This is a genomic window from Marisediminitalea lipolytica (assembly GCF_001758465.1).
In the GTDB taxonomy this organism is placed as follows: Bacteria; Pseudomonadota; Gammaproteobacteria; order Enterobacterales; family Alteromonadaceae; genus Alteromonas; species Alteromonas lipolytica.
In genome coordinates, this window is the sequence record NZ_MJIC01000010.1 from 346,030 (window position 1) to 576,715 (window position 230,686).

The following is a 230,686-nucleotide window of genomic DNA, read 5'->3' on the forward strand; positions in this document are numbered from 1 at the left end:
TTAACGAAACCGGATATGCCTCAGCCTTGTTATTCCTCGGCGGCTTCGGCATGTGGGCGTTAAGTTATCTGCAAATGCGTAATCGCGAGCTGCTCCCGGCCGCGCAGTAATCTTGTCGAACCGGAGGTCAGTTGACCTTCGGTTTATCCTGTCAAATCCGTCATTTATCCAATTTTAATTTATCGCTGGTTGCATGCCTGTGACGGACACGGCATGCTGGGTTATTGTCAGGACGCCTTACCCCGGCTCTTTGTTTTGCCTTAACAACAGAGCCAGACCCGAACCGGGCTTAATTTGGATAATTTCATGAAAGTATTTGCAGTCAGCCTGCGTTGGCCGCAGTGGCGTTATGTCCTGCTGTGCCTTTTTGTGTTCGCGCTTAGCGCGTGTGGTAAAGCTCCGCTGTCGGAGACCTCAGCCAGCGAGGAAATGGACACGGAAATTCGCTGGGACACCTTTGGCGTTCCGCATATTTATGGCGATAGCGCCGAAAAGGTCTTTTATGGTTTTGGCTGGGCTCAGGCGAAGAGCCAGGGCGATATTATCCTGCGCTTGTATGGTCAGGCCCGGGGAAAGGGGTCTGAATACTGGGGCGAGGAATACGAAGAAACCGACACCTGGTTACTGGGAAATGATGTGCCAGAGCGCGGTAAGCAATGGTATTTGCAGCAAACCACTCAGTTTCAGCAAAACCTTGATGCTTTTGCCGCAGGAATCAATGATTACGCCAGCAAACATCCCGACACGCTCGCCCCTGACGTCTTAAAAGTGCTACCGGTCAGCGGTATTGATGTGGTTACTCACGCGCACCGTTTAATGAACTTTATTTATGTGGCTTCGCCAGCCAGAGTGGTTGGCGATCAGGCTCCGCCTTTTAAAGCAGGCTCTAATACCTATGCGGTCATGCCGTCTAAGTCTGCCAGTGGTAATACTTTGTTATTGCAAAACCCCCATTTGCCCTGGGCAACTGGTTTTTTTACTTACTATGAAGCGCATTTAGTGGGGCCTGATTTTGAAATGTACGGCGCTACTCAGGTAGGGCTGCCGGTAATTCGCTTTGCCTTTAACCAGCGCATGGGTATTTCCAACACCGTAAACCGTATCCCCGGTGCCACCACTTACCATCTTACCCTTAAAGAAGATGGCTACCTCTTCGATGGCGAGGTGTTGCCATTTGAGACTACCGAAAAGACGTACCGGGTATTACAGCAAAACGGCACGCTTAAAGAAAAAACACTGGCTGTGCGAAAGTCAGTTCATGGGGCGGTGTTTGAAAGGCAAGATGGTGAAACAGTCGCATTGCGCGTTGCTGGGCTGGACCGGCCGGGTATGCTGCAACAGTATTTTGATATGTTGCAGGCAACAAGCTTCGCTGAATTTACTACGGTAATGGAAAGGCTACAGGTGCCAACGTTTAACATTACCTACGCTGATAAAGAAGGCAATATTCAGTATCTTTACAATGGCATTCTGCCCAAACACGAACAAGGCGACCTGGCTTTCTGGACCGGTTTGGTGCCTGGTGATAGTTCTGAGTATGTGTGGAATGAAGTCCATGATTACGCGGATCTGCCTAAAGTCATTAACCCCGAAAGTGGATTTGTCCAAAATGCTAACGATCCACCCTGGCTGGCAACTTATCCGCCGGCCTACAGCTATAACGATTATCCCCCTTATGTCGCCGTCGAAGGGCCCATGTCATTTCGCGCCCAGAATGCGGTTAAGATGATGGCCGAAAGTGGCAAACTGAGCATGGCTGATTTTACGCAGATCAAAACGTCCACCTATGCCCTGATGACCGAGCGTGTGTTGGACGACCTACTGGAAGCAGCTGAGTTTAGTGAGGATGAACTGGTACAGCAGGCGGCAGCCGTGCTCGCTGAATGGAACCGGCATTTCGATGAAGATAATCGTGCGGGCGTATTATTTGAAAACTGGGCAGAGCTGTTTGCTGGTAAGCGCTCGGGTTTTGCTAATCAGTCTAATTATGCCGTGCCCTGGCTGGCAGACTCTCCACTCTCAACGCCCTATGGGTTAAAGGATCCTGCGTTAGCGGTAGCCATGCTGAAAGAAGCTGCTGAGAATACTTTAGCCACTTATGGCCGTATCGATCCGCGTTTTGGTGATGTGTCGCGTTTTATTATCCGGGATAAGGATGTGCCTGGCCACGGTGGTTATGGCAATCTGGGCGCGTTTAACGTGATCACCTGGTGGGACCCGGATGGCGATGGTATTCGCGAACCGCGCCATGGTGAAACCTGGGTTTCCATGGTGGAGTTTTCGACGCCGGTTAAAGCAAAGGGCATCATGGCGTATGGTAATTCCCGCCAGGTCAGCTCAGCGCATTATGCAGATCAGCTGGAACTGCTGGCTCGCGATGAGTATCGAACACTATGGCTACAGCGAGAAGAAGTGGAAGCACACACAGAAGAAACTGAGTGGCTGGAACGTTAATTACGTTGAAAAACGCAAAAGGGCACGCAGCGTGCCCTTTTCTATGCAGCGTTCAGGCTGCTTAAAACGCGCTGGGGTTTAACCCACCATCAAGCAGGATATTCTGTCCGGTAATGTAGCCGCCAAACTGGCTGGCCAGGAAAGCACAGGTATTACCAAACTCTTTGGGGTCGCCAAAGCGATTGGCCGGAATCTTAACCGCTAACTCGTTGGCTACGGTTTCTTTGTCGTTGCCGGTGCGGGCCATACCGGCACTTAAAACACCGTCTAATCGATCGGTGGCAAAGTAACCCGGCAGAATATTGTTGATAGTGACATTTTTATCCGCCACGGTACGGGCAATACCGGCCAAAAAAGCCGTTAACCCGGCACGGGCGCCGCTGGATAAATCGAGGCCAGCCACCGGCATTTTCACCGTCATGGAAGTGATGTTGATAATGCGACCAAAGCCACGTTCCACCATGCCATCGAGCACTTTTTGCACCAGATTAATCGGTGTGAGCATGTTCATGTTAAGGCCATCAACCATTGCGTCGTTATCGAGTTCGCGGAAATCTTTTAGCGGCGGACCACCATTGTTATTAACCAGAATATCGGGCGCGGGGCAGGCTGCGAGTAGTTTTGCCTGACCGTCTGCGGTGCTCACGTCACAGGCAACGGGCGTAACTGTTACCCCGGTGGCACTCGCAATTTCTTCGGCTACCTGAGCCAGTCGCTCAGCGTTTAATCCGTTGATCACCAGGTTCACTCCGGCCTCTGCCAGTGCCTGAGCACAAGCCCGGCCCAAACCTCGGCTTGAGGCGCAGACGATAGCCTGCTTACCTTTAAGTCCTAAATCCATACAACCAATCCTTATCTGTAGTGACCTGTGGCATGTTGCCAGCAGGCTGATAAACCATAGTTCCTCATCTTACCGGCTTGCAGCGCTATGAAAAGGAGCTCTGTCGTTAATTTAGGCGAAGTCAGCGAGCGGGTTAGCTATGCGCTTGCGGACTAGGAAGTGGTGGCAATGAGATATAAACGCTGAAGTCATTGTCGCTATCGCCGGGAGAAGTGGTCACGGTTAGCTCACCCTGATGAAATTCAACAATACGCCGCGCCAGAAACAGGCCCTGACCAATCCCCAGAGGAGCTGCCGCGCTATTTGGTTCGGCTAGCGGAGGAGTCACTGAGGTATTACTGATTTGATTACTGAATCTGAGTGATTGATGCTCAAGTGAAATCGTCAGCGTGTTATCACTGCCATGATAGTGGGCATTTTCAATCAGATTGCGAAACAGCAGGTAAAGCAGGGTCTCATTAGCGACGACCTGGTAATTATCGGGCACCTCAATGTTCAGCTGAAAGTCGGGCCGCAATCCGCTTAGAGATAGTGTCATGGTGACATCTTCTAACACACTCAGCACATTAAGCGGGCGCATTTGCCGGCTCTCTTCCCGGGCCAGGGCGGTCAGTACATCCAGCGTTTGGGTGAGTTTACTTAACTGGTCTCGAGCCTGTTTTTCATCGTCGTGTGATAACGGGCCCGTTTGATTAAGCGTGTTTTGCAAAATACTGATCGGCGTTCTTAATTCGTGGCTGATATCCCGGGTAAACTGGGTTTCGCGATCAAGCAGGTCGGTGAGATTGTGCCACTGTTTTTCGATAGCGCGGGCTAAAAAGCCCACTTCGTTATCTGGCAGACTGGCGGTAAATCCGGCCGGAAATAACAGCCGAGGGGTATCGCTTTCCACCCGTTGGCGTAAGCGGTTAAGAGGTGCGACGATTTTTTCAATACGGCGCATCAGAAGCCAGGAACACAGAGCAAAAATCAGCGTGCCCAGAAAGGCCACCCCCGCTATATTCAGCGGCCAGACCTTGTTGGTTACCGTAAAAGCATCCACTTCGGCATACAGCAGGGCTTCCAGCCCGTTAATTTGCAGCGGCACAATGTGAATGTTGCCAGCCTCGGTAATAAATTCGATCCGTTCCGGCTCCTTGTTATGCATCTGCTGAACAGATGCTGGCAGGCGTTGCCAGCTGCTAACAATTTTCATCCACGGATAGCGGGGCAGGGGCAGCGCACCAGTGGCCTGATATTGCTGTTCCAGATATCGCGCCTCGGTTCTTATCTGCTGGTTAATGACATTGTCTTCGATAAGATAGCCGTACAACTGAGTGAATCCGGCAAAAATACACAACAGCACGAGCGTATAAAGCAAAAACAGCCGTTTTATTTGTTGGCCAATCTGCTTCATAACGACGCCTGCAAACCAAATCCTACACCATGAATGGTTTTTAGCATGGGAAAGTCGAAGGGCTTATCTAACTGCTGGCGGATGGTATAAATATGCGATTTCAGCACGTCGCTGTTGTGAATATCATTACCCCACACCCGCTCTATGAGTTGCCGCCTGCCAAGCGGCATGGGATGCGCCTTGGCCAGTGTTATCAGTATTGCCTTATCGGTGGCAGACAGATGTAACACCTGTTGCTGACGACTCACGGTATTGGTGACTAGGTCAATGGTCATCTCACCAATAACCAGCTGTTTGGCCTGGTGCAGATCGCGCCGTCTGGCCAATGACAAACATCTCACCAGCACCTCGTCGGGCTGGTAGGGCTTGGTTACATAGTCATCGGTGCCCGCAGCAAAACCCGCCAGTTTGTCGCTCAGCGCAGTGCGTGCAGTAAGCATTAATATCGGCAGCACAGACTCAGCCGTTTGCTTAATGCGCCCGCACAGCTCAATACCGTCGGTGTCGGGTAAGGTCAAATCAAGGATCACCACATCGTACTCAGCGTCTGCTACCTGCCTGAGCGCATCCCTGCCGGTGCTTACCACGTCAATGATGTGGCCGGCATCAGTTAAAAAGCGCTCCAGTTGCGCTGCCAGCACGGCATCATCTTCAACTATCAGTATTTGCAAAAACTGTTTCATAGGGTTGTAGGTGGCGGTTTCAATACCTTAAAAACTCTCACAGGCGATGCGCTAAAACAAGTGATTGCCGCGCTGTTTTTGCAATCTTGACCTTTTCTTGAAGTTTGCTTTGCTAAGGTTTGCCGCATTACTCAACAACAGGAATTAATGAGCAATGAGAACAGGCATTATAGTGTTATTGCTATGCAGTTTATTGGGGTGTGGCGGCATGAAAGACTGGATCCACCCGGATGTGGATAAAGCCTTTACCGGGCAAACTTTCACAGCACAGCAATTACAGCAGGATCTGGATTATCTGGTGGCTACCATGAGTCGCCGTCATCCGGCTTTTGAGCAGTATGTCGACAGCGTTGGGTTATCTGCTCAGGTTGAACGTCTCAGCGCTCAGCTTAAAGATGGCATGACCCGAAAGCAGGCATTTGCGGTATTCGGTCAGCTAACGCCGTATTTTAATGACGGCCATTCAATTTTGTTTCCGCTGCTGGCCGAATTTACCTATGCTGAAGAAGCTGGCGTTCAAACCTTTCCATTCGGGGTGACCGTGCGGGATGGAAAAATACGTCTGGCCCGCTCTTACCAGCGTAGTGACAAGCAGAAGACACTGGCCGCGGGCAGTGAAATTATAGCCATTAACGGTCATGCAACCAGCGAGATTATTGCCCGTCTCACGCCACTCAGTCACGGTGAGTCGCCGGCGCTGCGTGAGAGCATGCTGTCGCTACTGTTTCATTACTGGTTATTTGCGGTATTTGACGTAAAAGGCGACATACAGCTGGCAGTTAAGGATAACGGCCAAACCACCACGCTAACTCTGCGAAATGACCAGCAGTGGGAGCGGGCAGGCGCCGGGCAGGATGATAATGAACTGACATTTATCTCACCGCAGGTAGCCTATTTACGCATTGAATCGTTTGACGTAGATACTGAGCAGGCCGCTTATGATGCCTTTATCGACGCATCCTTTAAGCAAATCCGCCAACAGGACGCGCAAACCCTGATCATTGATATCCGTGGCAATACCGGCGGGCAATCGGATGCCGGGGCGAAAATCATTCAGTACCTTACCGATAAACCGGTGCCGCAAGGCTCTGTAGCTATCGAAAAACTCAATAGCGATACTAACGGCTGGTTTGGTTACCGGGGCGAACCGGGCGAGGTAATTGAGTTGAGCGTAGAATCTGATGGCATGATTGAACCGGTAGAGCCATCACTGCAATTTAAGGGGGATGTGTGGGTGGTTATCGATCGCATGAGTTATTCTGCGGCTATCCTGTTTGCCACCACCATTCAGGATAACCAGCTTGGCAAAACCATGGGCGAACCTACCGGTGGCTATGCTAATCAAACCGGTAACCTGACACCGTTTTATTTACCCAACACACGTTTGCTGATGCTCGCGCCCGGCCGTTACATTGTGCGCCCCTCGGGCGACAGAGCGAAGCAGCCGGTAATGCCAGACGTCAAATTAACCGATGAAGCGCTGGCCAATCCGCTGACCTGGTTTAAGGCGCATCCTTTACCATCGACATAATTTGCCCCATCGTTGCGATAAGTCACAAGTTGAGTCTGCTAACAGGCTCAACTTTCTTATAAATTTCCGTATACTGGGGAACAGATAAAGTCCAAAAACCTCGTGCAAAACATCTTTATCTGTAATGAAGCCAGCGTAAGACTGGTACTGACAATCAGGAGTACCCTATGCCTGCCCCGATAAATACATTCAAACAGGCAATCACCGGTGACACAGCACAAATTGGTTTGTGGCTGGGACTGGCGAATAGTTATACCGCGGAATTACTGGCCGGCGCTGGTTTTGACTGGCTGCTAATAGACGCCGAACATTCACCTAATGATCTGCGAACCATTTTGGAACAGTTGCAGGCCATTGCGCCTTATCCTGCGGTACCCATCGTGCGCCCGCCGTGGCCGGACGCCGTCCGCATTAAGCAAATCCTCGATTTGGGCGTACAAACTATCTTAGCGCCCATGGTCGATACTGCAGAGCAAGCCCGTGAAGTAGTGGCTGCAACCCGCTATCCGCCGGAAGGGATCCGCGGCGTAGGCAGCCCGCTGGCCCGGGCTTCACAGTTTAACCGCACCAAAGATTACCTTGAAACCGCCAACGGTCAGGTTTGTGTGCTGATTCAGATTGAAACCGTCACGGGTGTCGAAAACCTGGATGCCATCCTGCAAGTCGATGGCGTCGACGGCATATTTATTGGCCCGGCCGATTTAAGCGCGTCCATGGGCTACCTTGGCGATCCGGGGCATGATGAGGTACAAGCGGTTATTGAAACCTGTATTGCTAAAATTGTAAAAGCGGGTAAAGCGCCGGGGATTTTAATCGGTGATAAACAGCTGGCGGCACGGTATATCGAATTAGGCGCTATGTTTGTGGGAGTTGGAACCGATACCGGGCTGTTACTGAATGCTTCTGCTGCGTTAGCAGAAGCGTTTAAACCTGAACTGGTCACCCCCGTCCCACAGAACGGTAAACGCTCGGTTTACTAAATGAGCAGGCACAACATGCGCGTTGTCCAGCCGGTTAATTTTACTGACTGGTTGCGCGCTATTGTTGTAGTTTAACCCGCAGTAAATCATCGCCGGGGTTTTGCGGCGCCAGCCAGCGATAATCCAGCCAGCCTTGTTGAGATTGTTGCAGATAATCAGGCTGTGGCTGCCGGTTCAGAGCATAATAAATGGCTAACGGCGTGGCGTTATTGCCTATGTGTTGAACCAACGAATCCAACTGCTGCTGTTGCGTTGTTGTAAGGGCATCGAGTGCATCAAGCGCCGCGAAGCGCTGGGCGGTGTAAATATTTACCGTGCTGCCCTGGGGCGCTGTAGCATCAGCGAGTCTATCCGCCAGTGCCCCGGTTTCCTGTGTAGTAATGTAATTATCGAATACCAGCGGCAACAAACTGAATATCCGATTATCCAGCAAGGGGAGCTCCAGCATTAATTGACGGGCAACTTCAGGCGCTTCACCATGCCGGGCAAAGCGTAAAAAGCCCTGCCAGAATCTCGCCTGTGGGCTGTCGCCCAGTAAGCTGGCGGTTTGTTTAAACCAGTTGTCAGCCTGCGCAGTGTCTCCCGCTTCCATAAACAGCAGGCCAGTGTACGCTGAATTTACCGGTGATGCCGGGTCAATGTCCGCCGAGCGCTGCATGCTGGCCAGCGCCCCATTGATATTGCCCTGGCGATGGTAAGCTTTAGCCCGCCATACATAAGCCCAGGTATAGTTGCTATCGATGCTGATAGCGCGTTCAACAGCGGTGAGGGCCTTGGAAAACTCGCCTCGCCAAAAGTGCACTATGGCCAGATTTACATTTATCCAGGGCGAGAGCGGGTCGAGTTCATAAGCCTGTTGGGCGCGCTCAAGTGCAGCATCAAACTGATTGCGGGCTAATTCCAGCTCGGAATAAATATACAAAGCAGCAGTATGTTCGGGCGAACGTTCCAGAATGGCGTTCAGGGTTTGTTCGGCAACGCCAAAATTACCGGCCGCAGTAGCTATTAGTACTCGTGCCAACAAGGCGTTGGTGTCTGTCGGGTTACTTTGTAATGCGGTGGCAATGGCCGCGTTAGCTTTATCCAGAGCTTCTTCGGCGGGCATGTAGGCGTCATGAAAGTCGTGACGGGCGTATATATAGGCCAGCTTGCCGTGGGCGGCGGCAAAATCCGGATCGATCTCCACGGCTTTTTTAAAGGCGGCTTCCGACTGATAAAACCACTCACTGGTTTTGCCATTCATCAGCCAGTAATTGCCTCGCAGGTAATATTGATAAGCTTCCACATTGTCAACGGTAGCATCCACTATGGGAGTCGCGGAGTTCTGTGGTAATAACGCCTGGTTGATTTGCCGGGCAATGTTTTGCTGAATGGCAAACAGGCCGGATGCCGTGTTGGTATAACTTTCAGACCAGACTACCCGATCGCTGCCTGCATCAACCAGTCGCACGGCTATTTTAAATTCATCGTCAATGCGCCTTACGCTGCCTTCAACCAGATACCGAACATTCAGGGTACTGGCTACTTCGCTCAGGCTATTTCCGGCGTTGCTGTTGGTGGCAGCCAGGGTGGAATAACGGGAAGGCACGTCGAGATTCTGATTGCGGGTTAGCGAGTCGGCCAGTTCTTCGGTGATGCCATCGGCAAAATACAGGGTGTCATTGTCGTTACTTAGCTGGCGCAGTGGCAACACTGCTACGGCGATACGTTGTTGTACTGCTGCGGAATCGGTGTTGCTGCGCAGTGTGTGGTTAACAAAAAAAGCGGTGATAGCCAGCATGATAAACAGCGTGAATGCCACTACTACCGATTTAATACTCACTGTTGGGGCAGGCGACAGGTGCTGCTCTTTTTTAGCCGTCGGCGTATTCTGTTCAACCGTCAGTGGTGCGGGCTCAGGCTGCGGCGCAGGCTCTTCGGCTTTTACAGGTATCGCTGGTTTGCCGGACGCTGATGCTGGTGTTGTTTTGGCTGTCGGCGGGTTACTGGCATTGGTATCATTTTGCCAGCTGACTTCACCGCGCAGGCGATAGCCTTTTTTAGGCACGGTCTGAATAAGACGACGCTGCTTGCTGTCGTCCAGTGCCTGGCGCAACTGCGAGATAATCCGGGTTAACGCTTCTTCAACCACGACCCGGCCATTCCATACCTCGCGCAGCAGTTCGCTGCGTTCTACGGTATCACCGGCATGCACGGCTAACAGATAAAGCACGTGCATCGCTTTGGGCTCAATTCGCTTAATTTCTTTGCCCGCTCGAATTGTATGATCGCCAATATCCACCACAAAGGTGTTTATAGTGAAGCATCCTTTGCCTGGTAATGGCTTAAATGACAATCTGACCGCCCGATTTTTTCATTAGGTTTTCTTGTAACTAATTATAATATAAGAATTAAAATAATCTATTAGCAATTCTTTAGGATTTAATTTGTTGTTCATCAGGCCAGTGCGTCAGTCCTGCCACATACTCAACCAAAATTTAAACAAGTAGTGGCCTTTCGGTTAACAAGCGCTTCAGCATGTCGACGGCGAATAGGCTATCAAAAAAACTGTCGTTGTGTTGAGGAAATAAACTATGTCTTTCATTAACCGCATCAAAAAGCCGTTGCTCGTTGCCGTTTGTTGTTCTTTTACTGCTGGCGCGATGGCCGGTACCCAGGTAGCCAGCGAAACGTTTCACTTAAAAACCAGCTTTAAGGATGTTAATGGCGTTCGCGAAATCGAGCAGGGTAATTATGTAGAAGGGATTGCCCGTACTAAAGCCGCCCTTGCACGCACTACGGTAGGCGTAAGTCGTTTACCTTTACTGAATAACCTGTGTGTGGCTTACGTTGCCATGGGCGATCTGGAAAGCGCGAAAGCGCCTTGTGACGAAGCGGTTGAAGTCAGCAACAACGATGTGTTTGCCCTTAACAACCGTGCTGTGATGCATTGCCTGGCAGATAATACGCCGGCGTGTATCGCTGATTTAACCCAGGCAAACGACCGCAAAACCAAACAACGTATTGTGGCGCAAAACCTGGAACTGGCTAAGTCACGCGACTTACTGACCAAAAACTAATTGTAACGATTTTCCCTCTGTGAGCTGTAGCCCCTGCCTAATGGGGTTCTTGTTGGAGTGTTGGTAACACGGATTACCGTTTTATACTCCACAGACTGTTAATTCAGTCTGCGGCCCCGGCTATGCCGGGGCTTATTTTTTTGTCGGGGAATATTTTTGCAGTTTACGCTGCAGGCTTCGCCGGTGCATGCCAAGGGCTTGTGCAGTGCGTGTTATATTACCCTCGTTCTCAGCCAGTACCCGTTGAATATGTTCCCATTCTGCTTGTGCTACGGTAAGCATGGTTGGCGCCGGTACACTTTGCGCAATGGTTTCTGTCCCCAGTTTGCCTAACAACTCGCTAAAGCTGGCCGGTTTGGCCAGGTAATCCGTTGCACCGCGTTTCATGGCGGTAACCGTAGTGGCAATACTGGCGTAGCCGGTCATGATGATCAGATGTTCAGGCTGATAATGACGCTTTAACTCTGTTATAAAATCCAGGCCAAGCTCATCACCCATCATCATATCCAAAAAAATGGCGTAACAGCGGCCGGGCCGGGCAGCTAATGCCTCGCTGGCCTGACTAAACGTGGTTGCCGTGTAGTTTCCGGTGGCGTTAAAACGGCGGGCCAGAACGCTGGTCAGGCGATTGTCATCATCGATAATGATAATTGATTTAGTCATCGGTGTGTTTGCCATAGTGGTGCAGCGGTAGCTCAATAAGGGTGGTAACCATATCGTTACTGGTTTCCCAGCTTACCGTGCCGCCACATTTTTCTATGGTCGCGTTAGACAATACTGCACCTACGCCAAAGCCTGATTCACTGGCAATAAAACGGTTACCCAGCAGTTCTTTGGGAAACTGATGATTGTCATCCAGCACATTACAGATAGTCAGTTGTAACCGTTGTTGGAGAACTTCGGCATTGACGTTTACGCTTTGTCCGGCGCCGCCATCACAAGCGTTTATTACCACATTAGCCAGTGCCGGAACGAGGGTGCGGTCGCCAGTCACTATGCCCGAAAGATCCGCTGTTTTGGGCCAGCTAACGCTGGCTTCAGGGCGTGCCAGAATAATTAAATGGCGGATAGAATCAATGAGGTCTCGTGGCGTAAATTCACTGGTGCGCGATTCACGTACGTCATCGGCAATGCCCCGCCAGTTGCGTAACATTACTTCCAGCTGGGAAAACTGGCTGTCGAGCTCGGCCAGTAACGCCGGGGTTTGCGCTTCGGACATCTCTTCCAGTATCAGCCGCATGGTTTGTACTGGTGTAGCGGCATCGTGGGTAAGCTGGGCGGCCGCGGTGCCGATGGCCAGCAGTTGTTCGTCGCGCAACTGCCGTTCGCGTAATTGCTGGATTGCTGCGGTTTTACTGGCGAGTTGCAAGCGAAAGTAATAAATCACGGTGGTCACCAGTAAGCTGGTGAGGATAAAGCTCAGGACCATGCCTTCGGCATGATTTTGCATCATCTCGCCATGGTGCTGAGGCGGGGGAAAAGCCAGTTGCAAACTTTGGCCAAGAATACTTGCGCCCAACACTATAAAACCGCTTTTAAACGGTAAAAACATGAGGCCGAGCACTAAAGGGACTAACAGAATGCTGCTAAAGGGGTTACTGGCGGCGCCGTTCAGGGCAATAGAGGTATTAACCAGCATAATTTCCAGCAGTACCAGCAATAGCGTGGTTCCGGGCGCTGGGCGGTGGCGGCCAAAAATCAGCAGATAAAGCAGTAATAGCATAGCAAAACCTGTTTGCGTGAATGCGGGCAGTATATCGGTATTTTGTTACTGGTGCTTGATGAAGCGCAACTCGGGTTAAAAAAGGTAAAGGAGTGGCATTCACTGTCCGCAACAACAAGTGAGCCAAGCTGCCACTCCCTTCTACCTGTTAAAACTTAACCTTTATCCCGGCGAAGACAGCGCGACCCATACCCGGAACAGCAATGCCATAGGGAATACCATTGAGCGACATTGTCATGCCCTGACCGGTATAAGCGCCCGCCGTTGGATTAAAGTAAAACTTATTTGTCAGGTTCTCGATACCTGCATCGATACGAACTGTGTCCCATTCGTGACTCACCTGCAAATTGAGCAAGCCATAACCAGCAGTGGCTATTTCGTTACGAATGGCTGACGTATCATCTTTGTTATCTACCACAATCCATTCCAGAGAGCTGTGCCAGCCGTTTAACTGGTGGGACAGACTCAACGAACCCTGTAACGGAATTATCTGATAAAGGCCGCTGCCCGTGTCTTTGTTCTCGCCGTCGGTCAGACTCACTGTGCCGTTAAGCTGCCAGTGACCACCGGGGCCATGGCTGATGTGCCAGTTACCTTCGATATCAGCACCAAAAATTCGGGCCGACTGGTTGTCGTAGCGCAGCACGTTAAACTGCCCGGGCATCCACATACTGTTGGCGGCAATCACATCAATGTAATCGGTGATGTCGGTATAGTAGGCTGAAATGCTAACGTGATTTTGGTCTTTATCATGCCAGTTGAGACTGGCCGAAACCGTTTGCGCCTGCTCTGGCTTTAGGCTGGCATTGCCCACATAGCCGTTGCCGTCACCCGTCAGGTTGTTCATGCCTGCTGCCATTGCCCAGGACGACCAGGTGTATTTTTCGTACAGATTGGCAGAGCGCACTTTGTGGGCATAGCCCAGTTCGGCACTGAGCGAATCACTCGCGTGATAGCGGGCAACCAGGGTAAAGTCGAGGTTATGGTCGGTACTGCCGCGGTCTCCCTGATTAAAAGCAGTGGCCTCTGCCAGCTGCATCCCCGGAGCCATAACGCTCATGGCGTAGCCGGTAACGTCATCTGTTTGCATAGCGACGTTTTCGTAACGCATGCCATACAGCAACATCCAGTGGTGCGAAGCAGCATGCTCGCGCTCCAGGTACACAGCAATGCGGTCTCGCTCCCCATTATTGATATTTAAAAATGTGCCGGGTCCCATGCCGCCGCCAGACGGTGTCCAGTAGTCGTCCAGGCGATATTGCTGCAGCTCAACCCCCAGTCTTAGTACGTCATTTGCCGCCAGTACATAGTCGGCTTTTACGGTCAGGCCGTTGTTATCAGACTGACTGTACATTGGCATACCAGCCGCGCAGGTACCTTCGGGATCACCCTTAAAACGAATCGGTTCGCAGGGTGAACCCATCCTCGCGTTGGTACCGTACCAGAACTGTTTGTCGGCACCAAAATTCATCATATGCTCAACCCGTTCATGATAAAAACGGGTGGTGAGCTGACCCCAGTCAGTGTCGCGATACCAGGCCAGATTCAGATTAATTTGTTCGTTATTCAGCAGGTCCATTCGCTGGTTTGGATAAAGCTGCAGGGGCATATTCTGATAGTTCAGGCGCGCATCAATACTGTTGGTACTATTGACCTGCCAACCAAGACGCAACTGATGATTTTGGGTTTCATAGGCGCTTGAGCCTACCTCGTCGGGAGCCAGATGCCCGGTTGCTGCCGCCGTTTTAAAGTCTGCCGCGGCAGTATAGTTGTCGGCCTCTGTCCAGTTACCCTGATAGCTGAGTAGGACCGTGTCGGTGGTATAGCGTAACAGCAGGTTAGCCCCTTTGGCCTGATTATTACTGCGGTAGAAACCACCCAGCTCGCCGTCAAACTGCGTTTCTCCCCGAGGTAAAAATTCGGCCGGAAGAGATTCGGCAATAATGGTACCGCCCAGGCTGTCGCCACCTACGCTTACTGGTGAAATGCCCGTGTACACAGTAAGCAAATCCACATCACTCGGGGCCAAATACGACAGCGGCGGGTTCATGTGGTTGGGGCAGGAGGCAATCAGATCCATGCCATTAACTTTAACCCGCAGGCGATCGTCGCTGAGGCCGTGAATTGCCGGTAAACTGGATAATCCGCCGGTGGCATTCAGGTGCACACCGGGCAGGCCGCGCATTAAGGCTGCAGTGTCACCACTGGCGCTGCCTTTACGTTCTATTTCGCTGGCAGTTAAGACCGATGTATGGCCCGCCAGGGTCTGCCCATTACTGCCTTCCACGGTTATGTGTTCAATATGATCCGGGGTATTGGCCAGTGCTAAAGTGGAAAAAGCCGGCAGAGCCAGAGTCAGAGCTACGGCAATATAACTAGGCGTAAACGCGCCAGGCAAGGGGTGTGTCATGATTACTCCTGATAATGACCGCCAGGCTAATTTTTATTAATGTGTGGCCTGACTTCGTAGGTCAAATAACTGGGGCAATAATAACGAAAACAGAGGTTTAGCCAATGCGACATATTGTCGCACCTGACCCGGGCACAAGCTGATGTTATAGCAGGCTGATCGTTTTATTGTCGCCGGCCAGTTGCTGGCAACCCAGCCGGTAACCCGCTTTCAGCTGGTCGCTACTCAGATGGAAGCGTTCAGCCTCGCTGACTGGCGCATCTGGGGAGCATCGCAGTATGCATTTTCCGCAGGTGCCTCCGCCACCACATTCAGACGGTAAATGGATAGCCTGCCTGGCCAGGGCATTAAATATACTGGTATCGGGAGGAGTGGTCAGAGTCATAATCTCTGGTGAAGAGGTGCTGGAAACTTGCAGTGTATGATGACTGCCTGTTTTGCTGGACTTGGTTATTACGCTGCGTTTTAGCAGCAAATAGCCGCCTGATAGTGACAATATGGCAGTCATTGTTGCAAATGCAATAATCAGCCAGTGATTAAATGACCCCGTACCGGTGTAATCCATAAAATGCAGAGTGAACATGAGATCGTCAAATCGCTGATTGTCATTGGTGTATTTCACTACATGGCCGGTGAGCGCATCCAGGTAAACACTGGTATGTAAATCGTCGTTAAAATTAACCTGCCACAGTGGATTTTGCTGGCGGGGTAAGTCCTCGATAGGCGGTGAAAGCAACCGGGGCTGTTGAGCAGAGGCATCGCCCGAGTAGGCCAGGCTTGCGATACGACTGACTAATGCTGGCGTTATTTGCCAGGATTTACCGCTTCTGGCATCAAATAACAGGCGTTCCTGTTTAAAGTAATTATGCGATGGTTGGTTGTAATAAAGCGCATAGTAAGGGTTACCCAACACCCAGATAACTTTTGCCGCTATCGGTGCTGGGGCCTGTAACTGATTCAACGGGAACAGGTCGATTCCCGGAAGGTAGGCCTCATGCTGCACCGCCTGACGCGTGGTGATATTGGCGGCGCTGTCCATCAGACTATTAAAATAGAGTCCGGTGCCAAGCCAGATAAGTAACTGAATACCCACTATCAGTGCCAGCCATTTATGCCATAACGCAATAACCAGACGCATCAGGACGTGCTCCGTACACTGTGGGCAGTGAGCCGTAATATCAATAACAGAGCACCACTCAGGGCGGCAAACAGACCCGCCACGCTGAGTATCAGCAGTAACGGATTGGCAACGTTTTCACCGTCATCGTAATCCATAATGTGTAAACGCCACATCCAGTCAAACAGATACCAGTAGTTGTGCCGGTGGCGGATGATGCGGCCGCTTTGTTGTTCAATATACAGAGTGGAGGAGGCAGCATCGCTAAAGGTAACCACCCACAGTGGTCGTAACTGACCACGGGCATCCCGGCTTATTAAAGGGTTAACCGAGACTAATTCACCGTTGCCAGTATAGGCTGCGGTAGCAATCGTGCTGGCTTGATTTGCAGTGATTTCACTCTGTGGGAGGCCGCTTCGAGCACTAATCAGGTGTATTCGGCGTTGCCCTGATGCAGAACGAAACCGGTATACGGGTTGGTTTAATAACGTAACAAGCTCGATGTTTGAGGCATCGGGATAGACTTGCAATAATTCTGCGAGGGAAAAGCGGATATCACTTAGCGGTAGTGTTTGTGCTTCAGCTCGGGTGAGTGACTCACCATGAATAAAGTGAATATCCATGCAAACCATGTACAAACCGGTTAAGGCCCACAGGATAAACTGCAGGCCGGTAAATCGCATAAGCCATTTGTGTGAGGTTCTGGCCGTTTTGATCACTACCGCTGGTTCCGCTAATCAAAAGGTCAGAAAACCATATTTTAGCAGCAACTGCAATTGCGTTTATGCTTCTCCATTTTACCTACGCCGGGATTAAAGGTATTAGTGGGGTCAATGCGTCGGTAAAATTCAGCCAGGCCTTCTTCGGCTTTGTATAAGTGCCCAACATTGTGCTCAGCCGGGTATTTTGCACCGCGGCTATCCAGGATGCGCAGCATTTCGGCCTTAACTTCTTTGGCATCCACGCCTTTTTTCAGTACATAATCCTGATGGAATACATGGCAGAAAAAGTGGCCATAGTAGAGGGATTTATCAATTTTATCGGCCAGGCTGGCAGGCAGTTTTTCAACCCAATCCTGCTCGTTTCGGCGCAGGGCGATATCCAGCGCCAGAATGTCGCCCACGTCTTTTTGATGTAGTAACTGATAGCGAACAGCTGCACCAGCGGCGGCAAAACGGTGCAGAAATGCGCTGCTGGATTCGGTATCGGTACATTCAAAAAAGTCACCGACTTCTTCATTGCCGGCAAAAAACGTCGGCAAAAATGCCCGGGCTTCAGCAATGCCTTCATCACTCATTTTTAAAATCAGGTGATGCTCGTATTTTTCCCGGTAGGTCAGCATGCGGTCGGGCAGGTGCTCACGCAGTAAGCCAGCGGCACCTTGCATAATGCGGTCGGTAAGATAATCCGGCACAAAAGACCACTTGTTTAACACGGCATCGATACGGCCTTTCAGAGCAAACATTTTAGGCAGGCGATCGGTACCCAGGTGTTTAACACTTAAAAACGTGTCCTTACCGTACTTCGCGGCAATGTCGAAAATATCGCGATGAATGTATTCGCCCACTTCAGGTAAGTGAGTAAATTCAGCGAGGATATGACGGCGCAGCCGGGTCAGGGTATCGGGATTGTTAGTGCCGATGTAAAAGGTTTTCTCTTGCTTTGCTACGGCAAAGGTATCCAAACGCACGGCAAAAACGGCCAGCTTGCCGGCACAGCCACTGGCTTCATACAGCCGGGTGGTATCGGCATTAAAACGACTGGGTGTATCGGCATCCACGTCGCGCAACCGTTCAGCGTAATCCGATGCACTGGCTTTTCGGGATGTGGGAGATACCTGATGTTCAAATCGGTCATTTTCCAGATTGGTCAGTATCTCTTCTGGCGTATCACCGAGCTCGATGTCCAGATGATTCACCAGTTCCAGTTTACCCTCTGCGGTTACCTGCGCGAATAACGCCATTTCAGTGTAGGCCGGTCCGCGTTTAACCAATGCGCCACCAGAATTGTTAGCGACACCGCCAACCACGGAGGCACCAAGGCAGGATGAACCAATTACCGAGTGAGGCGCGCGGGCCAGAGGTTTTAATGTGGTTTCCAGTTTATGCAGGGTAGTACCCGGAAAGCTGAGCACTTGTTCGCCGTTGCCCAGCACCACCAGTTTATCCATCGCCAGGGTGTTAATGACCACCACCTCACGATCATAGTCATCACCGCTGGGGGTGGAGCCTTCAGTCAGGCCGGTTTTGGCGGCCTGCATAATAATAATGCAGTTGTTGTCCACACAAACCTGTAAAACCTGCCACAGAGTCAGCAGTGATTCTGGGAATAACACCGCCAGTGCCGAGCCCGAACCAGAGCGCCAGCCGCAGCGATAATGCTCAGTGCGGCGATCGCCGGTAGCAACCTTGTCCTCGCCTAGTATACGCACAAACTGCGCGACGATAGGATTATGACTCATTTTTTATCTCCTTTACTGACAGGAAAGCTCTGGCGAACTGAAGCGTAATTTTCTTATTCATCATTAGTGTAATGGTCCACTCAGGTTGAGGCCATACAGAGCCAGCATCATTAATACGCCGGATAGTGCCACATAATAAAAGGTGGGTAACAACGTTTTACGTAAAGTGGTGCCCTCCTGTCCGAGCAGGCCTACCGTAGCACTGGCCGCAACTACGTTATGAATGGCTATCATGTTGCCGGCTGCGGCGCCTACTGCCTGACCGGCAATAATAATGACGGGGGAGAGGTGCAGGTTCATAGCCGCTTCAAACTGAAACTGGCTGAACATCATATTTGATACTGTGTTTGACCCGGCAATAAAAGCGCCCAGTGCACCGATGGTAGGACTGATAAGCGGAAAGGCATCACCAAATAAATCGGCAAACAGCAAAGCGCTGGCCATTGGCATACTCGGCAGTGCTGACAGGTTTACCCCCGAATTGATAAACAGTCTGACCATAGGGATAGTGAACATCAGCACAAAGCCTGCACCGATAACGGTTTTAGTCGATTCTTTAAATGCCGAGTTAAAAATGTGCTGGCGGCTCTTACCATGGCGCTGAATAACCATGGCCGCTAATGCAGCGATAAGCAGTAATCCACCGGGAAGGTAAAGCGGGCTGAAACTGGCGCTGACGCCTTGCTCGCCGAGGATATCTGACCAGCCGATACTGATACTGCTTAGCAGCGCTTTAACATCAGCAAACACACGAGAAATCACCAGTAAAACGGCTACCAGAACATAGGGCGTCCAGGCGCTAAACTGTGACATGGGGTGTTTGCCTACGACCTCTTCTGCGGAGATATGCAAAATGCCAGACCATTCGTTGGGCCACTGCGCTTTTGGTTCAAAATCCCAGATTTTAGCTGGCATCAGAAAGCCGCGCTTAGCGGCATTGACCACTACTGCCAGACTGAATAAACCGCCAATCAGGGAGGGGAATTCCGGGCCAAGGAGCACACCGGTTATCGCATAGGGCAAGGTAAACATCAGGCCGGCAAACAGGGCGAAGGGGACTATGGCAAAGCCTTCTTTCCAGCTACGATTAGCACCGAAAAAGCGAGTAAGAAAAATGACCATCAGTAAGGGCATCAGAGTCCCGACTATGGCGTGAAGCACCGCCACATTGGTGGTGATCAATTGAATAAACTGCGCCCAGGTCCAGCCTTCCTGCGCCAGTAACCCGGTGATAGCGGTGCTGTCCAGACCATTGTTTACGCCAATGATAATCGGCGTGCCAACAGCGCCAAAGGACACTGGCGTACTTTGCACCATCATGCCAATCATCACTGCGGCCAGGGCCGGAAACCCCAGCGCGACTAAGAGTGGCGCAGCAATAGCCGCGGGGGTACCAAAACCCGAGGCGCCTTCCAGAAAAGTGCCGAAACACCAGGCAATAATAATGGCCTGTACCCGCCGGTCAGGTGAAACCTGGGCAAATCCATGACGAATGGTCTGGATGGCACCCGTATGTTTTAAAGTATTGAGCAGGAATATGGCACCAAAGACTATCCATAGCACCGAAACGGTGACAACGAGTCCCTGTAAAACGGATGCGGCAATACGCTGACCACTCATGTCCCAGACAAAAAATGCCAGTAAGGCGGTCATTAGCAGCACCGCAGGCATGGCCCGTCTGGCTGGCCACTGAAGTCCAAGTAATAGCAGCGCTGAAAGGCCAATGGGCAGTAGTGCCAGCAGGCCCAGAGTGACTTCGCTCATGGTAGTTCTCCTTGCGTGTGCGTGAAGGGCAGAGTGCAGTATTGTTGTTATTTTGCTGGCAAACCTGTATCTGTTTTTGTGGTGTCAGGATCAGGTCGTGGCCTTAGCTTAATTGCTGGGGGACTCTACAATTGTGCAGCCCATTAATATATATTCATATGAAATATGATTGTTTCCTTTTTTGCATAAATAAAAAGGCTCAGGGAAGAAAGTGATGGTTAAAGCGGATGATATGTTGCTGTTTGTGCAGGTGGTGGAAGAGGGCTCATTTTCCCGGGTCTCTGCCCGCTACGAAATCACCCTGTCGGTGGTCAGTAAACGTATTGCAAGACTGGAAAAAGCGCTTAATGTTCAGTTGCTCTATCGTACGACACGCAAGCTTAGCCTGACCGATGCGGGCCAGGCCCTGTATAAAAAGGCTAAGCTGGCACAGCAGGCTTTACAGGATGCTCAGGATGTAGTGACCGGTTACAGTGACGATGTCCGGGGCAGAATGAAAATCACCATGCCAGTGGTGACGGCCAATCTGGTACTGAGTCAGTCATTAATAGAATTTTGCGAACAATACCCGGGGATTGAGGTGGAGTTACAGGTCACCAACCGGGTTGTGGACATTCTGGATGAAGGCTTCGATCTGGCAATTCGAACGGCCAACCTGGCCGATTCGTCACTGGTTGCCCGGCGACTGGTCGACTCTAACTGGGTTGTCTGTGCCGCACCGCAGTATCTGCAAACTTATGGTATACCGGCGCATCCCGATGAACTGACCCGGCATCACTGTTTACTCTACAAGTATGAAGGGACCAAACCAGAATCCTGGCTATTTCGTCTCGATGGGCAGGATACGCCCATGGCAGTGCAGGGGCGCTACCGCACTAACACACTGGATACACTAAAACATGGTGCCATGGCAGGGTTTGGTATTGCTTATTTACCACGCGCGCTGATTTATGAAGAACTTCAGGCGGGAAAACTGGTGTCGTTGTTAACGCCCTTTGTTGCCAAAGCATTGGGGATTTATGCAATTTATCCGAAAGCCCGTCAGCCTGACAAAAAGCTCGCCCTGATGGTCGAGCATTTTCGTCAGGCGTTACAGCGTAAACAGCAGTACTTTGCTTAAAAAGCCAGCTGAGCGGAGAATTGCAGATAATCGGAATCCACAGCAATGATGCCCTCGTCGTCGATGGCGTAATTGCCGTATTCAACGCCGACTTTTAAATGGTTATTTAACTGCTTAATCAGGTTGATCCCCCATTGTGAGCGCTCCATTTCCAACACATCGGTTTTAGCTGCGCCGTAATAGGCAGTAGAACGCAAGGTGTCGCTCCAGAAGTGGCGGTAGGAAAAGCTGTAGGCCAGGGTTTCTTCTACTTTTACTTCATCGCTTACGGGATCAACCACAATATCGGTAGTCATAGCCGCCGATGCATAACGACCGGGTTTTCCACCTGTAACCTGAAAACGAAAGTCATCTTTGCCCACGGTTCTAATCACACCGGCGATATTGGCCGCTGCTGAAGTCTTGTCGATACCGCCTTCATCCACCTGGCGCACCATGGCAGCCACCGATACCCAGCCCCAGTCGGCTCTGTGAGTGTAGCGGGTGATAAAGTCCGGAATGGATTCGTCCGGGTCGGCCTGGTCACCGCTTAAGCCTACGGCACTCGATGGCGTACCGACATCGCCGTCACCCCAGGTTTCCGGGTTCTCGATGGCAAACTCCCAGTTACCATAGGTGTAACGAACCAGCACCGCACGCATAAACGCTTCGCCAACAAACGGGCCACCAAAGTCTAACGTTTCTGGCATGGAATGAACGGGCATAAAGGTACTCCACGCCTGACCTGCCAGCCAGTTCTGATAGGTAAAGTACATGTGGCGCAAACGTGGGTTAGAGGAGTTGCTGATGATTTCGTTACCGCCACCACCATAAAAGTCGATTTCGACAAACGCGCTGATATCTCCGTAATCCACCTTCATATTGACTCGGGATTCGCGAACGTTGAAACCGGTATGCGAGGTATCAGTTGGCTCGCCACCGGGATAGTTAGCTACCCAGTAGTCCTGGTAAGCTATATCACCGTTAACATGGCGAATGTCCATTTTGACGTAGCCACCCACCGAAACGGTGGCTTGTTCGTCACCTTCGCCGCTTTTATAAATTTCGATTGCCTGAAGTGGTGTGGCTAACAGTAAAGTCGATAAACCCGCTGCCGCAACAGCGCTTAGTTTGAATGCATGCATATGAAAACCATTTTTATTGAGTGTGAAAAATCAGCCACGTACTGTACGAATAATCGATGTGGCGATATATGCTAAATGAAGAACATATTGTTTCTAAAAATACATAAATGAACCGAGTGGATACACCATTGAAGAAACACCTGACGCAATGCCGCAGGCCTCAGGATAAATCCCAGTATAGGTAATGCCGACAAGGAAAATACTGATACAGGTCAAACACCTGGAATTAGGATGTAAGCCTGAAATCCGGCCGGCAGCTTACCTTTATAGTGAGGTTTTGTCGCGGTTTTCGTAGCTTCAAACTGGTGTTTGTCTAAAAGCTGAACTAAGGTGTTAATAGAGTGATATAAGAATAACAATGTACTGTAAAAACAGCGACTAGGGCAGTTATTCAAAGGTAATAAATGATTGTGCCAATGAGTGAATGGGGTAATATACCGGGCATAGCTAAGCATAAATAACTAAATCGAGCATTGTGAACTCAAAGTCGTCGGTAACATTACTGGAACTGGAACCACAGGAAATCAGATACGCCAAGGTCATCTCGGGTGTTTCGCCCATGGTATTGCGTCGCGTATTTGGTGCCTGGATATTTTTTGTGGCCCTTATTGCCGGTCTGGTGACGGTCGCCCCCGACCTGTCGCTTAATTTTATGGCCATGACCATAGCCGTACTGATGATTTTTACCGTCGTTATCTTCTATCAGAGTCGTATTTCCGAAGGCTGGCCCGCCATAATTCATTACCATAATCGAATTGGTGTGGTGCAGGATCCCGTTGCTCGCCGCTTTTTGATGGTCTCTGATTCGCTGGTTACCGATGCCAGACCGCATATTCTCAAACCTAATAAGAAAGCGGTGGCCATTGAGATTGACGATAGCGCGCTGAGTGATAAAGATAGAGCGTTAATGCAGCAGGCCATCTGGCCTGAAGATAATCAGCTGATTGCGTTAAGTTACTTTAAAAAGCGCGAAGACATCTGTGCATCGGTCAAACAGGTCGCTGGCCTGTAAAGGCCGCTACGGACTGAGTAAATAGTTCACAGCGTTGAGAAATCGCTACACTTATTGCTATCAATCTTGCTTTATTTTTCATAATATCCCTTTAAAAACAACACGTTAAATTCCGGCCTGATCCTCGCAACAGTTTCTCCGACTTTTTGAATCGGAGCGCGACTATGAAACGTTCAGTACTATCTTTAATTGTCGCTGGTGTGATTGCCACCGGCACCGCCGGTCCTGCTTTCGCTAGTGCCAAATGGGAAGACAAAGCCAAAGATGCATGGATAGATGGCAAGGCAGAAGCCACCTTACTGTTTAACACCCACTTAAATTCCTTTGATATTAATACTGATGTGCACGACGGCGTAATCGTCCTGACTGGCAAAGTCGACAGCAGCATTGACAAAAAGCTGGCTGAAGAACTGGTTATCGGTATAGATGGCGTGGTGTCGGTAGATAATCGGTTGTCCATTGTTGAGAGTGTTGATGAGCCCTTGATTAGTGAGCAAACCAGTAATGATCTGACCGATGCAAAAATAGCCACTGTAGTGAAATCCCGGTTACTGATGGACTCGGATATCTCCGGGCTGGATATCGATGTTGATGTTGCAGATAAAAAAGTGACGTTGTCAGGTTCGGTAGACAGTGAGGCAGAACGTGCCCTGGCTGTGGAAATTGCGAAAAATGCGTCACAGGTCGAAGCTGTCGACGATTTACTCGAAGTAAACGAATCAGAATAACCCTCAAGCGGTCGGCCGTTCTGGCGTCCGCTTTTTTTACGCCAGGAGAGGCACATGAGTAACACCAAGCAAAACGAACAAACCCTTCCGTCTTCGCCGGGGATTTTTAACTGGTTTGCACGCTATGAGGAGTCAGCGCATCCAAGTCAGTATCAGGTTAACCTGCCGTCTTCGCGAGACTCTCAGGAAGAGTAACTGAATACTTGTAACAAATTCAATTGTTTAAGTTGAGTCGTGTTGGCTCATAAAAAACAGGCGGACAAGCAGTCAGGCGCCGTCATTTAACCAATAACCGTGGTGATAACTATGCGAAATTTAACGAAATGGGCATTAGGATCTCTACTGGTATGCAGCGGTGTTTTGGCAGCCAGTCAAACTGATAACGTGTCTCAAACGGTGACTCAGTCAGTGTCTGATTGGGTCAGCACAGCAGACACAGCAACAACGCTATCGGAGCGTGACAGGCCATTGGTTAAGTTGGAGCAAGACGTCGCCATGACTCAATTTGATTCAGCTAATCCGATGCATGTACTGCGGTTAAAGCGAATAATGCACTACCTTAGTGAAGCGCGGACTTACGATCAGCAAAACTGGCAATACAACAGAGATGATGCTGTCGAAAGAGCCACTAATATTCTGCGTCATCATCAAGTGAAAACCGGGCAGGGGCAGCATGTTATATAAAGGACTGATTAGTGCGGTAATAGTACTCCTGGCGGGGTGTTCATCTGTTCCGCCACCATCACAGACTGAGGCGAATGGCGCAACGGACGTTCACGAGGTTGCGTCGGGCGAATTGCCACAGAGTCGGTTAAGTGCTGGTGAGCAGGTGACGCTGCAAACATCACAGGGAGAACAGGATGTGTCACCTGCCATCGTTTCGGTCACAGAAAGCCAGTTGGACAATTCGGTAGCGGCGTCCCAATATTACGATCCCTGGGAAGGCTTTAACCGCTCTATGTTTGCCTTCAATAATGCGGCTTACGACTATGTTCTTACGCCAGTAAGTAATGGTTATAAAGCGGTCTTACCGCAACCGGTAAGAAACTCGGTTGGGAATTTTTTTAGTAACCTGCGCGAACCTCTCAACCTACTCAACAATATTTTTTCGGGCGAAGTGTCAGATGCGGGTACCAATCTGGGGCGCTTTTTGATTAATTCCACCATCGGCTTACTTGGCCTCTTTGACCCGGCTTCAAGTTGGTTTGATATAACGCCCAAAGAGCGTTCAATCGGCGATACGCTGGCAAGTTATGGCGTTGGTGCCGGACCTTATCTGGTGCTGCCTCTGTTAGGACAAAGCGACGTTCGTGGTGGCTTTTCAGTGCTCACAGAAGGCCTGATTCACCCGGTTAATCATATTGCTGATTCGCCACAAACCTATCAGTTAAGAGCCGTCGATGGGGTAGACGAATTCTCTGAACAGTCAGATACCTATCATACCCTTTACCAAAACGCGGACGATCCATACATCTATTTCCGAAATCAGTACTTACAAGGTCAGGCACGGGATTCGCTTTATGAACAAGAAGACTCTGATTAGTAATTTGTCTGACGGTGTTGTCCGTTGGCGCTGGCTGGTGGTGTGTATATTTGCTGTGTTTTTGCTAATAGCACTGACCGGGGTGGGCAAGTTTAAGATTGCTGCATCTGCCGATACGCTGCTGGTGAAGGATAACAAGCTGTACATTCAGACGCAGCTGGCTCAACAGACCTTCAGTCCTGACGAATTTATTCTGCTAGCCTACGAACCCCGTCAGCATGATGTATTTAGTAAGCAAACCTTTGAGGATTTGCAGTTTCTTTCATCAGAAATTAGCAAGATTCCCCGGGTTGAGAGTACCACTTCGATTTTAACGGTGCCCCTGATTAAAGATGCCGATGCGCTGAGCGGACAAACCGATGTTAGTGCGCTGACCTGGCAGCAACAGCGTTATTCTCCCAAGGAGATGCGTAAGCTGATTAGCGGTCATCCCATTTTTACTGATCTGCTGATCAATCGTGACAACACAGCAACGTCTATTCAGATTGTATTTAAACCCAATGACGAACTCATTCGCATTGAAGGGGAGATGACCGCAATTCAGTCTAAGCTGTTGCAAAGGCCTCTGACTGAAGATGAACAGCAGCAACTGGCAACGCTTAAAGCCAAAGCTGATCCTATCCGGGCTAAACTAACTCAAGCCCGCAAGCAGGAAATTGATCAAATTAATGCCATTACCGAGCAGGTGAACCAGCGGGCCAATACTTATCTTGGCGGCGCCTATGTGGTAGGCCAGCATTTAATCGACATTATTAAATCAGACCTGGTGATCTTTGGCACTGCCATTGCGTTAGTCGTGGCGCTGTTACTGGCTATTTTGTTCCGGCGCTTACGGTGGGTGGCGCTGCCATTATTAAGTTGCGCGCTGAGTGTTTCTGTGACTTTGGGTCTGCTGGGCTGGCTGGATTTGCGGGCTACCGTGATCTCGGCAAATTTTGTGGCGTTACAAATTATTCTGACGCTGGCGGTTATGATCCACATGCTGGGAAGCTATCGCTATATTGCCCAGGAGACGCCCGAACTGAGCCAGCATGAGCGAGTACAAAGCATGCTGGAAGATAAACTGAGCCCGTGTTTTTTTGCCTCGTTAACCACCAGTGTCGGTTTTGCCGCATTATTGTTCAGCGGTCTGGAACCCGTGACGTCTTTTGGTGTGATGATGCTGATAGCCATGATAGTGTCACAGCTGGTTAGTCTGATTTTATTTCCTGCGGTGCTGGCTTTATTATCCCCAGGCAGTGAAGCCCACGACTATGCGTTTATTGGTGCACTGTTAACGCGTGCGCGGCATCTCAGTGTAGCCAGACCCGGTCTTACCATAGCTTTTAGTGCGTTGTTATTTGCCGGGCTTAGCGTGGGCATTATGCGCCTGAACGTGGAAAATTCCTTCATAGATTATTTTGCCGATAACACCCAGGTGCATCGCGAACTTGCCTACATCGATAAAGAGTTTGGCGGGACCACGGCACTGGATATAATTTTGCAGGTACCGGATACGCCTGATGATCCATCGCTGATTCTGAGCGCCGACAGTGTTAACCGTCTGCAACTGGTGCAAAGTGCAGTAAAAGCGTTTGCCGCTAGCGGCAGCGTTACATCACTGGTTAACTTTACTGAGCTGGCTACCCAACTCAACCAGGGGCGGCCGTTAACCGAGTACGAACTCACCAGTATTTATTATCTGCTCAATGACAAAGTCGTAAACCAACTGGTAGGGGCCTATTTTTCTGAACAGGCCCAGCAGCTGAGAATGGCGGTGCGGGTGCAGGATACCACCGCAGGCCTGGATCGCGAGCAGTTCCTGACAGATCTTAAACAGGATTTAGCATCGCTGGGCGTTGCCGCTGAGGACTATCAGCTAACCAGTTTGTTTGTGTTGTATCAGGATATATTAAGCCGTCTGTTTAGCTCACAAATTACTACGCTGGGGTTGGTGTATGCGGCGTTGGGACTGGTATTTCTGCTTATTTTCCGGGCAGTTAAAGTGGCACTCATCGCCTTAATACCTAATGTGCTGACGACACTGGCCATTCTCGGGGTAATTGGCTGGCTTGGGATCCCACTGGATATAATGACCATTACTATTGCTGCTATCGCGATGGGAATTGCCGTCGATGACACCCTGCACTTTGTGCACGGTTATCTGGCCGGTCTGGATTCAGGCCATCAGGCTGCCAAAAAGGCATCAAAAGCTGCGTTTAAACACAGTGGCCTGGCAATATTAATGACCACTACGGTTATCGCCGTGGGCTTTTCGCTGTTCGGATTCTCCGACTTTATCCCCAGCGTCTATTTTGGCCTGTTAACTTCGCTGGCAATGCTGATGGCGCTGATAGCCGATCTTACGCTCTTGCCCGCCATGCTAAACAAGTTTGTGGCAGCGCAGCAGCAAAGCAATTCAAATACAGGAGAAGCAGTACATGACTAACATCTTGCGCAATGGTTGGCTAAAAGATTTGTCGGCCCGGTTTTTTGCTGGTTTGTTTATGTGTGTGTCAGCCACCATGATAGTGATGGCGGGGCTCCATTTTTACGCCGGTTTTGCCCCCGACAATGACTTTGTGTCGGCAGTGATTAAAGCCATTAATGATTTATTTATCGCGCTGGCCACCTACGAGCTGGCAATGGGGATATTCAAAGAGTACCGCCATAGCGACGAGGATGATCTGTTTATGTCTATCCGGCGCACAGTGACAAGGTTTGTCAGTGTCGTGGTGATTGCTCTGGTACTGGAAGGGCTTATCATGATCATTAAATACAGTCAGCTGGATTTGGCTGGAAACCTGTTTTATCCGGTTGGCGTAGTCTTAGCCGCCAGTTTCCTGCTGATAGCCCTGGGTTTGTTTTTACGTTGCAGCCGGGATGTCGTGTAACCCCTGCCGTGGCAGGCGGGTTTGAAATACCTTAATAAGTAAGCTATGTTTATGTTTCTTAGATCATTTTAAGGAAGGAATGATAAGATGAATAAGCCAAACTTGCTTCGTTTGACCCCAGTTGCACTGGCGCTTTTGGCGCTTTCTGCACAGGCCTCATCAGCACCCGAATTAACCCCTCAACCGACTTTATCAGAACATATTGCTACGGTCATTGAGGCGCAGCCGGTAAAACGGGTCGATCCGAAATATCCTGTTTCGTCTGCACGCAAAGGCCAGGAAGGCTGGGTAGCAGTAAGCTTTGTTATCAACGAAGACGGCGGGGTAGAAGACCCGGTAGTACAGGATTCAAGCGGTCTCAAAGCGTTTGAAAAAGCCACATTACAAGCCGTAAAACGCTGGCAGTACAGCCCGGCTATTCAGGATGGAAAACCTATTCAGCAGTGCAGAAACATGGTGCGAATGGATTTCCGCCTGCAAGGGAAACTCGGCGTGACTCGCAAGTTTTTGCGTCAGTACCGGGAAGTGACCGACGCCATCAATGCAAAGGATTTAGCCCTGGCTGCAGAAAAACTGACAGAAATGAAAGATGACCAGTTGTGGAATCATATCGAGAGTGCTTATTTCTGGCTGGCAGATTCTTATTATGCCAAAGCCATTCAGGATGATGCCCGGGAATTGAAAAGCGTGCGCCGGGCAACCATTATCGAGAATGAAAGCATCAAAAAATCCACCCGTCAGTATCTGCTTCAGCGACGCTTTGTGTTAGCCGTTAATTTAAGTGAATACCGGGATGCACTGGAAACTTACAATAAGCTGGTTGAACTGGCGGGTGATGACCAATCGCAACTCGCGCAGCTATCACTCTATGCTGACCAGGTGCGCGAACTGATGACGAGTACTGAACCGATGATTCGTAAGGCCAGTATTGATGACGAAGGGCGCGTGTTTCATGAGCTGAGTCGAAATGCTTTTGAACTGAATATCGCGCAGGGCGATTTGCATGAAGTTCAGATCCGTTGTGACAATAAACTTTCACGATTTACTGCAGTGAGTCAGTCACAATGGCATATTCCATCAACCTGGGGACACTGTTCGGTGTTTGTTTCCGGTACCCCGGGCGCCGAGTTTGAAGTGATTGAGCTGGGCGAATATGTGGGTGAAATCTAACCGTTGAGGGAGCGTTAACGCTCCCAAGGTGCAATCGCTTTTATCTGGGCTGCAAAGGCTTTGATTTCTTCATCACTTTTAGTGGTTAAGACACGTTCGGTTGAAGCTGGCTGAAAGGCTAAACTTACGCCTTCCCGGCGCGCGGTTTTTGGCCGTACCGGACGTCGGGTAAAACCACCGCCACAGTTGGGACAAACATTGCTTAGCAGTGAATTTACACAGTCCAGGCAAAAGGTGCATTCATAGGAGCAAATCATGGCTTCGGTAGCATGGGGCGGCAGGTCACGGTCGCAGGCTTCACAATTCGGTTTCAGTATTAACATGTGCTTTTCCTTGCAGTTTTACTGGTTAAACGGATTATTCACTTCGCCTTAATTCACGTACACTATGTGCTTTGATGTTCTGTTTAAGTCACAATCATGATCAAAACTCGGTTTACGCTTTGGCTGGCGTTACTTTTATCTTCTCATGTTTACGCTGATACGCTGCGCGTCGCAACATTTAATGTCAGCATGGAAGCGAATAATTATGTCTCCGATAACGCCCCGGCGGCATCAGGCAATCTGTTGCTGGCGCATCTGCAAACGGGTAACCATCCGCAAATTCGCAATATTGCTGAAATTATTCAGCGGGTAGCCCCCGATATTATCGTGCTTAATGAGTTTGATTATTATCCTGATGCATCACCTTCTGCGTTATCGCTGTTTGTCTCCAACTATTTACGGGTAAGTCAGCAGGATCAGACGGCGATAGACTTTCCGTACCAGTACATTGCGCCGGTGAATACGGGCGTCGCAACGCCATTTGATTTGGACAATAACGGTGAGAAAACCGGTAATGCCGGTGATGCCCTTGGGTGGGGGATGTATCCTGGTCAGTATGGCATGGCACTGTTATCCCGATATCCAATCAGGTTCGAGGAAATTCGTACTTTTCAGCGTTTTTTGTGGCGCGATATGCCAGACCGGCAACAGGTAACAGACCCAGCTACTGGGGCTGACTGGTTTACGGATGAAGAGCTCGGGGTAGTGCGTTTAAGTTCAAAGTCACACTGGGATATTCCCGTAGAGGTCAACGGCAACATTGTGCATATACTGGCCATGCATCCTACGCCGCCCAGTTTTGACGGGCCGGAAGACCGTAACGGCAAACGCAATCACGATGAAATCCGGATGATGGCCGATTACATTACACCGGGTAAGGCTGAGTATTTGTATGACGATAATGGTCAGCGTGGCGGCCTCACCGGCGGGCGGTTTATTCTGGCCGGCGATTTTAATGCGGCAGACATTGGCGCTAAACACCGCCCCGGAGTGATTGAACAACTCACCGCTCATCCCCGGGTCAACAATAGCGTGTTGCCGTTAAGTGAAGGTGGCGCGGAATCTGACAACGCTTCCTTTAGTAACCGCTATACAGCTTACTGGGGGGCACGGGCGGATTACGTTTTACCCTCTGTGGAGGGGTTTAAGGTTACCGCTGCCGGTGTGTTCTGGCCTGCGTCTTCTTCGCCCTTGTACCGGCTGGTAAAAGACCGTCAAAGCAGTTCTGATCACCGTTTGGTTTGGATAGATCTGAGCATCACTGAATAACCGGCCACTGCCGGTTAACAGTGTGAATTTTTTAAGAAATTATATCTGAATTGCCTGTGCTCTGATACTATTCCGGGCATGTTGCCCCGTACACTGCGGGGTGTAGCTTTACTTCTCATTATCGATTTTTCTTTTTCAGGAGGCCCGCGTTTGGAAGTGTTAATTGAAAGGATGATGTATGCGTCGCGCTGGATACTGGCGCCTATTTATTTAGGTTTATCACTGGCGCTGGTGGCTCTGGGTATCAAGTTTTTTCAGGAGCTGATTCATTTATTACCTCATGTGCTTGAAATCAGTGAGGCGGATATTGTTTTAGTCGTACTGTCGCTTATTGATATCGCGCTGGTTTCCGGTCTGATTATTATGGTGATGTTCACCAGCTACGAAAATTTTGTGTCGAGTATTGATTTAAAAGAAGGTACCGAAAAACTGGCCTGGCTTGGCACGCTGGACACAGGAACCTTAAAAAGCAAAGTGGCGGCGTCCATTGTGGCCATTTCCTCTATTCATTTACTCAAAGTGTTTATGAATGCTAAAAATATCCCGAATGATAAGCTGATGTGGTATGTGCTTATCCATTTAACGTTTGTTATCTCTGCCTTTGCCATGGGCGTGCTGGATAAGAAAAGCAAAAAGCATTAAGCAAAAAAGGCAATGTCGTTACCCGGCATTGCCTTTTTTGGTATGAACCACTGCTTAACAATCGGTGTCTTCAGCCTTCATACCTTCTTTTACGTCTTCACAGGCATCTTCAACCGCGTTACCCGCATCAGTTACCGCTTGGTCGATGGCTTCACCAGCATCTTCTGCTTCACCGTCGCCACAGGCGATCACGGTACAGGCAAAGGCCGCGATCAAGGTCATCTTTAATACATCTGCTAATTTTAACGTTTTCATACTATTCTCCCTGGTGTTTATGTTGATTCAGTCGTGCAGCTTAAATCTAAGCTCTCGGTGCTTTACCGCGTAACGCATTAGCCAGTAATGAAATCACCAGTAAGACGACAAATAAGAAAAACAGGAACTGCGCAATACCCGTTGCTGCACCTGCAATGCCACCAAAACCGAAAACTGCTGCGATAATGGCAATGATAAAAAATGTAATTGCCCAACCTAACATGATGTCTCCTTTGTTTTCATCGAATGTCAAAGAGATATATGCTCATTGCGTGCCATTTTATAACTTTATGTAATTTAAGGGTTTTATTTTATTCTGGAGGTTCTGTGGCGAGATGTTGAAAAGCGCTTACAGACTGGTTTGCACATTTTACAGACAATAAAGACGAGCTGACATCGGTGTCGAATAGGGTTAGGATCGTATCATTAACTGAAAAAATAGTATGGAGAGTCAATGGCTAACAGTCACTCTGCCTTTATTGGACTAATGCAGCGCGCCCGTAACGTCAAACGCTGGCCGTTAATGGCGCAGTTTCAGTCAGAAATGTTATCAACGCATATTTACGAAGCGTCGGTGATAGCGCATATGCTGGGCGTGATTGCCAAAGAAATCTTTCACGATGACATCGAGCCTGATCGGGTTGCGGCCATGGCAATATTTCATGAGGGCAGTGAAATTGCCGGCATGAGTGATATTCCCAGTCCGGTAAAATATCACGATCCGGAAACTACCCAGGCAATCAAAAAGCTGGAAAGACGATTTGAGCAAATGCTAATCAAAACCCTGCCGGAGCCGCTTCAGGCCTGTTACGAACCGCTTATACTGCAGGACAAAAATGACATCCATGTGCGTCTGGCGAAGGCGGCAGATGTGCTGTGTGCTTACTTAAAATGCGATTACGAGCTGGCAAAATCAAACCATGAGTTTTCCAATGCGATGGAAGAAATGGAAATTCAGCTGGCCCGGTACCGGGAAATGCACCCCTGTGTGGATTATTTCTGTAAGGTGTTTTTAGAAGACGCCAAAGGTACACTGGATGAGCAAACCAAGGATCTGGACTGGGTAGAAAACGCCAATCAGGCTAATTTAAAGCAACCCTGAGCCATTTTGTTGAAGACTGAGCTTTTCAAGGCATTGTTGCTGGCGAACGGCAATCTTACGCAGGTTCAAAGAGAGCGCACATGGCGAGATACGGGTAAGACTGCCATGCAGGCAGCTCAGCAGTCGCTGTTCAATTTCAATAAAGTCTTCAAGGGCCAAAGGTTGTTTGTAGCGTTCAAGAAGCGCAGTTAGCCGATGTTTGTCGTCATCAGCCATGGGGCTGTCACATTGCTGATAGTCCTGGTTTTCCAGCAAACGTAACGCGTGGCGTTTCTCGTTTTTTAACACGAAGATAGCCGTTTTGTACTGCGGATTGGCGTGCTGCTGTGCGGCTTGCTGGTAGGTTTTTTCGCCTGTTCTGAGCAAGTCGATAAACATCTCGACGATTCCTGCTGTATTAGATGACATAAGCTTTTGTACAACCTTGCTGAAAATCAATTGCTGTATTGTATTTGTCGGGCACATCCGCCAGTGCTAATAAATGGCGGTGTGCGAATAAAGCTTGTTTAAGCCGGGATTACTTCAACAAAATAGCATCGCTCGGACGGGGTTCGTAACGGCCCATTTGCACGGTCATAGTGTAGTAATGGTTTTCGTCGGTTACCGAATCTGTGTCGGGGATTGTGACGCTGTTAACGCTTTCACAACCGGATGCGGTGCACTGTTGGTTGCCGGGCAGTTTAGCCTCGTCGATGTCGCCGGTAATGATCCCATTTACCCTGGGCTCTTCAGGCGCGGCAGTAATAATTTGCTGATTATCCAGTGCCGATAAACTGACGGCATCACTGGAAACAATGCGGTACCAGGTATAGTGTTCGGCGGCAGCGATTTCCTCGGCCCGGCGCTGACTGTATTTAAGTAATAATTCTTCGCTGGTGGCGCTGTTGGCTTTATACATGATTTTGTATTTACCATCAGTCAGTTGGTGCGAGGAGTAGCCTTCGGTACCGGCCTGACCGGCCGGCTGATAAGGGGTAGCTGACAGTCCGGAACCGGCGCATCCTGTTAGCATGCAAGTGGTGACGACGGCAAACATCATTGCCTTAATCAGAGCGGTGTTACTAAAAAGTCTGGCCAGTAATTGAATATCCATTTTAACTTTCCTGTTGCAAAATTATCTAGCACCAGAGTCCTGTGAAAGCTGAAAAAAGGACTATGGTTACGCTGTTATAACAGGAAATTGCAACGGATATGCCAATTGTGGATTTAGTCTAAATTATTGAAAGAATTAGAATTATTATTTGTTTGGGAAAGTTATCTACTCATCTTTTGTAAAACTTGCAGGCTGATTCACGCAAAAATTCAATGCCGCTAAATCCGTCTTGCTGACAGGCTTTAGCAGAACCTGGTCAATGGGCAAATCGGAGAGTCTGTCCTGCTCTGGTTCGGCGCCGCTGATAATGGTAATGCGCAATGCGGGAGCCAGCTCGCCGATGGCGTGGGACAGTTCGTAACCGTCGGTATCCGGTAAATGCAGATCCATTAGTACATGATCGTAGGGTTGGGTAGCCGTTGCTATTTTTTCGAGGGCTTGTTTCCCGCTTAATGCAACGTCGGCCTGATAACCTAAATTTTGCAGCAGCAAACACATTAACTCAGCCGCATCCTCATCGTCTTCGACAACCAGTAAAGCCGGTGACGACGCCCTGTCAGGCTCAGCAATTTGCTCTGGCTTAACCGGCGTGGGTAGCAAAAATGTATTTAATACTTCACCCAGTTCGCGGCGGTCGATAGGTTTGGCGATAACATTGTCAAATCCTTCGGCCAGCAAGGACTCGCGTAAGCCTTTACGACTGGCAGCCGTCACAGCCACTACCGGCGTTTGCATTTCTTCAGAACGAATAGCCTTAAGACAATCTATGCCGTTCATCACCGGCATATGGATATCCATTAATACCAGATGATAGGGGCGTTTGGCCTGTTCAGCCTGACGGACTTTTTCCAGCGCGTCTGCGCCATTTTGAGCATAGGTTACCTGCGCCTGGCTCATGCCCACCAGACGGCCGGTCAGGCGGCGTATTTCCCGTAAATCGTCAACAATCAACACGCGCCCATCCAGATGCTGATCAATTTTATACTGAGTTGGCAGGGGCTTCGGTGCTTCAAGGTCCAGGGCTATCTTATTTACCTCTGCACTGCCTGGGGTCTCCACGCAAAACCAGAAACGACTGCCTGCACCCGGGGTAGACTCTACCTGGATTTGCCCGCCCATGCGGTTAACCAGTTCGTTGCAAATAGCCAGTCCTAGTCCGGCCCCCCCATGATTGGCCTGAATAAGGTCTTCGATTTGCTCGAAGGGTTTAAAAATGGTGTTGAGTTTGTCAGCAGGCATACCAATACCGGTATCCTTTACCGTAAAGCAAATTCGCTGTTGCTCAGCGTTATACTGTAAATTAACCGTGACGGAACCATTGTCGGTAAACTTTATGGCATTGTTCATCAGATTAATCAGTATCTGGCGTAAGCGGGTAGGGTCCAGTGTGACATATTCGGGTAACAGGGTATCTGCTGTAACGGTAAGCACCAGACCCTTTTCACTGGCTTGCATTACCATCAGGCTGTACAGGTCTGTCAGAAACCCGTTGAGGTTAAACGTGTTGGGAACCAGCTCAAGCTTGTTAGCCATAATGCGCGACATATCGAGCAAATCGTTTAACAAACTCAGTAAATGTTTACTGTTGTTTAATATGGTCGACAGTTCAGACTGAATATGCTGGTTTTCGGGGCTGTCTAACAGCAATTCGGTATAGCCTAAAATCGAGGCTAACGGTGTTCTCAGTTCATGGCCTAAATGGGCAAGAAATTTATCCTTGGCTTTGTTTTGTTGTTCTACCCGGTTACGTTCCAGACGTTCTGTTTCAATTTCACGCCGGACCAGTGCATAGCGGATCGTGCGCATAAACCGGGGGGTATCCACTTCGGCTTTGGTCAGAAAATCTTCTGCGCCGGCGCGCATGACATTGTCATCAACCACGCTGTCAGCCTGGCCGGTAAGTACAACCACCGGAATACTCACCGACAACCCTTTTAACCGACTCAATACGTCCATGGCATTTTCCTGCCCGAGGAGGTAATCGAGCAGACATAAATCAAATGACTGAGTTTGCAGTAACGTTATGGCTTCGTCGCCGTTTCTGGCCCATACCAGTTCGAACACCGGTGAGGTGCACTGGGCCAGCGAGTCGGCGGTAAGAAAGTAATCGTCTTCGTCGTCTTCAACTAAAAGAATACGCACGCTGTCAGTCATTGGCTGCTCCGTTACTAGCGATTATGGGGAAGCTCTACGAACTCAATCCAGTAACGGCCGATAGCACGCATGAGTTCTACCAGACCATCAAAATTAACCGGTTTGGTAATGTAGGATGCCGCGCCCAGGTCGTAACCACGGATCATGTCTTCTTCTTCTTTTGACGTTGTCAGAATAACCACCGGAATACTGCGCAGACTGGGATCCGCTTTTATTTGCTGTAAAGCCTCCCGACCGTCCATACGCGGCATATTCAAATCAAGCAGGATCAGACTGGGACGCGGAGAAACGGCTGGATCGGCAAACTTGCCTTCACGGCGCAAATATTCCAGTAATTCAATGCCGTCTTCTACGCAATTAAGGTTGTTCAGCACCCGGCCTTCCTTAAGTGCATCCAGTGCCAGCAAACGATCGTCTTCGTCGTCATCGGCCATTAATATGGTAATTGGTAAGCTACTGTCAGGCATGGCTTATTACTCCCTGTTGATGTACGCTGGTAAAAGGTTGGCCATCGGCAGGCATGTACAAATCAAACCGGGCCCCCTGGCCTGGTTCACTGAATGCCTGAATCGTGCCATTATGGCGTTCCACAATCCGGCGGCAAACAGCCAGTCCAATGCCCGTTCCCTTATATTCCGAACGGCCGTGTAATCGCTGGAATGGTGCGAATATCTTATCTGCAAAGGTTTGCTCAAAGCCTATACCATTATCCTGCACGGTTAGTTTGAACCATTTTAGTCCTGGTTGTAAGTGTAGGGATTCTGCGACAGGCTGACTGACATCCTCGCAGGTTATCTTGATGTGCACAGGCTGCTCTGGCTGAATAAACTTCAGCGCATTAGACAGTAAATTCAAAAATACCTGATTCATCTGCGAAGCGTCGGCCTGCATAACCGGCAACTCATCCACCTCTATTTTTGCCTGGGTTTCCTCGATGGTAATTTCGAGATCATCCAGTACCGAGTTAACCACGTCATTTAAGGCGGTCGCCTTAAAATCCTTACCCCGGGTGGTGACTCTGGAAAACGCAAGCAAATCGCTGATTAACATCGACATACGTTCGGCGGCATTCAGCATGCGGCGCAGAAAATCCTGGCCACGTTCATCCAGCGCGGACTCATAACCGGTGCTGATACGGTTACCAAAGGCGCGAATTTTGCGCAGGGGCTCCTGCAGGTCATGGGAGGCGACAAAAGCAAAATCTTCCAGTTCGCGGTTACTCCGCGACAGTTCTTCTGCATAAACCTGTAACTCAGCAGTACGTTCCTTAACCCGTGACTCCAGCACCAGATTGTGTTGTTGCAAGGCCTGGCGGTGGCGAATGGTTTCGCGAATGTTCATCCGTAACAAAACAAATATGCCCACAATTAGCAGCCCTGTAGTAATTGAGGACACAATCAGATTCGTTTCTGAGTTGGAGCGGAGCTTTAACAAGGAGTCGATATGCTGTTTCTGCAATTTGTGCTCTTCGGCTTCAATGGCAAAAAAGACTTTCTCAAATTCATCGTAAAGCTGCAGGCCTTTATCTGAGGTAAAAATAGCCATCGCTTCCTGTCTTTGGCCCTGACGCGCCAGTTCAACGGTTTTAATCAGTTCCGACAGTTTGCTCTTGGCCAGTTTGACTAATTGTTTCAGGCGCACTTCCTGCTGATCGTAATTAGAGCGAATCGCGTTTGCTTCGACCTGGTCAATAATATTGTTGACTTTATTCAGGGTGCTATCGTAATCAATCAGATACCTTTCGCTGTCAGATAACAGGTAGCCCCGTTGGCCGGATTCGGTGCGCAGCACCGCAATATGCAGGGTATTGATGGAGTTGATCACCTGATTGGTGGTAAACAAACGCCGTTCCAGCGCAGCCAGTTCGTCAAGGGTATGAATGGTGTAAGTGGAATTAGCGGCAATCACAATGATAACCAGTACCACGAGCAGGATGGAACTGGCGGTATTGCGGATCATTACTTTCATTCAGCGTGTCCATTTTGGTCCGGATTAAACTGCGCTACCAACTCGCTCAGGCTATCGCTGCAATCCTTACTGCCGGCAATAATTTTATCCAGTGCATTGAGCGCTTTTTCTTTGGGCACGGCACCTTCGAGGGCAAGCTTAATTAATTCAGCCTGCATGGTAATTCGGTTTAGCGGCCGCCGCGCCTCGTGGACGGCCAGTTGAAGTTGGGCAAATTGTTGCTGGTCCATCGGCATTGGTTCCCTTATTCTGAATCGTTACTGAGGTCACCGTAGGCGTGCAGACGGTTATACAGAGTCTTTGTACTGATCCCCAGCATTTCCGCAGCAGTGGTTTTATTGCCATCGACTTTTTCCAGCGTTGCGTAGATAAGTTCTTTTTCGACTTCTTCGATAGTTCGCCCGGCCTTAAGGCCTGTGGAAAGGGTCTGTTTTTTAGCAAAGGGCGATTCGATGGTTTTTGGCAGTTCGATACTCTCACTGTCCGGATCGCTCATAATAGCGGCGCGGTGGACAAAGTGACGCAGCTCACGTACGTTACCCGGCCAGTCGTAAGTTTTCAGTTTTTCCAGCTGTTCAGGCTGCCACTTAAAACGCGTATCGTTCTCAGCGTTAAGCTGATTGATAAAATACTCTGCTAACAGAGGAATATCTTCTTTACGTTCCCGCAGGGGAGGGATAGTAATCGGGAATACCGCCAGACGAAAATAAATATCCTCACGCAGAACCTTGCTTTCGGCAATCTCCTGCATACTGCGGTTAGTTGCCGAGACAACCCGGCAATTGACCGGCATGGCTTTGGTGCCGCCGACCCGAATGACCACTTTGTTTTCCAGCACCCGCAACAAATTAGGCTGCATATCAATGGGCATTTCGGTGATTTCGTCAAGAAACAGCGTGCCGTTTTCGGCCTGTTCAAACACGCCTTCCTTGCGTCCTACTGCGCCGGTAAAAGCGCCTTTTTCGTGACCAAACAGTTCGCTGCCAATCAGCTCCTTAGAGAATGCGCCACAGTTAGTGGCAACATAGGGGCCTTCGCATTCTGAGGCTGCGTGAATGGCCGCTGCCACCACTTCTTTACCTACGCCGCTTTCACCAAGCAGCATTACGTTGGCTTTGGTACGGCTCACCCGGCTTACCAGTTTATACAGTTCCTGCATCGGCGCTGATTCGCCAATGAGCTGGCCAAAATGCTTAGTAATAGCGGGCTGTGCTTTTTTGCTGCTTGCTGTCTTTTTCTGGCTAAATACGGATTCCAGGTCTTCACGTTGGATAGGTTTCACCAGATAGTCGACGTTCGACCCGCACATATCCTTAATAATGCCTTTAACCGACGGATGGCCGGTGATCAGCGTTACCCGGGGCTGTTTGCCTGCGGGCAAAGATTCCAGCAGGTGCAGGCCGGAACCGTCGGGCAACATAAAGTCGAGAAGGATATGATCAAAGGTTTCTTTGCTCAGCCATTCCTTTGCTTCGGCAAGATTGGCGGCAGTTAATACTTCGTGGCCAAGAAATTCGATGATGGTACAGGCCACATCGGTAAACTCCGCGTCATCATCCACTAAAAGTACGGTTAACATAGTCGCGATATTCCTTATATTTTATCGAGCAAAGCTCAATTATACTGTTACGACAGGATGTTAGTTTGAGATCACTGCGTGTCCAGTGCGTCGGCGCTGGGCAGTAGCATGCTTTGGTAGCGCAGCTCACCAATAAACGCGCGTGCTGCCGGGCCGAGTCGGTCACCATCGGCAAAACACAGGTGTAACATTGCTTTTCGCACGCCGCCTTGTTCCATGGGGAGCGGCTTCAGGGTGCCGTCTTCAAGCTCGTCGCTGATGATAGCCAGGGGCAACCAGGCAAAGCCGAGTCCCTGACTGATAATATCAACAGATGTTCTGGCGTGGCTGACGGTCCAGCGCTGATCGGCGCCCAGCCAGCCTGATTCAGCTTTACGATCGGTGGATGAATCGCGAACCACTATCTGTCGGTAGCTTTTTAAATCGTCCAGGGTCAACGTTCGGTTTAATTCGTGTAACGGGTGGTCGGGGTGAGCAACCGCGATAAACTCGATGTCGCAGAGGTCTTCACTAAACCCGTTAGGGTAGGGAAAAGGGGAAATACCTATATCAACCTCACCCTCTTTGAGCAGGGTGTTGGCACCGTTGAGGACCGTTTCCATTAACTCAATACGCAGCAATGGGTATTCCTGAGACACCTTATTTAGTGCATGGTAAAGCATGCGGGCGGGGAAAATAATATCGGCGGCGATACGCAGATTGGTTTCGATGCCTGAGGTAAGACTGCTGGCAACGCTTTCAATCTTATGCGCTTCTTCCAGCAAATAACAGGCGCGACGATACATTAGCTCGCCTGCTTCGGTCAGGGTGACTCTGCGTCCTTCGTTGATAAACAACGTTAAATCCAGAGCATGTTCCAGTTTTTGCACAGCGTGATGTATGCTCGACTGGCTTTTATGAACCTGATCAGCCGCCTGATTAAAACCGCCGGCTTCCACCACGGCCTTAAACATGCGCCACTGTTCAAGGGTCGCTTTTAACATTAGGGTAAACTCCACGAAAATACTGGTGTTTTTCACCAGCTTATTGTTTTTCTTGGAGCTTACACCGGTTAGCGCTTTAGTTAAATGCCTTTTGAATGGTCGGCACGTCACAGGTCATTACAGCGACGTGTTGATAGCCCATTTTTGCCAGCTGTTCCGCCGCCAGCATGGCTCTGGCACCGGACGCGCAATGCAGAAAAATCGGCGTGCCGGGATCGCTGACCAGTTCCAGCATTTTCATTTCCAGTACGCCGCGAGGAATATTAATTGCCCCTTTGGCTGGTGAACTGGCATGTTCAGCAGGTTCTCTGACATCAACAACAAAGCCGTTAAGTTCGGCCTTTTCTTTGGCTGCCTCGGCCGCGGTAACCTTACGTGGTGGCGGATCAATAGCGGCTAAGCGCTCCTGCATGGTCAATAACATGGGACGTCCTCTTGTAGACAAATATGTAATATTAGTTAAAGCTAATGTTAGGGAGGCGGTTTGTCAACATGGATACACTTATCCTATTTTGTGATATTTTTTATATTAAACACTTGCTTAGGCCAAAGCTTTGACGTTCAATACAATAAAATAGCCTGCAGTGAACCTGATTAATTAAGGTATAACGCTATGGATCCATCGCAAATGCTCTCTCGCTCTGAAGACGCAGAGCAATTTTTAAAACAACTCTCTAACAAAACACGCTTGATGGTGCTTTGTTCGTTACTCGACGGTGAACGCTCGGTAACTGAATTACTGGATAAAGTGCCGGTAACGCAACCTGTACTTTCTCAGCATTTAGCCTTGTTGCGTGAAGCAGAATTTGTGGCCACAAGACGCTCCGGCCAAACAATTTATTACCGTCTGGCCGATGAACGTATTACCCAGATTATGAATTTAATGTACACATTTTTTTGTGCAGAGGACTAATCGGCCGCGGCTGACTGCTCTAACTCCTGCTTACTGATTTCAAGCTTAATGGTGTGCGTCGCCCAGTCGATACTGACCACGTGACGGCAGTCAACCCTGACCCGTTTACCACCAGGCAGCCAGTCGTTTAAATTAATAATCAAATCCGCTGCAGACCACTGGGGTAGTTGGAAGACCAAATCCTCCAGATGGCCCGCTTCGCCGTCTGACAACGCAATAGCATAACCTGTCAGTTCATCGCAGGAACGCAGATGTGAGTTGTCTTCCCCGGCAGGTTCAGCTATTTCCCTGACGTTGTTGACCAGTTCCAACGGATGCGCATACTCACCCCACGCACCGGGGCCGGTCCAGTAATAACCGTAACCAAAATATTTAAATAACAGCGACTCATACTCACGGGAAACGGGCTGATGTGCCTCTAAGGCCGGACTGTTTCTGAGCGCCTCTTTGCTCATCTCTACCGACAGCTTGCTACTGGCGGGATCGGCATTATTAATAGAGACCGGTGAGATAACTACTTTGCGGCTCAGGGGAAGCCAGGTATTGGTATCGGCCACAAGATAACGCACAATCCACTGGTCATCGTCGATTAATACGTCCTGACATCCGCCTATATCACCATCTGTAGCATGAAATGCGTAATGTTTAAGCTCAGAATAACGAATTTCCATATAACCTCCAAACGCTGGGCGTTGTTAATAAAAGGCTTATGTAATTTATAAGGCGTGAGAAAGGCGTTGGATCACAATGTATCGGACAAAACGGCAGGCGAAAAACAGGGTTACAAGGGAGGGCGGGTCGGCAGCAGAAACACTGCCGACACAGGTATATCTGAATGACGGCGATATAAGCGAGTAGCTAGGCTACATCAAACTCGTCGTCGGAGTAATCATCGTCATAATCAGACTGATTACTGGCGGAACTGTGCAGGGTATAAAACTGCTTACGGTTGCGGGCAAGTTTAATGTACTTAATCCAGGCTTTTTCAAGACAGCTGGTGGCTGCTTCTTCACCTTTCAGTACCGCAATAAAACGTTGCTCTTCGGCATTTTCCGGCGTTAGCTCGCCAGACTCTAAAGCGGCAAGGGTTTTACCGTACGCACTCAGTGCGTCGGCTTCTGAGATGCTAAAATCACCAGACTTACGGAAACCGTAAGGAAAGTGCTGGCGGTCAATAAACTGCTTTGATGGTACACGGATATCTGTCGTCTTCATGATATGAATTCTCTTGGTTGAGTATTTTCGTGCACTTTTAAGTGATAAATCGCAAAATGAGAAACAAAAAATTTTTACCTTCACAACAAAAAATATTGTTTCATAAAACTGCCATATTTGAGGTCGTTTAAAATGGCAGCAATCCCCGGTGGCATATGGCCTGCTTAGCGCATTAACCGGCTAGCCTGCGGGCGAAACATACCCGTAATGACAGGCCCGGTTAAAGCGATGTGATTAAAAATCAATCAGAAATAAACTTTATCGTGACGATAAAAACTATTCATTTCCTATTTTTTAACAGCGAGGAATAATGAATGTGTTAGTGTTCAACCAACCCAGAGAAGACAATGAGCAAAGACTATCGTTACCAGAGGGAAGAATGGGACTCGGTAGACGACGAGGACAGCGGTGACCACCGCAAGGACCATAAACGTCAACAAAACATGAAAGACAAAAAGAAGGCGATGCACCGACGAGATAAACAACGTCGTACGCAATTCGATAATTTCGAATAAACCTTCGCCAAAACGTGCTGTTCAGCACGTTTTTATTTTACATTAAGGTAAACTTGTGCCAGCTTATGCGTATGGACGAGAGTCATAGTACGTATAAGCATGGACATTCGTTTTCTGACCACATTTGTAGAAGTTGTAAAAACACGTCATTTCGGTAAAGCTGCCGAGAATTTATATTTAACCCAGTCCGCGGTGAGCGCCAGAATTAAACAGCTGGAAGAATACTTCCATACTACGCTGTTTGTTCGTCATCGTAACAGTATTCAGCTAACACCTGCCGGTGAGCGCTTGTTGCCCTATGCCGAGCAACTTAGCGCAACGTTGTTGCAGGCCAAGCAGGAATTACAGCGCGAAGCGGGTGAATATCTGGTATGCGGAGCAGGGCAGCTTAATAATGAAATCTGGATGCCCGGATTGTTGCACCAGATCCACGCGGCGTTTCCGGAGTGGGCCATTAAAGCGGAAGTACTGCCCTCGGAGCAAATTTCCCGTCAGCTGCACGATCGCAGCGTTGATATTGCCTTTTCCAGCGAGCCGCTGAAATCTGAAGAATTCACCGGCCAGTTGCTCAAAGCCATGCCGCTGGGGTTGTTCAGTATTCATCAGCACGAAGTCAATACCGATCCGGAGCAGTTTGTCGCCATCGATTGGGGAAGTAAGGCGCGGGATGAATTGCTCACGCGTTTCCCTGAATATCGTGATGCTAAATTTACTACCAATTCGTTACGTCTGGCGCTGGCAACCCTGCAACAGGAAGGCGGTATCGCCGTGTTGCCGGTGGGACTCGACTGGTCGCAGTGGGGTCTGCAAAATGTAAAGTGTATTGATCACTTTACCAATGCGCAGTGTAAGCTGTATATGTACTACATGAAATCGGTCAGACGCTCAATCGTGCCTGATGTGGTTAGCCTGGTTAGCCAGCACTTCGCGTCTGACGTATAACGATAATCCGGCATCCTGCGAGGGTGCCGACACCATAATAAAGAGAAAAACATGCTTAAAGACGACGAGTTTATTAACCTGAATCCTGACCAGCGTATTGCCAAATTTTTCGAAACAGTGAATGCTCAGGGCGAACTATTTATTCTGAATGACGACGATGGCTGTGTGATGCTGACTTCTGATGACGAAGAAGGCGTGCCGGTATGGCCAACCGCGAGCCTGGCCAGCATGTGGGCCGATCAGGAATGGGAGCACTGCGAAGCCAAAGCCATTAGCCTGGACGTATGGTTGTCCCGTTGGACCGAAGGCTTATCGAAAGATTTTCTGAATGTCATTATCGCGCCGCTGCCGGCGGAAGAAAGCGAGCTTATGACGCCTGAAGACTTTGCCGACAAACTCGCCTGAGTTGAACCAATAGCCATTACCACCGTATTAGATCCCAAAGCGTGAGGTTACTTGCCAGAGTTAATGGCACTCGCGCCGAAAATGTGGCGTAAATAAAGCTCGGGTTTTATTATTCAGACAGTTAATCATTTTAGGTCGGCTCTGCATTAAGCGGTGCTGGCCGACCGGCACTCGCAAGGGCGAGCTGGCATTACTAATCTCAGGAGGAGACTATTTCAAGCTATTCTTCATTAGTACCGGATGCACAGGACCTATGGTTTTTGCCGCTTGGTGGCACCGGCGAAATTGGCATGAATATGAACCTGTATGGTCACGCCGGCCAGTGGTTAATGGTTGACTGTGGGGTAACATTTGATGAGCCCCTTGTGGCGCCTTATCTGAATGCAGGGCCGGCTGGTAAACACCATGTGGTGGCTCCTGATCCCGCTTTTATTACCCAGCAGCGCGAGCAACTTGCCGGGCTGGTCATTACTCATGGTCATGAAGATCATGTTGGCGCAGTTGCGGCGATTTGGCCCCGGCTAAACTGCCCGGTCTATACCACCCCTTTTACCGCCGAAATTCTGCACCGTAAACTCGCTCAGGCTGGATTGGCGGGCAAGGTGCCTGTGCGTGTGATCACGCCAGACAGTCAGGTGCAGATAGGGCCTTTTTTGGTTCACTGGCTGGCCATCACGCATTCAATTCCTGAGCCACAGGCTCTGCTGATAGAAACCGCGGTAGGCACGGTATTACATACAGCTGACTGGAAAATCGATGCCCAGCCCATTAGCGGAAAGCCCTTTGATGCCGGACTGTACCGACAGCTCGGCAATACGGGGTTGCTGGCAGTAGTAGGCGATTCCACCAATGCGCTTAAACCCGGGTTTTCAATTTCTGAGCGGATCTGTGGTGAGGGCCTCAATACCATGATTAAGCAATGTACCGGGCGAGTAGTGGTAAGCTGCTTTGGCAGTAATATTGCCCGTTTGATTTCGCTGGCAAGAATAGCCCAAAAAACCGGACGCTATATGGCGTTGCTCGGACGGTCGTTGGAAAACATGCTCGGTGTTGCCAGAAAAACCGGCTATTGGCCGGACGATCTGGAAATTGTCGATAAATCTCATATAGGTTACCTGCCACCCTCGGAAGTGCTGGTTGTGGCGACCGGCAGTCAGGGGGAGCCCCGCGCCGCAGTTAACCGACTGGCTATTGATGCCTCACCTTTCTTCGAACTGGAAGCTGGCGACACGGTTATCTTTTCCAGTATCGTGATCCCCGGCAATGAAAAAGCGGTTGAACGGCTGATTGAAAAGCTACAGAAAAAGCAGGTGCAGGTGATCCAGTCAGAAGACAGCGATGTGCCGATTCATGCCAGTGGCCACCCTTGTCAGGAAGAACTGAAACTGATGTATCAGTGGACCAAACCTTATATCGCCATCCCGGTACATGGCGAGCCTGAGCATTTACAGGCGCATGCCGATATTGCCAAAAGTCTGGGCGTGCAGCGCACTTATGTTGGCCGTAATGGCGACCTGTATTTACTGGCACCGCAGCCCGGGATCCGCCGCAACCGGGTCAAAGCCGGACGGATTGCGCTCACCCAATAAGCCAGCGAATCTTCACGACGTTCACGCAGCTGTGCCCTGCAAACTGCCCTTATACGCTGTCTGTTAGTTATATAACTGATAGATGGCTATTTTTAGCGCGAATTTTCAGGTTTAGTGTATGATTACTATCACGGCTTACGGAATATTAGTCCGTTGGTCATGGTATCTGGTTGTCGTGCGACAAGAATAATACCCTGATAAACAGGGAAGGTTGATTGTATTAATGGTGCGTAAATTATTACTTTCCTGTGTTTTGCTCAGTCTGTGGGTAATTGGCCTGACGTTGGGAGCGCAGGATGCTGTTAGTGCCGAGCTCTCAACAGAGCCTTTAATTGCGAATCCCGTAGGCACTGAACTCTCTACACAACAAGGCCTCAGGCAAGACAGTATCCGTGACCTGCTGGTTGATACGGATAATTTTTTGTGGGTTGCTACCGATGAAGGCCTGGACCGCTATGATGGTAACCGGGTGCTCCCTATTGTCGGAGACAACGACATACTGGCCTCTACCGCAATCGATAAGCTTTTTCTGGATAGTCAGCAACGGCTGTGGATCAGCGCGGCTTATCGCGGACTCTTTATCTTTAATCTGACCGATAATGTTGTGTCTAAAGCGCTCGAACTTGCGCATTATGATGATCCGCAAATGATCCAGACCGCTGAGCAATTTATTGAGTTACCCGACGGCAATATGCTGATCCTGTTCAGACAATCCCTGGTACTTTACGATGTGGCCAGCGAAGAGCATCGAATACTGTATCGCCTGCCGTATGAAGAAGGGCAGCGAATGCCCTACCTGCGCGATATGTTGCTGGTTGATAATTTGTTGTTGCTGGCCACCTCTGAAGGCTTAAAAATTACCCGCTATGCGCCGCAAAATCTTAATTTCCATGCATTAGAACATCGTCAGAATGTTGCTCCGGATTTGGACAATGCAAATACCAAACGTTTGCGGCTTACCGACGATGGCACGCTTTGGGTGGGGACGGTAGCCGGTTTATACTCCATGTCCTGGAATGCCGTAAAGCAAGCTTATCGCAGCGCGTCGGCCGTGATACCTGATGCCCGGCTGATCCTGGATAAGCGTAATATCTGGGATATTGAAAGCCCGGACAAGGATTTGCTTTGGATTGGTTCGGATATCGGCCTATTACGCGTGGCTCGGGTTGCGGGGCAATGGCAAGCTGACTTTATTCTCGAACCGTCAGTTGGTGATGTTGCCATGTCGCGTCAGGATGTGCGGGCTATAGCGCTGACTCATAACAATGATTTGTGGATTGGTTCCTATTTAAATGGCGCCATACACTGGTCGCCCAATAGTTTTAACTTCAGCATATTGCAAAATCATGGCACCCAAAAGCCCCTCAGTAACAACGTGATTTGGGCAATACACGAAGATGACCAACAGCAACTTTGGATTGGCTCAGATAATGGCCTGACCCGTTATAATCCCAAAACTGAACAAAGCACCTTTTACATTGTTAAAGACGGCCTGCCAGACTCCTACAGTATTCACACTATCGAGAGGATTTTTCCGGCTCTGCAAGCAAATAAATTACTGTTATCTACGTATAACGGTATGCTGCGGTTTGACATGACGTCTGGCGAATATGAGTCATTTAATATGGGCCTGGACGAAGACGAAAGCATGTATGTGAGCGGCGTTGGCGTCGGCCCTGACCAACAATTGTATTTTGTTGCTAACCATTTCTATCGCTATAACCAGGCAACCAATGTCTTAGAACGTCTGAATCAATTAGAAGAGCAGGTGCCATTTAATACCGCCAGCAATTTTATTGGTACTAATCCGCTTAATAACGAGGAAATATTGCTGGCAAACTACGATGGCTTGTGGGCTTACAACCCCGGCACGACCGAAGCTCATCAGTTACACCGCCTGCCCGAACGATTAGTTAATGCTGAGTTAAGACCAGACAAAGTTAACCTTAATGGCCATATTTTGTGGATAAGTTATCCCGGCTACGGACTGGTTGGTCTGGACGCGGCAACTTACGAACAACGATATCATTTTGGTCGTGACGTGCTTGGACGGGCTGTCGTGCTTTTTGACTTACTTAAAGACGATGAAGGTTATTTCTGGTTTAGCTCACTCAATGGGCTCCATCGTTTTTCACCGTCAGAGCTGAAATTTACCCGTTACGAATACGGCCGTGATTTAAGTATTGCGGAATTTAATCAGGGCGCAAATCAAAAGTTGCAGGATGGCCGGATGGTGTTTGGCTCGCCTAAAGGGCTGGTGTTCTTTGACCCGATTAAACTTAACCATAACCAACAAAGCAAAATGTTGGTGGATGATACACCACAAATGGTTATTTCTGACATCGGGTTGTCATCCAGAGAGTTGAATCTGCCAAAGCACAACCTGGCGAACATGCACTTAGATTTGAACCATGACGATTATGGTTTAACCATTGAGTTTTCAGCGTTGGAATACCATAGAGCCCGGGACACCCAGTTTAAATATATCCTGAGTAAAGGCAGTCAGGTACTCAGTGAGGATATCACTACCGATAGCCGGGTTGTCTTACCATCACTGGCGGCGGGTGAATACCGCTTTGAAGTCAGTCCGGTGTATCGTGCCAGAGAAAAAGCCATTTTGCCTGCGGGGCTGATTATCAGTGTGGCTTATCCGCCGTTCTTATCACCTCTGGCTTACACCATTTATGCGTTTATCGGATTGTCTGTCATTCTTGCTTATCTGATTAGCCGCCATTTACAGCTAGTGCGCCTGAAACAGGCTCAGCAGCAGGTTAAATTGTTTGGCAACGCGTTTCGGCATACCAGTGACTGGGTGGTCATTTTTGACGAAGATCATATGCCCGTAGCCGCCAATCCCGCCTTTGAAAAAGCATTTGGTATTGCCCCCACGGAGCGGCTCGACAGGCAGCTTCACAGACTTTATCAACGGGTACCTAAGCTCGAGGCGCAGTTGTCCGGACAGCTTAACTCGTTAATTGAAGGTGATTACTGGAAAGGCGAGGATCGCATTCAGATGCCGGATGGGCGGCACTATGATGTACTCATCGATATTAACCGTATGAGCGAGGATAAGGAAAGCGGAGGCACGCATTTCCTGCTGGTTATCTCCAATATTACCGAGCAAAAGAATGCTGAGCGTAAGCTGGTTAAAATTGCCAATTTCGACAACCTCACGGGGCTGGTTAATCGCAGCCTGTTGCTGGACCGACTGGAACATGCAATCGCCAATGCAACCAGTCATTCGCATACTGTGGCTGTGCTGTTTGTTGATCTTGACCGCTTTAAAGGTATAAATGATTCCTTAGGCCACGATTACGGTGACAAACTGCTCAGGGTCGTCGCTAACCGGATGCTCAATCTGGCATCTAAGAGTGACACGGTTGCCCGTCTGGGCGGTGACGAATTTGTTATCGTCATGGAAGAAGTTGAAAACGAAGTGGCCGTATCCAGTTTTGTTGCGCAGCTGATTGAATCCATCGAAACGCCCATTTCGCTTGGTAAGGAAGTGCTGCGGGTATCCTGTTCGGTGGGGATTTCGTTTTTCCCTGATGATGCAACCGAACCGGCTGAGCTGCTTAAGCAAGCGGATGTGGCTATGTATTCGGCCAAGAAAAGCACGCTGAATGCCTTTATTTATTACACCAGGGAAATGAATGAGCGGGCCATTGAACGTTTAGCGCTGGAAAACCTGGTTAAATCGGCTTACGAAGAACAGGCATTCGAGAATTACTATCAGCCCATTGTTAACATCACAACGGGCAAAACTGAAGGTGTTGAGCTGCTATTACGCTGTCATTACCGCGATGAGTGGATTTCGCCAGCAGCCTTTATTCCGGTGCTGGAAGAGTTACGCCATATTATTGAGCTAACCCGCAAGGCGACCGATGTAGCCATTGATGATCTGCAACAATGGTATAGTGACGGTTTTACCGGCTATATCTCCATCAACCTGTCGGCGCTGCACTTTAAAACCCATTTTGATCTGGAATATATCCAGGCGCGTCTGGACGAAGTCGGTTTGCCTTATTCCGCCATTCGTTTTGAGATAACCGAAGGGGTGCTGATTGATAAGTCAGATGAAGTACTCAATGAGCTTATTCGAATTCGTGAAGCTGGCTTTAAACTGGCGCTGGATGACTTTGGTACCGGCTATTCATCCTTAAGCTATTTGCGTCGTTTCCCCCTTGATATTCTTAAAATTGATAAGAGCTTTATTGACGATGTCAAAGAAAGTCTGGAGGAAAATGCGCTGGTACAAACCACCATTAACCTGGCACACAGCCTCAGGATGGATTGTATAGCCGAGGGAATCGAACACAGCGAGCAACTGCAATATTTGCTTAATCACGGTTGTTGCTTAATGCAGGGGTACTACTTCTCAAAACCGGTAGACGCGCGAACGGTCAGACCTCTTCTTACCAAACACTGGCAGACACCGCTGGTATCGTTTAATCCAATTATCTGAAAAAGCTGAACAGTCGGCCCCTGGTCAGAGCAGGGGCCGACTGTTCGTCTATTACGCTGTTTTGATATTGAGCGGGATTGGCAGGTTGCGGAAACGCTGACCAGTGGCGGCATATAAAGCATTCGCCAGAGCAGGGGCTGCTGGTGGCGTTGGTGGTTCGCCCACGCCGCCCGGTAAGGCCTCAGATTGAATGATTTCGACATCAATGCTGACCGGCGTTTGTGGCATACGCGCCACCAGGTAATTATGGAAATTACTCTGGGTTATTTCACCATTCAGCGCCGTAATCTGACCGATAGCACAACTGATACCGTAAATCAGTCCCCCTTCACACTGGGCTTTAACATGATCAGGGTTAACCACGGTGCCGGCATCGATGGCGATGTAAGCCTTAGGAATGGTCCATTCGCCACGGCTGTTAAGTTTGACCTCGATAACCGCTGCAGAGTAGCTTAAAAATGATCGATGGGCGGCCAGACCTAAAAAGCGACCCTGTTGTTCACGGTTATCCCAATCGGCCATGTCGGTTACTTCAGTAATCACCTTTTTAAGCCGGGCTGTATCTACCGGATAATCGTTCAGATCATCGCCATAGTTACCGTATTTAGCATTACTGGCGGCAAAGTCGATATGTCTGTCCGGGCCTATCAGTGAAAGCAGAAAATCTCTGTGATCGACTTTGAGCTGATCAGCGACCTCGGCAACAAATGATTCTTTTGCAAATGCGTGGTACACGTTAGCTACGCTGCGCATCCAGCCAATACGCACATGGGCTTTGGCTTCGCCACGCTCCAGTTGCAGGTTAGGTACGTCAAATGGTGTGTCCATATGGCCCAGATCCAGTTCACCATCGGTAGGCTTGTTGGCAGCAGGATTAAAGGTCGAGGCAATGGGTGGAAAAACGGTTTTGTGATACCAACCGGTTATCTTGCTGTTATCGTCAATGGTTGCGCTAAGACGCTGACCGCTAACGGAATGATAATAACCATGTTTGATGTCATCTTCCCGACGCCATACTACCTTAACCGGCCGCCCCACAGCTTTAGCCAGTAAGGCAGCTTCTACGGCGAAGTCTGGTTTGGCTTTACGGCCAAAGCCGCCGCCAAGTAAGGTAACGTTTATGGTGACATTCTCCAGCGGCATTTTGAGTGCGCCGGCAACCTGTTGTCGGGTGGTCTGGGGTGACTGCACGCAGGCCCAAATTTCAGCGCTGTCGGCGGTAACAACAGCTGTTGCAGCTGGCGGTTCCATGGGGGCCTGAGCCAGATGGGGCGCGTAGTAGCTGGCATCAATCACTTTCGCCGCTTCGCTGGTGGCCTTATCAAAGTCACCGAGTTTGCGCATGACTTCGCCGGGTTTGGCTGCTTCATCCAGCAGCGCCTGCTGGTATTCCTCAGAATTGTAAGCCGCATTTTCACTGCTTTCCCATTCGGTTTTTAACGCGTTACAAGCCTGCCAGGCTAACCAGGTGTTACTGGCCAGTACCGCGATGCCGCCAAGCGGGTTAAACAGGGCCGGGGCAGAGGCGGCGGGCATATCGATAACATCAATCACGCCGGGCATTTTTTTGATCTCTGCCTGGTTAGACGATTTTACCTTGCTGAATAACACGGGCGGACGCTGGATTACGGCGTAGCACATGTTGTCCATAACAATATCCTGACCATACACTGCGGTACCGGTAGTCATTGCCGTTAAATCTACGCTGGGCACCGCTTTACCAATTTGTGTCCAGTTATCTCTTGATTTGAGTTTCAGGTCGGTTGGTTTGGGCAGTGGCAGCGTTGCCGCTACGCTGATTAAGTCAGCAAAGGCCACTTTACGGCCGCTTGGTTTGTGCACCACAAAATGATTGTCGGTGACACATTCGTAGGGGTCTACTTTCCAGCCTTTAGCCGCCGCTGTACACAACATTAATGCAGCCGTTGCGCCCGCTTCACGTAAACGCTGGAAGTTTCGGCGAACGCTGCGCGAGCCGTCGGTATTCTGATCGCCGTATTTGGCGTCTCCGGTAGCCTGATTAATGGTCACATGCTGCCAGTCGGCACCCAGTTCCTCCATAATGATTTGAGGAATACTGGTACGTACCTGCTGGCCCATCTCTGACCGGTGGCAGGTGATAATGACATTGCCATCTTCAGCAAATTCGATAAACACGCTGGGCGCGAAGCTTTCGGCCGATGGCGCGTTGGCAAACATGGCCTGGCCACGGGTAGCTGGTAACAACGCCAGTCCTAAAGTAAAACCAGACGCTGTAGCAGTGCGCTTTAAAAACGCGCGACGGGATTGAGAAATCGTGGAATCTGTCATTTGATCACCTTTATCGCCACGGCTTCGGCAGCCGATTTTACCGCTGCACGAATGCGCGGATAGGTTCCACAACGGCAGATGTTGCCCGCCATGTGATTTTCGATGTCTTCATCGCTGACCGGTTGCTTTTTATCAACCAGTGACGCCGCCTGCATCATCTGACCGCTTTGGCAATAACCACACTGAGGCACATTGTGCTCTCGCCAGGCCTGTTGCACCGGATGAGAACCGTCACTGGACAAACCTTCGATAGTCGTTACGGCTTTGTCGCCAATAGCTGCCATGGGTAACTGGCAGGAACGGGTAGGCTCACCGTCAAGATGGACCGTACAGGCACCACACAAGGCCATTCCACAGGAATATTTGGTGCCGGTCATTTTCAGTTCGTCCCGGATAAACCACAGTAACGGCATACTGGGATCACCCTGGTAGTCAAACTCCTGTTCATTGATAGTGACTTTCATAACGTTCCTCTTGTTGCGCCTGGACGTAAATTTTTCAAAATTAGCTATTATTACAAAAACACGAATGCGCCGGTGACACAATATAAACAAGGTAAGGCGCGAAACGGGGCGATAAACACCACCACGGTTTTAAAACAGCTGTTTAACGTTCATCATATTAATTCATTCGCTTTATTGCTAATGATTTTGTAAAGTCTTTGTTAACTATTCTGCAAAAAATAACAATAATCAAATCAAAAAGGTGGAAATCATAATGCCCGATGCGACTTCATCTCAATCTCAAAACTCTGCAATGTCGCTGCTCGAGTGTTTTTATTACCGTGAACAACACACACCGGATCAGCCTTTCCTGATCCAACCTGTAGCTGGCGAATACCAGACCTACAATTGGCGGGAGGTTGCAACCCAGGCAAGAAAGCTCGCCTGGCGGCTTACCAATATGGCGTTTGAGCCCGGAAGCCGGATTGCGATCTTGTCGAAAAACTGTGCTGAATGGGTGATTACCGATTTGGCTATAATGCTGGCCGGGCATGTGTCGGTACCGATATTTGCAACAGCGGGTACCGATACCATTCGCTATGTGCTTGCCCATGCCGATGTCAGGCTGGTTTTTGTGGGCAAACTGGACGAGGCCGAAAAGCAATTAAGCGCCATTGACGAAAAGATTACTACCGTCGCGTTTCCTTATCCTGGCCTTAAAACAACTTACAGCTGGACAGAGTTTTGTCACTGTGAAGCGATGACAACATCCCGGTTGCCAGCAGCTGACGAACTGATGACCATTATTTATACCTCAGGCAGCACCGGAAACCCCAAAGGTGTGATGCATTCATATGGTGCCATGGCATGGGCTGGCGCCCAGGGGAAACATGATCTTGGGCTGGATGATACCGATCGCCTGCTCAGTTACCTGCCGCTGGCACATATTACCGAGCGGGTACTGATTGAAATGGCCGCACTGCAATCAGGAATGACACTGTATTTTATTGAGTCGCTGGACACTTTTCAGCGTGATGTGCAGCATTGTCAGCCCACACTGTTTGTTTCGGTCCCCCGACTCTGGACCAAGTTTCAGCTGGGCATCTTGCATAAATTACCCCAGGCAAAACTCAATATCCTGCTTAAAATTCCGCTGGTCAGTAGCTTAATTAAACGCAAGATCCGCCATGGTCTGGGGCTGGCTCAAACTAAACTGTGCGCCAGTGGCTCAGCACCTTTGCCGCCGGTGATCACAGCCTGGTTTGAAAAACTGGGAATTGAGATTTGTGAAGGGTGGGGGATGACCGAAAATGCCGCGCTCGGCACTGCTTGTCTGCCGTTCAGAAAAGATAAGATTGGTTGTATTGGCGTACCCTGGGGCAATGTTACCCTCAAGCTTTCCGAGCAGCAGGAGTTGCTAACCAAATCGCCGGGCAATATGCAGGGTTATTATCAGGATCCACAGCGCACCGCCGAGGCTCTTACGGCCGATGGCTTTTTGCGCACGGGCGATAAGGCTATTGTCGATGCCGACGGCTATTACACTATTACGGGCCGGATTAAGGACATTTTTAAAACGGCCAAAGGAAAATATGTAACGCCTGCTCCTATTGAAGCAATGCTAATGGAAAATACCTTTATAGAGCAGGTGTGTGTTACCGGCGCCAGTCTGGCTCAGCCTGTTGCCCTGCTGGTGTTGTCCGAGGAAGCTCAGGAACATTCCCGGTCACACATAACTCATGCTTTACAACGCACCCTGGAAAAGGTGAATGGTCAGCTCGAAAGTCACCAGCGTCTTGATCATATGGTGATACTGGCTGAGCCCTGGACCATCGAAAACGACTTATTAACCCCTACGCTAAAAGTAAAACGCCATGTGCTGGAAGAACGCTTCCCTGATGTGATTCATCAGGCGTATACTGATAAGGTCATCTGGCAACATCATTCTGTTTAACAAGGAGGTACCATGAAACTGAACAAAGGGCTTATCTGGGCGAGTGCATTGTTGTGCTGTTCCTCGCAGGCTGTGGCGGACATTGCAGCTTTAAATGATGCAGCACATAAAATGTGTGAAAAAAGTAAAATGTGCGCTAAGCAGCAAATGGCAGCAGCCGGAGATTTACCACCGGGAATGGAAGCCATGATGACCAATGCGCTGGAAGAAATGTGTAAGCAGTACACGGTGATTGCACAGGTTGGCGAAGGCCATGAAATTGTTGAGCCCGCCACGGATTGCCTGAATTCTCTGGCATCGATGAGCTGTGACCAGCTAATGAATTCAGATGGCGAGACAGCGGCCTGCCAGCGCTACGAAGCCATTGCTGAAAAATACTGATTAATTTGTGCCATATTAGTCGAACTGTCAGCACAGGCATGCTTATTAAGCCTGCTCTGACAGTTTTCAGCTATGCAACCAGAGGATTGTGCGAATAGCGATACCTTATCAGGCCGGGTAGCGCTGTTGTAAACCCTGATACACTAAATCGGCGTAGTCTGGTGCGTTAATATCCAGTGCCGCCAGTACTTCAACCAGGTGTTCGTTATCTTCACGACCCTGCCAGGTTTTCTGATACGTTCCTGCTTTATAGCCGTTATCCTGACGGAAGAAATTCAGAATGTTTTTACCTACATACTGACGATACAGCTCGTCTCCGGACATTTCGCATTGTTCTACAATGTGCATAAATAATGGCACACTGAAGCGTTTGGCTGCGCATAATCCCGCCATGAGTTCCAGGTTGTCCAGCAAAGATTGTTTCAATGGGGCGTAGTCTTTGCCATCAAAGGTAACCACCGGCTCAGCCTGTTGCGCCAGTTGTGCCGCCAGGGCATGGGCTGTTGCTTCGACGTCGCCGCTGTAATCGATAATGCTGGCAGACAAAGCAAAGTGCCAGATATCAACCAGCTCCATTTGTAGCTGTGGTAAATCTTTTTCCTGCGCCTTCCACCATTTCCAGCCATGGTGCTCTATGGCTTCCACCGATTCCACCATGGCTGCCCGTAAGTAGCCATAACCGGCAGTTAACCACTGCGGGTTCACCTTGATGTTCATGTTATTTTGTAAAGACAACATAGTATTAAGTTGTTGTTGAGTAAGCATACTTTACCTGTTTTAACTTTTATAAATGAAACGGGCGGTGGTGCTGAGTGCGCGATTAACCTGACAAGCAGAGACTAACCAGTGACCGTTTCGGTTTGCTTAATTTGCGCTTAGTTTAGCATGGCGTGTGACAGGTATGAACTTCGGTTGATATTGAGCTGGCTGATCAGTAGTGCATTTCAGCTATGCACCGTTGATGCACTTTTAATGAGCGCGTGCACCATAATGAGGAAGTGTAAGTTGGGGTGGTAGTGATCGACTTTATTTAAGTTATTGATTTTTATAAATTTAAATTTTGGCATTTATTCTGCAATAACCAATTTGTTAACTGCGCTAAATTCTGGCGCTAACTTTGGCCGGTGCCAGGCAACGCCGGCTCAAAGTTGTCAGAGTGTGGCCCGTAACCTTCCCCATACAGATTTTTCGTGTCCTGAGGTCTGTATGGGTTTTTTTATGTCCAAATTCTGATTCGCAGTAATATAACGTACAGGTTATATTTTGGCCAGTTAATTTCCCGCATATTTCTAAATTCATACTAAAGGTGCATACTTACCGTTGTTGATTCGGTAACAGGAACACCGACGTTTTGCTGACACTTTATCCCTCAAATAAACTGGAACATTTAAGCTTTCTTCTGGCCATCTTACTTGACCGGCAACCCGCACAGGGGCTGAGTCAGGACGTGATCCTGGTAGAAAGCCCTGGCATGCAACACTGGCTCAGTATGGAACTCGCCGCCCAGCGTGGTATTGCCATGAATATCGCTTATCCCTTGCCGGTAAGATTTATGTGGGATACCGCGCGGGCTGTGCTGGGGGATGAAGCGGTGCCCAAGGAGTCGCCATTTCGCCGTGAAACCTTGCGCTGGCGAATATACGGGCTACTGACCAGCGAAGCAGAGCTGGCCCATCCGGCTATGGACAGAGTAAACCATTTTCTGGTCAGGAGTCGTGACAATGGCAGCGGCCAGTTACAAAGTCTGCAACTGGCGGTGGCACTGGCCGATTTACTCGAACAATACCTGTTATACCGACCCGACTGGTTGCTAGCCTGGGAACGGCATGAGTCGGTACTGGCAGATGATAACGATGAACGCTGGCAGGCGCATATCTGGCGGCAACTGGTAAAAGATACGCCATATCATCCCGCACGGCTGCATGAGGAAATGGTGACTGCATTACAGCGCACCGATACCGCAAAGCTCAAAAAATCGTTGCCATCGCGAATAGTCCTGTTTGCCATTAATACTATGGCACCGCAATTTGTGGCTTTTCTCGACGCGTTAGCCATGCATGTGGATGTGCATTTATTTCATTTAAACCCCTGCGTAAATTACTGGGGCAACCTGTCAGGCCGGGCTGAGCAAGCCAGAATTTTACGCGAGCAGGGCATTGAGGCCTGGTTAACCCAGTCCCAGGATAACCCTCTGCTGGCCAATTTAGGTCGCCAGGGACGGGATCTGTTTAACCAGCTCACCGAACTGCAAAGCTACGAAATCAGCGCCTTTGATTTGCCCGCGCCGGATGAACAAGCCTCGCCACCCACGCTGCTGAGTTCAGTGCAGCAAGATATCCTGCAAGCCAGCGTGGGCAGTAATGACCAGTGCTGGCACGAAGACGATAACAGCATCCTGATAAACTCTGCGCACAGCACGCTACGCGAAGTGCAGGCTTTGCACGATTATCTGCTGACCCAACTGGCCATAGATAGCAGCCTGCAACCTCGCGATGTGCTGGTGATGTGTCCGGCCATTGAAGAGTACGCGCCGGCTATCGAGGCGGTGTTTGCCCGCGTGGGAGTCCAGCGCACAGAAAACGAAATGTCACCACGCATTCCCTGTACCATTGCCGACCGTTCGCCGTTGGATGCGGACCCGCTGGTTGCGGCTTTTTTGTCGTTGTTATCCTTACCAGACAGCCGTTTTAGTGTTACCCAGATTGTCGAATATTTAAGTTTGCCGCCGTTACAGCGCAAATTTAGTCTGTCAGAACAGAGTCTTACTGTTATCGAATACTGGCTTGAACGCGCCAACATTCACTGGGGACTGGATGGTACTCATAAAGCACAGGTCAGCGAGTCGGCCACCCAAAGTGCTATGTACAGCTGGCAGTGGGGACTACAACGGTTAATGCTCGGCATGATCAGCGAAGACGCCGTGCAGCTGCTGGATAACTGCGTCACGATTCCCGATGTGGAAGGGCAGGAAAGTGTTGAGCTGGGGCGGCTGATGCTGGTGATTGAGCAATTACAGGCGCATAACCGTCAGCTAAGTCAGCCGCGTACGGCTGAACAATGGCAGCACTATCTCAATACCCTGCGTGATGACTGTTTTACCCCCGGGAAGGAAGATATCGACAGTTGGGAAAGCATCGGTAAAGCGATTGCTGATCTGGCTCTGCAATGTCAGCAGGCGGGTTTTACCGGCGAGCTGAGTCTGGCCGAGGTCAGGGATATTTTAACCAAACGCTTTGCTACGCCAGACGCCGGTAACCACTTTATGACCGGGCAGGTGACCTTTTGTTCGATGCTGCCCATGCGAAGCATTCCATTTAAAATTATTGCCATTTTAGGCTTGAACGACGGCGATTTCCCGCGTACCAATCCCCCGGGCAGTATCAACATGATGGCTCGTCATCCTGCGCGCCTGGGCGATCGCTCGCGTCGGCAGGAAGACCGCTACTTGTTTCTTGAAGCCCTGATTTCAGCCCGTGAGGCGTTGTACCTCAGTTTTCAGGGACGCAGTGCATTAAATAATGCTGAGCGGCAGCCAAGTCTGGTGTTGCAGGAGTTGATGGACTTTATGCATCAGGCTTACCAATGGCAACCCGATGCCGTCAGGCAACTGCCATTGCACCCCTTTAGCCCGGCAGTATTTAAAGACAGCTGGCCAAGTTATGCCGGTGGCTGGTTCCGTCTGGCAAAGCGTATTCTTACGCCGGTGGCAGAAGACCCAGCTCAACTGTTGGAAATTTCCCGGCAGGCCCCCACGCTTCGTCAAATGAGTGTGACCGAGCTGGCCCGTTGCTTTGACGATCCGCTTGCCTGGCTGGCTAAGCAATTAGGTTTACGGCTGGAGCTGGACAATCGCTTACTGGAAGACAGCGAGCCCTTCGAAACCAATAAACTCAGTCGTTATCAGTTTGTCGATGAAGTTGTGGCTAATCATCACGCCACCACTATTAATGAGGTAACCCGGCAATTTTTACTCAGTGGCGATCTGCCGGACTCGCCATTAACCCGTCAGGAACTGGACCAGTGGCAGCAGGCCGCTGCCTTACTGGCTCAGGTGATCCCTCAGCAGGATGAGGCCCATTGCCAGGTTAACACCAGCGGCGAAAACTGGCAGTTGTACGGCAGCTGTTATCGACAGGATGACATGCTGATGTCTTACCATGTTGGTCAGCATCAGATAAGACGCAGTCTGGTGGCCTGGTTAACAATGTTAACCGCCAACGCGCAGGGCATTGATTTACCCTTAACGCTCTACTATGTGCAGTGGGACAAACAACCCCTCGCACTTAAATCTGAAACCTTTAAGCCGCTGGGCGAAAGTGAAGCCAAAGCACAGTTGAGTCGCTTTATTGCGGCGATTAACGATATTGAACAGCGCCCAACGCTGCTACACCTGGCTATTGCCGAGGTGTTTTATAAGTTTGCGAACATGACGGATGAGGACGATGACTGGCTTGATTCTGATCAATTGGAGCGGCGCTGGGGGGGATTAATCGATACTACCGATCCCTATAGTAAACTGGGTGGCAGTGCGTATTTTAACTGGTTTTATCCCACTGCAGTGCCGGTGAGTCAGGTGCCGCTAACCCGCCTTGCAGCATTGTATTGTGGATTTTTAAGCCACTATAAAAGGAGTGGCAAAAAATGAGTGCACAGCAGTTAGACGTCATTGACTTACCCCTGGCGGGCCGACACCTGATTGAAGCGAGTGCCGGAACCGGCAAAACCTTCAACATTACGCGAATTTATCTGCGTTGCCTGCTGGAACAAAAACTCACAGTACAACAAATACTGGTGATGACCTTTACCAAAGCGGCCACCGAAGAAATTCGCGGCCGGATAGCCGCCACGCTGCGCGAGGCGCTGGTTTACTGGCATGCCAGACGGGAGGGGCAGCAAGCCAAATCCGATCCGGTGCTAAACGCCGTTTATGACCGTCTTGATCCGGACGAAGCCGAGGCGTTATTGCAGGCGGCGCTGCTGGAGCTGGATGATGCGTCGGTGTTTACCATTCACAGTTTTTGCAACAATGTGCTGGCCGATTTGGCGTTTACCTCAGCTGCGCCGCTGGAACTGGCGCTGGCAACCGACACTAAGGCGTTGTATTTACAGGGCTGCGAGGATTTTATTCGTAAAATCAGTCAGGATGATGCCGCGTTTGCTTTGTTGGCCGAATGCGGCTGGCATACTCCGGATGCGTTACTCAGTGAGTTTTATTCGCTGTTTGAGTTTGCCGACCGGCCTGAACTGGCCAGTACCGAAACCATAGAACAGCAGTTTGACCAACTGCTGGTGCGCCTGGCTGAGCGCTATAAACCTCAGGCCGACGGCATTTATACAACGCTGGTGGATAACGAAGCCTTGTTTATGAGTGCCCTGATTGGCAAAGACGCTGAACGTGCCCGTGAGTGGCAGGTTATTCTCGACTGGCTGTTTAACGGCCCGTTGTATGAAGTGCCTGAGGAGTTGGGTAAATTTGTTAATGGCAATCGGTACCGGGCCAAACGAGAGGGCATTGAGCAGGCAAAAGCGATAGTTGAGCCGGTTAAAGACTTGCGTAAAAGCCTTAACGAAGAGGTCGCCGACGTATTCAGCAAAAAACAGGCGCTACTGGCCAGATTGCCGGTTTACACGGTGGTGTGTAATGCCGTTGATTTTGTCCGCGACTATGTCAAAAAACAAAAACAACGGTTAAATACAGTCGATTTCAATGATCTGATCCGCTTATTAGCCGCGCAAATCGACAGCGCTGACTCGCCATTGTGTCAGCAACTGCGCCAGCGTTATCCGGTGGCACTGGTGGATGAATTCCAGGATACCGACGCTGATCAGTATCACATTCTGGCCAATGTCTATGCTGCCCAAAACGAGGACGAGTCACCGCAAACGACGCTGCTGATGATTGGCGATCCGAAACAGGCCATTTACGGTTTTCGCGGCGGTGATATTTTTACCTATTTACAAGCGGCGCGTCAGGCCCGCTATCGATGGGTCATGGACACTAACTGGCGCTCGGTTAAACCCATGGTAGAGGCGTACAATCGCCTGTTTTGGGGCGCGCCAGTCTCTGAACCGGCCCGCGATGTTTTTCGGTTCGGGATTGGCTATGAGCCGGTCAAAGCCAGTGACGGAGCGAAAGCTGCGGCTATCCCGCTGGTGGACAGTGCGAACGACAGGGCTGCGTTAACCTTTATTGCCGATGAGCCCCTTGAGGACGACAGCAAGGCAAAGGGCGCAACCCGCTTGCGGCTGGCTAAACAACTCACCAATGAGATTTTGCGCTTGCTGGCGCAGGCGACCCTTGGCGATCGCGCTGTGTTACCGGCTGATATTGCGATTCTGGTACAAACCGGTACCGAAGCTGATATTGTGCAGAGCGCGTTGAAGGCGGTTGGCCTGCCGTCGGTCTATTTATCTAACCGTAACAGTTTGTTTGCCAGCTCAGAAGCGGCCGACTTACTGATGGTGCTTAACGCAATCTGGCATGCTCACGATCTGCGTTTGGTTAACAGTGTTGTGGCCAGTCCGTTACTGGGCCTTAGTCGCGAACAGATACACACGTTGCTGACCGATGAATATGCCAGCGACTGGGATCGCCTGTTGATGCAAATTGCCCAGTTGCGTGAGATTTGGACTCGTCAGGGGGTTATGGCACTCATTCTGGGCATGTTGCAAAACAGCTATATGCCGCGCGGTGGCGATGCTGAGCGCAGTCTGACCAATTACCAGCACCTTGGTGAAGTACTGGAAGAGGCAGCGCGGACCTATACCCAGCCGGGTCATCTGCTTAACTGGTTGCACCGTCAGGTGCGCCAGCCAGAGCAGTCCCAGGAGCATATTCAACGGCTGGAAAGTGACGCCAGACTGATTCAGATAGTCACCCAGCATGGCTCCAAGGGGCTTGAATACCCAATTGTGTTTGTACCCTTTGCCAGTGAGTATCGCGATCCGCTGAGTTTTGGCGGGCGTCAGTCTCAGGTATTGCGTTTTTATGATAGCGAAACCGCATCACAACGCATGGCATTAGGCGCGCCACCGGCTATCCAGGCACGGGTTAAAAGTGAGGGCGACGCAGAGTCCATGCGCTTGCTTTATGTGGCTATTACGCGGGCTTCACACCGCTGCTATCTGGGCGTGGCAGAGAGCAAACTCAGTGAACAGTCGGCCCTTGGCACCCTCGTGCGGCGCGAGGCGTTTAACGACTGGCAGGAGGCAGTTCAGGCCATTGTGAGTGAAGGCGCTGGCCACACGGCAATGCTCACCCACATTGATGAAGTGCCCCTGACGCTGGCGCAGGAGCAGGCCGCTGAGCTCAGTTGCCAGACATTCCAGCGCCCACTGGATGACAACTGGCGTTTGTATTCGTTTTCGGCGCTCACCCGCCAGGTGGCGCATACCAGTTTTCGTCAGCGTGAGGCCGAGTCTTTTAGTGATGGGCCTTCGGTAGCGGTCGCACCGGTTAGCAGCCCGGCCTTGCGTTTTGCCTTAAAAGCCGGCGCGCAAAGCGGTAATTTGTTACATGATTTACTTGAAGTCACCGATTTCAGTGCCCCCGACTGGCAGGAAAACGGCGTCGCAATAGCCAAACGCTACGGCATTGAAGAGACCTCTCACAATGCCTTATTTGAGTGGCTCGAAGAGGTGTTACAAACGCCTCTGGTACTGGAACCGGATGGGGAGGCATGCTTACAGCTGGCCGATTTACCGCTGTCTGACACCCTGCGTGAAGCTGAGTTTTATTTCCCGCTACAGTCGGCAAACCGCCGTGCGGTTGGTCGGGTATTGCAGGCTCATCGTGATAGTCTGGCAATCGAAGCGTTACCGGTAGCGCTGGATGGCGTTCAGCTTGATGGCATGATGCATGGCTTTATCGACTTAATTTTTTGTCATCAGGGGCGTTATTTTGTGGCCGATTACAAGTCGACCTTTTTAGGTGACAAACCTGGTGATTATCACCCGCATAAGCTGTGTCTCAATAACCAGCAACATTATTACGATCTGCAGTATCTGATTTACAGTGTGGCTTTGCATCGCTTTTTAGCTCAGCGGATTGAAGACTACGACCCTGATAGTCATTTTGGTGGTGTAGCGTATTTTTATTTACGGGGCATGTCACCCGATTTTCCGCCGGGCAGTGGGGTGTTTTTTGATCCATTGTCCACCGCATTAATCGAACAAATGGAGCAGGCTCTGACCGCTAAGGTAACGGAGGGCGCACAATGATGTTTACCGATTATAACCAGTGCGCAGCACAGCTGGCTGATATCGAAGCCATCGATTATTTTTTTGCCCGCGAAATTGCCCAACTCACCCAAAGTGACAATGACACGGCTTTTATGCTGTTACTGGCGCTTAGTCAGGCGCAGCGTATGGGCAACAGTTGCCTGCTGCTGTCGGAACTTGCCGGGCAGCGGCGTTTTGACCGTGCCGACGAGGACGAAAGCGGCTTTATCTTTGCCGCTCAGGACGTGCTTGCCGAACAGGCTCAGCTGTTATGCGCCAATGAAAAACTGGCGGGTAAATTACGTTATCACGACGGACGTTTGTACACCGCCCGATACTGGCAGTTTGAGCAGGAACTGGTTGGCAGAATTGCCGAACGGATGACACCGTTAGCCTTAACCGCAGAGCAAATGAGCCGTTTAACGGCACTCTGGCCTGCGCTTTTTGATGTCACAGCAAGAAGCACTCAGGACTGGCAGCAGGTCGCTACCGCGCTGTGCGTTAACCGCGTATTCGCAATGCTATCCGGTGGCCCGGGGACCGGTAAAACCTACACTATTGCACGCTTGCTAATGGCATTGCAGGTGGCCTGGCAGGGCGAACTTAATATCGTATTGACCGCACCAACCGGGAAAGCAGCCCAGCGTCTTACCGAGTCGGTTGCTGCTGCTTTAGCCCAGTTTGCTGATGAACCTGCGTTAGCTGGCTATGCGCGTAGTTTAACGCAACCAGCCATGACCCTGCACCGCCTGTTGGGCATGCCTCGCTGGGGCATTCAAAGCCGCTTTAATCAACACAATCCGTTGGTGGCGGATGTGGTCATTGTGGATGAAAGCTCAATGATTGATTTAGCCCTGATGACCCGACTATTCCGGGCGCTGGGCAAAGATACCCGGGTGTTGTTAGTCGGCGATCCCATGCAGTTGCCTTCGGTGGAAGCCGGTAACGTGCTGGGCGATATCATTGCAGCCTTTGCAACAGATTCAGATGATGTGGTAGACAGCGCATCACAAAAGCAATTGCATGCTTTGTGTCCGCATTTGCCTGCACTTGCTGTACAGCAGGAGCTGACTCACCCCACGGTGCACTTTGAGCTGAAGCAGGCCCAGCGTTTCAGTGGGCAGTTGGCCGACGTCGCCAGCGCGGTTAATCTGGGTAGCATCGAGGCTATCTGGCCATCACTGCCTGAGCTGAATGCGGCGCAATCGCAGCAGGTAGATGGCGTTGCTCAGTGCGGATTTAACGTTATAGGCCAAGCTTTTAATACACTGGCCCGACAGTGGTTTGGGTCCATTGCCAGCGCTGAATCGCTGACTGCGGCTATGGCGCAACTGCAGGCGGTAAGGTGGCTGACGCCGTTCAGACAGGGCGACTGGGGCGCCGACGTTCTCAATCAACGGCTGGAAAAGCTGCTGGCACCTGGCGAACAGCGGGGTTTTTATCGTGGGCGGCCGATAATGATTACCGAAAATCATCACGGCCAGCGTTTATATAATGGCGATGTCGGACTTATCTGGCCAGATGAGGCTGGTGTATTAAAAGCCTGGTTTGCTGGCGCTGACAACCAGTACCGCGCAATTCCGATTATGCGCTTACCGCGCCACGAAACCGTCTATGCCATGACCATCCATAAGTCTCAGGGCTCAGAGTTTGCCCACCTGCTGCTGTTTATTCCTGAGGCGCCGTCAAAACAGGCGGCGCAAATTTACAGCCGGGAATTAATTTATACCGGGTTAACCCGTGCCAAACAGGGCGCGGTGCTGGTCACCCATCAGGCTGCGTTGCAGGCCGTTGTTGCCCGTCGACAACAACGTAAAACCGGCCTGGTAAACAAACTCAGTGTGATTAATCGCTAAGGGGCACTTCAGTAATGTGCTGCTGACGTACGGTATTGGTGGGTTGCTCGTTAATGTCCACAAAATACAGCAGACAGTCAGACTTAGCGATATCACTGCGGGTAGTGACCATAAAGAATTTGAGCGGACGGGTGACGGTCAGTTCACTGTTGTCAGCGCAAAAATAGTCGCCGAGGTACTCATTTTTTCGTTGACCTGACAGGCGAAAATGTTCCAGTCGGCAGTGATCTACCCAGCCCAGCACATCACCGGGGCGGGTTATTCCGAAATTGCGTTGTTCTATATCCTGTCGAATAGTCACATTGGCTCCAAACACCGGGCGCTCGGCATAAGCCAGGCTGGCCTGGCCGTGGATTTCCAGGCGCTTGGGATGTTCCAGCAGTTCCACATCCTGTCGGGGCGTGAAAATATCCTGAACCGACAGAAACGAACGTAATCCGTTATAGGCGTTAATTGTCGCCAGTTCATCCTGGGCACCGCCAGACTCTATGGTCACCACCGGACAGCAAAAAGGCACTTCCATCAGCGAACCAAGCTGAATATCGGTATGAATAAACCAACGGGTAAAATGTGAGGCCAGCGCGGAATGCTGAGCACTTAGCCGACTCGCCACACTGAACGCTGGGCCACTGCCGGACGTATTATGCACATCAAGAATGGCTTCAGGCGCTAAATCAACCAGATAATCCAGAACAAGTTTGGCTAATAAGCCTGGCCGGTCACTGTAGGGCGGTTTAAAACAGCGGTTAATATCGCGCTCACCCGGCAGCGCGCGATGGGTGAATAAAGGCTCGTGCAGAGCTGCTATCGCTGAAACCACAATAAACGTGGTATCGGCATAGGGCTCGAAACCTTCTTTAAGTAACCGGTGCAAAGCCTGAAAACCAGAGGGTTCGTTACCGTGCAGCAGGGTAGTGATGGCGCGTTTACGACGGGTTTTACCCGGCACAAAAATCACCGCCGGACCGTTGAGCTGCTGTAGAAAGGCGATGCTCGAGTCTGGAATACTCTCAGGCTGAGGTGCATTGAGTACCTTGAATTCGGGTAACACAGTTGTGGTGGCTAATTTGCGTTGTCCCATAACTACTCCCAATAAGCGACCGGCTCACCGCCGTGACTCAACTGATAATACCGGCGACAAAGTTCGCTTAGTACTTTGGATTCTGGATATTCATTCATAAGTGATTTGTAGGTATTTAATTGCCAGGTCGCGCCAGTCTGACGCGCCGCAAGACGATGTTCGATGATGCGCAGGTAATGATCTCGCTCGGCTTTGTCGACGCCAATTCTGGCCAGTCCGTCATCGGCTTTTACCAATAAATCGGCAAGAATTTCGGTGACCCGGTATTCCCTGAGGTGGCGCTGATGCTTGTGCGGCCAGAGAATATGGGCATTCAAACCAGACTGGGCACAGCGGTAAAAATTATACTCGGAATAACGAAATGGCAGCCGTTGCAGGTAGTCTTCGATGTGATCAGACAAGCCTTCGACCAGGCCAACCTGTAATGCGGCGTTGGCGAGCATATCTTCGTGGGTCGGGCCCGCCGGTAAGCTACGGTATTCAATGCGTACGTGACCATTTTCGCCGGGGTCAAAAATACCACGGTTCCAGCTCCATACCGTACCATGATGCAAATTCAGTTCGGCAAAGGGTTTGGCATTTCCATGCAGTTTTTCAGCGACCACCGGCAACACGGCAGGGTAGAGTGCCACGCTCTCGGTAAGGCAGTCTGTGATACCATTTCTTAGCCAGCCATGGCCATAACTTACCCGGGCGGGTTGTCGCCATTGGGTTGCCGTACTGTCGCGATAGTCAATGGATTGTTTAAACAGGGCAATTCGGGTTTCCTGCCACAACCGTTTACCCATAAAAAACGGTGAGTTTCCCGCCAGTGCCAGCACCAGCGGTGAAATTAGCTGGGCGGTGTTGTAGCAGTCGGCAAAGCGCGCATTGGCGATTCGGTGATGCAGTTGAAAGGACGTATTTGCGCCTTCCAGCGTGACATCATCACAGGTGGTTTTTATTACATCCTGGCCGTGAATATCGATATCAAAGGGGCCGTCACGCTGGGCACTTAATTGCTGGCTAAGGGCTTTATAACGCGGCCGGTTGGTCAGATAGTCTTCGGTAAGATGGCTGGCCGACAGCGTCGGCAGAATACCAATAGCCATGGCATGACCGTCATACAGGCTGGCGGTCTGATCAATAACACGAGTGGCTTTTTGCAACTGTTGACCAAGCGCAGAAAAGGGCTTGCCAGACGCGCTTACCGGGGTCAGATTGAATTCAATGTTATATTGGTTGAGCTCTTCCTGCAGGCCATCAATACGGGCTTTTTCCAGTACGGCTTCATTCAGGGGCGCGGGGTTAAACTGACGATTAACCAGATAATATTCCAGCTCGGCACCCAGTGTGATGTCATCAGTATTGTAGCAATCCCGGGTTAACTCCGTGTTTACCCGGGCTAACTGCGCATGTACCCGCTCATCAAACAGCGCTCGCTGAGTATCAGTGAAATCATGCTGTTGAAAATTAAGCCCCATGCAAGTTGGTCCTGTGTTGATTTGTTAAAATTTCGGTTTACCGCTTTGCAGGTTACGACAGCCTGTAAAATCCTCCTTGATGCAGATCAAGCGAGATCACAACATATTTACGGGGTAAAAAATGTTTGCGGCAAATCAATAGGATCGGTGCCAATTTTCCATTGGTCGGTACTTCTGGTGGTTTGGTCAGGCCGGTGTAGATTTATCTGCCTGCTTTGGGTAGCGTAAAAATCTTACAATAACAAATGACTATAATCCGGAGGAACAACAGGTGCGCTTATATGTGCTGTTAGCAAGTCTGGTGTTGATGAGTGTTACGCCTGCATGGGCAGAGACCATCGCATCGTTTACCCAAAAAATGCAAAAACAAACGGGATTTATCCCGGTGTATTACGATGTCGCGGCCGACAAAGTGTATTTACAAATTGATACGGTTAACGCGCCTTTTTTGTTTCAATCCAGTTTACCCCAGGGCGTCGGGTCGAATGACATTGGATTAGACCGCGGCCAGTTAGGGGCTACCCGTCTGGTCCAGTTTGAGCGCTACGGCAACAAATTGCTGCTTAAACAGTTAAATACCGGGTACCGTGCCAGTGGCAGTAATCCTGCCGAGCACGCCAGCATCGATGAAGCCTTTGCTGACTCGGTTATCGCCGGTTTCCCAATTGTTGCCAGCAATGACGGTAGCGTACTGATTGATTATACTGATCAGTTATTCAGCGACATTCACGGTATTGCCAAGCGTTTAAAAGCCCGCAAACAGGGCAGCTTTAAAGCCGATGCCAAGCGCAGTGGTGTATATCTGCCGCGCACTAAGGCTTTTCCGCTGAACACCGAACTGGAAGCACTGGTGACCTTTGGTGGCGATGGAACCGGAGAATACCTGCGTCAGGTAACGCCCGATGCCGACAGCGTCACGGTGCATCTGCATCACTCGTTTGTCGCGTTGCCTGATGATAATTACCAGCCGCGTCCGTTTCATCCGTTTTCCGGTTACTGGAAGCGCAGCTGGCAGGATTACTCGGTACCGATTACCGAACCCCTCGAACAAGCTTATATTCCCCGTCATCGTCTGGCGAAAAAAGACCCGTCGGCAGAACTGAGTGAGCCGGTAGAACCCATTGTTTATTATTTGGATCCCGGTATTCCGGAGCCAGTACTGAGCGCCTTAAAAGAAGGGGCAAGTTGGTGGAATCAGGCGTTTGAGGCGGCGGGTTACATTAATGCGTTTCAGGTAAAAATATTACCGGCCGATGCTGACCCTATGGATGTTCGTTACAACGTAATCAACTGGGTTCACCGTGCTACCCGTGGCTGGTCTTATGGTTCTTCTGTGGTTGATCCGCGTACCGGCGAAATTATTAAAGGCCACGTTACGCTGGGCTCGCTGCGGGTGCGTCAGGATTACCTGATTGCGCTGGGCTTAACCAGTCCGTTTACCTCTGAAAACGCAGTGACGACAGAACAAAAAGAGATGGCCCTGGCCCGTATTCGTCAGTTATCTGCACATGAAGTCGGCCATACCCTGGGTATCGCACATAACTTTGCCGCCAGCGAAAATGGCCGTGAGTCAGTGATGGACTACCCCCATCCCAAGATTGATATCAAGGGCGATCGACTGTCTCTGGCCGATGCTTATGACGAAGGTATGGGTGAGTGGGATAAGTATGTTATTGCCTACGGTTATCAGGATTTTGCCGAGGGTACCGACAGTGCATTCGAGCTTAATGCGTTGGTCACCAGGGCTCGCAACGCAGGCTTAAAATATAAATCAGATGCGGACTCACGCGCCTCACGTCATGCCTCATCCGATGGTCACATGTGGGACAACGGTGAAAACCCGCTGGCCGAATACGATCATCTCCTTGAGGTGCGCCGGATTGCGCTGGCTAATATGGGGCTTAATACGGTCGCAACCGGCAACAGCTTATCTTCGCTGGAAAACGCGCTGGTGCCGGTTTATCTGTTACACCGTTATCAACTGGAAGCGCTGGCCAAACAGGTAGGTGGTATTCATTACTCCTACGAAAATAAAGGCGATTATGCTACGCCTCGCGGGGTCAAACTGGTGCCTTCGGAAACCCAGGTTGAGGCGATGATGCGCCTTATTGAAGCCTCCGGCGCGGAATTACTGGCGCTACCTGCTACTATCCGACAGCTTATAACGCCACCGATTTACGCCGAAGCACAAACCCGCGAGCAGTTTAATGGTCGTATGGGGCGGGTGTTTGATCCGGTGTCGGCGGCAGAAAGTGCTGCGGCGTTCAGTCTGCAATTGTTGCTGACGCCGGAGCGGTTAAATCGCCTGGCTTACCAGCATAGTCAGCAATCCAGTGTCCCCGGCGTTGATGACGTGGTACGTAAAATTTTCTCCATGCATTTTTATCGTCAGCCGGAACCCCAGGATATTCTTGTTGCACGCTTGCAACTGGTCGCATTACAAAGTGTGATTGAGGCTTTGCTAAGCGATGAAACCGCACCAGAAGTAAAGCTGGCTATTACCACTGAACTGATGACCTTAACCGAATGGCTCGAAGAGGAAGATGATGTGCCGGCTTATCGCGGCCTGGAACATTACCTGGAGCATTTCTTCGATACCGGTGAATGGCAAATGCGTTTTACGCCTAAGCCATTACCACCCGGTTCGCCGATTTAACCCGGTAAGCAAAGACAGGAGGGCGTTTAACGCCCTCTTTTTTATGCCCCGGTCAGCTCAAAGTAGTTAGTAAAACACTTATACAGTTGGGTGCCGCTAAGTACAGAGGCAGAAGGGAAGTGCAGCATCGGAATTAAGTCGCAGGGGGCCAGAATATCATGACTGCCCTTGTCATTATCCAGTTCATCTATGTTTAACACGCGGGCCAGCAGAGCCCCTTGTTTGATATGCTCGCCGGGTTTAGCACAATATTCCACCATGCCACCCCAGGACGTAAACAAGGTTTTGTAATCTTTGAGCATAACGCCAATGCGCGGCATGGTCAGCGGTTGAATCTGACTTTCCGGCAATAAACCTTTTACTGTGAGATAACTCAGAATACTTTTGGCATCAATTTCACCTTCAGTAAAATCGATAACTTCCTGACTGCCCATTTCCAGCGTAAAGGCTTCAACGCCAAACTCCAGGTCACGGTTATCGCGCTGATTAAGTATCTCGGTGAGTGTCCACCAGGGGCAAAACGTGGCTTCATCCAATGCGCCGGCGAACACATTTGGGATAAAAATGCAGTGCGGAAAATTAAACGCTGTGGCACTTTCCCTGGCGTATTCCGGAATATAAATGTGGCGGGTGGAAACCGGACCGTTATGTAAATCCAGCACATAATCAGCATCCAGGGCCAGCTGTTGCAGCCTTAAGTTGAGCTGTTGGGCAAGACCGAGCCCCCAGGGGCTGGCCAGCTTATCGCTGATGGCTTTAGCGAGATGCTCACGAAAGCGTTGCTTAATAGACGCGGTGGACTCTTCGGCGGTAACCGTATCGGCAAACGCCATCACCTGGGCGGCATCATAATGATAGCCCCGGTTCCAGTTGGTACCATTAACCGGATCAAAGCGACCAAGCGTGTACTCTCCGGCCTTTATATTGGTTCCTACGGGATTACAGTTTGGTACCAGCGTAATTTCGCCACAAATGGGCAAACTTTGCAGCCACTGAATCAGATGGTAGATCACTACGTTGCCCTGAACTTCTGCGCCGTGGATAGAGCTTTGAATATAAACCTTAGGGCCGGGGCGCTGGCCTTTGATGTGGTAAACCGGCACATTCATACTGCGCCCCGAGGCATTTTGCGCAACCCGGATATGGTGTTTGTTAACGTGATTTAGCATATAAACTGATATTCTTATTGAGGCTGACAAACAGGACACTGCGGATCTGCAGGTACGCTAAAGCTTTGCCAGGTTAAAGACAAGCCATCATAGGTCATAAGTTGTCCGGGCGGTAGCACCTCGATGCCCATAAGCATCAACAATGCAATATGCGCCTGCTGCGTACCAATAGCACTCACGACCGGCGCGAAAATACCGGCTTCATTGCAGGATAACGCCTGCGCCGAAAATAACCGCGAGACACACTGATAGCATGGACTTTGCTGGCGCGGATCAACTACCTGCAACTGGCCTTCAAAGCGGATTGATGCCGCACTCACCAATACCCGCTGTTGCTGATAACACTGGGCATTAATTTGCAGGCGGCTGGCCGGATTGTCGGTGCAGTCCAAAACCATATCGTGCTGCTGAATAAGCGCCGCCAGGTCTTCATCGTTGAGTCGTTGGCTGATAACGCTAATCCGGCAGTCGGGATTGAGTGCATGGAGTCTGTCACGGGCTGCGTGAACCTTGTATTGCCCTACCTGAGCGTGGCTGTATAGCCACTGGCGAGGCAAATTAGAGCTGGCCACAATGTCATCATCCACCAGGGTGATTTTACCGACCCCGCTGGTGCACAATAACTGGGCGGCCGGGCAACCAAGTCCGCCCATACCGATAACCAGGACCTGCGCATTGAGCAGGGCCTCCTGACCGCTGAGATCGATTTGCGGCAGGACAATGTGGCGATTGTACGTCATTGCCTGAGCGTAGCTGAGAGTATCTGCCATGGTAAGACTTTTATCCTGATATATTTCAACGCATAATGTACCAATTCGACAGTCCTGTCGCAGCAGATTTTTAAGGACCAGCATGACAACCGCTTCTGAATCACTCGCAATTGCTATTTTAACCGTTTCTGACACCCGTACGCTGGACACTGATACCTCCGGTGCTTATCTGGCCGAGGCTGTCACTGAAGCAGGCCATCAGGTGGCGGCACGCCAGCTGGTCATTGATGACATCTACCAGCAGCGAGCGATTGTCTCGGCGTGGATTGCTGACCCGGCTATTGAGGCCATTCTGGTTACCGGCGGTACCGGCTTTACCGGACGGGACTCAACACCGGAAGCACTCAGTGTTTTATTTGATAAAACGGTAGACGGTTTTGGCGAACTGTTTCGTTATCTCAGCTATAACGAAATTGGTACCTCAACCATTCAGTCCCGGGCACTGGCTGGTTTTGCCAATCGCACGGTTATATTTTGTCTGCCGGGTTCAACAGGGGCGTGCAAAACGGCCTGGCAGGGCATTATCTGTTCGCAGCTGGATTCTACCTTTAAGCCTTGTAACTTTGTTGGTCATTTAAAAGGGGCTCACTAATATGGCTTTGTCCCACGTAAACCAGCACGGCGAAGCCAATATGGTGGATGTGAGTGCAAAGGCGGTTACGACCCGCGAAGCCATTGCCGAAGGGGAATTACATTTAAGCGCCGATGCCCTGGCTCAGGTTAAAAATAACAGTGCGGCTAAAGGGGATGTGCTGGCTGTAGCGCGCATTGCCGGTATTCAGGGCGCCAAACAGTGCGCTAATCTTATTCCGCTTTGCCATCCGCTGGCACTCAGTAAAGTAGATATTCAGTTTACGGTGGATGAAGAAAACCAGCGCATCATTACCCGCTGTCGCTGCAAACTTAACGGTCGGACCGGGGTTGAGATGGAAGCGTTAACCGGCGTAAATGTCGCTCTGCTGACCTTATTTGATATGTGTAAAGCGGTGGATCCCGCTATGGTGATCAGCAACGTCAGAGTGTTAGAGAAACAAGGTGGCAAAACCGGCCACTGGAGTCGAGATGAAGGTTAAATTTTTTGCGCAAATCCGCGAGCTGACAGGGTGCGATGCCATGGAGCTGGCCGTGCCCGATAATGCCACCGTTGATGGCGTGCGTGAACAATTGATGCAACAGGGAGAAGTATGGCGCGAAGCCCTCTCTGCTAATGTTCTCAGTGCCCGCAATCAGACTCTGTGTAACGGCAGCACGGCAGTGTGTGAGGATGACGAGATTGCTTTTTTCCCGCCGGTTACCGGAGGTTAGAATGTTTGCCCGGGTAGCACAGGAGGATTTTAGCCAGCAGGCACTGTACGACGAGCTGTGTGCTCACGATCAGCGTAGTCGTGCTGGTGCCATTGTTACGTTTACCGGCCGGGTAAGGGATTACAACCACGCTGGCGCAATCGATGGCATAGAACTGGAGTATTACCCCGGCATGACCGAACAGGCGTTAGCACAGCTTATTGATAAAGCGGTGAAACGCTTTTCGCTGACCAATGCGGGCATAGTGCATCGGGTTGGCCGACTGGCTAATCACGAACAGATTGTCTGGGTTGGAACCTGCGCCGCCCATCGCCAGGATGCTTTTTTAGCCGCCTCCTTTTTGATGGATATGCTCAAACAATCGGTGCCTATCTGGAAAAAAGAGTGGGTGGGTGAACAGGCTCACTGGGTCGCCGCCAAAGGCTCTGACGACGATGCGGCAATGCGCTGGTTAACCGAAGACAAGGATAGCTGAACGGGTATGCGACAAACCAGGTTTGCGTTGTTGTTATGGTTTTGTAGCGTAGCGTTGGCAGTGGCAGAAGAAAACCCACCGCTGAGCATAGCTGTGGCCGCAAACTTTGCCGTGCCGCTGAAGACCCTGCTGGTGGAGTTTGCAGCGCAAACTAACATTAAGTCGCGGGTAACGGTGAGTTCCAGCGGTGCGCTTTATGCCCAAATCGAACATGGTGCGCCCTACGACCTGTTTTTATCGGCCGACAGTAAACGGCCGCAAGCACTAATCAGTAGCGGCAAAGTGTCGGCTGCACGGGTTAAAACCTATGCAGTGGGCCGTCTTGCTCTGGTTGGTGAGGTACGCCAGCTGAGCGATCCACGGTGGCGGGATCCGGCGCTGAGAATTGCCATTGCCGAACCTGAAGTGGCGCCCTATGGTCGGGCTGCCAAACAATTACTGCAAAAGCAGGGGCTGTGGCAAACGTTGTCCAAACGGTTGATCCGTGGCAGTAATATCCAGCAAACCTTGCAGTTCTGGCAAACCGGCAACGTTGACGTGGCCATGATTGCCGCTTCCCAGTGTGTTAGTTATGCCTTGACCTGCTATTCGCTGCCTGCTGATTACCAGCCAATTGTGCAGCAACTGGCCATTCTGGGCGGGGGGCAAAACGCCGGGGCGGCTGCTCAATTGGCCGAGTTCCTGCAAAGTGACGCAGTGCAACAACAGCTCCTCGCGCTGGGCTATGCGCCTTTGGCCGACATATCAGCCACAGGGAAGCACTAGCATGGATTTAGCAGCAATCTGGCTCACCCTTAAACTGGCTGGCATTTCTACCTTGCTACTGATGTTACTGGCAACGCCCCTGAGCTGGGCGTTGAGTCGCTGGAACAGCAGGTTTAAAGCCGTGGTGCAAGCTATTGTCGCACTGCCTTTGGTGCTGCCACCAACGGTGCTGGGATTTTATTTATTACTGGCATTCGCGCCAGACAGTCCCATTGGTGCTGCCTGGCTGGCCGTTACCGGAGAGCGACTGGCATTTACCTTTGAAGCGCTGGTGTTAGGGTCGGTAATTTATTCTTTTCCTTTTGCCGTACAGCCATTGTATGCCGGATTTGCCCAATTACATCCAGATTACTTACACACCGCAAGAATGCTCAATCTGCCCTGGTACGTGCGTCTGCGCTGTGTGGTATTGCCGGCCCTTAAGCCCAGTTTGTTAATTGCGGCAGGCTTAAGCTTTGCTCACACCATTGGCGAATTTGGCGTGGTATTAATGATTGGCGGCAATATTCCGGGAGAAACCCGGGTCGTCTCCATTGCCTTGTTTGATCAGGTCGAATCGCTCAATTATGCCGGTGCACATAAGCTGGCAGCCATCCTGCTGGTGTTTTCGCTGGTGTTGTTAATGGCACTTTACTGGTTACAGGGAAAGCGGAGACTTAAATGGAATGTCATGTAAGCGCTAAAGCCGGTAACTTTGCGCTGGATGTTAACATACAGGTGCCAGCGCATGACGGGTGGCTTGGCATTGCCGGACCCTCCGGGGCGGGCAAATCGACATTTCTACAGGCTCTGGCAGGGTTTAATCCGTCAGCCAGCGTGGCAGGCAATTGGGGGGATTTATCTTTTTCTCAGGCCCGGAATGTTGTGTTGGTTAGTGCCCAAACGCCGTTATTCCCGGCGCTTTCGGTGGCGCAAAATATCAGCCTTGTGGCTACCCATAATCAATGCGAGCAGGAGCAACAATCGGTGGTTTCGTTATGTGAGTGCGAGACCTTGCTGACCAAAAACACCGCGAGCCTGTCCGGAGGCGAATTGCAGCGGGTTAAACTGGCCCGGGCGTTGCTAGCGAGTCCAAAACTATTGCTATTAGACGAAAGCTTTAGTGCCATGGATAAAGCCCTGCGTCAGCGTATCCTGTATCGCCTGAAAGCGTATCTGGGCGAGCAGGTGCGCGTTATTCTGGTGAGCCACGATGTCGACGATATTTTGCAGACCTGTGAAAACCTGGCGCAAATTAACGGCGGGCAATGCCTTGCCGTTGGTCGTCCCGAAGCGTTGATAAACGCTGAAGCCGATACTGACACGTTACCGCTTAGCTGTGTGATTTATGCTGCGGTACAGGCGGTGGATCCCGCCGCCGGCCTGATGGCTCTGTCACTGGGTAAACAGTTGATACAGGTTAAACTGCAACCTGGTGTGAGCCCGGGGACGAAGGCAAAAGTACGGCTGTCAGCGAAAGAGATTACCCTGGCCACAGCAGACGCTGAAGTGGTAAAAACAAATCGCCTGGCCTGTCAGATTATCCAGGTCGAAACGGTTAACCATCGGCAGTACCGCGTGGCTTTAAGCTGTGGTGAACAAAAGCTTGTGGCCCTGGTGAGTCAGGAAGTGTTTACGCGTTCTGACTTAAAGGTTGGCGGGCCGGTTTATGCTTGTTTTGATGAGTAACAGGTGAGCTGACTTTGGGCTTGCTGTGCCTAAAGCCCGGACCGGTAAAATATTAATCGGGTAAAGGCCCCTGCAGGCAGGCTCGACCAGACTGTTTAGCCCGGTAAAGTGCCTGGTCTGCCTGGTCAATCATATCTTCAATTCTGGCGTTCTGGTCCGGGTGATCTACGTAATATCCGGCGCTTACAGTGACAACATTGAGTTGGCTGGTAGCATTAACAATATTCAGGTTGGCAACCGCTTTAAGGAGTTTCCGACCCACATGGCGACAGCCGTCATCATCGGTAAAGGGTAAAATAACGGCAAACTCCTCGCCGCCATAACGAATAATGGCGTCCTGAGGTCGCAGTAACTGTTGTTGCATTGCTTTGGCAACCTGATGCAAACACTTATCGCCGGCAATGTGTCCGTACTGGTCGTTAAAACCTTTAAAAAAATCGATATCCAACATGATGACGCCGATAGATGCTTTTTCCCGCGCAATGCGTTTAATCAAAGTGGGAATTTCAGTCATCAGGTAATAGCGGTTATACAGTTCGGTCAATTGGTCTTTAAAAGTTAACTCACTTAACAGCTCAAGACGCAGTTGACTCTGCAACTGGTTTTTTACCCGGTGAATGAGGGTCGAGGCTACTACGGGCTTTTTTATAAAGTCGTTTGCGCCGGCATTCCAGCATTTATCCTGGGTTTCTGCGTCGCTACTACCGGTGATAAATATAATGGCGCACTGTGCAGTACTGCGCTGACTTTTAAGTTCATGGCATAAATCAATGCCATTTTTGCCTGGCATATTAATATCAAGAATAATCAGGTCCGGCGGATCTTGTTCGCACAGGGCAAACACGTTTTCTGAATGGTGCAAACACTCACAATTAACAACTCCCTCCAGAATTGTCGAAATTAGCAGGCAACTCGAACGCTCATCATCTACTACCAGCACCCTGCAGTCTGACAACGAGCGACTGGTAAAGACGAACGTTTTTAGCGTTGTGTAACTTTCATCATGCATCGTCATTTGGTAAGTATAGCCTGCTTTTTAATTGTTCGTAGGGGAGTGGCTGAGTGAAATAAAATCCCTGACCTTCGTGACAACCAATGCGCTTTAAAAAAGTGAGTTGATGTTCGGTTTCTATGCCTTCACAGACAATCTGTAAATCCAGTGAACGCGCCAGCGTCACTATTGCCATAACAATATTTTGTGCCTGCTCATCTTTATCCAGGTCTTTAACAAAACTGCGATCAATTTTAAGCACATTAAAGTTAAAGTTGCGTAAATAGGACAAACTTGAATATCCTGTACCAAAATCATCCAGTGCTATGGAAACCCCGATTTTTCTAAGCTGGCGCATGGTTTTATTGGCGCTGTTAATATTTTCGATTAGCGCGCTTTCGGTAATTTCCAGCTCCAGATATTTAGCCGGTAATTCATGTTTTAATAAAATGTCGGCAACGATTGCGGTAAAACGAGTATCGTTAAACTGCGAAGCGCTGACATTAACCGCAATTTTAATCGGGTTGCCTTCAGTGAGTAATTGTCTGGCCAGGGCGCAGCTTTGGTCGAGTACCTGATTGCCCAGCTCTATAATCAGGCCGGTTTCCTCGGCTACCGGGATAAACGACAAGGGAGAGATAATGTTGTCGTCATCGTCTTTTATCCGCACCAGCGCTTCCATGCCACTAACCGTATTATCCGCCAGGCGGTATTTAGGCTGAAAATACACCAGCAGGGATTTCTCCTTAAGGCGTTTATGCAGCAGCTTTTCGTTAACCACCCGCTCTTTCATGCCTTCGTATAATTCATCAGAGTAGTATGCAAAGCCATTTTTGTTCGCGTGTTTCACTTTATACATGGCTGTGTCGGCATGACTAATTAATTCTTCCGGGCTGCTGGCGTCCACGGGGTAAACACTTATCCCCATGCTTACGGTCAGCCGGTGTTCTTCGTCACCTACGGAGAAAGGTTGATTTATTTCGTGTATTAGTTGTTGCGCCATTTGATTAATTTGCGCCAACTGTTTGCAAGTGGGCATTAAAAAAACAAATTCATCACCGCCAATTCGCGAAACAGTTGCATTGTTTTGTGCAATGTCCTCCAGGCGGCTGGCCAAATGCACAATAATGGCATCACCGGTTTGGTGGCCCAGTGAATCATTAAGGTATTTAAAGTTATCCAGGTCAATGAGTAACACCGCTATCAAACGATCACTGTTGCCTCTGGCCTGGATGGCCTGCAGCATTCTGTCGTGCAGCAAAACGCGATTAGGCAGCCCGGTAAGGTGGTCATGATGCGTAATGTGAGTCATCTGTGTGCTCATGGCGATTGCTTCGGTTACATCACGAAACACCATTACGCCGCCTAACAGGGTGTTGGTTAACGGGTCGAATATAGGGCTGGCTGAATCTTCAACACGGTATTCTGTGCCATTTTGGCTAACCAGCTTCGCATTCATGGCCATGGCTACCGTGCGTTGTTGTTCCAGTGCAAAATAAATGGGATTGGCCATGGTAGTGTTTGTTGAGGCTTCACGTAAATCCATCACTACGTCAATGGGAGTGCCGGCTGCTTGCTTTTCTTGCCAGCCGGTCAATCGTTCGGCAATAGGATTTAAAAAAGACACTATCCCATTTTTGTCAGTAGTGATTACGGCATCACCAATTGAGCGTAATATAGTGTGCAGATATTTTTTTTCCCGGTGCAGATCCTTAAACGACTTACTCAGGGCAAAAGCCTGTTGCTTAATGATCATCTGGCTTTTTACCCGTAACCGGCAGACTTCCACATGGATGGGCTTGGGAATAAAGTCTGATGCGCCAAGCCTCAGTGCGCGGGATTCCATCTCAACGCTGTGATGGCTGGTAATAAATATAAAGCTACTGGAAGCCAAATCTGGAATTGCCTGCAATGTTTTACACAGCTCAAACCCGTCCATACCGGGCATTTCAATATCCAGTAATATCACATCCGGCCGATGTAATTTGGCTAACTTAATGGCCTCGGTTGGCGAGCTCGTAGTTACTATTTTGTAGTAACTCCCCAAAGCTTCTTCAATTATCAGCAGCTCGCTGACTTGATCATCAACAGCCAGTACGCACCCTTGATCTGCATCTACGTGCATGCTTCCTCACACTTATATAACTGGCTTGGTAATCACTACTAACTCAATTTTAGAAGATTCCTAGTAAATTTCTCGTTTTACGCTAATTTTTTAATAAAGAAATACAGCAATTCAATAAATGTCGCAGTTTCATGTTAAATCGCGGTGGCAGGGTTACAAACACTTGAACAACAAATTGATAAAGATTTTTTTAGTTGCTGCGGCTGTGATCGTGTTATCGATTGCGCTGGTGGCCGACCGACTCATCGTTTTTTCTTTTAACGAAGCGGTGCTGGAGGATACCCGCATTAATTTAAGCGAGATAGAAAATTCGCTCAATAACCATTACCGTTCTTATCATGATGATCTTTATTTTCTCTATGGCACGCCCCCCGTTAAAGGGTTAACAAGGGCGCTCGAACATCAGGGGATTGACCCTTTCGATGGGACTACTAACGCACAATTAAAAAGCAGATTAAGTGATATATTTATCAGCTTTATGCAAAACAATGAGGCTTATTTTCAGTTACGCCTTCTGGATGCGCAGGGGAAAGAAGCGATCCGGGTTGAGCGTCATAGCGGCGAAATAATTGCCCTGAACGAAAACGATCTACAGGATAAAAGCGACCGTTATTATTTTATCGAAACAAAAAATATGGCCGAGCGACAGCTTTTTGTGTCGCATATCGATTTAAACCGGGAACATGGACGAATAACGTTTCCTTATGTCCCTACGCTCAGAATGGCATTGCCCATCTATACCGATTCTAATCAATTTTACGGCGAAATTATCGCTAATATAGATGCTACTTCCATGCTGGATGAATTAGAGGTTTTGGTGAGTGAGCATCTGGTAATCGTGCTAACGGATTTTGAGCATTATTTTATAAAACACCCCAATAAAGATTTTAGATTTAGCCGGGATTTGGCACCGCAACACAAATTTGACAGTGAATACGCAGAAAAAGAATCAGGATTCAAAGGGTTAAGCTTGTTTTCTGTAAAAAGTGCCAGCGAGAAAATGTACGGGGTTGGCGAAAAGTTTTCAGTAGAGATGGGCGACGACGGTGGCTCTCTTTACGGCTATATTCTGATGGGGGAACAGTATTACAACAAACAACTGCAAGACCGGCGCTTTGAGTCATTGGTAGGTTTGGTTGTGGTGCTGGTGTTATCCCTGGTGTTGCTATTCTACTTTGCCCGAAACAACAAGAAATTAGCAACCCTGCTGGCCAATGCCGAAGAAGCCAAGGCGGCCGTTGATGTGGCCGAAGATGCAGTTATTACGGTGGACCATGAATGGCGGATTAACACGGCAAATAGCGCCTTTGAACGCCTGTTTTTATTTAACGAAAAACAAAGTATCGGGCAGTCCATTACCGATTTGCTGTTAAGGTTTGGCGGCGCTGAGGTGGCTGAAGCCTTGCAGTCACATTTGGGCACGGGAGCCACGGGTATCGAATGGCAAGTGCCGGTGTCTGATGGCGTGAACAGGTGGTTTCACTGCAAGGTAAACCGTATAGATAATGAGCAGGCGATTGCGCAATTTGCCATTGTTATTCGTGATATTACCGCCGAAAAAGAGGCGATGTTAAAAGTTGCCGAGACCAACCGGCAACTGGAAGAAAAAGTAGAGCAGCGCACCGTAGAGCTTAAACGTGCCCGGGACGAAGCGCTGCAAGTCAGTGAACTGAAAACCAATTTTATTTCAACTATCAGTCACGAAATGCGCACGCCGCTAAATGGGATTGTGGGGGCGACTAACTTACTTAAAAACGAAGTGCTGGATGCCAAACAGGCAAAATTGCTCACGATGGCAGAAAACAGCGTGGAAAGCTTAAAACGGCTGATAAACGATATCCTGGATTTATCTAAAATTGAAGCGGGAAAGCTGGAGCTGGATTTTCGGCATTTCAACCCCGAAGGTTTACTGGAAAGCATTACCAGTACTATGTCTGTTGTCGCCAATCAAAAAGGCCTGGGTTTTTATATTGATACCTGTGATTTAAATATTAACCTGATAAAAAGTGATCCTCACCGACTTACGCAAGTCATCAATAATCTCCTTAACAATGCCATTAAATTTACCGAAAACGGCTACATTAAAGTGGCGTGCCGCAGTGAAATTGAGGAGCACACTGCGCGGTTAATAATCGATATTACCGATACCGGCAAAGGTATAGCTCAGGAAAATATGAACCGTTTGTTTAAAGCGTTTAGTCAGGCGGATAATAGTATTGCTACTTCGTATGGCGGGACCGGACTTGGATTGTCCATTTGTCGTGAAATCATAACGTTATTAGGCGGAACCATCGGCGTAGAGTCTGAAGAAGGCCGGGGCTCCTGCTTCTCGTTTACTATCCCTGTGGAACAATGGCAGGCAAAATCGCCGGAGGACCGCACCCGCCTGGTAGGTAAAACCGCGGGTTTATTGTTAGGCGAGTCGCCGCTTGCAACCGTTGTTAATAAACTGCTTGCGAGCCATGGCGCCACAGCACTCTCTTTGACCTCGGCACGTGAGTTGAAAAACCTGCAATCGCTTTCCATGGTGTTTGTTTGCGACAATTGTCCGCAATACAGCGCATTATGCCAGCTTTGGCAGCAATGGGGCGAAGAGGGGGCAGAGTTACCGACCTTGTTTATCATTTCCCGCGAGCCACTGGACTCAGCGGATCGCCCACCACTGTCTTACAATATGGTAGAGCCTCTGTACCGTTCGGTTTTTCTCTCACATGTGGCCAACAGCCGTTATACCCTCAGCGAAGTACCTGTGGATACCAGTGCAGAAAGGCGCTACCAGGAAAGTGAGCTTAAACTTGAAATTAATGATGAGCTTACGGGTAAAACTGTGCTGGTGGTGGATGACAACGAAATAAATCGTCAGGTGGCTTCGTTTATTTTAGAACCCTTCGGGCTGATAATCGTGATGGCCGAAAATGGTGAAAACGCGCTTAAACAGCTGAGGGACAATCCCGCCATCAGCTTAATTCTGATGGATTGTAATATGCCGGTATTAAATGGCTACGATGCTACCAGAGCCATTCGTGCCGGGAGAGCCGGTCTCGAATGGCAGACAATTCCGATTATTGCTATGACAGCAAATGCAATGAAAGGTGAAAGCGAAAAATGCAAAGAAGCAGGCATGGATGACTATTTAACCAAACCCGTTGAGGCCGCTCAAATGATAAGAAAGTTAAAACGCTTTTTAAAACCTGCACAGCAGACCTCCGAGGCGCCTGAGGCTGAATCTGTTGATTTGCAGTGGCAACGGGATGAAGCGATTGGCCGGTTGGCCGGCAATGAGAATCTTTACCGCAAGCTGCTGGCGTTGTTTCTTGAGCAAGGTGATGAAAAGCTGGCGGCTATTCAGCAGGCAGTACAAGCGAAAGACAAAGAGGCCATCCGTTTTACTTGTCACAGCCTTAAAGGCGTGGCAGCAGAGGTCGGGGCGGAGGACTTAAAAGAACGGCTAGCCTCCCTTGAGTACAACGTACAGACTCTCAGTGAGGAAGGGGTTGATAAATTATATGTGCAAATCTCACTACAAATGGCGGCCTGTATGCAACGATTTTCTGCCTATCTCAATGAGGAAACCAGCGCACTGGCCCCGTAAAATTAAAGAGAGTGTCAATAATTTGAAATTGCCGTCAATAAATTGACTACTAAAGTTGAATGGTGTTTTAACTGCACAGTGTTTATAAGTGCTTATTCTTCCTGATAAAATGGAAATTGCCGGTGAAATCCATAGACCAGTGCAGCGTATTAGTAGTAGACGATGATGAAATAGCCCGGCTGATGTTAATCGCCATGTTGAGCGAAATTTGCCACTGTGAGGCTGCGGGCTCCGCAGAAGAGGCATTTAAACATCTGGCTTCCTCACCGATTGATCTCATTCTATTGGACATCAATATGCCGGGCACCAGTGGACTGGAATTTTGTGAGCAAATCCGGGCTAACCATAACTTTGTTAAAATCCCGGTTATTTTTATTACTTCGTCTGTGGAGCGGAATGTTCAGGAGGCCTGTTGGTTAGCCGGTGGCAGTGACTTTGTAAAAAAACCGGTGGTGGGCAGCACCCTCAAACAGCGGGTAGCGAATCAGCTCAAAAGCCGGGTTGTATCAGAATCTGCCTACCATGCCGGGTTTGACGACCCGTTAACCGGGATGAAAACCGAGCACTATCTGTTTAACGAAGTGGGGGATGTGCTGAATTATTGCTTACATTCAAGCCAGCCATTTAGCTTATTGCTGGTGAAAGTAAGCGGTATCGACGAGATCAACAAACATCAGGGTTTCTTGCGCGGTAATCAGGCAATTCAGTCTGTGGCGCGGGTGATAGAAGGCCTGCTTGATGTGCCGTTAAGGCGCTGTTGCCGGATACGCGGTGCGACCTTTGCAATCAGCCTGCCCAATATGGATGAAAGTCAGGGACTTAAATTTGTAGACGAGGTGAGTCAGGCGCTCAGTAAGTATCTTTTCAGTAAAGGCACTATGCTGCCACTGAATATTCGTTTCAAATCGGCTATCGTCACCTCAGACGAAGCAAATCCGGAGACGAGTCTGGTGAAATTGCTGGACCAGTGCCGAACAGCACTGGCCGCAAATAAGGCGGGTAAGTATTTAATTCCCGACCGCTCCTAAATAACGCGGGAATAGCGTTGCTTATGCATTTGCCTGGCTAAGTACGCATCAAAAGACATGCTGATAATCCGGATGAGTAAGCGGGCTTTGGGGGCAACCTTGATGTGTTGCGCCGTTACCGATACCAGTCCATCGTCGATAAACGGGTCCAGGCTGGCAATCGCATCGGCAAAATAAGCATTAAAATCAATATCCCACTGTGATTCGATATCGCAAATAGACAGGCTTAAATTACACATTAATTGCATAATAACGTCGCGGCGCAGCATGTCATCGCGGGTAAGCAGCACACCTTTATTGGTCAGATCGGTGTGCTCATCCAGCGCTGCGTAATATTCATTGAGTGTTTTGGGGTTTTGCCCGTACATGTTGTACACCGCAGAAATAGACGAAACGCCCAGGCCGAGTAAATCCAGTTCGCCACGGGTTGTGTAGCCCTGAAAATTACGGTGTAACTCGCCATTGCGCTGGGCTATAGCCAGTTCGTCATTAGCTTTGGCAAAATGGTCCATACCAATCAGCTCATAGCCGACTTCGCTCAGCGTAGTCATTGCCTGCTTCATTAATGCCAGTTTCAATTCAGCCGAAGGCAGCCATTCATCTTTAATTTTACGCTGCGCGGCAAAACGTTCCGGTAGATGTGCATAACTGAACAATGAAACCCTTTCTGGATCCATGGCTTTTACCGCGGCCAGTGTCGATTTAAAGGTTTCTTCGGTTTGATGAGGCAGGCCGTAAATTAAATCCAGATTAACCGATTCAAAGCCAACGGTTCTGGCATGAGTGACCAGTCCGGCAATATGCGAAGTGCTCTGAATGCGGTTGATAGCTTGCTGTACGTTAAAATCGGTATCCTGCACACCAATACTGATGCGGCGATAGCCAATCTCCGCCAGGTCGCTAATGTACTGGTTATCTACAGTACGCGGGTCGATTTCGATACTGCATTCGGCTGCTTCACTAAACGAAAAAGCACTGGTCAGCAGCGCCATCAGGCGACGATGCTGGGCGGCGCTGAAAAAGCTTGGCGAACCGCCGCCTAAGTGCAGTTGCTTAACTTTATAGTGGGCGAATGCTTTGGCACGCTGAGCAATTTCTAAGGCCAGATAATCTAAATAGCGTTCGGCTTTCTCGGCGTGACGGGTAACCACTTTATTGCAGCCACAGTAATAACACAGGGAATGACAAAACGGCACATGTACGTACAGTGACAAGTCCTGGGTTGGGCTGTTCTGAGCTGCGGTTAACAGCGTTTGTTCGGTTACGTCACCGGAAAACTCCAGTGCGGTAGGGTAAGAAGTGTAGCGCGGACCGTTGATGTTATATTTATTGAGCAGCGCCGGATCAAAAAAATCGATTGTTTGCATAGCCTGTGATCTTCTTTTTATTGGGAGTTGTAACGGACTACAGCCATTACATTAGGTTGCTAAGCTTACACCGGCGGTAAAAAAGCAACTTGATCTCGTTCAATAAAAAGTCAGATGCCGTGTATACCCGCGGGTAAAATTACCCGCAGGTTAACAGCAGAAGGGAATAACAATTAAAAATGGCTTCTCAGCGTGATGCCGTAGGTGCGTGGCATGCCAGGATAGGCCATAATTTTGCCGGCCTGAACCGGCACATCAAAGCCATTTTTGGCCACATAGTCTTTGTCCAGCAGATTTTTACTCCAGACAATAATCTGGCTGTCCCAGGCTGGGATTTCCCACATCCAGCTGGCGTTAACAAGTTCGAAGCTGCCAACGTGTTTATAAGGATCGTTGGTATCATCGAGGTAAAGATCGCCTGTGTACATGTAATCTACCCGCACCGTAGTGGGTATATCCAGCACATCCACATAGTGTTCAAGACCGAGGGTATAACGGTTTTCAGGTTCAAACCCTATGCGGTCACCCGCACGAGAACAAAACGGATCGGCCGGGTTTTGACGGCCCGGATCATCAATGCCGGTATGCCAGGAATATGCGACCCAGCAAGTACCATTTGCAAAACTGTCAAAGCGAGCCAGGTTGCGGGCAAAGTTAACCGACAACTGAGTACTGGCAAGCGGGAACCACTGTAGATCAACTTCCAGGCCCTTGGTGGCAATGCTGCCGGCGTTTTGCAGGTTAAATCCCGTGCCGGTAAAAGTCGAAGCCTGGAAATCATCGATATCGGTTTTATGCAGCGCCAGATTAAGGCGTAAATCGTGATCAGGTATTTCCAGTTTATAGCCCAGCTCCCAGGAGCGTGACGTTTCAGCCTGAAACACCGGATCAAAGCCTGCTGCAATGCGATCGGTATTGAGTCCGCCTGATTTAAAGCCGTTAGCCCAGGACAGGTAAACCAGTTGGCTATCTGTGGGTTGATAGCTTACCTTAACCGTACCCGACAGATTATTGTCTGACAGTTCTGCCTGCATGGGCGGGCGAGGTAAAATTGACGCCGTATTTAAAAAGTAAAAGCCCCAGCCAGGGGTTTGAAATGGCGCTATTGCTGCAAGAGACTGCGCTGCTGGCATTTGTGCGCTTAACAGTGAATTGGCGATATCCGTTAATGCCGGGATTGCCGCATAAGGATTCGGCATTTCCTCTGGCAGCATGGATAATCCGTCTATGCCGGGGCCAATTTCGCTATAGTTACCCTTAAGATCCTTATCTTCACTGGTCCAGCGTAAGCCGGTGGTAAGAGTCCAACGGGGTAAAAATTGCCAGTCACTCTGAGCAAACACGGCAACGCTGTCCTGGCTTTGTTTCGCGCTATGCGCAAATTCCGTTCCGCCAGGGGTAGCAGTTGCTACAGGGGCAATCAAACCACCACTTAAGGCACTCAGCGCATTGATGCCGTCAGTTAATGGCTGCAGCTCACTGGCGCTGGTGGCAAAAAATGCAGGAAAGTCGTTGCCGATTATATTGTTAAAGACTAAATCCAGACGCTGGTGAAAATAAAATACACCACCAATCACGGCGAGGTTGTCGGTAGTGTAATGAACGCGAAGCTCCTGGGTAAAAGCCTGTTGAGCGGCATCATTAATGGTGGAAAGCAGTTCACCATCGGAAAAATCGGAGTCGATATAATCGTAGCTGTCGAACTGCCGTAACGCGCTGATAGCAACCAGTGTCAGCTCATCGTTAAGCGCCCAGTCAAGCTGCGCCGAAATACCCTTATCCTGCATCGCAGAGCGTGGTGACGTACTTAATGCGGTGGTGTCATCAAAAAACTGCGCTTTGGTAAATACTGTGGCGTTTACCAGAGGAGAGGCCAGCAGGCTATCAGTACCGAACTTGCCGGGGATTTCTGCAGCTTGCAGATTACCTTGCCAGGTTAAGGCCGCGCAGCAGCGCTCGTCCAACTCGGCGTAATCTGCAATAACGCGCAGTGAGATATCCTCATCCGGCGTGTAAAGTGCCTGCAGGCGAAACCCTGAGCGGTCGCGGTTATTTAATGGTTGCTCAGGGTGAGTTAAATCATCTATCCAGCCATCACGGCGGGCGGTAAAACCACTCAAACGGACGGCGAGAATATCATCCAGCACAGTAAGTGATTTGGCACCACTGATATTGAGCATATCGTAGTTGCCCGCGGTTAGCTGGATAAAGCCGCTTTGGTCAAAATCTGGCGCTACACTGTTTATCACCACTGCGCCTGAAGGCGTATTCTTGCCAAATAAGGTGCCTTGCGGACCACGCAGAATTTCCACCGCACTCAAATCGACCAGGTCGTTGATCACTGAGTTTTGCCGGGCCCGATAAACGCCGTCAACGTATAAACCCACGGAGGATTCAAAACCAAAGTTTTGTGATGATGTACCGATGCCGCGAATAGCAAAGGCGCTGTTAGTTGCACTTTGACTTTGAAACGCCGACAGGGTAGGGACGGCTCGTTCGATATCAAAGATATCAAAACTGGCTTTCTCTGCCAGCAAAGTGCCGCTGATCGCGGTAACCGCAACAGGCACTTCCTGTAAATTCTGCGGGCGCTTTTGCGCTGTGACTTCAATGGTTTCCAGGGTGCTCTCTGCACCGACTGCGGCATTTTCTGCCATGATCGGGCTACTGAGCAGTGCCAGCGTTAGCGCCGAAAAAGACGGCGCAAACGAATGCTTAAAAAAAGGAACAGGCCGATTCATTAGTATCCCTGACTGTGATTAATACTAAGTGGCGCTAGTTTAGTGATTATTAAGCGGCAGTGGTAGTTAAGAATGCCAATAAAATGGCATATCAGGCATTAAAACCAGGCGCCAGGGGTGATTTAGCGAACAGAAGGAAGAGACTGAACCGATGGAGCAACGGATTGATTAATAAAAAACGTTACCGCTGTGCTGTGACCATTAGCATCTTCGGCATTGGGTCTATCTGTATTCTGGCGCAGTAACCTGGCGACCGGCAGAGGGTTATCAGCACTACGCTGCTTTTTTACTAACAAGGTTTTTGTGTCGCCGGTGTAAAGGGTACTGACTGAGGCGTTTTCATCTGCCATGGCACTACTGATGCTCAGAACGGCACTTACTATGCTGATGGTCATTAATTGTCTGGTCATAACAGCCTCAGTTGGGAACGAATTCAGCACTATTAAATATCAGAGAGGACACAGGATAAACCAGCCCTGTCATACATTGGTATAGCATAATATACCATTTTGTAAGCTGATGATTTTCTGGCTAAATAAAAAAGGAAAGGCGCCTTTCGGCGCCTCACCGCAGAGCCCGGAGCTCTGCTACCATGTTGATGGGTTGACATGGTTCATATCAAACTTTGGGCAGACAGTATCAGAGTCTTGCCATTAATTCTTTTGCAATGGCGTGGTCTTGCAGGCCATTTTCATTAATCCAGGCTTGTAACGTTTTGCCATCGTTTTCCTGAACAGTTAAATCACGGCTTGGCATCTTTTTAACTAACAGGGTGCCAACTTCTACGGCGTTACTTGTAATGGCGGTGCGGATTAAGCTCTGGCCGTCACAGGTAATACCGGTGTAATAGTCATGCAGTTTTAAGCGATAATCTGATTGAACCGAACGCATTTTCTTGCGCAGTTCACCTTTATCATCGGCAGATACGATGGTGCAAATGTTAGCCAGGGCTTCTTCTACACTCGCGTGAGCAGTGGCGTTAATGGCAAAAGAAGCAGTTAATACAAGCGCAGCAGTTTTAGCAAATTTCAACATGGTAAATATCCTTACGTTTGGTAGCAGCCTAATGGAACTTGTTGTTTTTGTTTTGTTTTGTTTTGTTTGTTGAGGCTATTAAACCTCAGCAGTGACAGCAGGAAAACAGTGCTGCCAATACAATGGTATTTAAAGTAATACGCTTGCATACTGTTGTTGATACCGTTAAATCAACGTAGTGCCCCTTTTACGTAGCGAAATTAAAGGGCTGAAAGGGATCTGCGGAAAAGGGAATACTGAAAGAAAGAGCAGCTGTTGAACCGTACTATTGCTGATTTTTACAAAAATGATTGCCTGAATAAGACTAATATTGCTTACTAGCGGATTCCAGGATTAGCAGAATAATGCGTGTATTAGCCGCTTCTATAAGCGCTTTTCTACTTTCCAGGGGGGATTTAAACGATTTTCGCCTGCCCAGTAAAGCTTGATTTTATTACCCGATGGATCTTTAAGAACAGCTTCTCGCCAAAGATACCTTTGCTCTGTCGGTTGCTGTTCAAAACGGATGCCTTTCTCAGACAATTGGGCGCAAAGTTCATCAAGATTCTCATGTTCGAAGTAAATCACTGAATTGTTTTTAAACGCTCCAAGTTCAAGAAATAAGGAAAATGTTGAATTTCCATCGGGACAAGAAAATCTAGCGTAGTGTGGTGTATCGACGATCTGAGTGAAGCCGAGTTTCAGATAAAAATTTACAGCAACATCCATGTCTCTTACTGGCAGCGTAACCTGATTGAGTTCCATTTAAACTCCTGGCACATAAAAAAGGAAACTGGCGTAATTGGCGCGTTTTTATGTCACTGCACCGTTCTTGAGTCTGTCTTTGTTATTAATAACAAACTAACAGCCATATTGCTACCTGAGGAAATACTGACAATCCGGAAAAAGTACTAAAGAACGAAAAGTAGCGTTTGGGTCGTTATCACCCTGCGGCTGTCGGATCGTGTAAGAGGCAGACTAACCAGGTAATTGTTGGTTTGCAGCGTGACTATTATCAAGCACTACTTAGCTGGATTTTTTAGTAAATATTGCTGAATTTAAAAGCTCTACACACATAACAGAAAAAAGGCGCCTTGCGGCGCCTTCTAAAGTGCAGGGGACTGCTATCTCCCTGCAACCATGTTGAACTGTTTACATGGCTAGCATGAATTTTGTGCTACCCACTACAGACGAGACATTAACTCTTTGGCAACAGCGTGATCCTGTAAACCATTTTCGTTAATCCACGCTTGCAGTGTTTTACCGTCGCTTTCCGGTGCGCTTAAATCGCGGCTGGGCATTTTCTTTACTAGCAGCGTGCCAACTTCTACAGCGTTGCTGCTGATTGCGGTGCGGATAAGGCTTTGTCCGCTACAAGATATACCGGCGTAATAATCGCGTAATTTTAAACGGTAGTCCGACTGTACTGCGCGCATTTTTTTGCGCAGTTCGCCTTTGTCATCTGCTGTAACGATAGTACAGATATTAGCTAATGCCTCTTCTACATCGGCCATTGCAGTGCCAGTAAAAGCCAGTGATGCAGTAAGTGCAAATAAAGAAGTCTTAACGATTTTCAACATGGTCAGCTCCTCAGAATTATTGTTGTTAAAGTAAGGTGTTAGGTGTCAATCAGGTGTTTGTTTTGTCAGGTTCATTAAAGCCCCGCTGGCGATTTTGATAAACAACCAGTGTCATACATAGTTATTTAAACGAATACCTTATCGCGCGAGATGAAAGGTCACGTGGTGTTTTTAATTGATAAATATCAGTGGGTTATGGTGTGGCGTGAGACGGGAATTTAAAATGCTTATTTTTATGCCGGGCAGATATTTAGCCGGGATAATTTGCAGCTGTAATGATTGCGCTTCCTTCTATGTGATCTAAGTTAATGATTTTTATAAAGAAAGATGAATGCTAAGGAGGGTGGGCGGCTAATGAATATTTACGCCGCCGCTGGCTTTACCTGACAATGATGAAGTATATGCTGGAATACGCGCAATCAGGCCGCATGCCGGGCAACTTGAGGGGCCAGAAATGCCTGGGCTATATCGGCTAACTGTTGGCGCACCCAGCGATGAGCCGGATCCTCGTTAGCACTAACGTGCCAGTACACATAATAATGCTGTGGTTGCATGGTAAAAGGCAGTGCAGATATCGCCAGGTCGTAGTGCTTGGCAAGATGGGAAGGCAGACAGGCCAGTAAATCAGTTTTTACCAGTACACTGGGTATGGTGAGATAATGATGGCTTTGCATGGCAATCCGCCGCTGATGACCGAGCCGGGCCAGTTCGATGTCAACTTCGCAAGGTTGTTCAGGCTGTTGAGTCACTTTGATATGACCACAGGCTAAAAAATTCTCCAGCGTCATGGGCTGTTGAAAGGCCGGGTGATTTCGGCGGCCTACCACTACCAGATGATCTTCGGCTATTTTTTGTTTGGCCAGATATGGATCGGTCAGCATTTCACTGTCGGCGTAAAAGTCCAGCTGACCACTGGCCATGGCGTTTAACGCGTTGTTTCTGTTGATGTCGCAATTGCTGATGGTAATTGCGGGAGCCTGACTTTCGATACTGGCAATCAGTCGCGGCAGCATGCTGGCTTCGATTAAATCACGACAGGCAAATTGAAACGTTTTTTCAGCCACTGCCGGATTAAACTCCCGACTCTGTAAAACACTGGTACGGAGCAGTTCGAGCGCCTGACGCGCAGGGCCAATTAAATTTTGAGCCACGGGAGTAGGGCTCATGGTATGGCCGGTCCGGACAAACAGTGGATCATTGAGTAAATCGCGCAGCCGGGCCAGCGAATTGCTCACAGCGGGCTGGGTAATACATAAAACATCGGCCGCTTTGGTAAGGTTGCCCGCCGTGTAAATAGCATCAAAAACGGCAAACAAATTTAAATCAATTCGGTTTATATTCATGTTTAAGTGGACCAACCAGTTGCTATCGTTGCCACTATTATCACTAGAATTAATATAAAAGCAACATTTCTATTACAATGGCTGATTGTCTGACCCGGGAATTGGGGGATGCTCTCATTGGGTTAAGAACATCCCGGCAAGGCTCTCTTAGTTAGACGCTTCTTCGGCAGCTTCTTCAATACCAGCTCCGGCGGACTGGACGTCTTCACCAATGCCTTCTACTGTGGCGCAGCCACTAAGCAGGCTAAAGCCAAAGACCAGTGTAATAAATGCCACATAACCTGATTTACGTACTTTCATAATGTTCTCCTAGCTTTCGTCGGGTTCACTGTTTTTTTGCTGAAATTGATTACGTTGCGCTGCTTTATCTGCCTCTGCCGGTTTTTGTGTATCCCTTTCTTGCTTTTGCTGCCGGGCTGCATGCTGATTCAGCATCGCGCTCAGGCTCTCGCCGCCTTTGGCGCCAAAATCCAAAGTGCGTATGGGGAACGGGATAAGGATATCCGCTTCGGTAAGGGCCCGTTGTATGGTGACTATCGCCTGATGCCTGGCAACCATAAAACCCGGCTCGCCCGGATAGTCTATCCAGAACCACACCAGCAGATTAATGCTGCTGTCTCCAAAAGACTCTGCCCATACTCCGGTGTCGTGTTTATCGATAACAAAGTCGAGGTCATTAATAGCGTTTGTCAGCACTTCTGCTGCCTGCTGGGGATCATCTGCATACGAAATGCCCACTGGCACTTCGATTCGGCGCTTACCATTTACGCTGTAGTTGGTAAGAATATTGCGGAATAAAATTTTATTGGGAATGATTTCCCGCTGGCCAAAAAACGTCATCACATGGGTGTTTCGCAGGTTTATGGCTTCAACATTACCAAACACGCCATTTGCCTCTATCACGTCACCAATCTGAAAAGGCTTGCGAATGCCCATGGCAATGCCGGCAATAAGGTTTTCGGTGATGTCCTGAAAAGCAAAACCGATGGCCAGGCCAGCGATACCCGCACCGGCTAACAGCGACGTAACCGTACCCCGCAGGCCGACAAAATCCAGTGCAATAAAAACACCGGCAGTCGCTATAGCGACCCGGATGATAGAGGTCAGTAAGCCTACAATCTGTTTAGAATCAAACGTTCGTGACAAAACACGCTGGGACAGATTGCCAGCTATTTTAGCCAGCACGCCAAAGGCGATGGCAATAATAATGGCCACGGCAATATTAGGAAGGTGTTTTATACTGGCCTCTATCCAGCGTTGTAATTTCTCGCTGATTAGATCCCAAACGGTGTCCAGTTGTAGTGTTTCCATATTGCTCCACGCTTTACTGCTGATACAGGGTGACTACCCACATTTAATTAAAGTGATGACGATGCAAGCCGTAAACCATATTTGTAATCGGCTTAAATATCTGAATTTTATGTGTTATTTATTTTTTTAGGGCGTGACTGAGAGAGTGGTAAGCGCATTTTTACAGTCTGGCCGGTAAGGATTACTTACCTGACAAAGGGCCGTAAAGTTTACAGCGATGCTATTTGCGATTTACCGCTCATGCTTTCAGGCAACGCTGTCTTTGGTTAAGGTGAGGGAATAAAACAGGAGGGCTTATGACGCTTAAACTCGATGATTCACAGATTAACGAACAGCTTACTGCACTAAACGCAACCTTAAGTGACGACTGTCAATGGCAGCGTGAGGGTGACGCCATTAGTTGTACGTTTGTTTTTAAGGGATTTATCGGTGCGTTCGGCTGGATGACGCAAGTGGCTATCTGGGCTGAAAAACTTAAACACCATCCGGAATGGTTTAATGTTTATAATAAGGTGGAAGTCAGATTAACCACCCATGATGCCGGCGGTCTTACCGAGCTGGACTTTAAACTTGCACAAAAAATGAATCTGTATTTCTGCAATTAGCGTAGGTATTAGTGCACTAATTAAGCGTAATGATGGGTATTTAACCGGTTGGTCAAAAAATTGAAACAATTAAACAATCAGCCCTTGCCAACCTCTAAACCCTATGTATAATACGCACCACTTGAACGGCACAGTACATTGAAGTGACTGACAATATGTCGTCCAAACCAGTTCAGACGCGGGATGGAGCAGTCTGGTAGCTCGTCGGGCTCATAACCCGAAGGTCGTAGGTTCAAATCCTGCTCCCGCAACCACATCTCAATATTTGCGCATTGCGCAAATGATTGACACCAGAAAAAACGCAAATGCGTCGTTAACAAAAACACGTGAATACGTGCAACAGTTTCGGACGCGGGATGGAGCAGTCTGGTAGCTCGTCGGGCTCATAACCCGAAGGTCGTAGGTTCAAATCCTGCTCCCGCAACCACATTCAAAACCCTGGCTAAATGCCGGGGTTTTTTGTTTCTAGCCCGTATGGAAGTAAGTTAGCGAAGAAAGATGTTTATAGATTTGTCGGAGTCGCCGACCGCGACCAGAGGGTGTGGTGCGACACCCTCTGGACTCCCCGCAGCCCTTATCAGTGAAAAGCGTCATCGTCCCTGGCAGAACAAACCAGACCGTCAATGACGGCACATCCCTGTGCCGCATCGACTGAATCCTCATCCATGATGATTCTTCTGGTTTGCTATGTATGCCAGCGACGTTGACAACACTGAAGAAGGGCACAAATATTGTCCTTTCTTCGATTGAAATAGAGCCCCCTTTTAGGGGGTTAACGCAAAGCCACCTTCTTTAGAAGGTGGATTCTTTACTTGTGCTCAATCAATCTGCTACTTTTTCTTTTGGGGTTAATCCTGGGAGTAGAAGGCATGATTGGAGTGGTCGTTTCTTATCAACTACATTATATTGAATTCAGGTGTTAATCCGCTCATTACGTTTATGGCTTACTCTCTGGCTGATGACTTCGTTGGAAGATGACGGTTGAACGTTGATTGTATTGAGGATATATGAATAAAAACGCGCCGGAAGAACATTCAGAGTCAGCGTCGTCAGAGCAAATGAACGCGGCTAAAATCGATACCGTAAGTGGCATCGTGGCCGGTGTATCCCATGAAATTAATACGCCGCTGGGTGTGAATATCGGTAATTGTACGTTACTGATTGAGCTGCTCAACGAAATATCTGAAAAGTACAAGTCAGGGTCACTGGACGCTGAGTCGTTTACCGAGTTTTTAGCCACCGCAACCGATCTGTCCTCCAGCATGCTTAAAAATATGCGCCGGGCGTCCAAATTACTTTCTACCTTTAAGCAGGTGGCAGTTAAAAACGCGGATGAAGCCACTTTACTCGAACCGGTTGATATTGCTGAGTTGGTCAATGAATTTGCGGCGGCTTATTCCGGCAATGGCGAAGCATCGGCAATCTCTTTTAACGTTATGATCCCGCCGGGAGCGGTAGTGGTGAGTTATCCTGCGGTGATTATCCAAATCCTCACAGCGCTTACCTCCAATACATTGGCGCATGGCTTTGGCCTGGCAGCAAAAAGTCACTGTGAAATTACCATTTCGCTGGCACCGGCAGGCGACGGTTATCAGCTGACATTTGCTGATGATGGCGTAGGCGTTAGCAGTGATATTCTCAATAAGGTATTTGATCCATTTTTTACCACTCGCCGTGGCGCTGGAAACGCCGGATTGGGCTTAAGTATTGTGCACAATCTGGTTAAACAAATGCTGCAAAGCGACGTGTATTTCGATAGTCAGCCTGATAAAGGCTTTAGCGTTGCCTTTAAATTGCATAATTTAGCCCGGAGCGAAGGCGCACAAAGTTAACACGTAAAGAGCTAATCGATTGATCTATCTTTGTTTTATGTCAGTATAGTTGCTGCAGACCGTTATTGATTGACATGTGATGTATATAGCGGCAGTCTAATAAAAATAACATGGAAGATTATTTATTTTTATTTATGCATAGCTGGCAAGCAGCGAGGCTTAGTTAGCAAGGTAATTATTGTTTTCTCAGGCCTACTTAATGCAGTTTATTGTTGACCTTTTTTCTATTTCTGACGCTTCGTTACTGCTTGTTGGCGAATACAGTCCCTTGTTAGTCCTCCTTTCTGTTTGTATTGCCGTATTTGCCTCATTTATGGGATTTCAGGTGGCCAGTCAGGCTGGCAGAGCCAGAACCGAGAACGGACGCTGTGGTTTGCTGGCAGTGGGTGCATTTGCTCAGGGCAGTGGTATCTGGTCAATGCATTTTATCGGCATGTTGGCCTTCGAATTGTGCACGCCAGTCTCTTACAGCTGGCACATTACGCTGGTGTCAATGCTCCCCGGCATTGCTGCTGCGTATGTGGCCCTGCGACTGTTAACCGAGCAGAGAATCAGTAATAAGCAAATCATTATCGGCGGGGTCCTGGTAGGCGCTGGTATTGGCGCCATGCATTATATTGGCATGGCGGCCATGGAAATGGCCCCGCTGTTACGCTATGACCTGACTATTTTCCTGCTTTCCATCGTAGTCGCCGTGGTCCTGGCTATGTTGTCGCTGTGGGTACGTCACGGTTTAAAAAGTCTGCTCAAAAACAAATACTCCATGCTGAAAATGAACATGATGGCAAGCGTGGTGATGGGGTGTGCTATTTCGGCGATGCACTACACCGGCATGGCGGCGGCCCGTTTTGTTGCGCCTCCCGGCCTTGAAATATCTGAACAACCTTCAGAAATGTCATTTTATCTGGCCACCAGCGTAACCTTTATTGCCGCTATTATGATAGCGCTGGTGCTGGGAATCAGTTTGTTGGTTAAATACCGTGAGGCCTCTGAAGATGCGCGGCGCTCTCAGGTGCGAATGGTCAGCCTGATGGAATCTGCAATTGAAGGCATTTTGACCATTAACGATGAGGGTATTATTCAAACCGTTAATGAAGCCGTTACCACTATTCTGGGCTGGGAAAGGCTTGAATTAGTGGGTACCCCGCTGGTGAATTTTTTGCCGGAAAACCGCCGCTATTTATACAATGAACGCTTTTTCAAATACGCAGAAGAGCCGGAAGGGGAACAACTTATCGGTAACAGCCGCGACGTCGAAGCCTACACTAAAGACGGCACGATGTTACCTCTACGGATAAGCCTGTCGCGCACGCAGGTGGCCGGAGAATCCCTGTTTATTCTGTTTATTACCGACATCAGTGAGCGACTGGCAATGGAACAGGCCATTCGGGAAAACGAATTAAAGTTTCGTTCACTGATTGCCAATATACCGGGTATCGCTTACCGCTGTTTAAATGAAAAAGACTGGCCGATGGCGTTTATTAGTAATGCGGTAGAGCGGATTACGGGTTATCCGCCTGCTGATTTTTTATTGCCTCATCCTAAGATCAGTTTTGTCGATTTATTTCACCCTGACGATGTGGAAGGTATCGAAAAAGCCCTGGAAGGGCAGTCAGAATATAATATGGAATACCGCATCTATAATCGACAGGGCGATATCCGTTGGTTGCGGGAGCATGGCCGTTATATTCGTGACGAACATGATAACATCCTGTGGCTGGACGGCTTTATTATGGACATCACCGACCGCCGTGAAATGGAAGACGAACTGGTAATTGCCAAAGAGGTTGCAGAGCACGCTGCCGCTTCCCGGGCTGCTTTTCTGGCTAACATGAGCCATGAAATCCGTACGCCAATGAATGCGGTTATCGGGTTTAGTGATATTTTGCTGGATTCGCCGTTAAATACCGAACAGCACAAACACCTTTCGACCATCAATCGTTCTGCTCGTTCGTTACTCCACTTGCTTAACGATATCCTCGATAGTGCCAAACTGGACAAAGGCAAGTTGGAGCTGGAATACACCGATTTCGTGCTCAGTGAAGAAATCGATACGGTTATTTCCACGTTCTGGCTGGAAGCAAAGCGTAAAGGACTGGATTTACAGGTAACACTCGATAGTGACCTGGCCCAGGGCTATCGCGGTGCGCCGGAGCGAATTCGCCAGGTGCTAAGTAACCTGATTGGTAACGCTGTGAAGTTTACCGAGTCTGGTCAGGTAAGTCTGCATGTCAGCCCTGTGGGCGCTGACACGGTTAAATTTGTGATTGCGGATACCGGAATTGGTATGTCGGATGAACAAACCAGCCGGGTATTTGATGCCTTTGCCCAGGCCGATGCGTCCATGTCTCGCCGATTTGGCGGTACTGGTCTTGGGACTACAATCTCTAAACAACTGGTTGAACTAATGGGCGGCACTATTCAGGTAACCAGTGAGCTCGGTAAAGGCACTGAGTTTAGCTTTACCTTACCACTGACAACCCTGACTACAACCAGTCATATCCAACATTTGCACGCTATTCAATTGCCCGCTTTATCTATTCTGATTGTGGATGATATTGAGCAGAACATTGAGTTGCTGAATTTGTTGCTCAAGCGTGCCGGTCACAGTGTGGATATCGGTCGTGATGGCGAACAAGCACTGCAGTTGATGCAACAGCACAGCTATGATGTGGTGCTGATGGATTTGCAAATGCCAGTGCTCGACGGTTTGAGTGCAGCGCAGCAGCGACGGGAGTATGAACAGCAGAATGGCTTTAAACCAACGCCGATAATCGCACTGACAGCCAGCGTATTACCACAGGATAAAAAATCCGCTATCGAGGCCGGCATGGAAGGTTTTGCTAATAAACCTATTGATTTTCCGGTGTTGTGTAACGAAATCGCGCGGGTGCTTGGCATTCAGGGGACAGCGCTGGCAACGCGGCCAGAACCACAAAATGCTGAGCTAATTGACTGGTCCCGGGGCGAGAGTCTGTGGGGTTCACGGCATAAACTGGTAAAAGAGATTAAACGCTTTAGCGAGGATATGTTGCTCGAACAAGGGCAGTTTATCCAGTTAGCAGAGCACTCCCGGTTTAACGAACTCAAAGCCATGGCGCACCGCTTTAAAGGCGTCGCTGGTAATCTGGGCTTAATGAAAATAATGTTAGCCTGTAAAAAGATTGAACATGAATGCATAGAGCAGCTTCTGCCTGTTGCCACCATTACGGAGCTATACGGCTTAGTTGGCGCGGTAACTGAGGAGCTTGAAAACGAACAGGACATTGCCAGGGAGCAGGCGGACCAGGTTAATACGGCTGAACTTTCCGCTATACTTAAACGCGTGTATCAATCGGTTAATAATAACCGTATTGAAGAGTCTGAACTGAATTTGCTGGGGAGCTATACCCATAGCGTCTATGCCATTGAGATTCAGGCTGTACTGGACGCCATTGAAGATTTTGAATTTGAACAGGCGATGACCATGTTGTCGGCCTTAATCAGCCAAATAGATGAATAAATACCATGCAAACCACAGGGCTTAAATCCACCATACTGGTGGTTGACGACGAACCGGCAAACCTGAGGGTGCTCAAGCACCTGTTAGGCGATCATTATACGCTGGCGTTTGCCAAGAACGGCGCTGAAGCGCTGAGAGTGGCCGAAGCGCAACTGCCGGATCTTATTTTGCTGGATGTAATGATGCCAGGCATGACCGGTTTTGAGGTTTGCAAAGCGTTAAAAGAAAAATTGCTTACTCGGGCCATTCCGGTGATTTTTGTAACGGCGCTTAGCGAAGAGCAGGACGAAGCTGAGGGATTCGCGGTTGGCGGCGTGGATTATATTACTAAACCCATCTCTCCTTCTGTGGTAAAAGCCCGGGTTAAGACCCATTTGTCGCTGGTGCAGGCCGATGAGCTTAAACGAACCCGGCTGCAGGTGGTGCAGCGTCTTGGCAGGGCGGCGGAGTATAAGGATAACGAAACCGGAATGCATGTGCTCAGAATGAGTCATTATTCCAAGGTACTGGCACTGGCCTATGGCTTTAATGAAGATCAGGCAGAAACGCTGCTGCATGCTGCGCCTATGCACGATATCGGTAAAATAGGCATTCCTGATCACATAATGTTAAAACCCGGCAAACTGTCCGATGAAGAGTTTGCGGTGATGAAAACTCATCCACAGATTGGCGCTGAGATTCTGGGCGAGGCCGACTCAGATTTACTGCGTATTGCCAAATCGGTGGCGTTATCCCATCACGAAAAATGGGATGGTTCAGGTTATCCTCTTGGCCTTAAAGGAGAAGAGATTCCGGTAGAAGGGCGGATTGTGGCCGTGGCCGACGTGTTTGATGCCTTAACCAGTAAACGCCCTTATAAAGAAGCCTGGACGGTGGAAAAAACCCTCAGTGTTATGAAAAACGAAAGTGGTAAACACTTTGAGCCTTACCTGATTGAGTTACTCGAACAGAATCTGGAAGAAATTCTGACCATTAAAGAGCGTTGGAAAGAAGATTAAATTATCGTGACAATCCCCATTGGCTGAGGATTGCCGGTTGCTATATCGCCACATTGGCAGTATAATCTCCCGCAGTTTATGGCTCGTACCGAAAATATTCATGGTTTGGTATGCTGGCTTTACTGGTTATTTAGCTTTTCACTTAGCAAAATAACCTTGCCTGATGTGGGCAAAAGGGACCGAATTTTTATTGCAAAAAGCCCCGTTTAATCGGGGCTTTTTGTTAATTCGCTCTCACGCACAAAGCGATACCAAATTAAGGTATCAGTATATTGGGCATTATGCCCTTTTTTCGTTTTTGGAGGTTTGGATTGTCAAGGCTAGAGCAACGTTTAAGCGAAATGTTGAATCCGGCGGTGGAAGCATTAGGGTTTGAGTTACTGGGTGTGGAGTTTGTTCGCGCCGGTAAACACTCGATCCTGCGGGTTTACATTGATCATGAGAATGGCATCAACGTAGATGATTGTGCGGATGTCAGCCATCAGGTCAGTGCGATCCTGGATGTGGAAGATCCAATCAATACTGAATACAACTTAGAAGTTTCATCACCTGGTATGGACCGCCCTTTATTTAAAGAAGCGCATTATGCTCAGGTGGTGGGTGAAACCGTCGCTGTCAGAATGGCATTGCCGTTGGATAACCGACGCAATTTCAAGGGGAAATTACTGGCGTGTGAAAATGGCACGTTAACAATCGAAATCGATGGCGAGCAATTTGAATTGCCGGTCAGCGGGATTGAAAAAGGTAATTTAGTTCCAACATTCGAATAATACGGAATAACGCTGCGTGCCCAACAGCATGCAAACAGTGAGGCAACAATGAATAAAGAAATTTTGTTAGTGGCAGAAGCCGTTTCTAATGAAAAACAAGTGCCAAGAGAAAAGATTTTTGAGGCGTTAGAATTTGCCATCGCCAGTGCCACGAAAAAGAAAAACGAAGGCGAAATTGAAGTACGGGTAAGTATCAACCGTGAAACCGGTGATTTTGATACTTTCCGTCGTTGGCTGGTTATCGAAGATGATCAGGAGCAGGAAAACCCGTTTGCAGAATTAACCCTGTCGGCGGCACAAATTGATGAGCCGGACATTAAGGTAGGCGATTACGTAGAAGAGCAAATCGAATCTATCGCGTTCGACCGTATCACCACGCAAACCGCCAAACAGGTAATCGTACAAAAAGTACGTGAAGCTGAACGTGCGCAAATGATTGCTGAATACGAAGACAAAGTAGGTGAGCTGGTAACCGGTACTGTTAAGAAAGTTAACCGTGACAACATCATTATCGATTTAGGTAACAACGCCGAAGGCGTGATTTACCGCGATGATATGCTGCCACGCGAAACCTTCCGTCCGGGCGACCGCGTTCGCGGATTACTGTATGTTATCCGCCCTGAAGCGCGTGGTGCTCAGCTGTTCGTCAGCCGTACCCACCCGGAAATGCTGGTAGAATTGTTCCGTCTGGAAGTTCCAGAAATTGCTGAAGAAACCCTCGAAATCAAATCCGCAGCACGTGACCCGGGCTCGCGGGCAAAAATCGCGGTTAAGACTAACGATAAGCGTCTTGATCCGGTTGGTGCCTGTGTGGGCATGCGTGGTTCACGGGTACAGGCTGTATCTGGTGAGCTGGGCGGTGAGAGAGTAGATATTGTGCTGTGGGATGAGAACCCGGCGCAATTTGTTATCAACGCAATGGCACCTGCAGAAGTTGCCTCAATTGTTGTTGATGAAGACACGCACACCATGGAAGTGGCAGTAGAAGCCGATAACCTGGCACAGGCTATCGGTCGTAGTGGTCAAAACGTTCGTCTGGCAAGTCAGCTGACTGGCTGGGAACTGAATGTCATGACCATTGAAGATTTGAACCAGAAACACCAGGCAGAAAACGAGAAAGTTCTGGCGGTATTTGTTGACGGTCTGGACATTGATGAAGATTTTGCATCAGTGTTGGTTGAAGAAGGCTTTACCTCACTTGAAGAAGTGGCGTACGTACCGGTAAGTGAATTACTGGCTATCGACGGCCTGGACGAAGAGACTGTTGAAGAATTACGTAACCGTGCACGTGCAGCACTGACCACTCAGGCACTGGCTAACGAGGAATCACTCGAAAGCTCAGAGCCTAAAGAGGAACTGCTGAACCTCGAAGGTATGGACAAGCACCTGGCATACGTTCTGGCAAGTAGAGGTATCATCGATTTAGAAGCGCTGGCAGAACAGGGCACCGATGATATCAGTGATATAGAAGGACTGGACGAAGAAAATGCAGGTGCGTTGATTATGGCCGCACGTAATATTGTCTGGTTCAACGAAGAATAGGTCGACAAGGGGAAAAACGCGTAATGGCAGATGTATCCATTGAAAAACTCGCCAGTGATATCGGGACAAGCGTTGACCGGTTAGTGAGTCAGTTTAGCGACGCCGGCATTAAAAAAGCCGCTGGTGAAAGCGTGACTGAAGATGAAAAACGCAAATTGCTGGACCACCTGAGCAAACAGCACGGTGGTACCAATGCAGGTGCAGAACCTAAAAAAATGACGCTGCAACGTAAGACAACCAGTACGTTAAGCGTAGGTAAATCGAAAGAAGTAAAAGTAGAAGTTCGTAAGAAGAAAACTTACGTAAAACGCACTGACATTGAAGAACAGCGTCAGGCCGAAGAAGAAGCCAAACGCCGCGAAGAAGAAGCGCGACTAAAACGTGAAGCGGAAGAAAAAGCCGCCGAAGACGCGCGTAAAGCGGCTGAAGAAAAAGCCCGTAAGGCAGAAGAAGCCCGTAAAGCGGCGGAAGAAGAAAAAGCCCGCCGCGCTGAAAAAGCCAAGCAGGAAGCCGCTGCTCGCGCCGAAGCTGAATCAGAACTAACTGAAGAAGAAAAACAGGAGCAGGAAGCTGCTCGTCAGGAAGAAGAGCGTCTGCGCAAGCAACAGGAAGAAGAAGCCCAGCGTAAGCTTGAAGAAGACGCGAAAAAAGCGGCTGAAGAAGCCCGCAAGCTGGCAGAAGAAAACGAACGTCGCTGGAAAGAAGAAGAAGAGCGTCGTAAGCAAGCCGAAGCTGAAGAAGTGCACATGCACTCTAACCGCTACGCACAGGAAGCTGAAGACGAAGAAGATATGCAGGTTGAGCGTTCTTCACGTCGTCGTAAGAAGCCGAAGAAAAATGCCAGCGAAAGCTTAAAGCAAGGCTTTAACAAGCCAGCTGCGCCGGTTGAGCGTGTGGTTAAGCTGGGCGAAACCATCACCGTAGGTGAACTGGCCAGCCGCTTAGCGATTAAGGTGCAGGAAGTCATTAAAGCCATGATGAAAATGGGCGAAATGGCGACCATTAACCAGGTACTGGATCAGGATACAGCCGTACTGGTTGTTGAAGAAATGGGTCATAAATATGAACTGGTTAACGATAACGCGCTGGAAGACGAGCTGTTAGCAGAATCCGGAGCTGGCGAGAAAGATACTCGTGCACCGGTTGTTACCATCATGGGTCACGTAGACCACGGTAAAACTTCATTACTGGATTATATTCGTCGCGCTAAAGTAGCTGCCGGTGAAGCGGGTGGTATTACGCAGCACATTGGTGCTTACAGCGTAGACACCGATCTGGGTAAGATTACTTTCCTGGATACTCCCGGACACGCCGCGTTTACTGCTATGCGTGCACGTGGTGCCACTGCTACGGATATCGTCGTACTGGTTGTTGCAGCGGATGACGGTGTGATGCCGCAAACCAAAGAAGCGGTTCAGCACGCTCGCGCTGCGGGTGTACCGCTGATTATTGCGGTTAACAAGATGGATAAAGAAAGTGCGGATCCGGATCGGGTTAAAACCGAGCTGTCGCAACTGGAAGTTATTTCAGAAGAGTGGGGCGGTGAGCACCAGTTTGTTAACGTATCGGCCAAAACCGGTATGGGTGTGGATGAGCTGTTAGAAGCCATTTCACTGCAAGCGGAAGTGCTGGATCTTAAAGCCACGCCAACCGGACCTGGTCGCGGTATCGTAATTGAATCACGTCTGGATAAAGGTCGTGGTCCCATTGCCTCGGTACTGGTTCAGGAAGGTCAGGTTAAAGCAGGTGATATCCTGCTGTGTGGTGAAGAATACGGTCGTGTTCGTGCCATGCGTGACGAAAACGGTCAGGACGTAAAACTGGCTGGTCCGTCTACGCCGGTAGAGATTTTAGGTCTTTCTGGTGTACCGGTTGCCGGTGAAGATGCCCTGGTGGTGTCTGATGAGCGTAAAGCTCGTGAAGTGGCTGGTAAGCGTCATCAGAAGAAACGTGAACTGAAACTGGCTCGCCAGCAGAAAGCGAAACTGGAAAACATGTTTGCGAACATGGAAGCCGGTGATGTCAGCGAACTGAACATCGTATTGAAAGCTGACGTTCAGGGCTCTGTGGAAGCGATTTCTGAATCACTGATGAAGCTGTCTACCAGCGAAGTGAAAGTGAACATCGTGGGTAGTGGTGTTGGTGGTATCACCGAAACCGATGCCAGCTTAGCCGCAGCATCAAGCGCTATTATCGTTGGTTTTAACGTTCGTGCGGATGCAACTGCTCGTCGCGTTATCGAAGCCGAAGAAATTGATTTACGTTACTACAGTGTTATCTACGACCTGATTGACGAAGTGAAAGCGGCCATGAGTGGTATGCTGGCACCAGAGTTCAAACAGGAAATCATGGGTCTTGCCGAAGTTCGTGACGTGTTTAAGTCACCGAAGCTGGGCGCGATTGCTGGTTGTATGGTAACTGAGGGTACCGTTAAACGTAGTAACCCGATCCGCGTACTGCGTGACAACGTGGTTATCTACGAAGGTGAACTGGAATCACTGCGTCGCTTTAAAGACGACGTACAGGAAGTTCGTAACGGTATGGAATGTGGTATCGGCGTTAAGAACTACAACGACGTTAAAGTGGGCGACCAAATTGAGGTCTTCCAGGTTGTTGAAGTTAAACGCGAAATCTAACCTCAGCGAATAAAGAAAGTTGAGCGGGGGCGTTAATGCCCCCGCTTTTGTCTGTGCAGTAAGTGGCAAGTCCCAGTTATTGCAAAACAGAAAGGAGAGTAACGATGGCTCGGGAATTTTCTCGAACAGATCGGGTTGCCCAGCAAATCCACAAAGAAGTGGCCAGTTTGCTGCAAAACGAATATAAGCATCGGGTCGGTAATTTACCGTTTATCACAGTGTCTGATGTAGAAGTCTCACGGGACTTAGCTCATGCAAAAGTGTTTATCACTTTTTACAACAGTGACGAAGCCGAAGTAAAAACACAGATGAAGCAACTGGTTGAGCACAAAGGGTTCCTGCGCAGTTTGCTGGCAAAGCGTATTCGTATGCGTGCTGTGCCTGATTTACATTTCTTCGAAGATAAGTCGATTACCGAAGGGATGCGAATTTCCAACCTGGTGAGTGAAACTATCGCTCGTGATAAAGCGCGTTCTAATAACGACGACGAGCAGGAATAACACATCATGGCAAGAAAACGCAAAGGCCGTGCAGTTAACGGCATTGTGTTAATTGATAAGCCCCTGGGCGGCTCATCAAACCAGATTTTACAAAAAGTACGCTGGATTTATCAGGCTCAGAAAGCCGGCCATACCGGCGCTTTGGATCCACTGGCAACCGGTATGCTGCCAGTGTGCCTGGGCGAGGCGACAAAGTTCTCCCAATTCTTACTCGACGCTGAGAAGGAATACGAAGTCACGGCTAAACTCGGGATCCGCACTACCACGTCGGATGCTGATGGCGATATCGTAGAAGAACGCGAAGTCACTTGTAGCGAAGACGAAGTCCGTGCTGCCTGCTTGTCTTTTCTGGGCAGCAGTAAACAAGTACCTTCTATGTTCTCGGCGTTAAAGTATCAGGGTAAACCGCTGTATTATTACGCCAGACAAGGTATCGATGTACCCCGGGAAGCGCGGGATATCACTATCTTTGAACTGGAAATAACCCGTGTAGCCTTACCCGAAGTCGATATGCGGGTTCGTTGCAGCAAGGGCACTTATATTCGTTCTCTGGTAGACGATATCGGCCAGCAGCTGGGTTGTGGCGCTTATGTTACCCGCTTGCACCGCACTAAAGTGGCAGACTATCCCACCGCGAACATGATTTCGGTTGAAGCGTTGGAAGCCATGGTGGCACAGGATATCAGTGAGCGTGATTATGCCGCAATCGATGCACTGTTGTTGCCCATGGATACCGCAGTTAAAACCTTACCCGCCGTCGAATTATCGGCCGCTGAAGCCGATCGTTTACAGCATGGTCAAAGTGTTACGCCCCTGGGTGATATGGCGTTAGCGCAAGGCCAGCAGTATCGTATTTATGACACGGGCAGCGAGCCCGCCCGGTTCTTAGGCGTGGGCGAGGGAGTCTGTGCTCCCAAAGATCAAAAAGCACCCGCCGAGCAGGTTTTTGTGGCCCCGCGACGCAGTGTGGTTTACAGCGATTAATGGTTAAATGCGTAAAATAACTTGCGCACAAAGTGCGGCCAAGTATAATACGCGCTCAGTTTTGCCAGACTGAATTAGTGATCGGTCGGGCAGTTTCAAAACAGGAGAAAATTATGTCACTAACTAAAGAAGAAACCGCAAGCATTGTTGCAGAATATGGCGTTAAAGAAGGTGATACTGGTTCACCTGAAGTACAGGTTGCACTGTTAACGCACAACATCAACAAGCTGCAATCACACTTCTCATCAAATAAGAAAGATCACCACTCACGTCGTGGTCTGCTGCGCATGGTTAGCCAGCGTCGTAAACTGCTTGATTACCTGAAAGGTAAAAATGCAGAGCGTTATCTTGACCTGATCAAGCGTCTTGGCCTGCGTCGCTAATAGCGATTCGCCAACGCAAAAAGCGCCTTTATGGCGCTTTTTTTGTATCTGCTGACAACCAGATTATTTGGCGGCAAGCACGTACTGGTCTGCATTTTTAATCTGCTCACAGGGGAGCTGGCGTAAACGGTAACCCGATACCACCCAATTGACTCCAGCCACGTTCTGCGGATTAACTTCTGCCATTAAACACAATCTTTGCTTAGGCTGGATGTCGAGACTAAGTTCGTTACTCCAATCGGCATGGGCGCGGATTTTAAAGGTTTTAAAGCCGGGTTCTATATTAATGTTGGTGAATTGTTTTGGTGCCAGTGAAACAAAGTAATTATCATCCCAACCAATGTAAACATCAGTCAGACTGCCCTGAAGCTCATCAGAGCGGTAGATTGTGATACTGGCTGCGGTGTCGGTTGCCGCTTTTGGTAATACTGACTTTGAGACACAGCCTGTGGTAATACCGGATACCAGTGCCAGCATGCCAAGCGTAATAATCGGTTTTAACGCAGGAAATTGATTAAACATTGTGATGACCTCGGTTATTCAGGTTAACCGCAATGTTAGGTGGGCCGGGGTGAAACAGAGGTAAAAAAGCCAGCACGAAGGCTGGCCTGGCTTGAAATTAGATGGAAGGCTTACAGGAAACCACCATTATCAACCTGGATAACCTGGCCGGTTACCGCTTTACCCATTTCACTGGCCAGATAAAGGGCGGCATATGCCTGATCACGCGGCTCTACTGATGGTACTGTGGTGTTGGTGTACTTGTCTGAGAACTCCAGCATAACGTCACCGCCTTCCTGTTCGCCTGCGGCCCAGGCTCTGGCGGCGTCAGTATCGGTTACACCCGGTGCAATGGCGTTACAACGAATATTGGTACCAGACAGGCGAATTGCGATATTTTTAGTCATGGTATTCACGCCGCCCTTAGTAGTGGTGTAGGCCACACCACAAATAGGTAGTACACCATTTACCGAAGACACATTAATAATCCGGCCCTCGTTTCGCGGCATAAAGTGATTAACGGCTTCGCGACAGAAGCGGAATACGCCAGAGAGATTCAGTTCGATAATTTTAGCCCAGTGTTCATCCGAGGTTTGCTCAACGGCAAACATTTCACCCACACCGGCATTGTTAACCATAATGTCAACCTGACCAAAGGTATCGATAGCCTTGGAAAACACGTTTTTAGGCGCTTCAGGATCGCTTGAATCGGCAACCATGCCGATGGCTTTACCCTGACCTTTAGCGTTTATTTTGTCTACTGCAGTTTCGATTTCATCCTGGTGCAAAGCGGTCAGGACGACGTTAGCGCCTTCTTCCGCAAACAGTTCTGCAATCGCAAAACCAATACCTTTTGATGCACCGGTAACAATGGCTGTCTTGCCTTCCAGCATGTTAATCATAACTTTATCCCTTAATGTTTTGTTGGCACTGTGTAGCAGAGAAAGTAGAAAAGACACCAGCGCCAGTGAAGAAAAAAATCACTCAATGAGTGTCACTAATCACTACGGGACAAAACGAAAAAGGGGACATTCATATCACTTAGTACTCTGATTCATTAAACAAACCAGCGTGAAGCAGTGTCCCCTAAAATGGTTAAAATAGCAGAATCTTAACCCCGATCAGGATAAGTACCACGCCACCTAAGATTTCAGCTTTACTCTCCAGCCAGGTGCCGGTTTTGGCCCCAATATGCACCCCAAGGAAACTGAAAACAAAGGTTACAACGCCAATGAGCAGGCAGGCCAGAAAAGCGTTAAAGTCGAGCAAAGTTAAGGTAAAGCCTGCAGCCATGGCATCTATACTGGTGGCTATTGCCAGTACCAACATAACCCGTGGTGTAATTTGTGCGATATCTTCTTCGATACCCTCCGACAGCGCTTCGTAAATCATCTTGCCACCGATAATGACTAACAGGATAAAGGCAATCCAGTGCGCAAAATCACCAATAAAGCCGAGCAAGCCCTGACCACCAAGATAGCCGATTAACGGCATTAGTCCCTGAAACAAACCAAAATAAAGGGCCGCGGAAAGTGACAGCGACCGGGCGCTGACAACGTGCTTGGAACCCAGACCAATAGATACCGCAAAGGCATCCATGCTAAGTGCAAGAGCGAGAATAAAAACGTCGAGCATAAATCTACCTGAATAAAGAGATGACAGTGTCAGAGTGGTTATCAAAACGGCTGCCAGTGTAACGGACAGACAAGGCCAGACGCTACCTTGTTGACGGCGTTTTGCACTCATCTCATCGAAATCAGCTCAACTGAGTTTATAGGTAGAAGCAATATTACTGAGGTTAGTCATAAGATTGCTGAGCTCATTTGCCTGAGCCCGGGTAATTTCACTTTGTTGTTGTAACTGTCTGGCCTGATGATTAATGCTGTTCACCTGTTGCTGAATAGCAGTGGTGGACTGTGCCGCCTGTTGTGTGGAGTTTGCCAGAAGCTGATTATTATCACTGAGTGTCAGGACACTTTGCTGGCTATGTTTAAGCGACAGTACCGTTTGACTGGCCTGATGGAAGGCTTCGGCAGTGTGCTGGATATTGCTCTGCATACTGACAACCGTACCACTGATAGATTCGACTATCCGGGCTAAAATTGTGTTGATTTGGTGAGTCGATTCCTGGGTGCGCGATGCCAGGGTGCGCACCTCATCAGCAACTACCGCAAATCCGCGGCCATGCTGGCCGGCTCGGGCTGCTTCAATAGCGGCGTTTAGTGCCAGCAAATTGGTTTGGTCAGCAATATCAGCAATCACCTTTACCACTGAACTTACCTGATCGCCCGCGGCTTGCAAGGACGACAATTGCTGTGAAGACTGATTGATTTCTTCCTGTAAGCTGGCAATTTGGTTGGCGCTAACGGCTACTTCCTGTTTGCCCTGATTGACCAGTTCAGCGGTTAACCTGGCCGAATCTGATGCCGCTACAGAGTCGTCAGATGCGGCGAAGATCTGTTGACCAACCCCGGCAATGGCGCTGTTTAACTGTTCTGCCAGGTTGGTAAACAACTGCGCTTGCTGGCCAGACGAAGAGGCGGACTGATTAAGTGTCCGGCTGGAATGTTGTAGCTGGGCAACCATCGTATTCAAGGCCGTATAATCATGCTCAATCGCAGTAATTAAATGGCTCAGCGCGTTAACAACCTGCCCGAGTTCGTCGTTATCTGTTGGCGGTAATGTCACCGCTAAGTTTTTGTCATGACTCAAACTGTTCAGTGAGCGGGTAATTAATTGTAATGGCACCACCAGTTTTCGATGCAGATAGCGATAAGAAAACAAGGCGATTATAAGGACTAAGGCAATGGAGAGGTAACTAATCCAGCGTATTACCTCAATGGTGTGACTGACTTCGGTGGTAGCGGTAAAGACCTGCTGCCCCGATTGCTGACTGAGCTGATTCAATGCCTCCCGACTGGCGTTCTTGGCCTGTTCGATAACCGACAAAGCCGCTCTGGCAGCATCCCAGTCGATATTTTCATTGCTTAAAATCCGTTTCAGTGAATCCATGGCGACAAACAGCGACTGAATGTGCGTTGTTACCTTATCGGCAGGTAACAGATGTTGAGCCTGGATCTGGTTTAAATGCTCAAGTAATTTTTGCTTTTGCAAAGCGTAGCGGGTTGTGTAATCCGCTTTCTCGATGGTGTAGCCATACAGGGCAAAGCTCAGGTTGTGCAATTGCGCCAGCTCATCCTGCGCCTGCTGTAATAATGTAAAAGCGGGCAGGGTGTGCGCCGTAAAGACGTTATTCTGGCGGTTAATATGGCTCAGACTTAGTTGCAGCATCATGCCGGCAATAATCATTGCGGTGGCCAGCACCAGGTAACCCAGCATGACTTTCCGGCTTATGGAATTTAACATTTTGATACTCAGCACAGCAGATATACCAATCCTGACCGGTATCACTGAATTTTTATTTCAATGAGTAAGGGACATCTGTCAGGTTACTGTCTTCTGGATTTTTGCGTAACGCTTCTTCCATGCGCTGATTGTCAGTGGCACAGATACATTCAGCAAAAATGCAACCAGCATAAGCGTGTAAAATGCCTCCTGATTAAGAATGTGGTTTTGCACATAGGCAATGTCCATTACCACGAACGCCAGTTCCGCCCGGCCTAACATGCCAAAGCCAATTAACCAGCTGGATGGCCAGTCAAAGCCGCCGGTCCAGCGGGCAGCAAGGCCAGCCGATAATACCTGACCAATGAATAACGCGATAAATAAGGTCACGCTTTCAAACAGCACAGATATAAAGATATCCAGCTCGAACATGAGCTTAGTGCCTAAGGAAACAAAGAAGATTGGACCAATCCACGAAAAAGCCGCGTTATCGATGATTTCCCGGGAATGCTGGTAATGATCACGGCCTTGTTCCTGGTGAAAATCGAAGTATTCACGGCGAACAATGAGTCCGGCCATGTACGCGCCAACGGCCGGATGAAAACCGAATTCGTGGGCAATCAGACCCACGACCACCGCAATCAGTAGCAGAGAAAGTACCGTGTACTGCCCCTGGCCCATAGCGAGCACCCGGCTCAAATGCAGCTTTCTTAAAAAAGGGATTTTGGCGGCTCTGCCTACCCGGGCCGGAAATAACCAGGCGCCCATAATGGTGACCAGGGCAAAAAAGACAATGGCTTTACCGAGGATGGTAAAAATGCCGGTAATGCTGACAGTAGCCGTACCTACCGCGATGGGGACGAGAATAGCTACCAGGGCCAGTGAAGCAATGTCATCCAGCACCGCTGATGTCATAATACCGGTGGCGGCCGGGGTTTTGCTTAAGCCTTCGCTTTTAAGTGACACCATAGTGAGCGACACCGCAGTCGCGGTCATCGCCAGGGCCACAAACAACGAGATATTGTGCTGGCCCCAAAACCAGTCGGCAAACAGATACCCTACGCCAAAGGGCACGACAGCGCCAAATAAAGCAATGCCCCAGCTACGCTTGATACCGGTAATAAAACTGGCCGTATTTTCTTCAAACCCAATGGCAAACATAATGATAATGATGCCCAGTTCTGCCAGATCCTGAATAAATACCGGCAGTGCTGTGGGAAGAATGCCCAGGTTGACAAACACGGCGCCAAAAAAGAGGTACCATAAAACCGGGGTCAGGCGCGTGCGATGGGCAAAGTAGGATGCCACAAAAACACTCACCCACATGGTGGCTAATACGGCTAAATCATGCATGAAACTTTCCGGCTGGTTAAAATTTCATCCTGCCAGATAACGCCCGCTAAAAATTGATGCTGATCATTTAAAAATCAATTAGATAGATTATGAAGCCAATGCAGACTGATTTTTGACGACATAAACCGCCTTTTCATTTCGCTGTTTAACGAAGACCGTAACTCGCCGTTGGTCAGTATAATTGCATCAGTAGCCACTAAAAATTACTGCTAGGACTCAAAGAGTAGTTGATTTAGGATTTTGCAACTTGGATTTCGGTTTCGACGATGATGATAAAGTGTCAACAAAATTTACAGTGGACTGCGAAGTAGTCATTTTAAAATAAGTAACGCCATGATTAGTTATGGAAATTATTTTTGGCATATTTTTAGCTACATATTTTAGCTAAAAATGAAACTGATACTTTATTAACAATTACACGGACATATTCGATGTTTAAATCCTTTCTAAAAATTTCAGCATTTATACTTTTGAGTTTGGCGTTGAGAGGTCAGGCTAATGCAGTAATTATTAGTTTTGATGACATAGTTGACGATTTCAGGACCCAAAATCTTCCTTCTTACACCGAAAGTGGTTTCACTTTAGACGTGAGCTGCCAAAATTGTGTCAACGTTTTCAGCACTAGTGAAGAAATCGTATTTTCTGGGTATGGCACGCAACCATTTGCCGCTGCCGGCTGGGGAGCTTCAAATCGTTTCATGGAAACCTGGAATACGGCTGCGATTTTCACTTTATCGCAATCTAATGGTGAAGCTTTTGATTTTACTTCAATGAATATCGGCTGGTTTAATCATCCAACGGCTCCCGCGAGTTGGGAAGTGAGAGTTTTTGATGAAAATGGAGTGCAAACAGGTAGCTCTGTGGACTATGTCGGTAGTGGATTGTTCAATTTTAATTACTCAGGAATATATTCACTAGAATTGCAAAATAACGGCGGTTTTAGTTCATTCGATAATCTCAATGTTACAGCCGTTAAAACGTCTACTCCTGCGACTCTGGGTCTCTTTGGTTTGAGTCTTATGTGCATGGCTTACGCTGGACGTCGGGTTAAACGATAATTTAATGGGTTAAATTATTAGCGATGTTTGAATTTAATCAAACATCGCCTGAATATCACAAGTGGCTTGCCTGCCAAGTTTATCGGCATTTTCTGCCAGCCACTTATCCGTAGTTTGCTCGCCCTCATCCCTTAAGCATTCCAGAAAATTCTTTCGGTTATCGTATTTGGTGGCACTGTTTAATGAAGAAAGTAACTCGCCGTTGGTCAGTAAATGAGTGCGCAGTTGCTTAATCTGGCGTTCTACCTTGCCAAGTAAAAATCGTTTACCGCTCACCAGTCGTTTAACACTGGCGATGGCATGCATTTCACGCATAAAGTTACTGTGAAAACTGATTTCGGTGATTCGGTCACTGATGTCGTCAGAACTTTTAGGCACTTCCTCGCGCAATAGTGGTTGTAATAAAACAATCATCACATCATCGCCTGCACATTCGTTCATCAGTGGAAAGATGGCCGGGTTGCCCGCATAACCGCCATCCCAGTAGTGCTTGCCCTGTATTTCTATCGCTTTGTACACATTGGGTAAACAGGCGGAGGCAAGCAGATGGTCTGTAGTGAGTTCTGGCGTATTAAACAAAGCCAGTTTACCGGTACTTACCTCGGTGGCGGCAATATAAAGGGGCAGGGGATTCGCTTTTTGTAATGCCTTAAAATCTACCTGCTCATCAACAATATCCCGCAGCGGGTTGATGTCCAGCAGGTTAATATCATAAGGCGATAAAAACTGGAAAGCGCTAAGCCACCATTTAGTAACTGAGGTTTTTAATTCGCCGGGTAATTCAAATCCGACGTTTTGCTCGGCGACCTTGTACCAGAAATCAGCCAGTTGTTGTTTAGCTCCGGCATGTTTGTCTTTGCGCCAGCCCTCTGCAAACATAACGGCGTTCATTGCCCCGGCACTGGCACCGCTGATCCCCGTGATTTTAAGCCATGGTTCTTCCAGTAAACGATTAAGCACGCCCCAGGTGAATGCGCCGTGAGCACCACCGCCCTGTAATGCCAGTGAAAGTTTGACTGATTTCATATTCCCGCTCCCTGAAAAGTGCTGCGGTGCAGCATAGAAAGCGATTGATACGGGGGAATTGCCAGAATAGATTAAAAAATGAGCATGTGCGCCGGCGTAAGATACCGGCGCTACGTTTTACTGGCCGCCAGCGGGGCCCGCAGGCGAAGCTGAGGCCTGGCTTGAAGAGGATGAGCTAACCATTTTTGTTGCCAAGTCGCGAATTTCTGCTTCCAGCGAAGCAATGCGACTGGACAGGGCATTATTGCGTTGTTCTAACAGCGCGATTTTATCATCCAGGTTTTTTACCTGTTGCTGACGTTCACCGTTACCGGCAGAAATCTGTTCCATCTGGACATTAATGGCCAGCATTTCGTCTGATACGGTTTCAAGACTGCTGTTTAAGGTGGCCAGCTGCGTTTTCTGGCCATCCAGATTGCGCGCAACCTGACTTACCGATTCCAGCAGATCCTTTTTATCTCCGGCCACCTTATCACTCAGGTCAGCAATCTCTTTCTGATTGCGTCGCCAGGCGGATGCCCAGAGTTTGTCCATTTGTTCCCACAGTTCGGTGGTTCTGTTCGACAGCTCAGTTACCTTAACCTGCAAGGCAACGGTAGATTCACCAATTTCTTCGCCAGTGGCAGAAAGTTTGTTTTCTAACTGCTGAATGCGTTGTTCGGCGCTTTGCAGTGTGGCACTTTGTTGTTGCGTCAGCGTATATAAATAGCCCGCTGCGCCACAACCAATAATAGCCACTAATAAAGCCGTTACGCCCCAGCCAGCGCCACCACCGGATTTGGTGGTTTCGGCAGAAGTCGTTGCTTGAGACGGACTAACTGAGCGATGTACCTGAGTCGCTTTGCTCTGGTAGCCGCGGCGGTCTTCTTCGTCGAGTCGAATGGTGGGAAAGTCATCGTTGCGCGAGTTATTAGCCATATTCCCTCTTAATGACAACAGTGGCGGTATAATTATTCGTTAAAACAGGCTCACAGGCCTTATGACATGATGTTATCGCTTATTTATGCGCAATACCAACCCTTGCCATGACTTTTTAGCCGATTAAGCTCTGTTAGCGGCGAAGTTGGGTGATTTATCGCCATCCTGGCAGTGCTGGCCACTTAATTAGCGGGCCAGCATACATCAGGGGAGATAAGATTAATCTTCGCCACCAAGCCATTCAACCCGGTACAGATCGCGACGCCGGTCCAGGTAGTTGCGCACTGAACCCTCGTTTTGCAGGGTAGTGAGTTTATCCAGGTCCAGATCAACAATCAGGGTCATCTCGGTGTTTGGCGTTGTTTCTGAAACGATAGCATCATGGGGGAAGGCAAAGTCAGACGGCGAAAATACCGCCGTTTGACCATACTGAATGTCCACGTTATCCACTTTAGGCAGGTTGCCAACACTGCCAGCGATAGCCACATAGCATTCGTTTTCAATAGCTCTGGCCTGGGCGCAGCGACGAACGCGCAGGTAACCATTCTTGGTGTCAGTCCAGAACGGAACAAACAGGATCTGCATTTCCTGTTCTGACAGCACTCGCGCCAGTTCGGGGAATTCCACGTCGTAACAGATAAGAATACCAATCTTGCCAAAGTCGGTATCAAAACAACGCAGATAGTTGCCGCCTTTCATGATCCAGTCTTTTTTCTCATGGGGGGTAGGGTGCAGCTTATACTGGGTTTCGATGGTGCCGTCGCGCTTACAGAGGTAACTCACGTTGTAGAGCTGCTCTTCTTCTATCACGGGCATGGAGCCGGCGATGATATTAATGTTGTATGATACCGCCAGCAGGGAGGTTGCGGTCAGGATCTCATCGGTATATTCCGCAAGGTGCCAGATTGCATCGATGGACGACTCCGATTCTGCCAATCCCATTAAGGGTGCATTAAAAAACTCCGGGAACAGCGCCACATCACAACCATAATCAGACAGCGCATCAACAAAATACTCTACCTGCTGGATAAGTTCTTCAACATTTTCGAAGTAACGCATTTGCCACTGAACGCAGCCAATTCGCGCCGAACTTTTCTTACCGCCAATTAGCTGCGGGTTACCCGGCTCGTAATAAATGTTATGCCACTGCAATAAAGTAGCATAGCCTTTCGAGGCTTTATCCTCTGGCAGGTAGGCCTGCATGATTTGCTTAACCTCAAAGCCATTGGACAGCTGAAAGGTCAGGATCGGGTCGTAAATATCCTTCGACTTTACCTTTTCTATATATTCATAAGGCGACATCTCAGCGGAATGTTTGGCGTAGTTCGGAATACGTCCGCCTGCCATGATGGATTTTAAATTTAAGTTGCGGCACAACTCTTTACGCGCTTCGTATAAACGGCGGCCCAAGCGTAAGCCCCGGTATTCCGGCGACACAATAACCTCAACTCCGTACAACACGTCACCGTTGGGATCATGCGTGGTCAGGTAGGCATCCCCGGTAATTTCGTCGTAAGAATGTTTGTCACCAAACTGGTCGTAATCAACAATAACTGAGATAGCAAAGGCAACCACTTTGCCTTTATCTTCAATACAAATCTGGCCGTCAGGGAACGTCGTGATTTGTGCCTTATAGTTTTTGTAAGGCCACGCACCGCCCACATGACGATATACGTTGTCCATGAGTTCTTTGACATCTTCATAATCGTCTAAGGTAAGATGTCTAAGGTCGAGATGGTGCTCGGTATCTTCGGTATATATTTCGTCGCTCATTTCACGCTCTCAAAACTTTCTTGCCCTGAAACGCAACATAGCATGGTGCTATGAGGCTCTCCAAGTTTTCCTGCTATTACAAACCTATACAGCAATCCGCCGGGGATTGATCAAAGTGTGCAAAAAAGCGACGAAATATGCCTTGAGACGGTAAAAATTTCTTGAGTAAAAGTGCGTTTAGGTATATTTAACACTCACTTTTTTTAAGGACACGAATTGCATTGAATTCATCATCTGAAGACCAAATTCTAAACGGCAGTGCCGCGCCCGAAACACTCTTTGAAGGGATTGCCCAGGACCTGATTCAGCGCGGTTACAGTATTATTCCCAACGCATTGTCTCCGGCTTTGACCAGCCGGCTGTCTGCTTATGCTATGGAAACCATTGACTTTGATCCGGCGGGTATTGGCAGAGCCAGTCAATTTCATCAGAATGAATTTGTGCGAACCGATGAAATCTGCTGGATCCAGGGCACTGCTGCCGTGACTACTGCCTGGTTGAACTGGATGGATTGCCTTAAAAGTTATCTCAACCAACGATTGTTTCTGGGCTTATTTTCCTACGAAAGCCATTTTGCACACTATCCGCCAGGGAGCTTTTACAAACGTCATCTGGATGCTTTTTCCGGTGAGTCTAACCGCGTGTTATCAACCGTGTTTTATCTCAACTCCGACTGGGGTAAGGATGATGGCGGTGAGCTGGTTATTTATCTGCCCAACGAGCAGGATGACTGTGTCAGTGTAACGCCACTGGCTGGTACATTAGTGATTTTCCTGAGCGAAGAATTTCCCCATGAAGTTCTGCCGGCTAATCGTGATCGTTTTTCTATTGCCGGGTGGTTTAGAGTGAATAATTCCACTGCCCAGCGCGTAGACCCGCCTCGCTGATTTTGAGGGCTGTCATCAGGTTATTTGCTCGTTCTGATGCAGAACAGTATGGCAGTTTGATGAAAATAGGGATAACATCATTTTAATATCTTCAGGTTTAATGCCCGAAGGGTATCGCAGATGTCGTTAACCTCGTAGATACCCGCCTTGGGTTGTGCACAGACAAGGAAAGCTTTTTCGTGTTAAGTGGTTGTGACAATGGATAAAATCCCATTACCTAAATTGATTGATGAATTGAAGATCCTGGTTGTTGATAACCAGGGGCTTATTCACGATATTATTAAAAGTGCATTAACAGAACTTGGCGTTAAGCAGGTGAGCAGCGCGCAAAACGCTTTTCACGCCGTGCGTTTATGTCAGCAGGACCAGTTTGACGTGGTGTTGCTGTCGTTTAATGTCAGCAGTGACAAAGACGGTTTTCATCTGTTTGAAGAACTCAAGCATAATCAGTATATCAGTGACAAAACCACGGTAATCTTTTTAAGTGCCGAGACCAGTATGGAGCTGGTTAATTGTATTATTGAGTTACAGCCGGATGACTTCTGGGTAAAACCACTGGATAGAAATCGTATTCAGCAGCGGTTTAACTATCTGATCAATATTCGCCGTAAGTTGCATAAAGTGATGCATAGTATGGATAACGGTGATTTTGCTGCTGCCATTTATCACGCAGAGCGGGGATTAAAAGATCCTGGCGTTACCGAGTATCATCCACGACTTAAACGGATGATTGGCGATTGTCTTATTCAACTGCGGGATTTCGCCGCCGCCGAGCGTTATTTTTACCAGCTTAAACAGGAATGTGATCATGCCTGGGTGCACATTGGGCTTGTTCGTGCGCTGTTTAAACAGGATAAGCTGGAAGACGCCGAGATCCTGATCGAAGATTTATTGCAGCGCAATGATACCCGCTTTTTAACCTATGATTTACTGGCTCAGTATTACATTGGCAAAGAGCAGTTTGATGTAGCTTATGAGCAGGTAAAAGCCGCCAGTAAGCTTGCGCCCAGAAATATCGAACGGAATAAAAAACTGTGGGATTTGGCCCGTCTGAATCGTGACAAATTTGGTCAGTTGGCAGCTGTACAGAACATGGCGAAATTTGCTAAAAATTCTATTCACGACTCTCCCGAACTTGGCCTTAACGTGATACGTACCATGATTGATTTGGCCGCGACGGTGTCAGGGGCGGAGTCAGAGAAATTGCAGCGTCAGGTTAATAAAGAAATGGTTAATTTAACCCGTGGTGATGTTGTAGAGCCTACGCTGGCTAATAAGATGCTGATAGTGAAGGCACGTATGGCGTCGCTGCAAAACGATAAGCGAGCCGCCGAAAAGTTACTGAAGGAAAATCTGCAAACCGGGTTGACCATGAATCTCGAAGACAACCTGGATCTGATGAAAGCCTACCATGAACTGGGCATGAAAGAGGATTGTCTGGCTATCCTGGATACCTTACGTGCTCAACTGGCCGGAGATACACTGGCCAGTCAGGTGGTGGATGAATATTTAAAACGTGAAGAAATTGAGCGTAGAGAAATTAAATTCACCACCAAAGAACTCAAAGAAATGGCGACAGTAAATTACCGGGAGAATCGTATTATCCCGGCTTTTAATAATTTATGTCAGGCACTGACGCTGTCGCCCCATGATAAATCCATTGCACTTAGTCTGCTAAAAGTGCTGGTACAGATAAATAAGTCTGACCCCCTTACCGATACGCAACATGATGTGGCTCTCAACGCGGTTGAAATGTTAAGCCGCGCGCCATTACCGCCTAATCAGCTGCAAAAACGCAATGAATATATGACTGCGTTGGGCCTGAATGAAGTGCAGCTGGATGTAGCGCCAGAGTAGAGTCTGGTTTTCAAATATTTATGCGCTTCCCGGCGAGTTTGCCGGGGCGTGCAGCCCCCGCTTTTAATTGATTAATATCTATTCAAAATATTTAGCCTGATAGTTTTTCTCGAATCATACTTTCAACAATTCCAATTATAAATTGTGATTGGTAGTCGCTATTCTTAATCCAAGTCAAACGGGGCGAGAAAATAACAATCCGTAATGGTTGAATTCTCGTAACCTAAACTGCAGATCAACAGTGTCACTATCTTTACGAACAAAATGATAGCTACACAGTTTTATAAGCGTTAAAAAACCTAACTTTAGGAGAAAGTAAATGGCTTTAATCAACACTCAAATCAAACCATTCAAAGCAAATGCATTTAAAGATGGCGAGCTGATCGAAGTAAGCAGCGAAGACATCGCGGGCAAGTGGGCGGTATTCGTATTTTATCCGGCTGACTTCACTTTTGTGTGCCCAACCGAGTTAGGCGATGTGGCAGACAAGTACGAAGAACTGCAATCTCGTGGCGTAGAAGTATTCTCAGTATCAACTGATACTCATTTCACTCACGCTGCATGGCATGAAGCCTCGGAAACCATTGGTAAAATCAAATTTGCCATGATTGGCGACCCAACTGGCGAAATTACCCGTAATTTCGACTGTATGCGTGAAAACATGGGTCTGGCTGACCGTGCAACTTTCGTTGTTGACCCTGACGGCATCATCCAGGCAATGGAAATCACTGCTGAAGGCATCGGCCGTGACGCAGACGACCTGGTACGTAAAGTAAAAGCAGCGCAATATGTTGCTTCTCACCCAGGCGAAGTTTGCCCGGCTAAATGGAAAGAAGGCGAAGCGACACTTGCCCCATCTTTAGACCTGGTAGGTAAAATTTAATTACCGTTTTAACCAACGAGTAATGTCGGTGCGGGCCTTGGCCCGCACATTCCCCCAACCACATTAACCAAGGCAGAATTGATTATGATTACGCAAGAAATCTTAAATGCGTTGAAAGGTTATACCGCGTCTATGCAGAAAGACGTTACTTTTGTTCTGCAAACTGGCGAACACAGTAAGCGAGAAGAGCTGAAGCAGTTTCTGTCTGATGTGGCAGGAGTAAGTGACAAAATCCAGTTGGAAGAACGTGATACAAAGGGCGTACTACGCAGCTCAGTCAGTTTTTTACTGGAAGCTGATGGTGAAGATACCGGTATTCGTTTTTCCGGGATCCCAGGCGGACACGAGTTTAACTCGTTCGTGCTGGCACTGCTGCATGCGTCAGGTACGGCACTGAAAATTGATGACAGCGTTGCATCAATTGTTAAAGGTGTAAAAGACGAACTGAAGTTCGAAGTTTTTATCAGCCTGAGCTGTCATAACTGCCCGGACGTAGTCCAGGCTTTAAACCAGTTCGCGCTGCTTAACCCCAACATTACGTCTGAAATGATCGACGGTGGCTTATACCAGTCACTGGTTGAAGAACGTGATATTCAGGGTGTTCCCAGTGTGTATTTAAATGGTGAGCTCTTTGCGAACGGTAAAGTAGACGCCGCCACACTGATTGATAAATTAATAGAATTCGACCCAAGCCTGAAAGAGGCCAATAAAGGTCAGAAACTGCCTTTACAGGATGTTACCGTGATTGGCGGTGGCCCGGCTGGCGTGAGTGCGGCGATTTACAGTGCGCGTAAAGGCCTGAAAGTGACCGTCGTTGCCGACCGTTTTGGTGGTCAGGTGAAAGATACCATGGGTATCGAAAATCTGATTTCTGTACCTAAAACAACTGGCCCCGAGCTGGTGGGTAACCTCGCCGAACACATGAATGATTATGAGATCACGCTTAAAGATAACGTCCGTGTCGACAGTATCGAAAAAGGCAATATTAAAACCCTAACGTTATCATCGGGCGAGATCATTAAAACTAAGTCGCTGATTGTGGCTACCGGTGCACGCTGGAGAGAACTGGGCGTACCCGGCGAAAAAGAGAACGTAGGTAATGGCGTGGCATACTGTCCGCATTGTGACGGCCCGTTCTTTAAAGGCAAGGATGTAGCCGTTATCGGTGGTGGTAACTCCGGTATTGAGGCCGCTCTGGACCTGGCAGGCATCGTTAAATCGGTCACGGTATTCGAGTTTATGCCAACATTGAAGGCCGATCAGGTATTAATCGACCAGGCAAATAAGCGTGACAACATTACGATTATCGAAAATGCAGCGACCAAACAAATTGTTGCTGATAACGGTAAAGTAACGGCGATTGAATATCAGGATCGCGCCACCAACGAAGAACATTCATTGCCGCTGGCCGGTGTGTTTGTGCAGATTGGTCTGGTGCCTAACAGCCAGTTTATGCAAGGCGTGGTAGATTTAACCCAGTACGGTGAGATTGTTGTTGATAATAAATGCAACACCTCAGAGCCTGGCATCTTTGCTGCCGGTGACGTGACCACTGTACCTTACAAACAAATTGTGATCTCCATGGGAGAGGGCGCGAAAGCGTCTCTGGCCGCCTTTGAGTACCTGCTGTCTCACCAGACAGAGGAAGAACTGGAAGAGCAGGCCGCAGTGGCTTAATTCAGCACAATGTTCCAGATAAAAACCGGTGTCCGCAAGGATGCCGGTTTTTTTTTGCCGGGTTATCACTGCATGATGCGCAATGCTCCCTGTGAATTGTCTATGACATTTTTTACTTAATAACACGAACTTTTTTCTATGGTCTACACTGCAAAAAGGGGCTGTACGTGTTTATTCAGAATTTGTGGTTTTGTACAACCTGAGATCGGAAAGTAACAAATGGTCAAAACAGAACAATTTTATAAAGCTATTATTGCCTCGTCTAATGACGCCGTGATCAGCAAATCTCTGGATGGGATTATTACCAGCTGGAACCAGGCTGCTGAGGATATTTTTGGTTACAGTGAAAATGAAATAGTAGGTCAATCGGTTTTAACGTTGTTTCCCGAGGAACGGGTTGTTGAGGAACAGCAAATATTAAGCGCCATAAAGCGTGGTGACAGTGTAAAACACTACAAAACTCAGCGACGCCATAAAGACGGTCATCTGATCGACATTATGGTGACGGTGTCGCCCATTCTCGCCGAAGACGGTATTATTATTGGCGCTTCCAAAATTGTTAAGGATATATCACAGCAGGTACAAAACGAGAAAACCCTCAAGCGATATGCCGCCATTGTCAGTGATTCTGAAGACGCTATCGTTAGTTATGATCGGCAGGGCAATATTGTGGATGTTAACCGTGCCTTGAGCCGCCTTACCGGATTTACCGAATCCCAGCTGGTGGGGCGACCAGTGATGTGGCTGTTTGATATTACCGAACAGTACAGAAATGCATGGGTGCTCGATGAGCTGTTTAGCGGCAATACTTCAGATCATTTTCGTAGCAAATTTAACAGCAGTAAGGAGCAAAGCATAGCGGTATCCGTGTCGGTATCCGCCATAAATGACGTCGACGGGAAACCCTTCGGTGGTGTCTTATTTGTCAGGGACATTCGTAAAACCATAAAAGACGACCAGCAACTAGCCCATTATCAATCGTTGGTCGAATCATCTGAAGATGCCATTATCAGTAAGTCCCTTGATTACTTTATTACCAGTTGGAATAAAGCGGCTGAACGGCTGTTTGGCTATACCGCAGCTGAAATCATTGGTAAGCCGGTTACATTGCTATTTCCTCCAGAACGTTTGTCTGAAGAGAAAAAACTGATCACCTCGGTACGCAATGGCAAACCGGTAAGGCATTTCAGAACGGTAAGATTGCATAAAAATGGTCAGCCGGTGTACGTATCGGTATCGCTGTCACCCATTTATGATGAAAACCATGAGCTGTGTGGGTTTTCTAAAATTGTTCGCGACATTTCCAGTGAGATCAAGCAGGAGCAGGAAGTCTGGCATCTGGCGAATTATGATAGTCTCACCGGACTGTTAAATCGCACCGGTATCCAGGCGTGTATTGAAGAACTGGTGCAGTTGTCGATGTTGCGCAATCGCAAGTTTGCCATTTTTTATGTGGATTTGGATGGCTTTAAATACTACAACGATCATTTCGGTCATGAGTTTGGTGACAAGCTGCTGACTAATGTAGCGACCCAACTGAAGACTGCGGTCAGACAATCTGATGAAGTAGGCCGTCTTGGTGGTGATGAATTTGTTATTTGCATGATGGGGTTTGATCAGAGCGACGATGTTAAAAAAAGCCTGGCCAATATCCTGCAATCAATTCATGACATCAATCAGTTGGAAGAGGTTGAAGTTAATTTGTCTGCCAGTATTGGGGTTGCGATATTTCCGGAAGACGGGCGAACCTGTCAGTCTTTACTGAGTCGCGCTGATCATGCCATGTACAGCGCTAAAGAGCATGGTAAGGATACTTTTGAGTTTTATTCTGGCGTGTTGGAAACCGCTTTGCGGGATGACAATTCGTTGGTAAAAGACCTTCGTTTAGCAATCCGTAATAACGGCCTGCAATTATATTATCAACCCATCTTTTGTGCCCGCAGTCAGCTTGTCAGTAAAGTGGAAGCGCTGGTCAGATGGAACCATCCAAAACTGGGCTTTGTGCCCCCGGATACCTTTGTGCCGCTGGCAGAAAAATATGGCCTGGTGCGTGAACTGGATGCCTGGGTTTGTAACGAAGCGCTGTCACAGTTAGCCAGATGGACCGAGTTGTATGGCCTGGATTTTCAGATGTCACTGAATAAATCACCCTTTGAGCTGATGGATGAAGACACTTGTATTTCAGAAATGGTTAACAAGCTACACGAATACGGTACCCAAACCGCTAATGTCGTTATCGAAATCACCGAGCATGCGCTGGTTTCAGAATCACTGACGGCGGGTAATATTTTGCGGCATTACCACGAGCTTGGGCTTGAACTGGCCATTGATGATTTTGGTACAGGCTACTCGTCGTTAGCGTATCTTAAGTATTTCCCGATTAAATACCTCAAACTCGATAAGAATTTTGTTGGCAGCTTTTTAACCAGTGAAACCGATAAGGCCCTGGTGGAAGGGATCCTGAGTATTGCCACCAACCTGGACATTAAAGTGGTGGCCGAAGGAGTAGAAACGCGTGAACAGTACGAACGATTAGTCGAGCTGGACTGCGATTATATTCAGGGGTTTTATTTTGCCAAACCTATGCCTGCGGAAGACTTTGAACATTTTATGTGTAGTGGCTCATATCTAATCTGACACTTTTCGTTAAGGGTTTCGACTTGTTCTGACAGTCGGCATTAGACAAATAGCAGGCTGTCAGGTTTATACTTCGCTACTTCCGGTTTGTGGCATTCTCATTTGCCCGGCTTTACCACTATAAATTTCAGCACACCTCAACAAAAGGCGTTCGCTTTGTGGTCAGCTCAACAACATACTTACTCAGATTCATTCGTCATACCAGCCAACCTGCTCCAAAATCCACTGCAACTGTTTATCGATGTTGTTTAGGTAATCACTAATCTCTTGCTTTATTAACTTGTCAGGGAATAATGCACGGCTGCTGTTCCCTGTAAAATCGTAATGACGCTTCGAATAGGTCACCACCCGGCTAGAATGCGGCAGCGTAAACTCGCCCATATCTTGATAACCTTTTGGTTTTGCGCCTGTAGGCTCTCCAACTAATTCTGCATTGAGTAAACTTTTGAACTGAGCGGCATTACTCATTGCTGCGGAAAAGGTGACGTTGTTGATCAGCACGTAAATACCAGAACGCCAGTTCAAACTGTCAGCAAGTACTAAATGTTGTGCCAGTTTTAATCCAACGAAAAAATCGCCGCCAAAGTTATTTCTTAAATCTAAGATGAGATTTTTACTTTGGTTTTTGTTTATAAAAGCCAATAGTGAAGATGCAAAATTTTCCATTCGGTCAAGGCTTGTATAGCGCTCAAACTTAACGTACACAGACTCTTTGTTTGCTGAAGATGCAAACCACAAATATTTATTTGCTACCCCTAGTTTTTCTTGTGGTTTGAAAGTCCCTAAAGGTTCGGCTTTTATAAAGCTCTGTGACACATTCGCTAGCCAATCCTGGCGGATGATTTTTCCATTACTCTTGAAGGTGAAGCGAGCAGTGTAATCAGGCTCGATAATCCCCAATCCATTCAATACTTCTGCCATAGGCAAATATTGAGCTACGCGTACCTGAGTCGAATACGGGTTTTCAGAGAAAGGCACCAGCTTTGCCAATGTGTTAAAAATTTCTTTAATTGGTTTGCCGTTAATTGATACTAATTCACTCTTAAGCAAACCTTGATTATTGATTGTGGCTTCATTAACAAAAAGCCTTTGGTCTATCGCAATCAATTTTACTGGGAACTTGTGTAGCTTTGGTCCCCACAATGGGAATGATGTATGACCATCATCAACTGTTCTTGTCAGCTCCATCAGTTTAACCAGCACCTCATTTTCTGAGAGTTTTGGAAGCTGTTCCTGTAACCTGGCAAGTTGCTTATAAAAATTTGCTTTATCAACTGTGTGAAAGAGGTTTATATGCCCTTGCTCTAAATTTTTTACATAAACGTTAATATCTTCTCGCCACTGTTTTTCCGTTATTAAGTCTAAACCCCAGGCCACGTTTGAAAAGCTTAAAAATAAACAAATGTAGATAGTCCTTTTTACATTCTTAATCTTGGAAGAAAAGCCCGAAGCGCTGAAACATATAAAATAATTATTCATGACTTACCTCGTAAGCATTTCTGAGTAAACACGCAATTCAGACCACAAACTCTTTGAATCTTTCGCCTTACTTCTGAGCTGTTCCAAATCGCCTTGATTAAGCCAAACACCTCTTTTAGCTACGGCTTTTGGCATTTTTAATTGCTGTAAGTCCTTTGTTGGATCGTGATCTGATAATATGAAATCAGCGTAAAACCGTTCTTTAATTTGGCCTATTTGTTTTTCCAAATTAAGCGCTTTTGCCGCGTTGTAAGTAGCGGCCTTGAGAATGGAGAATGAGTCAATACCCGCATCAGAAAATAATCTCATTTCATTATGTGTGGCTAAGCCATGAGGTGAAAGTAGGTTGCCTGAATCAGTGCCTATTAACAGCGGAATATCAGCGTCATGTAACGCCTTTGTCATCACTAGTAAAAAGTTAAATACCTGTTGGTTATAATTGGCGTTTTGCTCGGTGGTTTCTAACCATCGTTTTACTTGATTTCGCTTATCCTCCATTTTAACTATGCTGGAAATATAGTGTTGTGGTAGTTGATTCACGAACGCTTCTTTTTCGACACTCAGCCTTGTAAGCTGGTCAAAAATATTGACTGTTGGTGTTATTGGCACTCCAGTAGCTTTTGCTTTTTCAATGAAAGGCGCTAAGTTTTCGATGTTCATTTTTCTGTCCAGCGCCACATAGAAAATGTTCTCTACGTGCTCAAAGCTCTGCACATCATTAAAATCGGCAATATCAAAAGAAGTAGGCACATCTGGGCCATCTTTTGCGACAGGAATTCCCAGTTTCCGGCTTTCTTCCATTAGCGCTAAAAATGCTTGTGGATTAAGGTTATTGTAAGCTTTGATTAAGTCATAACCCTGTGCGTGATATTTAGTTACAGCTTTTCTGGCATCTTCTGCTGATGATAGCCCGTGGTGTAGTACGGCACCTTCATAACCAGAGATAATAGGACTACTAACAGTGGCTGTGCTGCTAAGCATGGTTCCTGCTTCAGCGTCGTCTCGCCACTTAAGTTGGGCTGAAACTCCGTTCATCAGGCGAACGTGGGTTACTCCGTGGCTTAATGTAAACATCAACCCTTCTTTCTCAAAGGTGTGTACGTGCATATCAATTAAGCCGGGAGTGAGGTAGCCGCCTTTACCGTCAATTTCAGTTAAATCATTACGTGGACAGCTATTTTTAGAGACTTGAGTAATAATACTATCGACGACACATACGTTTTGGCCTGGCAGGATTGCTCCCGCTTTTACATCTACAATATTAACGTTTTTGAGAGTAAAGCTGCGGCTCTCTGGATCGAAAGCATTAGTAGTAGTGTGACAACCTGCAATGCAAGTGATCAGTCCAAAGATAACTAGCTTGTAACGAGTAAGCATCTATCTCAACTCCAAATAGAAAAAGTTGAGCAAATATGCAACCGTTCACTGAATAAGTCGTATCAAAACAAGATATGAAACGTTAAAAATCAAGACTCAGGTCCTTTATGATAATAGGTGTAACTGGCTTCCTCTTCCCTCTATTGCTGATTTTTAAAACGAGATGGTGTCATGCCCGTTACCTGCTTAAATGCGCGATTGAATACTGCCTTTGAGCTAAAACCCGCTTCAAATGCTAAGTCTGTGATAGATTTTTGTGCACCACTTCGAAGAATATTGCAAACGTAGTCGACTCTCAAATCATTAATATATTCATTAAAACTTTTATTTGCGTTGAGGTTTATGGCTCTGGAAATGTCACGCGGTTGCAGTCCTGTAAGCTCTGAAAGTTGATTTAACGTGAGGCGACTAACTTTGTACAACTGTTCTTCTTTAACTTGGTTGTCCAAAGCACTGTATATAGGTAAAAAGTGTCCCGAATCCTCCTTAAAAGATGAACGTTCTATTGCTTCATCTTTTATCGAAGGTGAACTTTTTTGCTCGTTAAGTTTATAAGTGATAAAAATAATGGCGACAAGCCATAAACCGTTATTAAAAGCCTGCCCAATTAAGTTTAATTCTCCTGCTATGTATGGCTGAAAATTAAGGCGAATAAGATCGAGTAAATTAAACACTGCGGTAATAGCAATAATCGCAATCATCCACTGAAATGAGTATTCATCTGAATCCGAGCGTTCTAAATCCAAACTCTTTTTATATGAATACAACTTGAGTGCAGTTAACACCGAATACCCAATTCTGGATATTGTCCCCAAAGCAATAATGATCTGCACATAGTTGGTGAAGGGTATTGAAATAATTGCCGGAAAGAAGTGTAAAGCATCAATTTTTGAAGTTTTTTTATGGATTAAACCGACGCAAGCCAAAAACAATGCAGGCCCAAAAAGCAATTGAAAAACAGGTGTAATTAAAAAGGTATCCGAAATAAAGTAGATGCCTTCAATAATATTAAACAGCGCAGCTATGGCAATTAAAAGCAAATATAAGCATATGCCTTTATGTCCTTGTTTGTGCCAAAGCATGACACTTCCCTGAATTGAGACAGCAATAATTCCAGCATTGATCAGACTAATGAGTTCCAAAAAATATTCCTGTTTAAGAATGCGACAGTCCATGCTGTATAATTAATTTAGTGATAGTGTCATTAAATTATGAACTAAGAGAATGTCTAAGACATTCTGGTCGATTCTGCAGATAAATTAATAGTCAGCTTCCAGTATTTTTCGAGGCAGAAATAAGTTAGTTGAACGACCGCTTCACGTACACAGGAGACTGTCAGAATTTATTAAGCTCCGAAATTGAAGCTGACAGATCAAATGATGACTAATTCATTTTATGCAGCAAAAGTCCTCACAGCAGATTGCCCGATAACCACTACTGCTGTTTTACCAGTGTGGCCAGCAGGGCTTCGATCCGTTTTACACTGGCCGTAAGTTCTGCCAGATCCGATGGTTCGGTAGGCAGACTGACTGATTTAGCCGCCGGCATATTGTCTTTTTGAGTAAGAATTGCCTCACGAAAACCCGCCGCGTCTTCGATACCAATTAGCGAAACTAAAGCCCCTGGGCCTGATTGACCTGCGGTTTCAAAGCTTAGGCGGTCAAGTCCCAGAGCGCGCATTAAAGGCCCCTGGCTCATGGCGACATCAGTGATTTTTTCCAGCGGAATGGATTTCTCTACCTTAAACAAAATCCCCCGTTTAACCACCAGTTTACGCTCGGTGAGAGTGGCCGACATGGCCCTGAGCATACGGTCGCTGATAAACAGTACCAAGGGAACAGATATAAGCAGTAGCGGGATCCCAATCACGGTGACGCCAGACACAATGAGTACATTGATTAACCAATATGTTTTTACTTTAGGGTCAAAGCTTGCGTTGCGTAAGGTTTGTTCAGTCATCCGTAGTTTCTGCTTTTGTTCCTTTAAGGTAGGCTCAGGTTACTCCAGAAACGATGAAACTTACAAGTAAGGACCGGGTCTTTAGCCGAGGGAAGATTATTTGATAATATGATTAACCCAGTCTATCCAGCGTTGTAACCATGCTTTGATGAGATGGTGGTGTGTTTCGGTAACTAAACGGTAGCCGAGTTTGGGAATAACTTCGATTTGCCAGGGGCATTCCTGTTCCAGCGAATTCAGTTCTTTTCGAAGACGGCAGACGAGGTGATTAATCATATCCTCGCTCACCACCTGACGCTGCCAGATAGTCTCGCGCATGGTTTCGCGGGTGACGATGTGACCTTGATTATCTATTAATAGCTCGAACAACAAGCCACACTTTGGCGACAATATACGTTGCACGCCCTGCGTATCGGTGATGGTTCGAGAAGACTTATCGTATGTCATGGGCGCACAACCTTCGCTCGCTCAGCCCTTTTCTACAACTAAAGTATAGCAGTTGAAATGATAATCATATGACCGTCATGACGGTCATATGATTATTCAGCCAGTAAGCCAATGAATTTTAGTTAATTAAATTTTTCATGTCAGTTTCATGTAATGGTCAGTGATGACAAGGCACTTTGGGTTCTAGACTTTGGGTGTCTGAGCAGCAGTATCGCCAGCGAAATACCCAACTACATGTAAATCAGGCATAGGAAATACCATGAATACCAGTAAATATTTACCTGTCACCCTGACGGTGTTATCGCTTTCTGCAGTATGTGGCACCGCCATGGCCGAAAACTATCCAAAAGAAATGGAGGAGGATTTAATTTCTGTTTGTCGTAATGCAGCAGAAGATGATCGAATGGGACTACGAAAAGCCGTAAAAGACTTTGCTCCAACCACTAAAATTACCCAAAAAGCTTACCGGGTGTTGGCCAACGGCCTGGTTTGCAATGGTATGGGGCTCACTGCCTTTGCCCGTTATCACGGTGCAACAGAGACTTACAATGTACTCAAGCAGTATACGTATCCTAATGTGATCATCGAAATTAAGGAAATGACCATTAGTCGCGCAGTTCCTGAGGACATTACCGTAGCAATGTCTCCCGGGAAATAACCCGCTATCGTGAAAGAGACTGTTTAGTCTCTTTCACTTTATTATCATTCAAAGTCAGCGGAGCCCGTCACCGTAAATCCGTTTTCTGCCAGCCAGCTAAAACCCTCTTCAGCCGCAACAAAATGCCTGATCGCCAGGCTTTCATCGTTTTCATCCATCATACGATTAAGCTGATAGCGTTTAAGCGGATCGGTTTTAAAAATACGCGCGGAGTGGGTGAGGTTATGACTAACGCTCCATTGCAGCAATTCAGAAATTGCCGGCTCGTTATTGGGGCTGGAGAATTGCCAGTTGTCAAAATATACCAGCTGTGCCCAGGGCGCAGATGTTAGCGGACTGACTTGTTTTTTGAATTCCCGCACAAAACGGCGGGTGGTGCTTTCACCCCAACTGCCATTGATATGGACAATCGCGATTTGTTGGTTACAAATAATAGAATAATGGTTTTTTGCCAAGATTGTCCGCCCTCATACTTCAAACTTCACTGACAGCGATTGAATAATAAAGGGAATCTGACTAAAGGCAAAATAATGTTGGTATAAATACCGGTGATAACACAAAAATCCGGAGCATATAGCCCCGGAAAATCGGTTGGGTAACACTAGAATTATTGGGGGAATTATTGGGTTGCTTCAGTTTCTTTAATGAAGGCAAACAGTGCGTCTTTTAACTGCAGGCGCTCTGCTTTTTTCTCATTTAAAATGTCATCAGAGGTGGGTTCTACACCTTCTTCCATTTTGTGAATAAGCGTATCGAGTTCGTTGTACTGCTCGAAAAGTTTGGCAAAGTGACGGTCATTCATTTTTAAATGACGAATAGTGTGCTGATGATCAGGGAATTCATGAACAAGATCATGTTTTTCAATAGTCATAATAGCTCTTATCTGGTTGTTAACAGTGGCCTTTCCACTGTTTTCAGTTTATGCCATTAGTACGACAAATACCTTGATACATATCACTATTTACTTATATTGCTACGCGATAAATCAGGCAACATTGTTATCAACACAGCGCTTGGTTTGCATGCCGATTGCAGTTGCCTGAAAAGTAAACAATCCAGCGTTATTTACTGACGCTTTTACCCTTGGGCTTACGGCCGCCATAGTTGCCCCTCGGGCTTGCCGCATTTTTAAATCCGGTGTGCTTGGTCATGGCCCGTTCGCCGCGGCGGGGCTGTGCTGCACGTTGGCGTTTTTCGTTGCCAGACTCTGGTGGTACCAGGTGCTGGGGACCACGGCCAATTAAATCTTCGCGGCCCATTTTAATCAGCGCCTTGCGGATTTGCGCAAAGTTTTTCGGGTCATGGTAGCGTAACAGTGCTTTATGCAGTCGACGGTGGATTTCTCCCTTGGCTGACGGCACGGTTTCACTGTCTTTTTTCACCTTGCGTAAACTGTTTACCTCGGTGTGATAAAGCGTGGTAGCCGTTGCCATTGGCGAAGGATAAAAGTTTTGTACCTGATCCAGCTTAAAGCGGTTTTCTTTCAGCCAGATTGCCAGCGCCAGCATGTCTTCATCGGTGGTGCCGGGATGCGAGGCAATAAAGTAGGGAATAAGATACTGTTCTTTACCGGCTTCTTTGGAATACTTATCAAACAGTTCCTTAAAGCGATAATAGGTGCCCATACCCGGCTTCATCATTTTGCTTAAGGGGCCTTCCTCGGTATGCTCAGGGGCAATTTTTAAATAGCCGCCGACATGGTGCTTGGCCAGCTCTTTGATGTATTTAGGATCTTCTATAGCCAAATCGTAGCGCACGCCTGAGGCAATAAGGATCTTTTTAATGCCGGGCAAGTCACGGGCGCGGCGATATAAATCGATTGTCGGCTTATGGTCGGTATCCATGTGAGCACAAATAGATGGGTACACACAGGAGGGACGACGGCAGGTGGCTTCTGCCCTGGCACTTTTACAGCGTAAGCGATACATGTTCGCCGTAGGGCCACCTAAATCAGAAATAACCCCGGTAAAGCCAGGCACGGTATCGCGAATTTGTTCGATTTCACGAATGATAGAGTCTTCTGACCGGCTCTGAATAATGCGACCTTCGTGCTCAGTGATCGAGCAGAACGTACAGCCACCAAAGCAGCCCCGCATAATATTGACCGAAAAGCGAATCATGTCGTAGGCCGGGATTTTCGCTTTGCCGTAAACCGGGTGAGGTACACGCTGGTAGGGCAGGTCGAAAACCGCGTCCATTTCTTCGGTTTCCAGCGGCATGGCTGGTGGGTTTATCCAGATATGCCGATCACCATGCCGCTGCAACAGCGCCCGTGCGCAGCCCGGGTTAGTTTCCTGATGCAAAATTCGGTTGGCGTGGGCATACAGGGTTTTGTTATCGCGCACCACTTCAAAAGCGGGCAGTTTAACGTACACCTGCTCCCAGGGCTTACGTCGCTCGGCCGGTTGCACCACTATCGGTTGGGCTTTGGCTTCTTCACCTGGTTCACTGGCTTTGTTTTCGTTTTCGCCCTCACAGTCCGGCTCCATAACATAAGGATTCGGAATGGGGTCAATTTTACCGGGTCTGTCCAGTGAGGTGGAATCTACACCCTGCCATTCTGGCAGCGGTTGTTTAACAATAATGGCAGTACCGCGAACGTCGGTAATATCACCGATGGCTTCACCGGCAGCCAGACGATGGGTCACTTCTACCAGTGGGCGTTCGGCATTACCAAACATCAACAGATCAGCCTTGGCGTCGAACAGCACGGAACGACGGACTTTTTCTGACCAGTAATCATAGTGGGCAATTCGGCGCAGGCTGGCTTCAATGCCGCCTAAAATAATGGGCACATCCTTATAGGCTTCGCGACAACGCTGAGAATACACGGTTACCGCTCTGTCCGGGCGTTTACCGCCTTCGTTGTTGGGGGTGTAGGCATCGTCGTGACGCAGCTTTTTATCGGCGGTGTACCGGTTAATCATGGAATCCATGTTGCCCGCTGTGACACCAAAGTAGAGGTTGGGTTTACCCAACTTCATAAAATCGTTTTTATTTTGCCAGTCTGGCTGAGCAATAATACCTACCCGAAAGCCATGCGCTTCCAGCAAGCGGCCAATAATGGCCATACCAAAACTGGGGTGATCCACATAGGCATCGCCGGTGACCAGTACGATATCGCAGCTGTCCCAGCCCAGTTCGTCCATTTCGGCGCGCGACATAGGTAAAAATGGCGCACTGCCATAACAATGGGCCCAGTATTTAGGGTAAGAAAACAAACCGCGATCGGCTTTAATGGTTGCTTGCATGAAACTCTTCAGGGGGTAGTGAAAACACGCGAATTATAACAAACATCCACGCCCGAACATAGCATGGGCCGTTTTCTTTATGTTGCGCTGTTCATCAGGCTGAACAGCGGGTCGGGTCACTCTTTACTTAGCCAATCACCTGCTGCGCCCATTGCAGCAGTTGTCCGGCTGGCATGGCACCGGCCTGACGCGTCACTTCGCGGCCCTGTTTAAAAACCAGTAAGCTGGGAATACTGCGAATGGCGTACTGCTGGCTGAGCGCCGGATTAGCTTCGGTATCCACTTTGGCAAAGATGGCTTTGCCCTGTAACTGACTGGCCACCTGGGCAAACGCCGGGGCCATCATTTTACACGGGCCGCACCAGTCGGCCCAAAAATCCACGATCACCGGCAGATCCGATTTTTGGACAAAGCGGCCAAAAGCGGCTTGATTAAGCTCAATAGGGTGAGAGGGCAACAAGCCCTGTTTACATTTTCCGCAGCGAGGATTGTCCTGCAATCGCTCAGCCGGACTCCGATTCAAGCCCTGACAATGGGGGCAAACCACCTGAATAGCACTCATCCGATTTTCCTCTAAGGTTTTGCTAAGATATGGAGTCATCATGGTTGTTCACAAGGGCCGGTAGCAGAACACTTCTCAACAGCTGATTTGCTGGTCGTGCTGGCGTATACTGGCGCCGCTTAATTCGGAGAACCATACAATGCAATACTGGCTGTTTAAATCAGAACCTGATGTGTTTGGCATCGATCATCTGGCTGCCCGCCCTAATCAGACCGAACCCTGGGACGGTGTAAGAAATTACCAGGCACGAAACTTCCTGCGCGATGAGGTTAAGGTGGGGGATCGGGTGTTTTTTTATCATTCCAGTTGTAAAACGGTGGGGATTGCCGGCATTGCTGAGGTGGTTAAAGCCGGCTATCCCGATGCGACGCAGTTTAATCCGGAATCGGCGTACTTTGATCCCAAAGCCACCCAGGAAAAGCCCCGTTGGTATAGCGTGGATGTAAAATATGTTAGTAAGTTTGCCCGGGTACTGGAACTGAGCACTATTAAGGATTGCCCGCAGATCACCGAGCTTAGTCTGGTTAAAAAGGGCCACCGTTTATCTGTCATGCCGGTGATAGAAAACGAGTGGCACACCTTAGTGGCATTGGGTGGTCGGCAAATTTAGTCGGGCAGCTTGTGCCAGAGTGCGGCCAGACCATGCTGACCATACTGACCCGGCAATCCCCACAGAAATGGCTCTGGCTGACTCATGCGGCCATTGTCAAAGCAAAAGCCATCCTGTCGGTCCTGGGCAACCAGTAAGGGGCCATCCAAGTCCACAAACTGTACATCGGCGCATATTTCATAGGCGGGAGCCATGGCCAGCGAAGAGCCGACCATGCAGCCAATCATTATTTGCATGCCGTGCTCGCGAGCGATCTGTTGCGTTCGGATAGCCTCAGTCAGGCCGCCGGTTTTATCCAGCTTAATATTGACGGCCTGATAATAACTCGCAAGACGTTCGATATCGCTACTGGTGTGACAGGACTCATCGGCACATAACAGTACCGGGCTGTTGAGCCCGGCAAGTTCGGCATCTGCCTGCGCTGGAACAGGTTGTTCTATCAGCGTCACGCCAAGTCTGGCCATTTCGGGTAACCATTCCTTCAGCATACTTACCTGCCAGCCTTCGTTAGCATCAACAATCAGGCGGCTTTGCGGCGAAGCCTGGTGGATCGCAGCCAGGCGTTCCAGTACCAGATGTTCATCCAGCTTAATTTTTATCAGCGGCGCATTTTTAATGGCTTCGGCCTGTGCCTGCATGCCCTCTGGCGTATCAATGCTCAGGGTTTGGGCGGTATTGCAGCGTTGCGTTACCCGCAGGTTGGCCAGACTGGCTACTGACTTACCGGTGAGTTTGGCTTTTAAATCCCATAAGGCCGCATCGAGAGCGTTACGAGCGGAGCCTGCGGGTAACAGCGTCAGTAGGTCCTGGGTATCATTCACCGTCGCAAAACGGGTTTTTACATCTTCTAATTGGGCCAGTACGCTTTCGATTGATTCGTTGTAACGGGCGTAGGGCACGGATTCACCCCAGCCATAGTATTGTCCGTCACTCACTATAACCGTGATCACATCGGCCTGGGTTTTAGCGCCTCGGGAAATGCGAAACTCGCGGGCTAAGGGAAAGGACTCAGCAAAAGCTTTAAAAGTCAGACTCATTCCAGTGCCTCCAGCAAGGCGTCAACGCCGTGACGGATAGGGTCAACACAGGGTAAGCCCAGTTTTTCAGTCACGCTTTGACAATAGGCCAGCGCTTCCTCGTCACTCACCGAGGAGGTATTTACAGACACACCCACAACTTTGATGTTTGGGTTGGTAATACGCCCGGCTTGCAGGTTCATTTCGATTACGTCTTCAAGGCCTGGCAAGGGTCTGCCTGGCAGAGCCCGCATATGGTCGCGATTCAGTGCATGACATATCACCAGCGCATCGGGTTGTGAACCGTGTAACAAGCCCAGGCTTACGCCTGCAAAAGCAGGGTGGTAGAGCGAGCCCTGGCCTTCAATCAGATCCCAGTGGTCTTCGTCATTGGCCGGGCACAACGCCTCGACACTACCAGAAATAAAATCCGACACCACACAGTCAACGGCAATGCCTTCACCGGCTACCAGAATGCCACTTTGGCCAGTGGCCCTGAATGTGGCTTTGATTCCTTTTGCCTGCATGGCTTTGGCCAGACTTAAGGTGGTGTACATTTTTCCTACTGAGCAGTCGGTACCAACGGTTAACAGGCGCTTACCGGGGCGTTTTTCGCCTTTGCCGGTTTTAAATTTGGTGGTGGGGTGGCGAATATCAATCAGGCGTCGCCCGAGTTCCGCGGCTTTTGCTGCCACTTCAGGAATATCGGTTAATTTATCGTGCAGGCCGTTAATAATATCCATGCCGTTTTCCAGCGCAGTGATGATTGAGTCCACCAGCACCGGATCTAACACGCCACCACTGTTAGCAAATCCCAGAACAAAGGCCTTAGCTCCTTGTTGAGCGCCTTCCTCGATAGACATTAGAGGCAAGCCGGTAGTGACCGTGCAGCCGGGAAGAGCAAACTCGCCGACGCACATGTCAGGGCTCCAGTCGGCAGCGCTTTTGGCCATTTTGATACTGAGCGGATCGGTAGCATTGCCAATGAATAATAAATAAGGGGAAGGCAAATTCATGGTAACTCCTTGAACAAAGGTCACAATCGATGACAAAAGAAGATGATAATACTGGGCTCGTACCCTAAAGCCATCAAAGGGTGAATTCCAGCGTTATTCGTCATTAATAAAATGGCTTTGGGGATGAGTGCGTCATTGATAGGCGTCGAGTTGCGCAAGATAGGCCTGTTTGTCTGGTTCGGGTAGCCAGGTCACGGTAAATGCGTTAGCCATCAGCGTTTTAAGCTCTTCCTTAGTGAAATTACCTTCTTCCTGAAGAGCAATAAGGTTTTCATTCATGTAGGCACGAAAGTAGGCAGGATCGTCAGAATTGATGGTCGCCAGCATGCCTTTATTCAGCATTTCGCGAATTTCATTTGAGGTGAGAGACTGCACAACAAACTGGTTAGATACCGGACAAACGGTAAGACCCAGCTTATGACTTTTGATAAGTTCACATAGTTGTTCTGATTCCAGTGAGTTAACCCCGTGGTCAATACGGTCTACGCCGATGATCTCAATAACCTGACGAATATGCTCCAGCGTGTTTTTCTGATTGACATCGCAATGCATAGTGAGTTTTAAGCCCCATTCTTTGGCAAGCTTGAACACCTCACGGAATTTTACCGGCGGATTATTGTATTCGTCGGAGTCCAGACCAACACCCACCAACCAGCCAAGGTAGGGCTTAGCCATCTCGAGATGCTCCATGGCGCTTTCTGCTGACATGTCACGCAGGAAGCACATAATCAACTGACTTCTGATCCCCAGTTTTTCCTCGGCAGCACTTTGCGCACGACGAATACCGGTAATCACAGTGTCGAAACTAACGCCACGACTGGTGTGCCCCTGAGGGTCAAAAAATATTTCGGTATAAACAACATTTTGCGACGCCGCTTTCTCCAGATAATCCCAGGTGAGCCGGAAAAAGTCGTCTTCGTCAATCAGCACGCTCATGCCAGCGTAATAAATTTTTAAAAATGAGGGTAGGTCATGAAAATCGTAGGCGGCGATCAGGGCTTCCGGGGTGTCGAATGGGAGCTCGATGTTATTTTTCTTCGCCAGGGCGAAACTGAGTTCCGGTTCCAGGGTGCCTTCGATATGAACGTGTAATTCAGCTTTTGGCATGCCTTCTATAAATGCGTGCATACTTACTCCTTATTATTTTTTGCCCGATGGATACTGCAAAAAGTATTCCCCTCAAAATGTAGGGTTAAGCCATTGTAAAGTATAAGATATATAATAAGTGAGTAAGCACCGTTGAATCACATCGGTGCAAAATTGCCCGAAATAATAGCAAGGCGTCAGTTGCGTTTACTGGTTGGACAGTGCCTTTGCCTTGGATCAGCGACGAAGTTTTGGTTTTCCCCGCTGCCAAAATTGGGCGCCGTCGTAGGGCAGGTCATGCTCAACGGTAAATGTTTTATCCGCAATGATGGTGTCGTTAAGTGTTAATGTCATCCGCCATTCCCCGGCTTTATTATCCAGCGGTTCCCACAGCGTATCGCCCAGATAAAAATCCCAGTCGTTAGAGCGGATATACTCCTCGCCATCAAATGGAGCCATGGGCACACCGTTTTTATCCGGGATCCCCGGGTGATAAATACAATAGCGAACACACTGGTTTTTGGCGCGTTTTATGTTAACAATAAAACCAAATTCGATATCCAGTTCCAGTGGAATATGGGTGGTGAAGGTTCTTATTTTGGGTAACGCTTTGGCATCAGCATCCCACTTGGTGTGGATGCCATAGGTAACGACTTCGATAATGGGTTTTGGCCTGGCCATAGGTAATTTAACTAATGTACTGCTTATTTTTAAATGCTAGCAAATTGTGTGCGGGAATGCTGCGTCGGGGGATGAAAAATTTTGCCCGTCTTGCGCTGCTTAGCCCGCTTATTAGTAGTGGTGCGATGGCAGCAACCACCCGGTATGACCTGGATGAGCAGGTTTCGTTTCAGGCGGTGACCTGGTTGAAGGACAGGGTGGTAGCCTCTGGTACTGCGGGCGCTATTTATCTTTCACAGGATGATGGCCAGCACTGGCAAAAGCTTAACGGACCGGCGCAGAGTGATGCGTTGCAGTTTCGCGATAACCAGTGGCTGGACTCTGGTCGTTTAGTGGTGATGAGTGCCGGTGAAGAGGCTGATTCCGGGATTTTTATCAGTGATAATCTCGGCCAGTCCTGGCGACGGGTAGCCACCGGTGAGACTGCCAGCACGTTTTACGATTGTTTTTACGTGGCCAGTAACGGGCAGGGCTGGTTATACGGTGACGCGGATGAAAAGGGATTATTTGTGCTGGCAACTGAGGATAGCGGCGAGCATTGGCAGCGCCAGCAGGTGCCTTTTAACGCGCAGCCATCTGAAGGCGGATTTGCCTCCAGCGGCACCTGCTTAAATGGCGCTGGTGATAACGGCATGGTCATTGGTACCGGTAATGGTTCTGTCGCGCGGGTGTTACTTTACACCCAGGGCCAGTGGCAAAGTATTGAGAGTCCAATTGCAGGCGGCGAAGCTGGCGGGATTTTTTCGCTGCAACCTATTAAGCAAACCCTGTTAGTGAGTGGCGGAAGCCTGAAACAATCAACGCTTCCTGCAAAGGCCTGGCTGTATGATATGGCTGACAATAGCTGGCTGGCGTTACCCGCATTACCTTTAACCGGTGCGGTTTACGGTTCGGCGGTGTTATCGGTACAGGGTGGTGTTGAATACTGGGTAAGTAATCCTCAGGGCGTGGCTGTATTGCGACCGGGCGCATCTGACTGGCAGTGGGTAAGCCAAAGTAATATATGGAGCCTGGCTTGTCAGGCAGGCAAAGGTTGCATAGGCGTAGGTAAGAATGGCCGGATAGAGCTTTATCAATAGCAGAACGCCCCGTGGGGCGTTCTTAATGCTGGCAGTTGTTGCTGCCTAGTGGGCGGGGATGACCACTACCGACTCTGGTGCGGTATGACTCATGGTAAAGTCTGGTGCAATATCGCCACTGGCGCTGTTAAGGATATTATCAAAACGCATAATGACGTTGTTGGATTTCTCGGCCACGTAAGCGTGACCATTGCTAAGCATCAGGTCTACCGGGTTGCCAAGCATAGAGTTGGGGCCAGCTATCATTACACTCATATCGCTGAGCCCGTTAGCCAGGCCCGCTGCCGGAATGACATACAGCTTGCCATCTGTGGCACTGGCGGCGCTACCCACGTCGGAAATAACCAGACTATCAGACTGCGCGTCGTAATCGATACCATGAATGTTAGTTGGGGCGGCAACGGCCGTTCCGTTCATGGCTGGTGTAATTAAACGGTTCTCGCCATTCACCGTCGTCATGCCATTCATCAGTTTACGGGTAACTTCATCAAAAACTGCTACCGTACCATTAGTGAGGGCAACAAAAGCGCGGTCGGTCTGGGCGTCGTAGTCAACATCCCAGGGACGAGCGCCATTGCTTGCCACCAGCGTGATTAGCGGGGCGACATCACCACTGGCGCAGCTGGAAAATACCTTGATACCTGGCGTTGTTGCATTCAGCTCAGCTACAAACACCAGCCCGTGAGTCGATGAAACATCCGCGCCTTTAGGCGTTACCAATCCAGTACTGGCTCCCATAATCATGTGATCCTGCGACATGCTGTAGCTATCACCCTTTCGCATGCTGGCCAGACGGTTAATCAGCAGCACACCGCCCATGGAGGTGGCCGGATCATCAAATGTAACCGCGCCGTCGCCAAAGGCATCCAGGGTAACGCTCTCAATGCTCATTCCTGCATCGAAGTTAGCCAGCATGCTGCTTAATACCGCAGAATACTGGTTGATTTGGCCGGTGGCCGGGCCTTCTGTGGCGGGGTTACTGGATACTACGATGCCATTAATGGTGGCGCTGGTAAGGGCATTATCGGAGGCGTCCATGGCCATCATCATTGGCATTACCTGGGCCAGTGATTCTGGTTTACTGGTAGCGGTTGCCAGCGCAGGGGCAATGTCACCATCCGCACCGTCGAAGATATTAGTAAAGATTAAAATGGCATCATTGGATTTTTCTGCCACCCGCAGGGTAGTACCGGACAGGATAATATCAACCGGATTACCCAGCATCGACATCGGGCCGCTAATTTGGCGAGCAGGCTGGATGTTACCATCAGCCATGGCAGCGCCATTGATAACAAATAGCTGGCCATCATCGGCAACGGCGGCATCACCTACATCAGAAACCACCAACAGGTCGCTTTGAGCGTGGTAAACAATGCCATGCAAATTAACAGAAAGCTGATTACCGTTGGCATCTGCGGGCACAATAGAGCGCATCACCGCAGGCGCAAAGTCTGACCCCATGACATCGTCATACACGGCCACCGTACCGTCGGTTAGCGCCACAAACATGCGGTCATTTACTTCATCGACAGTGACATCCCAGGGTTTGGCTGGTAGGGGAATTTCTGCCACCGGCATAACATCGCCTGCGGCCTGGCTACCAAAAATGCTGATCTGCATACCATTAAAATCGGCTACGAACACCAATCCGCTGTGCTGGGCCAGGTGTATCCCTTTAGGGTTGGTTAGTCCGGTGTTGGTGCCTGTGATTTCTTTGTCATAAGCGGTCATGAACATGCCGCCAGTGCGGGCCGTCATCCGGCACACCGTACGCAGGCTGCCGGTAGAACTGTCACCCGCCTGGATAAGATTACCGGCGCTATCCAGCACAATGCCTTCATTATTGCCAGAGGTAAACAGATTAAGCAGAGCCGCGTTTTGGTCGACCAGACTCACGGAGCCGCGATTACTATCGCCATTATTGGCAATTAAAAATGTGCCTTCGGCGAGCCCTGGTGCGCCGTTGTTACCATTTACACCATTGGCACCGTCCATGCCGGCGGGACCAGCAGGACCAGTATCGCCATCATCCACGCAGCCAGCCAGACCCAGAGTGAGTGCTAAAGTAATGACAGACAGGCGAAAGCCCGATTGTTGTGTATTCATTATCCGTATCTCCATGTGTTTTTTAGTTACGGCAGGCTTACCAACGCAACTTCCAGCCAGCCGATACAAGCCAAACGAGTGAGATCGCCTGGTAGATGCAAAAAATAAAAAATAAATTGAAAAAAATTTAAAAAAGTAAATATCAGGCGTAAACGGGGTGAATATTGCCGGATAATCCGGGCTTTAGTACGTGGCGGTTAAGTTGAAGTATGAGCGCATTACCTTGGGAAACGCCCATTTGCCTATACATTTAATCTAATCCACGCATAAATTGAGCGCGACAACGGACAAAACTTATGGATAAAGCCTTACAGTTACACAAGGCAAAGCGCCAGGCGGGTGGCTGGCTTTTGGCAGCGGCAGGCATGTTTATTGGCCTGACGGTATGGCAAACCGTGCAACCTGAAATGGCGGGCAGTACCATGATTGGCTTACTAAAGATGATGTCTGAAGCGGCCTTGGTGGGTGGCCTGGCAGACTGGTTTGCCGTCAGTGCTTTGTTTCGGCCCATTCCGGCCTTTAAACCCATTCCTCACACTAATATTGTGGCGCGTAACCAGCAGGCCATTGCCGATAACCTGGCGCAATTTGTGAAAGAAAAGTTTTTTCACGAACAGGCCATTGAAGCCCTGGTAGCGCGCAGCGCGCCGGCAAAAGCGTTAGGCTTGTGGCTGACAGAGGCGAATAATGCCAGACGTTTGTCGCAGTATGTGGCTGACAGCCTTAAAGGCTTGTTAAACGTGGTTTATGATGAACCTATCCAGCAGGCATTGCGGCGTTCGGTTGAGCGAGGTTTACGCAAGTTGCCTTTGGCCGCGTTGCTGGCAGGTTCACTACGACTAATGACTAAAGATGGCCGTCATCAGCAGTTGGTCAATAAACTCATCGATAAACTGGCCGCTGCATTACAAAGTGAGGCGTCGCAGGCGGTGATTGCCGACAAACTCAATGGCTGGCTGAAAACCGAATATCGCCGACTGGAGAAAATTCTGCCATCGGCCTGGTTAAGCGAACAGGGCGCGGGCATAGCGGTTAGTGCCATCAGTCATACCTTGCAGGATATCAATGATGATCCCCAACACCCGGTCAGATTAGCGTTAAATACCCAGATTGAACGCTTTATTGATGATCTGGAAAGTGACGAAGCGACCGCACAGAAACTGGATGCCTTTCGTAACCGGCTGTTAGAAAGCGAAGCTCTGCATCAGTATCTTCAGCGGATCTGGCTGGATATACATCAATGGTTAATGAATGATTTAGCACAGCCTCAAGGGCAGGTGGTTACGCGACTTACAGTCTTATTTAATGACAGCGGTGAGCGGTTGTTGGCAGATAGCACGCTGCAACAGGCGGTAAATTATCATATGGGAGTAGCAGCCCGATATATTGCGCCGGAACTGGCAGACTTTTTAACCGATCACATTCGCCGTACTATTCTTGGTTGGGACAGCGCCCAGATGTCCCGTCAGATAGAACTCAATATTGGCAAGGATCTGCAAAAGGTCAGAATCAATGGCACCCTGGTGGGCGGATTGATAGGCGGCATATTGTTTGGGTTGGAATACGCTATCGGGCAGCTGATGTGATCAGGCTGCCTGAGCAAATTCAGCAAAATATTGTTGCGCGCAGTGTCTGCCCATACGATACCCTTTGAGCAATTTGGCTTTATTCATAGTCAGGCGTTTAACCGGAAAGTCTGCCGGCGGCACGATGACCTGTAAATTACAATCCGCAGGCGGATCTGCAATAAAAGCCAGGGTCTGATTGTACACCGCACTGCGCTGATGGATGGTTTCGATTAACGCCGGATAGTCTGCGAACATTTTTTCGGTTAGCCAGGGCGCTTTTTCCCCGGACTTTTTATAACCCCAGGGCTGGGAAAGGATAACGGTGATATTTTTACACCCCTGTTGGTAGGCATACTGCACCGGAATCGCATCGGCAACGCCACCATCCACATACATCCCACGGGCCAGTTGTGGCGGCGTGCGGTAAACCACAGGCAGTGCACAGGTGGCTTCCATCAGTTGATCCATGTTGTCAGGCGTTGCCTGATGATACTCGGCTTGTCCGGTATGCATATTGGTAACGGATACAATCAGCGGCGCTTGCTGGCTGAAGCTTTGGGCGCTTAGTGGATAGCGTTCGCGTGCTTTGCACCATAACCATTTTACATCTGTCATATGGCCTTTCATTACAAAGCGTAACGGATTAAAGAAATCTTTTTGGGTGGCCATGCGTAAGATGATGCGCCGATTACGTTCGGCATTCCCGGCAAGGTAGCCCGCTGCGCTGGTGGCTCCGGCAGAAACCCCAACGACCATATCAAAAGGGTAATAGTTGTGTTGCTGAAAGGTATCCAGCACGCCAGCAGCAAAAATACCACGCATGGCACCGCCTTCGACAATGAGCGCGTGTTTCATAACGTAATTCCGTTTAATGATTAGAGCCTTAATTTACCCTACCTGAGCTCACTGGTCAGATGAAATAAATTATACTAATTAATCGGTATAAACGAATGATCCAGCCTGATGGGATCAATGCAAAACACAATTTTTACTGTAGCGGGCAGGTAAAGGCCAAACGTCCGGATAAACCCGGTGTCTGGCCCTGTGTCAGGAAAGCTTGGTTTAGTGGCGTTTAAACGGCGGGCGACCGCTAAAATCGGTTTGCTGACCGGTGCTGGTGGTTTCGAACTGCGCAACATCAACCACATTAAGGCATTCGGTGGTGCGTTTGAACGGTGGTTTTCCCCGCATCACAACCGTTTTGGTTTCTTCACATTGTGATGTTATTTCAAATTGAGCAACATCGGCGGTGCTCACTGGCGCAAAAGTGCGTTTAAATGGCGGCTTGCCAGTACGCTCAACCACCATAATCGTGTCTGATGCCTCATTGTTGCCTATTTGTGGTGCAGCTTGAGAGGCTGAGTGCACGAAAGAAAAGCAAGAAAGTGCGATAAGCGGCAAAATTGGTAATTTCATCGTTGTATCCTTTAACTATTAAGATTAATTTTCGTCTTTTTATTGGCCAGTTGAGTGTAAATAAGACTTTAATAACAAGTAATACCATCTGGTGATAGTTGTTATCTATGACATTTGTCACGAGTTTGCGTAAAAGTTGATAAGAGATGCGGGTTATTGTTTTATTTTGGTGCGAAAAGGCACGTATTTTGTGCGGTGGTGGCGCATCTTGTTAGCAGGTTTATGTAAAAACAATAACCTAGAGTTTGGTGCCAAATTTGCTGTTGCTATACATACCCTTGGGGAAAAGCGTAATACGTATTGTCGTATTGCCTTAAGCAGTGGAGTATGGCGCATGTGGCTAACAGTAATTAAACGCCTTTTTGTGGTGATAAGCGTGGTGAGTTGGACGGGGTTGGCTGAGGCTAATTCGTTTGCACTGACCAGCAGTGCGGGCGGCACACTGTATCTTCACTCAGAGGCTGATAATGTAGTTACGCGGTACCTGATTGATACCGGGTCGTCACTAACCATTCTTAACAAAAGGACGTTTGCTCTTATCCGACAGGCGCAGACCGTCACCAAAGCGGGTAAAGTGATTGCTAAACTGGCTAACGGCCGGCAACAAACCGTGCAGCTGTATACCATTCCATTGCTGAGCTTGAGTAAAGACTGCCAGTTTACCGACGTAAGCGTGGCAGTGATGGATAATGCCCACAATATTCTGGGTATGGAAGTGCTTGGTCGGGCTGCCCCTTTTGGTATAGAACTGCAACCAGCCAGACTCACATTGAGTCAGTGTGACAACACGATACTGGCAGCAAATCAGTAGTGGCCTGTTAGCCTGGGTTAGAGTGACGGGCAAGGATCCGTTTGGCCTCGCGTCTGACATCCTGGCGTTTACGCCATTCCCAAAGAATCACCTTATGTTTAGCAATAGCCTGATCAGGGTCTATTATCGGGTTACGGTAAATTGGGGGTAATGGCTGTTCCAGGGCAAGCTGATTTAACGGCGGCATTTGCCAGGGAGCAAAGAGATCTTCGTTAGGTAAATACGCTAATTCTGGCACCCAGCGCCGGATAAAAGTTCCGTCAGGATCGTTATCTCGCGCTTGTTTAACCGGGTTGTAAACACGCAGTGTATTGGTGCCGGTTACGCCGGCCTGCATATGAAATTGCGGGTAATGAATACCGGGTTCAAAGTCGAGAAACTGACGGGCCAGATGCTGTACACCGCGCCGCCAGTCGATAAGCAGATAATGGGTTAAAAAACTCACCAGCATGGCCCGCATACGAAAGTTAAGGTAGCCGGTTTGGTTAACGCAGCGCATACAGGCGTCGACCATGGGCACGCCTGTAGTTCCTTGTTGCCAGGCAGTAAGATGCGCTTCAACCTGTTCATCCGACCGGTAGGGAAAGTGCTGATACGCGTGATTAACCGGGCGAAATTCCTGCTCACATTCACTTTCGAATTTTTGGATAAAATGGCAGTGCCAGTGCAGACGCGACGCAAAAGCACTTAATGAGCGGGGCAGCGACTGCTGGCTGGACCTGAGCTTTTGGTAAACCTGTCTGAGGCTTAAATTGCCCCAGGCCAGATAAGGCGAAAGACGGGAACAGCTGTTAAAACTGGCCAGTGGGCTGCTGATATGGCGGTGGTAATCCTGATGTCGCTGGCGGATGAAACTGTTAAGTAAGTCATGGGCGTGATGCTCGCCACCGGTCTGATGCTCGTTTTCGGGTAGATGGAGCGTTGCTGCCAGCTCAGTTGGCACTCGGGTTAACACGGACTTATCGGTATGCCAGTGCGCCTGTGACAACGAAGGCGTCGATACAGGCTGTGACATTACCTGTTGCCAGTGTTGTGCCCATTGCTTTCGATGGCTCAGGCCACGGGTAACACCACCATAAGCAAACTCCTGCCACTTTACCCCGCGCTGTCTGAATAATTCGGTTAGTTGTTGGTCGCGCTGATAAGTGCAGTGCAGTCCGGTTTCCTGATAGCTAAGTACATTCACTACGCGATAGCGCGACAACAAGCGGGTAAAAAAGTCTTCTGCGTCGTCGTAGCTGACATGCATGGTCGCCCCAAACCCTTGCAAGGTGCGCTGCATGGTAAGCAAGCTTTGCCAGACAAACCGCCAGTGGCGGATTGAGTAGTGCGGATCGCGCATTATGGCAGGTTCAAACAAATACAGCGGAAGTACCGGGAATGCCTGGTTAACGGCCTGGCAGAGTGGGGCATGGTCCTGTAATCTGAGATCCCGCTTAAACCAAACTACGGTTAATGGCGCGGCCATTGTTGCTGTCATGATTTATCAGATAATGTAGTGATCAGGCTAAACATGCCTGCTAATACGGTGGATGAGGTTATAAGGTTTTACCCCGACTGGCGCTAAGCCGGCTGTTTGTTAAAGTTACCTAATTTAATCACTTTGATGGATGTGATTAAATATAGTAACATTTAATTAAGTGACGCCTTTAAATTCGGTTCCCTGTAACAAGGAGATGTAATGGAAAATTCAGTGGTATCTGCACAACCGTCAATTATTGCCGTTGTCACCGGCGATCTGGTGGGTTCAAGTAAGCTGACTACCGCGGATTTTCAGCAGGTTATGAGCGCACTGGAAAAACAGCTGAAGCAGTTTTCAATACGCTATAACAGCGCTTATGATATTTTTCGTGGTGATAGTTTTCAGGTACAGACACAACCTCAGCTGGCTGCCAGACTTGCTACCATTATTGATTTAACGCTACGCAGTCATTCACCTTCGGTAATGGTAAGGCAGTGTATTGGCATAGGTACCGGCTCTGCCAGCGAGCAGAGCGTAAAAACGGCTACCGGTGAAGCCTATTTGTTGTCGGGCCACGGGCTCGATGACATCAAGGGGCGGGGATTACGCATACACTGTGCTAATCAGAATTTTCAGACCCAAATGGCCCTGCTGACCCGGTTTTTTGACAGTCATCTGGAACGCCTTACTTCCACCCAGTCTTATGTTGTACTTACCTATTTGTTAGCCGAGAATAAATCCCACGAACACCTGGCACGGGTGCTGGATAAAAAGCGCAGTAATGTGACACGCATCTTAAATACCAGTCAGTATCATTTAATTGCTGATTATCTTGATTATTTTGCGCTGCAGGTAAAAAAGGAATTTACCCTATGACAACGATGACGCTGCTGATTTTATTGCTTGCCGGCCACATACTGGCCGATTTTTACTTGCAGCCATCCCACTGGATAACACAGCGCACTCAACGGCATTTTTCGGCTCCTTGTTTGTACTGGCATGGCGCGGTTCATGGTGTTATTGCGGCGCTGGTGTTGCTGTTAGTAACCGATATTCCGGTGATAAAAGCGGTAGCTTACGCCTTACTGCTGGCTGGCTCTCATATTGTTATCGATGGCGTTAAGTCTTACGCCAGACCCACCATGTTCTGTTTTGTGCTGGATCAGCTGGCCCATTTGCTGGTGATAGGCTTTATCGTATTACTGGTGGCAAATCCCGAGCCAGCGTTTGCCATTTATTGGATTAAACAAGAGGTGAGTTATAAAACCCTGGCAATTATCACCGGCTATTTAATGGTGTTGAGGCCGGTGTCGATAATCATTAAGCAACTGCTGGCACCCTGGAGTAGCGCCATTGAGGCAGATAAAACCGATGCCAACAGCGAAACCTCGCTGCAGGCGGCAGGTAAGAGCATTGGCTATCTGGAACGAATGCTGATCCTGACTTTTATTTTGCTTAATCAGTTTTCTGCCATCGGCTTTTTGTTAGCGGCTAAATCGGTGTTCCGATTTGGCGATCTGCGATTAAGCGAAGATAAAAAACTCACCGAATATGTGATGCTGGGTACTTTAACCAGTTTTGCTCTTACCATTGCCATTGGTTTACTGGTTAGCAGTGTGGCAACCCAGTTACCAATGGGGAAATAAGTTACTGTATCGCGGCAAAGTAGCGCTGATGGATATGCTGGCAATAACGCGTGAGGTTATCGTACTGGCGGGCCAGTTGGGTAAACTCATTGTCCAGCCTGACGTTAATGGCTTCCGCTAAAAAGGCATACACTGTTGCGTCCAGCGAGCAGGGGGCATCGCCAAAGCAAAAGGGCTTGTCGCCAATCATAACCGACAGAGCATCAAGCGTGTCTTTAGCGATAGCCAGCACCTCATCCTTGCTGTGTCGCCCGGTTCCCTGGTTAAACACCTGACGGGAAACGCCGCGGCGAGCGACAAAGGGTACAATAGCGCTTAAGGGAAAAGGCAGGCGCGCAAACAAGGCGGCTTTGACCGCTGGCCAGCTGGCCTTATCTATCCAGCGAAAATACACCAGACACCAGTAAAAATTTTCATCCAGGGATTTGCCGGTAAGATAGGCAATAGCTTGCTGCTCAGGTGTCAGATGATTATCAAAATCGCTGGTGTAGCGGGTTTTCAGGTAGCTGATAATGAAGGTTGAATCGCATACAATAGTGCCATTGTCGTTAAGGTAAGGCAGCTTTTTCTTAGGCGCTTTAAATACCTGATTAACGTTACCGTGATAGTGGTATTCCACGTTAGCCATACGCATAAAGGTGGCAACTTTTAAGACAAAGGGGCTGGGATCGTACATACCCAGACCCTGGCCAAATCCGTATAAAGTGATCATGTGTGTTTTCCCTCTCGTGGCTTAACCGGCAACACGAGTTAACCACACAACATTGCAAAAGTAACTAACGCTGTTTGTATTGGGTAGGACAATAGCCCCGGGATATATCGGGCGAACGTAATTTTAAATGCTTGGTAGTACGACCCTGAGTGCGCTTGCGCCACAGCCTGAAACTGGATGGCTTTAATTCGCGACGCATTAACCTGATCACACCATCCTGGCTAAGGCCATATTCGCGCTCAATCGCTTCAAATGGGGTGCGGTCTTCCCAGGCCATTTCGATAATGCGGGACACGGTTGCAGGAGGAAGAACAATTGTAGATGCCATATTTCTTTACACTGTGAGAATTTGGGGTATCTACGTTATAAAGCGGGAAAAAGATGAAAGAGCCGAGCAACTCGGCTCTTAGCAAGGATTAGCTTACATTAACCTTTGCGTCGTGCTCTGGCTGCTAAGCCAAAAGCAGAAAGACCCAGCAGTGCCAGTGTACCTGGTGCAGAAACTTCATTAATCCCGTTACCCGCAAAATCTTCATCAAATTCAGTACTGAAAGCAAAGCTGGTAATGTCGTGTTTGTTACCTGCGCCACCGGTACCTGAAGTAAAACCTGCGTACACATCGTTGCTGCCAAAGATAGAGGTTAAATCGATAGTATATTCGAGACTAGCCAGAGTAGGTTTAACCACATTTTGGCTGTAGCGTACGCTAAGCTGATCGGTAATACCGTCATAGTCAACCCAGGCAAACCAGTCATCGCCGTCGTTAAAACGGGTAGCTTCGGTAACTAAAGCCAAAGAATCCATGTTGCCATTGACGTTGATGCCGACGTGGTTACCAGAATTGTCATCGTAGCCGCCGTTATTCCAGGTATCAAACTCAATGCCAACTGATTGCGCCAGGTTTTGGTAACCAATACCACCGCCACCACCGCCAGCCTGATTAGATACGGTTTGCAGCGTAAACACGATGCCGTCTGCGCCTATGCCATCTACATCCGAAATGCCAACACCATCAAAAATGTTGAAGGAGAAAAACGAGCTGAATGAAACATCACTACCAAGCGTTTGAGCATCGGTAGAAAAAAAGCTACCAGCCTGAGACGTAGTTTCGGTTAAACGAATAACGTTACCAACTTGTTGAGCATGACCATTAAGCTGTAAACCAGCAGTACTGGAAAAATCAGTGTAAGAAATAACTGAAGCAGAGCTTGAGAATGAAACAACTAAAGCCAGTGCGGTAAGTGAACGTTTAAACATTATTAATTCCTTATTTACGACTACAACGAAATCACGATAATGCTTAGCATAATACTATGCCATTTTTTATTTGTTGTTATTAAACAATTACTTGAATGTTTTTGTGTGAATTATTTTTACGCTGCGTGTAAATAATTCTGACACCTTGTGCTGTATAAAAAGTTGTGGGAATTACGCTGTAAAAGGTTATTTATTGACAATAAACTGACTTAGTCCTTGTTGTGTTGAGCCTGCCAGAGACTGTGCATGTTCTGCCTGTTGCACACCTGTGGCCATAGAAAGCTGGATAGCTTCGCTTAACTGGGTAATTTGCCCGGCGATGTTGGTGGCTTGTGCCTGCTGAGATTCAAGGTTATTAACCGAGTGCATGATTAACTGAAAAGCTTCCATGTTTTGTTTAAAATCATCCATCATTTGCTCAAAAGTAGACGATGTATCGCCGATGCTTTGTTGCATCTGACCCGACACATCAATAAGACGGGATGATTCTTGTTGCGTTTCGCCAACCAGACTTTCCATTTCATTAAGAAACCGACTGATTTGTTGGGTGGCATCGGCAACCTTGGCCGATAAGCTACGTACCTCATCGGCGACCACCGCAAAGCCGCGACCGGCCTCGCCAGCGCGGGCCGCTTCTATAGCTGCATTCAGCGCCAGAAGATTGGTTTGATCGGCAAAGCCTTCCACCATTTTTAAGATATTACGCACATTGTCGGCATTGTTTTGTAACCCCTGAACGGTAGCCGAAAACTGGCTGAGCAACTGCGTTATCCGTTCAATCTGTTGCTGTGAAGTTAGCAGGGTTTTATTGGCGTTTTCTGCATTGGTACGATTTTGATCGTTGGTGGTGGCCACTTGCTCAGAGGCAGAGACAATGTCGTGAATGCTATGGCTGACCTGCTGAGAAGACTGACTGATATTGTCACTCAGCTGTTTTTGCGAAGCGGCCTGTTCATCGACATTTTTAACCAGTACGCACACTGCCTGATTAGCTTCACTGGACTGCTCTGCATCACGGTAAACACGCTCTATCAGCTCACTCAGGTTGTGCGCAAACTTATTATAGGCCGCCGATAACTCACTGAATTCGTCACAGGTAAACGCGGGCAGGCGGGTGGAGAGATCGCCCTGGGTATGATTGATATTATTGAGGGTGCCCAGCAGCGCTTTAACCGGTTTTACAATTAGGTGATGCATGTAGAAAATGGTAAAAGCAAAACTCAGGGTACTTAATACAAATAACAACAGTAACATTGGCTGGTAGCTTTGATGCTGTTCCGGCGGACTGGAAATGAGCGCATAAAAAAGATAGAAATTAGCCAACTGGAACAAGAACAGAAAGCTGATGTTCCCAATTATTTTTCGGGTAAGTGTGTAAAAGAAGGTTTTTTCGATTACGTCGTAGGTGCGCCAAAACCAGTTTGTCATAGTTACAACCCGTGTTTTTCAAAGCTTTTATAATAGTTGGTAGCTATAACTTTAGTATAGGTAACCGCGTACGCCTATGGTGAATGCATATAAAAGTAAAAACAGGGGAATGATGGTGTTGCGAGAAAACCTGGCAGGTACTGCCACGCAGTACTGAGTAGCAGTGCCGAATCATTTTAAATATTAGTGTAAACGGGTGTTCAGCTCATCAATAACTTCTGCCCATTCAGCATCTTCCGCCAGCGCCTGGCGTAAAAAGCTGGCCTGAGCTTTGCTCCAGAACGGTGCTTCGGCCAAAGGCTGTGATGACTTGAGTCCACGGTGTTCACTGATAAACTGTTCAATGGCCTGCTCATCGGCAGATAAACCTAGTTGCACAAAAAGCTCACTTAAACCGGGTTGTTGGGTAAACATAATGTCCTCCTGGAATTAGTTATGTTGCATTATTAGTTACGAAGAACAGCGCTAACCAGACCATATAAATGATAAAACTTGCGACTGATGGTAGTGATATTGCGTTGGTTGAAAGTACCTAAATACCAATCAGCACTCTGATATTACGGCAGTTAGTGGTAATGTACGTGCAGCATTAGATTTAACGTTTGAGGTAAAAATGAATTCGCGGTTATTGTTGATTGTAGTAGCAGTAGTACTGATTGCAGTTGGGGCAGGGTGGATGTTGTCGCAACAAGATGCAGAAGCACCAGTAAACAAAGCGCCAGCCAGCACAACATCATCACCAGCTAAAGCGACCACTCAGAGCACCAGTGTTAAGGATATGCGTTTGGGCAACCCGATGGCGCAGGTTCAGGTTATAGAGTATGCCTCATTCACTTGCCCCCATTGCGCCTCTTTTCATAACAACGCTTTTGAACAACTTAAAGAAAACTATATCGATACCGGTAAAATTAGTTTTGTGTTTCGTGAAGTGTATTTTGACCAGTTTGGTTTAGTGGCGTCCATGCTGGGCCGCTGTTCGGGTAAAACCGAAGATTACTTTAACTACATCGATACACTGTTTTCCACCCAGCAGCAGTGGATGGCCAGCCGTGATGGCAATACCATACTTAACGAGCTGGTTACTATGGGCAAAGCCACAGGATTGACTGATCAACAGGTAGAAGCGTGTTTGGGCGATAAAGAAAAATCCGGCCAGCTGATTGGCTGGTATCAACAAAATGCCAAATCTGATGGCATTCGTTCAACCCCAAGCTTTATGGTAAACGGCAAGCTTTTGTCGAATATGAGTTTTGAAGAGTTTGCAAAAGTGCTGGATAAAGAACTGGGGCTTTAATTTATTAGGCACTATGAAATTGATGTTTTAACCTTGAAAAGCTTGCCTTGGTGCAAGCTTTTTTTATTGGGGGTAGGGGCCTGCCGTTTGGCTGGCGGGATTTTCGCAGGTCCCGAGACTTGCGTCCTGCGAACCATGCTCGAAAACGTTCCGGACGTTTTGGTGAACCCGGGAGCGTTTTCAGCACCCAATCAGACGCCACAAATAAAAAAAGCCTGCCTTGCGGCAAGCTTTATTTATTTGGTGGAGCTGGCGGGATTTGAACCCGCGTCCAGAAAATGTCTACCTTTGGTACTACATGCTTAGTTTGTCTTTTATTTAACTACTTTAGACCCCGACAAACAGGGTTCCTGGTAGCTGTCCTGATACTGTTTCGCGGTTCAACCTCAGGAGAGTTTCCCTCGCTAGTTTGCTTTAATGACCTTCCAAAATCCTGGCTAGCAGACAGAGCTTAGGTGGAAGGGCCTATGCCGGTTATTAAGCGGCTAGTGCGTAGTTTTCGTCGTTTGCGACTATTTAAATGCGGCTTTTTTAAGAGGCCAACCGCTCCTCTGCATGCACCTCCAGCTTCCTAGATCCTGTCGAATCCTAATCAGCCCCGGAGATTGGTACTATTAAACGAGAGAGTTTAGCTCTCTGCTTACTGTCTAATATTGGGCGGATACTAACTTATTCAAGTGTCTTATACAAATATAAACACATTAAGTTGGATTGGTTGCTGTTTTGCTGAACAACTCAACGCGGGTTTTAGTCTGTCCGGGTGATCCACCTTGGCGTTTTACAATTATTTGCATACAGTATCTATAGTTATGATAAAGAAGTGGGCAGTATGCAACCATTGGATGTCACGGTGTTAAGCCGTGTAAATGAATGGCTGGCAGCCGCAGAACCTTTTTGGTTTTGTACGGTGCTGGCAACCTGGGGATCGTCACCCCGTGAACCCGGCAGTTTATTTGCAGCCAGAAGCAGCGACGACTGGGTCGGTTCCTTATCCGGTGGTTGTGTAGAAGATGACTTTTTGTCCCGCCTGGGGGGAAATGAGTTTACTCAGGCAGCACAAGTGGTGCGTTATGGTGAGGAAGGCCCCAACCAGTCTATCAGCCTGCCATGTGGCGGTATTCTGGATGTACTGGTGGAAAAAATCACGCCGGGAGAAACTCAGTCTGCCCATTTTGCGGCTTACTTAAATTGCTTGCTCGGAAAAGACGTTAAAGTACGTGAAGTGAATACCCAAACGGGTCAAAGCTTGCTTAGTGAGGTAACCGAGCATACGCCGGCTATTAGCTGGCAGCCAGCTGAGCACAAGGTAGCGCTACGGGTTGGTCCGGCGCGTAGGTTAATAATTGCCGGTTATTCGCCCGTGGCCGAATACTGCGCGCGTTATGCACAATCCCTGGGGTTTGAAGTGATTATCTGTGAGCACCGTGCTGCGGAGCAGGCGTTGTGTAATATTGAGGGCTGTCGCTATGTGCCGGATTTTGCTGCCGACTACATTTTAAAACCTCACCACGTTCACAGTCATACTGCTATTGTGGCCTTAACTCACGATCCGCGGGTTGACGATCTCACTATGATGGAAGCGGTTAACACCGAAGCATTTTATATTGGTGTGATGGGCTCCAAACGTACATCCGCCAAACGGGCGGAGCGGTTGCAAAATATTGCTAAATTGTCCGGCGAGCAACTGGCGCATATTCATATGCCTATCGGGCTGGATATTGGCAGTAAAACCCCGGCCGAAATCGGTCTGGCGGTGATGGCGGATATCGTCAGAGCTTACCGACAGCCACAATAGCGTAAGCATTAAAAAGGGCGGTAATAACCGCCCTGTAAAATTGACCTTTTCAGCTATTAAAACTGATAGCGATAGCCAACCTGGAAGGTGCGTGGTTTGCCTACCTGAATACCGCCATGCTGACGCGTAGCGATATATTCTTTATCCGTCAGGTTATCAATTACCAGATAAACGGTTTGTTTGTTATCCAACTGATAATTAGCCGAAACGTCCATTAAAGTGCGTGAAGGAATACCGTTGGCCGTGGTAACGGCTTCAGTGCCCGCCTGAGTGCGCATTTCAGAGGTATGTTTTACGGCAAATAACACCTGCCAGTTATCCTGCCTTACACCGGTTTCAAATTGCAGAGTGTGATCGGGCAGGTATGGCAGTTCGTCACCCGCCTGTACGCTTCCCCAGGAGTCCAGCTCAGACTCGAAGCTTTGCTTAAATTCAGCGGTGGAATAGGTGTAATTAAAGTTAACCGGCACGGTAAATCCAGCCAGCGGTAAATCGGCCTGATAGCTCCATTCTACCCCTTTAATTTCTACTTCACCGGCGTTGTACTGGGTACCAATGAGGTCGCTGTTACAGCCCTGGCTAGCCGTACAATTGCCATGTAGGTTATCCAGGTTAGTGTAAAAACCAATCAGCTCCATGCGGTTTAACTGGTCGGAATAACGAACCCCGGCTTCGTAGTTCCAGCCTTCTTCTTCCTGGGCGTTATTGTTACCGGGAGAGGGTGGAGCAAAGGTTTTCTGAACACCAGTCAGCAGTAATAGTTGTTCACTTATCTGGTAGGTTGCGCCCAGTCCTGGTAACAACGCCGACACACTATTGCGGCGCTTAGCCGCATCACCGGTGCGTAGTGGGTCAGTTTTACCCCAGTCGTCACGGGCAAGGTGAACGTCTTCATAACGCAGACCGCCGGACAATGTCAGGTCGCCGTATTCCCAGGTGTCGTGAACATAAGCGCTGATAGCATTAGCGCTGTCTATACGGTTAGAGTCTGTGCCCGGTACGCCGGCGTCCAGCGTCGTCAGCTGGTAATCACGATTAAACTGATAGTTGTCGACCCACTGGAATCGATCCATCTCATCGTTGTGTATCCGTGCTCCCACTTTAATTTGGTGGCCTGCGGTAAACAGCTCATATTCACCCTGAATACCTTGCGACAGGTAGTCACGATTGTTGGCTTTAACTCTGAAATCAAGGGTATCTGAAGCAGCTGTACCGGCATCAAAGGCTGAGGCGGCTTCTTCTGCACCGTTGCCAAGGCTCAGGCCATTGACCCGATCAGTTTTATACCAGTTACGATGAAAATCGTTGTAGTAAGCCGTCATTGTAAGGCTGCTGTTATCACTGATGGCGTACACATAATTAAGGTTGATCAGTTTGTGTTCGGTAGCCATTTCATCCAGCGCAGAGGCGCTGTAGCGGGCAAACGGAGTGGAATTAAAGTCATCCAGCGTAACACCCAGGTAGGTTTCATCTGAGGTTTCTTCGGAATATTTCAGTTTGGCTTCAAGGTAATGTTTACCGGCAGTGTCCAGTTTAAAGCCTACCTTGGTGACCACATCGGTTTTACTAAAGCCGGTTTCATTACCGGTTGGCAGGTCTTTAAAACCATCCGCCCCATAGTGATATACCTCACCCAGCGCGCCAATACGGCCTTCACTGCCGCTGGCTAATACATGGGCCTTGCGGTAGCCATCTGAGCCTAGCGAAACATCTAAACGGGTAGCAAAACTGTTATCGCTGATGGGGGTGGTTAGCAGGTTTATTACGCCCCCTGAAGTGCGCGGTCCGTAAAGTACGCTGGAACCGCCTTTAAGTACTTCGATAGTGCTCATTCTGCCAATAGTTGGAAAGTAATAGGCGGCTGGACTGGCATAAGGGGCAGGGGCTGCCAGTACGCCATCTTCCATAATGGTAATTTTTTCTGAGCGGTCTGCCGAGTTACCGCGCATACCAATATTGGGTCGCAGTCCATAGCCATCTTCTTCGGTAATGTATACACCGGGTACCCGGGTAAGTACGCGCATTATGTCGCTTACCGCAAAGTCGTCCAGATAGGCCTGATCTATCACCATACCGCTGCCAGGCGTGGTTTCTACCGCCTGGCTATTGCCAAAAATAGTCACATGTTCAATGTCGTTGGGTGTGGCTGCCTGTGCCAGTAAGGGTAATGAGGCTAATAATCCAAGTGCAATCGGAGATTTTGTGAACATAACTACGGCTACCTGCTCTTAAGTATTAAAAATCGCCAAAATTAAACCATTGCTGTAAATAGGAATCAATTCTATTTGCGTTATGGTTACAATTCTTTTTAGTTATAAGATGGAAACAAATGAATACGTGACACAATTACTTTTATGTCCCGCAATTCGTGGTAACGTACAAATTAATCTGGTTACCGAGCGCTATTTATATGAAAAATTGGCTGTTTTGCTGCATTCTGAGTGTTTTTCCCATGCTGGCAATAAGTGCAGAATCTGTGCTGAATCTGAGTAACGGGGAGCATGAAATCCCCGCTATCATCAACCTGCCTGAATCAGAAAAAAACGTCCCTGCGGTGTTGCTGCTGCATGGTACTGCCTCGCACAAAAACGAGGTGGGCAATCTTTATGCGCGTTTGGCGGCCGGGCTGGCTAACAAAGGTATAGCGAGTATTCGTATTGATTTTGCCGGAACTGGTGACAGCAAGGTTAGTTACCTTAAATACACGTTACAAAGTGCAGTCAGAGACGCACGGGTGGCGCTCAAATATTTGCAAGAGCATTCTGCCATTGAAGGGCAACAGCTGGGTATTGTTGGGTTTAGTCAGGGCGGTTTAATTGCCCAACTGCTGATAGCGGAGCAACCGGTGTTTAGCTCGTTTGTGGCCTGGTCGTCGGTAGCCAGTGACGGCGTGAGTGCTTTTCGGCCGCTGTTTGATAGCCTGTATGCTGAGGCCAAAACACAGGGCTATGCCACCCAGCGCTATGCGTGGCGAGCGCCGCTGGATATTTCTATTGACTGGTTTGAACAGGTAAGGGCAAATCGTTCGCTTACCAATATGGCATCTTATAAAGGGGCTTTACTGGCTATCGCTGGGAGTACTGATGAGGTGGTGCCAGCAGAAAATGCGATGCGACTTATCGAGGCAACTCAAGCCTACCCGGCGCAGGCTGTGGTCATAAAAAACGCCAGTCATATCTTTAACGTGCTGGACGAAAACGCCGGTGAGGATGAACAGCTGCTGGAACTCACCACTCAGTGGTTTGCCAATACCTTGTGAATTAAAACAAAACAGGGTGCCTGAGCACCCTGATTTTATTCTACACTTTCTGTTTCATTACCCGCGCTTTCTGGCGTTCCCAGTCGCGATCTTTAATACTGTCACGCTTATCGTGCGCCTGTTTACCTTTAGCCAGGTAGATTTCCAGTTTTACCCAGCACTTTTTCCAGTACATGGCGGTAGCCACAATTGAGTAACCCTGGCGGTCACGGGCGCCAATCAAACGGTCTATTTCGCGTTTGTTAAGCAACAATTTACGGGCGCGTTCCGGCTCACAAATAACATGGGTAGAGGCCTGATTTAGCGGCGTAATGCGAGCGCCAACCAAATACGCTTCACCATTTTGAATGATCACGTAGTTATCGGTGATATTAACTTTGCCCTGACGAATACTTTTAATTTCCCAGCCTTGCAGTGCAATGCCGGCTTCCATTTTGTCTTCGAGATGGTAGTCGTGACGCGCCTTTTTGTTAAGCGCGATAGTACCGGTACCAGAGGAGTTTGCTTTATTCTTTTTCATGGCCGCTATTATACTGATTGCGCGAAAGTTGTCTTGTATTTCCTGTGTCGCTGAACAAAAATTTCGTGGTACTCATCCGCTGAGACAACGGCTTATTTTAAAAACGGATTTTGTGGTAAACTCTGCACCAAGTTGCAGGAGTATCAAATTCGTATGCCGAAAATACAGCGTAGTGCGTTGGTTGCTTTCAGCGCGCAATCCATGTTCGATTTAGTTAATGATGTTGAGTCTTACTCTGAGTTTCTGCCGGGCTGCACTGATAGTAAAATCGTCAGTCAGCATGGTAACGCCATGCAGGCTGCACTGCTGGTATCAAAAGCCGGCATCAAGCAATGGTTTACAACCGAGAACGTGCTTGAGCCCGCCCAGAGTATAAAAATGACCCTGGTAGACGGGCCCTTTAAGCAATTAAGCGGCGGCTGGACTTTTTCGGCGCTGTCAGAATCTGCGTGTAAAATTGAGCTGAGTTTGCAGTTTGAGTTTAAAAGCAAAATGATTGAACTGGCCTTTGGTAAAGTTTTTAACAGCTTGGCGGCCAGTATGGTCAGTGCGTTTACCCAACGCGCTAAAGTGGTGTATGCCTGATGGATGAACCAATTAATATTGAAGTGGCTTATGCAACGCCAGCCAAACAGTCGTTAATCGAATTAACCGTACCTAAAGGCTCAACGGTAGAGCAGGGGATCCTGGCTTCCGGGATTACCGATATTCATACCGAAATCGATTTAGCCACCGCCAAGGTGGGGGTGTGGAACCGGGTTTGTAAACCCTCGGTAGAATTAAAGGACGGCGACCGTATCGAAATCTACCGCCCGCTAATTGCCGATCCTAAAGAAGTGCGTAAGCGCCGGGCTGAAAAAGCCATTCAGGAAGGACGTGCCGACAAGGTAACCGGAGGCCGACCCAACCCGTTAAAGGCCGATAAAGCGAAAGCAGAATAAAAAAAGGCCGGGGCTGTAATAAACAGTCCCGGCCTTTTTGATATCGCTGAGTTTGCTATTATTTAATCGTTACGCTCGGTTAACATGCCCACCGCCAGAACCGGTGAGGCATCAATAGATTCTGCATCCATCATTGCCGCAATGCGCTGCATGGTGGCTATCATCTGACTTTGTTCCCATTCGGCCAGCTGGCCAAAACGTTCTACAAAGTGGTCCTGTAACGGCCGCGGCGCAGTGGCTACGGCCTTTTCACCTGCTTCAGTCAGATAAACACCTACCTTACGTTTATCTTCGGTGCTACGGATACGGTGAGCTAAGTCCCGCGACTCAAGACGATCAAGAATATTGGTAATGGTTGCCGGGCTCAAATTAATGCTGTCAGCAATTTCTTTTACCATGATCCCGGGTTTGGCGGCGATATTTTGTAATACCAGTAACTGTGGGCCGGTAATACCAACATCTTTACTCAGTTGTTTACTGCGTAAATCCACCGCACGTATTACGCGTCTAAGCGCAACCAGTAATTCCTCATCTTTACGCATTAAATCTATAACTCCTGAATGCATTAATTAAGCAGATGTAAAAAGTGTTGATGCTTCTGGAACTGATCCAGCACATCATTGATAACGCCATCCTTAGACCAACCCATTAAATCGTAGTCCTGGCCACCTTCTGCCAGGTGAACTTCGGCGCGATAGTACGTTTGTTCGGTATCCGAGTCCAGCCCCTCATCGTGGGATTGCGGCGAATCAGGCTGCTGAGTGGGCGTTAAATAAACAGCGTAAATAAAATCGTTGGTACCATTTACTACAACAGAAAGCTCTACATGGTTTTCGCTACTGGTTAGTGATGCATCATACTGACGGTGTTTAAATTCTTCGCACACTTCATGTATCGCCGGGTAAACCACACGCAGCATAAACCCAGACACTTTTTTCTCGTTCGGGAAGGTCAGTATTTCATTCAGGCGTTCTTTCCAGGGTTTATCATGGTCAACCACTGCAGTCTGAGTGGCAGTAACCATAAGGCTGTCCCGTTTGTGCTTTTCTACCCTGAGTGATTTAAGCAAACCAAACATTGCTATTAGCAGAATTATAGAAAATGGCAGAGCGGCTACTATGGTCATGGTTTGTAAGGCATTAAGACCACCTGCATAAAGCAGTATAGCCGCTACCAGGCCAACCCCTACAGCCCAGTAAACGCGCTGCCATAGCGGCGTATCGTTGCGGCCATGAGAACACAGCATATCCACCACCATCGCACCTGAGTCACAGGAGGTCACAAAAAATACCATCACCATTAACAAGGCAATGATGCTGATAAAACTATGGAAAGGAAAATGGTCAAGAAACACAAATAGCGCTACTGAGGTGTCGTCTCTAACCATGTCGGCCAGCGACTGGAAACCGTCATTAAGGACCAGATCGATAGCGGCGTTGCCAAAAATGGTCATCCACAGCAGCGTAAACGCAGTGGGGATAAGCAATACGCCTAGCACAAACTCTCTGAGTGTACGGCCAAAAGAGATCCGCGCGATAAATAGACCAACAAAAGGTGCCCAGGCCAGCCACCAACCCCAGTAGAAAATGGTCCAGCCACCAATCCAATCGGTTTTTTCATAAGCAAATAAATTAAAAGTATTGCGGACCATATCAGAAAGGTAAGCCCCGGTATTTTGCAGGTAAGCCTGTAATAAGAATACCGTTGGGCCCAGTACCAAAATAAACACCAGCAGTACAACGGCTAAAATCATGTTGGTTTCAGATAAGCGACGGATCCCTTTATCCAGCCCGGTCATCACCGAAATAATCGCCAGCGCCACCACAAACATCATTAGTGCCATTTGCGTAAAGGTAGTATTGGGCCAGCCAAATACATAACTTAAACCTGCATTAATCTGGCTCGCGCCAAATCCTAATGAAGTGGAAATACCAAAAATAGTGGCGGTAACGGCGAGAATATCCACTACATGACCCTGCCAGCCATATATTTTATCGCCAATCAGCGGATACAGCGTTGAACGCAGGGTCAGCGGCAACTGGTGTCTGAAAGCGTAGTAACCTAGTACCAGCGCGACAACAGCGTAAATTGCCCAGGCATGTAAGCCCCAATGAAAGAAGGTCATTTTCATGGCTTCACGCACGGCGTCGATAGTATTTGGTTCGGCAGTGGGTGGCGCCATAAAATGCATGAGCGGCTCCGCTACACCAAAAAACATGAGGCCAATGCCCATACCAGCGGCAAAAAGCATGGAAAGCCAGGTCAAAACCGTAAATTCGGGCTTAGCATGATCAGGCCCCAGGCGGATATCGCCGTACTCTGAAAAACCGATATAAACCACAAAAATCAAAATGGTGGCAACCGTGAATACGTAAAACCAACTGCCGTTATCAACAACATAAGACTGCATGGTCGAAAACAGGCTTTCGGCAGTTTCCGGCGCAATCACTGCAAAAAGCAGCAGTAAAAGTATGGCGCCTGATGCTGAGTAAAATACGGGAGTGTTAAGTTTGGCTGGTGCCGGATTGTTGGTGGTTGTCTGACTCAAGTTACATCCTGTCATTTACAAATTAATATAGCTATTTACGTACAATATACCTTAATTTGATCTGTCAAAAAATCTTTTGGCTAATAATTAGTACGAAATTAAATGGTTGATCCGACCTCTGTTGATTATCGTGAGTTTTTTGCTTAAAAATGACTTTTATTTACTCAATAATAGTTAGTGCAGAAATATATTTTTGTTTCTGGTAGGCTATATGGCGATAAAAATGAATCAATAAAAAATAATTCAGCTCACTTAAAATAAACAAGGATCCTTGTTCTATGAGAAAAACACACCTCAGTTGTGCAGTACTGGCTGCACTGGCGTCAGGCGGCGCTTTTGCTCAAACAGCCGAATCAAAGGCGCAGTTCGAAACCATCGAAGTTACCGCCACCAAGCGTACTGAATCTATTCAGGATGTGCCGGTTGCCGTGTCAGCATTAAGTGGCGATGCCCTGGAAAACATGGGTATCGACAACTTCCAGGACTACGTAGAATTCTTACCTAATGTGGTATTCCAGGGCACTGGCCCTGGCCAGAACGAAATATACATCCGTGGTGCGGCCACTACGCAGTCAAGCATCACGCTGTCATCAGTTCAGGCTCTTCAGCCTTCAGTGGCCTTCTACCAGGACGAAATGCCGGTTTCTATGGCCGGTCGTAACCTGGATATCTTTGCCACCGACGTCGAGCGTGTGGAAGTACTGCCGGGGCCACAGGGTACCCTGTTTGGTGCCAGCTCACAGGCCGGTACCGTACGTTTAATCACCAAAAAGCCAGACCACGCAGGTTTTGCGGCTGGTTTTGATACCGCCATCGCCACCACCAAAGGCGGTGAGATGAGCAACACGGTTGAGGCGTACATCAATATTACCCCAACTGACGACCTGGCTTTACGCGTTGTTGCTTACAACGATAAGCAGGGCGGCTGGATTGATAACATCGAAAACAATCCGGGTAACGGTGGTTACATCGGCAGTGCCGTGGTAGTCGACCGAATTTCTGGCGGCGCATTGGCAGGTTACGGTGCGGATCCGGCTGAGATGGATTCTCGTCGTATTGTTAATAACGGCATTACACCAAGCACGGCTGCTGTGGTATCACCACGCAACAGTCAGCATGTTGAAGATGACTTTAACGACGCGGTGTATGCCGGTGCGCGTTTTGGTTTGTCTTATCACATTAATTCAGACTGGGATTTACTGGTTCAGCACACTCAGCAATCGCTGGATACCGAAGGTGTATTTGCTTACGACCCAACAGTCGCTGAAGACCAGGCGATTCGTTTCCAGGCGGATGAAAACTCAGATGAGTTTGGTTTAACCACCTGGACCGTAGACGGTCGTTTAGACAAACTCGACGTGGTGTACACCGGTGGTTATTTAGACCGCGAAATCGACACCGTAACGGATTACACCGGCTACACCAACGGTGGTCTGTTCTCAGCGTACTACCTGTGTAACCACTACGACACCCCGGATAACCCTGCTGATATTCGCTGTCTGGACCCGGTTAAATACTATAAAGAAGATACCACCAGCACTCGCATGACGCACGAATTCCGTATCGACACTAAGTTCGACGCGCCATTCCGCATCACAGCTGGTTTGTTCTACGACGAACAGGAAGTGGCTACAGTCGGTCAGTTTAAGATTGCTAACACCGAAATGACCACCTTTGGTTTTGATAACCTGCAGCGCACTTTGGTGGGCAATGAAGGTATCAACAGTGACGGCGGTCCGTTCCCGTCTGAAATCAGCTTTGCTAACGATATTACTCACACAATTGAGCAGATTGCGGTATTCGGTCAGATGGAGTATGATATTACTGATACCCTGACGGCGAGCTTAGGCGCACGTTGGTATCAGATTGATGATATCTACACCGGTTCAACCACTACCGTTGACGTAACCCGCCGTGTTAAAGCGTTTGGTTCAATGGATCCGGATGAACTGGCAGCCGTTGGCCTGGACCCGGATGCAGTAGCCGCAGCCGTAGCCAGCGGCCAGCTTGAAGTTGGCGATTTAGGCTCTGACGGCGTATTAACCGTAGACGACACTATCTTTAAGTTCGGTCTGGATTGGAAGATGAGTGAAGACGTGCTGTTCTTTGCTAACTATTCAGAAGGTTTCCGTCCGCCGGTCACCAACCGTGTAGGTGGTGGTCTGTCGAACAACCAGTCTGGCGCGTTTGAAGGCTTCCGTATTCCTGTGTACTCCACCACGGATACTCTGGATAACTATGAAGTGGGTATGAAAGGTGATTTCTTAGACGGTATCGTGCGTATCAACGCCACAGCTTACTACTCTGAAATCGGCGAACTGCAAACTTCACGTTTTGACCCCACAAACATCAGCTTCCTGGTATTCACCGACAACGTAGGTGATGCTGAGATTAAAGGTTTGGATGCTGATATCACCTGGCTGGCAACCGATGACTTAGTCGTTAACGCAGCCTTCAGCATGATTGATACCGAGCTGACTCGTGTTAACCCTGAGCTTGAAGGCATTGCCGCTGGTGTAGGTAGCGAACTGCCTTACACTGCAAGCTTCTCTGGTAACATCAATGCGCGTTACTACTTTGAGCTGGATGGCGGCCAACAAGGTTTTGTTAATGCCTCAGTTGCCTACACTGGTGACCGTTTAGCCGGCATGGTAATGGACGCCTATGTAATGGAAGATGCCACCCGTCACATCTACGGCATGGGCTCTGGCCTGAAAATCGAAGACGAAGCGGCCGTATACGAAGGGGCTACCTTCACCGACGCTGACGGCAACGCCTTCCGTGGTGGCCGTTACGTGCAGGAAAGCTACTTTATCAGCAACGTGTCTGTGGGTATGTCTGACGACAGTTGGAAAGTAGAGCTGTTCATCGACAACCTGTTCGACGAATCCGCTATCCTGAACGTGGATACTCAGCAGTTTACGCCTAAGGTTGTTACCAACCGTCCGCGTACCATGGGTGTACGTTTCTCTTTCGATTATTATTAATACCTGATATTAATACATAATAAGAGCTGTAAGGCAGGCGAAAGCCTGCCTTTTTCGTGGTCAGAACAAGAACGTAATTTCCTATGTCACAAGATTTTTCCATCCAGTTTCAGTCAATTAAGCGTGCGTTACAAAGTAAGAACCTGTCTCAGGCGGCGCAACTGATAGCCTCTTTAAAGACCAGCGAGTTGGCTGTAGTGCAACAAGTTGAGCTGTTTTATTTGTCGGCGGTAACGCAGCGGATGGCAGGGCAATTCAACACCGCCATTGGCGAACTGGAACAGTTATTAAATCTTCGGCCAGAACATGGCCGGGCATATCAGGAACTGGCTTATAATTATCAGGCGCTAAATCAGCCGGATAAAGCTGCCAGCGCGTTTTTTAAGGCTACCCATTATAATCCGGCGTTAATGACAAGCTGGAAACAGCTGCTGAATATTTATCGGCAGCATCAGGACACTAACGCTGAACAACTGGCGTTACAACATATTGCTTATCTCGAACAGTTGCCTGCGCCCATTCTTGGGGCCTACGACCTGATGTACGAAAAACAGCTGGCCAGCGCTGAACAGGTATGCCGGCAGTTTTTACAACAGCACAAACATCATCCTGAAGGAATGTTGTTGCTGGCTGAGCTGGGCATTCAACTGAAGGTTTACCACGACGCGGAATTCCTGTTGGAAAGCTGTGTTGAGTTGTATCCGGATAACCTGCGTGCGGTGATTGCTTACCTTGGGCTACTGGCAAAATTAGGCAAGCATCAGCGAGTTGTAACTATCAGCGATCAGCAGTTACAAACCTACCCGGATAACCTGCAAATTCTGATGGCGAAAGCCAACGCGTTATTGGGTATCAACCGAACCGCCGACGCTATCGCTATTTTTACTGCGTTAATCGAAGAAGACCAGGATCGTCCTGGTGTGTGGCTGGCTCTTGGTCATGCTTATAAAACCACAGGCGAAAGTGCTAAAGCCGTAGAGGCCTATTTGCAGGCAGCGCACTACCATAAGCAGTTTGGTGACGCATACTGGAGTCTGGCCAATATGAAGTCATATCGTTTTGACGAGGATGCGCTGGCTAATATGGCCGCCATTGAAGCGGATCCTTCGGTGGGCGTTGATGACCGCATTCATCTGTGTTTTGCGCTGGGCAAAGGCTATGAGGATGCTAAACAGTTTGAGGCTGCGTTTAAGTATTACGAAAAGGGAAATAAGCTTAAGCTGATCTCCGTGGGGTATGACATAACCCGCACTGAAGACGCCATAGCTGCGCAAATTGATGCTTGCACGCCAGCGGTGTTTGCCAACGTAAAAGGCGGTTTTCCATCGCCTGAGCCTATTTTTATTGTGGGCATGCCACGGGCTGGCTCTACTTTGCTGGAACAAATTCTGGCATCGCACAGCGACATTGACGGCACCATGGAACTGCATAATATCTTGAGTCTGGCATCGTCGGTGGGCGCACAGAGTACCAGTGGAGGCAAGCCTTATCCTTATTGTCTGGCTGATTTGTCGGCCGATCAATGCTATCAGCTGGGTAAGCAGTTTATCCAACAAACCCGTTACTACCGCGGTTCAGCACCGTTCTTTATCGATAAAATGCCCAATAACTTTATGCATGTGGGCTTTATTAAACGCATTTTACCCAACGCAAAAATCATTGATGCACGACGGGATCCGCTGGATTGCTGTTTCAGCAACTTTAAACAGTTATTTGGCGAGGGACAGGATTTTTCTTACGGTCTCGATGAAGTTGGCCTCTATTATCAGGCTTACGAAAAGCTGATGGCTCACTGGGATGAGGTGTTACCCGGGGCGGTACTGCGCGTGCAGCACGAAGACGTGCTGGACGATCTGGAGGGGCAGGTTAAGCGGATGCTGGATTACCTGGGTATCCCCTTTGAGCAGGCGTGTCTGGATTTTTATCAAACCGAAAGACTGATTAAAACCCCCAGTGCCGAACAGGTTCGCCAGCCTATTAACCGCAAAGGGCAGGGACGTTGGCAACCTTTTGAAGCGTCGCTTGACCCATTGTTAGCGCGATTTAACCGCCAGTAAATCAGGCTGCGGCGTTAATATTTGCGCCGCTGCAATCCGGTTTCGGCAAGGATCTTTGCCGATATTTCTTCAATGGAGTACTTAGTACTGTTAAGAAAGGGGATTTTTTCTTTGCGGTACAGGTTTTCCACTTCCCGTAATTCCATCCGACACTGCTGGATTGATGCATAACGGCTATTAGCCCTGCGTTCTGAACGGATTTGGCTGAGTCGGTTTGCTTCAATCGTTAAGCCAAACAGTTTATGTTTAAACTGGCGCAAGGCAATGGGCAGTTTCAGCATGTCGCCCATGTCTTCTTCGGTAAACGGATAATTTGCCGCTTTAATACCGTACTGCAGGGCCAGATAAAGGCTGGTAGGGGTTTTACCGGAGCGGGATACGCCAACCAGTATAATGTCGGCTTCTTTATAGTCTTTCAGATTTGACCCATCGTCATTAGCAAGAGCGTAGTTAACAGCCTCAATCCGAATATCATAGGTTTTTTCGTGAATACTGTGGGTGCGATGTTTTTCTGGTTTTGATGGAACACCGATGATTTTTTCCAATGGCGCGACAAATTGGTCAAGAAAATTGTAGTTAATTCCCACAGATCTTGCGATGACTCGCCGAATATCCGGGTTTACTACTGTGTAAAAAACAAGCGGGCGTTCCCCGGTATCTTGAAAACTTTCAGAAATTTTTTCTATTACGGCATACGCTTGTTCTTCAGTTTCAACAAAAGGAATTGTCTTATGATTAAATTCTGTAGGGAAAAGTGACAATAAAGCGTGGCCAAACACCTCTGCTGTAATAGCAGTACCGTCCGAAATGTAAAATGCAGTGCGCACAACAACTCCTTAACTTTGTCGTAAATTTATTACGAAATGAAATAAAATTTTACTTTCTTATAAGCGGCATTTTAGAATTTCCTTATGGAAAAGCCAGCCTCAATTAATTTTGGTGATGGTTTAACCTCTACCCTATCAGTTCACATTTTGTGAGCGTAAAGAGAAAGTGACAAGCTGGAGACTGTAAAGTGCAAGAGTACGTACTTTGGTATCAAGAGTTAGGCATGCACGATGTTAATCGTGTTGGCGGAAAAAATGCCTCGTTAGGTGAGATGATCTCAAACCTGGCGAACGCAGGTGTAAAAGTACCTGGAGGCTTTGCAACAACAGCCTATGCGTTTAATGAATTTTTAGAGCAAAGCGGACTTGAAGCTAGAATTCATGAAGTGTTGGACTCGTTAGACGTTGACGATGTTTCAGCACTGGCTGAAGCCGGTAAAAATATTCGCCAATGGATCATCGATACCCCTTTCCAGGGCAAACTCGAAGAAGAAATTCGCAGTGCGTTTGTAACTCTGCAAGGTAACGCAGGTGATGAAGCGTCGTTTGCCGTACGTTCTTCTGCCACCGCAGAAGATATGCCGGATGCGTCTTTTGCCGGTCAGCAGGAAACCTTCCTGAACGTGAAAGGTTATGACGCCGTTATTGTGGCAGTTAAGCACGTATTTGCTTCACTGTTTAACGACCGCGCTATCTCTTACCGTGTGCACCAGGGTTATGACCACAAGGGCGTAGCACTGTCTGCCGGTGTACAACGCATGGTTCGCAGTGACATTGCTTCTTCTGGCGTAATGTTCACCATCGATACCGAATCCGGTTTTGAAGACGTTGTGTTTGTAACCAGTTCATTTGGCTTAGGCGAAATGGTGGTGCAGGGCGCGGTTAACCCGGACGAATTTTACGTTCACAAGCCAACCCTGGATAACGGTAAGCCAGCCATTGTGCGCCGTAACCTGGGTAGCAAGCTAACCAAAATGATTTACTCTGCCGATCAGAGTCACGGTAACCAGGTAACTATCGTTGATATTGACCCGGCCGACAGCAAAACATTCTCGTTAACCGACGACGAAGTCATGGCACTGGCTAAACAGGCACAAATCATCGAAAAACACTACGACCGTCCAATGGACATCGAGTGGGCTAAAGATGGTGTGGATGGCGAACTGTACATCGTTCAGGCGCGTCCTGAAACCGTCCGCAGCCGTGAAGATGCACAAACCATCGAACGCTTCCAGCTGAAAGGCTCAGCGGGTATTGTGTGTGAAGGCCGCGCAATTGGTCACAAGATTGGTGCTGGTCAGGCTAAGGTACTGGCGTCAATTGAAGAAATGGACAAGATCCAGGCTGGTGACGTGCTGGTAACGGACATGACTGACCCGGATTGGGAACCTATCATGAAGAAAGCGTCTGCGATTGTAACCAATCGTGGCGGCCGTACCTGTCACGCGGCAATCATCGCCCGTGAACTGGGTATTCCGGCAGTAGTAGGCTGTGGTAACGCGACAGACTCTATTAGCACCGGTGACAAGATTACCGTATCGTGCGCCGAGGGTGATACCGGTTATATCTACAACCAGGAACTGGAATTCGATGTAACCACATCGCGCATCGATTCTATGCCTGAATCACCAACCAAAGTGATGATGAACGTGGGTAACCCGGATCGTGCATTCGACTTTGCCCGTTTACCACACAAGGGTGTTGGTCTGGCCCGTCTTGAGTTTATTATTAACCGCATGATTGGCGTGCACCCTAAAGCACTGCTGAACTTTGACACTCAGCCGGAAGAACTGAAAGAAGAAATCAGCGATATGATCGCCGGTTACGAATCACCGAAAGAGTTCTACATCCAGAAACTGGTTGAAGGTATTTCTACTATCGGTGCTGCGTTCTCGCCAGAAAAAGTGATTGTTCGTATGTCTGACTTTAAGTCTAACGAATACTTTAACTTAGTTGGCGGTTACCAGTACGAGCCGGACGAAGAAAACCCGATGCTGGGCTTCCGTGGTGCCAGCCGTTATGTGTCTGATGATTTCCGTGACTGTTTTGCGCTGGAATGCGAAGCCATTAAACGCGTACGTAACGTAATGGGCCTGACTAACGTTGAGATCATGATCCCGTTTGTAAGAACGCTGGAAGAAGGTCGCAAGGTTATCGAATTACTGGCTGAACAAGGTCTTAAGCAAGGCGAAAACGGTCTGCGCGTTATCATGATGTGCGAACTGCCGTCTAACGCACTGCTGGCCGATCAGTTCCTCGATATCTTCGACGGGTTCTCGATTGGTTCAAACGACATGACTCAGCTGGCGCTTGGTCTTGACCGTGACTCTGGTTTGATTGCGCATCTGTTTGACGAGCGTAACGAAGCAGTTAAAGCGTTACTGGCGATGGCGATTCAGGCTGCCAAGAAGCGTGGCAAGTACGTGGGTATCTGTGGACAAGGTCCATCAGATCACGAAGACTTCGCTGCCTGGTTAGTAGAGCAGGGCATTGATTCGGTTTCGCTTAACCCGGATACCGTGGTTGAAACCTGGTTATACCTGGCAGAAAAACTCGGTTAATTTAAGCCGTATACCATTTAGAAGGTCAGCCTCTGTGCTGGCCTTTTTTATTGGTGCTGTTATCGTTAAGTCAGAACAATGCTGAACAAGGGAAGGACTCATGGTACAGCGCAACCGAAGCGGGCTTGCCTATTCAGGCTTATTAATGACTTTGGGCTTTCATCTGGAGGCGACCGCCCAGGAATCGTCTTTTACTGATGAACTTAATCATATCGTGGCGGAATTTGTCGCTGAAAATACCGCGATGACGGTAGTGGTGGCGGATTCTTCGCTTATTTCTCTGGGCATCATGGACTTTGATCCCAACGCCTTTGCTGACTTTGGCGATTTTGACGTAGGTAATGAAGAGTCTTTTGCGCTGAGAAAATCACTGCGCTCTTATTCTTTACCCTGGTCATTCAAGCCTAAAAAAATCGCCAAAGGCTGGCTGAGCCATTATGCTGTGCGAGTGTCTTACGTTGGTTCGGAGCAGGATATCGTCTATGACAACCCCGACTTCATTAATACCTTTGATGAAGAATCGTATCTCCTTTACGGCGAGAAAGGCTGGGAGTATCAGCTGCGTAAGCAATGGACGCTGTCATTCGCTATGGGGGGGCAGTATCTTTACTACCACAATAGCTTTGATTATCAGGATCCAACCTTACTGCTGTTACGCGGCTTTTTTGATGGCCAGGTGTTAAACACGTCCTATCAGGCCTGGCTGGTCGACCCGGTGGTGAGCGCCACCTATCGGGGTCATCTTTTCGGTCAGCGTTTTGATTATAAAATTCAGTATCGCCATGCGTTGGGCAGAACCTTTGCTACTGACAATCACAATCAGCATACGCAAATCGAAACCGGCCGTTTTAGCAATACCCTGACGTTTCACTACGAAACGCCCAACGTGTTTGGTCGGCAGTCTCAGGTGAGAACACTGTTACGGCGAATTGATCTCACCGGTGATGCCACAGCGCCTATGGTCACCAGTCATTATTATCAGTTTGGCGTTGGCTGGCTGGTTGACACCAGCGGCCCTGACAGCTGGTTGGATAACCTTGGGATTGGTGTCTCACTCAACGCGGGCAGCAATTTAAGCGGTGGTACAGTGGTTATTTTGTTTAACGAAGAGATGTAACAAGCCAGCCCGGATGTTATGCCACCTATGAGCTGGTTTAACGGACCCGGGATTTACGCAGTCGTCTGAACAGTAATAAACGGTCCAGCTTGCGCGCGGAACTGGCCATTTGATTTTGAAAAAACTTTAACCAGGTACGGGCCCGGGGCCAGTCGTAACTCAGTAGCATCAGTCCGGCAATAACCAGCAGAATAGAGCCCGGCAGCAGGGTAAGAATGATCCCGCTGATAAACAGTAGTGCACCGAGGCTTAATCTAATGGTTTTTAACATTGCTTACGCAGTCCTGACAAAATTAATCGTATGCAGTTTAGTCAACTTTGCTGAAAATCCAACTCTATAAATGTAATAAATTATAACCGCAGGTTGTTGGATTTAGCCGGCGGCACTGTGCAAAGGGATGGCTTGGGTGAGTAATGGCGTTAACTGACTGGCCGCCATGGGTTTAGCAAATAAAAAGCCTTGTGCGGCTTTACAGCCCATTTCAACCAGCATTTGCACTTGTTCCTGCGTCTCAACACCTTCTGCCACCATGTGACAGCCGAAGGATTGCGACAGGGTTATGGCGGCCGCAATAATTGCCCGGTGACCATTATTGGTTGCCATGTCGTGAACAAAGATGCGGTCGATTTTGAGCACATTGACGCGGAGCTCCGACAAGTATGCCAGCGAGCTCATGCCGGTACCAAAATCGTCAATGGCAAGACTAACACCCAGTGACGCTATGCGCTCGAGCGCGGACTGGATGTAATCGATGTTAATGCAGGTTTCATTCTCAGTGAGCTCTATTTCAATAAAACGAGCTGGCAGGTCATGAGCTTCGAGTGAGTCCGAAATAAAATCCACCAGTCCCGGATCCAGCAGGTTGTAGGGCGACATATTAATCGCGATGGGCACCAGTATACCCTCACGATGCCATTTTTCGGCTTGTTCGAACGCGCGGGAAATAATATAGCGGCCAAACTCCTGCACTTTGCCCGAATGCTCAATTAAATCGATAAACTGGCCAGGCCCCAGCAGTCCGAGACGAGGATGCTGCCAGCGACACAGCGCTTCTACGCCGGTAATGGCGCCAGTAATTAAATCTACTTTGGGCTGATAAAACAAAATAATTTGCTGTTCTGCCAGGGCTTCGGTTAGTTCGGCTCGTAATTGCAGGATGTCTTTGTAATCGGCAATTTTGTTGTCCTGGTATACCTGCCAGCCACTGCGCATGGTCTTGGCCTGATGCATAGCGGTATCGGCACAAACAATCAGTCCCGCCGTATTTTCTGCCTGGCTGGGAAAATGCGATATGCCGATGCTGGCGCCACTGTTAACGGTAAGACCATTGATAATGATGGGGGAATTACAACTGCTAACGATCTCCACCGCCAGCGCTTTGGCGTCATCAACATTCCAAGAGGGAGCCCAGATTATAAATTCATCACCGCCGGTGCGAATAAGTTCCGCGGGGGCGTTAATCAGTCTGGCCAATCGTTCGGCAATTTCTTTAAGCAGAATGTCGCCGGCGGAATAGCCAAAGGAGTCATTCACTTCTTTAAATTTATCCAGATCGATAACCAGCAAGCAGCCTTCGCTGACCGCGTTAGTTTTGGGATCGGCGGTTAATGCGTTTTCCAGCAGCTCTATCAGGTGTAAACGGTTAGGTAAGCCTGTCAGGGAATCGTGGGTGGCGATATAAGCCAGGGTTTCGTTAATTTCTTTAGCACGTTTGGCAATAAGTGCCGCCAGGGTCAGGGCCAGCCACACGGCTATCCAGAAAACAATCACCGAGGTAATCAACAGGCGCTTGCCCACAAAGGCAAGGATATCGTCCAGTGCGGTTGTTTTTTGCACGTAGAGTATGACGTAATCACCAGAGTGGATTCGTTGCCACAAATAGCGATTACCGGCGAATGCGTATGGTTCGGCGTTATCCGGTAATCCTGCCAGATGCTCTGTTAATGCGTCTATGGTTTGTTCTTCCAGGCCGGCATTAGCCAGCCACCGACGGTCAGCTGAGGTGACCAGAATAAACCCCGGGGTGGGTTCTGCCGCTCGAATAACAAGGTCAATGGTATCTTTGAGTTTCTGTTCTGAGATTAGATGGCTTATCTCCTGATTAATCAGGTTTAATGAATTCGCCATGGCTTTTAATTCTGACCGCACAGAAATATCCGCGGTTAAACGGTAAGACACGGTTACGTAAATGGCAGACACCAGCAATGACACACCCAGACAAGCCCAGATGAGGCGGGCTTTTATGGATCTATCTTGTTTTACTTTAGCTATTTGCTGCATTGGGTTAGTGGGTCAGCCTCAGGCTTTACGGGTATTGATTCCAGCAAGATGATACACGGGACACCAGCCTGAAACCAATGAAATAAGGTTTAACAAGCCAAAGATGCCTAGCAAAATTTCGATAAATGCATCGTCGATCAGATCGCCATTGAACAGGACAAAAGCCATTACACAAATGCCAATTACGCCACGCACTAAACGGACTGCCGTGCTCAGGTTTGATTTAATCGCCATAACAAGTTTCCTACTACTTTTTGTAAGTATAGCGGTTTGTTTAAATGACTATAGCTATTTTGTTAGTCGTCATTTTTTGCGCGTTGCTAAATTGGCTTAAATACGCACGTTTATAATCCAAATCTCGCCCCACAACGGTATATATAAGCACCGTTGGAGATAAAAAATCCCACACTAACAGTGGAGACAGATCGCCAGCCTAGGTATACTTGTCCGCCTATTCACGAGTGAGAGTCTAGCCTTGAATTTACCCGTAGTACCTGTCGAATCGACCCTTTCAGAAGATTACCGAGCCTATATCGGGCAACTGGAGAAATCCGCTTTCTCTGGTGATATTGAGTACAGCTATGGCAGTCGCCTTGCCGTGGCAACCGATAACTCGGTGTATCAAAAGTTACCCCAGGCGGTAGTCCACCCAAAAGGGATCAGTGATTTACAGATAATTGGTGAGTTGGCTAACCAGCATCCCACGGTTAAATTTAGCGCACGTGGCGGCGGTACCGGCACCAATGGTCAAAGTCTGACCGATGGTATTGTGGTGGATATGTCCCGGCATATGAACAAAATCCTGGAAATAAACCCGCAGGAAGGCTGGGTCAGGGTGCAGTCCGGGGTGGTTAAAGATGCATTGAATGATGCGCTGCGCCCCCATGGTTATTTCTTCTCGCCGGATTTATCTACCAGTAACCGTGCCACTATGGGCGGCATGATTAGTACTGATGCATCGGGGCAGGGCTCGCTCGTCTACGGTAAAACCAGTGATCACGTGCTAGGCCTTACCTCTGTACTTGCCAACGGTGAAATTTTGCAAACCACACCGCTTACAGTGGCACAAGCCGAAGAAAAAGCCGCCCGCAGCGATACCTATGGCCGTATTCTGCGCCAGGTATTAAACACGTGTCGGGGTAAGCGACAGGATATTCTGGCGAAATTCCCGCGCATGAACCGCTTTTTAACCGGTTATGACCTTGAGCATGCCTATGACGAAGAGAAGCAGCTTATTGATGTAAGCCGTTTAATTACCGGCTCAGAAGGCTCACTGGTATTTGTTGCCGAAGCAAAACTCTCACTGACAAAAATTTCTAACCATACCGCGCTGGTCAATATCAAATACGATTCCTTTGAATCGGCGTTAAGACACGCACCAAGAATGATTGCGGCGCAGGCAACGTCGGTCGAAACCGTTGACAGTAAGGTATTAAACCTTGCCCGCACCGATATTATCTGGCATTCCATCGCCAACCTGATTGAAGACGTGCCGGGCAAGGAAATGCTTGGCCTTAACATGGTTGAGTACAACAGCAACGACCTGGATGAAATTAAGCAGCGCATTGACCGCCTGGAAGAAGAATTAACCGCCGCTGCGCAAAGCGGTGAGTACGGCGTTATTGGCTACCAGTTAACTTACGACCGTGCTGATATCAATAAGATATACGCCATGCGCAAAAAGTCGGTGGGGTTATTGGGCAATACCAAAGGCAGTCAGAAGCCTATTGCCTTTGCCGAAGACACCGGTGTGCCACCAGAAAATCTGGCAGATTTTATTCTTGAATTCAGAGCCCTGTTAGATGGGCACGGTTTACAGTATGGCATGTTTGGCCACGTCGACGCCGGTGTGTTACACGTACGGCCAGCGCTGGATTTATGCGACGTTGAGCAGGAAAAGCTGATGCATCAGATTTCTGATGAAGTCGTCGCTCTGGTAGCCAAATATGGTGGCCTGATGTGGGGTGAACACGGTAAGGGCTACCGTAGTGAATACGGCCCGGCTTTCTTTGGTGAAGAGCTGTTTAACGAATTACGCCGTATTAAAGGCGCGTTTGACCCGGCCAATAAAATGAATCCGGGCAAGATATGTACGCCCATCGACAGCGATGATGAACTGGTAAAAGTAAGTGATACTAAACGCGCTACCTACGACCGGACGATTCCGGTAACGTTTAAAGACAGCTTTAAACCAGCGATGGACTGTAACGGTAACGGCTTGTGTTTTAATTACGACACTACATCCCCGATGTGTCCTTCCAGCAAGATCACCCGTGACCGACGCCACAGCCCGAAAGGCCGCGCAGGCCTTATCCGCGAATGGTTACGTTTACTGGCCAGCCAGGGGGTGGATCAGCAGGCTCTGATGGCTGGAAAATACAAAGCCAGCTGGTTTACCCGGTGGAAGAACAGCCGTAACAAGGATGAAGATTTCTCTCACGAGGTACTCGAAGCGATGAACGGCTGTCTGGCCTGTAAGTCGTGTAGCAGTCAGTGTCCGGTGAAGGTCGATGTACCCGAGTTTCGTGCGAAGTTCCTGAATGTTTATTATCAGCGCTATCTGCGGCCGTTAAAGCATCATCTGGTGGCTAATGTTGAAACCTTAACGCCGCTGATGGCGAAGCTACCAAAACTGTCCAACCTGTTAACCGGTAATGCGCTGGCTGGCTCGGTGCTCAAAAATGTGGCCGGCTATGTTGATGCGCCACTATTGTCGGTGCCCACACTGGCAGAGCAGTCCCGGGATGTTATGCAGTCTTTCGATTTAGCCACACTGGCACAGGTGCCGGAACAAGAACGTGATAATTATGTGCTGATCGTGCAGGATCCTTTCACCAGCTATTATGACGCTCGGGTCGTTGCCGATTTTGGCAGGCTGGTTAGTGCGCTGGGTAAAATTCCGGTGCTGCTGCCGTTTAAACCTAATGGTAAGCCTATCCATGTGGCCGGTTTCCTGGATAAATTTGCCAAGACCGCCACCGATACGGCGGCGTTTTTAAACCAGGTTGCCGCGCTTAATATGCCAATGGTTGGGGTCGATACGCCGCTAGTCCTGTGTTATCGCGATGAGTATAAAGCCATCGGCGACGCCCGTGGTGACTTTATCGTTCATACCGTGCACGAATGGCTTGCGACGCTGGCCGATAGTTGCTGGCAATCGGCGGCGTCGGCTGAAAATACGCCCATGGCATTGTTTGCTCACTGTACCGAAAAAACTGCGTTACCGAAAACAGAGCAAACCTGGCAGGCATTATTTGCTAAAGTGGGCCAGCCGATTGATATCGTTAAGGTGGGCTGCTGCGGTATGGCAGGTAACTATGGGCACGAAGCCAGCAACAAAGAAAACTCGCTGGGTATTTATGCCCTGAGCTGGGAACAGGCAGTGTCTCGCTACGCACCGTCACAAATCATGGCAACCGGTTACTCCTGTCGCAGTCAGGTGGGCCGTGTAGAACAATTTAAACCTAAGCATCCATTGCAGGTGCTGTTACAGCGTATAACCAGAAGATAATAACAATGACAGAAAAATTAGAACCGTTAACCGAAGAACAAATTCAAAACTGGGCCAGAGAGCAATTCCAGAAGGCTAATCAGTTTTTGGCTCAGGAAGGGGTGTTATTTGACAGCGTGGATACAGAGAAATCCCGTTATTTACCGCCTCTGGTTGCCATTTGGAAAATTAAAGCGCTGGATAGCAAGGTTTACTGGGTGTTGACCGGTGATTTACCCACTGACTTTATGCTTGCCAGTGTGGCTGATGATGCCCGCAGCGCGTTAAAGCATTTTTCTATGAGTTGGCAAATTAAGGCCGAAAACCTGGTACAGAACAACGCCAGCAACGATGAAAGCCAGACCGCTTATGCCAAATTACTGGCAGACCGGGCTGAGCGTATCTATTTGCTGCAAGAGCGTGCTGAACTCTGGAAATAAGCTGCTTCCAGATGTGCGTCAGTGAATGTGACGCACGTCCGGATAGCTGAAGTTCTGGCGCTGGCAAACCATTTTCTGCATGGCGATGCCAGCTTCCATAAACACCGGACCTACCGGCTGAAACCCTTTTTCACGATGATAGTCGACGCTGCCAAGCTCTGATTGCAGGTGAATTTTGTCGATATTATGCATATCGGCAAGTCTAAGCAAAGCGGCAAACAGGGTTTTGTAGACAGTGAGATTGCGATGGCTGGGGAGTACGGCAATACGGCCGATTTCGCCACCACGGGTAAGACGACCAGTGGCAACAGGGGTATTGTCTTCGCTGAAAAGCAGCACATGGACAGCCTTACTATCACGCTTATCAAACTCGGTCGACTCCGGGAGCCGCCATTCTAAAACGTAAACTGCCTTTCTCAGCGTTTTTAACTGCTCAGAGGCGTCCTGCCAGAGAACCGGTTGTACTTTATATTCCATACATGCCCTCGACGATTGAAATACTGACCTTGTTTACTAACCCAGTCAGCGGTCTACCCTGAAGTACAACTACAGCCTGCAATCACAATTAATCAGGCGCAACTTCCCAATAACCCATGCGGACAAGTTTAGTAAACGTACAAAAAATATCCAACTCATCTTCGCTATTTGCCATATCTGTGCGGTCAACGACAAGTTTGTTGGTAAGGGTAAGCATGCTTTCGAAGTTAACCGGGTTAAAGGTAACCACTTCACCATTAATATAAAGCTGGTCCGGCGTATGCCGGTTTAACAACGGTCGGCATCCTGCGGCTCTGTAAATAAGTCCCTGATTATCCAGAATATCCCGCAATATATCAGAGGTAATTTCGTCGTCGCCCAGAGGCTCCAAACCCTGTTCACTTAATAAGGTCAGTAAAGTTTGCTCAAAGCCCGGGGCGTCGATGGCCTCGTGCAACATCGCTTTAAGTGCTTTCAATTGCTCGTCGGAGACCTCGCTGGCCTGTTGTGTCGCTAACAGACCCGCATCCGTATAGCGCCTGGATGGGGTGTGACGGGTTTGCAGATATTCAGCCAGATAACTGGCTAGCTGGGTTTGATCCGGGGCTCTGAAGCCAACCGAATAGGTCAGGCTTTCCTCAACTGCGACACCATCATGAGCCCAGCCAGGGGGAATATATAAAATATCACCAGGGTTTAATTCGCAGTCTATCAGTGGCTCAAAGCCTTCTACCTGACATAATCCGGCTGTGGGCTGAATCGCCGTTAAGCCGTCAGGGTGGCCCACGCGCCAGCGGCGTTTTCCCTTGCCCTGTAGCAAAAATACGTCGTACTGGTCTGTATGAGGGCCAACGCCAGCCCCCGGAACTGCAAAACTGATCATCAGGTCATCAACGCGCCAGTTAGGTATAAAGTTAAACTGCGCCATCAGGTTGCTGGCTTCCTCTATATATTTATCCACGCCCTGAACCAGCAGCGTCCAGTGGCCCTGACAGGCTGAAAATTCCGTAAACGGGCCTTGCTGGATAGTCCAGTCATCGCCCTGTTTACTGATGATTCGACTGTCAAAGTCGGGCTCCATCGCGAGTCCGGCAAGTTCGTGTTCGTCCAGCAGGTCGGTGAAATCTGGTATGGCGTTGCGTAACACACAGGGCTTTTGCTGCCAGTGGTCGCTAAGAAAGGAGGCAATGTTAAAGTTAAGCACGTTTTTTCTGGTTAAGAATTTTTACCTATTATCCTCCTCTTTTAGCGGGTTTCAAATGAAAAGCGCTGGATTTTTCGTTGGCCGGACAGTTCAAAATAATGGGTTAGATCAGGATGTTTAGCGCTGTTCAGCGCACGCTGACTGGCAACGAAGCCCTCAGGCAGCAGGGATGCGGTTAGCGGACAAACCGAGATTTTGCCAGTGGCAGAAACCTGCTCTAAATAGGCGGCCCTGTTAACGGTATCGCCCCAGATATCAAAGTAAGGGCGGTTTTTGCCAATGATACCGGCTGTTACCCTGCCGGTTGCGATACCAATACGGACAGTGCAAGGCAGGTCATGCGCTTTGCTAAAGCGGCGAATAATACCATGGAGTGCACAGGCAAACTGATACAGCGTGGTGCAATAGTGTTGGTTTGACTGAGCTTGTAATCCACTTACTGCAATATACTGATCGCCATTGGTTTTTATTTTTTGCACCGGATAATGCTCGGTAAGTTTGTCGATGGCGGCATAAAGCGACGCCAGGGCACTAACCGTTTGGGCATCACCAAACTGGCGGTTCAGGGCGGTGTAGCCATGTAAATCAGCAAAAAGCACGCTGACCTGACTGAAGCAGCGGGTGGTGCCTGGCTGCCAGTATTCATTGGGGCGTTCGGGGTTAGGGGGGAGTAACTGATTAAGTGTTTGCAGAGATTGCAGATGCGCGCCTTTTAATCCGCTCCAACGCTGAAGCGCCTGACGCCTGAGCAAAAAGTAGATGCCTACACTCAGTGCACCAAGGGTCAGGTCATTGGAAAGTTGCAGTAAACCGAAGGGCGTGTGGGGTTGATAATGACTCACACTAAACAGACAAAAAAGGAAAATAGCGCCGCTAAGAATAATCATCTGATTGAGTTTTTCGTTGCGGGTAAAAACAAAGCCGGCAATCACCACCGCCAGCAGATAGAAGTAGTGGGTGTTAGACAATCCGGGCCACAGCAATAATACCCATGTCAGGTAGCTGTAGTAAAAAGCAAACAACAATACTTTAAACTGATTCAGTGGGAGCCGGTGCTGGCCAATAACCAGAAGTAACAGGCCGGCTGTATGTAATAACCAGTTTATACTTTGCGCCGAAAACAGGCTGGCAAAATACCACAAGGCGGGCAGTTGCAGCAGCAGGGCAAAGAAGAACACCTGCAAGGTCAGTTTCAGGGTTGTTCTGACTTGCGTTATGGTTTGCTGCGAAGGCGGCAGGGTGGTGGTGAGAATGGGCATGCTTGGCAACTCCTGTCATTAGGCGTTGCCAAGCGTAGCAAAGGCTTATTCGCCCAGTAACTGATCTACCAGACGGATTGCATCGCCAATATAAGCCTGTGGCGACAGCTGTTTAAGCTGTGCTTTAGCTTCTTCCGGCATTTCCAGATTATCGATAAATTCAGCGATAACCTGTGCGTTAACCTTTTTACCACGAGTCAGCTCTTTAAGCTTTTCGTAAGGTTTTTCAATGCCGTAACGACGCATTACGGTTTGAATTGGTTCGGCCAGCAGTTCCCAGTTGTTGTCCAGCTCGGTTAGCAGGCTTTGCTCGTTTACTTCCAGTTTGCTAATGCCTTTCAGGGTCGCCTGATAAGCGATTACCGCATAACCAACACCCACACCCAGGTTACGCAGCACCGTTGAATCGGTCAGGTCACGCTGCCAGCGTGATACCGGTAGTTTAGCGGCCAGGTGATCAAAGATGGCGTTAGCGATGCCTAAGTTACCTTCTGAATTTTCGAAGTCGATAGGGTTAACTTTGTGCGGCATGGTAGAAGAACCAATTTCGCCGGCAATGGTTTTTTGCTTAAAGTGACCAAGCGCAATATAACCCCAAACGTCACGGTCGAAATCGAGCAGGATGGTATTGAAACGCGCAATAGCATCAAACAGTTCGGCAATGTAATCATGGGGTTCGATCTGCGTGGTAAACGCATTCCAGGTGATGCCCAGGCTGGTTACAAACTCTTCAGAAATACCATGCCAGTCCAACTCAGGATAGGCAGAAAGGTGAGCATTGTAGTTACCTACCGCACCGTTAATTTTACCCAGCAGGCTGACGGCGGCAATCTGGTCGCGCTGACGCTGCAAGCGCACCGCTACGTTAGCCATTTCTTTGCCCATAGTGGTTGGTGATGCCGGCTGACCGTGGGTTCGCGCCATCATTGGAATGCTGCGGTATTCGCGAGCCAGGCCTTTAAGGGCGTCGATTAACTGATCGCAGTAAGGCAGGATAACCGCTTCGCGAGCTTCACGGCACATCAGAGCATGAGACAGGTTATTAATGTCTTCTGAGGTACAGGCAAAATGAATAAATTCACTGATAGCGTTTAATTCGCTATTGTCGGCAACTTTTTCTTTTAAGAAATACTCAACCGCTTTTACATCGTGGTTAGTGGTACGTTCGATTTCTTTGATGCGACGGGCATCATCTACCGAAAAATCAGCCACAATGCTGTCCAGCAGGGCGTTTGATTGAGTAGAGAAGGCAGGAACTTCCGTAATTCCGTCCAGTTCAGACAGCTTTTGTAACCATCTGACTTCAACTTCTACCCGGTATTTAAGCAGGCCGTACTCACTAAAAATAGACCGTAACTCGCCAGTTTTAGAGGCATACCGACCATCGACCGGAGAAATTGCCGTTAATTGGGATAGTTCCACCTTGTGCTCCTCAATTAGTTCATTAATCTCAGTGCCTGTTGGGCACTGCGTAGAATAGTTTTGCGTTTAAATAAAATCTGGCGACGCTGGCCGCCTAATTGCCGCCATAGCACCGCTGCGCGCACACCAGCCAGCAGCAGGGCTCTTACCCGGTGCTGATTTAACGGCTGGCTCAGACAGCTGGGGTTACCGGCAATCTGGATTTTCGGGGCCAACGGACTAATTACATCCGAATATATGCTCGCCAGAGACGATAAAATCTGTGGGCTTTCAAAATCCATGTGCGCCAGCTGGCGCTGAACATGGGAGATGCGCTCGCCCAATTCGTTCATGGCTTTTTTGTTGCGCGAAAGCTTTCGCTCAAGTCCCAGAACACTAGCGACATAGCGGGTAATCTCGGTGTCTTTTTTAGAGTTGTGATCGCCAAGTTGCGCGACGATAACCTGAAAACCGGTTTTGAGGTTTTCTAACTGACCAAACACTTGTTGCGTGGTGTCTGAGTCGGTAACCAGAATGCTCGACAAGCTGGCTTCAACGGCTTGTTTGTCGGCCTCGCCGGTACGGGCAATGGATTGCACCAGCTGGGCTGCCTGACACACGCCAGCCAGTCCTAATTGCTTTTCAATCGCTGTATCTAACATTAGCGTAAGTAACTCTCAATAATCCCGCCGCCCAGGCAAACTTCGTCCTGATAAAATACCGCAGACTGCCCCGGCGTTACTGCTTTTTGCGGTGTATCGAATGTCACTTTGACTTCGCCGCCTTCCAATGGGGTTACGGTACAAGGAATGTCCTGCTGACGATAACGGGTTTTAACGGCTGCGCGGAATGGCTCGGTGGGCATGGTACGGTTAACCCAGTGCAACTGTTTGGCAATCAGGCCGTCTGAATACAGGCGAGGGTGGTCGGCTCCCTGACCCACGATAAGCACATTGCGCTCAACGTCTTTATCTACTACGTACCAGGGATCATCGCCGTATTTTGCCAGACCGCCGATGTGCAGTCCTTTACGCTGACCAAGGGTATGGTACATAAGGCCTTCATGCTTACCGATTTCTTCGCCTTCGGCGGTTTCGATAATGCCCGGTTGGGCAGGCAGATACTGGCTTAAAAAGTCTTTAAACTTACGTTCACCAATAAAACAAATACCGGTGCTGTCTTTTTTGTCAGCAGTGACCAGGCCTTGCTGTTCAGCTATTTCACGTACCCGTGGTTTTTCAATATCACCCACCGGGAACAGCGTTTTTGCTACGTGCTCTTCGCCCAGGGTGTAGAGGAAATAGCTCTGGTCTTTGTTGTTGTCCAGTCCACGCAGCATTTGCCAGTGTCCGTCAACTTCGCGGCGGCGCACATAATGGCCGGTAGCAATGTAGTCCGCGCCTAAATCTTCGGCAGCGTATTCAAGGAAGGCTTTAAATTTGATTTCCTTGTTGCACATGATATCCGGGTTTGGCGTGCGGCCTGCTTTATATTCGGCCAGGAAATACTCAAACACGTTGTCCCAGTATTCGGCCGCAAAATTAATGGTATGCAGATAGATGCCCAGCTTATCAGCAACGGCCTGAGCGTCGGCCAAATCTTCGGCTGCGGCACAGTATTCGTCGTTGTCGTCTTCTTCCCAGTTTTTCATAAACAGGCCTTCTACTTCATACCCTTGTTGCAAAAGCAAATAGGCTGAAACCGAAGAATCCACACCACCGGACATGCCGACGATGACTTTTTGTTTAGTTGGGGACTGTTCAGCGCGCTGAGACATTAGTTTATCGTGCACTCTCATGTTATTTACGGGGCGCGGAGTGTACCAGAAAATGCACGTTTTGGCACCTTTTTAACGGCCATTTTTAGCCCGCCATTGTGGTTTTTTGCGGTGGCTCGGCTTTGCTGGGCGGGCTGGTCGCGACCTGTTTTTTGATGGCGTTTTAAGCGGTGGCCCAGCTAATTCGACATAGTCGCCGTTAGCGATACCGTCCAGCGTCCAGTTTCCCACCCGGTAGCGAATAAGGCGCAGGGTAGGAAAGCCAACGTGGGCCGTCATGCGTCTGACCTGGCGATTGCGGCCCTCGGTAATCGTAATAGCCAGCCAGGTTGTAGGGATACTGGCGCGTTCCCGGATAGGCGGGTTTCTTGGCCACACCGCGGGTTCGTCTATGCGCTCAACCCCGGCCGGTAAGGTCATACCGTCTTTTAATTCAACACCGTTGCGCAGCGCTTGCATTGCGCTTTCGTCAACATCGCCTTCTACCTGCACCCAATAGGTTTTGCTGGTTTTTGCCGAGGGGTGGGCCAGTTTATGTTGCAGAGCGCCATTGTTGGTTAATACCAGCAGTCCTTCGGAATCCCGGTCGAGTCTGCCCGCAGCGTAAACATCGGGGAGTGGGATATAGTCTTTCAGGGTTTGTCGGCCGTCTGCATCAGTAAACTGAGACAGCACCATGTAAGGTTTGTTAAACAGGATTATGGTTGAGTTCATAGCTCGCGTGTGGGCAATTTGACAACAGAAAATAGTTTATCAAAGTTGTTATATAAACACAGACAAAAGCTCGGTGTGGCGATTAATTAGACACTTCGGTGGATATTTATCCGCAAAAACTAGTTAATTAACCGATTTTATGTAATTAAGACAAAGGTATGACTTGTAACTGCTTCGCATGACCCTATACTAAAGCACTTACGATTTTCGCACATTACATGGCTATCGTTAACCTGAATATTACTGATTTAAATACCCGGTAAAGTGGATGCCGGGTATTGTCGTGCGCGAATCGATACTCCCTTCAGGTTGACTCATGTAGGTACGTAGGAAAACACGAGATCCGGTCGTTGTGGCAGTTCAACATGCTTGAATAGCGCGACTGGAATTTGTTGAATGGAAAAAACGCAGCCAGCTACTGCAACTATTGAGGTACATAATGACCAATCGCAAGTCTACAATTATTTATACCAAAACCGATGAAGCGCCAATGTTGGCCACCTACTCATTCTTACCCATCATTCGTCGTTTTGCCAGCGAAGCTGATATTGAAGTTGAAGTGAGTGATATCTCGTTAGCGGCACGTGTACTGGCTCACTTCCCGGACTACCTGACGGATGACCAGAAAGTGGCTGACGCCCTGAATGAACTGGGCGACATGACTCAGGATCCGGAAGCAAACATCATCAAATTACCTAACATCAGTGCTTCTATCCCACAGCTGCGTGCTGCAATTAAAGAACTGAATGCACTGGGTTTCAACGTACCTCAGTTCCCGGAAGACCCGCAAACTGATGAAGAAAAAGACATTCGCGAGCGTTACGGTAAAGTTCTGGGTTCTGCAGTGAACCCGGTTCTGCGTGAAGGTAACTCTGACCGTCGTGCACCGACCGCCGTTAAAAACTATGCGAAAAAACACCCTCACAGCATGGGTAAGTGGAGCCAGGCTTCACAAACTCACGTTGCGCACATGCGTGGCGGTGATTTCTACTCAGGTGAGAAGTCAGTAACCGTTGAAAAAGAAGGTTACGTTAGCATCGAATTCACCGGCAAAGATGGCAGCAAGAAAACCCTGAAGCCAAAAATTGACCTGCTGGCTGGTGAAGTCATCGACGGCATGTTCATGAGCAAAAAAGCCCTGTGTCAGTTCTTCGAAGAGCAAATCGAAGATGCGAAAAACACGGGTATTTTGTTCTCTCTGCACGTAAAAGCGACCATGATGAAGGTATCTCACCCCATCGTATTCGGTCACTGCGTAAAAGTATTCTATAAAGAGCTGTTTGAAAAGTACGGTGAACTGTTTGACGAGTTAGGCGTTAACCCTAACAACGGTCTGGGCAGCGTATATGACAAGATTGCATCTTTACCAGAGTCTCAGCGTTCTGAAATACAGCGCGATATCAACAAGTGTTACGCCGACCGCCCACCGCTGGCAATGGTAAACTCTGACAAAGGTATCTCTAACCTGCACGTACCAAGTGACGTAATCGTTGATGCTTCTATGCCAGCAATGATCCGTAACTCTGGTCAGATGTGGGGTCCGGATGGAAAGCCACACGATACTAAAGCGGTTATCCCGGAAAGTACTTACGCCACAATTTATCAGGAAGTAATCAACTTCTGTAAGACCCACGGTGCATTCGACCCAACCACTATGGGTACAGTGCCTAACGTAGGTCTGATGGCACAGAAAGCGGAAGAGTACGGTTCACACGATAAAACGTTCGAAATGGAAGCTGACGGTAAAGTTCAGGTTATCGACCAGGATGGCAACGTACTTATCGAGCATGAAGTGGAAGAAGGCGATATCTGGCGTATGTGTCAGGCTAAAGACGCGCCTATTCAGGACTGGGTTAAACTGGCCGTTACCCGTGCCCGTCAATCTGGTATGCCAGCCGTATTCTGGCTGGATGACGAGCGTGCTCACGATGCACAGCTGATCAAGAAAGTTGAGAAGTACCTGAAAGATCACGACACTGATGGTCTGGAAATTTCTATCATGTCTCCGGTACGTGCGATTCGTTACTCTATGGAACGTGCAATCCGTGGTCTGGATACTATCTCAGTTACCGGTAACGTATTACGTGACTACCTGACTGACCTGTTCCCGATTCTGGAACTGGGTACCAGTGCGAAAATGCTGTCAATCGTGCCGCTGATGGCCGGTGGTGGCTTGTACGAAACTGGTGCAGGTGGTTCAGCGCCTAAGCACATTCAGCAGTTTGTTGAAGAAGGTCACTTACGTTGGGATTCACTGGGTGAGTTCCTGGCCCTGGCAGTATCGCTGGAAGATGTTGCCATCAAGCATGACAACAGCAAAGCGAAAGTCATTGCGACTGCGCTGGATAAAGCAACTGAGTCGCTGCTTAACAACAACAAGTCACCACTGCGTAAAGTAGGTGAACTGGATAACCGTGGTAGCCACGTGTATCTGGCGATGTACTGGGCAGAAGAACTGGCGAAACAAACTGATGACGCCGAGCTGGCGGCTAAGTTTGGTCCGGTTTACGACAAGCTGGCAGCTAACATCGACACCATCATTGCGGAAATTGGCACAACAGAAGGCAAGCCACAGGATATCGGTGGTTACTACATGCCTGACGAAGCGAAAACGACTGCGGCGATGCGTCCAAGTGCGACATTCAACGAGATCCTTGGCGCTTAATTAAGCCTGAGTGATTTAAAATTTAAAAAACCGGCTTCGGCCGGTTTTTTATTAACTAAAAATGCTACCGGTGGCATTGACGCTGAAGCAGGTTGATTGGTAGTGTTGTCAGCCATTGATTTAACGTCTTAATAACATTTGCGAGGTGTACAATGAGCACATCAACTACTGTCTTTGCGCGAGAAGAAAAGCAGGGAAATGTATGGCTTGGTGAAAAGCGCGTGCAGGCTGCCGAGTTGGTCAGTTATCCCATTACGCCAATCATTATACAATCTGAAGCTGAAGTCGGCGAAGCCATGTTGCAGGAGTTACTGCAAACCGCCGAACAAAAAGAAGGGGATATCAATATCGCCCTTTTGGGCGGGCGGGGCGCGCAACAGCTGCATAAAATACTCGGAGCAAAAGCGAAATCCAACGAATTAGATTCGTTACTGGCCCGTTTAAACGTATTTACCCAGGACGCACTGGCACCAATGGCTATGGGCAACAGTTTGAGTTTTGTCAGAGATTTTGAACGGATTCTGGGCCCGGACTTCTTTCGCAAAATTAAAAGTTTTACGCCAATGCAAACCGACACGCCAGACCTGGAAGGGGCGCTAACGGACTATCTGAAGAGATTGGATTCGCTAGGGGGGCTCGATATCTTTTTTATTGGACATGGCCCTGAAGCGGACGACGCTTCGCATTTAGCCTATATCAAGCCGTATTCAGGTGCTGAGGCAGGGCACATGGCAGGTGTTATTCCTATTTCCAGTTCGATTCTGGCGCATCACATCAGCAAATTTAAGGCCGGTGGTAGTGACATTAGCGACGAAGATGAAACAGAATGTCGGGCTGCACAGTTTATCCTTACCCTTGGACCTGCAGCTATTCTTAGTGCTAAAAAAGTGGTGCAATCCGTGGTAGATGCGGATACCGCGCCGGCGAAAGTTAACACCTACGCCAGAGTGATGAATACCGAGTTGAGCCAGGACAGCACAATTTTAGCTGAACAGCTAAATGCTAATCCCGGGTTATGGATCCGATTGCACAACAATGCAAAATCGTTTGTATTACCTAATGTGGTCAATCCGAATCAATAAGCAACACCAGTGCGGAGAACATATTATTTGTTTTACGGACTGGGCCAATAACCGGAGCATAATTTCCTACTTCACAACATACGACGAAAAGTAGGATTTACCAGCCACTTCAGTCATCCTTCACGCCAGGCAACTATCCAGGTTACGGCGTAAGCCAGCAATGAAAATTTTCGTTCGCTAAATCGACGGATTGGTGACGAACCTGAACCAGGGGATTGCTACTGAGAAGTATTGGTCTTGTGGGGATGACGGCTGTATTTGCACCGTGGTGCGGTTGTTTTTAAAATGCAGATACTTAAAAACCCGGAGAATATCCGGGTTTTTGTGTACTTAAGATATTGCGTAGCGCGTTATTAACCCTGGAATGGGTTACGCTTAGTCTGGCCGCCCTGTTCATCAGGGACACTGCCAGCAAAACCCTGAGTGAGTTCTGCCAGGTTACCGGCATTATCCAGCTCCGGCGCCTGATATTCTTTTTTCGGCTGTTGCGTGTTTTCCGTTTTCATATTCTGCTCCTTATTACTTGCTGCGACGTGCTACACGCACTGCTGCTAAACCCAGCGCCAGTAACGATAGGCCTGCTGGTGCAGGTACTTCGGCAAAGGCATCGGTATCGGTCATAAGAGCAATGGTCTGACCCGGTGCAAAACCATTATCTTCGTCAAAAAAGTACATTGTGCCGGCTAAAGCGCCTGTATAGAAATTACCAAAGGTAAGGAAAAGAGCATCACTTTCATAATCAGTCGCCGCTGGTCTGCCTGCGCCTGTACCATCACCATTGTCACCTTCTAAAATGTCGAAAACAAAGCCCGCATCAAGGATAGCAACAGTAAGCGCTGTGATAAGCGGACCACCAACATCACCGGTGTAAAAATTCCACACACCAACATACACATCAGGTACATCGGTATTAGAACCAAATGAATCACCATCAAGTGTTAAAGACCAGCCACCAATTGTTTCACTAAAAGCACCACCGGCAGTTGCTGATGTCGCTTCCCACGTTGCGGTTTCAATGCTGCCATCTAAAAAACTAACGGTCACTTCGATGCCCGCCATATCCGCGCCGGTTACACCGGTAATAAACGATGCGTTCGCCGAAAAGCTGGCTACCATCGCTACTGCCATTGCGATTAAATATTTCTTCATTATGAAAATCCCTGAAGTAGATTAGTAGTCATTAAATGCGGATACAACACATCGCATTTGTGTGTTCGTCAAATAGTGTGCAATTATTGAACCACTTGATTGTATTTTGTGCTATGAGGCTGAAGTGGAAAGTGTTTTTGCCCACAACCTTTTGGCTGTGGAACGCAACTTAGACTAAAGTTGTAAAAGAACCTGACGATCTGATTGATCCGGTTAAGTTTTTTTATACAAAAAACCGGCAAGTGCCGGGTTTTTGATCTTAGAGGTAAGCTGATTAACTCTGGAACGCGTTACGCTTTATCTGGCCGCCGTGCTCGTTAAGGTTTGTTTTTTATCAGACTATTCCCCTTTATTTTATCGCCTGACTATTGTTTAAAGGTACTTTTCAAAAAATAACACAACTGCCTGGGTATATACGTCTCGGTTTTCTTTTTTACGGTAGCCATGGCCCTCATTAAGAGCGTTCATATACCAGACCGGTTTGCCTTCGTCGCGCAGAGCTTTAACTATTTGTTCTGCCTCGGTAACCGGCACGCGCGGGTCATTCTGGCCCTGAACCACAAACATGGGAATCTTGATTCTCTCCACATGATTATTTGGGCTGATGCTTTCTAAGAAAGCGCGCATTTTGTCATCCCGTTCATCACCGTATTCTGGCCGGCGTAAATCACGTCGATATTCTTTGGTATTGGTAAGAAAGGTGACAAAGTTAGAAATACCAACGATGTCCACTGCGGCGGCCAGGCGGTCACTGTAATGGACCGCACTGGCTAGCACCATGTACCCCCCATAACTGCCACCAATAACGGCGACACGGCTACTATCGAGATCGGGCTGTGTTGCTATCCAGTCAAGCAACGCACCGATATCTTTAACCGAATCTTCACGTTTATAGCCGTTGTCCATATTGATATACGCTTTTCCGTAGCCTGCAGAGCCGCGCACGTTAGGGGCTATCACCGCAGCGCCCAGTTTTTTCATCCACAATTGGAAGGTGCCAATAAACTGAGGGCGAAACTGAGCCTCAGGGCCGCCATGAATGCTGATAATGACGGGAATCTTCTCATTTTTACTGGTCTGGGGTTTATAAACAAAGGCTGGCACGGAGAGGCCATCAAAGCTGTTAAATCGAACCAGTTCTGGTTCAATGAACTGGTTGGTATCCAAACCGCCAACTTCGCTATAGGTCCAACGAGTTATTTCTCCTTGTTTAAGCGGCATTTTAGAAGAGAATTCCATGACAAAACTGTCACTGGGTGATTTGGCGGTGTTTACCGTAAAACCGAGCTTTTTATTGTCAGGGCTAAAGGACAGGCTGCCAACCAGTCCGACTGGTAACCCCGTTACTTTTTTATACTTGAATGATGTCGGGTCCAACAGATAAAGGTTCAGCATACCGTCTTCATTAACGGTAAATGCGCCGCGCTTACCATCATCCGATAACGCAAAGTCCTCTACGCTCCAGGACAAATCCGAAGTTATTGGTTTTAACTCATTGGTTGTTAGATCCAAATAAGCCAGTTGATTAAATTCGCTGAACTGATTGGTTATCAGGAAGACGCTTTTTCCAGCTTTATCGTAGCCTGATGGTTCATTGTAACTGGGTAAAGAAGGACCGCCAGCCAGTAATGTTTTCTCTAAAGTAGCCACATTGATTTCATACATTCTGGCATCGGAAATACTGATATATTGCATGACCAGCAACCGCTTACCGTCTGGTGACCAGCTTACTGGCCCCCACCAGGAGCCATCTTCGGATTCAAGTACAATTGAGGTGTTTTGTGGTGAATCCGGTGACATTACCCAGATATCATTTGAACTGCCGTTACGGCGGGTACTCTGATAAGCGAATTGTTTTCCTGATTTATTCCACACAATACCACGGTTTCTGGATTCTCCATCAGTCAGCATGACACTTTCACGGGTGTCAAAATCGTACAGGCAAATTTGCGCATATTCGCTGCCCCCCGCATCCATGGTGAAAGCCAGGTTATTGGTATGTGGCTGGCGGGCAACCTGGCCAACAGGCTCTGATAGAAACGTTAATTGTTGTCGTGCACCGCCTGGTATATCGACTTTATGAATTTGCGAAACGTCACCAAAACGTGTTTGTATAAAAATATTTTCAGAATCTTCAGTGAAATCACCAAAAGGAGCTGAACGGATATTCTGGTAACGGTTGAGGTCATCAACAATTTTTTGCGGAATAGGGGGAATATCTTCCAGTATCAGGTTGCCGTTATTTTCTGTTCTTGTTGTTATCTCAGCATTGGCCGCAAAACTAATCAACAAGCTGGCTATGAGCAATGTAGCAGAGCGCATGGTTAATATCCTTAACAGGTCATTATATTCCGCCATGCCACTGCAAATTACGAAACGACGAATACAAAAGAAAGCGTTGGTTGAAAATTAACCATAACACAATTGCTCATACAGTGAATGGTATTAGTGAACAGTACGCTTTGTTCATTTAAATGCGGACCAAGCAAGCATCTCTATTTCGTTGTTTGGAGTTAATGTAAGAGCTACTGCTTTTATTTTACATCGGTACAATGTCTGAAAAGCGCGAATGGCGGAAGTACGCAGTGCTTTCTTTGAACGAGAGGGATTCGCTGATAGCGGTCGTTCGTCCGCCATACTTTATCTATCTAACGGGCTTTTTGTAGTGGTCAAGTATTCGAGCCTAACTAAATTTGGGCCAACTAAAGCGTATTCTCAACAATCAGTTGCCCTGTTAGGCATTTGCTGCAACCTAGATTGGTCTCCTTGGGGGGACGCAATTGCTTATTACTCTCTTCGGTGCCTATTCTGTTTGAAAAACATGCTAACCTTATTATCTTTATGTTTGCCGCCCGTAATGCAGCGATAATACAATGACTATTATCAGAATAAGGAACATTAACATGGGATGTATATACAAAACTCTGTTTTTATTAAGTTTTACGCTTGGCATAGTGCCGTTAGTAACAGCAGAGACAGAGCCTCAAACCGTAAAGCAGATAACGCTGATGCAAACGGCACATGCGTTTTTTGAAGCCTTTGATAATCGTGATCTTGAAACTCTTGAGACACTAGTAACCCCATCCATGATGATTGTGCATCACAACGGCGTGATGACTGATGTACCAACCATGTTGTCAATTATAAAAAACACTAAAAACTGGGCTCCCAGAACCCGTACGTTGTCGGAAAGCACCATTAAAACGTTGGGCCAAGACTACACAGTAATGACCTTTAAAAATACCATAACTGTGTATCCTCAGATGCCTAACACGTCAACCTACGCCTATACCGAGTCGTGGATACTGAAATTAGAGGCTGACGCCTGGCTGGTTGATTATGTTCATTACTCAATGATCACCGCAACAGAACATACTGAAGACGATTAACAACGATTATGAAATACCTCATCCGGCGGACTTTGGCTGCGTTATATCAAGCCACATAGAAGTTTGGTCACTCAGCAAGATTGTTAAGGATCCCTCAGATAGGGTAAACCTCTAAGCGGATCGGTAGTATATACTTATCAATAATATTTCGGTCAAGATAACGTCATTGCCATTGGCAAGGGTACCGATGCTAGCCTCACACCAATACAACTATCAACCCCCAGCCCAAAGCAAACTTTGCTCTATAAACTTGCGGAGCAACATTATCCTGTATTCGCCGATTTGATGCAGTCTCAGGGGAAGGCATTGCTATACCTTGTAATTAAAGAGTTTGACGAATTTTTCAAGTGCGGTCGGCTGGAGCATGGATAGTTGATTTGCAGCCTCGGCAGCGGCTGTTTTAGACTCCAAAGAGCGAAGCGGACATCCAAAGACGTATTGTATAGGAACTATCGTGTGAATTGGCATACTGAACTGATATCTAAGTGATATTTTAAAGGGACTTCAGTAAGTCTCTAATTAATCCAGCCTTACCCCTGCTCACAGGGATCGTCGTGTCACACTTGAGCTGTAAAAGATACTTACTCCCCTCTTGCGATATGAGTTTACAAACTTGCTTGAACGGTACTGAATAGGATTTATGCACGCGCAGGATGCTATTCCCAAGCGCTTCGGACAAGGCATTCAATCCAATTTCAGACAGATAGGTCTTATCGTTTAGACAATACAATTCCGAGTAATGCCCACTTGCCTTTATGTAACAGATCTCATCGATGGGGATTTTTTGTTTTTCGCCGCGTACATCTACGGTGAGAAAATCACAGGACGAAAGAGAAAAACTTTCACGAAGTTTTTTCATTGCCTTTTGGATACGTTCTTCAACAAAAGGTTTGGCTACAAAATCTATAACATCGTAATCGAATGCTTCTATGGCTCTTTCTGACAGTGCAGACACAACAATGCATTTAAGTGTTGAAGGTTGGTTTTCTAATAACTTAAAGCCGTCATCATTTTGTAGGTTTAAGTCTAGAAATAACGCATCGACGGGATTATTTGACAGACAACGCTTGGCTTCTGCCAGGCTATAAGCCTGCCTGATGTTACACTCCCAATGGTTGTTTTCACTTACACGGCAGATAAGTCGACTTAACCGTTGACTCACCAGATATTCGTCTTCAACTATGAGTATATTCACGAAATACACTCTTTTACATGCTTGTAATAGCTAAACATTTTAAGAGTAGTGATATAGTTTTCTCCCTGAACATCATCTTTTATTGACCAGTCGTCCTTAAATTCTTCATTCATTCTGGATATTATATAACTTCTTCCCTGGCCGTTTCCTGAGTGTTCCTGCTTTCCGTCAAAGATCACTGGGTGCTCAAGCGTAATTTCTGTTACATGCTCGTCCGGCGTTTTAATGCTGACGAGCAGGATGTCACTACTTTTTTGAAAAGTGTTATGTGAGAAAGCATTCTCGATAAGCGTTAACAGGATACCTGGGGGCAAACGTACATCCGTGTTATTCCCCTCAATATTTAACGACATATTACTTCCGTTGCGGTAGTTGAGAAGGTCGATATAAACCTGACAGTATATCAGCTCATCGGATAAGCTAATGAGCCTCCGATCTATCATGTTATAGAGCTGTCTGAAAAGCTCGGACAACTTCTGGATGAAATCTACCGCCTGGTGGGGGGCTTGCTCGATAAGTTCTTCCAACGCTGTGAGTGAGTTCATCAAAAAGTGTGGTTGTATATGCTTTTTTATCAGCTCCAGCTTTAGCCTCTCATTTTTTAATTTCTGTTGAATAGCATCTCTCTTTATTTTCTGAAGTTCCTCAAAAAAAGAGTAAAGCATGGCAGCGATCAGAACAGTGAACGAAATAAAGAAGGTGGAATTTAGATACACCTGAGGATAAATAAAAAATGGTGCTATGACTAACGACAGACAAATTAAGAGAAATACAAATCGCGCCGATTTCTGTCGAATGATTTCAATTACACTTAAGACCACTCCTATCGCTAAACCAAGAAGAACCGCCCATCGGCTGAAAATATCGTAACCCGTCTCGGTTATGAATAGCAAAGCCAGCATAACGGTGTAAATAGAAATAGCGACAGCTGTCCAACGACGAGTGCACGAAAGAATAGTCGCCACAGCCAATACCAGTAAGCCACCTATCGCCATCGACAAATACTTAATAAGCTCGAGTCTGGTGATGTGCCAGTCGTAGGTATAAACCCAATAACCTCGACAGGCATCGGTAATACAAAGTGCAAAAACCGAAAGACATAACAGCCCGAATATGAGTGATTTAGTGCCGGACAATCCCTTGAGATACAGTAGAGCACAAATAAAAGTGGCGAACAGCATCACGCCGGACATCATTAGAGGTGCAAAGGCTTTTTCTCTTGGTAACAGCGTAAGGTCGCGATATTTTCCAACAAATGCCCATAGCCCAGATTCCGTAATTGAGTCTGGTCGATGATTTGATGAAATTCGCATACTAAGCGTATGTAATCCTTCATGCGCATTTTCAGTCGGGAGGAGAAAGATCGCGTCTATATTACCCGCTTTTTCAGTAGTTTCATTTTCACCAACTACGCCATTTTTTCCTATAAGCTGGCCATCCCAATAAACTTCATAAGAGCCTAACATCGAAATAAAAATAGCTTTCGGGGCTTGGTTGTCATGTTCAAGCTGGAATGTGGTCTGGAGCCAATAGTTATCGTGGTACAGAGAAATTGAACCAAACCGGTGTTGTTCCCACGAGCTGTTTGTTTTATCCAATGGTCTGGCAAAGTCTTGGTTATCGCTTTTATTCAGATAATAATCGCGGGCAAACGTGAGCTCTAGTTCAACCGGAACATATACCGCTGACAAATATAAAGCTACAAGAACGCCTACACCAAGTATCCATTTCACTCTGTTCTCCTTTTTATCTCCATCCTACCAGATATTTAAGCACTGTCGTTGAGCGCTTCAGGATTAAAATGAGCCGTTCAGGTTTTCCAGCTTTCCAGTTTCCTCACGAGTTGGCTCAATGGTAAAAAAAGGAGTTCTCATGAAATTTATAATCACTTTATTGATGTTTCTTAGTTTTAGTACTTTGTCTATAGCAGCAGCCGAATCAAAGACCTCCGGACTTCACGATGTCGGTGGATTCAAGCTCTACATAGAGTGCGATTTAAAAAATGACAAGCCAACATTAATTTTGGAACAGGGATTCGGGCGTGCAGGCTCAGATGGCGCGTGGAGCGAAAATGTTGAAATACTTAAACAGAGCTACAGTGTGTGTCTGTATGATCGCGCAGGACTCGGAAAAAGCGAGCCAGGCCCGGTTCCTGTCACAATAAATGAAACCGCCGAGCGTCTAAATCGGCTGCTTAGTAACGCACGGGTCGCGCCACCCTACTATTTTGCGGGCGGGTCCTATGCTTCCTATATCATCACCGCATATAACCAACGTCATGAGGATGAGGTACTTGGTGCTGTACTTATCGACCCCCCGCCTTTTGGCTATTTTTATACAATGGGCACACGCTGGCCGGAAGACTTCGCCACTGAGAATGAAGAGCTGAAGCGGTATTTTCAATTTGAACAAAGCGTTCATAATCCGATGTTTGAGAAAGCCCCAGAAAAAATCGATCACATGGCCAGTTATAAGCAGATTAAAGATGCTCAGAGCTTTGGCGATAAGCCACTAATCATTTTACGTAGTAAACCATCTCAGGAGAGGTACGACCCTCCGTTTGTGCCGGATTCAATTGCCCATACCATGGACACACTATTTGGTCAGGCAGAGAAAAACTTCAAACACATGTCTTCAAATACGACTGTTATTTATTCTGAATCAGACAAACATCACCTTCATATTTCCGATCCTGAACTAGTCATTTACAGCATTAAGAAACTGGCTGAGTAGAAACGTATATTTTCTCAGACAGCTAAGTGAGCTAGCGATTTTCAGGGAATACCGTCAAATCGGATACAAATACTTAGGAAGAGTGATATGAGTAAGTGTGCAGGTGTCTTTAACTGGCTCCGTGTGAATTGGGAGCTTCCTTCCCTAGGATGTTTGATTGTGTGTTATCTACTATACGAAGAGTACCAGCAATCCATTGTTACAGACATTATCGAGTCCCCCAGGCAAAGTGATTTTTTATTCGTCGATTATTATTCACTGAATAAGGCCAGTGACGCGAAGTATCGTTTCGTTCCTTTAAAAGTTGTTGCCGCAGGTGCTCAGAACATCACTTGGCCGTTGGGAATATTGGCTATGATGAACCGGTTTCACCTGAAACACACGTAAAGTTCGACAGGCCGTTATTGCTCAGAAACTATTATCGTCAGAACCGCCTTCAATTCAGTCGAAAAGAGCTTATGTCTATGTATAAAAGAGGGGTAATTTATGATGCCCGTCGACCTAAAAATGTCTATATTAACGGCTGGATCGTTATCAAATTAAGCGAGATATACACAGAATAAAAGTCAGGGAGCGATGTCCGCTTTTGACCAATAGCAGAAATTTGGGAAGATGGGGGGCCTGAGCGATTTCTGCATAGCCAGGTTAGGTTTTATCCAGATAAATATTTGTTTGAAGCACCCTGAGCAAACGTACAAATTGCAATAAAGCAGGAAACCGCAAGAGCATATATAGGGAATATGACTTTTGTGAAGGCATAAACAAGCCTCACCTGATTTAACAGGTAAGGCTTGTTACGTAATCTTGTTTAGGGGAGGGGACGCGCTAGCGCTCTTCGTCCTCTACAATACCGATGTTCTCAGCATGCAGACCCTTAGGACCCTGCTGAACCTCGTAGGTAACTTCCTGACCAGCTTTTAATGATCGATAGCCTTCCATTTGTATTGTTGAGTAATGAGCAAATATGTCTTCGCCACCTTCCTCGGGCACAATAAAACCAAACCCTTTTGCGTTGTTAAACCATTTAACTTTGCCAACCGCCATACTTCGACTTCCTCTTAATCCTTGAACTCACGGGAAACTGCCCCCACAATACAATAAGGCATGGGACAGCTAGTCTTGTGCGTCACTCACAAAACATACTAAAACTGTAGATATTTTGACCGCATTATGCAAGTGCATTTTATTTTTTTCCGGACAAAATAGTGGTAAAAAAGATAATAAATTGCTTGCACACGCACTATGATTAAATTATGAGTAAAGGTAACGCCATTAGTATCGATAAGGAACGGTTACTCGAACAGCAGCGGAAGAAGACTGAACCGCCGCCGATGTATAAGGTCCTATTGAATAACGATGACTACACGCCAATGGATTTCGTGGTAGAAATTCTGATGCGTTTTTTTCGGATGGATGCTGAAAAAGCAAACCAGCTGATGCTGACTGTTCATTATCGCGGCAAGGCCGTATGTGGTATTTATACTGCTGAGATAGCAGAAACCAAGGTGATGCAGGTCAATCAATATGCCCGCAAGCACCAACACCCATTAATGTGCACGATGGAACAGGCGTGAGTTATAAACTTAACAGGGGCAATGTATATGCTGAATAAAGAATTAGAGCAGACGTTAAACGAAGCTTTTGTATTCGCAAGAGAGCACCGTCATGAGTTTATGACGGTGGAGCACTTGTTGCTGGCTTTGTTAGACAACTCTGCTGCTCAGGAAGCCCTCAAGGCCTGTGGCGCGGATATAGATAATATCCGTGGCGAACTGGTTGAGTTTGTGAAGGACACCACACCATTAATTCTGGATGACCAGGCCAGCGATCGCGAGACGCAACCAACACTGGGATTCCAGCGAGTGTTACAACGTGCCGTTTTCCACGTGCAGTCTTCTGGTAAAGAAGAAGTCACCGGCGCCAATGTACTGGTTGCTATTTTTAGCGAGCAGGAGAGTCAGGCGGTTTATATCCTCAAAAAAGCCGATGTGACACGTTTGGACGTGGTTAACTTTATCAGCCACGGCGTAAGTAAAGCCGAGGACGAAGCACCTGAATCCAATGAAGCCAGCGAAGAATCTGCTGAAGGCGATGAGTCTGGGTCGGCGCTGGCAAAATATGCCACCAACCTGAACCGTCAGGCTCAGGAAGGCAAGATTGACCCGCTGATTGGGCGTGATACAGAGCTGGAACGTACTATTCAGATTCTGTGTCGTCGTCGCAAAAATAACCCGTTATTGGTGGGCGAAGCCGGCGTAGGTAAAACGGCTATTGCTGAAGGCCTGGCGTACCGCATCGTTGAGAAGCAGGTACCTGAAGTGATTGAAGAGTGTACGGTGTACTCTCTGGACTTAGGCGGTCTGCTGGCCGGTACTAAATACCGTGGTGACTTTGAGAAGCGCTTAAAAGGTATTCTTAAGGAACTGTCCCGCGATAAAAACGCGATTTTATTTATTGATGAAATCCACACCATTATTGGTGCCGGTGCGGCATCTGGCGGTGTAATGGATGCGTCAAACCTGCTTAAACCAAAACTGAGTTCTGGTGAGCTGCGTTGTATTGGTTCTACTACGTACCAGGAGTACCAGGGCATCTTTGAAAAAGATCGCGCACTGGCGCGTCGTTTCCAAAAAGTGGACGTGGCGGAACCGAGCGTAACCGACACCACCAAAATTTTGCAGGGGCTTAAATCCCGTTACGAAGAGCACCACAGCGTGCGTTTCACGCAAAAAGCATTACAGGCAGCAGCGGAGCTTTCGGCTAAGTACATTAACGAGCGTCACTTGCCTGACAAAGCCATTGATGTAATGGATGAAGCCGGTGCCAGCCAGCGTTTGTTGCCGGTGTCTAAGCGTAAGAAAGTGATTAACGTTAGCGAGATTGAGCAAATCATTGCCAAGATGGCGCGCATTCCGGAGAAATCCGTATCAGCTTCTGATAAAGAAGTACTGAAAAATCTGGGACGCAACCTGAAAATGGTGGTGTTTGGTCAGGATAAAGCCATTGACTCACTATCTGATGCTATTCATTTGTCCCGTGCCGGGTTAGGTAACGAGCAAAAACCGATAGGGAGTTTCCTGTTTGCCGGCCCAACGGGCGTAGGTAAAACCGAGGTAACACAGCAGTTAGCCAAAATCATGGGTGTTGAGCTGGTACGTTTTGATATGTCTGAGTACATGGAACGCCACGCTGTCAGCCGTTTGATTGGGGCACCGCCGGGGTACGTTGGTTTTGATCAGGGGGGCTTATTAACTGATGCAGTTATAAAGCATCCTTATTCTGTGGTTCTGCTGGATGAGATAGAAAAAGCGCACAGCGATATCTATAACATTCTGTTGCAGGTGATGGACCATGGCACACTAACCGATAATAACGGCCGTAAGGTTGATTTCAGAAACGTTGTGCTGGTGATGACCACTAACGCCGGGGTACAGGAAACCATACGTACGTCTATTGGCTTTAAGCAACAGGATCACAGCCATGACGCGATGAGTGAAATTAACAAGGTATTTTCACCGGAGTTCAGAAACCGTCTGGATTCGATTATCTGGTTTAATCACCTTGATACCGAGGTTATCCTGCAGGTGGTTGATAAATTTATCATCGAACTGCAAGCGCAGCTGGATACCAAAGGGGTATCGCTGGAAGTGTCACCGGCTGCCCGGGCGCATCTGGCCGAAAAAGGCTACGACAAGTCCATGGGGGCGCGGCCAATGGCACGTCTCATCCAGGAATCACTGAAGAAAGAACTGGCTAACGAGTTATTGTTCGGCAAACTGAGCAACGGTGGTGATGTACGGGTCGATTTAGAAGAAGACAAACTGGTGTTTGTGTACAACTCTGAAGACCAGCCAGCATCAGCAACCGAGTCCAGTGACTGAACAGGCTGACAGGCAACAATAAACAAAAAACCCGAACAATCGTTCGGGTTTTTTTATGCTTAACACATTATCGCGTAAGCTGGCGTATAAGCCGTTATGAATTAACGCGCGCGATACACGATACGACCTTTGCTTAGATCATAAGGTGTCATTTCTACAGTTACTTTGTCGCCGGTCAGAATGCGGATGTAGTTTTTACGCATTTTTCCAGAGATATGCGCTGTCACTACGTGACCATTTTCTAATTCAACACGGAACATGGTGTTGGGCAGGGTATCCAGTACCGTACCTTCCATTTCAATACAATCTTCTTTCGCCATCTAAAGCAATAACCTCAATTAGTCACAAATTTTTCGCCGCGCAGACATTAACCAATTCATAGATATAAGTAAAGGAATAAATCCCCTTAAAAGACAATTGTCCGGTTTATTGTGCTAAAGGGGAGTTGGAGTCTGTAATAAAGTAGTGAGCTTTTGTGCCTGTTGCTCAGAATCTACTCTTAGCCAGCGATGATTAATGTAGCGTTCGTAGGGAAAAAAGCGATTTTTGTAGTTCATTTTATTGCAGGCATCTATCTGATAGCCCAAAAACAGGTAGGTTTTGCCTTGCTGCCGGGTCTGCGCAATCTGTTGCAGTATCATCCAGGTACCTAAAGAAGCGGAGTGATAGTCCGGGTCGTAAAACGTGTACATGGCAGAATAACCATCTGTACCGGAAGGACCATCAATTAAATCCGTTACGGCCACAGCAATTAACTTGTCTTCGTCATAGGCTTCTATAAATAAGGGGGTATTCCACTCACAGGCTAAAAAGCTGTCAAATTGTGCGCGAGTTGGCGGGTACATTGAGCCATCTGAATGCCGTTGGTTAATATAGCGTTCGTACAGCGGATAGTAGTGAGGATTCGGCTGTTCAGCCGTTTTTATCGAAAAACGTTTGTTTTTATTTAACAAACGACGTTGGCTGCGGGATGGAGAAAAGTCGCTAACCGGTAATCGGATGGAATGACAGGCGCTACAGTGCTGACAATAGGGGCGGTACACCTGACCACCACTGCGACGAAATCCGGCGTGAATAAGTTGCGGATAATGCAGTGCTGTACTGGCATTTTCGCCAACGTACACCAGCAGCTGTTCCTCGTGACCAGGCAGATAACTGCATTCGAAGGGTTGAGTTACACCAAACTTCATAATTGTTCACTACTCAATGAGCGGGCCTGCCATTTCTGCTGATAGTCTGCGCGAATATAGCCATCGTCATCCAGCGTCTGGTTATGCGAGCTTAACCGGGTTAAAAATGCTTGTCGTTCAATACTCTCAGCCCCCAGACTCATTAAATGATCCGTGGGCATCTGGCAGTCTATAAATGCACCCCCTTGATTTTTCATATGTTTAACCAGATAGGCAAGGGCTAATTTTGAGGTGTTGGCTTTTTTATGAAACATAGATTCGCCGCAAAACACATCACCCACGGCCACACCATACAGTCCACCAACCAGGTTATCGTTATCCCATACCTCTACAGAATGCGCCAGACCGATTTCGTGCAATGTTTTATAGGCATTAATCATGTCAGCGGTTATCCAGGTCGATGTCTGGCCGTATTGAATTCGCGGGATATGCGCACATTGCTCGATCACCGATGCAAAGTCGTGATTAAGCGTTACCCGGTACTGTTGCTTACGGATCAGTTTTTTTAGACTACTACTGGTATGAAAGCCATCAAGTTGAATGATAGCGCGGGGGGAGGGGCTCCACCAAAGCAGAGGCTCGCCCTCACTGAACCAGGGGAATATTCCCTGGCTGTAAGCACTGAGCAGGCGTCCCGGAGACAGGTCGGCGCCATAGGCAAGTAAGCCGTTAGGCTCGTCCAGCGCATGCTCAGCAGGCGGAAATGGTGTGTCTGGTTCAAGATAAGGCAGGCTAATCATTACGATGCCACAGAACAGGGCGGCTGGTTAGCCGCTCCAACCTTAGTCTTCCAGTCCGTCCAGGAAGCGTTCAGCATCCAGTGCGGCCATACAGCCGGTACCGGCAGAGGTAATAGCCTGACGATAAATGTGGTCAGAAACATCACCAGCTGCAAATACACCGGGTACGCTGGTTTGTGTTGCAAAACCTTCGGTGCCGCTTCTTACCGACAGATAACCGTCTGTCATATCCAGCTCGCCGGCAAAGATATCGGTGTTCGGCTTGTGACCAATTGCCACAAACAGACCCATTACTGCCAACTCTTCGGTTACGTCTGAATCAGTGGCCTTAATGCGTACGCCAGTAACGCCCATTTCGTCGCCCAGTACTTCGTCGAGGGTGCGATCAAGGTGTAGCACAACGTTACCGTTTTCGGCTTTTTCATGTAATCGTTTTGCCAGGATCTTTTCGCAGCGGAAACTGTCGCGACGGTGAATAACATGCACTTCTGAAGCGATGTTAGAAAGATACAGCGCCTCTTCAACAGCGGTGTTACCGCCGCCAATAACCGCGACTTTTTGATTACGATAGAAGAAACCGTCACAGGTTGCACAGGCGGACACGCCTTTACCCATAAACGCTTGCTCTGAAGGTAAGCCGAGGTACTTGGCTGACGCGCCGGTTGCAATAATCAGTGCATCACAAGTATAGGTACCGCTGTCACCATAAAGGGTAAACGGGCGCTTGCTTAAATCGGTTTTATTGATGTGGTCAAAGATAATTTCGGTATCGAATTTCTCGGCGTGCTTTTGCATTCTGACCATTAAATCAGGACCAGTCAGACCTTCAGGATCACCAGGCCAGTTCTCTACTTCGGTGGTTGTGGTTAGCTGGCCGCCTTGCTGCATACCAGTAATCAACGTTGGGGACAGGTTCGCGCGAGCGGCATAAACCGCTGCGGTATAACCCGCCGGACCAGAACCAAGAATGAGTAGACGAACGTGTCTGCTTTCTGCCATGTTTTTCTCCAATTAACGCTCTTTGCTGCGGTTGCAATAAGCACTTCGTAGATGGTTTAGGGTGTCAGGTACAGGTTATCTTTCAGATCAGTACGCAAATTCCCCAGCGAATTGCCGGTATGCTATTGCGTATGACAGCGATCACCTAATAACCTTCCACTATAAGTTATTAAGGCACATTGTGCGGTCGAATCAGCGACTTTCAATACCCGGGTATGTTATTATGAATAAAGAAGCGCGGAAATTCACGGATTAATAATCCATTTCTGCCATTCCGGACTATTATTAATAAACTGGATAGTCGTTGCTGCCGCACAAATCACCTCAAGGGCTTGTGGCAGTGAGTAAAAAAGGTTTACCCAGAGGTTAACAATGACCCAGTCAGTAACCAGTATGCTGAAAGACGGCCAGGATTACATGAAAACCTGGCCACTCAAACGCGAACTTTATGCGCTCTTCCCCGATTGCAGGGTGGTGGCTGCTACGCGTTTTGCCGTTAAGTTTATGCCTCCGGCTGCGGTACTGGCCTGTGCCACTATGCTTAATACCTTGGGCAGCGAATTTTTACCTCAGGCATTGGCGGTAGGGGCATTTTTCCTGAGCATGCCAATGCAGGGGCTACTCTGGCTCGGTAAACGGTCTAACGAAACCCTGCCACCGCAGTTGTCACACTGGTATCAGGAAATCTTTACCAAAATGCGGGCCGAAGGGTGCGCGGTACAAAAACCGCAGCATAAACCACGCTATCGGGAACTTGCAGGCTTGTTAAAAACGGCTTTCGAAGATTTGGATAAAGCGTTCACCCGTCAGTGGTTTTAATCTGCGGCCACTAATAACTGTTTACAGCGCCGGCACTGATACTGGCGTTGTTTCTTCACCACTGCATTGTGTCGTCTGATACTCAGTTCTACTTCACCACAGCCACACAGGTAGGTAACGCTTGGAATATTTAATGGCGTCAGGTCGAACTGGTGCCTTGTTTCCGGCTGGCAACCAAATACCTCAAGCATAGTGGCCTGCCATTCTTTGCCATGGGGTTTTACCCGTCCGTACAGCGTATAAACCAACAGATGACTGACTTCATGTGGCAGTACGTCATTAAAGTAGGCGTCGCGGTTATGCTTAAATAAAACCGGATGCAGGTTAATACGGTTTTGCTGTAAAAATGCGGTGCCTGCATGGCGGCCGCTGCGTCTGAAAGTCAGGGTGGGGCGCTTAAATGAGCGGTTAAAATAAGCGTCCGCCTCGGCGTAAAGGGCGTCGAGGCGGTCGTTTAACAGCGCTTTATCACTGATAGTTATCAACGGTTATCGACAACCCGACAGCTTAAGCACAGGGTGTACATATTTTGCGGATCGTTCATTGACGACAGTAAGTCAGCCTGAACCTTGGCTTCACGCATCAGGTTGGTCAGCATACTGTTGTTATCAATCACGTTCAATTTGATGGCATAAACCAATGCCTGACCAAAAAACTCTTTCCAGAATAATTCCTTGGATGACAGTTTGCGGGTGACGTAAACAGTGTTGTAGTTCTCCGTACCAGCCATCTCTGCGGCAGCCGCAACTGCATCGTCAAGGGTGCCTAATTCGTCTACCAGACCAATGTCCAGCGCGTCAGTACCAATCCATACACGGCCCTGGGCGATATTATCCACACTGTTAATGTCCATATTGCGCTCGCTGGCAACCAGGGTCAGAAACTCCTGATACTTACTTTCTATGCTGCGCTGAATTAACTGGCTGTACATCGGGTCGATGCCGCGCAGTGTAGAGAAACCGGCAATATCTGTTGTCGCCACGCCGTCGGTATCAACTCCAAGATAATCGGCAGTATTTTCAAAAGTGGCCAGCGCGGCAAATACGCCTATAGAACCAGTGATGGTACTCGGGCTGGCAAATATCTTATCTGCCGAGGCTGAGATCCAGTAACCACCAGAGGCTGCGTAAGTCGTCATCGACGCAATTACCGGCTTGCCTGCTTCACGTAAATTTAAGATTTCCTGACGGATAATTTCGGAGGCCGCCGCGCTACCGCCGGGCGAATCCACCTGCAATACCACTGCTTTTACCGAATCATCCAGACGGGCCTGACGAAGCAGGGCGGCGGTACTGTTGCCACCAATGTTGCCAGCCTGCTGGTCACCATCAAGAATGGTGCCTTTGGCCACTACAATAGCGACTTTGTCACCCAATGGCGTAATAGCCGGCATCGGCGGATTGATCACTTTATTGTACGCACGGTAATTAGTGAGCTTAAAGCCAGCCGGATTGTCGTCTTTTCCCACCAGTGCAATCAGTTCCTGACGAACTTCTTCGCGGGTTTTTACTGCATCCACCCAGCCTTTTTGAATGGCATACTGGGCCGAATTTCCGCCGGCTTTTTCAAAGTTTTCCAGCATGACGTCGAGGCTTTCATCAAAATTGGTGATATCCACACCACGCGCCGCCGCTACATCCTGCTTATATTGCAACCAGTACTGATCCAGCCAGCGCTTGTTCATCTCTTTAGCCGCATCAGACATGTCTTCGCGAATGTAAGGTTCTACCGCTGACTTAAATGTACCTACGCGGAAGATATGCATATTCACTTTGAGCTTTTCCAACGCTCTTTTCAGGTACATCCCATAGTTGGCATAGCCTTCGATGGACACGCCACCAATCGGATTTAAGTAGATTTTATCGGCATGGGCTGCCAGGTAATATTGTGACTGACTGTAGTAGTCACCCACGGCAATAACCGGCTTTTCTGAAGTTTTAAAGTCGTCAATGGCTTCTGCGATAGTGCGCAATTTATCCAGCCCACCGCCTTGCAGACCTTGCAGGTTAAGCACCACGGCCTTGATGCGGTTATCTTCTTTGGCATTTTCGAGGACTTTTACCACATCCCGGACTAACACTTCCGGATTATCGGGTTCTTCTTCCAGCGCTTCCTCAAGGAATTCCGAGAACGGATCGACCGCCGTTTTCTGCACCACCAAAGCGCCTTTTAAAGACAGCATCAGGGCACTGCCTGGCGTAACCTGAGGGACAGACTCTTCTCTGCCTGCTATAGCAATGATGCCAATAACAATTACCAGAAAGACGACATTAAAAAACAACTTTCGACAAAAGTTGAGGGCAGTCCATAACCCTACAAACAGCGCTTTAGTCCAACTCTTACTCTTTTCGGCCATACTGACTACTTACCTAATTGACGATTCATTCTCATGTTAACTATTAAAAAAAATATCGCGAGTTAATTTTGTAATGAAATGTTATTTGCGACGTGCTGTTGATTTAACTGCGCCGGAGGGGCCATTTTGGGCGGGCTTGCTATCACTCAGCCAAAGCTGAATGAGCCGGGCAATGGCTTTGTGCTGGTCATCCGACAGCGTCATCAGCAGCTGTGCCTGACGCGGCCGGTAGTTAACCTTTTTTTGCCCTCGTTGCATGATTTGCGAAAAACGACTCATTGAATGAAAGAATTCCTGTTAACTCACGGTCTGCTAGACAGTCTGAGTATTAAAGGAATTTACCGTGAGCGCAATTATTCTTGGGTTGAATACTAAATTAAATGAGACTGCTGCACGATTTAGCTGGCTGCCGTTATTATTGATTCGGTTGTATTTGGCTCCGGTAATGGCTCAGGCCGGCTGGCAGAAGCTTACTCACTTTGACAGCACGGTAGAATGGTTTGGTAACGCAGAGTATGGCCTTGGCTTACCGTTTCCTTTTTTGCTGACTGCGCTGGCCGCATTAACCGAGTTTGTCGGGGCGTGGTTACTGTTGTTCGGTCTGGCTACACGTCTTATCACTATTCCGCTTATGATTACCATGGTGGTTGCTATTGTTACCGTGCACTGGCAACACGGTTGGCTGGCCATTGCTGATGCCAGCAGCTGGCTGGCCGATGGCACCATTCTGCATAATCCAGCCGTGCTGGCTGCGCCGGAAAAACTGGCGGCGGCTAAAGCGATACTAAACGAACACGGTTATATCGAATGGCTCACATCAAGTGGCAATTTTGTTATCCTCAATAACGGAATAGAATTTGCCGCCACCTACCTGATCATGCTTCTAGTGCTGTTTACCTGTGGCCCCGGTCGCTATTGCAGCGTTGATTACTTTTTACAGCAACGTTATCCCACGGCCTAGAGGCAAATACAGACAAGCGATAAAATTACTTGTCAGCAAGCTGGTCTTTTTGTCAAATAGGGCGTATCAGGGTGATATACCCGTTACGCGCACTACATGTTTGAGGAAGATCTTATGGATGCTTTGGAACTGGTGATAAATCGTCGCTCGCAGCCGCGGTTGCAAGCCCCGGCCCCCGCCGGTGAAGCGCTGGAAAATATTAAACGCGCAGCATTAAGAGCGCCGGATCACGCTGCGCTCGCTCCCTGGCGCTTTATCATATGTGAAGGAAAGGGACTAAATAAACTCGGGGCGATTTTTGAGCAATCGGCAATCGATAATGATAAGTCTGAGCGGGAAATCCTGCGAGCACCACAACTGCCCTTGCGTGCCCCCATGGTTATAGTTATTACCACAGCGTATCAGGAACATGAAAAGGTACCTGCGCCCGAGCAGTATGCGTCAGCCAGCTGTGCTGCGATGGCAATGCAAATGGCGGCCGTTCCCCAGGGCTTTCAGGGAATGTGGCGTACTGGTGATTACGCTCACTGTCCTATCGTTAAGGCAGGCTTGGATATCGACCCTAAGGACGATATTGTGGGGTTTTTATATCTGGGTACTCCGGCGCAGGATGTGGTTGATAAACCCGCTTTAGATCCGGCAGGGTTTTTCCGTACCCTGAGTTAAGGTGTAGGAAGGCATAAAAAAACCGGTACTGTTGCACCGGTTTTTGCGTTTCTGGCAGAACAAAAACCTTGCTTATTCTACTACGATAATCTTGATGGCATCGGTTGCCCCGATAGTTTCCATGCGGTCACCGTGAGTAAGAATAACGATATCACCGTCTTTTACCAGATCCTTCTCTTTTAGCAGAGCAACCACGTCTTTACGCAGTTCGCCTGGTGCACTGTTACGCGAATCAAAGAAGTAAGGCTTAACACCACGATACAAAGCCATGGCATTTAAGGTTTCTTCGTGACGGGACAGTGCCACAATCGGCAAAGTGGTAGTGATACGGGACATCAGGCGCGGAGTACTGCCACTTTCAGTTAAACCTACGATGGCTTTTACGCCCGGTAAGTGGTTAGCCGCGTAAACGGCAGACAGGGCAATGGTTTCGCTCACAGAACCGAACATTTCATCCATGCGGTGTTTGGATATTTTTACGCTGGGGTGGGTTTCGGCACCTTCACATACCCGCGCCATGGCTTTTACCGTTTCCACCGGGTAACTACCGGCAGCGGTTTCGGCCGACAGCATTACGGCATCGGTACCGTCCAGTACGGCGTTAGCCACGTCCATCACTTCGGCCCGCGTTGGCATCGGGCTTTCAATCATCGACTCCATCATCTGTGTTGCCGTGATAACCACTTTATTTAGCTGACGCGAGCGGGCAATCAGCTTTTTCTGCACACCTACCAGCTCGGCATCACCAATTTCTACACCAAGGTCACCACGGGCAACCATAACGGCATCCGACGCGCTGATGATATCGTCGATAGCCGCATCGGTAGCAACGGCTTCAGCACGCTCTACCTTGGCGCAGATTTTAGCTTTACAGCCAGCAGCTTCTGCCAGTTCGCGGGCATAATTCAGATCAGCGCCGCTACGAGGGAAGGAGACTGCCAGATAATCAACGCCAATTTCGGCAGCGGTGATGATGTCGCGCTTGTCTTTGTCAGTCAGCGCTTCGGCTGACAGGCCACCGCCAAGACGGTTAATGCCTTTGTTATTGGAAAGCTTGCCGCCAACGGTAACTCTAGTCAGTACCTTGCGTCCTTCAACACCGGTAACTTCAAGTTGAATACGGCCGTCATCTAACAGCAGAATATCGCCAGCACTTACATCGTCAGGCAGTGCTTTGTAATCGATTCCCACTTGTTGTTCATTACCGGCATCACGGTCAAGTTCGGCATCCAGCGTAAACGGGTCGCCTTCTTTTAAAAATACCTTGTCGTTGGCAAAGCGGGATACGCGGATTTTAGGCCCTTGCAAGTCGCCTAAAATCGCCACATATTTGCCAAGTTTGGCGGCGGCAGCGCGAACACGCTTAGCGCGTTCGATATGATCTTCTGCCTGACCGTGTGAAAAGTTCATACGCACCACGTTGGCGCCTGCGGCAATTATTGCTTCAATTCTTTCTTGTGTGTCTGTCGCAGGCCCTAAGGTAGCCAGAATTTTCGTTCTTCGAGTCATGTCTGTTTTCGCTTGTTAGTAGTTTAGGTAAAACAACTGAGAGTTAAGTATAGCTGAAAATCTATTTCGTAATTTAATTACAAAATACTAGACGAATCTGACCAAATTGTGAATGGCTGATGACAGATTCTTTATGAAAAAGGTGTCAAGTGTAAAAATTTTAATCCATTTTACCCCGAATACGCTAGCGGGCATGGATTTTTAGTCGGGTAATTGAGATTTTGCAGAGTCGCTACTCTGGACAAAAGGTCAGGTAGCGCTCTGTGGTGTGTCCGGGGGGAGAAGGGGTTATTTTTCGCTACCGCGTTTCTCAAAGCGCGAGCCACGCAGGGTGTCTTTTACCCGCTTCAGGTTTTCGCGGAATTTATTGCCCCGACGCAAGGTAAAGCCGGTGGCCAGTACGTCAATCAGTGTTAACTGCGCTATACGCGACGCCATGGGCATATACATGTCGGTATCTTCCGGGACTTCTAACGATAATACATAGGTACATTCGTTAGCCAGCGGACTGTCGGCGGAGGTAATGCCGACTACGGTTGCGTCATTGGCTTTGGCGATCTGAGCAATCTCCACCAGACTTTTGGTGCGCCCGGTGTGTGAAAACAACATGACCACATCCCCGGAATTACAGTTCATGCAGCTCATGCGTTGCATCAGGATGTCTTCAAAATATACCACTGGCACATTAAAGCGGAAAAATTTGTTCAGCGCGTCGTGGGCCACTGATGCAGACGCACCCAGGCCAAAAAAGGAGATACGTTGCGCCTGGGTAAGCAAATCCACCACGCGGTTAACGGTATTCACACAAACAGACTGTCTGGCGACTTCCAGTGACGCCATGGTCGATTCAAATATTTTGTTAGTGTATTCATCAGGGCCGTCGTTTTCATCAACGTGACGGTTAACGTAAGGGGTGCCATTGGCCAGGCTCTGGGCTAAATGCAGTTTGAAATCCGGGAATCCCTTGGTATCCAGTCGGCGACAGAAGCGGTTAACCGTTGGCTCGCTGACATCTGACATTTTAGCTAAAGTTGCTATACTGGAATGGATCGCTGATTGAGGGTTTGCCAGTATCACTTCTGCTACCTTACGCTCTGATTTACTGAACGCAGATTTGTGCTGTGTGATTTTTTCTAAAATATTCATATTATTTTCAATAACACTGTGTGTGAATAGTGTGTTCTCCCAATCGCTATACTACTTAATATGAAAGATCGTACAAGAAAAATGTAATTTATTAACATGATTCATAGTATTTCATCTCGAAATTAAGCGTCAGAGTGAAAAACTGCCTGTATTCTCGTGACCACTACAGGTTTAACTGACGTAAAGAAACATTGATTGAGATTTAGTGATCAAAAAAACAAAGTGATGTGTCGCTCTTGTTTTTATAAACATCAGGGTTAGCCTGCTCAACGTATAGCAAATAAGTGAAGGCTGAAACCAGTGGCTATAACTTAATGAAAAACGAGCCGCTTTGGGTTTGTAGCCAGGCAGAAAAATTGCAGTTTAGCGGTGCGACTCTTACACGATTAAGATAGTATTCGGCAACCGTTTCGTACCAAAGTAGTAAGCCTGATTTTAATGCGAAACAAAAGTTGTAATTTTACTACATTTGTTGTTAACTATATGGCAACAAATTACCACGATGGCATGCTGATTAGCAGCTGCTGATTGTATAAATAGACATAAGGCCAAATTCATGGTGATGGATAGTTCTTTTGAAGCCTGCGATTTTGTGTTGTTTGGCACCAAAGGTGATCTTTCTCGACGCAAACTGCTTCCTTCTTTATACCAGTTGGAAAAAGCAGGTCTGTTGCATCCGGACACAACGATTGTCGGCGTAGCCCGTCAGTCACATACTAATGAAGAGTATGTAGAAGAAGTTAAAGCCGCACTGACCGAGTTCGGTGGTGAAGCGCTGTGCGATGAAACCTGGGGCAAGATGAAAAATCGTCTTGCCTATGCGCAAATCGATATGAAAGATACGGCCAGCTATGCGGCCCTGGAAAACCACGTTGATCCTGAGCGGACCATGGTGTGTTACCTGGCCACGCCACCAGCGATTTACGGTGACATCTGCCGTGGCCTGCACGGTTGTAACATTATCGATGCCAGTGTTCGTCTGGTACTGGAAAAACCTATCGGCCACGATCTTAAGTCTTCTAAAGTGATCAACGAGCAGGTTGCTGAGTATTTCGACGAATCGCAAATTTATCGTATCGACCATTATCTGGGTAAAGAAACGGTTCTAAACCTGATTGCTCTGCGTTTTGCTAACTCTATCTTCACGACCAACTGGGATCATAATTGCATTGACCATGTACAGATTTCAGTAGCAGAGTCAGTTGGGATTGAAGGACGCTGGGGTTATTTTGATGACGCCGGGCAAATGCGTGACATGGTGCAAAACCACCTGTTGCAAATTCTTTCTCTGGTTGCCATGGAGCCGCCTGCCAATCTTAACGCAGACAGCATTCGTGATGAAAAGCTGAAAGTATTAAAAGCACTGCGCCCGATTAATGCCAGCAACGTTAACGACGTTACTGTTCGTGGACAGTACACCGCCGGCTTTGTAAAAGGCCGCGAAGTACCGGGTTACCTGGAAGAAGACGATGCCAACACGGTAAGTAAAACAGAAACCTTCGTTGCAATTAAAGCTGAAATTGACAACTGGCGTTGGGCTGGTGTGCCGTTTTATCTGCGTACGGGTAAACGACTGCCAACCAAGGTGTCTGAGGTTGTGATCTACTTTAAACGTCAGCCGCATAACCTGTTTACTGAAAGCTTTAGCTCATTGCCGCCCAATAAGCTGGTGATCCGCTTACAGCCGGATGAAGGTGTTGAAATTACCGTAATGAACAAAGTTCCGGGTTTGACTGGTTCAGGTTCAATGGACCTGCAAAAGTCTAAACTGAACTTAAGCTTCTCTGAAGAGTTTTCTGATGACCGCATCCCGGATGCCTATGAAAAACTGCTGCTTGAAGTGATGCTCGGCAACCAGGCGCTATTCGTGCGCCGAGACGAGATTGAACAAGCCTGGACCTGGGTGGATTCGATTCTGGCTGCATGGCGTAACAGCAACGAACCACCAGAGCCTTATCAGGCGGGTACCTGGGGCCCGGTGGCCTCGATTGGATTACTGGCGCGTGAAGATCGTAGCTGGTACGAAAGCAAAATTACCAAGAAAAAGTAACTATGCCATTAACACAGTCCATTTACGAAAGTGCTGAGGCGCTAAATACTGAGTTTGCCGCGGAAATCGCTGGCAAGCTGGCCACTGGCATCGCTGAACGCGGTCGCGCCAGTCTGATGGTCAGCGGCGGGAGAACGCCGTTACCGCTGTTTAAAGCGCTTAGCCATGCCGATATCGACTGGTCAAAGGTCGATGTGTCGCTGGTAGACGAGCGCTGGGTAGACGAAAGCAGTGATGCCAGTAATACCCGCCTGGTGAAAGACAATTTGCTGGTAAATAACGCAGCCGCTGCACGCTTTATCGAAATGAAATCAGCCGAAGCCGATGCCGCGGATGCTGTTATCGCTTGCGAAGCCAGACTGGCAGCCATGTCGCAACCGTTTGACGTGCTGATTCTCGGCATGGGTGAAGACGGCCATACGGCTTCGTTATTTCCTTGCAGTGAACAACTCGCTGCAGGTTTGCAAATGGACAGCGGCCGGGTATGCATTGCAACCCAGCCGACTACGGCACCACATCAGCGTATGTCTTTGACATTACCCGCCATTGTGGCCAGCCGGAATATCTATTTACACCTGACCGGCGATAAAAAGCGTCAGGTACTTGAAGACGCCGTTGCCAATGCCACGGCCACTGAAAAGCCAATTGTTGCTGTAATTAATGCAGCACAAGTGACCCTGAAATGGGCACCGTAGGAGTCAGTAATGAATACACAGGTAAACGAAGTTACCCAGCGCATCATTGAGCGCAGTAAAGTCAGTCGCGCAGCCTATCTGGCTAAGATTGAACGTGCACGGGGGCAGGGGCCTCACCGTGGAGTATTATCTTGTGGTAACTTAGCACACGGATTTGCTGCCTGTAGCAGCAGTGACAAGTCTGATTTACGCAGCATGACCAAAGCCAACATCGCGATTGTGTCGTCTTACAACGATATGTTGTCTGCCCATCAGCCTTACGAAACTTATCCGCAAATTATTAAGGATGCGGTAAAAGAAGTCGGCAGTGTTGCGCAGTTCGCCGGTGGCGTACCGGCCATGTGTGATGGTGTAACCCAGGGTAACCCGGGTATGGAATTAAGTCTGATGAGCCGTGATGTGATTGCACAGTCAGCGGCAGTGGCGCTGTCACACAATATGTTTGACGGTGCCATGATGTTGGGTATCTGCGACAAGATTGTCCCTGGATTGCTTATTGGCTCATTGAGCTTTGGTCACCTGCCAACGGTATTTGTGCCAGCCGGGCCCATGCCAAGTGGTTTACCAAACAAAGAAAAAGCCCGTGTTCGTCAGGCTTTTGCTGAAGGTAAAGTGGGCCGTGATAAACTGCTCGAAGCCGAATCCCAGTCTTACCATTCTGCCGGTACCTGTACCTTTTACGGCACCGCTAACAGTAACCAGTTAGTGGTAGAAATGATGGGCCTGCATCTGCCGGGTTCTTCCTTTGTAAATCCTGGTACGGAGCTGCGTGATGCGCTCACCCGGGCTGCGGCTCGTCAGGTTACCCGCCTGACTGCGCTGGGCGACAATTATGCCCCAATCGGTCACATCGTTGATGAAAAAGCCATTGTAAACGGCATTGTAGCGCTGCTGGCTACTGGTGGTTCAACTAACCACACCATGCACTTAATTGCCGTGGCGCGGGCTGCTGGCATTATCGTCAACTGGGATGACTTCTCTGAGCTTTCTAATGCGGTTCCACTGTTGACCCGTATTTATCCGAATGGCTCAGCCGATATCAACCATTTCGTGGCGGCAGGTGGTATGTCACTGCTGTTTAAACAGCTGCTCGACGCTGGCTTAATCCATAACGATGTTAAAACCATTTGTGGCGATGGTCTTGAACAGTACACCAAAGAACCGGCGCTACAAGACGGTGAGGTGATCTGGCGTGATGGTCCTGAAAAATCCCACGACGCGGAGGTGTTTGCCTCCGTTGCGCAACCCTTTAAGCCCGACGGTGGCCTGAGTGTGTTATCCGGAAATCTGGGACGCGCCGTTATTAAAACCTCAGCACTGCGCAATCCACACTGTCAGTTAAAAGCACCAGCGGTAGTGTTTGAAGATCAGTACGAACTTGATGCGGCATTCAAAGCCGGCGATTTGGACAAAGACTGTATCGTTGTTGTTCGATTCCAGGGGCCTGCTGCCATTGGTATGCCAGAGCTGCACCGTTTAACGCCGCCACTGGGCGTGTTGCAGGACCGTGGCTACAATGTAGCACTGGTTACTGATGGCCGGATGTCAGGTGCGTCAGGCAAAGTACCCGCTGCCATTCATGTTACCCCGGAAGCTTACCTGGGCGGCTTACTGTCGAAGGTACAAACCGGCGATATTATCGAACTGGATACTAAAACCGGTGCACTAACTCTGCATGTAGATGAAGATACACTGGCTCAGCGTACGCCAGTAGTAGCTGACCTGACCATGGTGCATCAAGGCATGGGCCGGGAATTATTTGCTGGTATGCGTAGCGTGATCACGGGCGCTGAAGAAGGAGCCTGTACCTTGTTCCATACTCAGGAGCAAAATGTATGAGTGCCCGCTTTGTCGCAGATGTAGGCGGTACGAATATTCGTATCGCGACCATCACTGAAGATGGTCTGGCTGACATCAAAAAATATTTGTGTAATGACTTTGCCAGTATTGATATTGCTATTCATCGCTACTTTGCTGATACCGGCAGGGCATTCGAAGCTGGCTGTATTGCGATAGCCTGTCCGGTGACCGATGATGAAGTTGCAATGACCAACCATAGCTGGTCATTTTCGCAGCGCGCCCTGAAACAACAGTTGCACCTTAAAGAACTGTTTGTCATTAACGATTTTACCGCGGTTGCCCATTCTTTACCGGTATTGGGTGAAGATCAGCTCATTCAGATTGGCAATGGTCACAGTGTTGATAAGGGTAACGTCGCGGTATTTGGTGCCGGTACGGGCCTTGGCGTAGAACACATGAAATTTACTGCCGAGGGCTGGCAAACCCTGGATGGTGAAGGCGGCCATGTAGACTTCGCGCCGGTTGATGAAACCGACATTGTGGTATGGCGTTATTTACAAACACAGCTGGACCGCGTATCGGCTGAAGATGTGCTGTCAGGTCGTGGCCTGTTGAATATTTATCGCGCGCTAGCGCTTCATCACGGTATTTCTCCGTCTGTTTCCGACCCGGCCAAAGTGACGGAGATGGCGTTAAAAGACGAATGTGTCATTTGTCTTTCATCACTCACACAGTTTTGCCGCATTATGGGCAGTTTCGCCGGTAACCTGGCGTTAAATCTGGCGACTACAGGTGGTGTTTATATTGGTGGCGGTATTGCTACCCGCTTCACGGATTTTCTGGTTAACAGTGATTTCAGAGCCCGATTTGAAGCAAAAGGACGCATGAAGCATTACGTTAAAGACATTCCGACATACCTGATTAACGAGCCTGATCACGGCTTGTTAGGCGCATCAGCGTATTTACAACAACAGATTGCGAGTTGATTTATATGACTAATTGGAAAAGTTCGCCAGCGGACATCTTTGCTGCAGGGCCGGTTGTGCCAGTGTTGGTGATTGATGATGTAGAAAGCGCAGTGCCATTGGCACATGCGCTGATGGCTGGCGGCATCAGAGTGCTGGAAGTAACCTTACGGACACCAGCGGCATTGCAGGTAATTAAACGTATTGCGGATGAAGTACCGGATGCATTAATTGGTGCGGGTACCGTGACGAATGCACAACAGCTCAAACAAGTGGTAGAGGCTGGCGCCAAGTTCGCTATCAGTCCGGGGATGACCGACGAGCTGCTTAAAGCGGGTCGTGATTTTGAAATCCCACTGATCCCGGGTATTTCTTCTACATCAGACCTGATGAAGGCCAAGGATGCCGGTTACACTTACCTGAAATTCTTCCCTGCGGAAGCTTCAGGTGGGGTTAAAGCTATCAAGTCCATCAGTGGTCCTTTCCCTGAAACCGTATTTTGTCCAACCGGTGGTATTGGCCCGGACAATTACAATGATTACCTGGCATTGTCTAACGTGCGTTGTGTAGGTGGATCGTGGTTAGCACCAGATGATGCTATTAAGGCGGGCGACTGGACTCGTATCACTGAATTAGCTAAAGAGGCTGTGGCAAACGCTAAACAATAAGTTTAGCTACATCAGCATCAGCCAAAAGGTACGCATTGAGTCGGGTTGGACTCAGGCGTACCTTTTTTGTTTGTTTAGTTGCCGTGGCGCTACAGTCTTTCTGATTACTCAATAATTTGCGTCAGTGAGTGGCTTTGCCGTGGTTGCAGCATGAGTCCTTTAGTGAGTGCGGTTTCCACGCACAACATTTGTTTAAAGCCAAATGCATCCATATCACTCATAGAGGCGGCAGCTTGCCATGGATTCCAAACCACAATGCTATCGTGACCTTGTGAACCAATGCTGGTAATGGCTTGTTGGTTTTCTTCAATGGTCAGGGATGACGGTGCTTCAAGATGGATCCGGTCAGTTTCGCTGCTGAACTCGTAAGGTACCGGTGTGGGTTTAACTGCCCAGTTATCCAGCTTGTCTTTGTAATTACCGCTCATACCGCAAAGTTTTACGTGATGAATATTACTGACTTCAAAATAGGTATGCAACGCACAGTTTATCTTAAATGCCTTTTCATCTTCGAGGTTTTCGGTAACCAGAGAGACGCTTAGCGTGTTGCCTACTTTAACCACTAACTTAACCTTGCAGTTGAAATCAAAGCCCGGTCCTTTAGTGGTTTTGGGCACCAGTACCATTTCTGAGAGTGCACCGTCACATTCGTACTGCTCAATACTCCACATCTGTGTGCGTAAAAAACCGTGAGAGGGGAGTTCACCTTTCGCTTTACCGTGGTCATCACTGAACCAGGGCCAACATAGAGGTATACCGCCGCGAATAGGGCGATCACCGTTTAACACGGCTAAAGGACTGAGCCATAACCGGTCACGATTATCCCGCGCCGGGATGTAAGATAAAATGTGGCCACCAAACAGGCTAAGCCGACAGGTAGCGGAAGAATTTGTGATGGTGACAAAGCGGTTGCCATCTTTTTCTTCGACGTGATAAGTGTGATCGTTCATAGTTACAATCCCTTGGTCTTTTGTGGTGACCTGCCTGAGCGAGATGCGCTTTCCATTATCGTTATCTTGCCTGATAAACAAAAAAGGTGCGATAAAAATCGCACCCTTTTTCACACGTTCAGCAGTATATTACTTGCTGATATGTGCAACCAGGTCTAATACCTTGTTAGAGTAGCCCCATTCGTTGTCGTACCAGGAAACCACTTTCACAAAGGAATCAGTCAGGGCGATACCGGCAGTAGCATCAAAGATACTGGTGCGGGCGTCACCCAGGAAATCGGTAGAAACTACCGCATCTTCGGTGTAACCCAGTACGCCTTTTAACTCGCCTTCAGAAGCGGCTTTCATCGCTTCACAAATAGCAGCGTAAGAAGCCGGTTTAGCCAGGTTAACGGTTAAATCTACTACCGACACGTTTGGCGTGGGAACGCGGAACGCCATACCGGTTAATTTACCATTTAATGCCGGAATTACCTTACCTACGGCTTTAGCAGCACCGGTAGATGAAGGAATGATGTTCTGACCCGCACCACGACCGCCACGCCAGTCTTTATGAGACGGACCATCAACGGTTTTCTGCGTTGCAGTAGTCGCGTGAACGGTGGTCATCAGACCGTCAACAATACCGAAGTTATCATTAAGTACTTTGGCAACCGGCGCCAGACAGTTGGTGGTACAAGACGCATTAGAAACGATGTTTTCACCGGCGTAAGTTTCGTGGTTAACACCCATTACAAACATCGGCGTCGCGTCTTTTGACGGCGCAGACATAACTACTTTTTTAGCACCAGCTTCGATGTGCTTGCTGGCGGTTTCCTGAGTAAGGAATAAGCCTGTTGACTCTACAACCACGTCAGCGTTCACTTCAGACCACGCCAGGTTGGCAGGGTCACGCTCTGAGGTAACGCGAATTTTTTGACCATTTACGATCAGGTGACCGTTATCAACGGTTACTTCACCATCGAAAATGCCGTGGGTGGAGTCATATTTTAATAGGTATGCAATGTAATCAGGGTCTAATAAATCATTAATAGCAACTATTTCAATGTCTTCTCTGCTTGCCGCAGCGCGCAGTACCAGCCGTCCGATGCGGCCAAACCCATTGATCCCGACGCGAATTGTCATAACATGCCTCTGTATCGTTAGTTAATAATATGAAAAATAATTACGTAAAGTATGGATCAAAACAGCCTTTAAGGCAAAGATTAATGCCTATTATGTTGCAAAATTACAAAATATCTCTGCAAACGTATTCATTTTTACGTCTGCAGGTCTTCAACAATAATGTAGAGTATTGTTTAATGGCTTAAGCCACTCGGTTTACTATCCCGGTAAGCCTTACTTACAGGAACAACTCATGACTAATCAGGTTTTGCAAAAGCTTGTCGAAATGCGGGGAGTGGAGACCCAATATGTTGATGCATGGGGCAACCCAGCGACAATTTCCGAAACCACAAAAGCGAAACTTCTTCAGGCTCTCGGTTATGACATTAGTAACGATTCCGTCATCGCTGAACAGCTCGACGAGGAAATCGCAAATATATGGTCTCAGCCGTTTGACCCGGTGAGTGTTCAGCGTACCGTCGACACCAAGCAGATTCGTTTACGCTTGCCTTTGTCTAGGGTCACCGACACATTTTGTATCAGCCTGGAACTGGAAACAGGCCAAAACCACATAATCAATGTTATACCAGTTGAACAAGAATTGCTCAATGTCGGAGTTGTCGATGATATAGAGTTTCATGAGTATTGTATTGAGCTACCTCAAGATTTGTCCTGCGGTTACCATCAAATTAAATTACTTGAGGACGACAAGCCACTGGCGGTAATGCGCTATATCGTGGCGCCTGAGGCTTGTTATCAGCCTCCAACTATCGCCCAGGGGAACAAGCTATGGGGACTCAGCGTTCAGCTGTATTGTCTGCGCAGCGAGAATAACTGGGGGATTGGTGATTTTTCAGATTTAGCACAGCTGGTAACGTCGGCTGCGCAGCAGGGGGCTGGTTTCATTGGCCTGAATCCAATTCATGCATTGTATCCCTCTAATCCGGAAGCCTGCAGCCCATACGGTCCTTCATCAAGACGCTGGCTAAACTTTTTGTACATCGATGTGTCGGCACTGCCATGTTTCGATAATGACGCCGTGCAATCGGTTGTCATGGCAGCCGATTTTCAGCAGCAGCTGGCACAAGCCAGAGCCACAGAATATGTCGACTATACGCTGGTAACCGAACTTAAGTTAACGGCATTAAACGCTCTGTTCGATGTTTACCATGCTGCTTACCTGACCAAAAACAGCAAGCAAAATCGTGCATTTAAAGCGTTTATAAAAGAGGGTGGAGAAAGCCTTGAGATGCTGGCGACCTACGACGCCATGCAGGAGTACCTCAAAGCCGAAGGCAAAGATGCCTGGGGCTGGCCAGTGTTTCCGGACAACTGGCAGGGCTATTACAACGAAGACGTGGCCACTTTTGCTAAACAGCATAAAAAACGGGTGCAGTTCTACATGTTCTTGCAGTGGCAGGCGGCTACCCAGTTAGAGCAGGCCAATCAGGCAGCACTGGATGCGGGTATGCCGGTAGGAATATACCGGGACTTAGCCGTGGGCGTGAGTGAAGGCAGCGCTGAGATTTGGGGTAATAAAGATTTGTATTGCACTGCTGCCAGCGTAGGCGCACCACCAGATGTACTGGGACCTTTGGGGCAAAACTGGGGGCTGCCGCCGATGGATCCTGAAATGCTCTATCTACAGGGTTATCAGCCGATTATTGACTTATTTGCCACCAATATGAAGTCCTCCGGTGCGCTGCGTATCGACCATGCCATGGGACTTTTGCGGTTGTGGTGGGTATGTCAGGGCGATAACGCAAAAGAAGGCGGCTATGTTTATTATCCACTGGAAGATTTATTAGGCATACTGGCCCTGGAGAGTCATCGTCATCAGGCTATGGTGATTGGTGAAGATTTGGGTACCGTACCAGAAGAAATTCGTGAGGTACTGGCCAGTAACGGAGTTTATTCTTACCGGGTGTTTTTCTTTGAGAAAGCCGAAGACGGCGGGTTTTATTCGCCGGCACATTATCCGGTGCAGAGTATGTCCACGCTGACAACTCACGACATGCCAACCTTAATTGGCTATTGGCATTGTTTGGATCTGGAGCTGGGCAAAGCGCTGGGTTTATATACCGACGAAGCTGTTTTGCAAAGCTTATATGCCAGTCGTCATGCCGATAAACAGGCCATTCTTGACTCTCTGCATGGCCATGGACGGGTCGGCGACGAGATTGGTCGAAACGTCGATATTACCGGCATGAGCCGTGAACTAAACCATGCCTTGCAGGTTCATATGGCCTATGGCAGCAGTGCGTTGTTGAGTCTGCAGTTAGAGGACTGGCTGCAAATGGATAAGCCGGTCAATATACCGGGAACATTTATGGAATACCCGAACTGGCGGCGTAAGTTGTCACAAAATCTGGAAGACATTTTTACCAATCCGGATATTCAGTCTTTAGCCGCCAGCCTAACAGCGGGTCGTCGCCAGGCAAGCCAACAAGAAAACCTGTAAACAGCAGATGAAGTAGGAGTCAGGAATGCATTTTGAAGGACAGTTAGAGCACGCCCAATGTCAGGAGCCGTTCGCCGTTTTAGGTCCAAAATTTACCGATAGCAGTGCCTTTATTCAATGCTGGCAGCCCCTCGCTACCGGGGTAGAAGTTCTGGACGCCTTGTCAAGAGAGAGTCTTGGCCAATTGACTTCGGTGAATAATTCCGGGTTATTTAGCGGTACTATAGAGGGTTTGTCCGCTGAGTCTGCCTACCAGTTAAAGGTGTCTACAGGCGGTCAGGATACCGTTATAACTGATCCTTATCAGTTTCAGACAGAAGCTTATCATGCCGTGCATTTTATCGATCATCAGCCACAAAACTTATATCGTCAGGCGGGTGCACAGCGCATTACGGTTAGTAAAAATGGTTTTGAAACGCCGGCAGTAAGGTTTGCCGTGTTTGCGCCCAACGCATCCGCGGTATCGCTGATTGGCGATTTTAATGGCTGGGACGGGCGTTTACATCCAATGCAGAAAACCGATTTGGGTTACTGGGTGCTGTTAGTGCCCGGACTGGATGAAGGAGCCCGTTATAAATACCAGGTAAAAGACGCACAGGGACATCAGCTGCCTCACAAAGCGGATCCGCTGGGTTTTTATGCCGAACAATATCCATCCCATGCGTCACTGGTGTATGACCATCAGCGTTATCAATGGCAGGACGAAGCGTGGCTTAATAAGGCCGCTAAGCAGGATAAATACGCTGTACCCATGAGTATTTATGAGGTGCATTTAGGCTCCTGGAAGCGCCCCGGCAAACCTGAACAACGGTATTTAAGTTACCGTGAACTGGCCGAGGAGCTGGTCGCCTATGTTACCGACATGGGCTATACCCATATCGAACTGCTGCCTGTATCCGAGTTCCCGTTTGACGGGTCCTGGGGCTATCAGCCTGTTGGACTGTTTGCCCCGACCAGTCGTTTTGGTTCGCCGGATGACTTCAAATATTTTGTCGATACCTGTCACCAGAATAATATCGGGGTCATTATTGACTGGGTACCTGCGCATTTTCCGGAAGACGGTCATGGACTGGCCCGTTTTGATGGTACGCATGTTTACGAATATGAAGATCCCAGAAGAGGCTGGCATCCAGACTGGAATTCCTGCATCTATGATTTTGGTAAGGAAACGGTACGTCAGTTCCTGGTCGCCAATGCACTCTACTGGCTGGAGCATTTCCATGTTGACGGACTACGGGTAGACGCCGTTGCCAGTATGCTTTATCTGGATTATTCCCGGGAAGAGGGCGAGTGGGTGCCTAACGTTTACGGCGGCAACGAAAACTTAGAAGCAATCAGTTTACTGCGCTGGATGAACGAAGAGGTGTACCGGCATTTCCCTCATGCCATGACCATTGCCGAAGAGTCCACCAGTTTCCCTAAAGTTTCCCGCCCGGTATTCGATGGCGGCCTGGGATTTGGTTTTAAATGGAACATGGGCTGGATGCATGATTCTTTGCACTATATCAGTAAAGACCCCGCTTACCGGGTTTATCATCACTCAGAAATGACCTTCAGTATGGTTTATGCCTTTGATGAAAACTTTGTTCTGCCGATTTCCCATGATGAAGTGGTTCACGGTAAGGGAAGTTTACTCGGCAAGATGCCGGGGGATGAATGGCAACAGGCAGCTAACCACCGTTGCTATGCGGCGTTTATGTTTGGTCATCCGGGTAAAAAGCTCAATTTTATGGGCAATGAACTAGGCCAGAGCAGCGAATGGAATCACGATGCCTCGGTAGACTGGCGGTTACTGGATTTTGCTAAACATGCCGGTATCCAGGCCTTGTACCGGCAATTAAATCAACTGTACCGTGCGCTGCCTGCATTACACGAACAGGATCATAACCCGGCTGGTTTTGACTGGATTGATTTGCATAACAACGAGCAAAGCGTGTTTTCTTTTGTCCGCCACAATCTGGCGGGTACTCAGCAGGTTTATGTGATCAGCAATATGACACCGGTGCCCAGACCACAGTTTCGCGTTGGTGTGATGCAAACAGGAGACTATGAACTGGCCCTTAATACCGATGACAGCGTATATTGGGGAAGTGGTTTTACATCGCCTCAGCACTGTTCGGCGGAACCGGTACCATGGAACCATCAGCCATTTTCGATTAACGTAAATCTTCCTCCACTGGCTACGTTATTCATCGTCTTCAACAAGGAGTGATTGTGAACACTGCACGGAATTTCAGCAACCGGGAAGTTGATCTGGGACGACCCTATCCACTGGGCGCAATGTTGTCTGACAATGTCTGCAATTTTGCCGTTACCTGTACCGATGCAAGGGCCGTTATTCTGTGCCTGTTTCATCCGGATACCGAAGAAACGCTGGACGAAATTACCATGCCAGCGCGTTCTGGCGATGTCTGGCATGTCAGCATTAAAGGTATTGAGGCCGGTCAGCTTTACGGTTACCGGGTAGACCGCGGCGCTGAAAGCCTGCACTATGCGCCTACCGATAAACTGCTAATCGACCCTTATGCGCGGCAGTTAAGTCGTCCGCTGCACTGGGATGCCAGGCAGTATCAGGGCGACAGTCAGTTTATGATGGCCAAAAGTGTGGTGGTAGCGCCGTCGTCTGATGCAGAGCGGCCAGCTAAACCCATCGTAGAGAAACATCGCCGTATTCTTTATGAGACTCATGTAAAGGGGCTGACCCAACAGCACCCGGAAGTGCCTGCCGAACAACGGGGCAAGTATCTTGGTGCGAGCCATCCCGCCGTTCTTGAACACCTTAAGTCGTTAGGCATTACCAGCGTGCAATTTATGCCCATAGCGGCGTTTATGCCAGAGCCATACATTACCGAAAAAGGGCTGACCAATTACTGGGGCTATAATCCGGTAAATTATTTTGCCCCTGAGCCGCGCTATGGTCAGTCTGATCCCCTTAGTGAATGTAAACAAATGGTGGATGCCTATCACGAAGCCGGGCTCGAAGTGATTGTTGATGTGGTTTACAACCACACCGCGGAAGGCGGCAAGGATGGGCCGGTACTGAGCTTTCGCGGGATGTTTCCGCATCAGGCCTATTTAATGGAGCAAACGCCCAAAGGCGGGCTGGTTTACAGTAACCATTCTGGCTGTGGCAATACCGTCTATTCGGCACATCCGTTAATGACCACCATGATTATGGATGCGTTGCGCTACTGGACCAACGAAATCGGAGTTGATGGTTTTCGCTTTGACTTAGCCGCCTGTCTGGGCCGCGATCCGCAACAGTTCAGCGTGTTTTCCGGTTTGCTGAGAGCCATTAATCAGGACCCTGACCTCAAACATTCAGTGTTGGTAGCCGAGCCCTGGGATATCGGTCCGGGTGGCTATCAGTTAGGTACTTTTGGTGCGCGATGGTTCGAGTGCAATGACAAGTTTCGCGATACCGTGCGGGCATTCTGGCGCGGTGATAAAGGTACCACCGCCGATTTTGCGACCCGCCTGATGGGCTCCAGGGATGTATTTCACAAGGGCTATCGCAGCATTAATACCTCGGTTAATAACGTGACTTATCATGATGGTTTTACGCTGCAGGATTTGGTTAGTTATGCCGAGCGCCACAACGAGGCCAATGGCGAAGAAAACCGCGATGGCCACGGGCATAATTTGTCGGCCAACTATGGTGTGGAAGGTGACACCAGGGATCCCGCCATTCTGGCCATGCGCGCGCAGCAAAAACGTAACCTTTTCGCGACCCTGTTATTGTCTCAGGGGACACCACACATTTTAGGTGGTGACGAACTTAGCCGCACTCAGCAGGGCAACAATAACGCTTATTGTCAGGATAACGAAATCAGTTGGTTTAACTGGGAACTGGATAAATACAAACAGGACTTCCTGGCTTTTTGTCAGACAGTGATAGCGGTTCGTCAACAATCGCAATTGCTGAGTCGAATGTATCTGCCTGACGATCCTTATCAGCTCCACGCCAATGTCGCTGAGGTCAACTGGTACAATCCTGATGGCTCAGATAAAGGGGCAGGAGACTGGCAGTCGGGTGAGAATAAAGCGTTTGCGGTTGAAATTGTCGGGCATAAGGAAATGGGCGATAACTTTGAACACTGGTTGCTGTGTTTTAACACTGCACAGCGGGACGTTAAGTTTACTACGCCACTGAAAACACCTAATGGCGGTTGGTCGCTGGTGCTGGATACCCGGTATAATCATCCTCCAAAGCAGCCTAAGCTGAGAGTGCAGCATCTGTTCCTGCAAGCAGCCCATAGCTTTGCGCTGTTCAGGTATACAGATTTTCCTCGTTAGTCGGCGTGTCCCTGATGCAGCCTCGAAATTAAGCGGAAACCTTTTATACTTGACTGTTTGGTATACTACGACTTTAGTACCGGGTTAAAATGACGTTCAGCGTCCGGATTTTATCGGCGAAACGTGACAAATTACCGTTAATCGGTCAGTTGTGCTTTTCATTCCGTAAGTCGATGGTATTATGCCCACCCATCGAAGTATAGAGGGTTTTTTGATGCAAAATAGTGGCGGTTCCGAGCCGAAAAATTCATGTGATATTGGTGTCATTGGTTTAGGCGTAATGGGTAAGAACCTGGCGCTGAATTTAGCAGACCATGGATACCAGGTGGCGTGTTTTGATCTCGATGCCAAGCGAATCGATGCCATTGTTGCTCAGGATAAAAAAGAAAACGGCGCAGAATCTTCGCGAATTGTGCCAGTGCATACCCTCAAAGCGCTGCGCTCAGCGCTGGTTTCTCCTGCGGTAATTTTGCTGTCAATCCCCGCCGGTAAGCCTGTAGATCAGGTCTGTGAACAACTTATCGAAGCCGGTATTAATACCGATGACGTTATTATTGATACCGGCAATAGCTTATGGAGTGATTCTGTTGCCCGTGAGCAGCGTTTTGCGGATAACTTTTTGTTTTTCACCACCGCAGTCTCTGGCGGTGAAGTGGGAGCGCGATTCGGACCTTCCCTGATGCCATCTGGCTCAGAACAAGCCTGGGAGCGGGTAGGACCGATGCTAAAGGCCATTGCCGCGAAAGTCGATCCGGATACTGGCAAGCCAATCGAAACCACCACGCCAGGACAACCAGTTAAAGACGGTGAGCCCTGTGCGGCGTATATCGGCCCTAATGGTGCCGGCCATTACGTGAAAATGGTGCACAATGGCATTGAATATGCCGATATGCAGCTGATTTGCGAAGCCTATCAAATTATGCGGGTGGCGCTGGCGATGTCGCCGTCAGAAATTGCTGCGGTCTTTCGGCGCTGGAATCAGGGCGCATTGGATTCCTATCTGATAGAAATCAGTGCCGAAGTGCTTGACCAGACAGACCCGGAAACCCAGGCCCCGCTGGTGGACGTTATTCTGGATAAGGCCGGCATGAAAGGTACAGGGCTGTGGACCGCCGTCAGTGCGTTACAAACTGGTAGTCCGGCACAGACTATCGCCCAGGCCGTATTTGCCCGCAGCTTGTCAGCACTTAAAGACGAACGAGTTGAAGCCGAAAAAGTACTGGCAGGTCCGGCTGTAGAAACGGTCAGTGAAACTCAGCGCGAAACTGTGATTAAACAACTGGAGCACGCACTGTATTGCTCTAAGATTTGTGCCTATGCCCAGGGCTTCCAGTTAATGAAAGCGGCGGCGGCAGAGCAGGGCTGGACTCTGCACTTTGCCGAAATAGCTAAAATCTGGCGGGCAGGCTGTATTATCCGCGCAGTATTTTTACAATCTATCTCCAATGCGTTTGATCGTGACATTGAGTTGCCTAATTTACTGGTGGATCCGTTTTTTGCCGAACAAATTGCTACCCACCAACAGGACTGGCGGGCCACCGTTGCACTCAGTGCAGTGCAGGGCGTAGCGTGTCCGGCGATGATGTCTGCGTTAAGCTATTACGATTCTTACCGCACCGCCGTGTTACCGGCCAATTTGTTACAAGGCCAGCGTGACTTCTTTGGCGCTCATACGTTCTCCCGAACGGATAAACCGGCTGGCGAAAAATATCATATTGAATGGAGTGATCCTTCGCGCCCTTTGCAGCTTATCTAACAGGCAGATAAGCATCAGGAGTGGTAAATGAGTGATAACGACCAGTGGCGCGATAAATTAACTGACGAAGAATACCGTGTAACCCGTCAGGCCGGGACGGAGCGGCCGTTTTCCGGTACGTTGCTGTACGAGTCCCGCAGTGGTAGTTACCACTGTAAATGTTGTGGTGTTAAACTGTTCGACGATACCAGCAAGTTCGAGTCAGGCTG

At 48.5% G+C, this 230,686-nt stretch carries 196 protein-coding genes, 2 tRNA genes, 1 other RNA gene and 1 pseudogene (2 of these 200 running past the window's edge); 93 read left to right on the plus strand and 107 right to left on the minus strand.

From position 1 onward, the window contains the following. A protein-coding gene (locus BFC17_RS07060) for an MFS transporter (protein WP_070175751.1) crosses the window boundary here: on the plus strand, nt 1-110 show its 3' portion. 1,084 nt of this gene lie to the left of the window's left edge; only the last 110 of its 1,194 coding nucleotides appear in the window; its start codon lies off the left edge, out of view; its stop codon occupies nt 108-110. Between the two features lie 196 nt (nt 111-306). Then, complete coding sequence (locus BFC17_RS07065) at nt 307-2,454, plus strand: penicillin acylase family protein (protein WP_070175752.1); 2,148 nt, start codon at nt 307-309, stop codon at nt 2,452-2,454. 61 nt (nt 2,455-2,515) lie between these two features. On the opposite strand, the gene BFC17_RS07070 is transcribed toward BFC17_RS07065, so the two are convergent. From BFC17_RS07070 to BFC17_RS07080, 3 genes are all read right to left on the minus strand, one after another. Then, nucleotides 2,516-3,295: an SDR family oxidoreductase gene (locus BFC17_RS07070; protein WP_070175753.1), complete on the minus strand. Its 780-nt coding sequence runs from the start codon at nt 3,293-3,295 to the stop codon at nt 2,516-2,518. Nucleotides 3,296-3,428: 133 nt separating this feature from the next. Beyond that, a complete protein-coding gene (locus BFC17_RS07075; protein ID WP_070175754.1) occupies nt 3,429-4,691 on the minus strand; it encodes a sensor histidine kinase in 1,263 nt (420 codons plus the stop codon). Next, entirely contained in the window at nt 4,688-5,362 is a 675-nt protein-coding gene (locus BFC17_RS07080; RefSeq protein WP_175439539.1) for a response regulator transcription factor, read from the minus strand. Before BFC17_RS07080 ends, BFC17_RS07075 begins: the two co-directional genes overlap by 4 nt. A gap of 166 nt (nt 5,363-5,528) precedes the next feature. Between BFC17_RS07080 and BFC17_RS07085 the strand changes: the two genes are divergently transcribed. After that, the gene (locus BFC17_RS07085) at nt 5,529-6,905 is read left to right on the plus strand and encodes a S41 family peptidase (protein ID WP_070175756.1); all 1,377 of its coding nucleotides are present in this window, start codon (nt 5,529-5,531) and stop codon (nt 6,903-6,905) included. A gap of 167 nt (nt 6,906-7,072) precedes the next feature. Then, on the plus strand, nt 7,073-7,885 hold the full coding sequence (hpaI, locus tag BFC17_RS07090) for a 4-hydroxy-2-oxoheptanedioate aldolase (RefSeq protein ID WP_070175757.1): 813 nt from the start codon (nt 7,073-7,075) through the stop codon (nt 7,883-7,885). Between the two features lie 58 nt (nt 7,886-7,943). On the opposite strand, the gene BFC17_RS07095 is transcribed toward hpaI, so the two are convergent. Beyond that, nucleotides 7,944-10,220 (minus strand): tetratricopeptide repeat protein, encoded by a 2,277-nt coding sequence (locus BFC17_RS07095; RefSeq protein ID WP_139142020.1) that lies wholly within the window; start codon nt 10,218-10,220, stop codon nt 7,944-7,946. Nucleotides 10,221-10,458: 238 nt separating this feature from the next. On the opposite strand from BFC17_RS07095, the gene BFC17_RS07100 reads away from it, so the two are divergent. Then, nucleotides 10,459-10,944 (plus strand): hypothetical protein, encoded by a 486-nt coding sequence (locus BFC17_RS07100; RefSeq protein ID WP_070175759.1) that lies wholly within the window; start codon nt 10,459-10,461, stop codon nt 10,942-10,944. 132 nt (nt 10,945-11,076) lie between these two features. On the opposite strand, the gene BFC17_RS07105 is transcribed toward BFC17_RS07100, so the two are convergent. From BFC17_RS07105 to BFC17_RS07135, 7 genes are all read right to left on the minus strand, one after another. Beyond that, entirely contained in the window at nt 11,077-11,607 is a 531-nt protein-coding gene (locus tag BFC17_RS07105) for a response regulator transcription factor (RefSeq protein ID WP_070175760.1), read from the minus strand. Beyond that, nucleotides 11,600-12,667 carry an ATP-binding protein gene (locus BFC17_RS07110; RefSeq protein WP_083271626.1) on the minus strand — a complete coding sequence of 356 codons (1,068 nt, stop codon included), beginning with the start codon at nt 12,665-12,667 and terminating at the stop codon, nt 11,600-11,602. The genes BFC17_RS07105 and BFC17_RS07110 overlap by 8 nt, the downstream gene beginning before the upstream one ends. 148 nt (nt 12,668-12,815) lie before the next feature. Then, nucleotides 12,816-15,077: a TonB-dependent receptor plug domain-containing protein gene (locus BFC17_RS07115; RefSeq protein ID WP_070175761.1), complete on the minus strand. Its 2,262-nt coding sequence runs from the start codon at nt 15,075-15,077 to the stop codon at nt 12,816-12,818. Between the two features lie 145 nt (nt 15,078-15,222). After that, nucleotides 15,223-16,215 (minus strand): PepSY domain-containing protein, encoded by a 993-nt coding sequence (locus BFC17_RS07120; RefSeq protein ID WP_070175762.1) that lies wholly within the window; start codon nt 16,213-16,215, stop codon nt 15,223-15,225. Further along, complete coding sequence (locus BFC17_RS07125; RefSeq protein ID WP_070175763.1) at nt 16,215-16,913, minus strand: hypothetical protein; 699 nt, start codon at nt 16,911-16,913, stop codon at nt 16,215-16,217. The genes BFC17_RS07120 and BFC17_RS07125 overlap by 1 nt, the downstream gene beginning before the upstream one ends. Nucleotides 16,914-16,954: 41 nt before the next feature. Continuing rightward, nucleotides 16,955-18,655, minus strand: coding sequence for a D-lactate dehydrogenase (dld, locus tag BFC17_RS07130; RefSeq protein WP_070175764.1), 1,701 nt, complete (start codon nt 18,653-18,655; stop codon nt 16,955-16,957). A 63-nt stretch (nt 18,656-18,718) separates the two neighbouring features. Next, entirely contained in the window at nt 18,719-20,419 is a 1,701-nt protein-coding gene (locus tag BFC17_RS07135; RefSeq protein WP_070175765.1) for an L-lactate permease, read from the minus strand. Nucleotides 20,420-20,633: 214 nt separating this feature from the next. Here BFC17_RS07135 and BFC17_RS07140 point away from each other — a divergent pair, with 214 nt between their 5' ends. Continuing rightward, nucleotides 20,634-21,539, plus strand: coding sequence for a LysR family transcriptional regulator (locus tag BFC17_RS07140; RefSeq protein WP_083271627.1), 906 nt, complete (start codon nt 20,634-20,636; stop codon nt 21,537-21,539). Here the strand turns inward: BFC17_RS07140 and BFC17_RS07145 are convergent. Continuing rightward, a complete protein-coding gene (locus tag BFC17_RS07145) occupies nt 21,536-22,663 on the minus strand; it encodes a DcaP family trimeric outer membrane transporter (RefSeq protein WP_070175767.1) in 1,128 nt (375 codons plus the stop codon). The genes BFC17_RS07140 and BFC17_RS07145 overlap by 4 nt on opposite strands. A gap of 475 nt (nt 22,664-23,138) precedes the next feature. Between BFC17_RS07145 and BFC17_RS07150 the strand changes: the two genes are divergently transcribed. From BFC17_RS07150 to BFC17_RS07180, 8 genes are all read left to right on the plus strand, one after another. Next, a complete protein-coding gene (locus tag BFC17_RS07150) occupies nt 23,139-23,675 on the plus strand; it encodes a hypothetical protein (protein ID WP_070175768.1) in 537 nt (178 codons plus the stop codon). A gap of 164 nt (nt 23,676-23,839) precedes the next feature. Beyond that, nucleotides 23,840-24,403, plus strand: coding sequence for a BON domain-containing protein (locus BFC17_RS07155; protein WP_070175769.1), 564 nt, complete (start codon nt 23,840-23,842; stop codon nt 24,401-24,403). A 54-nt stretch (nt 24,404-24,457) separates the two neighbouring features. After that, the gene (locus tag BFC17_RS22520; RefSeq protein ID WP_175439540.1) at nt 24,458-24,598 is read left to right on the plus strand and encodes a hypothetical protein; all 141 of its coding nucleotides are present in this window, start codon (nt 24,458-24,460) and stop codon (nt 24,596-24,598) included. Nucleotides 24,599-24,709: 111 nt separating this feature from the next. After that, nucleotides 24,710-25,087: a hypothetical protein gene (locus tag BFC17_RS07160; RefSeq protein WP_070175770.1), complete on the plus strand. Its 378-nt coding sequence runs from the start codon at nt 24,710-24,712 to the stop codon at nt 25,085-25,087. Beyond that, nucleotides 25,077-25,946: an MlaA family lipoprotein gene (locus BFC17_RS07165; RefSeq protein ID WP_070175771.1), complete on the plus strand. Its 870-nt coding sequence runs from the start codon at nt 25,077-25,079 to the stop codon at nt 25,944-25,946. The genes BFC17_RS07160 and BFC17_RS07165 overlap by 11 nt, the downstream gene beginning before the upstream one ends. Continuing rightward, entirely contained in the window at nt 25,924-28,374 is a 2,451-nt protein-coding gene (locus tag BFC17_RS07170) for an efflux RND transporter permease subunit (protein WP_070175772.1), read from the plus strand. Before BFC17_RS07165 ends, BFC17_RS07170 begins: the two co-directional genes overlap by 23 nt. Beyond that, entirely contained in the window at nt 28,367-28,819 is a 453-nt protein-coding gene (locus BFC17_RS07175; protein ID WP_070175773.1) for a hypothetical protein, read from the plus strand. The genes BFC17_RS07170 and BFC17_RS07175 overlap by 8 nt, the downstream gene beginning before the upstream one ends. 87 nt (nt 28,820-28,906) lie before the next feature. Beyond that, nucleotides 28,907-29,989 carry an energy transducer TonB gene (locus BFC17_RS07180; RefSeq protein WP_070175774.1) on the plus strand — a complete coding sequence of 361 codons (1,083 nt, stop codon included), beginning with the start codon at nt 28,907-28,909 and terminating at the stop codon, nt 29,987-29,989. A gap of 14 nt (nt 29,990-30,003) precedes the next feature. Here the strand turns inward: BFC17_RS07180 and BFC17_RS07185 are convergent, their stop codons facing one another. After that, complete coding sequence (locus BFC17_RS07185; RefSeq protein ID WP_070175775.1) at nt 30,004-30,312, minus strand: DUF1272 domain-containing protein; 309 nt, start codon at nt 30,310-30,312, stop codon at nt 30,004-30,006. A gap of 96 nt (nt 30,313-30,408) precedes the next feature. On the opposite strand from BFC17_RS07185, the gene BFC17_RS07190 reads away from it, so the two are divergent. Both BFC17_RS07190 and BFC17_RS07195 read left to right on the plus strand, forming a co-directional pair. Continuing rightward, nucleotides 30,409-31,581, plus strand: coding sequence for an endonuclease/exonuclease/phosphatase family protein (locus BFC17_RS07190; RefSeq protein WP_070175776.1), 1,173 nt, complete (start codon nt 30,409-30,411; stop codon nt 31,579-31,581). 150 nt (nt 31,582-31,731) lie between these two features. Continuing rightward, complete coding sequence (locus BFC17_RS07195) at nt 31,732-32,223, plus strand: TIGR00645 family protein (RefSeq protein WP_070175777.1); 492 nt, start codon at nt 31,732-31,734, stop codon at nt 32,221-32,223. A 54-nt stretch (nt 32,224-32,277) separates the two neighbouring features. Here the strand turns inward: BFC17_RS07195 and BFC17_RS07200 are convergent, their stop codons facing one another. After that, nucleotides 32,278-32,478, minus strand: coding sequence for a hypothetical protein (locus BFC17_RS07200; protein WP_070175778.1), 201 nt, complete (start codon nt 32,476-32,478; stop codon nt 32,278-32,280). 46 nt (nt 32,479-32,524) lie between these two features. Continuing rightward, nucleotides 32,525-32,701 (minus strand): DUF1328 family protein, encoded by a 177-nt coding sequence (locus BFC17_RS07205; RefSeq protein ID WP_070175779.1) that lies wholly within the window; start codon nt 32,699-32,701, stop codon nt 32,525-32,527. Between the two features lie 231 nt (nt 32,702-32,932). On the opposite strand from BFC17_RS07205, the gene yfbR reads away from it, so the two are divergent. Then, nucleotides 32,933-33,580, plus strand: coding sequence for a 5'-deoxynucleotidase (gene yfbR, locus BFC17_RS07210; RefSeq protein WP_070175780.1), 648 nt, complete (start codon nt 32,933-32,935; stop codon nt 33,578-33,580). On the opposite strand, the gene BFC17_RS07215 is transcribed toward yfbR, so the two are convergent. The 9 genes from BFC17_RS07215 to BFC17_RS07255 form a co-directional block, all read right to left on the minus strand. Next, nucleotides 33,566-33,988 (minus strand): hypothetical protein, encoded by a 423-nt coding sequence (locus BFC17_RS07215; RefSeq protein ID WP_139142021.1) that lies wholly within the window; start codon nt 33,986-33,988, stop codon nt 33,566-33,568. The genes yfbR and BFC17_RS07215 overlap by 15 nt on opposite strands. Before the next feature lie 109 nt (nt 33,989-34,097). After that, on the minus strand, nt 34,098-34,673 hold the full coding sequence (locus BFC17_RS07220; RefSeq protein ID WP_070175782.1) for a CC0125/CC1285 family lipoprotein: 576 nt from the start codon (nt 34,671-34,673) through the stop codon (nt 34,098-34,100). 165 nt (nt 34,674-34,838) lie between these two features. After that, on the minus strand, nt 34,839-36,827 hold the full coding sequence (locus BFC17_RS07225) for a response regulator (protein ID WP_070175783.1): 1,989 nt from the start codon (nt 36,825-36,827) through the stop codon (nt 34,839-34,841). A 14-nt stretch (nt 36,828-36,841) separates the two neighbouring features. Further along, nucleotides 36,842-37,294 (minus strand): response regulator, encoded by a 453-nt coding sequence (locus BFC17_RS07230; RefSeq protein ID WP_070175784.1) that lies wholly within the window; start codon nt 37,292-37,294, stop codon nt 36,842-36,844. Beyond that, the gene (locus BFC17_RS07235; protein ID WP_139142022.1) at nt 37,287-38,795 is read right to left on the minus strand and encodes a sensor histidine kinase; all 1,509 of its coding nucleotides are present in this window, start codon (nt 38,793-38,795) and stop codon (nt 37,287-37,289) included. Before BFC17_RS07235 ends, BFC17_RS07230 begins: the two co-directional genes overlap by 8 nt. Beyond that, on the minus strand, nt 38,792-39,025 hold the full coding sequence (locus tag BFC17_RS07240) for a hypothetical protein (RefSeq protein ID WP_070176264.1): 234 nt from the start codon (nt 39,023-39,025) through the stop codon (nt 38,792-38,794). The genes BFC17_RS07235 and BFC17_RS07240 overlap by 4 nt, the downstream gene beginning before the upstream one ends. 14 nt (nt 39,026-39,039) lie before the next feature. Then, a complete protein-coding gene (locus BFC17_RS07245) occupies nt 39,040-40,374 on the minus strand; it encodes a sigma-54-dependent transcriptional regulator (protein ID WP_070175785.1) in 1,335 nt (444 codons plus the stop codon). Between the two features lie 71 nt (nt 40,375-40,445). Continuing rightward, complete coding sequence (locus BFC17_RS07250; protein ID WP_070176265.1) at nt 40,446-41,357, minus strand: LysR family transcriptional regulator; 912 nt, start codon at nt 41,355-41,357, stop codon at nt 40,446-40,448. 76 nt (nt 41,358-41,433) lie between these two features. Continuing rightward, nucleotides 41,434-41,781 carry a rhodanese-like domain-containing protein gene (locus BFC17_RS07255; RefSeq protein WP_070175786.1) on the minus strand — a complete coding sequence of 116 codons (348 nt, stop codon included), beginning with the start codon at nt 41,779-41,781 and terminating at the stop codon, nt 41,434-41,436. A 189-nt stretch (nt 41,782-41,970) separates the two neighbouring features. On the opposite strand from BFC17_RS07255, the gene BFC17_RS07260 reads away from it, so the two are divergent. After that, complete coding sequence (locus tag BFC17_RS07260; protein ID WP_070175787.1) at nt 41,971-42,270, plus strand: ArsR/SmtB family transcription factor; 300 nt, start codon at nt 41,971-41,973, stop codon at nt 42,268-42,270. On the opposite strand, the gene BFC17_RS07265 is transcribed toward BFC17_RS07260, so the two are convergent. Further along, the gene (locus BFC17_RS07265; protein ID WP_070175788.1) at nt 42,267-42,941 is read right to left on the minus strand and encodes a hypothetical protein; all 675 of its coding nucleotides are present in this window, start codon (nt 42,939-42,941) and stop codon (nt 42,267-42,269) included. The genes BFC17_RS07260 and BFC17_RS07265 overlap by 4 nt on opposite strands. A gap of 187 nt (nt 42,942-43,128) precedes the next feature. Next, nucleotides 43,129-43,485 carry a MaoP family protein gene (locus BFC17_RS07270; RefSeq protein WP_070175789.1) on the minus strand — a complete coding sequence of 119 codons (357 nt, stop codon included), beginning with the start codon at nt 43,483-43,485 and terminating at the stop codon, nt 43,129-43,131. 347 nt (nt 43,486-43,832) lie between these two features. On the opposite strand from BFC17_RS07270, the gene BFC17_RS22525 reads away from it, so the two are divergent. From BFC17_RS22525 to BFC17_RS07290, 5 genes are all read left to right on the plus strand, one after another. After that, entirely contained in the window at nt 43,833-44,000 is a 168-nt protein-coding gene (locus BFC17_RS22525; protein ID WP_175439541.1) for a hypothetical protein, read from the plus strand. A 99-nt stretch (nt 44,001-44,099) separates the two neighbouring features. Continuing rightward, nucleotides 44,100-44,942 (plus strand): LysR family transcriptional regulator, encoded by an 843-nt coding sequence (locus BFC17_RS07275; protein WP_070175790.1) that lies wholly within the window; start codon nt 44,100-44,102, stop codon nt 44,940-44,942. A gap of 51 nt (nt 44,943-44,993) precedes the next feature. Next, on the plus strand, nt 44,994-45,347 hold the full coding sequence (locus BFC17_RS07280) for a DUF2750 domain-containing protein (RefSeq protein WP_070175791.1): 354 nt from the start codon (nt 44,994-44,996) through the stop codon (nt 45,345-45,347). A 290-nt stretch (nt 45,348-45,637) separates the two neighbouring features. After that, nucleotides 45,638-46,936 carry a ribonuclease J gene (locus BFC17_RS07285; RefSeq protein ID WP_083271669.1) on the plus strand — a complete coding sequence of 433 codons (1,299 nt, stop codon included), beginning with the start codon at nt 45,638-45,640 and terminating at the stop codon, nt 46,934-46,936. Nucleotides 46,937-47,159: 223 nt separating this feature from the next. Continuing rightward, entirely contained in the window at nt 47,160-51,401 is a 4,242-nt protein-coding gene (locus BFC17_RS07290) for an EAL domain-containing protein (protein ID WP_070175793.1), read from the plus strand. A gap of 51 nt (nt 51,402-51,452) precedes the next feature. On the opposite strand, the gene BFC17_RS07295 is transcribed toward BFC17_RS07290, so the two are convergent. Then, a complete protein-coding gene (locus BFC17_RS07295) occupies nt 51,453-53,711 on the minus strand; it encodes a xanthine dehydrogenase family protein molybdopterin-binding subunit (protein WP_070175794.1) in 2,259 nt (752 codons plus the stop codon). Further along, nucleotides 53,708-54,175: a (2Fe-2S)-binding protein gene (locus tag BFC17_RS07300; protein WP_070175795.1), complete on the minus strand. Its 468-nt coding sequence runs from the start codon at nt 54,173-54,175 to the stop codon at nt 53,708-53,710. The genes BFC17_RS07295 and BFC17_RS07300 overlap by 4 nt, the downstream gene beginning before the upstream one ends. Before the next feature lie 253 nt (nt 54,176-54,428). Here BFC17_RS07300 and BFC17_RS07305 point away from each other — a divergent pair, with 253 nt between their 5' ends. Further along, entirely contained in the window at nt 54,429-56,108 is a 1,680-nt protein-coding gene (locus BFC17_RS07305) for an AMP-binding protein (protein ID WP_070175796.1), read from the plus strand. Nucleotides 56,109-56,120: 12 nt separating this feature from the next. Further along, on the plus strand, nt 56,121-56,489 hold the full coding sequence (locus tag BFC17_RS07310) for a hypothetical protein (protein ID WP_070175797.1): 369 nt from the start codon (nt 56,121-56,123) through the stop codon (nt 56,487-56,489). A 108-nt stretch (nt 56,490-56,597) separates the two neighbouring features. On the opposite strand, the gene BFC17_RS07315 is transcribed toward BFC17_RS07310, so the two are convergent. Further along, nucleotides 56,598-57,254: a dUTP diphosphatase gene (locus BFC17_RS07315; protein WP_070175798.1), complete on the minus strand. Its 657-nt coding sequence runs from the start codon at nt 57,252-57,254 to the stop codon at nt 56,598-56,600. A 586-nt stretch (nt 57,255-57,840) separates the two neighbouring features. Between BFC17_RS07315 and recC the strand changes: the two genes are divergently transcribed. From recC to recD, 3 genes are read left to right on the plus strand one after another with little or no spacing between them, the layout of a single operon-like run. Next, nucleotides 57,841-61,134 (plus strand): exodeoxyribonuclease V subunit gamma, encoded by a 3,294-nt coding sequence (gene recC, locus BFC17_RS07320; protein WP_070175799.1) that lies wholly within the window; start codon nt 57,841-57,843, stop codon nt 61,132-61,134. Beyond that, nucleotides 61,131-64,709, plus strand: a complete 3,579-nt coding sequence (gene recB / locus BFC17_RS07325) for an exodeoxyribonuclease V subunit beta (RefSeq protein ID WP_070175800.1) — start codon at nt 61,131-61,133, stop codon at nt 64,707-64,709. The genes recC and recB overlap by 4 nt, the downstream gene beginning before the upstream one ends. After that, nucleotides 64,706-66,565: an exodeoxyribonuclease V subunit alpha gene (gene recD / locus BFC17_RS07330; protein ID WP_070175801.1), complete on the plus strand. Its 1,860-nt coding sequence runs from the start codon at nt 64,706-64,708 to the stop codon at nt 66,563-66,565. The genes recB and recD overlap by 4 nt, the downstream gene beginning before the upstream one ends. Here recD and BFC17_RS07335 read toward each other — a convergent pair. Both BFC17_RS07335 and BFC17_RS07340 read right to left on the minus strand, forming a co-directional pair. Beyond that, nucleotides 66,555-67,646 (minus strand): M14 family metallopeptidase, encoded by a 1,092-nt coding sequence (locus tag BFC17_RS07335; protein ID WP_083271628.1) that lies wholly within the window; start codon nt 67,644-67,646, stop codon nt 66,555-66,557. The two genes, recD and BFC17_RS07335, sit on opposite strands and share 11 nt — an antisense overlap. A gap of 2 nt (nt 67,647-67,648) precedes the next feature. Continuing rightward, nucleotides 67,649-69,109, minus strand: a complete 1,461-nt coding sequence (locus BFC17_RS07340) for a glutamate-cysteine ligase family protein (protein WP_070175802.1) — start codon at nt 69,107-69,109, stop codon at nt 67,649-67,651. Between the two features lie 307 nt (nt 69,110-69,416). Here BFC17_RS07340 and BFC17_RS07345 point away from each other — a divergent pair, with 307 nt between their 5' ends. Then, entirely contained in the window at nt 69,417-71,765 is a 2,349-nt protein-coding gene (locus BFC17_RS07345) for a zinc-dependent metalloprotease (protein WP_070176267.1), read from the plus strand. Between the two features lie 41 nt (nt 71,766-71,806). Here BFC17_RS07345 and BFC17_RS07350 read toward each other — a convergent pair whose 3' ends face one another. Both BFC17_RS07350 and BFC17_RS07355 read right to left on the minus strand, forming a co-directional pair. Then, nucleotides 71,807-72,934, minus strand: coding sequence for a M14 family metallopeptidase (locus tag BFC17_RS07350; RefSeq protein WP_070175803.1), 1,128 nt, complete (start codon nt 72,932-72,934; stop codon nt 71,807-71,809). Between the two features lie 14 nt (nt 72,935-72,948). Further along, on the minus strand, nt 72,949-73,704 hold the full coding sequence (locus BFC17_RS07355) for a HesA/MoeB/ThiF family protein (RefSeq protein ID WP_070176268.1): 756 nt from the start codon (nt 73,702-73,704) through the stop codon (nt 72,949-72,951). An 82-nt stretch (nt 73,705-73,786) separates the two neighbouring features. On the opposite strand from BFC17_RS07355, the gene moaB reads away from it, so the two are divergent. The 7 genes from moaB to BFC17_RS07390 are packed head-to-tail and all read left to right on the plus strand — an operon-like array spanning nt 73,787 to nt 77,917. Continuing rightward, nucleotides 73,787-74,296 (plus strand): molybdenum cofactor biosynthesis protein B, encoded by a 510-nt coding sequence (gene moaB / locus BFC17_RS07360; RefSeq protein WP_070175804.1) that lies wholly within the window; start codon nt 73,787-73,789, stop codon nt 74,294-74,296. A gap of 1 nt (nt 74,297) precedes the next feature. Then, nucleotides 74,298-74,777 (plus strand): cyclic pyranopterin monophosphate synthase MoaC, encoded by a 480-nt coding sequence (moaC, locus tag BFC17_RS07365; RefSeq protein ID WP_070175805.1) that lies wholly within the window; start codon nt 74,298-74,300, stop codon nt 74,775-74,777. Then, complete coding sequence (moaD, locus tag BFC17_RS07370; RefSeq protein WP_070175806.1) at nt 74,767-75,009, plus strand: molybdopterin converting factor subunit 1; 243 nt, start codon at nt 74,767-74,769, stop codon at nt 75,007-75,009. Before moaC ends, moaD begins: the two co-directional genes overlap by 11 nt. Nucleotide 75,010: 1 nt before the next feature. Then, nucleotides 75,011-75,484, plus strand: coding sequence for a molybdenum cofactor biosynthesis protein MoaE (locus BFC17_RS07375; RefSeq protein WP_070175807.1), 474 nt, complete (start codon nt 75,011-75,013; stop codon nt 75,482-75,484). Nucleotides 75,485-75,490: 6 nt separating this feature from the next. Beyond that, on the plus strand, nt 75,491-76,249 hold the full coding sequence (gene modA, locus BFC17_RS07380) for a molybdate ABC transporter substrate-binding protein (protein ID WP_070175808.1): 759 nt from the start codon (nt 75,491-75,493) through the stop codon (nt 76,247-76,249). A 1-nt stretch (nt 76,250) separates the two neighbouring features. Next, nucleotides 76,251-76,925 (plus strand): molybdate ABC transporter permease subunit, encoded by a 675-nt coding sequence (gene modB, locus BFC17_RS07385; RefSeq protein ID WP_070175809.1) that lies wholly within the window; start codon nt 76,251-76,253, stop codon nt 76,923-76,925. Then, on the plus strand, nt 76,910-77,917 hold the full coding sequence (locus tag BFC17_RS07390) for an ATP-binding cassette domain-containing protein (protein WP_070175810.1): 1,008 nt from the start codon (nt 76,910-76,912) through the stop codon (nt 77,915-77,917). Before modB ends, BFC17_RS07390 begins: the two co-directional genes overlap by 16 nt. Nucleotides 77,918-77,969: 52 nt before the next feature. Here BFC17_RS07390 and BFC17_RS07395 read toward each other — a convergent pair whose 3' ends face one another. Together BFC17_RS07395 and BFC17_RS07400 are read right to left on the minus strand one after the other, a co-directional pair. Next, nucleotides 77,970-78,932 (minus strand): GGDEF domain-containing response regulator, encoded by a 963-nt coding sequence (locus BFC17_RS07395; RefSeq protein ID WP_139142023.1) that lies wholly within the window; start codon nt 78,930-78,932, stop codon nt 77,970-77,972. Then, nucleotides 78,919-81,033 (minus strand): two-component system response regulator, encoded by a 2,115-nt coding sequence (locus BFC17_RS07400; RefSeq protein WP_070175812.1) that lies wholly within the window; start codon nt 81,031-81,033, stop codon nt 78,919-78,921. Before BFC17_RS07400 ends, BFC17_RS07395 begins: the two co-directional genes overlap by 14 nt. A 205-nt stretch (nt 81,034-81,238) precedes the next feature. Between BFC17_RS07400 and BFC17_RS07405 the strand changes: the two genes are divergently transcribed. Both BFC17_RS07405 and BFC17_RS07410 read left to right on the plus strand, forming a co-directional pair. Next, the gene (locus BFC17_RS07405) at nt 81,239-84,625 is read left to right on the plus strand and encodes an ATP-binding protein (protein ID WP_175439542.1); all 3,387 of its coding nucleotides are present in this window, start codon (nt 81,239-81,241) and stop codon (nt 84,623-84,625) included. Between the two features lie 122 nt (nt 84,626-84,747). Further along, the gene (locus tag BFC17_RS07410; protein WP_070175814.1) at nt 84,748-85,653 is read left to right on the plus strand and encodes a response regulator; all 906 of its coding nucleotides are present in this window, start codon (nt 84,748-84,750) and stop codon (nt 85,651-85,653) included. On the opposite strand, the gene hemN is transcribed toward BFC17_RS07410, so the two are convergent. The 9 genes from hemN to BFC17_RS07455 all read right to left on the minus strand — a co-directional run bounded on the left by hemN (nt 85,650) and on the right by BFC17_RS07455 (nt 95,009). Further along, nucleotides 85,650-87,020 (minus strand): oxygen-independent coproporphyrinogen III oxidase, encoded by a 1,371-nt coding sequence (hemN, locus tag BFC17_RS07415; protein ID WP_070175815.1) that lies wholly within the window; start codon nt 87,018-87,020, stop codon nt 85,650-85,652. The genes BFC17_RS07410 and hemN overlap by 4 nt on opposite strands. Before the next feature lie 173 nt (nt 87,021-87,193). Then, nucleotides 87,194-89,761 (minus strand): TonB-dependent receptor, encoded by a 2,568-nt coding sequence (locus BFC17_RS07420; RefSeq protein ID WP_070175816.1) that lies wholly within the window; start codon nt 89,759-89,761, stop codon nt 87,194-87,196. 122 nt (nt 89,762-89,883) lie between these two features. Beyond that, on the minus strand, nt 89,884-90,171 hold the full coding sequence (locus tag BFC17_RS07425) for a hypothetical protein (protein WP_070175817.1): 288 nt from the start codon (nt 90,169-90,171) through the stop codon (nt 89,884-89,886). Between the two features lie 229 nt (nt 90,172-90,400). Beyond that, nucleotides 90,401-90,796, minus strand: a complete 396-nt coding sequence (locus BFC17_RS07430) for a DUF3718 domain-containing protein (RefSeq protein ID WP_070175818.1) — start codon at nt 90,794-90,796, stop codon at nt 90,401-90,403. 363 nt (nt 90,797-91,159) lie between these two features. Continuing rightward, the gene (locus BFC17_RS07435) at nt 91,160-91,540 is read right to left on the minus strand and encodes a VOC family protein (protein WP_070175819.1); all 381 of its coding nucleotides are present in this window, start codon (nt 91,538-91,540) and stop codon (nt 91,160-91,162) included. A 419-nt stretch (nt 91,541-91,959) separates the two neighbouring features. Next, nucleotides 91,960-92,355 carry a DUF3718 domain-containing protein gene (locus BFC17_RS07440; protein ID WP_070175820.1) on the minus strand — a complete coding sequence of 132 codons (396 nt, stop codon included), beginning with the start codon at nt 92,353-92,355 and terminating at the stop codon, nt 91,960-91,962. Between the two features lie 419 nt (nt 92,356-92,774). After that, a complete protein-coding gene (locus tag BFC17_RS07445; RefSeq protein ID WP_070175821.1) occupies nt 92,775-93,698 on the minus strand; it encodes a LysR family transcriptional regulator in 924 nt (307 codons plus the stop codon). Nucleotides 93,699-93,845: 147 nt separating this feature from the next. Next, a complete protein-coding gene (locus BFC17_RS07450) occupies nt 93,846-93,998 on the minus strand; it encodes an entericidin A/B family lipoprotein (protein ID WP_070175822.1) in 153 nt (50 codons plus the stop codon). Between the two features lie 9 nt (nt 93,999-94,007). Beyond that, nucleotides 94,008-95,009, minus strand: coding sequence for a mechanosensitive ion channel family protein (locus BFC17_RS07455; protein ID WP_070175823.1), 1,002 nt, complete (start codon nt 95,007-95,009; stop codon nt 94,008-94,010). Nucleotides 95,010-95,305: 296 nt separating this feature from the next. Between BFC17_RS07455 and BFC17_RS07460 the strand changes: the two genes are divergently transcribed. The 12 genes from BFC17_RS07460 (at nt 95,306) to rpsO (ending at nt 108,761) form a co-directional block, all read left to right on the plus strand. After that, nucleotides 95,306-95,614 (plus strand): 4a-hydroxytetrahydrobiopterin dehydratase, encoded by a 309-nt coding sequence (locus BFC17_RS07460; RefSeq protein WP_070175824.1) that lies wholly within the window; start codon nt 95,306-95,308, stop codon nt 95,612-95,614. Between the two features lie 177 nt (nt 95,615-95,791). Next, nucleotides 95,792-95,868 (plus strand) — tRNA-Met (locus tag BFC17_RS07465). Nucleotides 95,869-95,964: 96 nt separating this feature from the next. Beyond that, nucleotides 95,965-96,041 (plus strand) — tRNA-Met (locus BFC17_RS07470). A gap of 580 nt (nt 96,042-96,621) precedes the next feature. After that, entirely contained in the window at nt 96,622-97,446 is an 825-nt protein-coding gene (locus tag BFC17_RS07475; RefSeq protein WP_070175825.1) for a sensor histidine kinase, read from the plus strand. 199 nt (nt 97,447-97,645) lie between these two features. Continuing rightward, nucleotides 97,646-100,948, plus strand: coding sequence for an MHYT domain-containing protein (locus BFC17_RS07480; RefSeq protein WP_070175826.1), 3,303 nt, complete (start codon nt 97,646-97,648; stop codon nt 100,946-100,948). A gap of 5 nt (nt 100,949-100,953) precedes the next feature. Continuing rightward, on the plus strand, nt 100,954-101,946 hold the full coding sequence (locus BFC17_RS07485) for a response regulator (protein ID WP_070175827.1): 993 nt from the start codon (nt 100,954-100,956) through the stop codon (nt 101,944-101,946). Between the two features lie 311 nt (nt 101,947-102,257). Further along, nucleotides 102,258-102,716 (plus strand): ribosome maturation factor RimP, encoded by a 459-nt coding sequence (gene rimP / locus BFC17_RS07490; RefSeq protein WP_070176269.1) that lies wholly within the window; start codon nt 102,258-102,260, stop codon nt 102,714-102,716. A 48-nt stretch (nt 102,717-102,764) separates the two neighbouring features. Beyond that, entirely contained in the window at nt 102,765-104,258 is a 1,494-nt protein-coding gene (gene nusA, locus BFC17_RS07495) for a transcription termination factor NusA (protein WP_070175828.1), read from the plus strand. Between the two features lie 23 nt (nt 104,259-104,281). Further along, on the plus strand, nt 104,282-106,894 hold the full coding sequence (infB, locus tag BFC17_RS07500; protein ID WP_070175829.1) for a translation initiation factor IF-2: 2,613 nt from the start codon (nt 104,282-104,284) through the stop codon (nt 106,892-106,894). Between the two features lie 104 nt (nt 106,895-106,998). After that, nucleotides 106,999-107,394, plus strand: coding sequence for a 30S ribosome-binding factor RbfA (gene rbfA / locus BFC17_RS07505; RefSeq protein ID WP_070175830.1), 396 nt, complete (start codon nt 106,999-107,001; stop codon nt 107,392-107,394). A 6-nt stretch (nt 107,395-107,400) separates the two neighbouring features. Then, nucleotides 107,401-108,378 carry a tRNA pseudouridine(55) synthase TruB gene (gene truB / locus BFC17_RS07510; protein WP_070175831.1) on the plus strand — a complete coding sequence of 326 codons (978 nt, stop codon included), beginning with the start codon at nt 107,401-107,403 and terminating at the stop codon, nt 108,376-108,378. A 113-nt stretch (nt 108,379-108,491) separates the two neighbouring features. Beyond that, nucleotides 108,492-108,761: a 30S ribosomal protein S15 gene (rpsO, locus tag BFC17_RS07515; protein WP_070175832.1), complete on the plus strand. Its 270-nt coding sequence runs from the start codon at nt 108,492-108,494 to the stop codon at nt 108,759-108,761. 63 nt (nt 108,762-108,824) lie between these two features. On the opposite strand, the gene BFC17_RS07520 is transcribed toward rpsO, so the two are convergent. From BFC17_RS07520 to BFC17_RS07540, 5 genes are all read right to left on the minus strand, one after another. Continuing rightward, a complete protein-coding gene (locus BFC17_RS07520; protein WP_070175833.1) occupies nt 108,825-109,283 on the minus strand; it encodes a hypothetical protein in 459 nt (152 codons plus the stop codon). Nucleotides 109,284-109,393: 110 nt separating this feature from the next. After that, complete coding sequence (locus BFC17_RS07525; RefSeq protein ID WP_070175834.1) at nt 109,394-110,164, minus strand: SDR family NAD(P)-dependent oxidoreductase; 771 nt, start codon at nt 110,162-110,164, stop codon at nt 109,394-109,396. A 193-nt stretch (nt 110,165-110,357) separates the two neighbouring features. Continuing rightward, the gene (locus BFC17_RS07530; protein WP_070175835.1) at nt 110,358-110,897 is read right to left on the minus strand and encodes a manganese efflux pump MntP; all 540 of its coding nucleotides are present in this window, start codon (nt 110,895-110,897) and stop codon (nt 110,358-110,360) included. Nucleotides 110,898-111,023: 126 nt separating this feature from the next. Beyond that, a complete protein-coding gene (locus BFC17_RS07535) occupies nt 111,024-112,628 on the minus strand; it encodes a methyl-accepting chemotaxis protein (protein ID WP_083271629.1) in 1,605 nt (534 codons plus the stop codon). 78 nt (nt 112,629-112,706) lie between these two features. Next, complete coding sequence (locus tag BFC17_RS07540) at nt 112,707-113,960, minus strand: cation:proton antiporter (protein ID WP_083271630.1); 1,254 nt, start codon at nt 113,958-113,960, stop codon at nt 112,707-112,709. A gap of 431 nt (nt 113,961-114,391) precedes the next feature. On the opposite strand from BFC17_RS07540, the gene BFC17_RS07545 reads away from it, so the two are divergent. Then, complete coding sequence (locus BFC17_RS07545) at nt 114,392-115,018, plus strand: hypothetical protein (RefSeq protein ID WP_070175837.1); 627 nt, start codon at nt 114,392-114,394, stop codon at nt 115,016-115,018. A gap of 33 nt (nt 115,019-115,051) precedes the next feature. Here the strand turns inward: BFC17_RS07545 and BFC17_RS07550 are convergent, their stop codons facing one another. The 3 genes from BFC17_RS07550 to BFC17_RS07560 all read right to left on the minus strand — a co-directional run bounded on the left by BFC17_RS07550 (nt 115,052) and on the right by BFC17_RS07560 (nt 118,735). Further along, nucleotides 115,052-116,044, minus strand: coding sequence for a patatin-like phospholipase family protein (locus BFC17_RS07550; RefSeq protein ID WP_070175838.1), 993 nt, complete (start codon nt 116,042-116,044; stop codon nt 115,052-115,054). 117 nt (nt 116,045-116,161) lie between these two features. Continuing rightward, nucleotides 116,162-116,962 carry a hypothetical protein gene (locus tag BFC17_RS07555; protein WP_070175839.1) on the minus strand — a complete coding sequence of 267 codons (801 nt, stop codon included), beginning with the start codon at nt 116,960-116,962 and terminating at the stop codon, nt 116,162-116,164. 219 nt (nt 116,963-117,181) lie between these two features. Beyond that, a complete protein-coding gene (locus BFC17_RS07560) occupies nt 117,182-118,735 on the minus strand; it encodes a bifunctional GNAT family N-acetyltransferase/carbon-nitrogen hydrolase family protein (RefSeq protein WP_070175840.1) in 1,554 nt (517 codons plus the stop codon). Between the two features lie 221 nt (nt 118,736-118,956). On the opposite strand from BFC17_RS07560, the gene BFC17_RS07565 reads away from it, so the two are divergent. The 5 genes from BFC17_RS07565 (at nt 118,957) to BFC17_RS07585 (ending at nt 126,676) form a co-directional block, all read left to right on the plus strand. After that, nucleotides 118,957-119,622, plus strand: coding sequence for a 2OG-Fe(II) oxygenase (locus BFC17_RS07565; protein WP_070175841.1), 666 nt, complete (start codon nt 118,957-118,959; stop codon nt 119,620-119,622). Between the two features lie 198 nt (nt 119,623-119,820). After that, on the plus strand, nt 119,821-121,479 hold the full coding sequence (locus BFC17_RS07570) for a response regulator (protein ID WP_070175842.1): 1,659 nt from the start codon (nt 119,821-119,823) through the stop codon (nt 121,477-121,479). 319 nt (nt 121,480-121,798) lie between these two features. Beyond that, the gene (gene ahpC / locus BFC17_RS07575; RefSeq protein WP_070175843.1) at nt 121,799-122,362 is read left to right on the plus strand and encodes an alkyl hydroperoxide reductase subunit C; all 564 of its coding nucleotides are present in this window, start codon (nt 121,799-121,801) and stop codon (nt 122,360-122,362) included. Nucleotides 122,363-122,446: 84 nt separating this feature from the next. Then, on the plus strand, nt 122,447-124,039 hold the full coding sequence (ahpF, locus tag BFC17_RS07580) for an alkyl hydroperoxide reductase subunit F (protein WP_070175844.1): 1,593 nt from the start codon (nt 122,447-122,449) through the stop codon (nt 124,037-124,039). A 219-nt stretch (nt 124,040-124,258) separates the two neighbouring features. Next, entirely contained in the window at nt 124,259-126,676 is a 2,418-nt protein-coding gene (locus BFC17_RS07585) for a sensor domain-containing protein (protein ID WP_070175845.1), read from the plus strand. Nucleotides 126,677-126,865: 189 nt separating this feature from the next. Here BFC17_RS07585 and BFC17_RS07590 read toward each other — a convergent pair whose 3' ends face one another. The 5 genes from BFC17_RS07590 to BFC17_RS07610 form a co-directional block, all read right to left on the minus strand. Beyond that, nucleotides 126,866-128,155: a S41 family peptidase gene (locus BFC17_RS07590; RefSeq protein ID WP_070175846.1), complete on the minus strand. Its 1,290-nt coding sequence runs from the start codon at nt 128,153-128,155 to the stop codon at nt 126,866-126,868. A 3-nt stretch (nt 128,156-128,158) separates the two neighbouring features. Next, complete coding sequence (locus tag BFC17_RS07595) at nt 128,159-129,532, minus strand: amidohydrolase family protein (protein WP_070175847.1); 1,374 nt, start codon at nt 129,530-129,532, stop codon at nt 128,159-128,161. 140 nt (nt 129,533-129,672) lie between these two features. Next, nucleotides 129,673-130,674, minus strand: a complete 1,002-nt coding sequence (locus BFC17_RS07600) for a helix-turn-helix domain-containing protein (RefSeq protein ID WP_175439543.1) — start codon at nt 130,672-130,674, stop codon at nt 129,673-129,675. Nucleotides 130,675-130,966: 292 nt separating this feature from the next. Beyond that, nucleotides 130,967-131,491, minus strand: coding sequence for a PH domain-containing protein (locus tag BFC17_RS07605; RefSeq protein WP_070175849.1), 525 nt, complete (start codon nt 131,489-131,491; stop codon nt 130,967-130,969). 96 nt (nt 131,492-131,587) lie between these two features. Beyond that, entirely contained in the window at nt 131,588-131,938 is a 351-nt protein-coding gene (locus BFC17_RS07610; protein ID WP_070175850.1) for a winged helix-turn-helix domain-containing protein, read from the minus strand. Between the two features lie 259 nt (nt 131,939-132,197). On the opposite strand from BFC17_RS07610, the gene BFC17_RS07615 reads away from it, so the two are divergent. Further along, complete coding sequence (locus tag BFC17_RS07615) at nt 132,198-132,596, plus strand: DUF3718 domain-containing protein (RefSeq protein ID WP_070175851.1); 399 nt, start codon at nt 132,198-132,200, stop codon at nt 132,594-132,596. Between the two features lie 44 nt (nt 132,597-132,640). Here the strand turns inward: BFC17_RS07615 and BFC17_RS07620 are convergent, their stop codons facing one another. The 4 genes from BFC17_RS07620 to trxC all read right to left on the minus strand — a co-directional run bounded on the left by BFC17_RS07620 (nt 132,641) and on the right by trxC (nt 136,409). Further along, nucleotides 132,641-133,051, minus strand: coding sequence for a hypothetical protein (locus tag BFC17_RS07620; protein ID WP_070175852.1), 411 nt, complete (start codon nt 133,049-133,051; stop codon nt 132,641-132,643). A gap of 164 nt (nt 133,052-133,215) precedes the next feature. After that, nucleotides 133,216-133,467, minus strand: a complete 252-nt coding sequence (locus tag BFC17_RS07625) for an HP1242/YdcH family protein (RefSeq protein WP_070175853.1) — start codon at nt 133,465-133,467, stop codon at nt 133,216-133,218. A gap of 190 nt (nt 133,468-133,657) precedes the next feature. Beyond that, nucleotides 133,658-135,847: a YgiQ family radical SAM protein gene (locus BFC17_RS07630; RefSeq protein ID WP_070175854.1), complete on the minus strand. Its 2,190-nt coding sequence runs from the start codon at nt 135,845-135,847 to the stop codon at nt 133,658-133,660. A 127-nt stretch (nt 135,848-135,974) separates the two neighbouring features. Then, on the minus strand, nt 135,975-136,409 hold the full coding sequence (gene trxC / locus BFC17_RS07635; RefSeq protein WP_175439544.1) for a thioredoxin TrxC: 435 nt from the start codon (nt 136,407-136,409) through the stop codon (nt 135,975-135,977). A gap of 139 nt (nt 136,410-136,548) precedes the next feature. Between trxC and BFC17_RS07640 the strand changes: the two genes are divergently transcribed. Beyond that, nucleotides 136,549-137,019, plus strand: coding sequence for an EVE domain-containing protein (locus BFC17_RS07640; RefSeq protein WP_070175855.1), 471 nt, complete (start codon nt 136,549-136,551; stop codon nt 137,017-137,019). Here BFC17_RS07640 and dgcA read toward each other — a convergent pair. From dgcA to BFC17_RS07660, 4 genes are all read right to left on the minus strand, one after another. Further along, on the minus strand, nt 137,016-138,056 hold the full coding sequence (dgcA, locus tag BFC17_RS07645; protein ID WP_070175856.1) for an N-acetyl-D-Glu racemase DgcA: 1,041 nt from the start codon (nt 138,054-138,056) through the stop codon (nt 137,016-137,018). The two genes, BFC17_RS07640 and dgcA, sit on opposite strands and share 4 nt — an antisense overlap. After that, nucleotides 138,053-139,051, minus strand: a complete 999-nt coding sequence (gene dgcN / locus BFC17_RS07650; protein ID WP_070175857.1) for an N-acetyltransferase DgcN — start codon at nt 139,049-139,051, stop codon at nt 138,053-138,055. Before dgcN ends, dgcA begins: the two co-directional genes overlap by 4 nt. 132 nt (nt 139,052-139,183) lie before the next feature. Next, the gene (add, locus tag BFC17_RS07655; protein ID WP_070175858.1) at nt 139,184-140,179 is read right to left on the minus strand and encodes an adenosine deaminase; all 996 of its coding nucleotides are present in this window, start codon (nt 140,177-140,179) and stop codon (nt 139,184-139,186) included. 195 nt (nt 140,180-140,374) lie between these two features. Beyond that, nucleotides 140,375-140,818, minus strand: a complete 444-nt coding sequence (locus BFC17_RS07660) for a DUF3859 domain-containing protein (RefSeq protein WP_070175859.1) — start codon at nt 140,816-140,818, stop codon at nt 140,375-140,377. A 71-nt stretch (nt 140,819-140,889) separates the two neighbouring features. Between BFC17_RS07660 and BFC17_RS07665 the strand changes: the two genes are divergently transcribed. Next, a complete protein-coding gene (locus BFC17_RS07665) occupies nt 140,890-141,897 on the plus strand; it encodes a beta propeller repeat protein (RefSeq protein WP_070175860.1) in 1,008 nt (335 codons plus the stop codon). Nucleotides 141,898-141,942: 45 nt separating this feature from the next. On the opposite strand, the gene BFC17_RS07670 is transcribed toward BFC17_RS07665, so the two are convergent. Beyond that, nucleotides 141,943-144,003, minus strand: a complete 2,061-nt coding sequence (locus BFC17_RS07670; protein ID WP_070175861.1) for a YncE family protein — start codon at nt 144,001-144,003, stop codon at nt 141,943-141,945. Between the two features lie 296 nt (nt 144,004-144,299). On the opposite strand from BFC17_RS07670, the gene BFC17_RS07675 reads away from it, so the two are divergent. Beyond that, on the plus strand, nt 144,300-145,589 hold the full coding sequence (locus BFC17_RS07675) for a DUF445 domain-containing protein (protein WP_070175862.1): 1,290 nt from the start codon (nt 144,300-144,302) through the stop codon (nt 145,587-145,589). On the opposite strand, the gene BFC17_RS07680 is transcribed toward BFC17_RS07675, so the two are convergent. Both BFC17_RS07680 and BFC17_RS07685 read right to left on the minus strand, forming a co-directional pair. Continuing rightward, the gene (locus BFC17_RS07680) at nt 145,590-146,426 is read right to left on the minus strand and encodes a patatin-like phospholipase family protein (protein ID WP_070175863.1); all 837 of its coding nucleotides are present in this window, start codon (nt 146,424-146,426) and stop codon (nt 145,590-145,592) included. 207 nt (nt 146,427-146,633) lie between these two features. Next, nucleotides 146,634-146,987: a hypothetical protein gene (locus BFC17_RS07685; protein WP_070175864.1), complete on the minus strand. Its 354-nt coding sequence runs from the start codon at nt 146,985-146,987 to the stop codon at nt 146,634-146,636. A 334-nt stretch (nt 146,988-147,321) separates the two neighbouring features. Here BFC17_RS07685 and BFC17_RS07690 point away from each other — a divergent pair, with 334 nt between their 5' ends. Beyond that, nucleotides 147,322-147,798 (plus strand): retroviral-like aspartic protease family protein, encoded by a 477-nt coding sequence (locus BFC17_RS07690; RefSeq protein ID WP_139142024.1) that lies wholly within the window; start codon nt 147,322-147,324, stop codon nt 147,796-147,798. A gap of 7 nt (nt 147,799-147,805) precedes the next feature. On the opposite strand, the gene BFC17_RS07695 is transcribed toward BFC17_RS07690, so the two are convergent. Continuing rightward, nucleotides 147,806-149,278: an FAD-binding domain-containing protein gene (locus BFC17_RS07695; protein WP_229680894.1), complete on the minus strand. Its 1,473-nt coding sequence runs from the start codon at nt 149,276-149,278 to the stop codon at nt 147,806-147,808. Between the two features lie 201 nt (nt 149,279-149,479). Between BFC17_RS07695 and BFC17_RS07700 the strand changes: the two genes are divergently transcribed. Continuing rightward, complete coding sequence (locus BFC17_RS07700; RefSeq protein ID WP_070175867.1) at nt 149,480-150,136, plus strand: hypothetical protein; 657 nt, start codon at nt 149,480-149,482, stop codon at nt 150,134-150,136. Beyond that, entirely contained in the window at nt 150,133-150,906 is a 774-nt protein-coding gene (locus tag BFC17_RS07705; RefSeq protein ID WP_070175868.1) for a DUF3307 domain-containing protein, read from the plus strand. The genes BFC17_RS07700 and BFC17_RS07705 overlap by 4 nt, the downstream gene beginning before the upstream one ends. Before the next feature lies 1 nt (nt 150,907). Here the strand turns inward: BFC17_RS07705 and BFC17_RS07710 are convergent, their stop codons facing one another. The 5 genes from BFC17_RS07710 to BFC17_RS07730 all read right to left on the minus strand — a co-directional run bounded on the left by BFC17_RS07710 (nt 150,908) and on the right by BFC17_RS07730 (nt 154,717). Beyond that, the gene (locus BFC17_RS07710; RefSeq protein ID WP_070175869.1) at nt 150,908-151,618 is read right to left on the minus strand and encodes a glutathione S-transferase family protein; all 711 of its coding nucleotides are present in this window, start codon (nt 151,616-151,618) and stop codon (nt 150,908-150,910) included. Between the two features lie 64 nt (nt 151,619-151,682). After that, a complete protein-coding gene (locus BFC17_RS07715; RefSeq protein ID WP_070175870.1) occupies nt 151,683-151,946 on the minus strand; it encodes a TIGR03643 family protein in 264 nt (87 codons plus the stop codon). Between the two features lie 98 nt (nt 151,947-152,044). Further along, nucleotides 152,045-152,875: an L-type lectin-domain containing protein gene (locus tag BFC17_RS07720; RefSeq protein ID WP_070175871.1), complete on the minus strand. Its 831-nt coding sequence runs from the start codon at nt 152,873-152,875 to the stop codon at nt 152,045-152,047. A 186-nt stretch (nt 152,876-153,061) separates the two neighbouring features. After that, entirely contained in the window at nt 153,062-154,303 is a 1,242-nt protein-coding gene (locus BFC17_RS07725; protein WP_070175872.1) for a methyl-accepting chemotaxis protein, read from the minus strand. 183 nt (nt 154,304-154,486) lie between these two features. Then, nucleotides 154,487-154,717 (minus strand): DUF2789 domain-containing protein, encoded by a 231-nt coding sequence (locus BFC17_RS07730; RefSeq protein ID WP_070175873.1) that lies wholly within the window; start codon nt 154,715-154,717, stop codon nt 154,487-154,489. A 199-nt stretch (nt 154,718-154,916) separates the two neighbouring features. Here BFC17_RS07730 and BFC17_RS07735 point away from each other — a divergent pair, with 199 nt between their 5' ends. After that, a complete protein-coding gene (locus tag BFC17_RS07735; RefSeq protein WP_070175874.1) occupies nt 154,917-155,597 on the plus strand; it encodes a DsbA family protein in 681 nt (226 codons plus the stop codon). A gap of 241 nt (nt 155,598-155,838) precedes the next feature. Here BFC17_RS07735 and ssrA read toward each other — a convergent pair. Further along, nucleotides 155,839-156,197, minus strand: a transfer-messenger RNA (tmRNA) gene (ssrA, locus tag BFC17_RS07740). A 229-nt stretch (nt 156,198-156,426) separates the two neighbouring features. Here ssrA and BFC17_RS07745 point away from each other — a divergent pair. Beyond that, nucleotides 156,427-157,392 (plus strand): XdhC family protein, encoded by a 966-nt coding sequence (locus BFC17_RS07745; protein ID WP_070176272.1) that lies wholly within the window; start codon nt 156,427-156,429, stop codon nt 157,390-157,392. Nucleotides 157,393-157,448: 56 nt separating this feature from the next. On the opposite strand, the gene BFC17_RS07750 is transcribed toward BFC17_RS07745, so the two are convergent. Next, on the minus strand, nt 157,449-159,602 hold the full coding sequence (locus BFC17_RS07750) for a TonB-dependent receptor family protein (RefSeq protein ID WP_070175875.1): 2,154 nt from the start codon (nt 159,600-159,602) through the stop codon (nt 157,449-157,451). Nucleotides 159,603-159,802: 200 nt separating this feature from the next. Between BFC17_RS07750 and BFC17_RS07755 the strand changes: the two genes are divergently transcribed. Beyond that, a complete protein-coding gene (locus BFC17_RS07755) occupies nt 159,803-160,651 on the plus strand; it encodes an alpha/beta hydrolase family protein (RefSeq protein WP_070175876.1) in 849 nt (282 codons plus the stop codon). A 40-nt stretch (nt 160,652-160,691) separates the two neighbouring features. Here the strand turns inward: BFC17_RS07755 and smpB are convergent, their stop codons facing one another. Further along, nucleotides 160,692-161,171 (minus strand): SsrA-binding protein SmpB, encoded by a 480-nt coding sequence (smpB, locus tag BFC17_RS07760; RefSeq protein WP_070175877.1) that lies wholly within the window; start codon nt 161,169-161,171, stop codon nt 160,692-160,694. Between the two features lie 153 nt (nt 161,172-161,324). On the opposite strand from smpB, the gene BFC17_RS07765 reads away from it, so the two are divergent. Both BFC17_RS07765 and BFC17_RS07770 read left to right on the plus strand, forming a co-directional pair. Continuing rightward, nucleotides 161,325-161,756 (plus strand): type II toxin-antitoxin system RatA family toxin, encoded by a 432-nt coding sequence (locus BFC17_RS07765; protein WP_070175878.1) that lies wholly within the window; start codon nt 161,325-161,327, stop codon nt 161,754-161,756. Next, on the plus strand, nt 161,753-162,112 hold the full coding sequence (locus BFC17_RS07770; protein WP_070175879.1) for an RnfH family protein: 360 nt from the start codon (nt 161,753-161,755) through the stop codon (nt 162,110-162,112). The genes BFC17_RS07765 and BFC17_RS07770 overlap by 4 nt, the downstream gene beginning before the upstream one ends. A 62-nt stretch (nt 162,113-162,174) precedes the next feature. On the opposite strand, the gene BFC17_RS07775 is transcribed toward BFC17_RS07770, so the two are convergent. Both BFC17_RS07775 and BFC17_RS07780 read right to left on the minus strand, forming a co-directional pair. Further along, nucleotides 162,175-162,654 carry a MarR family winged helix-turn-helix transcriptional regulator gene (locus BFC17_RS07775; protein WP_070175880.1) on the minus strand — a complete coding sequence of 160 codons (480 nt, stop codon included), beginning with the start codon at nt 162,652-162,654 and terminating at the stop codon, nt 162,175-162,177. Between the two features lie 23 nt (nt 162,655-162,677). Beyond that, complete coding sequence (locus tag BFC17_RS07780) at nt 162,678-164,660, minus strand: BCCT family transporter (protein ID WP_229680895.1); 1,983 nt, start codon at nt 164,658-164,660, stop codon at nt 162,678-162,680. Between the two features lie 278 nt (nt 164,661-164,938). Between BFC17_RS07780 and BFC17_RS07785 the strand changes: the two genes are divergently transcribed. Beyond that, complete coding sequence (locus tag BFC17_RS07785) at nt 164,939-167,647, plus strand: TonB-dependent receptor (protein ID WP_070175882.1); 2,709 nt, start codon at nt 164,939-164,941, stop codon at nt 167,645-167,647. A gap of 83 nt (nt 167,648-167,730) precedes the next feature. Beyond that, nucleotides 167,731-169,704, plus strand: coding sequence for a tetratricopeptide repeat-containing sulfotransferase family protein (locus BFC17_RS07790; protein ID WP_070175883.1), 1,974 nt, complete (start codon nt 167,731-167,733; stop codon nt 169,702-169,704). A gap of 14 nt (nt 169,705-169,718) precedes the next feature. On the opposite strand, the gene ppsR is transcribed toward BFC17_RS07790, so the two are convergent. Then, nucleotides 169,719-170,531, minus strand: coding sequence for a posphoenolpyruvate synthetase regulatory kinase/phosphorylase PpsR (ppsR, locus tag BFC17_RS07795; protein WP_070175884.1), 813 nt, complete (start codon nt 170,529-170,531; stop codon nt 169,719-169,721). A gap of 188 nt (nt 170,532-170,719) precedes the next feature. On the opposite strand from ppsR, the gene ppsA reads away from it, so the two are divergent. Beyond that, nucleotides 170,720-173,092: a phosphoenolpyruvate synthase gene (gene ppsA / locus BFC17_RS07800; protein WP_070175885.1), complete on the plus strand. Its 2,373-nt coding sequence runs from the start codon at nt 170,720-170,722 to the stop codon at nt 173,090-173,092. Nucleotides 173,093-173,192: 100 nt separating this feature from the next. Beyond that, the gene (locus BFC17_RS07805; protein ID WP_083271632.1) at nt 173,193-174,209 is read left to right on the plus strand and encodes a Solitary outer membrane autotransporter beta-barrel domain; all 1,017 of its coding nucleotides are present in this window, start codon (nt 173,193-173,195) and stop codon (nt 174,207-174,209) included. A gap of 37 nt (nt 174,210-174,246) precedes the next feature. Here BFC17_RS07805 and BFC17_RS07810 read toward each other — a convergent pair whose 3' ends face one another. From BFC17_RS07810 to BFC17_RS07820, 3 genes are all read right to left on the minus strand, one after another. Then, nucleotides 174,247-174,480, minus strand: a complete 234-nt coding sequence (locus BFC17_RS07810; RefSeq protein ID WP_070175886.1) for a PGPGW domain-containing protein — start codon at nt 174,478-174,480, stop codon at nt 174,247-174,249. A gap of 102 nt (nt 174,481-174,582) precedes the next feature. Beyond that, nucleotides 174,583-176,490: a putative bifunctional diguanylate cyclase/phosphodiesterase gene (locus tag BFC17_RS07815; protein ID WP_070175887.1), complete on the minus strand. Its 1,908-nt coding sequence runs from the start codon at nt 176,488-176,490 to the stop codon at nt 174,583-174,585. An 18-nt stretch (nt 176,491-176,508) separates the two neighbouring features. Continuing rightward, a complete protein-coding gene (locus BFC17_RS07820) occupies nt 176,509-176,724 on the minus strand; it encodes a YgaP family membrane protein (protein ID WP_070175888.1) in 216 nt (71 codons plus the stop codon). 241 nt (nt 176,725-176,965) lie between these two features. On the opposite strand from BFC17_RS07820, the gene ydiJ reads away from it, so the two are divergent. Both ydiJ and BFC17_RS07830 read left to right on the plus strand, forming a co-directional pair. Continuing rightward, entirely contained in the window at nt 176,966-180,001 is a 3,036-nt protein-coding gene (ydiJ, locus tag BFC17_RS07825) for a D-2-hydroxyglutarate dehydrogenase YdiJ (protein ID WP_070175889.1), read from the plus strand. Between the two features lie 5 nt (nt 180,002-180,006). Further along, nucleotides 180,007-180,420, plus strand: a complete 414-nt coding sequence (locus BFC17_RS07830; RefSeq protein ID WP_070175890.1) for a DUF4826 family protein — start codon at nt 180,007-180,009, stop codon at nt 180,418-180,420. A gap of 18 nt (nt 180,421-180,438) precedes the next feature. Here BFC17_RS07830 and BFC17_RS07835 read toward each other — a convergent pair whose 3' ends face one another. The 7 genes and pseudogenes from BFC17_RS07835 to BFC17_RS07865 all read right to left on the minus strand — a co-directional run. Further along, a complete protein-coding gene (locus BFC17_RS07835; protein ID WP_070175891.1) occupies nt 180,439-180,897 on the minus strand; it encodes a GNAT family N-acetyltransferase in 459 nt (152 codons plus the stop codon). 88 nt (nt 180,898-180,985) lie between these two features. Beyond that, nucleotides 180,986-182,101: a cupin domain-containing protein gene (locus BFC17_RS07840; protein WP_070175892.1), complete on the minus strand. Its 1,116-nt coding sequence runs from the start codon at nt 182,099-182,101 to the stop codon at nt 180,986-180,988. A gap of 41 nt (nt 182,102-182,142) precedes the next feature. Next, on the minus strand, nt 182,143-183,360 hold the full coding sequence (locus BFC17_RS07845) for an adenylate/guanylate cyclase domain-containing protein (protein WP_070175893.1): 1,218 nt from the start codon (nt 183,358-183,360) through the stop codon (nt 182,143-182,145). Between the two features lie 45 nt (nt 183,361-183,405). Next, nucleotides 183,406-184,782: an adenylosuccinate lyase gene (gene purB, locus BFC17_RS07850; RefSeq protein WP_070175894.1), complete on the minus strand. Its 1,377-nt coding sequence runs from the start codon at nt 184,780-184,782 to the stop codon at nt 183,406-183,408. Nucleotides 184,783-184,796: 14 nt separating this feature from the next. Next, nucleotides 184,797-185,423: a high frequency lysogenization protein HflD gene (gene hflD / locus BFC17_RS07855; protein ID WP_070175895.1), complete on the minus strand. Its 627-nt coding sequence runs from the start codon at nt 185,421-185,423 to the stop codon at nt 184,797-184,799. Continuing rightward, nucleotides 185,423-186,538 carry a tRNA 2-thiouridine(34) synthase MnmA gene (mnmA, locus tag BFC17_RS07860; RefSeq protein WP_139142025.1) on the minus strand — a complete coding sequence of 372 codons (1,116 nt, stop codon included), beginning with the start codon at nt 186,536-186,538 and terminating at the stop codon, nt 185,423-185,425. The genes hflD and mnmA overlap by 1 nt, the downstream gene beginning before the upstream one ends. Before the next feature lie 186 nt (nt 186,539-186,724). Next, nucleotides 186,725-187,252, minus strand: a pseudogene (locus tag BFC17_RS07865) (rRNA large subunit pseudouridine synthase E); the annotation flags it as partial. A 439-nt stretch (nt 187,253-187,691) separates the two neighbouring features. On the opposite strand from BFC17_RS07865, the gene BFC17_RS07870 reads away from it, so the two are divergent. Beyond that, entirely contained in the window at nt 187,692-189,917 is a 2,226-nt protein-coding gene (locus BFC17_RS07870) for an NADP-dependent isocitrate dehydrogenase (protein WP_070175897.1), read from the plus strand. Nucleotides 189,918-190,069: 152 nt separating this feature from the next. Further along, complete coding sequence (locus BFC17_RS07875) at nt 190,070-190,999, plus strand: hypothetical protein (RefSeq protein WP_070175898.1); 930 nt, start codon at nt 190,070-190,072, stop codon at nt 190,997-190,999. Between the two features lie 353 nt (nt 191,000-191,352). Here BFC17_RS07875 and BFC17_RS22400 read toward each other — a convergent pair whose 3' ends face one another. From BFC17_RS22400 to BFC17_RS07885, 3 genes are all read right to left on the minus strand, one after another. Next, nucleotides 191,353-191,505, minus strand: a complete 153-nt coding sequence (locus BFC17_RS22400) for a lasso RiPP family leader peptide-containing protein (protein ID WP_139142026.1) — start codon at nt 191,503-191,505, stop codon at nt 191,353-191,355. A 13-nt stretch (nt 191,506-191,518) separates the two neighbouring features. Next, the gene (locus BFC17_RS07880) at nt 191,519-192,148 is read right to left on the minus strand and encodes a hypothetical protein (RefSeq protein ID WP_070175899.1); all 630 of its coding nucleotides are present in this window, start codon (nt 192,146-192,148) and stop codon (nt 191,519-191,521) included. Between the two features lie 372 nt (nt 192,149-192,520). Continuing rightward, entirely contained in the window at nt 192,521-194,470 is a 1,950-nt protein-coding gene (locus tag BFC17_RS07885) for a S9 family peptidase (RefSeq protein ID WP_083271634.1), read from the minus strand. Nucleotides 194,471-195,051: 581 nt separating this feature from the next. Here BFC17_RS07885 and BFC17_RS07890 point away from each other — a divergent pair. Further along, complete coding sequence (locus BFC17_RS07890; protein ID WP_070175900.1) at nt 195,052-195,537, plus strand: nuclear transport factor 2 family protein; 486 nt, start codon at nt 195,052-195,054, stop codon at nt 195,535-195,537. 493 nt (nt 195,538-196,030) lie between these two features. Here BFC17_RS07890 and BFC17_RS07895 read toward each other — a convergent pair whose 3' ends face one another. Both BFC17_RS07895 and BFC17_RS07900 read right to left on the minus strand, forming a co-directional pair. Continuing rightward, complete coding sequence (locus BFC17_RS07895; RefSeq protein ID WP_175439545.1) at nt 196,031-196,732, minus strand: LytR/AlgR family response regulator transcription factor; 702 nt, start codon at nt 196,730-196,732, stop codon at nt 196,031-196,033. Continuing rightward, the gene (locus tag BFC17_RS07900; RefSeq protein ID WP_070175902.1) at nt 196,729-198,465 is read right to left on the minus strand and encodes a sensor histidine kinase; all 1,737 of its coding nucleotides are present in this window, start codon (nt 198,463-198,465) and stop codon (nt 196,729-196,731) included. Before BFC17_RS07900 ends, BFC17_RS07895 begins: the two co-directional genes overlap by 4 nt. A 139-nt stretch (nt 198,466-198,604) precedes the next feature. On the opposite strand from BFC17_RS07900, the gene BFC17_RS07905 reads away from it, so the two are divergent. Next, a complete protein-coding gene (locus BFC17_RS07905; RefSeq protein WP_070175903.1) occupies nt 198,605-199,465 on the plus strand; it encodes an alpha/beta fold hydrolase in 861 nt (286 codons plus the stop codon). 825 nt (nt 199,466-200,290) lie between these two features. Here the strand turns inward: BFC17_RS07905 and cspD are convergent. After that, nucleotides 200,291-200,509, minus strand: a complete 219-nt coding sequence (gene cspD, locus BFC17_RS07915) for a cold shock domain-containing protein CspD (RefSeq protein WP_070175905.1) — start codon at nt 200,507-200,509, stop codon at nt 200,291-200,293. Nucleotides 200,510-200,718: 209 nt separating this feature from the next. Here cspD and clpS point away from each other — a divergent pair, with 209 nt between their 5' ends. Then, nucleotides 200,719-201,039, plus strand: a complete 321-nt coding sequence (clpS, locus tag BFC17_RS07920) for an ATP-dependent Clp protease adapter ClpS (RefSeq protein WP_070175906.1) — start codon at nt 200,719-200,721, stop codon at nt 201,037-201,039. Nucleotides 201,040-201,066: 27 nt separating this feature from the next. Beyond that, nucleotides 201,067-203,346 (plus strand): ATP-dependent Clp protease ATP-binding subunit ClpA, encoded by a 2,280-nt coding sequence (gene clpA / locus BFC17_RS07925; RefSeq protein ID WP_070175907.1) that lies wholly within the window; start codon nt 201,067-201,069, stop codon nt 203,344-203,346. A 101-nt stretch (nt 203,347-203,447) separates the two neighbouring features. Here the strand turns inward: clpA and infA are convergent, their stop codons facing one another. From infA to trxB, 4 genes are all read right to left on the minus strand, one after another. Continuing rightward, entirely contained in the window at nt 203,448-203,666 is a 219-nt protein-coding gene (infA, locus tag BFC17_RS07930; protein ID WP_070175908.1) for a translation initiation factor IF-1, read from the minus strand. Between the two features lie 114 nt (nt 203,667-203,780). Next, nucleotides 203,781-204,536 (minus strand): arginyltransferase, encoded by a 756-nt coding sequence (locus BFC17_RS07935; protein ID WP_070175909.1) that lies wholly within the window; start codon nt 204,534-204,536, stop codon nt 203,781-203,783. Continuing rightward, nucleotides 204,533-205,276 carry a leucyl/phenylalanyl-tRNA--protein transferase gene (aat, locus tag BFC17_RS07940; RefSeq protein ID WP_070175910.1) on the minus strand — a complete coding sequence of 248 codons (744 nt, stop codon included), beginning with the start codon at nt 205,274-205,276 and terminating at the stop codon, nt 204,533-204,535. The genes BFC17_RS07935 and aat overlap by 4 nt, the downstream gene beginning before the upstream one ends. Before the next feature lie 42 nt (nt 205,277-205,318). Then, nucleotides 205,319-206,275: a thioredoxin-disulfide reductase gene (gene trxB, locus BFC17_RS07945; protein WP_070175911.1), complete on the minus strand. Its 957-nt coding sequence runs from the start codon at nt 206,273-206,275 to the stop codon at nt 205,319-205,321. A 372-nt stretch (nt 206,276-206,647) separates the two neighbouring features. On the opposite strand from trxB, the gene yfbV reads away from it, so the two are divergent. Next, complete coding sequence (gene yfbV, locus BFC17_RS07950) at nt 206,648-207,094, plus strand: terminus macrodomain insulation protein YfbV (protein WP_070175912.1); 447 nt, start codon at nt 206,648-206,650, stop codon at nt 207,092-207,094. Here yfbV and BFC17_RS07955 read toward each other — a convergent pair. From BFC17_RS07955 to BFC17_RS07965, 3 genes are all read right to left on the minus strand, one after another. Continuing rightward, complete coding sequence (locus tag BFC17_RS07955; RefSeq protein WP_070175913.1) at nt 207,091-207,579, minus strand: SprT family zinc-dependent metalloprotease; 489 nt, start codon at nt 207,577-207,579, stop codon at nt 207,091-207,093. The two genes, yfbV and BFC17_RS07955, sit on opposite strands and share 4 nt — an antisense overlap. Beyond that, on the minus strand, nt 207,576-209,450 hold the full coding sequence (gene sppA, locus BFC17_RS07960) for a signal peptide peptidase SppA (protein ID WP_070175914.1): 1,875 nt from the start codon (nt 209,448-209,450) through the stop codon (nt 207,576-207,578). Before sppA ends, BFC17_RS07955 begins: the two co-directional genes overlap by 4 nt. Before the next feature lie 81 nt (nt 209,451-209,531). Beyond that, nucleotides 209,532-209,729 (minus strand): hypothetical protein, encoded by a 198-nt coding sequence (locus tag BFC17_RS07965; RefSeq protein WP_070175915.1) that lies wholly within the window; start codon nt 209,727-209,729, stop codon nt 209,532-209,534. Nucleotides 209,730-209,802: 73 nt separating this feature from the next. Here BFC17_RS07965 and BFC17_RS07970 point away from each other — a divergent pair, with 73 nt between their 5' ends. After that, nucleotides 209,803-210,411: an HvfX family Cu-binding RiPP maturation protein gene (locus BFC17_RS07970; protein WP_373287133.1), complete on the plus strand. Its 609-nt coding sequence runs from the start codon at nt 209,803-209,805 to the stop codon at nt 210,409-210,411. 114 nt (nt 210,412-210,525) lie between these two features. Beyond that, complete coding sequence (locus BFC17_RS07975) at nt 210,526-211,077, plus strand: NAD(P)H nitroreductase (RefSeq protein ID WP_070176276.1); 552 nt, start codon at nt 210,526-210,528, stop codon at nt 211,075-211,077. A gap of 72 nt (nt 211,078-211,149) precedes the next feature. On the opposite strand, the gene pyk is transcribed toward BFC17_RS07975, so the two are convergent. Together pyk and BFC17_RS07985 are read right to left on the minus strand one after the other, a co-directional pair. Then, a complete protein-coding gene (gene pyk / locus BFC17_RS07980; RefSeq protein ID WP_070175916.1) occupies nt 211,150-212,586 on the minus strand; it encodes a pyruvate kinase in 1,437 nt (478 codons plus the stop codon). Between the two features lie 288 nt (nt 212,587-212,874). Further along, nucleotides 212,875-213,732: a MurR/RpiR family transcriptional regulator gene (locus tag BFC17_RS07985; RefSeq protein ID WP_070175917.1), complete on the minus strand. Its 858-nt coding sequence runs from the start codon at nt 213,730-213,732 to the stop codon at nt 212,875-212,877. A 556-nt stretch (nt 213,733-214,288) separates the two neighbouring features. Between BFC17_RS07985 and zwf the strand changes: the two genes are divergently transcribed. Genes zwf through BFC17_RS08010 form a run of 5 tightly spaced genes read left to right on the plus strand, consistent with a single transcriptional unit; the run spans nt 214,289 to nt 219,910 of the window. Continuing rightward, complete coding sequence (gene zwf, locus BFC17_RS07990; RefSeq protein ID WP_070175918.1) at nt 214,289-215,782, plus strand: glucose-6-phosphate dehydrogenase; 1,494 nt, start codon at nt 214,289-214,291, stop codon at nt 215,780-215,782. A gap of 2 nt (nt 215,783-215,784) precedes the next feature. After that, nucleotides 215,785-216,477: a 6-phosphogluconolactonase gene (gene pgl / locus BFC17_RS07995; protein WP_070175919.1), complete on the plus strand. Its 693-nt coding sequence runs from the start codon at nt 215,785-215,787 to the stop codon at nt 216,475-216,477. Between the two features lie 9 nt (nt 216,478-216,486). Then, nucleotides 216,487-218,316 (plus strand): phosphogluconate dehydratase, encoded by a 1,830-nt coding sequence (gene edd, locus BFC17_RS08000; RefSeq protein ID WP_070175920.1) that lies wholly within the window; start codon nt 216,487-216,489, stop codon nt 218,314-218,316. Next, complete coding sequence (locus BFC17_RS08005; protein WP_070175921.1) at nt 218,313-219,263, plus strand: glucokinase; 951 nt, start codon at nt 218,313-218,315, stop codon at nt 219,261-219,263. The genes edd and BFC17_RS08005 overlap by 4 nt, the downstream gene beginning before the upstream one ends. A gap of 5 nt (nt 219,264-219,268) precedes the next feature. After that, the gene (locus BFC17_RS08010) at nt 219,269-219,910 is read left to right on the plus strand and encodes a bifunctional 4-hydroxy-2-oxoglutarate aldolase/2-dehydro-3-deoxy-phosphogluconate aldolase (protein ID WP_070175922.1); all 642 of its coding nucleotides are present in this window, start codon (nt 219,269-219,271) and stop codon (nt 219,908-219,910) included. Nucleotides 219,911-220,014: 104 nt separating this feature from the next. On the opposite strand, the gene BFC17_RS08015 is transcribed toward BFC17_RS08010, so the two are convergent. Beyond that, entirely contained in the window at nt 220,015-220,860 is an 846-nt protein-coding gene (locus BFC17_RS08015) for a D-hexose-6-phosphate mutarotase (protein ID WP_070176277.1), read from the minus strand. A gap of 129 nt (nt 220,861-220,989) precedes the next feature. After that, entirely contained in the window at nt 220,990-221,985 is a 996-nt protein-coding gene (gene gap / locus BFC17_RS08020) for a type I glyceraldehyde-3-phosphate dehydrogenase (protein WP_070175923.1), read from the minus strand. A 232-nt stretch (nt 221,986-222,217) separates the two neighbouring features. Between gap and malQ the strand changes: the two genes are divergently transcribed. The 5 genes from malQ to msrB form a co-directional block, all read left to right on the plus strand. Then, on the plus strand, nt 222,218-224,425 hold the full coding sequence (gene malQ / locus BFC17_RS08025) for a 4-alpha-glucanotransferase (RefSeq protein ID WP_070175924.1): 2,208 nt from the start codon (nt 222,218-222,220) through the stop codon (nt 224,423-224,425). A 25-nt stretch (nt 224,426-224,450) separates the two neighbouring features. Next, nucleotides 224,451-226,637, plus strand: coding sequence for a 1,4-alpha-glucan branching protein GlgB (glgB, locus tag BFC17_RS08030; RefSeq protein WP_070175925.1), 2,187 nt, complete (start codon nt 224,451-224,453; stop codon nt 226,635-226,637). A 2-nt stretch (nt 226,638-226,639) separates the two neighbouring features. Then, nucleotides 226,640-228,721: a glycogen debranching protein GlgX gene (gene glgX, locus BFC17_RS08035; RefSeq protein ID WP_083271637.1), complete on the plus strand. Its 2,082-nt coding sequence runs from the start codon at nt 226,640-226,642 to the stop codon at nt 228,719-228,721. 214 nt (nt 228,722-228,935) lie between these two features. Then, on the plus strand, nt 228,936-230,477 hold the full coding sequence (gene gndA, locus BFC17_RS08040; RefSeq protein ID WP_070175926.1) for an NADP-dependent phosphogluconate dehydrogenase: 1,542 nt from the start codon (nt 228,936-228,938) through the stop codon (nt 230,475-230,477). 27 nt (nt 230,478-230,504) lie between these two features. After that, nucleotides 230,505-230,686 carry the 5' end (the start) of a peptide-methionine (R)-S-oxide reductase MsrB gene (gene msrB / locus BFC17_RS08045; protein ID WP_070175927.1) on the plus strand. It continues 202 nt past the right edge of the window, so 182 of the gene's 384 nt are visible here — the first part of the coding sequence; the start codon lies at nt 230,505-230,507; its stop codon lies off the right edge, out of view.

Excerpts from the sequence above, each read along its gene's own strand:
- BFC17_RS07665 (WP_070175860.1), top strand. The coding sequence starts at position 140,890 with ATGAAAAATTTTGCCCGTCTTGCGCTGCTTAGCCCGCTTATTAGTAGT.
- recB (WP_070175800.1), top strand. The coding sequence starts at position 61,131 with ATGAGTGCACAGCAGTTAGACGTCATTGACTTACCCCTGGCGGGCCGA.
- BFC17_RS07790 (WP_070175883.1), top strand. The coding sequence starts at position 167,731 with ATGTCACAAGATTTTTCCATCCAGTTTCAGTCAATTAAGCGTGCGTTA.
- BFC17_RS07810 (WP_070175886.1), bottom strand. The coding sequence starts at position 174,480 with ATGTTAAAAACCATTAGATTAAGCCTCGGTGCACTACTGTTTATCAGC.
- BFC17_RS07120 (WP_070175762.1), bottom strand. The coding sequence starts at position 16,215 with ATGCGTCTGGTTATTGCGTTATGGCATAAATGGCTGGCACTGATAGTG.
- BFC17_RS07175 (WP_070175773.1), top strand. The coding sequence starts at position 28,367 with ATGACTAACATCTTGCGCAATGGTTGGCTAAAAGATTTGTCGGCCCGG.
- BFC17_RS07285 (WP_083271669.1), top strand. The coding sequence starts at position 45,638 with ATGAATATGAACCTGTATGGTCACGCCGGCCAGTGGTTAATGGTTGAC.
- BFC17_RS07965 (WP_070175915.1), bottom strand. The coding sequence starts at position 209,729 with ATGAGTCGTTTTTCGCAAATCATGCAACGAGGGCAAAAAAAGGTTAAC.
- BFC17_RS08010 (WP_070175922.1), top strand. The coding sequence starts at position 219,269 with ATGACTAATTGGAAAAGTTCGCCAGCGGACATCTTTGCTGCAGGGCCG.
- clpS (WP_070175906.1), top strand. The coding sequence starts at position 200,719 with ATGAGTAAAGGTAACGCCATTAGTATCGATAAGGAACGGTTACTCGAA.
- pyk (WP_070175916.1), bottom strand. The coding sequence starts at position 212,586 with ATGACTCGAAGAACGAAAATTCTGGCTACCTTAGGGCCTGCGACAGAC.
- BFC17_RS07135 (WP_070175765.1), bottom strand. The coding sequence starts at position 20,419 with ATGAGCGAAGTCACTCTGGGCCTGCTGGCACTACTGCCCATTGGCCTT.
- BFC17_RS07710 (WP_070175869.1), bottom strand. The coding sequence starts at position 151,618 with ATGATCACTTTATACGGATTTGGCCAGGGTCTGGGTATGTACGATCCC.
- BFC17_RS07820 (WP_070175888.1), bottom strand. The coding sequence starts at position 176,724 with ATGGCGATTAAATCAAACCTGAGCACGGCAGTCCGTTTAGTGCGTGGC.
- gndA (WP_070175926.1), top strand. The coding sequence starts at position 228,936 with ATGCAAAATAGTGGCGGTTCCGAGCCGAAAAATTCATGTGATATTGGT.
- pgl (WP_070175919.1), top strand. The coding sequence starts at position 215,785 with ATGCCATTAACACAGTCCATTTACGAAAGTGCTGAGGCGCTAAATACT.
- BFC17_RS07975 (WP_070176276.1), top strand. The coding sequence starts at position 210,526 with ATGGATGCTTTGGAACTGGTGATAAATCGTCGCTCGCAGCCGCGGTTG.
- BFC17_RS07935 (WP_070175909.1), bottom strand. The coding sequence starts at position 204,536 with ATGAAGTTTGGTGTAACTCAACCCTTCGAATGCAGTTATCTGCCTGGT.
- BFC17_RS07255 (WP_070175786.1), bottom strand. The coding sequence starts at position 41,781 with ATGTTATTGACCATGCAGGAGCGCTTAGCCGCTATTGATCCGCCACCA.
- BFC17_RS07680 (WP_070175863.1), bottom strand. The coding sequence starts at position 146,426 with ATGAAACACGCGCTCATTGTCGAAGGCGGTGCCATGCGTGGTATTTTT.
- BFC17_RS07335 (WP_083271628.1), bottom strand. The coding sequence starts at position 67,646 with ATGGGACAACGCAAATTAGCCACCACAACTGTGTTACCCGAATTCAAG.
- BFC17_RS07570 (WP_070175842.1), top strand. The coding sequence starts at position 119,821 with ATGGATAAAATCCCATTACCTAAATTGATTGATGAATTGAAGATCCTG.
- BFC17_RS07440 (WP_070175820.1), bottom strand. The coding sequence starts at position 92,355 with ATGTTGAAAATCGTTAAGACTTCTTTATTTGCACTTACTGCATCACTG.
- BFC17_RS07830 (WP_070175890.1), top strand. The coding sequence starts at position 180,007 with ATGACAGAAAAATTAGAACCGTTAACCGAAGAACAAATTCAAAACTGG.
- yfbR (WP_070175780.1), top strand. The coding sequence starts at position 32,933 with ATGGCTAACAGTCACTCTGCCTTTATTGGACTAATGCAGCGCGCCCGT.
- BFC17_RS07685 (WP_070175864.1), bottom strand. The coding sequence starts at position 146,987 with ATGAAATTACCAATTTTGCCGCTTATCGCACTTTCTTGCTTTTCTTTC.
- BFC17_RS22400 (WP_139142026.1), bottom strand. The coding sequence starts at position 191,505 with ATGAAAACGGAAAACACGCAACAGCCGAAAAAAGAATATCAGGCGCCG.
- BFC17_RS07445 (WP_070175821.1), bottom strand. The coding sequence starts at position 93,698 with ATGAATATAAACCGAATTGATTTAAATTTGTTTGCCGTTTTTGATGCT.
- BFC17_RS07540 (WP_083271630.1), bottom strand. The coding sequence starts at position 113,960 with ATGCATGATTTAGCCGTATTAGCCACCATGTGGGTGAGTGTTTTTGTG.
- BFC17_RS07520 (WP_070175833.1), bottom strand. The coding sequence starts at position 109,283 with ATGTTTAATCAATTTCCTGCGTTAAAACCGATTATTACGCTTGGCATG.
- BFC17_RS07660 (WP_070175859.1), bottom strand. The coding sequence starts at position 140,818 with ATGGCCAGGCCAAAACCCATTATCGAAGTCGTTACCTATGGCATCCAC.
- moaB (WP_070175804.1), top strand. The coding sequence starts at position 73,787 with ATGACAACCGCTTCTGAATCACTCGCAATTGCTATTTTAACCGTTTCT.
- infA (WP_070175908.1), bottom strand. The coding sequence starts at position 203,666 with ATGGCGAAAGAAGATTGTATTGAAATGGAAGGTACGGTACTGGATACC.
- ahpF (WP_070175844.1), top strand. The coding sequence starts at position 122,447 with ATGATTACGCAAGAAATCTTAAATGCGTTGAAAGGTTATACCGCGTCT.
- zwf (WP_070175918.1), top strand. The coding sequence starts at position 214,289 with ATGGTGATGGATAGTTCTTTTGAAGCCTGCGATTTTGTGTTGTTTGGC.
- dgcN (WP_070175857.1), bottom strand. The coding sequence starts at position 139,051 with ATGAATTTGCCTTCCCCTTATTTATTATTCATTGGCAATGCTACCGAT.
- BFC17_RS07535 (WP_083271629.1), bottom strand. The coding sequence starts at position 112,628 with ATGTTAAATTCCATAAGCCGGAAAGTCATGCTGGGTTACCTGGTGCTG.
- BFC17_RS07190 (WP_070175776.1), top strand. The coding sequence starts at position 30,409 with ATGATCAAAACTCGGTTTACGCTTTGGCTGGCGTTACTTTTATCTTCT.
- BFC17_RS07280 (WP_070175791.1), top strand. The coding sequence starts at position 44,994 with ATGCTTAAAGACGACGAGTTTATTAACCTGAATCCTGACCAGCGTATT.
- recD (WP_070175801.1), top strand. The coding sequence starts at position 64,706 with ATGATGTTTACCGATTATAACCAGTGCGCAGCACAGCTGGCTGATATC.
- BFC17_RS07450 (WP_070175822.1), bottom strand. The coding sequence starts at position 93,998 with ATGAAAGTACGTAAATCAGGTTATGTGGCATTTATTACACTGGTCTTT.
- BFC17_RS07695 (WP_229680894.1), bottom strand. The coding sequence starts at position 149,278 with ATGACAGCAACAATGGCCGCGCCATTAACCGTAGTTTGGTTTAAGCGG.
- trxB (WP_070175911.1), bottom strand. The coding sequence starts at position 206,275 with ATGGCAGAAAGCAGACACGTTCGTCTACTCATTCTTGGTTCTGGTCCG.
- BFC17_RS07765 (WP_070175878.1), top strand. The coding sequence starts at position 161,325 with ATGCCGAAAATACAGCGTAGTGCGTTGGTTGCTTTCAGCGCGCAATCC.
- BFC17_RS07460 (WP_070175824.1), top strand. The coding sequence starts at position 95,306 with ATGACGCTTAAACTCGATGATTCACAGATTAACGAACAGCTTACTGCA.
- BFC17_RS07675 (WP_070175862.1), top strand. The coding sequence starts at position 144,300 with ATGGATAAAGCCTTACAGTTACACAAGGCAAAGCGCCAGGCGGGTGGC.
- BFC17_RS07630 (WP_070175854.1), bottom strand. The coding sequence starts at position 135,847 with ATGCAAGCAACCATTAAAGCCGATCGCGGTTTGTTTTCTTACCCTAAA.
- BFC17_RS07230 (WP_070175784.1), bottom strand. The coding sequence starts at position 37,294 with ATGCCTGACAGTAGCTTACCAATTACCATATTAATGGCCGATGACGAC.
- BFC17_RS07350 (WP_070175803.1), bottom strand. The coding sequence starts at position 72,934 with ATGCTAAATCACGTTAACAAACACCATATCCGGGTTGCGCAAAATGCC.
- BFC17_RS07890 (WP_070175900.1), top strand. The coding sequence starts at position 195,052 with ATGGGATGTATATACAAAACTCTGTTTTTATTAAGTTTTACGCTTGGC.
- truB (WP_070175831.1), top strand. The coding sequence starts at position 107,401 with ATGGCAAGAAAACGCAAAGGCCGTGCAGTTAACGGCATTGTGTTAATT.
- BFC17_RS07705 (WP_070175868.1), top strand. The coding sequence starts at position 150,133 with ATGACAACGATGACGCTGCTGATTTTATTGCTTGCCGGCCACATACTG.
- BFC17_RS07985 (WP_070175917.1), bottom strand. The coding sequence starts at position 213,732 with ATGAATATTTTAGAAAAAATCACACAGCACAAATCTGCGTTCAGTAAA.
- BFC17_RS07835 (WP_070175891.1), bottom strand. The coding sequence starts at position 180,897 with ATGGAATATAAAGTACAACCGGTTCTCTGGCAGGACGCCTCTGAGCAG.
- BFC17_RS07595 (WP_070175847.1), bottom strand. The coding sequence starts at position 129,532 with ATGCTTACTCGTTACAAGCTAGTTATCTTTGGACTGATCACTTGCATT.
- BFC17_RS07085 (WP_070175756.1), top strand. The coding sequence starts at position 5,529 with ATGAGAACAGGCATTATAGTGTTATTGCTATGCAGTTTATTGGGGTGT.
- BFC17_RS07670 (WP_070175861.1), bottom strand. The coding sequence starts at position 144,003 with ATGAATACACAACAATCGGGCTTTCGCCTGTCTGTCATTACTTTAGCA.
- BFC17_RS22525 (WP_175439541.1), top strand. The coding sequence starts at position 43,833 with ATGAGCAAAGACTATCGTTACCAGAGGGAAGAATGGGACTCGGTAGAC.
- add (WP_070175858.1), bottom strand. The coding sequence starts at position 140,179 with ATGCACGCATTTATAGAAGGCATGCCAAAAGCTGAATTACACGTTCAT.
- BFC17_RS07170 (WP_070175772.1), top strand. The coding sequence starts at position 25,924 with ATGAACAAGAAGACTCTGATTAGTAATTTGTCTGACGGTGTTGTCCGT.
- BFC17_RS07485 (WP_070175827.1), top strand. The coding sequence starts at position 100,954 with ATGCAAACCACAGGGCTTAAATCCACCATACTGGTGGTTGACGACGAA.
- moaC (WP_070175805.1), top strand. The coding sequence starts at position 74,298 with ATGGCTTTGTCCCACGTAAACCAGCACGGCGAAGCCAATATGGTGGAT.
- BFC17_RS07875 (WP_070175898.1), top strand. The coding sequence starts at position 190,070 with ATGAGCACATCAACTACTGTCTTTGCGCGAGAAGAAAAGCAGGGAAAT.
- smpB (WP_070175877.1), bottom strand. The coding sequence starts at position 161,171 with ATGAAAAAGAATAAAGCAAACTCCTCTGGTACCGGTACTATCGCGCTT.
- BFC17_RS07905 (WP_070175903.1), top strand. The coding sequence starts at position 198,605 with ATGAAATTTATAATCACTTTATTGATGTTTCTTAGTTTTAGTACTTTG.
- glgB (WP_070175925.1), top strand. The coding sequence starts at position 224,451 with ATGCATTTTGAAGGACAGTTAGAGCACGCCCAATGTCAGGAGCCGTTC.
- cspD (WP_070175905.1), bottom strand. The coding sequence starts at position 200,509 with ATGGCGGTTGGCAAAGTTAAATGGTTTAACAACGCAAAAGGGTTTGGT.
- BFC17_RS07525 (WP_070175834.1), bottom strand. The coding sequence starts at position 110,164 with ATGATTAACATGCTGGAAGGCAAGACAGCCATTGTTACCGGTGCATCA.
- modA (WP_070175808.1), top strand. The coding sequence starts at position 75,491 with ATGCGACAAACCAGGTTTGCGTTGTTGTTATGGTTTTGTAGCGTAGCG.
- BFC17_RS07300 (WP_070175795.1), bottom strand. The coding sequence starts at position 54,175 with ATGAAAGTCACTATCAATGAACAGGAGTTTGACTACCAGGGTGATCCC.
- clpA (WP_070175907.1), top strand. The coding sequence starts at position 201,067 with ATGCTGAATAAAGAATTAGAGCAGACGTTAAACGAAGCTTTTGTATTC.
- BFC17_RS07750 (WP_070175875.1), bottom strand. The coding sequence starts at position 159,602 with ATGTTCACAAAATCTCCGATTGCACTTGGATTATTAGCCTCATTACCC.
- BFC17_RS07745 (WP_070176272.1), top strand. The coding sequence starts at position 156,427 with ATGCAACCATTGGATGTCACGGTGTTAAGCCGTGTAAATGAATGGCTG.
- BFC17_RS07200 (WP_070175778.1), bottom strand. The coding sequence starts at position 32,478 with ATGAAAACGTTAAAATTAGCAGATGTATTAAAGATGACCTTGATCGCG.
- BFC17_RS07100 (WP_070175759.1), top strand. The coding sequence starts at position 10,459 with ATGTCTTTCATTAACCGCATCAAAAAGCCGTTGCTCGTTGCCGTTTGT.
- yfbV (WP_070175912.1), top strand. The coding sequence starts at position 206,648 with ATGACCCAGTCAGTAACCAGTATGCTGAAAGACGGCCAGGATTACATG.
- BFC17_RS07720 (WP_070175871.1), bottom strand. The coding sequence starts at position 152,875 with ATGTTTAAACGTTCACTTACCGCACTGGCTTTAGTTGTTTCATTCTCA.
- BFC17_RS07435 (WP_070175819.1), bottom strand. The coding sequence starts at position 91,540 with ATGGAACTCAATCAGGTTACGCTGCCAGTAAGAGACATGGATGTTGCT.
- BFC17_RS07690 (WP_139142024.1), top strand. The coding sequence starts at position 147,322 with ATGTGGCTAACAGTAATTAAACGCCTTTTTGTGGTGATAAGCGTGGTG.
- BFC17_RS07340 (WP_070175802.1), bottom strand. The coding sequence starts at position 69,109 with ATGGGGCTTAATTTTCAACAGCATGATTTCACTGATACTCAGCGAGCG.
- BFC17_RS07815 (WP_070175887.1), bottom strand. The coding sequence starts at position 176,490 with ATGCAGCAAATAGCTAAAGTAAAACAAGATAGATCCATAAAAGCCCGC.
- BFC17_RS07625 (WP_070175853.1), bottom strand. The coding sequence starts at position 133,467 with ATGACTATTGAAAAACATGATCTTGTTCATGAATTCCCTGATCATCAG.
- BFC17_RS07290 (WP_070175793.1), top strand. The coding sequence starts at position 47,160 with ATGGTGCGTAAATTATTACTTTCCTGTGTTTTGCTCAGTCTGTGGGTA.
- BFC17_RS07070 (WP_070175753.1), bottom strand. The coding sequence starts at position 3,295 with ATGGATTTAGGACTTAAAGGTAAGCAGGCTATCGTCTGCGCCTCAAGC.
- BFC17_RS07480 (WP_070175826.1), top strand. The coding sequence starts at position 97,646 with ATGCAGTTTATTGTTGACCTTTTTTCTATTTCTGACGCTTCGTTACTG.
- BFC17_RS07270 (WP_070175789.1), bottom strand. The coding sequence starts at position 43,485 with ATGAAGACGACAGATATCCGTGTACCATCAAAGCAGTTTATTGACCGC.
- ahpC (WP_070175843.1), top strand. The coding sequence starts at position 121,799 with ATGGCTTTAATCAACACTCAAATCAAACCATTCAAAGCAAATGCATTT.
- edd (WP_070175920.1), top strand. The coding sequence starts at position 216,487 with ATGAATACACAGGTAAACGAAGTTACCCAGCGCATCATTGAGCGCAGT.
- BFC17_RS07295 (WP_070175794.1), bottom strand. The coding sequence starts at position 53,711 with ATGACAGATTCCACGATTTCTCAATCCCGTCGCGCGTTTTTAAAGCGC.
- BFC17_RS08005 (WP_070175921.1), top strand. The coding sequence starts at position 218,313 with ATGAGTGCCCGCTTTGTCGCAGATGTAGGCGGTACGAATATTCGTATC.
- BFC17_RS07220 (WP_070175782.1), bottom strand. The coding sequence starts at position 34,673 with ATGGATATTCAATTACTGGCCAGACTTTTTAGTAACACCGCTCTGATT.
- hflD (WP_070175895.1), bottom strand. The coding sequence starts at position 185,423 with ATGTTAGATACAGCGATTGAAAAGCAATTAGGACTGGCTGGCGTGTGT.
- BFC17_RS07395 (WP_139142023.1), bottom strand. The coding sequence starts at position 78,932 with ATGACGATGCATGATGAAAGTTACACAACGCTAAAAACGTTCGTCTTT.
- nusA (WP_070175828.1), top strand. The coding sequence starts at position 102,765 with ATGAATAAAGAAATTTTGTTAGTGGCAGAAGCCGTTTCTAATGAAAAA.
- infB (WP_070175829.1), top strand. The coding sequence starts at position 104,282 with ATGGCAGATGTATCCATTGAAAAACTCGCCAGTGATATCGGGACAAGC.
- BFC17_RS07870 (WP_070175897.1), top strand. The coding sequence starts at position 187,692 with ATGACCAATCGCAAGTCTACAATTATTTATACCAAAACCGATGAAGCG.
- mnmA (WP_139142025.1), bottom strand. The coding sequence starts at position 186,538 with ATGTCTCAGCGCGCTGAACAGTCCCCAACTAAACAAAAAGTCATCGTC.
- rpsO (WP_070175832.1), top strand. The coding sequence starts at position 108,492 with ATGTCACTAACTAAAGAAGAAACCGCAAGCATTGTTGCAGAATATGGC.
- BFC17_RS07400 (WP_070175812.1), bottom strand. The coding sequence starts at position 81,033 with ATGCACGTAGATGCAGATCAAGGGTGCGTACTGGCTGTTGATGATCAA.
- rbfA (WP_070175830.1), top strand. The coding sequence starts at position 106,999 with ATGGCTCGGGAATTTTCTCGAACAGATCGGGTTGCCCAGCAAATCCAC.
- modB (WP_070175809.1), top strand. The coding sequence starts at position 76,251 with ATGGATTTAGCAGCAATCTGGCTCACCCTTAAACTGGCTGGCATTTCT.
- BFC17_RS07845 (WP_070175893.1), bottom strand. The coding sequence starts at position 183,360 with ATGCCCATTCTCACCACCACCCTGCCGCCTTCGCAGCAAACCATAACG.
- BFC17_RS07605 (WP_070175849.1), bottom strand. The coding sequence starts at position 131,491 with ATGACTGAACAAACCTTACGCAACGCAAGCTTTGACCCTAAAGTAAAA.
- BFC17_RS07555 (WP_070175839.1), bottom strand. The coding sequence starts at position 116,962 with ATGGCTAATAACTCGCGCAACGATGACTTTCCCACCATTCGACTCGAC.
- BFC17_RS07075 (WP_070175754.1), bottom strand. The coding sequence starts at position 4,691 with ATGAAGCAGATTGGCCAACAAATAAAACGGCTGTTTTTGCTTTATACG.
- BFC17_RS07225 (WP_070175783.1), bottom strand. The coding sequence starts at position 36,827 with ATGACTGACAGCGTGCGTATTCTTTTAGTTGAAGACGACGAAGACGAT.
- sppA (WP_070175914.1), bottom strand. The coding sequence starts at position 209,450 with ATGGCCGAAAAGAGTAAGAGTTGGACTAAAGCGCTGTTTGTAGGGTTA.
- BFC17_RS07355 (WP_070176268.1), bottom strand. The coding sequence starts at position 73,704 with ATGGCAGATACTCTCAGCTACGCTCAGGCAATGACGTACAATCGCCAC.
- BFC17_RS07260 (WP_070175787.1), top strand. The coding sequence starts at position 41,971 with ATGGATCCATCGCAAATGCTCTCTCGCTCTGAAGACGCAGAGCAATTT.
- gap (WP_070175923.1), bottom strand. The coding sequence starts at position 221,985 with ATGACAATTCGCGTCGGGATCAATGGGTTTGGCCGCATCGGACGGCTG.
- BFC17_RS07715 (WP_070175870.1), bottom strand. The coding sequence starts at position 151,946 with ATGGCATCTACAATTGTTCTTCCTCCTGCAACCGTGTCCCGCATTATC.
- BFC17_RS07725 (WP_070175872.1), bottom strand. The coding sequence starts at position 154,303 with ATGACAAACTGGTTTTGGCGCACCTACGACGTAATCGAAAAAACCTTC.
- BFC17_RS07145 (WP_070175767.1), bottom strand. The coding sequence starts at position 22,663 with ATGCATGCATTCAAACTAAGCGCTGTTGCGGCAGCGGGTTTATCGACT.
- BFC17_RS08015 (WP_070176277.1), bottom strand. The coding sequence starts at position 220,860 with ATGAACGATCACACTTATCACGTCGAAGAAAAAGATGGCAACCGCTTT.
- BFC17_RS07275 (WP_070175790.1), top strand. The coding sequence starts at position 44,100 with ATGGACATTCGTTTTCTGACCACATTTGTAGAAGTTGTAAAAACACGT.
- BFC17_RS07560 (WP_070175840.1), bottom strand. The coding sequence starts at position 118,735 with ATGAGCGACGAAATATATACCGAAGATACCGAGCACCATCTCGACCTT.
- hpaI (WP_070175757.1), top strand. The coding sequence starts at position 7,073 with ATGCCTGCCCCGATAAATACATTCAAACAGGCAATCACCGGTGACACA.
- BFC17_RS07640 (WP_070175855.1), top strand. The coding sequence starts at position 136,549 with ATGCAATACTGGCTGTTTAAATCAGAACCTGATGTGTTTGGCATCGAT.
- BFC17_RS07250 (WP_070176265.1), bottom strand. The coding sequence starts at position 41,357 with ATGTTAAAAGCGACCCTTGAACAGTGGCGCATGTTTAAGGCCGTGGTG.
- BFC17_RS07545 (WP_070175837.1), top strand. The coding sequence starts at position 114,392 with ATGTTTAAATCCTTTCTAAAAATTTCAGCATTTATACTTTTGAGTTTG.
- BFC17_RS07755 (WP_070175876.1), top strand. The coding sequence starts at position 159,803 with ATGAAAAATTGGCTGTTTTGCTGCATTCTGAGTGTTTTTCCCATGCTG.
- BFC17_RS07160 (WP_070175770.1), top strand. The coding sequence starts at position 24,710 with ATGCGAAATTTAACGAAATGGGCATTAGGATCTCTACTGGTATGCAGC.
- BFC17_RS07455 (WP_070175823.1), bottom strand. The coding sequence starts at position 95,009 with ATGGAAACACTACAACTGGACACCGTTTGGGATCTAATCAGCGAGAAA.
- BFC17_RS07885 (WP_083271634.1), bottom strand. The coding sequence starts at position 194,470 with ATGCGCTCTGCTACATTGCTCATAGCCAGCTTGTTGATTAGTTTTGCG.
- BFC17_RS07420 (WP_070175816.1), bottom strand. The coding sequence starts at position 89,761 with ATGAATCGGCCTGTTCCTTTTTTTAAGCATTCGTTTGCGCCGTCTTTT.
- BFC17_RS07430 (WP_070175818.1), bottom strand. The coding sequence starts at position 90,796 with ATGTTGAAATTTGCTAAAACTGCTGCGCTTGTATTAACTGCTTCTTTT.
- BFC17_RS07880 (WP_070175899.1), bottom strand. The coding sequence starts at position 192,148 with ATGAAGAAATATTTAATCGCAATGGCAGTAGCGATGGTAGCCAGCTTT.
- dld (WP_070175764.1), bottom strand. The coding sequence starts at position 18,655 with ATGAGTCATAATCCTATCGTCGCGCAGTTTGTGCGTATACTAGGCGAG.
- hemN (WP_070175815.1), bottom strand. The coding sequence starts at position 87,020 with ATGCAAACAATCGATTTTTTTGATCCGGCGCTGCTCAATAAATATAAC.
- BFC17_RS07105 (WP_070175760.1), bottom strand. The coding sequence starts at position 11,607 with ATGACTAAATCAATTATCATTATCGATGATGACAATCGCCTGACCAGC.
- BFC17_RS07215 (WP_139142021.1), bottom strand. The coding sequence starts at position 33,988 with ATGTCATCTAATACAGCAGGAATCGTCGAGATGTTTATCGACTTGCTC.
- BFC17_RS07775 (WP_070175880.1), bottom strand. The coding sequence starts at position 162,654 with ATGCGTAAAGATGAGGAATTACTGGTTGCGCTTAGACGCGTAATACGT.
- BFC17_RS07205 (WP_070175779.1), bottom strand. The coding sequence starts at position 32,701 with ATGTTAGGTTGGGCAATTACATTTTTTATCATTGCCATTATCGCAGCA.
- BFC17_RS07530 (WP_070175835.1), bottom strand. The coding sequence starts at position 110,897 with ATGCTCGACGTTTTTATTCTCGCTCTTGCACTTAGCATGGATGCCTTT.
- BFC17_RS07735 (WP_070175874.1), top strand. The coding sequence starts at position 154,917 with ATGAATTCGCGGTTATTGTTGATTGTAGTAGCAGTAGTACTGATTGCA.
- BFC17_RS07185 (WP_070175775.1), bottom strand. The coding sequence starts at position 30,312 with ATGTTAATACTGAAACCGAATTGTGAAGCCTGCGACCGTGACCTGCCG.
- BFC17_RS07165 (WP_070175771.1), top strand. The coding sequence starts at position 25,077 with ATGTTATATAAAGGACTGATTAGTGCGGTAATAGTACTCCTGGCGGGG.
- BFC17_RS07390 (WP_070175810.1), top strand. The coding sequence starts at position 76,910 with ATGGAATGTCATGTAAGCGCTAAAGCCGGTAACTTTGCGCTGGATGTT.
- BFC17_RS07315 (WP_070175798.1), bottom strand. The coding sequence starts at position 57,254 with ATGCTTACTCAACAACAACTTAATACTATGTTGTCTTTACAAAATAAC.
- dgcA (WP_070175856.1), bottom strand. The coding sequence starts at position 138,056 with ATGAGTCTGACTTTTAAAGCTTTTGCTGAGTCCTTTCCCTTAGCCCGC.
- BFC17_RS07235 (WP_139142022.1), bottom strand. The coding sequence starts at position 38,795 with ATGAAAGTAATGATCCGCAATACCGCCAGTTCCATCCTGCTCGTGGTA.
- BFC17_RS22520 (WP_175439540.1), top strand. The coding sequence starts at position 24,458 with ATGAGTAACACCAAGCAAAACGAACAAACCCTTCCGTCTTCGCCGGGG.
- BFC17_RS07425 (WP_070175817.1), bottom strand. The coding sequence starts at position 90,171 with ATGACCAGACAATTAATGACCATCAGCATAGTAAGTGCCGTTCTGAGC.
- BFC17_RS07065 (WP_070175752.1), top strand. The coding sequence starts at position 307 with ATGAAAGTATTTGCAGTCAGCCTGCGTTGGCCGCAGTGGCGTTATGTC.
- moaD (WP_070175806.1), top strand. The coding sequence starts at position 74,767 with ATGAAGGTTAAATTTTTTGCGCAAATCCGCGAGCTGACAGGGTGCGAT.
- BFC17_RS07475 (WP_070175825.1), top strand. The coding sequence starts at position 96,622 with ATGAATAAAAACGCGCCGGAAGAACATTCAGAGTCAGCGTCGTCAGAG.
- BFC17_RS07240 (WP_070176264.1), bottom strand. The coding sequence starts at position 39,025 with ATGGACCAGCAACAATTTGCCCAACTTCAACTGGCCGTCCACGAGGCG.
- BFC17_RS07610 (WP_070175850.1), bottom strand. The coding sequence starts at position 131,938 with ATGACATACGATAAGTCTTCTCGAACCATCACCGATACGCAGGGCGTG.
- BFC17_RS07805 (WP_083271632.1), top strand. The coding sequence starts at position 173,193 with ATGGTACAGCGCAACCGAAGCGGGCTTGCCTATTCAGGCTTATTAATG.
- BFC17_RS07155 (WP_070175769.1), top strand. The coding sequence starts at position 23,840 with ATGAAACGTTCAGTACTATCTTTAATTGTCGCTGGTGTGATTGCCACC.
- BFC17_RS07700 (WP_070175867.1), top strand. The coding sequence starts at position 149,480 with ATGGAAAATTCAGTGGTATCTGCACAACCGTCAATTATTGCCGTTGTC.
- BFC17_RS07305 (WP_070175796.1), top strand. The coding sequence starts at position 54,429 with ATGCCCGATGCGACTTCATCTCAATCTCAAAACTCTGCAATGTCGCTG.
- BFC17_RS07550 (WP_070175838.1), bottom strand. The coding sequence starts at position 116,044 with ATGAAATCAGTCAAACTTTCACTGGCATTACAGGGCGGTGGTGCTCAC.
- BFC17_RS07590 (WP_070175846.1), bottom strand. The coding sequence starts at position 128,155 with ATGAATAATTATTTTATATGTTTCAGCGCTTCGGGCTTTTCTTCCAAG.
- BFC17_RS07585 (WP_070175845.1), top strand. The coding sequence starts at position 124,259 with ATGGTCAAAACAGAACAATTTTATAAAGCTATTATTGCCTCGTCTAAT.
- malQ (WP_070175924.1), top strand. The coding sequence starts at position 222,218 with ATGACTAATCAGGTTTTGCAAAAGCTTGTCGAAATGCGGGGAGTGGAG.
- trxC (WP_175439544.1), bottom strand. The coding sequence starts at position 136,409 with ATGAGTGCTATTCAGGTGGTTTGCCCCCATTGTCAGGGCTTGAATCGG.
- BFC17_RS07375 (WP_070175807.1), top strand. The coding sequence starts at position 75,011 with ATGTTTGCCCGGGTAGCACAGGAGGATTTTAGCCAGCAGGCACTGTAC.
- BFC17_RS07110 (WP_083271626.1), bottom strand. The coding sequence starts at position 12,667 with ATGCTATTACTGCTTTATCTGCTGATTTTTGGCCGCCACCGCCCAGCG.
- BFC17_RS07115 (WP_070175761.1), bottom strand. The coding sequence starts at position 15,077 with ATGACACACCCCTTGCCTGGCGCGTTTACGCCTAGTTATATTGCCGTA.
- BFC17_RS07615 (WP_070175851.1), top strand. The coding sequence starts at position 132,198 with ATGAATACCAGTAAATATTTACCTGTCACCCTGACGGTGTTATCGCTT.
- aat (WP_070175910.1), bottom strand. The coding sequence starts at position 205,276 with ATGATTAGCCTGCCTTATCTTGAACCAGACACACCATTTCCGCCTGCT.
- BFC17_RS07730 (WP_070175873.1), bottom strand. The coding sequence starts at position 154,717 with ATGTTTACCCAACAACCCGGTTTAAGTGAGCTTTTTGTGCAACTAGGT.
- BFC17_RS07265 (WP_070175788.1), bottom strand. The coding sequence starts at position 42,941 with ATGGAAATTCGTTATTCTGAGCTTAAACATTACGCATTTCATGCTACA.
- BFC17_RS07345 (WP_070176267.1), top strand. The coding sequence starts at position 69,417 with ATGAGTGTTACGCCTGCATGGGCAGAGACCATCGCATCGTTTACCCAA.
- BFC17_RS07140 (WP_083271627.1), top strand. The coding sequence starts at position 20,634 with ATGGTTAAAGCGGATGATATGTTGCTGTTTGTGCAGGTGGTGGAAGAG.
- BFC17_RS07245 (WP_070175785.1), bottom strand. The coding sequence starts at position 40,374 with ATGTTAACCGTACTTTTAGTGGATGATGACGCGGAGTTTACCGATGTG.
- BFC17_RS07785 (WP_070175882.1), top strand. The coding sequence starts at position 164,939 with ATGAGAAAAACACACCTCAGTTGTGCAGTACTGGCTGCACTGGCGTCA.
- BFC17_RS07180 (WP_070175774.1), top strand. The coding sequence starts at position 28,907 with ATGAATAAGCCAAACTTGCTTCGTTTGACCCCAGTTGCACTGGCGCTT.
- BFC17_RS07310 (WP_070175797.1), top strand. The coding sequence starts at position 56,121 with ATGAAACTGAACAAAGGGCTTATCTGGGCGAGTGCATTGTTGTGCTGT.